The following is a 228580-nucleotide window of genomic DNA, read 5'->3' as shown; positions in this document are numbered from 1 at the left end:
GCAGAGTTGCACGTAACGCATGGCGCGATAAGCCGGCAAATCCGGAAGCTTGAAGAGCATCTGGGGTTAAAACTATTTTTCAGGCTGACCCGACAGATAATACTGACTCAGGAAGGGGCTGACTATCATCGCACTGTCACCCGTCTTCTGAATGAATTAATGATGGAATCTGAGCGTCTGCGCGGAAGGAACCCTGAAAAAAGTTTACGTGTCAGTACAACGGTTTCATTTGCCAGCAAATGGTTGGCACCGCGTCTGAGCCGCTTCAGGCAGAGATATCCAGAATTTGATATTCAGCTGGATGTTACTGACAGTAATGTGGATCTAAATGATGGTCAGGTAGATGCAGCCATTCGTTACGGTCTTGGCCATTACCGCGACGTTTCGTATGAGCGTATCTTCGATGAAACAGTTACTCCCGTCTGTAGCCCTAGTTTTCTTAAAGAACATAATGGTCTGACAGAAATTAAGGAGCTGTCAAACTGCGTTCTTCTTCATGAATACAGAATGTTGGCGAACTGGGAGGCATGGTTTGAAATGGCCGGAGAAAAAAAATTTTGCTGCCATCACGGCCCCTTATGGACTCTTGGCAGCATGGCGACTGAGGCTGCTATACGTGGCGAGGGTGTTGCTCTGGGACGCAGTGTTCTGATTGCAGATGATGTAGCTGCTGGAAGGCTTGTTGTCCTGTTTCCGCAATACAAACTTAAGGCTGAGCGGGGATACGATTTAGTTTATCGCTCGGATAATCAGGATTCATTTAAAATACGAATTCTGAGACAGTGGCTCTCTGAAGAAATGAGTTTGCTGGAAGATTGAATGGTCATCTTAAATGGTTCATTCCTTGCACGGAGCGGACTTAATCACTGAGCGTGAGGTCCGCCATGAGCGAAAAACGGACATTGCACCCCCGATAAAGCCACGGATCAGTGTTGTCCTATTACTTGTTCCAAGTTGATGCTTTTCCAAGCAGGGGCCTATATTCTAGTTGAATTCCTTTTGCAGGATATAACCATGATAACAGTAGAGAAATCAGATCCATTTTCTTCAGAATCTTATCGATTAATCGAGATGCTGTCTGCAGAACTTGCCGCTATTACTGGCGATAGTGGCAAAACCAACTTCACCGTTGAAGCTATGAACAATGACAAAGCAGTATGGGCTTTGGCAAAAAATACACATGGCGATGCGATCGGATGCGGTGCAATCCGCCCATTAACGCAAAACATAGCTGAGCTTAAAAGAATGTTTTCAGATCGAAGTGAGCCTGGCGTGGGTAGTGCATTACTTACTTTTCTGGAAACCTCTGCTAAGCAAATGGGATATCGAGAACTGAAGCTGGAAACCCGACATATCAACCACCGGGCCGTCAGCTTTTATGAGAAAAATGGATATGTTCGTATTGAAAATTATGGTCCATACATAGGAAGAGAAGAAGCTGTCTGTTTCTCAAAAACATTGTACTGATTGCATTTATCGGACCGAACGTCCTCTTCTGGCACATTCCGGACGTCATCAAAGCTACAGGCTTTTGATAGCCTCAATCAATTCAGGCCCCTGATTTTTCACATTGCCTACCGCTCGCGATACCGGGTGCCAGGTGAAATGGTCGGCGGATACTGCTCCGTCGACTGCTATCTCTTCGGCTTCCTTTCCGCCTATATCCTGGCGCATCCATTCGCGTGCTGCTTCCGGCGTCAGAACCAGCGGCCGGCGGTCGTGAATATCGACCAACCCCTGATCGGCCGCAGCGGTCACTATCAAAAAACCTTCGGCTTCGTCGCCGCGCTCTAAAGGCACGCTGCCGATCGCTGCCATGAATATTGGCAGGCCATCAGCACGATGAATGAAATAGGGCTGCTTCTTGTCTCCTTCACGCTTCCATTCAAACCAGCCATCGGCAAAGCAGATCGCTCGACCGTGCTGCCAAAGCGGTTTAAACATCCTGCTGGTGGCTGCGGTCTCCACCCGGGCATTAATCAGCGGTGGTTTATCCCACCACCCTGGTGCGTAACCCCAGTGAACGGGATCGAGATGCAGTTGCTCATCACGTTCGCTCAGGAGCAAAACTTTAGTCCCAGGTGCCACGTTGTAACGCCCAATTGGCTCAGGATCGTATGCAATATCGCGCTCGGCCTCTTCAGCCAAATAAGCCAGATATTCTTCACGGGTTTGGGCTTGTGCAAAACGTCCACACATAGAAACCTCCAGTCAGTAAGACTAAAAGTATAGACGTTGCGAGTGATGGCCAACTGATGGGTTTTCCTAGGGAAGGCCGTTATCATGAAAGAGTGTTGCGCACCGAAAATTACATGATTAACGCAGGAGATGATGCCATGGGAGGATATTGTCGTAAACATGCACTTTTTCTTTCTGGAAAGCTGCTCGCAAAAGAGGGGCATAGAAGGGGCATCGGATAAGAAAAAGGGGCAAAAAAGGGCATTAAATTCGTAGGCTGGCGTCGGTTGGCGTTGTTCTTATGGGGTAATAACTGACTGTATTAGAAGATAAAATTAATAAATTCAGGGGCTTGAAATTATTTGGGAAACTTATCGATGTTGTATTTTTCTTTTTTACTGATTTCTTGATTTTGCAGCATGTAATAGTGGCTCAATTCATAGTGTGGCATCAGAAGAGCACGCGTTCTGCCAGCCTGGACAACGTGGCGCTGGCGCGTAGCAATTAATGAGGTCTGACAGACAACCGTGGCGTGTATGGTACGGATTCAGGGGCGGAATGTCAGCATCTTTCCGGCACTTTCCGCTGCGGGCAGGCAGGCGGAGGCGGTGTAAGCGGAAATAAAAAGCCCGCCGGGCGGCGGGCTGTGGCGTTAACGCACCACCAGGACTGAGCACTCGGCGTGGCGGACCACCGCGGCGGCGTTGGAGCCCAGCAGATAGGTGGTGATATCTGGCCGGTGCGACGCGATGATCACCAGGTCGGCGGGTAGCGACTTGGCCAGCGCGAGGATCTTATCTTTTGGCGACCCTTCGGCGACGTGAAAATGCATCCGATCTTCCGGGATGGAAAATTGTTTGGCGATCTCTTTAAGCTGCGTTTCCGTTCCTTCGCGCAGCTCATCCATACCCGGCAGTTCGGCGGTGTAAGCCATTCCCAGTGAGGCATAATAGGGCAGGGAAGGGATCACGGAGAGGAAATGGACCTCGGCGTCGTCAATCCGTGCTTCCGATTCAACGTGACTGATAATGCGTTCAGTAAATTCTTTATCAGAGATATCGATAGGGACAAGAATCATTCTGCTCATAAAAACCTCCTGTTTAAGTATCCCCTCACATTGTACGGCATTAGAGCACGTTTTGTATCATGACCGTGGTCACACTTTGACATTAACGTGGCTTGCGTTCGGGGAATTTCCCTTTGATCACGCCGTCATAAAATCGTCCTTTTGACACCACCTGTAAAAAATCGCGGAAAATACGCGGTGGCACGCCGGTATATTGCAACGGCGGCTGGTGATAAAAATAGATTTCCAGTGTGGCGGAGGCGTCATCGTAGGCGACAGAGATAATTCGGGATGATTTTACCGGGTGATGATGCATAGTGGACGTCCTCGGGCAAGCACTGACTGAGCACGACTATATCACTAAATGGACGGCTATTTTAACCAGCGGGATATATTGTTTTGTTTTATCTACTGTACGGCGGGAGGAAGAAGCCCGCCGGAACCGGCGGGCTGGCGCATTAGAACTGGTAAACCAGGCCCAGGGCGACGATGTTGTCGGTAGAGATACCGTTGTCTTTGTAGAAGCTGTCGTTGTCATCCAGCAGGTTGATTTTGTAATCAACGTAGGTAGACATATTACGGTTGAAGTAATAGGTAGCGCCAACGTCCATATATTTGACCAGATCTTTATCGGCGTAGCGGCCGTTATTATAGAGATCTTTGCCTTTGGACTGCAGGTAGGAGATGGCCGGACGCAGGCCGAAGTCGAACTGATACTGCGCGGTGACTTCGAAGTTTTGCGTTTTATTGGCCACGCCGTCATTGCCGTACGGGGTCATATTGCGGGTTTCTGAGTACATGGTCGCCAGGTAGATATCGTTGGCGTCGTACTTAAGGCCGGCGGTCCAGGCTTCGGCTTTATCGCCGCGGGCATTGGTCTGGGTCATCTGATCGTTGGTACGGTCAGAAGAGGTGTAGGCCGCTGCCGCGCTGATGCCCATGCCGAAGTCATAAGAGGTGGAGAGACCGAAGCCATCGCCATTGTCGAAGCGAACATCGCTGTCGCTGCTGCGGTTATTGGTGCCGACGTTGATATCCTGCGCGTTCTGACCTTCGTTTTTACCCTGATACTGCAGGGCAAAGTTCAGACCCTCCACCAGGCCAAAGAAATCGCTGTTGCGGTAGGTCGCGACGCCGTTGGCGCGGCCTGCCATAAAGTTATCCGCATAGGTGTAGGAGTCGCCGCCGAACTCCGGCAGCATATCGGTCCAGCCTTCGACGTCGTACAGCACGCCGTAGTTACGACCGTAGTCGAAGGAGCCGTAATCGCCGACTTTGATACCCGCGAATGCCAGACGGGTCCACGCCTGATCGCTGGAGCTCTCGGTGTTGTTGGCCTGAACGTTATATTCCCACTGACCATAGCCGGTAAGCATATCGTTGATCTGGGTTTCGCCTTTAAAGCCGAAACGCAAATAAGTTTGATCGCCGTCTTTTTTCGAATCGCTGGAGAAATAGTGCAGACCGTCTACCTTGCCATAGAGATCTAATTTATTTCCGTCTTTATTATAAATTTCCGCCGCATGGACGGCACCGGCGGCTAATAAAGCCGGAATAACGAGGGCCAGTACTTTTCTTTTCATGAAGAAATTCCTTTAACTGTTTTTATGTTTTAGCTTCCGGGAAGGAAGTGAACTCATGCTAAAGGAGCGGTCTGAGATATGGTAAGACTCAATTGTTACGATATAAGTAAAATCTAAAATAAATAATACCAAAGAAATGTTGATAATTATGCTGAATATATCCGTGGATAATATACAAAATAAAAATTATACATGCCCAGGATAATCACGTATTATTCGCGCGTTATATGCCTTAATTGTCATGCCAATTATTTATTGTTGCCGTCTCATTCTGCGGAATGATTTTGTTTATCGGTAAAACGACAAGCCCGAACAACATGTTCGGGCTTTTTTTATGGCTGCAGGATGGAAAATAACCTTAGCCTTCGCTCGGTGATTTCTCCGCTTTGCCGGCCAGCTGGGCGAGGAAGTCATACCGTTTCTGCAGATCCGCGGCGGCGTCTTTCCACAACTGCTCCGCCACCTCCGGCTGCTGGGCGTTCAGGCGACGGAAGCGTTGCTCGTTGAGCAGCGTCTCGGCCAGCGCGTCGGACGGCGGACGAGAATCCAGCGCCAGCGGCAGTTTGCCTTCGTCGGCGCGACGCGGGTCGAAGCGGTAGAGCGGCCAGAATCCAGTGGCGGTCAGCTGACGCATCTGATCGTGGCTGAGCGCCAGATCGTAGCCGTGCTCTTCGCAAGGACTGTAGGCGATGATCAGCGACGGTCCCGGATAGGCTTCCGCTTCCTGAATCGCTTTCACCGTCTGGTTCAGCTGCGCGCCCAGCGAAATCTGCGCCACATAGACATGACCGTACATCATCATGCTGACGCCCAGATCTTTGCGCGCCTTGCGTTTACCGTGTTCGCCAAACTTGGTGACTGCCCCCAACGGGGTGGCTTTTGACGCTTGGCCGCCGGTGTTGGAGTAACACTGGGTATCCAGCACCAGAATGTTGACGTTTTCCGTCAGGCTCAGCACATGATCCAGACCGCCGAAGCCAATATCGTAGGCCCAGCCGTCGCCACCGATCAGCCAGACGGATTTCTCCACCAGCGCGTCAGCATCGGTCAGCAGCTCTTCAGCGCCGTCCACGCCGGCCAGCGCCTGGCGCAGGGCCGCCACCTGTTCGCGGCGTACTTCCGGCGTCGCCTCGGCATGTAACGCCGCGTTCAACTCTGCCGGCAGTTTGTCGGCAAATTCGCTTAGCAGGCGCAACACGCGCTGACGGTGCTGGTCGACGGTTAAGCGGAAGCCGAGCCCGAATTCAGCGTTATCCTCAAACAGCGAGTTGGCCCATGCCGGGCCGCGGCCGTTGGCGTCGGTCGTATACGGCGTCGAGGGCAGGTTGCCGCCGTAAATGGAGGAGCAGCCGGTAGCATTGGCAATCAACATCCGATCGCCATACAGCTGGGTCAGCAGTTTGATATACGGCGTTTCGCCACAGCCGGAGCAGGCGCCGGAGTATTCAAACAGCGGGCTGATCAGCTGCGAGGTGCGAATATCAATCCGCTCCAGTTTTGTGCGGTCGATTTCCGGCAGGTTGAGGAAGTAATCGTAATTGACCTTCTCCTCTTCCACATGCTCCAGGCGCGACATCATATTGATGGCCTTGATCTCCGGGTTCTGGCGATCTTTCGCCGGGCACACTTCAACGCACAGGTTGCAGCCAGTGCAGTCTTCCGGGGCGACCTGCAGAACGTATTTTTGTCCGCGCATATCGCGGGATTTGACGTCCAGCGAGTGCAGACTGGCAGGGGCGTTCTCCATCTCTTCCGGCGCGACCACTTTGGCGCGGATCGCCGAGTGCGGGCAGGCGGCGACGCAGTGGTTGCACTGCGTACACAGCGCTTCCTTCCAGATGGGGATCTCTTCGGCGATATTGCGTTTCTCCCAGCGCGTGGTGCCCATGGGCCAGGTGCCGTCCGGCGGCAGGGCGGAGACCGGCAGCGCATCGCCGAGGCCGGCCAGCATCGCGGCGGTGACCGTTTTGACGAAATCCGGCGCGGCGTCGGAGACCACTGGCGGGCGGTTCGGACTGCTGGCGTTCACTGGCTGGAGCGGCACTTCCGCCAGCGATTCCCGGGCCAGGGCCAGCGCCTGCCAGTTGCGTTCCACCAGCTCCTGGCCTTTGCTGCTGTAACTTTTGGCGATGGCTGCCTGCAGTTCCGCCAGCGCGCTGTCGCCCGGCAGGATGCGGGTGAGATGGAAGAACGCCATCTGCATCACGGTATTAATGCGCGCGCCGAGGCTGCACTCGCGGGCGATTTTCGCCGCGTTGACCACGTAAAAACGCGCTTTTTTCTGATTCAGGGTGGCCTGGACTTCCTGCGGCAGGCGAGACCAGACCTCATCGGCGCCGTACGGCGTGTTAAGCAGGAAAATACCGCCGGGCTTCAGCCGCTCGGCCATCTGGTATTTATCGATAAACTGCAACTGGTGGCAGCCGACGAAATCAGCCTGCGAAATCAGATACGAAGAACGAATCGGTTTTTCGCTGACGCGCAGATGCGAGACGGTGAGGCCGCCCGCTTTCTTCGAGTCATAGACAAAATAGCCCTGCGAGAACCACGGGGTCGAGTTGCCGATGATTTTGATGTTGTTTTTGGTGGCTGACACGCTGCCATCGCTGCCGAGACCGTAGAACAGGGCCTCGAGCTTGGCCTCTGCTGGCAGGGTATTTTCTCCCAGCGGCAGTGATAGATTGGTCACGTCATCATAGATACCGACGGTAAAGCGTGGCTTCGGCTGAGCGGACTGCAGTTCACTAAATACCGCCAGCACGCATTCCGGGCCGAACTCCTTGGAGGAGAGGCCATAGCGGCCGCCGATGGTGCGCGGCAGCGTCTCGCGCTCGCCGCGGTTAAAGGCTTCCGCCAGGGCGGTCATCACATCGAGATACAGCGGCTCGGCAAGCGCGCCAGGCTCTTTGGTGCGATCGAGCACAGCTACCGCCCGGGCGCTTTCCGGCAGCGCTGCCAGCAGGTGGGCGGCGGAGAACGGGCGATAGAGGCGCACTTTCAGCACGCCGACTTTCTCGCCGCGGCTCAGCAGTTCATCAACCACCTCTTCGCAGGTACCGATGGCCGAACCCATAATGACGATCACGCGCTCTGCCTGCGGGTGGCCGTAAAACTCAAACGGTTTGTACTGACGGCCGGTGGCGGCGGCGAAGTCGTCCATCGCCGTCTCAACATGGTCATAGACCGCGTCGTACCACGGATTGGTGGCCTCCCGGGACTGGAAGTAAGTGTCGGGGTTGGCCGAGGTTCCGCGGATCACCGGGTGTTCCGGATTGAGCGCGCGCTGGCGATGCTCGGCGATTTTATCCTGCGGTAGCAGGGCGCGAATGGTGTCATCCGCCAGCGGGGCGATTTTGTTGATTTCGTGCGAGGTGCGGAAACCATCAAAGAAATGAATAAACGGCACCCGGCTTTGCAGGGTGGCGATATGCGAGATCAGCGCAAAATCCTGCGCCTCCTGGACGCTGCTGGCGCACAGCATGGCGCAACCGGTCTGCCGCACGGCCATGACGTCGGAGTGATCGCCGAAGATCGATAGCGCGTGGGTGGCGACGGTGCGGGCGGCGACGTGCAGCACAAACGGCATCAGCTGGCCGGCCAGTTTGTACAGCGTGGGGATCATCAGCAGCAGACCCTGCGATGAGGTAAAGGAGGTGGAGAGGGCGCCGGTCTGCAGCGCGCCATGTACGGCGCCAATGGCGCCTGCCTCCGACTGCATTTCGACCACGCGGGGAACATCGCCCCAGACGTTTTTCAGCCCATTGCCGGCCCAGGCGTCGGCCTGTTCCGCCATCGTTGAACTGGGCGTGATCGGGTAGATGGCGATAACTTCACTGGTGCGAAACGCGACGGAAGCGACCGCGCCATTACCATCAATCGTAATCATATGAAGACACCCTTACATTGCGCAAAAGAATGGACACGTGAAACCGCGACGCGCCCTGTAATTATATAAGGGGTAGTTTAGCAAACCGTTGGCGCGGCCATTTTTGCATTTGTGTCCTCAATGCGCCGGCCACCCGTGACCAGATCAATATTTTGCATGGTTCGCGGAGAAAATGGCTTCCTGCCGAGTGTCGAGTCACGTGCGCCCGGCGACCAGGCCGGAGCAGATCAAGCTTTCGGCGAAAATTTGCTAGAAAATGTTAATGAGGCGCATAAATACGTACTTCCCCCCTCGACGCCGCCCGCCACGCTGCCTATTATTCTGGGGTTTGCTTTTTTAAGACGTTTCCGAGGGGAGAGAGAATGCGAGCTGCGATATTAGTAGGTTGTGCGGCGCTGTTGCTGTCGGCGTGCAGTAGTGAACCCGTTCAGCAGGCCACGGCGGCGCACGTCACGCCAGGCATGCGGGCGGCGATGAGCGACGCCGGTCAGGCCAACTGCGCCATGATAGGCGGCTCGTTATCGGTGGCTCGTCAGCTCGATGGTTCGGCGATTGGCATGTGCGCGCTGCCGAACGGCAAACGCTGCAGCGAGCAGGCGCTGGCGGGCGGCAGCTGCGGCTACTAACGGCGGCCCCGTCGCGGGGCAGCGTCAGCGGCACCTCAATGCCGGCTAGTGCATCAGGTCGGCGAGCTTATAGACCAGCGTCTGGTCGGCGGTCGCCAGCGTCAACTGGTTTTCCGTCAGATCGACCTGCGCGCCTTCGCGCAACATCTTGCCGATCGTCGCGTCAAGGGTATTAAGCTGGGCATCGTGGCACAGCATCCGGGTCATCGCCAGCGACTTCACCTTCAGCTCGCCGTCCGACACCTTGCCTTCCCCGCTAAAACCGTTGCACATATTGCCCGAAACATACATCTTGCCCGTAATAGCCATCTTCTCGCCGAAGCTCAGCTCCAGCGGCCGGTCGCCGGCGTTGACCGCCTGGCCGTTGACGCTGGTCAGCACGAAGCGATGATGCTGCAGCTGTTCCGCGCCGGTGGACACCTTACTGTTATAGACACAGCCGGACAACAGCATACCTGCCGCCAGTAGCGCCGCCAATTTGTTCATTTTCACTCCAAAACATTCACATTACTAATAAAACCAAGCCAGTGTAACGGTATCGCAGCGGGGATCTGTGGGGATTATCTGAATGTGCTCCCCCCGGGAGAGGAGCACAAAAGGGAAAGGAATCAGACGATGGCGTTCGGGCAGGTTTCGCCGTTGGCGACCTGCTGCAGGTTGCCCAGGGTGGTCTCCGAAATGCTGATCAGCGCCTCAGCGGTGAGGAACGCCTGGTGGCCGGTGAACAGCACGTTGTGACAGGCGGAGAGGCGGCGGAAAACGTCGTCCTGGATCACATCGTTGGATTTGTCTTCAAAGAACAGATCGCGTTCGTTCTCATAAACATCCAGCCCCAGCGCGCCAATTTTCTGGTGCTTCAGGGCGTCGATGGCCGCCTGGGAGTCGATCAGCGCGCCGCGGCTGGTGTTAATCACCATCACCCCGTCCTTCATCTGGTCAAACGCCTCGCGATTGAGCAGATGGTAGTTTTCGTCGGTCAGCGGGCAGTGCAGGGAGATCACGTCCGACTCCTTGTACAGTGTAGCGAGGTCGACATATTCCACCCCCAGCTCCAGCGCGGCGGCGCTTGGGTACGGGTCGAACGCCAGCAGGCGCATGCCGAAACCTTTGAGGATCCGCAGCATCGCCACGCCAATTTTCCCGGTGCCGATCACCCCGGCGGTTTTACCGTACATGGTGAAACCGGTGAGGCCTTCGAGGGAGAAGTTGGCATCACGGGTACGCTGATAGGCGCGGTGGATGCGACGGTTGAGCGACATCATCATACCGATCGCATGCTCAGCGACGGCTTCCGGCGAGTACGCCGGGACGCGGACCACGCGCAGGCCAAGCTCCTTTGCCGCCTCGAGGTCGACGTTGTTAAATCCGGCGCAGCGCAGAGCGATATACTTCACGCCGTGGGCCTTCAGCTCTTCCAGCACCGGGCGGCTGCCGTCGTCATTGACGAAGATACACACCGCTTCGCAACCGTTGGCGGTTTTGGCGGTCTTCGCTGTCAGCAGGAAGTCGAAGAATTCCAGTTCAAAGCCGTAGGTATCATTCACGTGCTGCAGGTACTTTTTATCGTACTGCTTCGTACTGTAAACCGCGATTTTCATAAGACTTTTCTCCAGTGATTATAACGTCACGGTAGCATATTTAAAATAATCGTACAATTATTAAAAAATAGTTTAAGTGTCAGGTGCTTATGCTAATTCTAGAGCATATCGCGGATTTGCGGAATCTCTTTGAAAGACAAAGTTTTTTCACCACAAACTGAGGCTTAAAGCGCCGGGGGAGAGCAGCAGAAACGGCCACAGCAGACCGGAGCTGACGTTAGCTAGCTGAAACGACCACAGCGGCAGGCCGCTGGCGCCGCTGACCAGGGGCAGGGTGGCGCGCAGGGGAGAGAGGAAGCGACTGAAAAAGACCGCCCACAGCCCGCGGCGCTGAAAAAAGAGTCGGCTGCGGGCCAGCCGCTCGGCGGTGAGCCAGCGTAACTGTGTGAGGCGGTGACGATAGCGAACGCCTAACCACCACGAGAGCCAGAATCCGCCGATGGCGCCGAGGCTGGCGCTGGACCACATTAACAGGAAATGACCGAGGCTGGCGGAAGCGAATGTCCCCAACAGCAGCAGACCGGAGGTGCCCGGGATCGCCAGCGACACCAGCGCGCAGGATTTAGTGAAGGTAAGCAGGAAAACCATTAGTAATACCAATGGATAGTGGCCCTGTGCGCTCTCAATGAGCGAGATAATTAACGACACGGTTTCTCCCGCAAGCCATTTCTGTCTGGCTGGAGTGTGGCAGGCGCTGCTTAAACAAAAGCTAAATGATGACGGCCGATCGCCGCGCCGCGAGTCCGGCTGGCAACTATGCTTTAACAGGTCGCAAACTTTCACTCACTGGTCGAACGTGTCACAATGGGCGCCATTCGGCTTTTACTTATGTTGAATCAGGATATTAACTGCCCATGAAGGGTAAATATAAAGCCGCCATCGCGCTGGTGTTAGTGCTGGTGTTATTGCCGCTAACGCTGCTGTTGACGCTGACCCACTGGGTGCCGACGCTGGCGGGCATCTGGCTGCCTGTTGGCACTCGTATCTCGTTGCAGGAGAGCCCGCGTCTGACGCGGTCGGCTCTGCTGATCCCCGATCTGCGCTATCTGGTGGGCGACTGTGAACTCGCCCGGGTGACCGATACCCGCCTTTCGCGTCCCAGCCGCTGGCGGCTGCATATTGGCCAGCTGGACATCAACAGCGCTTGTCTGAGCAAACTGCCGGCCAGCGAGCCCACGCCGGGATCGCCGCGCACCCTCGCCGAATGGCAATCGATGTTGCCCTACAGTTGGTTAACGATTGATAACCTGCGGCTGTCGCCGTGGGAGAAATGGCAGGGGCGGCTGGTGATGTCGTTGACGCCAGCGCAGCAGGACATCGGCTTTGCCGGTAAGGAACTGAGTCTGCAGGCGCGCCTGCGCGGCCAGGCCCTCACCGTCAGCCAGTTCAGCGCCCGGCTGACTGACGATCAGCCGCCGGTGAAGCTGGTGGGAACCTTCCACCTGCCGCTGGTACCGGATGGTCTGCCGGTCGACGGCCAGATGCAGGGCACCTTTGAATTTCCACAAACCGCGGAATGGATCGATGCCGAGCTCGAGTGGCAGCACAATCGCGGCCAGCTGCTGGTGACGCCGCGCGGCGAGGTAGAGCCGATCCTGGACCTGCCGTGGGAGATCACCCCGGAGCGGATCACCATCAGCGACGGCCGCTGGCGCACCCGCTACCAGAACTATCCGCTCAGCGGGCGCGTCGCATTGTCGGTGGGTAACTGGCAGCAGGGGACCGAGCAGATGACCGTCAGCGGTCGCTTAAATGTCCTCACCGAGGGGCATGCCGGCAAAGGCAACGCGGTGCTGAATATCGGTCCGGGCAAGCTAAGCATGGATAACAGCGACATGCCGCTGCGGCTCACCGGCGAGGCCAAGCTGGGGGAGATGATCTTCTACGCGGCGCTGCCGGCGCAGCTCAGCGGGTCGCTGGTCAGCCCGCAGCTGGCGTTTCATCCCGGGGCGCTGCTGCGTTCGCGCGGACGAGTGATCGATGCGCTGAATATTGATGAAATTCGCTGGCCGCTGGCTGGGGTGAAAGTGACCCAGCAGGGCGTCGATGGCCGCCTGCAGGCGATCCTCCGCGCCCATGAGCAGCAGATGGGCGACTTTACGCTGCATCTGGACGGTCAGGCGAGCGATTTTCTGCCCGACAGCGGCCGCTGGCAATGGCGCTACTGGGGTGAGGGACACTTCACCCCGATGCAGGCGCGCTGGGATGTGAAGGGCAGCGGGGAGTGGCGCGACAATGCTATTACCCTGAGCAGCCTCTCCACCGGCTTCGATAAGCTCGAGTACGGCACGATGCGGGTCAGTACGCCGCGTCTGACGCTCGAGCAGCCGATCCGCTGGCTGCGTGATGCCCAGCACCCGCGGCTGACCGGCGCGCTGTCGCTGGACGCGGCAAAGACCACCTTCTCCGGCGGCAGCTATCTCCCGGCGTCAACGCTGAAATTTGCCCTCGACGGCCGGGACCCGACGTGGTTCCAGTTCACCGGCGCCCTGCACGCCGATACCATTGGCCCGGTGCGGCTGACCGGGCGCTGGGATGGCGAACGGCTGCGCGGCCAGGCGTGGTGGCCAAAACAGTCGCTGACGGTGTTCCAGCCGCTGGTGCCACCGGACTGGAAGATGAATCTGCGGGAAGGGAGTCTCTATGCGCAGGTGGCCTTTTCGGCAGCAGCCGGGCAGGGATTTGAGGCGGGCGGCCACGGCGTGCTGAAGGGCGGCAGCGCCTGGATGCCGGACAATCAGATTAACGGCGTCGACTTCGTGCTGCCATTCCGTTTCAGCGACGGCCACTGGCAGCTGGGCACCCGCCGTCCGGTCTCCCTGCGTATTGGCGAAATCGTCAACCAGGTTACCGCGCGCAATCTGACGGCGGACCTGCAGGGCACCTGGCCGTGGAGTGAGGCCAATCCGCTGCAGCTCAGCGACGTCAGCGTCGATCTGTTAGGCGGAAAACTGACCCTGCTGCAGCTGCGCATGCCGCAGCGCGACCCGGCGCTGATCCGTCTGCAACATATCTCCAGCAGCGAACTCACCAGCGCCGTCAAGGTGAAGCAGTTCGCTATGTCCGGGGCGGTGAGCGGCGCGCTGCCGCTGTGGCTGGAAAACAACCAATGGATCATCCACGACGGCTGGCTGCGTAATGACGGGCCGATGACCCTGCGGCTGGATAAAGACACTGCCGATGCGCTGGTGGCGGACAATGTCTCCGCCGGGGCGGCGATTAACTGGCTGCGCTATATGGAGATCTCCCGCTCGTGGACGCGGATTAACCTCGACAATCTGGGCGTATTGACGCTTAAGGCCACCATCAACGGTACCAGCCGGGTGGACGGGAAAAGCAGTACCGTGCATTTAAACTACGCTCATGAAGAGAATATTTTCGACCTGTGGCGCAGTTTACGCTTCGGCGACAATTTACAGGCGTGGCTCGAACAGAATGCCATGCTGCCCGTGCGGCGCTGTACGGACGGTAAGACATGTAAGGAACCTAAATGAAGAAGTTGCTACTGGCCATGGTGGCGCCGATGCTGCTCGCCGGCTGTACGCCGCGTATCGAAATTGCGGCATCGAAAGAGCCCATCACCATTAATATGAATGTCAAAATTGAGCATGAGATCCACATCAAGGTCGATAAGGATGTGGAAAATCTGCTGAAATCCCGCAGCGATCTGTTCTGAGGCGACGATGAGAAAACGACTGTTAAGCGCAGCGCTGGCGCTGACCTTACTCAGCGCGCCCGCGCTGGCGTTGACCCTGAGCGAAGCGCGGCAGCAGGGGCGGGTGGGGGAAACGCTGAACGGCTATCTGGCGCCGCTGCGCCAGGATAAAGAGACCTTAGCGCTGGTGAAGCAGATCAACGCCGCGCGCAGCGAAAGCTACCAGCAGCTGGCGGATGACAACAATCTGCCGGTAGATGAAGTGGCGAAAATGGCCGGGCAGAAGCTGGTGGCCCGGGCTCAGCCCGGGGAGTACGTCCAGGGGCTGAACGGCCAGTGGCGGCGTAAATGATCAGCGGCAGCGCTTGCGGTATTCGCCCGGCGAGACGCCAAAGCGCTGCTTAAAGGCGGTGGAGAAATGGCTGTGGTCGCTGAAGCCCCAGCGGTAGCCGATCCCCGCCAGCTTTTCGTCGTCGTGGGCATTCTGTAGCGCCCGGGCGCACAGATCCAACCGCCGGTTCTTAATATACTGCGCCACCACCAGCCCTTTGTCGGCAAACAGCCGGTACAGGCTGCGTACCGACATCCCCGTCTCGCTGGCCAGCCACTCCGGGCGCAAATGCTCCGACTGAATGGACGCATCGATTAAGGCAATAATCTTTTGAAACTGCTTTTCCCGCCGGGAAGGGGCAGGCTCGCGCTGATGCAGCACCGGGCGCAACAGGCAGGCGATCGCCTCCAGCGCCGCTTCACTCTCGCTGGCGGAGAGTGTCGTGCCGCCCATGCTTTCCAGCAACAATCGCTGGCTGAGCTGCACCATTGGCAGGGATTTGTCCAGCCGGCAGGCGGTGGCGATGTCGCCTGTGGGCGCCACCCGCTGGCGCGGCAGCAGCAGGGAGGCCTGACGCGAGGTCTGCTGCCAGACAATCGAGCAGGGGCGGGCGGCGTCGATTAACGTGATATCGCCTGCCGCCAGCGTCACCTGGCGATCGTCCTGTTCGATGATGGCTTCGCCGGCAAGCTGAAATACGGTGTAGAACCAGGCGTCGTTATCGCGTTTTATCTCATTGTGTGTGCGGTAGAGATTAACGCCGGCGGCGGTGACCGTGCTGACCTTGAGGTTACCAGCGTAGCGGGCGTCAATCTCGCCGTGGAAGCGCCCCTCCAGCGGCCGGGCGGCGAAATGGCCGCAGACCTGATTGATCGTCGCCAGCCAGCGCTGGTACGCCAGCCCCCCCTCTGCCGTGGTCATCATTCGCCCTTCTCCTGTAATAACAATGTTTCCGCATTGTTGCATTTATGCCGCCTCAGGCAAGGCCGCGATGGCGGGTATATGAAAGAACTATTACCTGCGGCACATTTCTGCCAGGGTAAGCCGCGGATTTGCGGCGACTGTCACAGCGGCGCAAACGAATGTCACAGAGAAAAAAGCGCCAGCCGCCAACCGGACATAGACTGAAAGCACTATCCGCGAAGAATAAGGAAAGGGTATGTCCACCTCTCAGATAGCGCTGCTTGCCAGCGTCCAGCAGTTTTTAGACCGTCAGCATGGCCTGTATATCGACGGCGCTCCCTGCGCCGCGCAGAGCGAAAACCGGTTAACCGTCTGGGATCCGGCCACCGGGCAGGCGATTGCCACCACCGCCGACGCCAGCCCGGCGGATGTTGACCGGGCGGTAATGTCCGCCTGGCGCGCTTTTGTCGATCGCCGCTGGGCCGGGCGCACCCCGGCCGACCGTGAACGCATCCTGCTGCGTTTTGCCGACCTGGTGGAGCAGCACGGCGAAGAGCTGGCGCAACTGGAAACCCTTGAGCAGGGCAAATCCATTGCGATCTCTCGCGCCTTTGAGGTCGGCTGCACCCTGAACTGGATGCGCTACACCGCGGGGCTGACCACCAAGATCAGCGGCCGGACGCTGGACGTGTCGATCCCGTTCCCGCAAGGGGCGCGTTACCAGGCGTGGACCAAAAAAGAGCCGGTCGGGGTGGTGGCGGGCATCGTCCCGTGGAATTTCCCGCTGATGATCGGCATGTGGAAGGTCATGCCGGCCCTGGCGGCAGGCTGTTCGATCGTCATCAAACCTTCTGAAACCACCCCGCTGACCCTGCTGCGGGTGGCGGAGCTGGCGACCCTGGCGGGCATACCTGACGGGGTATTCAACGTGGTCACCGGCAGCGGCGCCGGCTGCGGCGCGGCGCTGACCGCCCATCCGCAGGTAGCGAAGGTCAGCTTTACCGGCTCAACGGCGACCGGGAAACAGATCGCCCGCGTGGCCGCCGACCGCCTGACTCGCGTGACGCTGGAGCTGGGCGGCAAGAACCCGGCGATTGTGCTCAAAGATGCCGATCCCCAGTGGGTTATTGAGGGGCTGATGACCGGTAGCTTCCTCAATCAGGGACAGGTCTGCGCCGCCAGCTCGCGGATCTACATCGAAGCGCCGCTGTTTGACACCCTGGTCAGCGGTTTCGAGCAGGCGGTGAAATCGCTGCAGGTGGGGCCGGGGATGCAGGAGACGGCGCAGATCAACCCGGTGGTCTCCCGGGCCCACTGCGACAAGGTGGCGGCCTACCTCGAAGAGGCTCGCCAGCAGAAGGCAGAGCTCATCAGCGGCAGCGCCGGACCGGATGCGGGGGGGTACTATATTCCGCCGACGCTGGTGGTTAACCCCGACGCCGGACTGCGCCTCACCCGTGAGGAGGTATTTGGCCCGGTGGTGAACCTGGTGCGGGTGGCCGACGGCGAGGAGGCGCTGCGTCTGGCCAACGACAGCGATTTTGGTCTGACCGCCAGCGTCTGGACCCGCGATCTAACCCAGGCCCTGAACTACACCGACCGTCTGCAGGCGGGAACGGTATGGGTCAACAGCCATACTCTGATTGACGCCAACCTGCCTTTCGGCGGCATGAAGCAGTCTGGTACCGGCCGCGATTTCGGCCCTGACTGGCTCGACGGCTGGTGCGAAACCAAATCCGTCTGCGTGCGTTACTAGACCGCTGTCGGGGAAAGCGAATGGCTTTTCCCGACGCGCCGCTTGCCGACCTCCGGTCTTTCTCGCTACTGTGGAGGGCAATCTTTGCCCAACCAGGGCGGTGAATCACCAGGAGGTCTTCGGCATGACAGCATTTCCTAAGGTTGCACTTATTGGTCCCGGCGCCATCGGCACGACTATCGCCGCCGCCCTGTTTGAGGTGGGGAGGGCGCCGATGGTCTGCGGGCGTACCGCCCATTCGGCGTTGGTGCTGCGCACTGACGAGGGCGAGATCGTGGTGCCCGGCCCGGTGCACACCGACCCAACGGCGATAGCCGCCCCCTTCAACCTGGTCTTTGTCGCGGTGAAAACCACCCAGACGGAGGCCATCGCCCCTTGGCTGACGGCCCTGTGTTCCGCGGACACCGTGGTGTGCGTGCTGCAAAACGGCGTTGAACAGCGCCAGCAGTTTGCCCCCCTGACCGGCGGCGCGACGGTGTTGCCCTCGGTAGTCTGGTTTCCGGCGCAGCGCGATGCCGATGCCTCTGTCTGGCTGCGCGCCACGCCGCGACTGACGCTGCCGGATCTGCCGGGGGCAGAGCGAGTGCAGCAGGCGCTGGCGGGGACCCGCTGCGCGGTGGACCTGGCGGCGGATTTTACCACCGTGGCCTGGCGTAAACTGTTGCAGAACGCCGTCGCCGGACTGATGGTGCTGACCGGACGCCGCGCCGGGATGTTTGCCCGGGAAGACATCACTGCCCTCGGACTGGCTTATTTGCGCGAATGTCTGCAGGTGGCGCGGGCGGAAGGGGCCGCCCTGGGCGACAGCGTGCCGGAGGAGATTATCGCCGGCTTTCACCGGGCGCCTGCCGACTTAAGCACCTCTATTCTGATCGATCGTCTGAATGGCCGACCGCTGGAGTGGGATATTCGTAACGGCGTGGTGCAGCGTCGCGGACGTCAGCACGGCATTCCGACACCGCTCAGCGATATCATCGTGCCGCTGCTGGCGGCAGCCAGCGACGGCCCGGGCTGACCCGGGCAGGCGCGGGGGTTAGTCCACCAGGGAGGGATCGAGGTCGATCATTAACTGCTTCATTTCGGCAAAATGCTGCCGCGAGAAATCGGCAATCTTCTCCCAGTCCTGGGCCGTTTTTTCCGCTACCGCGTCTGACAGAACCTTCAGCGGATGGCCGGTGGACCAGGCGGTGATCAGGATCTGACAGGCGCGCTCCAGGGTCCAGATATCATCGAACGCCTCGCCGATGGTCGGGGCGGTCACCAGCACCCCGTGATTCCCCATCAGCAGGCGGCGTTTGTCCGCCAGCAGGCCCGCCAGCCGGGCGCCTTCTGCCGCGGTGTCCGCCATCCCGCCGTACAGCGTATCGACGGCGACCCGGTTAAAATAGCGGGCCGTGTTCTGGTCGATGGGCAGGATCTGCGGCGTCGCCAGACAGGCGAGGCTGGTGGTGTACACCGGGTGCAGATGCAGCACCACCCGCACGTCCGGGAGCCGCTGATGGATCTGCCCGTGAATAGCCCACGCGGTGGCATCGACGTCAGGGCGCGCGGCGCAACCTTCATCATCGGCGTTCAGCACCAGCAGATCGCTGGCGCGGATGCGCGAAAAGTGTTTCCACTTCGGGTTGAGTAAAAACGTTTTCCCGTCGGCGGAGAGCGCGGCGCTGAAATGGTTGGCCACCGCCTCATGCATGCCAAGATGGGCAATGATGCGAAAGGTGGCCGCCAGGTCGATGCGGATCTGCTCTTCATCGGAATCGCGCATGGGCATTACTCCGCTTTCGGCATCAGGGTCTGCAGATCGTCCGCCGTCGGCGCCTGGAAGTGATATTTCTTCAGCAGGGCGGCATATTCCGGCGTCGCGCTGTATTTTTTCAGCGCCTCTTCGAGGGCGGTTTTCACCTCAGAATTGCCTTTTTTAACGCCAAAGCCGTTCAGCACCGGATAGATCAGCGTGTCAGAGGAGATAACCACCCGGTCACCCAGTTTTTCCACCACCCCGCGCGCCACGGCGGCGTCGGTGATCTGCGCATCCACCGCGCGCGACAACAGCGCCTGGGTGGTCTGCGGGTCGGTGGTATAAACGCTCAGCGCAATCGGCTTCAACCCCTTCTTCACGCAGTAGTCGGCGGAAAGCTTCTGCAATTGCGCCAGCCACGAGGTGGCGCCCATCGAGCCGATTTTATGCCCGCAGAAGTCCTCCGGGGTCTTAGGCTGGTAGTCGCCGCCTTTGCGGGCGAGGATCGCTTCCCCACTTTTCAGGTACGGCACCATATCGATCACCTTCAGGCGTTCGGCGGTAATGTACATCGACGAGTTGGTGATATCGAAGCGCCCACCCTGTAGCCCGGGGATCAGGTTGGGGAAGCGGGTATCGATATTCACTGCTTCACGGCCCATAGTCTTCGCCAGACCATCGAGCAGCTCGATGTCAAAACCGGCTGGCTTATTGTTTTCCATGTACTCGTAAGGAAAAAAGGTCATGTCCGAACCGGCGGTGATCTTACCGCTTTGCTGAAAGGCCAGTGCGCTAAAGGATGTCAGAGCAGCCGCTGCGCAGAGCAGCAGGGTCAGCGGGCGTGGTGCGAAAATGCGTGTCATAAAACCTCCGGAGTGTGGGCAAATTACATGCTGGCGCGATCGGCGCCGGCCTGCTGAACAAAAAACGAAGCGCCGCGCGGCTTCTGCGGCAGACGAAGCTGGTTATTGGTGCTGCGCACCAGACCGCTCTCTTCTCCCGCGACCAGGTGGCCGGCATGGCGGCTCGGCAGCGGGTTTTCGCCGTAGGGTAGCGCATCCTCCGCGGCGTAGACGCTGATGAACAGGGTGCGCGGCAGGGCGGTTTCGTTGGGACTGGAGGCGTGCAGCAGGCGGGTATGCATAAAGCAGACTGAGCCCGCCGGGCCAAAACAGGCCTGCGGCTGCTGGCAGTGCGTCGCCACCACCTCATCATCCACCGCCCCCGTGAAGCGCCCCTCCTGCCAGTGGGACCACAGCGGCCCCTGATGACTGCCCGGCACCACGTTGAGCGGACCATTCTCTGGCGTCACCTCGCTGACCATCAGCAGGGCGGTGATGATGTCGTCATTGCTGTGTGGGGTGAAAAGGAAATCCTGATGCCATTTCACCTCGGTGGCGGTGTGCGGCAGCTTGGAGTTAATTTTGCTGTGATGAAAGCGGGTGCCGCTGCCGCCGATCAGCTGCGCGGCGATGGTCGCCATCCGTGAGTTCAGCGCAGTATGGCGATAGGCCTCGGAGATCTCCGTCGGGGAGGCGACCCGGCGCAGCGACGGATGGTCAGGAGCATGATCGCGCTCGATATCGAAGCGTGGCCGCCCGTCGAGGGTTTCTCCCCACACCGTCGCGTGACCGCGGCTCTCCTCGACCCAGCCGTCGAAATCGCTCTGCAGGGCGGCGATGTCGGCGCTGGAAAGCACCTCTTCGACCACCAGAAAACCCTGCTGATGAAACTGATCAATTTGCCACTGCGCAATCATAGTTTTTCCTCTTCACGTTCCGATAGTTAAGCCAGAGAAACATCTTTGAGAAAGGCCTCGACCCGCGGGTGTTGCCCGCTACGCATCGCCTGCGGCGTGTCATCGCACACCACCCGGCCTTTCTCCATAAACACGATCCGGTCGGACACTTTGAAGGCGAAGTTCATCTCGTGGGTGACGATGACCATGGTGATGCCTTCGTGGGCCAGGGATTCGATAACCTGCAGCACTTCATTCACTTTTTCCGGATCCAGCGCCGAGGTGGGCTCATCGAACAGCATGATCTGCGGACGCATCATCAGGGCGCGGGCGATCGCCACCCGCTGCTGCTGTCCGCCGGAGAGCTGGTGCGGATACTTCCAGGCGTGCTCCAGCATGCCCACTTTGTGCAGCAGTTCGCAGGCGTGCTGGCGGAGCTCCGCGTCACTTGCCAGATGGTGATAGCGCGGGGCCAGCAGCAGATTGCCGAACACGGTCAGATGCGGGAACAGGTTAAAGCTCTGGAACACCATGCCGATGTTCAGGCGATGTTCGGCATTCTCCATAAAGCGCGGCTTCTGCTGCCCCTGGCGGTCGAGGTGAATAAAGGGTTGGCCGTTAATCTGAATTTCGCCGTTATCGATCTGCTCAAGACCGTTCAGCAGGCGAATGAGGGTGGTTTTCCCCGAGCCTGACGGACCGATGACCGAGACCACCTCGCCGGGCTGGATCTGCAGGCTCACCGCCCCCAGCACTTCGACGTTGTTGTAGGCCTTATGCAGCTTAGAGGCCTGCAGCGCCGGCTCATGACTCTGGGTGACGCTGCGCGCCATCGCCGGGCGGCGGGCGCTGGCCAGCCGCTGCATCTCGGCATCTACCGGACGAGCGGTATTGCGCTGGGTCACGTCAAGGTAGTTCTCCAGCCGTTTCAGCAGAAAATCGAACACCGTGACGATAAAGATGTAATAAAACGCCACGGCCGTCATCGTCTCCATGACCAGAAAGTTCTGCGAGTAGAGCTGCTGGCCGACCATTAATATTTCGGTCAGGGATATCACCGACACCAGCGAACTGAGCTTCACGATGGCGATATATTCATTGGCCAGCGCCGGCAGGGCGACGCGCAGCGCCTGGGGGATGATCACCCGCCACTGGATCCCGGCGTAGCGCAACCCCAGGGCCCGTGCGGCTTCGCTCTGCCCGCGAGGGATGGAGAGCAATCCGCCGCGGTGGATCTCGGCGATATAAGCCGCTTCGCTGAGGACCATCGCCAGCAGGCCGGCCCAGAAGGGATCGTTCAGCACCGGGGCGAAGGAGGGCAGCGCCTGCGGCATGTTGTAGACAAAAATCAGCAGGACCAGCAGCGGCATACTGCGAAATAACCAGATATACAGCCGGGCTGGGGTGGATAACCAGCCGCGCGGCGACTGTTTGGCCAGCGCCAGAATAAATCCGAGCACAATACTGCAGCCCCAGGTCAGCAGACTTAATTTAATGACGGTCCAGGTGGCCCACCAAAAATCGGCATCGCTGAGCAGGCTTAACATGTAGTTCCAGTTAAACGTCATGGGCTATTTCACTCGTCATAATTATCAAAAATGAAAGTGGCTCGGCTGTGCCGTAATGGGGAGCCACCGGTATTCATCGTGCGAATACACTATGCTGGCAGGATGCTTTCAGAGGCAATTAGTAAATTTTTGGTCTTTAAGTTTAAAAAAACTATACAGAGATATTAACGATATGGAATTTAAAGTGATTGTTAGGATACTTTGCGTAAACAATTTAAAAACAATGACTGTAATTCAATAACGCTATTTTGCGCAGACAGGTTATTTTGCGCGAAACTGGGGCAGGCGCTGCCAGTCTGGCGTGCAGCGTGGCGCATGATGGTGCAATGGTGGAAATAAACCACGCGGGCGTAGAGCAATAATAAATATTGTCGCCCCTTGTCGGGCAATGCGCCGCGCTTTTCCGGGGGTGGCACGCGGATTGCTTGGGACTTAGAGGAAAACTATTCCCCGTGTACGCCGGACCATATTTTATCAATGGTGATGCTATGAACCGATTTACCCTGAAGCAGCTCAAATATTTCGTCACCGTGGTGGAGACGGAGAGTATCGCCGAGGCCTCCCGCCAGCTGCACATTGCGCAGCCGTCGATTTCGATTGCCATCAAGAATCTGGAGAGCACCTTCGACCAGCAGCTGTTTATTCGCCACCATGCGCAGGGCGTTTCGCTCACCTCCAGCGGTCGGCGGATCTACGATAAAGCGAAAGAGCTGCTGCGCCTGTCCTGGGAGTTCGAACAGAATTCGCGAGCGGATAAAGAGCTGGTTTCTGGCATGATCTCCATCGGTTGCTTCGAATCGGTGGCTCCGCTGTATATGCCGAAGCTGGTGGCCGGGTTTAAGAAATGCTATCCGGAAATCACCCTGCATCTGTACGACGGCGAACAGCATGAGCTGATGCATGGCCTGCACCGCGGCCGCTTCGACCTGGCGCTGGTTTACGATCTGGAGCTCGGCCATTCGATCAATAAAGAGCGGCTCAATGCCCCGCATAAACCCTACGCGCTGCTGCCCGCCGCGCATCCGCTGGCGCAGAAGGCGCAGGTGACGCTGCAGGAGCTGAGCCGCGAGCCGATGATCCTCCTCGATGCGGTCCCCAGTAAAAATTATTTTATCTCCATCTTTAAGGAAAAGGGTTATCACCCGGAAGTGGCTTACAGTTCCCCCTCCATTGAAATGGTGCGCTGTATGGTGGGTCAGGGGTTGGGTTTTTCGGTGCTGGTCACCCGGCCCTGCTGCGATATGACCTACGATGGCGAAAGAGTGGTGCAGCGGGATATTGCCGACGAGATGCCCGCCTCGACCTTAATTATGGCGCATCTCGCGAATAATGAGCCCACGCGGCCGACGCAACTGTTTATGGATTATTGTCGCAGCATCGAATTAACCCCAACTCACGCCTGAAATAACGCCTGTCGATCCGGCAGGCATTATTTTTTGTCGTCACTCAGCCTCGTAAAATTCTATTCAGTCGATCGTTTTATAATATTTTACCAATTCGTCACAGTTAAATAACCTGAAAGCCGTCAATTCCGGCGACGTCGTCGGCAACTGTGCTTGAAGGATAGCGAAATGACTGAACAGATTACCGAGATCGATACCCTGGTGGTGGGCGCGGGGCAGGCGGGCGTCGCCATGAGCGAGCATCTGACCCGGCTGGATATCCCCCACCTGGTGCTGGAAAAGCAGGGTATTGCCCAGGCCTGGCGCAGCGGACGCTGGGATTCGCTGGTCGCCAACGGCCCGGCCTGGCACGATCGGTTCCCGGGCATGGTGTTCCCGGACTGCCCGGCAGACAGCTTTGTCGGCAAAGAGCAGGTGGCAGACTATTTTGCCGCCTATGCCCGCAGCTTCAATGCGCCGATCCGTACCGGGGTGGAGGTTTTCAGCGCCGAACGCCTCGTCGGACGGCCGGGCTTTCGTATCGACACCTCGCAGGGGGTGATTGAAGCGCAGCGGATCGTAGCGGCCACCGGGCCGTTTCAGCGGCCAGTGATCCCGGCCATCGCCCCACAGAGTCAGGCTATTCAGCAGCTCCACTCCGCGCACTATTTTAACCCGCAGCAGCTACCGGAGGGCGGTGTGCTGGTGATTGGCGCAGGCTCCTCCGGCGTGCAGATTGCCGATGAGCTACAGCGAGCCGGACGCGCGGTGTGGCTGTCGGTGGGAGCGCACGACCGCCCGCCGCGTCGCTATCGTCAGCGCGATTTTTGCTGGTGGCTCGGGGTGCTGGGAATGTGGGATGCCGCGGCCAATGCGCCGGGTAAAGAGCATGTCACTATCGCGGTGAGCGGCGCGCGCGGCGGCCATACCGTCGATTTTCGCCAGCTGGCGCATCAGGGGGTCACGTTAGTGGGGCAGACCCGCGGCTTTGACGGTGACAAAGCACTGTTTCACCACGACCTGGCGGAGAATATCCGCCGCGGCGATGCCTCCTACCTTGCGCTGCTCGACGCCGCGGACGCGTGGGTGGCCCGCAACGGTATGGACCTGCCCGAAGAGCCCTCCGCCCGCGAATTTCTGCCCGATCCGGCCTGCCTTACCGACCCGCTGCTCAGTCTCAATCTGGCGGAGGCCGGGATCGGCACCATCATCTGGGCGACGGGCTACACCACCGACTATCGCTGGCTGAAGGTCAACGCCTTCGATGACGCACAGCGGCCACAGCATCACCGCGGCGTATCGACGGAGCCGGGCGTCTATTTCCTCGGCTTGCCGTGGCTCTCGCGGCGCGGGTCCACCTTTATCTGGGGCGTCTGGCACGATGCCAAATATATTGCCGACCAGATCGCCATTCAGCGCCAGTACCAGCGTTACCAGCCGTCCTGTTAACCGTTTTCCTTAAGGAGTGCTTTGATGCCAACTCATACCCGTATTCGCATGTTTAACACCAAAGAGACCTACCCGAACCAGGCGCTGAACAACGATCTGTGCCAGGCGGTGCGGGCCGGCAATACCGTCTACGTTCGCGGCCAGGTTGGCACCGATTTCGCCGGCAATCTGATTGGCCTCGGCGACCCCCGGGCGCAGGCGGAGCAGGCAATGAAGAATGTTGAACAGTTGCTGAAAGAGGCGGGAAGCGACCTCTCGCATATCGTCAAGACCACCACTTATCTGATCGATCCCCGCTATCGCGAGCCGGTCTATCAGGAGGTGGGCAAATGGTTAAAAGGCGTCTTTCCCATCTCCACCGGGGTGGTGGTGTCGGCCCTCGCGCAGCCGCAGTGGCTGATGGAGATTGACGTTACGGCGGTGATCCCTGACGACTGGCAGGGGGAGGCAGCAGAATGACTCTCTCTATTAGCGCCCGCTGCCCGGAATCAGGTCAGTTGGGCATTGCCATTAGTTCGTCGAGCATGGCCGTGGGATCGCGCTGTCCGTGGCTATTGCCCGGTGTCGGCGCGGTCGCCAGTCAGAACATAACCTTACCGTCGCTGGGGCCGCATATTCTTGGTGCGCTTGAGGCGGGGGCCTCCGTTGAGCAGGCTCTGAACCTGGCCCTGGCGGAGGACCGCTTCCGCGAATATCGCCAGGTCGCGGCGATTGATGCCAACGGTGAAGTGGCGGCGTTCAGCGGGGAACATACTCTCGGGATCGGTGGCACCCTGGCGGGAGATAACTGCGTGGCGGCGGGCAACATGCTGGCCAGTCACGAGGTGATCGCCGCGATGGTGGCCGCCTTCGAGACGGCGAGCGGTGAACTGGCCAGCCGGCTGCTGGCCGGGCTGCGCGCGGGGATTGCCGCCGGGGGCGAGGCCGGCCCGGTCCACTCGGCGGCGGTGAAGGTGGTGGACGATTACCCGTGGCCGGTGGTCGATCTGCGTATTGACTGGGCGGAGACGGATCCGCTGGCGGCCCTTGAGCAACTGTGGCTGGCCTGGGAGCCGCAAATGGACGCCTATATTACCCGGGCGCTCGACCCTCGCGATGCGCCCGCCTATGGCGTCCCCGGCGATGAATAACATCCTCGCCGCGCTGCTGGCTTTTGACACCACCAGCCGCCATTCGAACCTGGCGATGATCGACTGGATCGCCGATTTTCTCGCTGCCCGCGGCGTGGCGTCCCGCCGCTTTTATGACCCGTCGGGCGGTAAGGCCAATCTCTACGCCCGGCTGGGGCCGTCCGGCGGCGGTGGGGTGATGCTCTCGGGCCACACCGACGTGGTCCCGGTGGACGGCCAGGCCTGGAGCGTTCCGCCTTTCAGCCTCACCGAGCGCGATGGCCGCTACTATGGCCGCGGCAGCGCCGATATGAAGGGGTTTCTCGCCTGCGTGCTGGCGGCAGTGGATGACTTTCTGGCGGCGCCGCTGCGCATGCCACTGCATCTGGCCTTCTCCTATGACGAAGAGGTCGGCTGTCTCGGCGTGCGCAGCCTGGTGGATTTTCTGCAGGCCTCGCCGGAGAAACCGGCGCTGTGCCTCATCGGCGAGCCGACGGAGATGCAGCCGGTGTTCGGTCATAAAGGCAAACTGGCCATGCGCTGCTGCATCGAGGGGCAGGCCTGCCATTCGGCCTATGCCCCGCAGGGGGTGAACGCCATCCGCTACGCGGCCAGGCTGATCAACCACCTGGATCGGCTGGGCGTGCGTCTGGCCCGGCAGCAGGACAGCCGCTTTTCGCCGCCCTTCAGCACGCTGCAGGTGGGCACCATTCAGGGTGGGGCCGCGCTGAATATTGTTCCGCAGTCCTGCCGCTTTGATTTTGAGATCCGCTACCTGCCGGGGATGCGTCCCGAAGCGGTCACCGAGGCGCTGGCGGCCTACGCCCGCCGCCAGCTGCTGCCGGAGATGCGCCGGGTAGGCAGCGGGAGCGACATCCAGTTCCAGCTGTTAAGCCACTATCCGCCGCTGCTCAGCGATCCGCAGTCCGACTTCGCCCGCTGGCTGTCACAGTGGTGCGGCAGCGATCGCTTCTCCACCGTGGCGTTCGGCACCGAAGGAGGGCTGTTCGATGAGATGGGCGTCGCGACCCTGGTCTGCGGACCGGGCAGCATGGCCCAGGGCCATAAGGCCGATGAGTACATCAGCATCGCGCAGACCGAGCGCTGTATGACGATGCTGAGACAGCTTTGCGCGTGGATGCGTGCCGAACCGGCGGAACCGCTCACCTGATCCCTCAACACAGGAACCCAAGCGATGCACAATCAACACTCTCCCCACATCGATCAAGCGACCATCGACCGCTGGCAGGCGGATGGCGCGGTGTTATTAAAAGGCGTCTTTACCCCCTGGGTCGATCGCCTCGCCGAGGGGGTCACGGCGCTGATGGCCAGCCCCAGCGAGTATGGTCATGCGCGCACGGTGATCCCCAAAGATGGTTCGCCGCCTTTTTTTCAGGACTACTGCAACTGGTCGCGGATCCCGGCGTTTAGCGAGTTTGTCTTTCAGTCAGCGGCCGCCGAGATCGCGGCGGCGCTGATGCAGTCGCAGACGGCGAAATTTTTCCATGAACATACGCTGGTCAAACCGGCCGGAGGCAGCACGGTGACTCCCTGGCATCATGACCAGCCCTACTATTGCGTCTCCGGCAGACAGAACGTCAGCTTCTGGATCCCGCTGGACCCGGTGGCGGAGGCCACCTCGCTGCGCTGCATTCGCGGGTCGCATCGCTGGGAGGAGGAGTTCAGTCCTACCCGTTTCAATGGCACTAAGCTTTACGAGCACACCCGGTTCAGCACCCTGCCGGATATCGACGCCCATGAGGACGAATACGATATCGTCAGCTGGGCGCTGGAGCCGGGGGATGCGGTGGCCTTCCATTTCCGCACCGTCCATGGCGCCCGCGGCAACCCCGGCGCGCGGGCGCGACGGGTCTTCTCCGCCCGCTGGGTGGGGGATGACGCCGCGTTTGCCGATCGCGGTGGCGTGACATCGCCACCGTTCCCCGAGCTGACCCTGCGGGACGGCGACCCGCTGGATTCCCCGCTGTTCCCCCAGGTTTGGCCGCGGGCGTGAGCCACTGGCGGCGGGATCTGCTATGATCCCGCCTTTCGCTGTCTGGAGCCTGTCGATGTTCAACGACGCCATTGTTTATGATCGCTACGGGCCGCCGGCCGCGGTGCTGACCCTGAAACGCCTGCCGCTGGCGCCGCTGGCGGGCGGACGGGTGCGGGTCAGGATGCGCTATGCCCCGGTGAATCCCTCGGATTTGATCCCCGTGACCGGCGCCTATCGCCACCGCACCCGACTGCCGGCCGTCGCCGGCTATGAAGGCCTTGGCGAGGTGGTCGCCGCGCCATACGGCAGCCGGCTGTCCGCGGGACAGCGGGTACTGCCTCTGCGCGGAGGCGGCACCTGGCAGCGGTTTATCGATCTGGATGAGACCTGGCTGGTGCCGGTGCCGCCAGCGGTTGACGATCTGCTGGCCGCCCGCGGGTATATCAATCCGCTGACGGCTATGCTGATGCTCAAGCGCTGGCCGGTTGCCGGAAAACACCTTGTGCTGACCGCGGCATCGTCCTCCTGCGCCAGTCTGCTGGGACAGTGGGCGCTGGCGATGGGCGCCCGCTCGGTGAGCGGGATTATTCGCTCGCCGCAGCACCGGGCGCGCCTGGAACAGGCCGGGATCTATCCGATCCTCGATACCGACCGGGCGCTGATGGAGAAGGTCAGCCAGCACAGCGATCTGGTGTTTGACGCGGTGGGCGGCGAACTGGCGAATACGCTGCTGTCGGTGCTGCCCGCATCGTCGATCCTGATCTCCTATGGGCTGTTATCCGGGCAGCCGCTGACCCAGACGCGCGGTAGCGCGACGGTGCGCAAGTTTCATCTGCGGGAGGCGCTGCCGACACTCAGCGTGGCGGCGTGGCGGGCGGCGTTTGACGAGATTTGGCTGCGCTTGCCAACGACCACCCAGCCGCCGGCCCAGCGCATAGCGTTGAACGACTGGCGGGAGGCAATTACCGCCGCCGACCAGCCGGGAAGAGGCGGAAAAATCCTGCTCGATTTCACCGCCGGTTAAGATTACTTTTTCTTCTCGCCAAGGGTTGGGGTTTCGTCAAAGAAGTTCCACGGCTTCAGCAGGGCGTGCGCCCACTCGGTCGGCATGATCGGCCACTCTTCGGCGCGCGCCACGTGAGTGGTGCCGGTGGTGATCCACACGACGTCATCGTGGTTAGTCAGCGGCTCATCATCCTTTGCGTACTGCCCTAAGCCGGTATCCTGGGCGGAACGGTTCGGGTATTTCCCTTCCGGATAACGCTCTGTCGGGTGGTAGCGCGTCACCCACAGCTGTTTATCCATAAAGCTCAGGCGATGGTAGATCCACTCGTCCGGGGCGAACTTCGCGCCGGTCGCCGCCGGGTGCGTACCGCCGGCATACGGGATGATCTGATAAGAGACCGGGTTACCCATGCGGTTCTCTTTGCTGGTGTTGCTCAGCAGGCGAATGGTTCCCGGGTCGAATTTCTGCGCCGCTTTCTGCTCGCTGTCAATGGTGTACTGATTCACCTGCATGGTACTGGTGCGCGGGCCACCGGCGGTGTTGGGCTTCACTTCAGGATCCATCGCCACCAGGGTGTTGTTTTCGCCGTCCACGTCGAGGTCGAGGCGGAAGTTATAGATGTGCTGATGGGTAGTGCCGACAATATTATGGTCGATCAGCGTCCCGTAGCGGGTATCCTCTTTGGCGCTGGGGTCATGCATGGTCTTCGCCATCACGCCTTTAACGGCTTCAATGCCGGTGGCGCCGGCGTCGATACCGATGGTGCCGTTGTCGTGGAACACCCAGTCAAAGATATAGTCGTAGTTGCCGACGGTACTGATCCAGCGCACCACCAGCTCCCGGCGCTCGGTACTGACGTTGGGCTTGCCCATCTCCAGGTGCTTATATTCTGGCCCGGCATAGCGTTCGAATATGGCGACCGCGCCTGGAATAGTGGTCGGTTTGCCGGTGTAATCAGCGATGGTTTCATCCAGCAGTACCGCATTCGATGGCGCGTCCTTGCCGCGGACAATCGGCGAGGTCAGGGTGCCCATGCCGTAATCGCCGGAGTCCAGATAGGCTTTGAAATACCAGCCGACGTCCGGGTCGCCGTAGGGGACGATCATCCCGCCCAGGGAACCTTCATACATCACCTGGCGTTTTTTGCCGTTATCGTTGTAGGTCACCGTCGAGAGAATTGGCCCGACGCGTGAGTTCAGGCGCAGGTGGAAATCCCAGTTCTGCCAGTGAATGGTATCCCCGGTGATTGTGTAGTTTTTGCCTTCCGGTTCGGTTATCTCCAGCGGTTTCACCGCCGGGGCGTTGCGGTCGCGGCCATCATACGGACGGGGCTCCATCGGTACCGGGATAACCGGGCCTTCCTCAATTTTGATAATTTTCTTCGCTTCAAGGTCGACCACCGCCACCAGGTTTTCAATCGGGTGCGCCCAGTAGTTGCCGTCGCCGGTATCGAGATAACTGACCACCTTCAGCAGACGCGCATCCTGCTGCAGGCCATCTTTGCCATCAAAATAGCCGACGGTGAGCGGGGTGGTGACCACTTTACTGGGATCGGTAATACCGTGCTTTTTCAGCACCTCAGCGAACTCGCTGCTGGCATTGATGATGTTCTGCACGCTGACAAAATCATCGAGCAGTACCATCCCGTGGGCGCCTTTAACTGGCGTCCAGGAGAGGATTTTTTTGTTTTGCAGATCGACGACGGCTTCAATCACGTGTTTGCCATCCAGCATCACCACATCGGCGGTGCGCGGTGAATCGACCGGCGTACCCTGCAGGGCAAAGGCCCACACCGCCGCTTTATCCGGCTCGTGCAGGGAAATTTCGGTAAAGCGGGTATTGGGCTGGAATTCCGGCGCGGCTTTAACAATGGTCACCGCTTCACTGATTTCCGCCGCCGAGAGCGAGTTTAACGGGTGAGGGCGCTTTTCCACCTGGAAGGTCTGATCGAGACCGGACTGGAATACATCGTTGATAAAGGTATCGGAGACCCAGGCTTTACCTTCCTTCATTACTACCGGCACCTGTAGATCAAGGGGTTTACCGTTGACGATCACCGTTTTGGCGCCGGGTTTTACTTTGACGTAAGCGCCGTCTTTTATCAGGGTGAACATTTGCGCGTAGTCATCCCACTGCACATCGGCGCCGAACGCCTGCAGCGTTTTATCCAACGGCACCATGTGCGCTTCGCTACCGTGAGCGAAGACCGGTGATTGCCAGGCGCAAACCACCGCGACAGCCAGCGCCAGCGCGGTTTTACGAGGAGAAAATTTCAAGCCGTTTGCCATAGTGACCTCATCTTATTGTTGTGTTGTCTCTTGCCGCTGCGAATGTCGGCTTTGTCACCCTTAAGCTACCAGCCAGCGGCGCCGGGGCGTTTGTTTGCTTTTGCCAGCTTGTTTGTCAGTTTTGCCAGACGGACGTAAAAAATGCCTCCGCAGAGGCATTGAGAACGTGCGCCGATTTTTTTGCCGGGTGGCGGCTGACGCCTTACCGGGCCTACAGCCCCTACAGATCCAAATCATCGCTGGCGCTGGGGCCGCTGAAACTGCCGGTGCTGGCCGGAGCCCGGGGGTACAGGGGGCGGCGGCGACTGGCCGCCCCCTGTGCGCTCCCTGCGCCATGAGTGACATAACGCAGACGATTAATCGGGAGCGCAATGTGCGCTGAAGCCACAGATAACATAAAGGACTTCCCGGGGCGAAACCGTTGCAAACCGATTGCAGGATCAATGGCTCAAGGATCGGCCAACAGAGCGCCAGCGGTCTATTTTCCGCTATTACGCCGGAAAATCCCCTTGCTGGCGCGCCACCAGGGTCAGAATGGAATACAGCGCCACCGCCTGCTGGTGCTGGTTGAAAATCTCCACCGCCCATTCCACCACGCCGGTGGCTTTCTCATCGGCGCTACGCTGACGCTTAACGGTTTTACGCTTACAGGTCAGGCGAACCTGAATGGTGTCTCCCGGTTTGACCGGCTCAATAAAGCGCAGGTTTTCCATCCCGTAGTTGGCGATAACCGGCCCGACGCCGGCATCGACGAACAGTCCGGCCGCAGCGGAGATCAGGAAATAACCGTGGACCACCCGCTCGCCGAAAATCGACTCGGCGGCGGCGATTTTGTCCATGTGCGCATAGAAATGGTCGCCGCTCAGGCAGGCGAAGTTAACGATATCCGCTTCGGTGAGGGTTCTCCGCGGGGTTAATAAGCTATCGCCAGGCTGGATCTCTTCGAAGTATTTACGGAACGGGTGAATGCGGTCTTCGCTAACCTGCGCGCCACGCACCCACTGCTGGCCGATGGTCGCCAGCATCGTTGGGCTGCCCTGGACCGCGGTACGCTGCATATAGTGTTTCACCGAGCGCAGCCCGCCAAGCTCTTCTCCGCCGCCCGCGCGGCCAGGGCCGCCGTGTACCAGCTGCGGCAGCGGCGAGCCGTGGCCGGTCGACTCTGCCGAGGACTCCTCGTTAAGGATCTGAATACGACCATGGGCGCGCGCGGCGCCAAGGATAAACTCGCGCGCCAGCTCGCCGCTGGCGGTGACCAGCGTACCAGCCAGACTGCCACCGCCGGCGCGTGCCAGCGTCAGCGCATGCTGGCGGTCGCGATACGGCATCAGCGTCGCTACCGGGCCAAAGGCTTCAATGGCGTGAACCTCTGGCGTTTCATCCGGCTGCGGGCAGTACAGCAGGGTCGGCGGGAAGAACGCGCCATCAGCATTAAGATCTGCCTGTCCGCCGAGCAGCGCTTCACAGCCGGCGGCGATCAGTTTATTGACGTTATCCTGCACGTCCTGACGCTGCTCGGTGTTGACCAGCGCCCCCATCTTTATGCCTTCCTGCGCCGGGTCGCCGACGGTGATTTTTTGCAACCGGGCGATCAGCGCTTCACGTACCGCATCGATTTGTGCGTGCGGCACGATGATGCGACGGATAGCGGTACATTTTTGCCCGGCTTTCGCCGTCATCTCGCGGACCACTTCCCGAATAAACAGCGCGAATTCCGGTTGCTCCGGGGTGACATCTTCGCCTAAAACGCAGCAGTTGAGCGAATCTGCTTCCATGGTAAAGGGAATCGATTTGGCCACCAGGTTAGGATGCGACCGTAGCTGCTGGCCGGTGGCGGCAGAGCCGGTAAAGGTCACCACGTCCTGGCTATCGAGATGGTCGAGAAGATCGCCCGCGCCGCCGCAAATCAGGCTGATGGCGCCTTCCGGCACCAGGCCGCTGTCGACAATCGCTTTCACCATCGCCTGGGTAAGCTGGGCGGTAGCGGTGGCCGGTTTAATGATCGCCGGCATGCCGGCAAGCCAGGTCGGCGCCAGTTTTTCCAGCATTCCCCAGCAGGGGAAGTTGAAGGCGTTGATATGGACGGCGACGCCTGATTTCGAGGTCAGCACGTGACGCGCGGCAAAACCCCCTTGTTTGGAGAGCGGGATCAGCTCGTCCTCCGGCCACAGGAGATCGTCCGGCAATTCGCGACTACCGAGCCCGGCATAGGTGAAAAGGGTCCCGATGCCGCCTTCAATATCCACCCAGCTGTCGGCGCGAGTGGCGCCGGTTTGCGCGGAGATGGCGTAGAACTCGTCTTTCTGCTCCAGCAGCCGTTTTGCTACCGCTTTTAACATCGCGCTGCGTTCAATAAAGGTCATGGCTTGCAGAGCTTTACCGCCGCGCTCAATCGCGAAGCGGCGCGCCTGCGCCATATCCAGGCCTTCACTGGTCACCTCCCACAGCGCCGCGCCGGTGATGGCGTGATGGATAGTACGGGCGCGGCCCCGGCCGGTCTGCCAGGCGCCGGATAAGTAGCTGGCTAACTGCTGCATCGCAAATCTCCAAATATGTTACGTGTGATATCTATAAATAGTTCTTTTATGAATCATAAAAATCAAGTCTGTATTTAATAATTTATTAACATTGTGATCGGCGGCTGGCGGGGCGTTGCGTTTATGATACTGATTTATCAGCTGTTTACAAAAGGTTTTGCGGTTAGCATCACAAAAGGAGCAAACAAAATTTGTGGTTTTATTTAACCAATATGTAACCTTCAATAAACAAAGTGATTCACAAAAATGTTTTTGTTGTGAATATCGGAATCATAAAGGTGATGACGTGACAGAAGAACAACGCTTTGACCAGCGCATCGCGCAGGAAACGGCCATCGAACCGCAGGACTGGATGCCGGATGCCTACCGTAAGACCTTGATTCGGCAGATAGGCCAGCACGCGCACTCGGAAATCGTCGGCATGCTGCCGGAAGGCAACTGGATCACCCGCGCGCCGACGCTGCGCCGCAAAGCGATCCTGCTGGCTAAGGTACAGGATGAGGCCGGGCATGGGCTTTATCTCTATAGCGCCGCGGAAACGCTGGGCTGCGCGCGGGAAGACCTGTATCAGAAAATGCTCGACGGGCAGATGAAATATTCCTCCATTTTTAACTACCCGACCCTGAGCTGGGCGGATATCGGCGTGATCGGCTGGCTGGTCGATGGCGCGGCCATCGTCAACCAGGTGGCGCTGTGCCGGACCTCCTATGGCCCCTATGCCCGGGCGATGGTCAAAATCTGCAAAGAAGAGAGCTTTCACCAGCGTCAGGGTTTTGAAGCCTGCATGGCGCTGGCGCAGGGCAATGACGCGCAGCGGCAGATGCTGCAGGACGCCATTAACCGCTTCTGGTGGCCGGCGCTGATGATGTTTGGCCCCAACGACGACAACTCGCCGAACAGCGCCCGCAGCATGGCGTGGAAAATCAAACTGCACTCCAACGACGAGCTACGTCAGCGCTTCGTCGATAACACCGTGCCGCAGGTAGAGATCCTCGGTATGACCGTCCCGGACCCGGATTTGCGCTTTGACGAAGCCAGCGGCCACTACCGCTTCGGCGAAATCGACTGGCAGGAATTTAACGAGGTGATTAGCGGCCGTGGGATTTGCAATCACGAGCGGCTGGCCGCCAAGCGTAAGGCCTGGGAAGAGGGCGAGTGGGTGCGCGAGGCCGCGCTGGCCCATGCGCAAAAACAGCAGGCCCGCAGCGCGGCATGAGGAGAGACAACATGAGCAAAGTTTACTGGCCGTTATATGAAGTGTTCGTTCGCAGCAAACAGGGGTTATCCCATCGTCACGTCGGCAGTCTGCACGCCGCTGATGATCAAATGGCGCTGGAGAATGCCCGCGATGCTTATACCCGCCGCAGCGAAGGCTGCTCAATTTGGGTGGTGAAGGCCAGCGAAATCGTTGCTTCGCAGCCGGAAGAGCGCGGCGAATTCTTCGACCCGGCGGAAAGCAAAGTCTACCGTCATCCGACTTTCTATACCGTGCCGGATGGCATGGAACACATGTGAGGCGGCGATGAATACCCCTAACCCCGTAGCCACCTACGCCCTGCGGCTTGGCGACAATGGTCTGGTTCTGGCCCAGCGTTTAGGCGCCTGGTGCGGCCATGCTCCCGAGCTCGAGATCGATCTTGCGCTGGCCAACATCGGCCTCGACCTGCTCGGCCAGGCGCGCAATTTTTTAAGCTATGCCGCCGAGCTTAACGGCTGCGGCGACGAAGATACGCTGGCTTTTGGTCGCGATGAGCGCCAGTACAGCAACCTGCTGCTGGTGGAGCAGCCAAACGGCAATTTTGCCGACACCATCGCCCGCCAGTTCTTTATCGATGTCTGGCACGTCGCTCTGTTCAGCCGCCTGGTGAACAGCCGCGACACGCAGCTGGCGGCCATTGCCGCCAAAGGGCTGAAAGAGGTGCGTTACCACCAGCGCTTTAGCCGCGGCTGGCTGGAGCGTCTGGGTAACGGCACCGAGTTATCAAATCGCAAAATGCAGCAGGCGGTCGACAATCTGTGGCGCTTCACCGGCGAACTGTTCCTTGCCGATGAAGTGGATCTCAGCCTGGTTGAGCAGGGCATTGCGGTTGATCCGCGCGAGCTTCAGGCCGAATGGCAAAGCGCGGTACACACGGCGCTGCTCGACTCCGGCTTACAAATCCCGCAGGAAGCGGCCTTCCGCAGCGGCGGCAAACAGGGGCTGCACAGTGAACATCTCGGCCCGCTGCTGGCGGAGATGCAATATCTGCAGCGTTCGCATCCCGGCCAGCAGTGGTAAGTGAGGTGACTATGCAACGTCTTGCCGATATCGCTCCCGCTGAAGTTCGCACCATCTGGGGACTATTAAGCGCGATCCCGGATCCGGAAGTGCCGGTACTCACCATCACCGACCTCGGTATGGTGCGCAGCGTCGCGCGCCACGGCGACGGGTGGGTGATTGGCTTTACCCCGACCTATTCGGGCTGTCCGGCGACGGAGCATCTGCTGGGGGAGATCCGCGCGGTCATGAGCGAGCATGGCTTTCAGCCGGTACATATCGTCCTGCAGCTGGATCCGCCGTGGACCACCGACTGGATGAGTCTGGAGGCCCGCGAGCGCCTGCGCCAGTACGGCATCAGCCCGCCCCAGGGGCACGCCTGCCATGCGGACATGCCCGCTGAGGTGAGCTGTCCGCGCTGCGGCAGCACCCATACCTCGCTGATTAGCGAATTCGGTTCCACGGCCTGCAAAGCGCTCTATCGCTGCGACAGCTGCCGGGAACCTTTTGATTACTTTAAATGTATTTGAGGTTGCCATGACGACGTTCCATTCGCTTAAGGTGGCGAGAGTCGAGCCGGAAACCCGCGATGCGGTGACCATCACTTTTGCGATCCCGCAAGCCCTGCAGGCGGAGTACTGCTTTCGCCCGGGCCAGCATCTGACGCTAAAAGCCCGTCTGGGCGGTGAAGAACTGCGCCGCTGTTACTCCATTTGTCGCAGCCGCACGCCCGGCGAAATTAGCGTCGCGGTCAAAGCTATCGACGGCGGGCGCTTCTCGCGCTACGCCCAGCACGATATCCAGCAGGGTATGGAGCTGGAGGTGATGGTGCCGCAGGGGCATTTCGGTTATCAACCGCAGGCTGAACGGCAGGGTGAATATCTGGCGATTGCCGCCGGTTCCGGGATCACGCCGATGATGGCGATCATGAGCGCGACGCTGGCGACCGAGCCGCAAAGCCGCTTCACGCTGATCTACGGCAACCGCAGCAGCCATAGCATGATGTTCCGCCAGGCGCTGGCCGATTTAAAAGACCGCTATCCGCAGCGCCTGCAGGTGATACACCTGTTTAGCCAGGAGTCGATGGACAGCGATCTGCTACAGGGGCGCATTGACGGCGACAAACTGCGCCAGCTCGCTGACCATCTGCTGGATTTTAGCCGTTTCGACGAGGCTTTTATCTGCGGTCCGGCGGCGATGATGGATGAGGCGGAAGCGGCGTTACGTGAACTTGGCGTAGCGGAGAAATCGATTCATCTCGAACGCTTTAATACACCAGGCGGCAATGTGAAGCGCGCCGCCGGCGTGCAGGCGGAAGGGCGCACGGTGACCATCCGCCAGGACGGGCGCGATCGGCTTATTGCCCTCAGCGCCGAAGACGACAGCATCCTGGATGCCGCATTGCGTCAGGGCGCCGATCTGCCGTTCGCCTGTAAGGGCGGGGTATGCGCCACCTGTAAATGCAAAGTGCTACGCGGTGAAGTGGCGATGGCCGCCAATTACAGCCTGGAAGCAGATGAGCTGGCGGCGGGATATGTCCTGAGCTGCCAGTCGTTGCCGACCAGCGGCGATGTGGTGGTCGACTTTGACGCGCGGGGGATGGCATGAGTGACCTGCTGATCCACCGTCATGGCCGGGTGCTTCAGCTGACGCTGAACCGCCCGCAGGCCCGCAACGCGCTGAACAATGCCTTATTAACCCAGATTGCCGAGGCGCTGGAGGTTGCGGCCACTGATGACAGCGTCGGCGTCTGCGTTATCAGCGGCAACCCGCGTTTTTTCGCCGCCGGGGCTGACCTCAATGAAATGGCGGAAAAAGATCTGCCTGCCACCCTGGATGATATTCGCCCACGGTTGTGGACACGAATTGATGCTTTCACTAAACCGCTCATCGCTTCGGTCAACGGCTACGCGCTTGGCGCCGGCTGCGAGCTGGCCCTGCTGTGTGACCTGATTGTCGCCGGCGACAACGCCCGTTTTGGCCTGCCGGAAATTACCCTCGGCATTATGCCGGGCGCGGGCGGCACCCAGCGGCTGATCCGCAGCGTTGGCAAGGCGCTGGCCAGCCGGATGGTGCTGAGCGGCGAGAGTATTGACGCCCACCAGGCGCAGCAGGCCGGGCTGGTCAGCGATATCCATCCGGCGGCGTTAACCGATGAGTATGCCCTGAAGCTGGCCGCCACCATCGCCCGCCATTCGCCGCTGGCGCTACGGGCGGCAAAACAGTCGCTGCGCCTGTCGCAGGAAGTCAGCCTGCAGGCTGGTCTGCAACAGGAGCGTCAGCTGTTTAGCCTGCTGAGCGCCACCGAGGACCGCCGCGAAGGCATCGACGCCTTCTTACAAAAACGTACACCGGACTTTAAAGGACGCTAATCGTGGAAGCTTTCATTCTCAGCGCAGTGGAACAGGGCGTCATGACCATTACCCTCAATCGCCCGGACCGCCTCAACAGTTTTAACGATCTGATGCATCACCAGCTGGCGGAATGTCTGAAGCAGGCCGAGCGCGATGATGGCGTGCGCTGCCTGCTGATCACCGGCGCCGGCCGCGGCTTTTGCGCCGGCCAGGATTTGAACGATCGCAATGTCGACCCCAGCGGCCCACCGCCGGATCTCGGCATGTCGGTAGAACGCTTTTACAACCCGTTAGTGCGCCGTCTGGCGGCGCTGCCGAAGCCGGTTATCTGCGCGGTCAACGGCGTTGCCGCCGGAGCGGGCGCTACCCTGGCGCTGGGCTGCGATATCGTGCTGGCCGCGCGTTCGGCCAAATTTGTGATGGCGTTCAGCAAGCTCGGCCTGGTGCCGGACTGCGGCGGTAGCTGGTTCCTGCCGCGGGTGGCCGGCCGCGCGCGCGCGATGGGGCTGGCGCTGCTGGGCGACAGCCTCAGCGCGGAACAGGCCGCGCAGTGGGGGATTATCTGGCAACTGGTGGACGATTCAGAACTGGCGGATACCAGTCTGCAACTGGCGCGCCATCTGGCGGCGCAACCGACGTTTGGTCTTGGGCTGATTAAAAAGGCGCTGCTGGCCTCTGAAACCAACAGTCTCGACGCGCAGCTGGACCTGGAGCGCGATTATCAGCGTCTGGCCGGGCGCAGCGATGATTACCGCGAAGGGGTCAGCGCGTTTCTGGCCAAACGGCCACCACAGTTCAGCGGGAAATAGGCCATGACAACATCCTTAGCCACCGTGGCGGTGATCGGCAGCGGCACCATGGGAGCCGGTATTGCTGAAGTAGCCGCTGCCGCCGGACATCCGGTGCGTATTTTCGATATTAATCAAACCGCGATTGCCCAGGCGATCGACGGCATTGCTATGCGTCTGGCGTCACGGGTTGAGCGCGGCAAACTGGCGTCAGAGCAGGCTGATGCGCTGCTGGCGCGCCTGCATCCGGCTCACGATTTAGCCGCACTTGCCGATGCAGATTTAGTGATCGAAGCGGCCTCTGAACGGTTGGAAGTTAAAACGGCGCTGTTCGCGCAGCTGGCGGAGATCTGCGCGCCGTCAACGTTGTTGACCAGTAACACTTCGTCTATTTCGATTACCGCCATCGCCGCCGGGGTCAAAAACCCGGAGCGGGTGGCCGGGCTGCACTTTTTTAATCCGGCGCCGGTGATGAAGCTGGTCGAGGTGGTCAGCGGCCTGGAGACGTCTGCTGAGGTGGTAGAGCAGCTGTGCCAGTGCGTAAGCGGCTGGGGGAAACAGCCGGTACGCTGCCGCTCAACGCCCGGTTTTATTGTTAACCGCGTAGCGCGTCCATTCTACGCTGAGGCCTGGCGCGCGCTGGAAGAGCAGGTTGCCGCCCCGGAGGTTATCGATGCCGCTTTGCGTGACGGCGGCGGTTTTCCGATGGGCCCCCTGGCGCTGACTGATCTGATTGGCCAGGACGTCAATTTCGCCGTGACCTGTTCGGTGTTTAACGCCTTCTGGCAGGACCGCCGCTACCTGCCATCGCTCCTCCAGCAAGAGCTGGCGCTGGCCGGGCGGCTGGGTAAAAAGAGCGGTTACGGCGTCTATCGCTGGCCCGCTGAGACACTGCCGGACGCGGCGTTGCCGCCGGTTGCCAATGGCGCTCAATCCGTGATGACGATAAGTGACAGTGTCACTGAGCTGGACGAACTGCTGTTGCTGGAGACCGAAGGTGAGACCGCGCTGGCGCTAAGCGTTAAGCATCACCGCCCGGTGGTGGTGTATGACCTGTGCGCCAGCGATACGGTGGTGCTGGCCGCAGCGGCGACCAACGCGCCGGCGGTGACGGACAAAGCGGTGCACTACTTCCAGCAGCAGGGCAAGAAAGTGCTGCGTATTGCCGATTATCCCGGCCTGCTGGTGTGGCGCACGGTGGCGATGCTGATTAACGAAGCGCTGGATGCGCTGCAAAAAGGGATCGCCAGCCCGCAGGATATCGATACCGCGATGCGCCTTGGCGTCAATTATCCGCACGGCCCGCTGGCATGGGGAGAACGCCTTGGCTGGCGACGGGTGCTGCAACTGCTGGAGAACCTGCAACACCATTATGGCGAGGAGCGCTATCGTCCCTGTTCCCTGTTGCGCCAGAAGGCGCTGATGGAGAAGCACCATGAGCAATGATGCGTGGCGCAACGCGCGCGTGATGTACGAAAAAGATACCTGCGCCAGAAAGATGGGGATCGAACTTATCGAAATGGACGATGGTTTTGCGCAGATGAGCATGACCGTCTCGGCGGACATGCTTAACGGCCATCAAACCTGTCACGGCGGTCAGCTATTTACGCTCGCCGATACCGCTTTCGCTTACGCCTGTAACAGCCAGGGGCTGGCGGCGGTGGCTTCGGCGGCAAATATTGATTTTCTTCGTCCGGCGTTTGCCGGCGACAGGCTGGTCGCCACCGCAAGAGTCAAACAGCAGGGCAAGCTGACCGGCGTCTACGACATCGAAATTGTTAATCAACAGCAAAAGATTGTGGCCCTGTTCCGCGGCAAATCGCACCGTATCGGCGGCACAATCACGGGAGAAGTGTAATGCGCGACGCCTTTATTTGTGACGGGATCCGCACGCCGATTGGCCGCTACGGCGGCGCGCTGGCCGGCGTCCGCGCCGACGACCTGGCGGCGCTCCCGCTACGTGAGTTGCTGAGCCGTAACCCCGGGCTCGACCCGGCAGCAATTGATGATGTGATTTTCGGCTGTGCGAATCAGGCCGGTGAAGATAACCGCAACGTGGCGCACATGGCGACGCTGTTGGCCGGTTACCCGCATAGCGTGCCGGGCACCACGATTAACCGCCTGTGCGGATCGGGGCTGGATGCGATCGGCTTTGCCGCCAGGGCGATCAAAGCCGGCGAGGCCGATCTGTTGATTGCCGGCGGCGTGGAATCGATGTCTCGCGCGCCGTTCGTGATGGGAAAAGCCAGCGCGCCTTATCAGCGTCAGGCGGAACTCTTCGATACCACGATTGGCTGGCGTTTTGTGAACCCGCTCATGGCGCAACACTTCGGAACTGACAGCATGCCGGAAACGGCCGAGAATGTAGCTGAATTGTTAAATATCAGCCGGATCGATCAGGACGCTTTCGCCTGGCGCAGCCAGCAGCGTACGGCGCAGGCCCAGCGCGACGGCATTCTGGCGCAGGAGATCGTGCCGGTGCAGATCATCGGCAAGAAAGGGGCGGTCAGCGCGGTACGCGATGATGAGCATCCCCGCCCGGAAACCACGCTTGAGCAGCTGGCGAAACTGAAAGCGCCGTTCCGCCAGGGCGGCGTCATTACCGCGGGCAATGCTTCCGGCGTCAACGATGGCGCCGCGGCGCTGATCATCGCCAGCGAACAGCAGGCCGCTATCCAGGGGCTCACGCCGCGGGCGCGTATCGTGGCGATGGCGACGGCGGGTGTTGAACCGCGCCTGATGGGGCTGGGGCCGGTACCGGCGGTGCGTAAAGTGCTGGAGCGGGCCGGACTCAATATTAACGATATGGATCTGATTGAGCTGAATGAGGCCTTCGCCGCGCAGGCGCTGGGGGTGCTCAGACAGCTCGGCGTGCCGGATGATGCGGCGCATGTGAATCCCAACGGCGGCGCCATCGCGTTAGGCCATCCGCTGGGCATGAGCGGCGCGCGGTTAGCGCTGAGCGCCAGCCTTGAGCTGCAACGCCGGGGCGGGCGCTATGCGCTGTGTACGATGTGTATTGGCGTGGGTCAGGGCATTGCCATGATCCTCGAGCGAGTGTGAGCTAATTTACCTGCGAGTACCCTACAATGATAACTACTACAAAATTAGATCCGATTGAAACCGCATCGCGTGACGAACTGCAGGCCCTGCAAACCCAGCGCCTGAAATGGACGCTGAAGCATGCGTATGACAATGTGCCGATGTATCGCCGCAAATTCGACGCCGCCGGCGTGCACCCTGACGACTTTCGGGAATTAAACGATCTGCAAAAATTCCCCTGTACCACCAAACAAGATCTGCGCGACAACTATCCCTTCGATACCTTCGCGGTGCCGATGGAGCAGGTGGTGCGCATTCACGCCTCTTCCGGCACCACCGGCAAACCGACGGTGGTGGGATATACGCAAAACGATATTGATAACTGGGCCAATATTGTCGCCCGTTCGCTGCGCGCCGCCGGCGGCACGGCGAAAGATAAAATTCACGTCGCCTACGGCTACGGCCTGTTTACCGGCGGCCTTGGCGCGCACTACGGCGCGGAGCGTTTAGGGGCGACGGTGATCCCGATGTCCGGCGGACAGACCGAAAAACAGGCGCAGCTGATCCGCGATTTTCAGCCGGATATGATCATGGTGACGCCGTCTTACTGTCTGAATCTGATTGAAGAGCTGGAGCGCCAGATGGGCGGTGACGCCCGCGGCTGCTCGTTACGCGTCGGCGTGTTTGGCGCCGAGCCGTGGACGCTGGCGATGCGCGCGGAGATCGAGCGCCGCCTGGGGATCACCGCCCTGGATATTTACGGTTTGTCGGAAGTCATGGGGCCGGGCGTAGCGATGGAATGTCTGGAGACCGTTGACGGCCCGACCATCTGGGAAGACCACTTCTTCCCGGAAATCGTCAACCCGGACGACGGTACGCCGCTGGAAGATGGCGAGCATGGCGAACTGCTGTTTACCACATTGACCAAAGAAGCGCTGCCGGTGATCCGCTATCGTACCCGCGATCTGACTCGCCTGCTGCCGGGCACCGCGCGGACCATGCGCCGCATGGTTCGCATCAGCGGGCGCAGCGACGATATGCTGATTATCCGCGGGGTTAACGTCTTCCCCTCGCAGCTGGAAGAGGAGATCCTCAAGTTTGAACACCTGGCGCCGCACTATCAGTTAGAGGTCAATCGCCGCGGTCATCTTGATTCGCTGGCTGTGCGCGTTGAACTGAAAGAGAGCGGGCTGGCGTTAAGTCATGAACAACGCTGCCAGATTTGCCATCAGTTGCGTCACCGCATTAAGTCGATGGTCGGGATCTCTACCGATATTACTATCGTCAACTGCGGCAGCATTCCTCGCTCGGAAGGGAAAGCCTGTCGGGTATTCGACCTGCGTAAAGCGGTGGTCAGCGGTTAATTCTCTCCCCGGTAACCCGGCTGAGGCCTTTACGCCGTAAGCCGGGAATTTCCTGTGCTATGATTCATAAAGGAAAAATATAACAACAGAATGAATCAGATGAGTAAACTCGACGCCTTTATTCAACAAGCGGTGACGGCGATGCCGATCAGCGGTACGTCATTGATTGCCTCGCTGTATGGCGACGCTTTATTGCAGCGCGGTGGGGAAGTGTGGCTGGGCAGCGTTGCGGCGCTGCTGGAAGGATTAGGCTTCGGCGAGCGCTTTGTCCGCACCGCGCTATTTCGTCTCAATAAAGAAGAGTGGCTCGATGTCGTCCGTATCGGCCGGCGCAGCTTCTATCGCCTGAGCGATAAAGGGCTGCGCCTGACCCGGCGCGCGGAACATAAAATTTATCGCGCCAGTGCCCCGGAATGGGACGGTACCTGGCTGCTGCTGCTTTCGGAAGGCCTGGAGAAAAATGTGCTCGCCGACGTCAAAAAGCAGCTGCTGTGGCAGGGCTTTGGCGCGCTGGCGCCCAGCCTGCTGGCCTCGCCGTCGCAAAAACTGGCCGATGTCCAGTCGCTGCTCCACGAAGCGGGCGTCGCCGAAAACGTCATCTGTTTTGAAGCCCATTCGCCGCTGGCGCTCTCCCGTGCGGCGCTGCGCAGCCGCGTGGAGGAGTGCTGGCATCTCACTGAACAAAACGAGATGTATGAATCTTTCATCTCGCTATTCCGACCGTTACTGCCGCTGCTGCGCGACTGCGACCCGGCCGAGCTGACGCCTGAGCGCTGTTTCCAGATCCAGCTGCTGCTGATCCATTTTTATCGCCGGGTGGTGCTCAAAGATCCGCTGCTGCCGGAGGAGCTGCTGCCGGCGCACTGGGCGGGGCAAACCGCCCGCCAGCTGTGTATCAATATTTATCAACGCGTGAATCCCGGCGCGCTGGCGTTCGTCAGCGAGAAAGGGGAAAGCTCGGTGGGCGAGCTTCCGGCGCCGGGCCCGCTCTATTATCAGCGCTTTGGCGGTTTGCCGGGCGCATAAGGAGGTTGCATGCCGATTTATCAGATTGATGGACTGACGCCAGTGGTGCCGGAGGAGAGCTACGTCCACCCAACCGCCGTGCTGATTGGCGACGTGATCCTCGGCAAAGGGGTCTATGTTGGGCCCAACGCCAGTCTGCGCGGCGATTTTGGCCGCATCGTGGTCAAAGACGGCGCCAATATTCAGGACAACTGCGTCATGCATGGATTCCCCGGCCAGGATACGGTGGTGGAAGAGGATGGCCACATCGGTCACGGCGCTATTCTGCACGGCTGCGTGATTGGCCGCAACGCGCTGGTGGGCATGAGCGCGGTGATTATCGACGGGGCGGTCATTGGCGAAAACAGCATTGTCGGCGCTTCGGCCTTTGTCAAAGCCAACGCCGAGATGCCCGCCAACCATCTGATTATCGGCAGCCCGGCAAAAGCGATTCGCACCCTGAGCGAACAGGAGCTGGCGTGGAAAAAACAGGGTACCCGTGAATACCAGGTGCTGGTGGAGCGCTGTAAGCAGACGCTGCATCAGGTGGAGCCATTACGGGAAGTGGAAGCAGGGCGTAAGCGACTGGAGTTTGATGAAAACCTGCGGCCAAAAACGCAGCGCTAACTTTCCAGGGCAACCCGGAGGGGCTCAGTGGATTAGTGCTCAGCCAGTTCACGAAAGAACGCCGGGTTGGCCTGGATAACCGCCAGTACTTTTGCTGCCAGGCCTGTCGGGTTGCGCCGCCTGGACTCCCAGCTTTTGATAGTATCCACGCTGGTACCCAGCGCTTTTGCCATCTCCGCCTGCGAAACATTAAGCTGCGTGCGGATGGCTTTCACATCAGCAACTTCATAGCGCGTCGCTCGGGCTGGGGCCTTGTTGCCGTCTTTGATCTCAACAGCCTCTTCCAGGGACGCTTTAAGCTCGTCGAAGTAATCCATTTCAAACCTCATTTTTTAGTCGCCGGGTCAGTTTCCTAAGTTCGTTTTTTTCCGCTGCGCTCAGGCTCGCTTTGGTGTGCTTCGGGTAGGCTAAGACGAGATAGATAATCTCGCGGGTTGCCAGAAAATAAATCACCCGCACGCCGCCGCTTTTTCCCTGTGAGCCTGTCGCCATTCTTATTTTCCGTAACCCGCCGGTATCCTGGATAAGATCGCCGAAATCCGGATTGCCTATGAGTTGCCTCTGCAGTGCCCTCAGATCTTCATCGCTGGCCAGCTGTTTTATCTGGCGGGTAAATAGCGACGTTTCGATAAATTCAATGGCATGACACACGAAAACGCTCCTTGCTAAGGTACCATGTACACCATCGAGTGTACATAGTACGCACTCCTGTTTTTGACCATGACAACGGTTGCCGTCAGCGACCGGGAGTGAGCCAGATTCGCGCGGCGACAGCCATGGTACAGGCTGGTGGCTTAAGGCGTTGGAATGATGTGTGAATTTACGAGGCGGCTCGTAAAAGGGGGATGGGCGAGGGGAAAAAACACTCCCGCCGGGCGGCGGGAGTGGAAATCTTAGGCTGCAACCACGCTGTCGATGGCCGCTTTGGCATCGGACTGCGCTTTGGCCGCCACTTCCGGGCCGTAAGCGATACCTTCGGCGAACACGAAGTTCACGTCGGTGATGCCGATGAAGCCGAGGAAGGTGGACAGGTACGGGGTGACCAGGTCGGTCGGGGTATCTTTATGGATACCGCCGCGGCTGGTCACGACGACCGCACGTTTACCGGTCACCAGACCTTCCGGCCCTTTCTCGGTGTAGCGGAAGGTGACGCCGGCGCGAGCCACCAGGTCAAAATAGTTTTTCAGCTGCGTCGGGATGTTGAAGTTGTACATCGGCGCAGCGATAACAATCACATCATTGCCTTTCAGTTCGGCGATCAGCTCGTCGGAAAGGGCCAGCGCTTCCTGCTGACGCGGAGTCAGCGGCGCGTCGCTCGGACGCAGGGCACCAACCAGTTCACCATCCAGAACCGGGATCGGATTAGCGGCCAGGTCACGCACGGTGATCTCGTCGCCCGGGTGTTTTTCCTGCCATTGTTCAACAAAATAGTCGGAAAGCTGACCAGATTGTGAGTACCCTGCCAGAATACTGGATTTCAGAACTAATACTTTGCTCATGGGTGTTTCCTTTTTTAATGTGATTGACGGGTCAATGCCCTGGTGCTTGTTGACACTGTATTCACAATCGCGCCACAGAGATAGCGCAATATATCGAATCCTATGTTCAGATTTTTTGAACAAGGCACGGATGACACAGATGTGGTACTCTAAGGCAATACTTCAAAAGAGATTTTCCCGGCAGAGCTCTGCCCGATAACGCTATGACAGAACAACAAAAAATCACCTTCCCCCAGCTTTATCAACAGCTCGACGGCCTGATGCTGCGCGATAAAACGCGCTTCGCCCGCCGTCTGCACGGTGTGAAGAAGGTTAAAAATCCTGAATCGCAACAGGCCATCCTCCAGGAGATGGCGCAGGAGATAAGCCAGGCAGCCGGTAAAGTCCTGCTGCGCGAAGCGGCGCGTCCGGCCATCACCTATCCTGAAAACCTGCCGGTTAGCCAGAAAAAACAAGAGATTCTCGAGGCGGTGCGCGACCACCAGGTGGTGATCGTCGCCGGGGAGACCGGTTCGGGTAAAACCACCCAGCTGCCAAAAATCTGCATGGAGCTGGGCCGCGGGCTGAAAGGGCTGATCGGCCATACCCAGCCGCGTCGTCTGGCCGCGCGAACCGTCGCCAACCGTATCGCCGAGGAGCTGCAAACGGAGCCGGGCGGTTGCATCGGCTATAAAGTCCGCTTTAGCGATCACGTCAGCGACAACACCATGGTCAAGCTGATGACCGACGGTATTCTGCTGGCGGAGATCCAGCAGGATCGCCTGCTGATGCAGTACGACACCATCATTATCGATGAAGCGCACGAGCGCAGTCTGAACATTGATTTTCTGCTCGGCTATCTGAAAGAGCTCCTGCCGCGCCGCCCGGACCTGAAAATCATCATTACCTCGGCGACCATCGACCCGGAACGTTTCTCAAAGCATTTCAATCATGCGCCCATTATCGAAGTCTCCGGGCGGACTTACCCGGTGGAAGTCCGCTACCGGCCGATAGTGGAAGAGGCGGACGACACCGAGCGCGATCAATTACAGGCGATTTTTGATGCGGTTGACGAACTGGGGCGCGAAGGGCCCGGCGATATTCTGATCTTTATGAGCGGTGAGCGGGAAATTCGCGATACCGCTGATGCGCTGAATAAGCTGGATCTGCGCCATACTGAAGTGCTGCCGCTGTATGCCCGCCTGTCCAACAGCGAGCAGAACCGCGTCTTCCAGCCGCACAGCGGACGACGCATCGTGCTGGCGACCAACGTGGCGGAAACTTCGCTGACCGTGCCGGGCATTAAATACGTTATCGATCCCGGTACTGCGCGTATCAGCCGTTACAGCTACCGCACCAAGGTGCAGCGCCTGCCGATCGAGCCGGTTTCCCAGGCGTCCGCCAACCAGCGTAAGGGCCGCTGCGGCCGCGTTTCGGAAGGGATCTGTATTCGTCTTTATTCGGAAGACGATTTCCTGTCGCGCCCGGAGTTTACTGACCCGGAAATTCTGCGTACCAACCTGGCGTCGGTCATCCTGCAGATGACCGCCCTGGGCTTAGGCGATATCGCCGCCTTCCCGTTTGTCGAAGCGCCGGATAAGCGCAATATCCAGGACGGCGTGCGCCTGCTGGAAGAGCTGGGCGCCATCACCACCGATGAGCAGGCCACCGCCTATAAGCTGACGCCGATGGGCCGCCAGCTCAGCCAACTGCCGGTGGATCCCCGTCTGGCGCGCATGGTGCTGGAGGCGCAGAAGCACGGCTGCGTGCGGGAAGCGATGATCATCACCTCCGCGCTGTCGATTCAGGACCCGCGCGAGCGGCCGATGGACAAACAGCAGGCCTCCGATGAGAAGCACCGCCGCTTCCACGATAAAGAGTCCGATTTCCTCGCCTTCGTCAATCTGTGGAACTACCTTGGCGAGCAGCAGAAGGCGCTGTCGTCGAATCAGTTCCGCCGCCAGTGCCGGGTCGATTTTCTTAACTATCTGCGCGTGCGCGAGTGGCAGGACATCTACACCCAGTTGCGCCAGGTGGTGAAAGAGCTCGGCCTGCCGATCAACAGCGAGCCGGCGGAATATCGCGAGATCCATACTGCGCTGCTGACCGGTCTGCTGTCGCACATCGGCATGAAGGATGCCGATAAGCAGGAGTTTACCGGCGCGCGCAACGCCCGCTTCTCCATCTTCCCGGGTTCCGGTTTGTTTAAAAAGCCGCCGAAGTGGACGATGGTGGCGGAGCTGGTGGAAACCAGCCGGCTGTGGGGGCGCATCGCCGCCCGCATTGAGCCGGAGTGGGTTGAGCCGGTCGCGCAGCACCTGATCAAGCGCTCATACAGCGAACCGCACTGGGAGCGGGCGCAGGGCGCGGTGATGGCGACGGAGAAGGTCACCGTCTACGGCCTGCCGATCGTTGGCGCACGCAAGGTCAACTACAGCCAGATCGACCCGGCGCTGTGCCGCGAACTGTTTATCCGCCACGCGCTGGTGGAGGGCGACTGGCAGACGCGGCATGCCTTCTTCCGGGAAAACCTGAAGCTGCGGGCGGAAATCGAAGAGCTGGAGCATAAATCGCGCCGTCGCGACATCCTGGTGGATGACGAAACCCTGTTCGAGTTCTACGACCAGCGCATTAGCCACGACGTCATCTCCGCCCGTCATTTTGATGCCTGGTGGAAGCAGGCCAGCCGCGAAACGCCAGACTTGCTCAATTTTGAAAAGAGCATGCTGATTAAAGAAGGGGCGGAGCAGGTCAGCAAGCTGGACTACCCGAACTTCTGGCATCAGGGCAACCTCAAGCTGCGGCTTAGCTACCAGTTTGAACCGGGCGCCGATGCCGATGGCGTGACGGTGCATATTCCGCTGCCGCTGCTGAACCAGGTGGAGGAGGCCGGATTTGAGTGGCAGATCCCCGGCCTGCGTCGCGAGCTGATTATCGCGCTGATAAAATCGCTGCCGAAGCCGGTGCGGCGCAATTTCGTCCCGGCCCCTAACTATGCGGAAGCGTTTCTCGACCGGGCGACGCCGCTTGAGCTGCCGCTGCTTGATTCGCTGGAGCGTGAGCTGCGTAAGATGACCGGCGTGACCATCGACCGCGAGGCCTGGCAGTGGGATCAGGTGCCCGATCACCTGAAAATCACCTTCCGGGTGGTGGATGACAAAAACAAGAAGCTTCAGGAAGGGCGCTCGCTGCAGGCGTTGAAAGACGCGCTGAAGGGCAAAGTTCAGGAGACGCTGTCGGCGGTGGCCGATGACGGCATCGAGCAGAGCGGGCTGCATATCTGGAGCTTTGGTACGCTGGCGGAAAGTTACGAACAGAAACGCGGCAACTATAAGGTGAAAGCCTGGCCGGCGCTGGTGGACGAGCGCGACAGCGTGGCTATCAAGCTGTTTGATAATCCACAGGAACAGCAGCAGGCCATGTGGCGTGGTCTGCGCCGCCTGCTGCTGCTCAACATCCCGTCGCCAATTAAGTATCTGCACGAAAAACTGCCGAACAAAGCCAAGCTTGGGCTCTATTTTAACCCGTACGGTAAAGTGCTGGATCTGATTGACGATTGCATCTCCTGCGGCGTTGATAAGCTTATCGACGAGGCGGGTGGTCCGGTGTGGACGGAAGAGGGCTTCAGTCAATTGCACGATAAAGTGCGAGCCGAGCTCAACGACACGGTGGTGGAGATCGCTAAACAGGTCGAGCAGATCCTCACCGCGGTGTTCAATATCAACAAACGGCTGAAAGGCCGCGTGGATATGACCATGGCGCTGGGGCTGTCGGATATCAAAGCGCAGATGGCGGGTCTGGTGTATCGCGGTTTTGTCACCGGCAACGGTTTCCGCCGTCTTGGCGATACGCTGCGTTATCTGCAGGCGATTGAAAAGCGTCTCGAGAAGATGGCTATCGATCCGCACCGCGATCGCGCGCAGATGCTGAAAATTGAGAGCGTGCAGCAGGCGTGGCAGCAGTGGCTGAATAAGCTGCCGCCGAACCGCCGTGAGGACGACGATGTCCGGGAGATCCGCTGGATGATCGAGGAACTGCGGGTGAGCTTCTTCGCCCAGCAATTGGGCACCCCGTATCCTATCTCGGACAAACGCGTCCTGCAGGCGATGGAGCAGATCACGCCGTAATCCCTTCCTTCCCCCCGCCCGGTGGCGCTGTGCTTGCCGGGCGGGGGCATATCCTGAGGCTGATACTCATCAGTACGCCGCACCCGATAATCTTCCCGCCCCGGATGTGGCCCATACCGGTTCTCCCGGACGTAAAATTAACGGATTCTGAAAATCAACCCGGTGGCTTGGGGAACCTGCTTTATTGGCGTATGTTTAGCCTCGCTTTGCCGGATAAACAGGACACGGAGTCTATTTTTACGATGATGGCTATGTACAGACTATTTATGCTGGTGTCGGCCATTCTTGTTATTACGGCGTGTAAGCCTTTCGTTGACGCTTTTTCCTGTGATGAAACACAGCGGGCGATCAACGATGCCAATTTTTTTATTTTGACCTATCTTCCGCCGCTCAATGGTGAGGTGCAGAGCGTAAAAATTGACGGTAGCCAAAATAACGACGCAGGCACGCTGCGTTTTGACCGGTGCCGCCGGCTGGAAAGTTACGAGCGAGCAAAAACTTTTAATACCGCGAATGACTCCACGATAGTCAGAGATAATGTTCACTGGCGAAATGATAAAGGATGGATGCGGGAATATATCCGACAGACCCGGAGCGCGACGGGAAATATCAGAAAAATGGTCATGCGTGAGCAGTTCTACACCGATAATCTCGGGCGCATTGTACGTTCAGATAATCTACTCGTGTCGCAGCAACCGCCCAAAGCCATGAGCACAACCACCTATCACTATGACGACCGCCACCGGCTGGCGCGTAAAACGGTCAATGGCGGCATGATGGCCATGCTTGTTGTCAATTATCGCTACGCGGAAGGGCATTTAAGCCGCATTGCCGACTCGGATGCGACCACGACGCTGCGTTGGGATGAAAAAGGGCGGTGGTTATCCGAGGAAAGAACCACCACGTATAGTACAAAACACCAGTCGCGCTGTTTAGGCTGGGACCCCGAGGGGAACTGTACCGGGGAATATGGCGAGCATGAAGGATACGGCGGAAAAAGCGACGCGTCTCTGCACTATCAGTATACGTATTATCCCCAATGATCGTCAGCGGACGAATGCCGCTGGTGACGCGTCCCGGCGCGGGTTTTCTCCCTCTCCCTGGGGGAGAGGGCCGGGATGAGGGCATCAGGCCGCCCGGATCTTACCCATTCACCAGCGCCAGCGTAAACCCATCCCATCCCTTGATGCCCACCGTCTGCAGCGCGGTGGCAGTGAGCCGCGGGTTATCCCCGATCATTTCGATAAACCGACGCACGCCCTGCACGCGCGCATCATCGCTTTGTCCGTTAATCACTTCGCCATCGCGCACCACGTTATCGCCCACGATCAGCGTCCCGGGGCGCGAATAGTGCAGCGCCCACTCCAGATAGCGAGGATTATTAGGTTTATCGGCATCAATAAAGATCAGGTCGAACGGCTGCACATTCGCGAAATTTTCCAGCGTGTTCAGCGCCGGTCCTTCAATGAGTTCAATGCGCTCGTTTAGCCCCGCAAGGCGGATATTCTGGCGCGCCACCCCGGCATGGCCAGGATCGGCCTCGAGGGTAATCAGCTTTCCGTCGGCGGGCAGCGCGCGCGCCATCCAGATAGCGCTATAGGCGCCGAGCGTGCCAATTTCCAGGATCCGCCGCGCCTGTGTTATACGCACCAGCAGCGCCAGAAATTGCCCCTGATTGGCCGCAACATCATGTTCAGGTAGCCCGGCGCGTTTGTTGTTTTCCAGTACCTGACTCAGTACGTCATCTTCAGGAATAAGCGAAGAAATCATGAAATTATCGACGGCAGACCACTGTTGTTGCATAGATTGACTCCCTGGTGGTTGTTGCCGGGTAGCGCTGCGCTACACCGGCCTGAATATGGGGTTCTGCGCTCTCCACGGTTGTGGACCGGCGCGCACAGGGGATTCACGCGTTCATCCAGCCGCCTCCCAGCGCCCGGTAAAGATCGATCTGCGCCAGCAGCAGGTTGTTCTTCACCTGCACTACGCTAAGCTGGGTGGAGAACAGCGTTCGCTGGGCATCGAGCACATCCAGATACGAAGAGTAGCCGTTACGGTAGCGATTCTGCGCAATGCGCAATGTTTCCTCCGCCACCGCCACCTGCCCCTGCAGTTCGGCCAGCTGTTCGCCGTAGCGGCTAATGGCGTCAAGGCTGTCATTCACCTCTTTGAACGCGCCGCGCACCGTTTTCTCGTAGCTATAGAGCGCCTGGTTGCGCTGGGCCATGGAGACATCCACCTGGGCATTTAACGCCTGGCGGTTAAGCAGCGGCGCCAGAATACTGCCGCCGACGCTCCACAGCCGCAGCGGGTTGTCCAGCAGGTCCGGCAGTGTACGATCCTGCAGGCTGCCGGTGGCGGTGAGGTTGATAGACGGCAGCAGCTGCGCCTGCGACGAGGCCAGGGTGGCATCGGCGGCCACCAGCTGACGCTGAGCCTGTACGATATCCGGGCGGCGGTTGAGTAAGGTGGACGGCAGTTGCGACGGCAGACGCAGCGGAGTGAGCTGGGCGAACTCGCCGCGTTTTACCGCGCCGGGGTTATCACCCAGCAGCACGCTGAGCGCATTTTCCTGCTGCGCAATCTGGTGCTGTAGCGGCGGGATCTGCGCCCGCGTTGAGCGCAGCTCCGAATCTGCCTGCATCAGCTCAAGGCGTGAAGTATACCCGGTTTCAAACTGACGTTTGGCCAGGCGCCACGCGTCTTCCCGTGATTTCAGCGTCTGCTGGGTAACCCGCAGCTGCTCATCCAGCGACAACAGGGTCACGTAGCCGACGGCCACCGAGCTGGCGACGCTTAGATTGGCCGCGGCTGCAGCGGCTTTTTGCGCCTCGAGGCTGGCTCCGGCGGCGCTGGCCGCGCTGCGGTTGGCGCCCCAGATATCAACATCATAGCTGGCGGTCAGGCCGCCTTTGTACAGCGTGCTATGGATCGGCAGGCCGGTGGCGGCGGACTGCGCGCGGGCGCGGGTACCGCTCAGGCTGGCGTCCAGCGAGGGGAAAAGGCTGCTGTCGGCGGCATAGGCCCGCGCCTGATACTCATTCACCCGCTCCCGGGCGATCAGCACATCGCTGTTATAGCGCAGCGCCCGGTCGACATACTGATTGAGCGTGCTGTCATGAAAATTGCGCCACCAGACGCCTTCCACCGGGCTGGCCGGGCCAACGTCGGCCCGCCAGGCGGCAGGGATGGTCAGGGTCGGCTGCGCGCGCTGCACGTCGGCGGATTGACAGCCGACCAGCGCGAAGATGACGGCAAGGGTGACCGGGCGGATCATGGCTGTTTCTCCGCGCGGGTATCAATGGTCACCTGCACCGACATACCGGGACGCAGGTGTTCGCTGTACTTCTGCCCGTCGTTGACCGTAATGCGCACTGGGATCCGCTGGGCGATCTTGACGAAGTTGCCGGTGGCGTTGTCCGGTGAGATGGCGCTGAATTCCACCCCGGTCGCCGGGGAGATGCTCTGCACCTTGCCATGGAAACGCTCACCGTTAAGCGCGTCGACGGTGAAGGTGACCGGCTGGCCGATACGCACCTCGGCAAGCTGGGTCTCTTTCAGGTTGGCGATCACCCAGTGCTGGGGCGGGACCAGCGAGGTCAGATGGGTTCCGGCGCTGACGTAGGCGCCAAGACGTACCGAGATCTGCCCCAGCTGGCCGCCGGTGGGGGCGATGATCTGCGTATTCTGCAGGTCGATCTGCGCCAGCTCGAGGGCGGCTTTGGCGCTGGCCACGTCGGCTTCCAGCGAATCGCGATTGACGATGGTCGATTCACGGTCCTGGCGCGACATCTCCAGCGCCGCTTTCGCCTGTTCAATATCCGCAGCCCCTTGCGCCGCGCTGGCGCGCGCCGAATCACGCTCGCGGATCGACAGCGAACCATCGGCAGTCAGCTCCTGTACCCGTTTTAAATCGGCCTGGATTTTCAGATTCTGCGCGCGGGCGTTTTGCAGCGCGGCTTCATTTTTGGCGATCGTCGCCTCGGCGCTTTTGCGCTGCTGCAGATTGTTGCGCAGCGCGGCCTCCTTCATCGCCAGGGTAGCCTGGGCCTGATGCACCCGCTGCTTATAGATGCGATCGTCTATCTGGAACAGCACCTCGCCCGGCTGGACAATTGCGAAATCTTTGACGTTGACGGCGGTGATGTAGCCGTTGACCTGCGGGCTGATAAAGGTGGTCTGCCCGCGCACATAGGCGTTATCGGTAAACTGGCTATGCCGGGTGAACGGCGGCAGTTGCCAGGCGTAGAGGATCACTAATACGCCGACGAGGCCTATCGCTGCGGCGGTAAAAATGGAGACCACGCGAATGTTGTTCCGGGTGTTGGCCTGTTGTTTGGCCGCATCCTGCTGACTCATAACGACTCCAGAGATGAAATGATGATAATTATTTGCTGCCGGTGGCGCGTTTTAAGGCGATACGGGCGGTCAGTCGTAAGCGAATTAAGCGCCAGAAAACCCACACTAATGTGCCGGCGGAGATGGCCGCCGTCAGCAGGTAGGTGTCATTCCAGGCGAGAATATTGGCCTGCAGCGTCGCGGCGTTTTGCAGCAGGGTGGTGGCCTGAACGTTAAGCAGGGTGCTGTCGCCGATCTGGCTCTGATACATCTGGCTATACTGCTGCAGCCGCTCGACGATCAGCGGGTTCAGGGTGGTGATCTGGTCCGCCAGCTGGCTGGAGTGAAATTTTTCCCGCCAGGTCTGGAAGGTGCCGAGGATCGCCGACCCCAGCAGGCCGCCGATGTTCTGGCTCATGCCGAATAGCACCGAGAAGCTGACCAGGTTACGCGGATCGGCAAACACGCCGCCAATGCCGGCGAGCATCGCCGGGGCCAGAAAGAAGGCGCTGCCGAAGCCGAGTAAAAACTGGCTGAACATTAATTGTTCCGGACGGGTGAGGGCGTTGGACTGGCTGTCGAGCAGCGAGGCTACCATGATCAGCGCCAGGGCGGTGGCGGTCGGCCAGTAGAGCTTCTGCGGGTTGAGCGTCAGACAACTGGCGATGATCCCGCACAGAATGCCGGCGAAAATTGACCATGCGAGGTTAGTCATCTGTTCGTTTTGCAGACCAACGTACTGCAACCAGCCGATGACCCCGGTGTTTTGCTCCGCCAGCACGATGCGGATCAGCAGCATAATCAGGCCGAGGCGTACGATGCTGCCGCTGGAGAGCCACTTGGTATTGAGCAGGGGATTGCTGCGGTTATGCTCAAAGGCGATAGCGGCGACGATCAGCACCACCGCTGCCGCCAGCGACCAGCCGATCCACGGCGCTTCAAACCACCACTCGAGCCGCCCCAGCGACAGCACGGCGCACACCAGCGCCATGCCGGGCGCCAGCAGAAAGAAGGTGATAAAATCCTTCTTCTCGAACACCTTTTTACGATCGCTCGGCGGCAGTTTCAGCGCGATGACGCAGGCCAGCGACACCAGCGCCAGCCCCAGTTCAAAGAAGTAAAGGCCGCGCCATTCATCGATCTGCAGCAGTTCGGTGGAAAAGAGACGCGCCAGCGGAATGGCCAGCGACGAGCCGGTGATGCCGATGGTTAGCCCTTTCAGGCGGTGGCGTGCGGGCCAGGCCTGCACCTGGTAGTAGATCCCCAGCGAGCTGAGCGCTGCGGCCACCATGCCGTGGGCGGCGCGGACCATCATCGCCGAGCTGAGATCGTTGACGAACAGGTGGAAAAAGGTGACCAGCACATAGAGCACCAGAAAGCCTTCGGTAAAGGCGCGCAGCCCAAACTGCTGGCGAAATTTCACCAGCAGCAGGTTGATGGAGACGTTGGTCATGACGTACACCGCCGGCAGCCAGGCGATCTCGGTCGACCAGGCGGCGAAGGTGCCCTGCAGCAGCTGCAGGTTGGCGGTGACCACCGCGTTGCCCAGCGCGCCGGTGAGGCACACCAGCAGGCCGACCACGCCATAGGCGAGACGTTTCTGCGGACTGTGCAGCGGCGTCGAGGGCGAGCCAAGCAGGGCTGGTTTTTCATGCGGCGCCCAGTCATGCGGGGCATAGGGGTTATCCTGGCGACGGGGCATTATTTCTTCTCCACTTCGCGCAGCAGTTTTTCCAGCACCCGCTGAGTTTGCTCCCGCTCCTGCGGGGTAATCGCCGTCAGGATCTCTTCGCGCAGATCGTCCGCCACCGTTTTGACCTGCTCATACAGCGCCATTCCCTGCTCGGTGGCGACCAGTAGCCGCTTACGTTTATCGCTGGCGGTGGTGACACGCTCCACCAGGCCGAGGGCGACCAGCCGGTTGATCAGCGGCACAATGGTCGGACTCTCTACCCCCAGCTCCTGCGCCAGTTCGCTTTGCGACAGCGGCTGTGGCTGGCGGGCAATGGCCGCGACCGCCACCCAACTGGCCTGGCTCAGGCCAAGGTCCTTTAGCCGACGGTTGACCGCCAGCCGCCAGTGATGGGCGGTGAGGTATAAAAGATGGGAGAAGTTAAGCTGTCGATTGTCCATAGGTCGTCTGTCAGTATCGTTAGAGCTCTAACGAGTTTATGTCGGGCGACCGCCATAATTCAAGGCGAAGGAAAAAAATTGGTTAACGGTATGTGCGTTTATTGTGGCTAATAGCGATGGGTTAACCCGCGAACCCTCTACTCACTGAGGATGCTCTTATTCTGCGCCATCACCCAGGTGATAAAGGCCCGCAGCGGCACCGGAATATGTTTCCGGCTCGGGTAGTAGACGCAGAAATGGTCGGCAGGATAGTGGTAGTCGGGTAACAAACGGACCAGGCTGCCCGCGCTCAGCTGCTGCGTCACCAGCGACTGATAGACAAAGGCGATGCCTAATCCGCTCTCCGCCGCCTGGATCATCGCCGTATCGGAATCAACGACCAGATCGCCTCTGACCGAAACTTCGCTGGGCTCCCCGCTGGGGCTAATAAACTCCCAACGGTACTTTTCACCGCTGGGAAAACAGCGGTTGATGCAGCGGAAATTGACCAGCGACTGCGGGGTGTCGGGCTCGCCGGCCTCGCGGATATAGGCCGGGCTGGCCACCGGGATCAGCGACAGTTTCTCGCCAAAGGGGATGGCAATCATATCTTTGGGCACATCCTGCGAATAGCGAATACCGGCGTCAAAACCGGACTCAATAATATTGACTTTCCGATCGGTGGTATACAGTTCGAGCGTTACATCGGGATAGGCGGTTTTAAAGGCAATAAAATAGTGTTGAAAAAACAGGTCAAGAACAATACGCGGTAAATTGACTTTCACCACGCCTTCCGGCGTCAGGCGATGATAATTCAGGCTGTCAACCACCCGGCGATAATCATTGACCACCGGCGTCATATTATTAAGAAATTCCTCACCCACGGCAGTTAATGACAAACTGCGCGTCGAGCGATTCAGCAGGCGTACGCCTAACTTTTCTTCCAGATGATTAATAGCGCTGGTGAGAGCCGGTGGTGAAAGATTTAATGCCCTGGCGGCCTGGCGAAAACTGCCATGTTTCACTATGAGTATTAATATTTCAATTTGTTGCAAATCCGGCAAGGTTTTCATTGTTAATTTCCAGCTAACACCGCGTTCGGAATAGATTAATTGTTATCAATGTAAAAGGGAAGTATATATTTAATAACATTCAGCACGTAAGGAAAATAAGGTGAAAACACGTTATCTCGGAAAAGAGAAGTTCCAGGTTTCCGCATTGGGTCTCGGGTGTATGGGAATGAGTTTCGCCTACGGCGGCGCCGAGGAGTCGCAGGCGATTAATACGATTCATGCCGCGGTGGACATGGGCGTGACCTTCCTGGATTCTGCCGAAGTGTATGGTCCTTTCGATAATGAAGTTCTTGTCGGGAAAGCGATAAAAGGTATCCGCGATAAGGTGCAGATTGCCACCAAGTTTGGTTTTCGTATTTTGCCGACCGGCCAGGGACTGGAGCGGATGGCCGGCGTCGACAGTCGTCCGGAACATATTCGCGAGTCAGTGGAAGGGTCGCTGAAGCGGCTGAATATCGAGACCATCGATCTGCTCTATCAGCACCGCGTCGATCCGGCGGTGCCGGTGGAAGACGTGGTGGGCACCATGGCCGACCTGGTTAAAGAGGGGAAAATTCGTCATATCGGACTGTCGGAAGTCTCATCCCAGACGCTGCGCCGGGCCTGCAAGGTGCATCCGATTACCGCCGTGCAGACGGAATACTCGCTGTGGACCCGCGAGCCGGAGGCCGGTATTCTCAACGCCTGCCGCGAGCTGGGGGTGGGCTTTGTCCCATACAGCCCGCTGGGGCGCGGCTTCCTGACGGGAAAAATCACCGATCCTGGCGTCTTCGCTGAGGATGATTTCCGCCGCAATCTGCCGCGCTTCCAGGCCGAGACCATGCGCAAAAACCAGCTGCTGCTTGAGCGTCTGCAGCAGGTGGCCACGCGCTATGACGCGACCCTTGCGCAGATTGCCCTTGCCTGGGTCATGAGCAAAGGCGAGGATATCGTGCCTATCCCGGGGGCGAGAAAAATTGCCCATCTGCGTGATAATGCCGGAGCCGCGAATATTACCCTCTCTCCTGAGGATATTCTCACCATCGAAGATATTTTCACTCCCGATAACGTCACTGGCTTACGCTATAACCAGGGCGACTTTAACTTAATCGAAAAATAACCCCCTGAATACTATTCTCCCGCCGCCCTGGCGGGAGATGAGGTTACTTATGACTATTGCTGTTTCCCGTACGGCGGGATTGCCTGCGGCAGTTTATGCGCTTTCCGTGGGCTCATTTGGTATTGGTACCACCGAATTTGTGATTATGGGATTATTACTTGATGTGGCCCATGATTTTCATATATCCATTACGCTTGCCGCCTGGTCTATTACCGCTTATGCCTGTGGGGTGGTGATTGGCGCGCCGCTCCTCACACCGCTATTAAGCCGCTACCCCAAAAAACCGGCGTTGTTATTTCTGATGATCTTATTTTCCATCGGTAATTTAGGTTGCGGTATTGCCGGTAATATGACCATGCTCATTATTTTCCGGGTAATAACCGCCTTAGCTCACGCCTCATTCTTCGGCATCAGTTCGGTCTATGCCGCGGAGCTGGCGCCGGTGGATAAACGGGCTTCGGCGGTCTCCGCCGTCTTTCTCGGCGCCACCCTGGCCAATATTCTGGGCGTGCCCCTCGGCGCCTGGGTAGGGCAATACCTTGGCTGGCGCTACACCTTCTTTATGGTCACGCTGATTGGCATTCTTTCCGCCCTGGCAGTCATTGCCCTGGTGCCCGGCCGTCAGGCCCAACCGGCGGTGCAGAGTCGGATCCGCGACGAGCTGAAGGTGCTGCGCCATCCGACGGTGCTGCGCAGCCTGCTGATCACCGCGCTCGGGTTTTCCGGCGTCTTCGCCGCCTTTACCTACATTGCGCCCATGCTGAAAACCGTCACCGGGATGAGCGAACATCTCATTCCACCGGTGCTGGTGCTGTTTGGCGTCGGGATGGTCGCCGGGAATCACCTCGGCGGCCGCCTGACCGACGGTGGGGTCCGCCGGGCGCTGCTGCTGACCCTGGCCTTGCTTATCGTCGTCCTGTGCCTCTTTCCGTTCGCCATTCAGACGCTACCCGGCGCCTGCGCGGCGGTGTTTCTGCTGGGGGCGGCGATGTTCTCCACCATTCCGCCGCTGCAGATGCAGGCGCTGGACAGCAGTGAGACCGGCAAAAGCATGGTCTCCTCGTGCAATATCGCCGCCTTTAACCTCGGCAATGCCGCTGGCGCCTGGTTTGGTGGGCTGTTGCTCACCGCCGGCGTCTCCCTCTCGCATATTCCCCTGGCCGGTGCATGCCTGACCGCCAGCGGATTTATTATCGCTAGTGTGACGTTGTCACCTTTAAAAGGAAGTCAAGCATGAAGTATCGGTATTTAGGTTCCACCGGGCTGTCGGTGTCAGAGCTCTGTTTTGGCGCCATGACGTTTGGTGAAAAAGGGGCCTTTCTCGGCGCGCCGGGACGCAACTGGTCGGAATTCGGCGTGGTGCCTGAGCATACGGCATACGATCTGGTGTACAAAGCGCTGGACGCCGGGATTAACTTTTTTGATACCGCGGACTGTTATAAAAACGGCCAGGGCGAAGAGCTGCTCGGTAACGCGCTGAAGGGGAAACGCCAGCAGGTGATTATCGGCACCAAAGGACGCTGGCAGACCGACCCCAATCCGAACGCGCTGGGGGCGTCGCGCTACCATATTATTAATGCCGTCGACGCCAGCCTGCAGCGGCTGAAAACGGATTATATCGATATCTATCATCTCCACGGGTTCGATCCGCGCACCGCGCTGGAGGATACCCTGCGGACGCTGGATGCGTTGATTCGCGCCGGGAAAATTCGCTACATCGGGGTCTCCAACTACGCGGCCTGGCAGTTGGCGAAGGCGCTGGGGATCTCAGAGCGCCTCGGACTGGAAAAATTCTGCGTCTATCAGGGCTATTACAATATCGCCGCGCGAGAACTGGAGCATGAGATTATCCCGCTCAGCGTCGATCAGAACGTCGGCATCACCGTCTGGAGCCCGCTGGCCGGGGGCTTCCTCACCGGTAAATACCCTCGCAATCAGGCGTTTCCTGAGGGCAGTCGGCTGGCGAACGCCACCCCGTTTGAGTCGGCGCCGATCGCCAATCGCGAACAAGCCTGGCAGACTCTGGAAGTGATGCAGGAGATTGCCCGTCAGCGCAACGCCAGCGTGGCGCAGGTGGCGCTCAACTGGTTGCGTACCCGCCCGGGGATCACATCGCTGGTGATCGGCGCGACCAAACTCGCCCAGCTGGAGGATAACCTGGCGGCACTGAACTGGACGCTGAGCGACGAGGAGGCGGCGATTCTCAACAGCGTGAGCGAAAAAGAGAAGCCTTATCCCTACTGGCATATCTGCAATGTCGCCGGCGATCGCCGTCTGGCCGACGATATCTACCCCTAACTCACCCTGCACCCAGGCAACACGCGTATGCCCCCCTGGGGGCATACAGAGAGGCTCGATCGTGAAAAAAGTACTCATTGTTGGCGCCGGCCCGGTAGGGTTAATCATTGGCTGCTATCTGAATAAGTATGGAATTGATTTTGATATTATTGATAAAAATACACACAGCACCACCTGGTCCAAAGCGCTGAGCGTCAGTCCGGCGACGATTAAAGCCTTCCACGGCTTAGCCCTTGCCGGGGAGCTGACCGCCCAGGGCAAGCAGGTTCAGTCAATTTACGCCTGGTATAAAAACCGCAAGTTTCTGCATATTGATAACCGCCATCTCCCCACCTGCTATCCCTTCCATGTCAGTATCCCGCAGCCGCGGACGGAGAAGATCCTTGAAACGGCGCTGGCCGAGGCCGGTCAACTGGTGAAACGCGGACATCAGCTGGTCTCCTGGCGGCGGGAGGAAGGGCGCTATCACGTCTCTCTGCTCGACGATGCCCGCCGGGCCTGTTCCGCTACCTATGACTATATTATCGGCGCCGACGGCGCGGCCAGCACCGTCCGGGAGCTGGCCGGGATTGGCTTTAGCGGCCATGATTACCCGCTGCATTTTGTAATGGCGGACGTGCAGTTCGCCAGCGCGGCGACGCTCCCGGGAACCTCTTACTATATTGACGAGCTGGGCTTTCTGATCTTTCTGCCCATGCCGGACAATCAGGTCAGGATCGTGATTAAAAGAGCCGGTCGATTACCGTCGCCGCGTCCGGTGCCGGATCTGCAGGAGATCAACGTGGCGCTGGCGCGCTTCTGCCCCGAGGTTCCTCCGGCGCAGGCGCTGACCTGGTCCTCCAGCGCCAACTTCTATAACCGGATCGCCGATGACAATCTGCAGCACAATATCATGCTGGCAGGCGATGCTTTCCATCTGTTCAGTCCGATTGGCGGGCAGGGGATGAATACCGGTATTCAGGATGCGATTAACCTGGCCTGGAAGCTGGCCTTTTACCTGCATGGCGTCGCCAGCGACCGGCTGCTGGCATCCTATCGCACCGAGCGCTTCGCCGCGGTGAGCGGCGTGCTGCATGCCACCGATCACGATACCGGCCTGATTGCCGGTCTGGTGCCGAAAAATCATATCGACGCGGTCTACTTTCCGGAGTTTTGCAATCGTCACTATTATCGCCACCAGCTGCCGCTGCAGTACGCCGGCTTTGCCGCGCCGCAGTGCGCTCACCCGAACGGCCTGATGGGCCACCATGTTCCGTGGTACGTCTTTACCTCGCCGCAGGCGACGTTTCGCAACAGTTATGACGCCTTCGCCAGCGGTAAGGTCGTGGTCTTTTCCGCGCGCGTCGACTGTCCTCCCTTATCCCGCCTGAAACCTGGCGGCTGGTTTATATTCTGCGCCCTTGACCCGGCGGACGAGGCGTTTCTCGAGGCGCTACAGATTGGCCGCGATGACTATGCGGTGATCAATCCCGATGGCTATGTGGGCTTTACCGGCAGCGAAGCCGGGACATCGCAGTATCTTTCCTCGCTCTACGTAATGGAATAATCATGAATAAAGTGTATATCGTCGCGGCCTGCCGTACGCCGGTGGGGCGTTTTCTTGGCGCCCTGAAAACGGTCTCTGCGGTGGAACTGGCCGCGCTCACCGTCCGCCACAACCTGCAGCAGGCCGGGATTGACCCGGCGTGGATTGACGAAGTGATCTGCGGCTGCGTCCTCGCCGCCGGGCAGGGGATGGGGCCGGCGCGTCAGGTCGCGCTGCGGGCGGGGATCCCGGTGCAAAAGCCGGCTTACACCCTGAATATGATCTGCGGTAGCGGCATGAAAAGTATTACCGAGGGGGCGATCCATATCCAGAGCGGTTATGCCGACCTGGTCGTCGCTGGCGGGATGGAAAACATGAGCCAGGCGCCGTTTTTGCTGCGGGGAGAGATAAGGGGCGGCGTGAAATTTGGCGCGTTCAGCAGCGAGGATCTGATCCAGAGCGATGGCTTAACCGATCCGCTGTTGCATATTCCGATGGGGGAAACGGCGGAGGCCATCGCCGCGCATGAGCAGATCTCGCGCGCAGAACAGGACCAGTACGCGCTGGACAGCCATCAAAAAGCCTCCGCCGCCAGCCGCGCCGGCCATTTTGCCGAGGAGATAGTGCCGGTGACGGTCAGCGGGAAGCGGGGCGTCAGCGTGGTCCGCGAGGATGAGCAGATCCGCCATGACCTTAGCGCCGACCAGCTGGCGGCGCTGAAACCGGCTTTTCGTCGCGACGGGAGCGTCACGGCGGGCAACGCCTCGGGGCTGAACGACGGCGCGGCGTCAGTGATCCTCGCCTCGGCGCGCGCCGTTGCGCAGTACGGCCTGCGGCCGCTGGCTGAGATAGTCGCCTTCGGCGAGGGCGGCGTCGACCCGGCGATGATGGGGCTTGGGCCGCTGCCGGCCATGACGTGCGCTCTGCGCCGCGGGCGTTTTCAGCTCAGCGATATGGCGCGACTGGAAATTAACGAAGCCTTTGCCGCGCAGGTGCTGGGGGTGGTCAAGGGGCTGGCCCGCGAGCATCAGATGACGGCGGAGGAGATAGCCGCCCGCCTGAACGTCAACGGCGGCGCGATTGCCCTCGGGCACCCGCTCGGCAGTTCCGGAACCCGGATTGTCGTGAGCCTCCTGCACGCGCTGCGCCGGGAGAATAAACCGACCGGCCTGGCCTCGCTGTGTATCGGCGGTGGGATGGGTATTGCGTTAATTGTGAAAACGATCTGAGGAGACAAGCGCCATGGAAAAATTAATTGTGGTGGGTGAGAAATTTACCGATTTTGCCCGGCGGCATCAGAACGTGCTGACCGTCAACGAGTTTGAGCGTTTTGTCTGGAGCGGCGAGCTCGCCGGCGTCGATAAAATCGTCATTGGTCAGGGCGTGCAGCTCGACGACATCTCCCGCACGGTCTGCATTATTCGTCAGCACTATCCGGATAAAATCCGCCAGATCGTCAATCTGCAGGATCTCTATTATCAAAACAACCGCGATCATCAGCGGCTGGTGCATAAACGTAAAAAAGAGAACATCCTCATCACCTCGCCGGAAAAACGCGATGAAGATAGCTATTGCGCGCGTCTGATCCTGCAGGACGCCTCGGAGCTGCTCTGCGACCACCAGACCGGGCAACACATCCAGGGGATGGTGCTGATCGAGGCGGCGCGGCAAACCATCATCGCCACCTCGGAGAAATTTCTGCTGGCGGAGGCGGGCGTGGCGATGGACGAGAAGTACTTCACGCTGAGCTCGCTGCAGGTAGCTTTTTCCAGCTTTGTTTTCCCGCTGCCGGTGACCATTGTGCTGAATGTGGTGTCGCGCAAAAGCTCAGCCCACGGCCGCTTTACCTGCGAGTGTTCGGTCGGTTTTGACCAGACCGGCACCCGCAAAGCGGAAGTCGGCTTTAGCTTCAGCGTCTATGACCTGAACTACATTACTCGTAAGGAGTGTGAGCAGGCGGCGCTCTGCCATCAACATTATCTGGTCAGTATTGAGCAGGGGGACGGGGATGAGCATCGCCTTTTTTGACGTGGATGAAACGCTGATTACCGGCAAAAGTATGTTCCTGTTTCTGCACCGCTATGCCGAGGAATATCCGCTGCAGTGCGGTTTGACGACCGCGGCGATTGTCCGCCAGCTCCAGGCGCTTAGCAAAGCGGGTCAACCGCGGGAGGCAATCAATCGCTACTACTATTCGCTGTTTCGCCATGAGCCGCGCGCCCAGGTACGGGCGGTTGCTGAGGCACTGTATCGCGAAGGTGGGTACGGTTTTCACCGTGAGGTGGTGGCGATCCTCCGGCAACATCAGGCGCGCGGGGATGACGTGGTGTTTGTCTCCGGATCGATGACCGACATTCTCTGGCCGGCGATGGCGGCGCTGGGGGTGGAGCATGCCCTGTGTTCAGAGCCGGTGGTGGTTGACGAACACTATACCGGGGAACTCTGGCGGACCGCCATTGGCGAACATAAGGCGTTGCATGCTCAACGCTACGCGCAGGAACGGGGCCAGCCGCTGGCGGCGTGCTATGCCTTTGGGGACCATATCTCGGATCTGCCGCTGCTCGCGCTGGTTGGCAACCCCTGCGCGGTCAATCCGTGCGCGGCGCTGCTGGCGGAGTCGCAGCGTCGGGGATGGCCGGTGCTGTGGTCTAACGGCGGTTGACGGCACGATAGCGAAAAAAAGGGGGCGGCGCTACGCCACCCCCTGATTCACACCCTGACGGGGATCAGCCCGGGTAGATGCCGCGGTCTTTACGCGCCATCAGGATGCGCTCGCAGGCCACGATATAGGCGGCGGTACGCAGCGTACACGCTTTCTCGGCGGCTTTATCGCAGACGTGAATAATGGCGTCGGTCATGATGCGGTCCATCTTGGCGTTGATCTCTTCTTCGCTCCAGAAGAAGCTGGCCATATCCTGCACCCACTCAAAATAGCTGACGGTCACCCCGCCGGCGTTACAGATAACGTCCGGCACTACGATCACGCCGCGCTCGGCCAGCACGTCGTCCGCTTCCGGATAGGTTGGGCCGTTGGCCCCTTCCAGCACCAGTTTGCAGGTCAGCTTCTCCGCGCGCTCGCGGGTGATTTGCCCTTCCAGTGCCGCCGGGATCAGAATGTCCATCGGGGTGGTCCAGAAGGCGTCTTTATCGATCTCCTGGGCGCCAGGGAAACCGGCAATCTGCTTTTTCTCCGCCTGCCAGGCGGTGAGGGCGGCCATATCAATCCCGCCTTCGTTATACAGGGTCGCGGTATGATCCTGAATGACCACCACGCGGGCGCCGACGCCGGCGAACAGGCGGGCTGCTTCGCTACCGACGTTACCAAAGCCCTGCAGCGCGACTTTGGCGCCTTCAATTTCGATACCGGCGCGACGAGCCACTTCCCGGCCGGTGACAAATACGCCACGCCCGGTGGCCTTTTCACGGCCGAGGGAGCCGCCGAGGTGGATCGGTTTGCCGGTGACCACGCCGGTAATGGTGGTGCCATGGTTCATGGAGTAGGTGTCCATCATCCATGCCATCACTTTACCGTTGGTGCCGACGTCCGGCGCCGGAATATCTTTCTGCGGCCCGATAATAATGCCGATTTCGCTGGTGTAGCGGCGGGTCAGACGCTCCAGTTCACCTTCTGACAGTGAGAAGGGGTCGACGCGAATGCCGCCTTTGGCCCCGCCGTAAGGAATATTGACCGCGGCGCACTTAATGGTCATCCAGGCAGAAAGTGCCATGACTTCGTTAAGATCGACATCCGGATGGTAGCGAACACCACCTTTACCCGGTCCACGCGACAGATTGTGCTGAACGCGATAGCCCTCGAAGTGGCGGATGGTGCCGTCGTCCATTTGCACAGGAATGTCGACGATCAGCGCACGCTTCGGATGGCGCAGGGTTTCCACCCAGTAGGCAAGATCGCCGAGATAAGGCGCGACACGGTCGATCTGGCGCAGGTAGGTGGTCCATGGAGATGTACTACTTTCAGATGCGTAAGATAACTTTTCCATAAGAGTCCTGTTTCTCAGTGTTATTTATGTCGTGTAAAACCGTGGAATAGCTACAGCAGTAAACTCTGTGCAATGAATGGTATCACCAATTTTATAAAGCGGTATTTGACGGCAATTCCGATTTTTAAATTTTTGTTAGATTTTTTATTTTTTAAGTGAATAACTACGCACGCCAACCACCTACAAGCCGTGCATTTTAATTCACTTTTTATTCACTTAAGTGCATAGAAAAATATTTTTTCTATGTTTTTCATTATCTTGATGATCTTCAAAAAGTGAATAAATTGCTTCCACCCGTATTGACAATCTTATTGTTCACAGGCCAGCATTAGCCCACACAACAACATGACGTTAACCATGAATTAACAAATACCCGCAAAATAAATAGGGCTTATTTTTCCTGTGGTGAATATTTTTGCCATCACAGCGGGCGCGCTCGTGCCCAAAATAAGCCGAGGGTCAGGGTTAATGTCGATTGTCCAACGCGGCGGGAGCGTTTTCCGTCGTCTTACGTTCCGGAGATGAATGATGTCAGGCACTATGACTCGCGAAGATTTTGACGCTTACCTGGTTCCCTGTTTTGCCCCCGCGCCGTTTATTCCGGTCAGGGCGGCGGGTTCCCGCGTCTGGGACCAGCAGGGGAAAGAGTATATCGATATGGCGGGCGGCATTGCGGTGAATGCCTTAGGCCATGCCCATCCGGCGCTGGCTCAGGCCCTGCAGGATCAACTGGCGAAACTGTGGCATATCGGCAATGGCTATACCAACGAGCCGGTGCTGCAGCTGGCGAAAACCCTCGTGCAGTCGACCTTTGCCGATAAGGTGTTTTTCTGCAACTCCGGCGCCGAAGCCAACGAGGCCGCTCTCAAACTGGCGCGGAAATACGCTCACGATAAGTTTGGTGGTGAAAAAAGCGAAATCATCGCCTTCAACCATGCCTTCCATGGCCGGACGCTGTTCACCGTCTCCGTCGGCGGCCAGCCGAAATATTCCAGCGATTATGCTCCGCTGCCGCAGGGCATTACCCATCTGCCCTATAACGACATCGAGGCGGTCACCGCGGCCATCTCTTCGCGCACCTGTGCGGTGATCGTCGAGCCGATCATCGGCGAAGGCGGCGTGATACCCGCTGACCCGGCGTTCCTCCAGGCGCTGCGCACCCTCTGCGATCGCCATCACGCGACCCTGATATTCGATGAGGTGCAGACCGGGGCGGGCCGTACCGGCCATCTCTACGCCTACCAGCACTACAACGTCGTCCCGGACATCCTCACCAGCGCCAAAGGGCTGGGGGGCGGCTTCCCAATCGGCGCGATGCTGGCGAAAGAGGCCTGGGCGCAGGTCTTCCAGCCCGGCACCCATGGCACCACCTTCGGCGGCAACCCGCTGGCGGCGACCGTCGCTAACGCCGTGCTGGCCCATCTCGATGCGCCGCTGCTGGCGGGCGTTGGCGAGCGCCATGCGCTGATTGTTGACCAGTTGAATGCGATCTCTGCCCGTTACGATGCGTTCAGCGCCGTGCGCGGCACCGGTCTGCTGATCGGCGCTGAGCTGGCGGGGCCGCTGCGCGGCAAGGCCAAAACGTTGACCAACCTGGCGGCGGAAGAGGGGCTGATCGCCCTGATTGCCGGCCCGGACGTGCTGCGCTTCGCGCCGGCGCTCAATATCCCGCTGGCGGATATTGCGGAAGCCTTCGTGCGCCTTGATCGCGCCGTTGCTCGCTTAACCCGCTAACCGGGAGGACGGCCTGTGATGCTATTTCGTCCCGTACGGGAAAACGATCTCGACGACATCGTCCGCCTTGCCGCGCGGGCGGGGGTCGGCATGACCTCCTTACCGCATGACGTCGAGCGCCTGGCGGCCCGGATCCGGCGCAGTATCGAGACCTTCGCCGGCGAACTGCCGCGCGGCCAGCAGGGTTTCCTGTTTGTACTGGAAGACACCGCGCTGGCGCGGGTGGTGGGGGTGAGCGCCATTGAGGTCGCGGTAGGCCTGGACGAGCCGTTTTACAATTTTCGCATTCAGAAAACGGTTCGCGCCTCGAAAGCGCTGGGAGTCTATAAGCCTCAGGAGCTGCTTAATCTCAGCTATGACCACACCGGGCACAGCGAACTGTGTACGCTGTTTCTCGACCCGGCCTATCAGCGCAACCGCAATGGTCTGCTGCTCTCCAAGGCGCGCTTTTTATTTATCGCCGCCTTCCGCGAGTGGTTTTCCCCGTACCTGTTTGCCGAACTGCGCGGCTGCAGCGATGAGCAGGGGCAGTCGCCGTTCTGGGATGCGCTGGGCCATCACTTCTTCGACATCCCGTTTGCCGATGCTGACCGGCTGACCGGCACCGGCATGAAAACCTTTATTGCCGAACTGATGCCGGCTTACCCGATCTATATCTCACTGCTGCCGGAAGCGGCCCGCGAGGTCATCGGTCAGGTGCATCCCAATACCGCCCCGGCGCGGGCGATCCTCGAGAAAGAGGGATTCAGCTGGCGCGGCTCGGTGGATATTTTCGATGCCGGACCGGTGCTGGAGGCGAACACCGATCAGATCCGCGCCGTGCGCGACAGCCAGTGCCTGCCGGCCCAGCAGCTGATGGGCGCCCTGCCGGCGCCGACGCTCGTCGCCAACGGTCAGTTCGACAATTTCCGGGCGCTGCTGGTGGCCCACGAAGAGCAGGTCTCACTGGATGCCGCCGCGCTGGACGCGCTGCAGGTCAGTGAAACCGACCGCGTTTATACGGTAACCCTGAATCCAGAGGAAAACAGATCATGGCGGTAAAAGCACAGTTTATAGCCGGGCAGTGGCAGGCGGGCAGCGGGGCAACGATGAGCAAACTGGCCCCGGAGGATCAGTCGCTGCTGTGGCAGGCGGCCAGCGCGGGTGCCGACGACGTCCAGGCGGCCTGCGCCGCGGCGCGCGCGGCATTTTACCTCTGGTCGCACCGGCCGCTGGCCGAGCGTATTGCCGTGGTGGAGCGTTTTGCCGCGCTGCTGGAGACACATAAAGAGGCGCTGGCGACCCTGATTTCCCGCGAGACCAGCAAGCCGCTGTGGGAGACCCGCACCGAAGTACAGGCGATGATCGGCAAGGCCGCGATCTCCATCGAGGCCTATCACCAGCGGACGGGCTTTCATGAGTCGACGCTGCCGGACGGAAAAGCACAGCTGCGCCACAAACCGCACGGTGTGATGGCGGTCTTTGGCCCCTACAACTTCCCGGGCCACCTGCCCAACGGGCATATTATTCCGGCGCTGATCGCCGGGAATACCATCGTGTTTAAACCCAGCGAGCTGACGCCGGCCACCGCCGAAATGACCGTCCAGCTGTGGCAGCAGGCGGGCGTCCCTGACGGGGTGATCAATCTGCTGCAGGGCGGAAAAACCACTGGCCAGGCGCTGCTGGAAAATCGTGATATCGACGGCGTACTGTTCACCGGCAGCGCGGCGGCGGGTTTCCACTTCCATCGCTATTTCGGCGGCCAGCCGGAGAAGATGCTGGCGCTGGAGATGGGCGGCAACAACGCGCTGATCGTCGCCGACGTGGCCGATGTCGATGCGGCGCTGCATGTGATTATCCAGTCGGCGTTTATCTCCGCCGGGCAGCGCTGCACCTGCGCGCGCCGGCTGATCGTGCCGCGCGGCGAGCAGGGGGATGCGCTGCTGCAGCGGCTGGTCGCGGCCAGCGCGCAGATCCGCGCCGGCAAGTGGGATGACCAGCCGGCGCCGTTTATGGGCGGAGTGATTTCTCTCGACGCCGCGCAGAACATGCTGGCGGCGCAGCAAAAACTGGAGGGGCTCGGCGGCAAGGTGCTGCTGCGCATGCGCCAGCCCGACCCGCACTCCACGGTGCTGACGCCGGGGATCGTCGACGTCACCGGTATCGAGGTGCCGGATGAAGAATACTTTGGCCCGCTGCTGACGGTTATCCGTTATGACGATTTCCCGGAGGCCATTCGCCTCGCCAACCAGACCCGCTATGGCCTGGCCGTCGGGCTGATCTCCAGCGATGCGGCGCAGTTTGAACAGCTGGCGGACGAGGCGCGGGCCGGGATCGTCAACTGGAACAAGCCGCTGACCGGCGCCTCGAGTAAAGCGCCGTTTGGCGGGGTGGGCGCCTCCGGCAACCATCGCGCGGCAGCGTGGTACGCCGCTGATTACTGTGCCTGGCCGATGGCCTCTCTGGTCAGCGATACGCTGACGCTCCCGGCGACGGTATCGCCGGGCCTGCCATTCTGATAACGGATCCTGTGAGGACATATGTCTGGTTTTGAAGCAAACTTTGATGGCCTGGTCGGCCCGACGCACCACTACGCCGGACTCTCCGTCGGCAATGAAGCCTCGCAAAATAACCGCGATGGTCTCTCTAACCCTAAAAAGGCGGCGCTGCAGGGGCTGTATAAAATGAAAGCCCTTGCCGATCGCGGCTTCGTGCAGGGCATTCTGCCGCCGCAGCCGCGGCCGAATCTGCGCCTGCTGCGCGAAGTCGGGTTCCAGGGCAGCGATGAGCAGGTTATCCGGCAGGCGGCCGACGCGGCGCCGCAGCTGCTCTCTGCCTTCAGCTCCGCCTCGTCGATGTGGACCGCCAACGCGGCGACCGTCTCACCGTCGGCGGATAGCGCCGATGGCAAAGTCCATTTCACCGTCGCCAACCTGAACAATAAGCTGCACCGTATGCAGGAGGCGCCCACCACCTCGGCGATCCTGGGCGCCACGTTCGCCGATCCGCGCTACTTCGCCCACCATGCGGCGCTGCCGCAGCATGGCGACCTCGGCGATGAAGGGGCGGCCAACCATAACCGCTTCTGCCGGGAGTATGACCGACAGGGGGTGCAGTTTTTTGTCTACGGTCGACGCGCCAGCGGCGGGATCGCCCCGGTGAAGTATCCGGCGCGGCAGACCCTCGAGGCCAGCGAGGCGGTGGCCCGCCTGCATCAGCTGGATCCGCGCTACACGGTGTTTGCCCAGCAGGCGCCGCAGGCTATCGATCGCGGCGTGTTTCACAACGACGTCATCGCGGTCAGCAATCGCCATGTGCTGTTCCACCATCAGCAGGCGTTTGTCGATCAGGCGACGGTGCTGGCGACGCTACGGGCTAAAAGCGACAGTCTGGATATCCCGTTCACCAGCGTGGAAGTGCCGGACGAGCGGGTGTCGCTCGATGACGCGGTGGCCTCATATCTGTTCAACAGCCAGCTGCTGAGCAAACCTGACGGCAAGATGCTGATCGTGGTGCCGGAGGAGTGCCGCCAGCGGGAAAACGTCTGGCGCTATCTGAGCGACCTCGCCGCCGACAGCGCATCGCCGATCGATGAAGTGGCGGTCTTTGACCTGCGGGAAAGCATGCGCAACGGCGGCGGCCCGGCCTGTCTGCGGCTGCGGGTGGTGCTCAACGAGGCTGAACGCCAGGCGGTCAACGCGCATAGCCTGATGAACGACGAGCGTTATCAGCAGCTGACGGCATGGGTGGAAAAACACTATCGCGACCGGCTGCACGCCCGCGATCTGGCGGACCCGCAGCTGCTGCGCGAGGTTTATCAGGCGTTGGATGAGCTGACGCAGATCCTGCGCCTGGGCGCGGTCTATGATTTTCAGCGTTAAGGAGCGGCAGATGGAGCACCTGGTTAACGATTTAATGCACTGCCGCCTGCAGGAGTGGAGCTTCCCGGCGGGCATCGAGGCTCGCTGGCTGGGCGAGGGGATCCTGCAGTTGCTGCCGACGGCGCCGTGGCGCCAGGCGACGATCCTCTCCGCGGGCGTGCATGGCAATGAGACCGCGCCGACGGAACTGCTGCTGCAGTTGACCCACGATTTGAGTCAGGGGCGGCAGCCGCTCACTCAGGCGCTGCTGATTGTCTTTGGTAACCTGCCGGCGATCCGCGCCGCGCGTCGCTATCTGCACAACGACCTGAATCGCCTGTTCGGCGGCCGCCATCTGGCGGTCACCCCGGGTAATGAGTCGCGGCGGGCTTTTGCGCTGGAGCAGGCGGTGCAGGCCTTCTATCGCGCCGCCGATGCGGCGGGTCCGGTCAACCGTAGCCATCTCGATATGCACACCGCTATTCGCGGGTCGCTGTATCGCCAGTTTGCGCTGCTCCCGGCCCACGCCGGGGATTTTTCGCCTGGCTTCTACCAGCTGTTGCAGGCCAGCGGGATGGATGCCATCGTGCGCCATACCGAAGCGGGCGGCACCTTCACCCATTTCACCTGCGAAAAGTTCGCCGCGCAAAGCGCCACCCTGGAGCTGGGGAAAGTGATGCCGTTCGGCGCCAACGATCTCAGCCTGTTCGCCGCCACCGACGCGGCGATCCGGGCATGGATCGCTGACGCGCCGCTGCCGGCGCGCGACAAAGCGCCAGTGGACTACTTCCTGGTCGAGGAGAGCATTATCAAGCGCGAGGGGGAATTTACGCTTAATCTCGCGGCAAACGTTGAGAACTTCACCGCGCTCCCGGTGGGGTACGAAATTGCCCGCCAGGCGGAGAAACGGTGGGTGGTGCAGGCCCGGGCCCCCTATATCCTCTTCCCCAATGCCGGGGTCGCCACCGGCCAACGCGCCGGGCTGCTGCTGCGCGCCGCGGCCCTTTCCCTCCCGCAACCAGCCTGAGGAAACACCATGACTGAATATCAACGCCAGGCGGCCCCCGCCGCCGGAGGTGAGGGCGCGTCACAGCTTAAACGTGGGCTCGGCGCCCGCCATATTCAAATGATTGCCCTCGGGGGCGCCATCGGCACCGGGCTGTTTATGGGGGCGGGGCGCAACATCGCCGTTGCCGGCACCTCGATTCTGGTGATCTATGTGCTGGTCGGGTTCTTTACCTATATGGTGATGCGGGCGATGGGGGAGCTGCTGCTCACCCGCCATGACTACCGCTCGTTTGCCGACTTTGTCGGCGAGTATCTCGGGCCGCAGGCCAGCTTTTACCTCGGCTGGACCTACTGGCTAAGCTGGGTAGTGACCTGCATTGCCGACGTGGTGGTCTGCGGGAGCTATATGCAGTACTGGTTCCCGGAACTGTCGGCATGGATGCCGGCCCTCAGCATGCTGGCGATCCTGTTCCTGCTTAACCTGCTGTCGGTGAAAATGTTTGGCGAGGCGGAGTTCTGGTTCGCCCTGATCAAGGTGATCACCATTATCGCCCTGATCGGCACCGGCGGCTGGATGATTGCCACTGGCTGGACTTCTCCGGACGGCGTGACGGCTTCTTTCAGCCATCTTACCGACCCGACGGCTTTTATGCCTCACGGTATCACCGGTTTTTTCGCCGGCTTCCAGATAGCGATCTTCTCCTTTACCGGCATTGAGCTGCTGGGCACCATGACGGCGGAGACCCGCGATCCGCAGCGCATTTTGCCCAAGGCGATCAATGCTCTGCCGCTGCGGATTATCATCTTCTATCTGCTGTCGATGGTGGTGATTATCGCCGTCGCCTCCTGGCCGGGGGTATCGGCGGAGACCAGTCCGTTCGTGACGCTGTTTGCCAAGGCCGGGCTGCCTGCCGCCGCGGCGGTGATTAACTTCGTGGCGCTGACCTCGGCGATGTCCTCGGCCAACAGCGGCGTCTTCTCCAGCACCCGCATGCTGTACGGCCTGTCGGTGGAGAAGCATGCGCACTGGCAGTTTCGCATCCTGTCGCGCAATACCCGCATCCCGGTGCGTAGCCTGCTGTTCTCCTGCTTCTGCATGCTGATCGGCACGCTGCTGCTGTTCCTGGTGCCGAATGTGATGACCTTGTTCACTATCGTCTCGACCCTGGCGGCGATTATGGTGGTGTTCAGCTGGGGGATGATCCTCGTGGCCTATCTGGTCTATCGTCGCCAGCGTCCGGACCTGCACGCCGGGTCGATCTTTAAGATGCCTGCCGGGGTGGTGATGAGCTGGGTGAGCCTGCTGTTCTTCGCCTTCGCCATCTTCATCATGATCTTTGACCCGGACACGCTGCTGGCGCTGTTGGCTTCTCCGCTGTGGTTTATTGCCCTGTGGGGCTTCTGGAAGCTGAAGCAGCGGCGTGAGGGGCAACTGACGCTGGACAACCAGAGCGCCTGACACCCGCCGGCCAACCTGGCCGGTTAAGCAGGAGGTGAAGACTGGACGTCTGTTTGTGCCTGGTGACGGCTGGCGCCTTACCGGGCCTACTGTCTTACCTGACCTGGGATGAGCGCTATCCCCCGCGGCGTGATCTCCCTCTGTAGGCCCGCGCAAGCGCCGCGCCGCCGGGCGGGATAGTCGGCACGCTACCTGCCCAGACGGCGGCGGTTAGGCGCTTTCCGCCCGGGAAGGGGCCGCACCCGGCGCGGACTTCATCCGGCTGGCGCAGAAAATTGCCAGCAGCGAAATCACCACCGTTACGCCCAGATAAACGGCCACCGGCCGCCAGTCCCCGTCATATTTTGCCAGCAGACCGGTGGCGATAAGCGGCGCGGTGCCCCCGGCCAGCGCGGCACCCAGCTGGTAGCCGAGGGTGATCCCGGTATAGCGCACATTGGCGCTGAAAATCTCAGAGCACAAGGTGCCGAGCACCGCAGTTACCGGCGCCCACAGGATGCCGAAGGCAACGACCGTCGCCAGCATGATGCCCCAGCTGGTGCCGGTGTCGAGCAGCAGGAACCACGGAACGATAAACAGCCCCAGCAGCACCACGCTCAGGGTATACATCTTTTGCCGCCCCACCTTGTCTGACAGCAGCCCCATCAGCGGGATCATCACGGTGGCCACCAGCGCGCCCAGGGTCACGGATTCCAGCGCCTGCGACTTCTGGTAGCTCAGGGTGGTGGTGGCATAGCTGACCACAAAGGTGGAGAAGATATAGAATGGGGCGGTCTCCACCACTTTCAGACCGGCGGCAATCAGCACTTCCCGCCAGTGGTGCTTGAGCGTTTCGCGCAGCGGGGCCTTCGCCACCTGGCCGGATTTTTTCACCTGCTTAAAGGCGGGCGTTTCGTCGATATCTTTGCGGATCCACAGGCCGAGAAAAACGAGGACGGAGCTGAGCAGGAACGGTATACGCCAGCCCCAGGCGAGAAACTGTGTCTCGTCAAACAGGGTCATCAGCGAGACGATAAACGTCGCCATCAGCATGCCGATGGTCACGCCGGCCTGGGGAATGCTGCCGAAAAAGCCTTTCCGCTTCTCCGGCGCGTATTCGTAGGCCAGCAGCAGCGCACCGCCCCATTCACCGCCGATACCCATGCCCTGAATAATGCGCAGGGTTATCAGCAGGGCGGGCGCCCAGAGGCCCACCATCTCATAGGTGGGAAGCAGGCCGATCGCCACCGTGGCGCTGCCCATCAGCGACAGGGTCAGCACCAGCGTCTTCTTGCGGCCGATGCGATCGCCGATATGAGCGAAAATGACGCCGCCGATGGGGCGGATAAAAAACGTCAGCGAGAAGGAGAGCCAGGAGAGGATCAGGCCGATGACCGGGTCGACCATCGGAAAGAAGATTTTGTTGAACACCAGCGCGGCGGCGGTGCCATAGAGAAAATAATCGAACCATTCGATGGCGCTGCCTGTCAGGCTGGCGATCAGGACCTTCTTGTTTTTCTGCAGAATGGATGCAGTGTTGTCTTGTGGATTGCTCATTACGAAACGTTCTCCCGCCACGGTAAATAGGTCAGGTGTCACTCTGTGTAAACAGGGTGCAACCTGGTGTGAAAAGGTTGTGTAATTGTTAAGCAACTTAGGGTTGAAGGTTACAATTGGCAAGTTCATCGCTGGCAAACTGGGCGTTATGACGCGGTTTGGACTGGTGTAACCGCGACGCTATTTTTTATTTTCCACCTGATTTTGCTGTTTTTTGTTATTTTCATAGTGAGTTGTTCAGGTGCAACCCGCCTGTTTTTAGATGTTTCTTGTTATTTCAAAATGGTTACAAATTAACGCCGCTTTGCCTCCCGCGAGGCGGCGTTTATGATGGCGAAAGCATCCTCTCCGATCGGCTGAGAGGGAATTAAGGAGACAGAATGGCAGAACAATTTCCCCCGTTGTCGGCGGCGACGCTGGCGGCGGCTAACCAGGTCGGCGCCTGGCTGGCGCAGGACGATCTGGCGACGCTGCCCGCGCTGCCGCAGGTGGACGTGGTGGTGCTGGCCGGCAACGCCGTGATCCCGACCATCGACGCCGCCTGCCGGCTGGCGGCGGCGCAGGACGTCACGCTGCTGATCAGCGGCGGCGTGGGACATTCTACGAACTATCTCTACGAGGCGGTGCGCCAGGATACCCGTTACCGTATGTTGCCGGTGGCGGGGCGTCCGGAAGCGCATATTCTGGCCGATATTGCTCATGACTACTGGCAAATTCCGCGCTCGCGGCTGGTGGTGGAGGACCAGTCGACCAACTGCGGCGAGAACGCCCGTTTTACCCGGACCACGCTGGAGAACGGGGGGATCCCTCATCGTCGCGGGATCGTCATTCAGGACCCCACCATGCAGCGGCGAACCATGGCCACCTTCGCCCGCGTCTGGCAGGGGGTGACGACGCCGCCACAGTGGCTGAGCTTTCCCGGCTGCTCGCCGGTGCTGGAGCAGACCGATGGTCAACTGGGGTTCGCGGGCGGCGGGGCGGGGCTGTGGCCGGTCGCCCGCTACCTGGCGCTGCTGCTGGGCGAGCTGCCGCGCCTGCAGGATACGCCTGAAGGATACGGTCCGCGGGGGAAAGACTTCATCAGCCACGTCACCTTCCCGCCGGAGATCATCGATGCCTGGCGACAGCTGCGGGAGGACGCCCAGCTTGCCGGGGCGCTGCAGGCCCGCACCCTCAGCTGAAAACTGCCCGTTTGCGGCAGATTTATCGCAAACGGGCAATTTGTGTTATTGGAATGTAACCTCAACCGGGCATTTTTGGCCCGGTTTTATGAATCAGCTCACAGAACGGCGCCAACGTGCTGCGAAGCCACGGCTTATCCGCCCGATATTTAACAAAAAAATCACTTGTTAAATACAAACGCACTACAGGAGCAGCCATGACAGCACCCGTTCAACACCAAATGTATATTGATGGCCAGTTCGTTTCCGGTCGCGGCGACGGCTGGATCGACGTGCTTAACCCGGCGACCGAAGCGCTGCTGTCGCGGATCCCGGACGGGACTGCCGAAGAGGCGCGGCTGGCGATTGACGCGGCTGAGCGCGCCCAGCCCGCCTGGGAAGCGCTGCCGGCCATTGAGCGTGCGGGTTGGTTACGCAAAATTGCCGCTGGTATCCGCCAGCGTGCTGAAGAGATTGCCGGGCTGATCGTGGCTGAAGGCGGCAAGATCCAGCAGTTGGCGGCGGTGGAAGTCGCATTCACCGCGGACTATCTCGACTATATGGCCGAATGGGCGCGCCGTTACGAAGGCGAGATCGTGCAGAGCGATCGCCCTGGGGAGAATATCCTCGTCTTTAAACGCGCGCTGGGGGTGACCACCGGGATCCTGCCGTGGAACTTCCCGTTCTTTCTTATCGCCCGCAAGCTGGCGCCGGCCCTGATCACCGGGAATACCATCGTCATTAAGCCCAGCGAATTTACGCCCAATAATGCCATCGCCTTTGCCGAGATCGTCCATCAGGTTGGGTTGCCGAAAGGGGTCTTTAACCTGGTGCTCGGCCGCGGAGAAACCGTTGGTCAGGAGCTGGCCGGCAATTCAAAGGTGGCGATGGTCAGCATGACCGGTAGCGTGGCGGCAGGAGAGAAAATCATGGCCGCTGCGGCGAAAAATATCACCAAAGTGTGCCTCGAACTCGGCGGCAAAGCGCCAGCCATTGTGATGGATGATGCGGATCTGGAGCTGGCGGTGAAAGCGGTGGTGGACTCGCGGGTGATTAACACCGGGCAGGTGTGTAACTGCGTCGAGCGGGTCTATGTTCAGAAGGGCATTTACGACCGCTTCGTCAACCGCCTCGGCGAGTCGATGAAGGCCGTGCAGTTTGGCGACCCGGCGACGCGGGATGACATCGCGATGGGGCCGCTGATCAACGCGGCGGCGCGGGACCAGGTGGCGGGTAAAGTGGCGAAGGCGGTGGCGCAGGGGGCGCGGGTGGCGCTGGGCGGCCAGCCGCTGGAGGGCAAAGGCTATTTTTATCCGCCGACCCTGCTGCTGGATGTGCGTCAGGAGATGGACATTATCCACGAGGAAACCTTCGGGCCGGTGCTGCCGGTGGTGGCGTTTTCGACCCTTGATGAGGCGCTGGCGATGGCCAATGACAGCGACTATGGCCTGACCTCCTCGATCTATACCCGCGATCTGAACGTGGCGATGAAGGCGATTAAGGGACTGAAGTTCGGCGAAACCTATATCAACCGGGAAAACTTTGAGGCGATGCAGGGTTTCCACGCCGGCTGGCGCAAATCGGGGATCGGCGGCGCTGATGGCCGCCACGGGCTGAATGAGTACCTGCAGACCCAGGTGGTCTATCTGCAGGCCTGAGGTACTTAACTCCGAGCCGGCGGGCAGCTCAGGCGGCCCGCCGTTCGCTTAGCGGGCGAATTTCTCCAGCACGCGGATCAACTGGGTGACGAAGCCGTATTCGTTATCATACCAGGCGACGGTTTTCACCAGCTGTACGCCGCCGGCCTCCACAATCTCCAGCTGGGTGGCATCGTAGATCGAGCCGAAATGGCTGCCGATAATGTCGGAAGAGACAATCTCTTCTTCGGTGTAGCCGAAGGATTCATTGCCCTCAGCCGCCTGCTTCATCGCCTGATTGACCTCATCCGCAGTCACTTTTTTCTCCAGCACCGACACCAGCTCTGTCACCGAACCCGTTTTTGTCGGCACACGCTGGGCATGGCCCTTCAGTTTACCGCTCAGGGCGGGGATCACCAGGCCGATGGCCTTTGCCGCACCTGTGGTGTGCGGGATGACGTTTTCTGCCGCCGCTCTGGATGCGCGCAGATCTTTGCCGCGCGGCCCGTCCACCAGCGACTGGGTGCCGGTATAAGCATGGATGGTGGTCATGGTGCCCACGGTGATGCCGAAGGCATCCTGGAGGACTTTGGCCATCGGCGCCAGGCAGTTGGTGGTGCAGGAGGCCACGGAGATGATGGTGTCATCCGGGGTCAGGGTGTCATCGTTGACGTTGTAGACGATGGTTTTCATCTCGCCAGCGGGGGCGGAAATCAGCACTTTGCGCGCGCCGGCCTGGAGATGGGCTTGCGATTTCTCGGCCGAGGTGTAAAACCCGGTACACTCCACAATCACCTCTGCGCCTGCCGCCTGCCACGGAATATGCTGCGCCTCTTTTTCGGCATACACCGTAATGGTTTTGCCGTTGACGATCAGCGCATCTTCCGTAAAGTCGACGCTCCACGGAAAGGGGCCGTAGTTTGAATCATGCTTCAACAGATAGGCCAGCACCTTTGGCGAGGTGAGGTCGTTGATAGCCACCACTTCCAGGCTGCTGTCGACTTCTAATAAACGGCGTAACACCAAACGTCCGATACGACCAAATCCATTAATCCCAAGTTTACTCATGGACATTCTCCGGTTGGTAAAACGACTCGATGTGATAAAACTCCTCCAGGCTTAGTCCTGTCCCCCTGATTGGTCAACTGACAATCTGTGCGGTATACCAGCGTTTCCGGGCCGGGGAGGAAAAAAGTGGATGTTTTCCCGGCCTTTTTTAGCGCTGACGGCAGGGAATAATTTTTGTTACCGGAGATGAGGGGGCCGCCTGCTGGCGAAGCGGTGAAAAGCGTCTATGCTTAACTATTGAATAGCTTAGTAAAATATTGACGTTAGACGAAGGGAGAGGTTATGGGATTCTGGAGAATCGTTTTCACTATTATTCTGCCGCCGCTGGGCGTACTGCTGGGGAAAGGCTTCGGCTGGGCGTTTATTCTCAACATTATTCTGACCCTGCTGGGCTATATTCCTGGCCTGATCCACGCTTTCTGGGTGCAGACCCGCGACTGAGGGGCGAGCAGATAACCACGCCTCCCCCTGGGACCCGCTCAGGGGGGCATCAGGCTCTCTTTATACAGCAGCGTATTATCCTTCGACCAGTAGTGCCGGGTCTCCTCTTCCAGATCAACAATCCACTTAAACACGCCGGCGCTGGCGAGATCCTTGCAGTACTGTTCAAAGTTGATGGCGCCGGCAAAATGGCGGATGACCGCGGCCGAGGTCAGTCGATGGCTGGGGGCGCTGCGCACGCGTAGCAGGCCGCGGGCGCTTTTTATCGAGATCACCTCGTCGTTTGCCATCACGAAATTCATATTTCCGGTGGAGACAAAATAGATGTAGTAGGAGACCTGATGCCGGCGGAGTTCACTGGCGAAGGTGGTAAAATCGGCATCCGCGCGAACCTGTTCGAAAAAGTGACCCAGCCTTGCCAGCAGTTCCATTTCAATCCTTGTTGTGTTGTTGCTGCGCATGGTTTCGGCGTCTGTCGGCATAAACCATTCACACGTTTACTTATTCGTATTTTAATAATATAGGCGCGTTATATTAATGGTTATTATGTAACTGGAACATCGTTTCAAGTGTTACAAGCTATTGCAAAGGTTCGCAGGGGATCCTCGAGGCAGGCAGAAGGTGTGGTAAGACGGGAAGAGGCGAAATTAGCGCCGGCGATGATCGTCGCCGGCGGGGCCATGAGCCGCGGCTATTTCTGGATCAGATAGCGAATGGTTGGGCCATCCTGCTGAATATCCAGCACCGTATAGCCATGGTTCCTGGCATCGAGTGGAATGTTATTGATCGACTGCGGACAGTCGCTGACTACTTCCAGGATCTCGCCTTTTTGCAGGGAGGGCATCGCCTCCAGAGTGGCCACGGCCGGATAGGGACAGGGTTCGCCGACCATATCCAGGCGATAATCAGGGATGATGTTTTTCATGCGCTCTCCTTCACGGTCCGGACCGCCGTCGACTGGCGGCGGAAAAAATGTCTTTCCCAGGCGATCACCAGCAGCAGGGCGATCAGCAGCAGCAGATAGGTCGCCAGCAGCCCGCCGAAGGGGCCGAAGGCGTTCAGCAGGTTGATTTTCTGCCAGTGGGTGGCGAGCGGAGCGGCGATATCGTCCCAGCACCAGGCGAGCAGCGTTGAGCCAATGACATTGCCCAGCCCAACCCACCAGTAGTGAACCTGGCCCTCCACCGCCCGGTACATCCAGCCGGTTTCACAGCCGCCGGCCAGCACGATGCCAAAGCCAAACAGCAGCCCGCCAATCGCCGCATTGGGACCGGCCCACATAATTTTCGGCGCCATCCCCAATTGCACATAGCTAAAGATACCGATGGCGCTCGCCGCCATGCCGAAGATAATCGCCTTCGCCATCACCGTCCGGCCGGTGATCCACATATCGCGAAAGGCGGACGTAAAGCAGATCTGCGCGCGCTCGATAAGCAGACCGAAGCCGATGCCGAACAGCATCGCCAGGCCGAGCGCCGGGTGGTCTGCGGCGGTGAGCAGGCCCCAGCCGATCATGGCGAAAAAGATCACCATCCCCAGCCGGAAACGGCGGCGCGCCTGCTGCGGTTTTTGGGTTAACGGCGAGGCGGCGGACACCTTTTGCATTTTTACCGGAATGCGAAAAAGGGGCAGCAGCGTGAAGCGGGCGCCAAACCAGGAGCCGATGGCGGTGGCGATGGCAAACAGCCAGGCGTGCAGGGAGAACTGCGGAATACCGGTGAAAAAAGCCGCCAGATTGCAGCCCATCGCCAGACGTGCGCCGAACCCGGCGATGATGCCGCCTGCCACGGCCTGCACAATGCGGATCCGGCTGCGTGGAAAGCGCAGTTTGACGTTATTGGCCCACAGCGCGGCGGCCAGGCAGCCGCCGAACATGCCGATGATCATCCTGCCATCGATGCGGGTCAGCGGCGTCCCTTCGAGATGAATCAGCTGGTAATAGCCCCACTGTTCGCTGTGGACGCCCAGCAGTTGCAGCAGCTGACCACCCCAGCGGGTGAATTCGCCGGTCACCGCCCAGAAGGTGCCGGTGATGCCAAAATAGTAGGTAGAGAGGATGCCCGCCGCGATGACCGCCGGGACAGGGGACCAGAACCGGATAAGCCAGGCCTGTTTGAAGGATTGCCATGTCATAAAAATGCCTCTGAACTCAGAAGGTATTAAAGGTCGATGACCGACCGAAGGGGGCAAATAGTACCCGCCTCAGCGCCTGCTTTCTCTGTTTTGGATCAAGGCCCTACGCTTGCGCCACCACGGCAAGCAGCGCCAGCAGTGCGGGCAGCGCCTGAATATAGAGAATTTTGCGGCTGGCGGTTAGCGCGCCGAAAATCCCGGCGACCAGCACGCAGGCCAGGAAAAAGATAACCACCTGCACCCCCGGCGCCCCCAGCCACAGCCCCCACGCCAGGCCGGCGGCCAGAAAACCGTTATACAACCCCTGGTTGGCCGCCAGCACCCGGGTCTCCCGGGCGAAATCGGCGCTGAGGTTAAAGGCCCGGCGCCCGGCGGGGGCTTCCCAGAGAAACATCTCCAGCACCAGGATGGCGAGATGAATAATAGCGACCAGCGCAACGAGGAGAGTGGCTAACACAGCAGTCCTTAATCAATAAGATGAATGTGTCTGCAGTATAGCTGCAAGCGCTAACGAAGCGGGAGCGCCGCTGCTATAGTGCAGATAGGGTCATGTTTTCTGCCGCGACCAGCGTCGGTTATCTGATTGCCCTTCGGTTTAGTTTAGCGGTGCTAGTATGCCGGGTTCTTTTTTACGGGTGTGGTGTAGGTTACTGAATGTTAAATAAATTATGGATTTTGTTATCAGGGCTACTGGTGGTTGCCATGCCGTCGGCGCAGGCCGGGGAATTAAACCTCTATTCGATGAATACCGGCTCCTATGTTTATCATATGACCGGTAACCACGGACAATATAACGAGCATTTCAATAACAATTTTTTCTCGGTGGAGCGCAAGTTTTCTCAGGATTCAAAATACAGCGTGCTGGTCGGAACGATGAAAAACAGCTTTGACGATCGCTGTTTGACCCTCGGCGTGCGCCGCGACTGGCTGAAAAACGATACCGGCTGGGTGCTGAAAGGGGTGTATGCCTATACCGGGGAATTTTTCTTTGACGCCTTCAGCCACTGTGGGGATTCCGGCACCTACCGCACCGCCAAAAAAATCACCGGCGTCGGTTTTTCGCCCTACCTCTATCATGGTCTGCAATATAACTTCACCGATTATTTCGGTGTGGAAGGCGGCATTATTGTGCCGGCGATCTTTGTGATGAGTATTCAGTGGAGCTTTCGCTAGCCGCTTTATTATCCGGGAAAAGAGCAGGCCGCCTCAGGTGGCCTGCTACTGATGACCTGGCGGCAGGAATTAATGGAAGCCGAGACGGATCAGATCTAACGGGCAAAAGCGGCCCTCGCAGCCGTCGATTTCAACGCAGTCCGCCCGGCGAAGCTGCTCGGCGGTTTTCCCTTCACCATGGATAGCTTTAATCACGCCTGTTGTGCCGTTACCGGCGATCATTACCATGCTGCCGGTAGCAATAGCGTTACGATTACGGTCATAGGTTTTCATGGTCTCCTCCTCAATAAACCAGGGTAAGCAATGATTAAGCGGCTAAAGTAATACGCTTTTTTGCCTAAAAAAGTTTTGAGGATAATCAAATTTATTTTAATAACCCCGGAGCAAAAGGGCCAGAAGTCCCCTCTATTCGCGCCGATCGCATCGCCTGCGTGGCGCGCGACACTGACGGCAATATGTCATTCAGGTTACTGTTTTATGACCAGATTATTAACCTTGCCAGCCCGCGGAAAATAGCGAAAGATGGCGCTATTCGGGTATCAACAGTGCCAGTGCGTGTCCTGAGGGAGCCATGAGTCAAGACGTCACCGCGAAGATGTTAAAGCCCGATTTTGATAGTGAAGTTTCCGGTCTGGTGCATGGTTATCTGTTTCATGAACAGCGCCCCCCGCAGCCCATCGCCTCTGGCGAGGTGTGCGCCCGTTATCAGGCGCTCGCCGATGACAAGGCGTTTATCTGGTTACACCTGAATCTCAATCATGCCACCGCCGAAAAATGGTTAACCAGCCACTTTCCGGTGGCGGACTTTTTCTTCGAGGAGATCCGCAGCGGCTCGCACACCACCCGCATTGAGCGACAGGGGGAGAATCTGTTCGCTGTGCTCAACGATGTGCTGTTTCGTCCGCAGGATACCAGTGCGGAAACCGCCACGCTGTGGCTCTACTGTAGCCCTAAGCTGGTGGTGACGGCGCGCTTCAAACCGTTGCGGTTTATCGAATGGATGCTGCCGCGTCTGCAGACGCTCAGGGTGAATACCTCTACCGAGCTGCTGGCTTTTCTGCTGGAGGAGCAGGAGGAGGTGCTGGAGCAGGTCGTCCGCCAGGCCAGCCGCCATGTCGACCTTATTGAAGAGCGTCTCCTGAGCAATCACGTGCAGCGCAACCGGGCCGATCTGGCACGGCTGCGGCGGATGCTTTTGCGTTTTCAGCGGCTGCTGGCGCCGGAGCCGGCGGCGATGTTCCGGCTGCTTAACCGGCCGCCGGCGTGGATGGATCGTGCAGTGGTGCAGGCGTTTCGTCAGTTCACCGAAGAGTTTAGCGTGGTGCTCAATGACCTGTCCGGCCTGATCGAGCGCATCAGTCTGCTGCAGGAGGAGATTGGCGCCCGCCAGCTGGAGCAGAGCAACCGCACCCTCTACACCCTGACGGTGATCACCGTTCTCGCGCTGCCGATTAACATCGTCGCCGGTTTCTTCGGCATGAACGTCGGCGGGATCCCGCTGGCGAGTAACCACCACGGGTTTATTCTGCTGGTGGTGATAGTCGCCATCTTTACCCTCGGCGCCGGCTACCTGGCATTCCGCCGGCGCGATGACCTGTAGATTGCGCGTCGAATCAGTTGAGGCTGCGCAGGGCGGCAATCAGTCCTTCGACACCGCGTTCCAGCTTCTCGCGCGGGCAGCCGACGTTGAGGCGCAGAAAGCCGTTGCCCTCAGGACCATAGGTATAACCCGGCATAATCGCCACCTTCTGTTCGGCGATCAGCGCCTGCTGTAGCGCGTGATCGTCGATGTTCAGGGGGCGCAGGTCGATCCACGCCAGGTAGGTGGCCTCCGGCGGCTGCCAACAGAGCGCGGGGAAGGCATTATTAAGCGTGTCGGCGACATAGCGCATATTCGCCTGCAGATAGTCACGCAAGGCGTCGAGCCAGGGAGCCCCGTCGCGGTAGGCGGCGATATGGGCGACCAGCGCCGGCACGGAGGGAGAAGAGAGCCCGTCGCGGGCCTTCAGCGCCTGCAGGTAGTTGTCGCGCGCGTTCGCCTCAGGGATAAAGCCATAGGCCCCGGTAAAGGCCGGAATATTAAAGCTCTTCGAACCGGAGGTGAACAGCGCCCATGGCCCCTGAGCGACCTCGCTCCACGGGATATGGCGGTGTTCGCCCCAGGTCATGTCCATATGAATTTCGTCGCTAATCACCCTGACGCCATGTTTTTGACACAGGGCCGCCATGGTTTGGAGCTCCTCGCGACGCCAGACTTTCCCCGTTGGGTTGTGCGGGCTGCACAGCAGCAGCAGGGTATTCTTCGGTTCCGCCAGCGCGGATTCCAGGCGGGCCATATCGCAGTGCCACTGATTATCCGTCAGGGTCAATGGCACCGGGGCAATCTCCCGGCGGTTAGCGGTGATGGTCTTATAGAATGCATCGTAGGCAGGGGTATGGACGACGACGCCGTCGCCTTCGCTCGACCACTGGCGGATGGTTTCCGCCACCATGTAGATAACCGACGGCCCGTAGACCACCGTTTGCGGATCGATGACGCTGTTAAACCGGCTGGCGTACCAGTGGGCAATCGCCCCGAGAAACGCCTCGTTCTGCCAGCGACTGTAGCCGAACACCCCGTGGGCCAGCCGCTGGCTGACGGCGTCGAGAATGCAGGGCGCGGTGGCGAAATCCATATCGGAGATGGTGAACGGCAGCAGGTCGGCGGCGCCAAACCGGTCGGCGACATAGTCCCACTGTGTGCACCAGGTACCGTGGCGGTCGATGGGGGTGGCAAAATCAAACATCGGAACTTCCTTAGCGAATGTCCCCCTCCGCGCGGAAGGGGGACCAGTGGGGTCAGGCCTGCACGGTATTCATCAATACGGCCATTTCATCTTTTACTGACTGCACCTGCGGGCCAATAACCACCTGCAGGTTATGCTGATTGAGCTGAACCACCCCGATGGCGCGATGGGCTTTCAGCGCGGCGGCGTCCACTTTGCTCATATCGTGTACCGACAGACGCAGACGAGTAATGCAGTTATCCAGCGAAACAATGTTCTCGGCGCCGCCGAGCGCCGCCAGAATCGCCGGCACGTTATAGCCGGATTTGCCGATGGTACCGGCGACGGCTTTCTCCACGCTGGCGGCGGTGTCGATATCGCGGCCCGGCGTTTTCAGATTGAAGCGGGTAATGGCGAAGCGGAAGATGGCATAGTAGACCGCGAACCAGATAGCCGCTACCACCGGCACCAGATACCACTTGGTCGCCAGGCCATGCAGGATGCCAAACACCACGAAGTCGATGATATTGCCGTCGGTGTTGCCGATGGTCACCCCGAGCACCGCCATGATGGTAAAGCCGAGACCGGTCAGCAGCGCGTGGATAACATACAGCACCGGCGCGACGAACAGGAACAGGAACTCCAGCGGCTCGGTGGTGCCGCCGACCACGCAGGCGATAACCCCGGAGATCAGCAGGCCTTTAATTTTATGCCGGTTTTCCGGACGGGCGCAGTGGTACATCGCCAGCGCGGCTCCCGGCAGGCCACCGAGGAAGGCCGGCATTTTACCCTGCGACAGGAAGCGGGTGGCGCTTTCGGAGAAGCCGTGGGTGGTTGGGCAGCTTAGCTGCGCCTGGAAGATGGTCAGCGCACCGCTGACGCTGTGGCCACAGACGTCGAGGGTACCGCCGGCTTCAGTGAAGCGGATCAGCGCCACCAGAATGTGGTGCAGGCCAAACGGCAGCAGCAGTCGCTCGCCGGTGCCGAAGATCATCGGGCCAAAATCCCCGGCGCTGTTGATCATCTTCCCGAGGGCGTTGATCCCCATGGCGAAGACTGGCCACACCAGCGGGATAGCCAGCCCGACCAGACCCAGCACCACGGTGGTGATGATCGGCACGAAGCGGGTGCCGCCGAAGAAGGCCAGGGCGTCCGGCAGGCGAATGTTATGGAAGCGTTCATGCAGCAGCCAGACGATAATCCCGGCGATAACCGCGCCGAGGATCCCGGTATCGATCGACGGAATACCGATGATGTTCTGGATATTGTTGGCCTTCAGGATCGCGGCGTCGGTGGTGGGCAGAATGCCTTTCGCCGTCAGCCAGAAGTTGACCGCCAGGTTCATGACCGCGTAGCCGACAAAGCCGGCGAAGGCGGCGACGCCTTTGTTCTCCCGCGCCAGCCCCAGTGGGATGGCGATACAGAACATGACCGGCAGGAAGCTGAAAGCAAAGGAGCCGACTTTGCTCATCCAGATAAAGATGGCCTGCAGCAGCGGCATATCCAGCCACGGCAGCAGCGTCAAAACATCGTGACTGCTTAACGAGCTGCCGATCCCCAGCATGATCCCACAAAACGAGAGCAACGCTACGGGCAGCATAAAGGTTTTTCCGAGCTGCTGGAAAAACTCCCATAAAGTGATTTTTGGTGCTGTTTTCGCCGTCATAACACGGTTCCTGATTCTCAAGTGGTCGGGAAGAACTAACGCCACGGCAAGATAAAACGTTTTACCAGTTTTTAGTGCGATAAAAATCACATAATCAAGCGATAATAAGGTTTATAAAGATTGCACAATGATAAAACGTTTTATCGACAGGCAAGGGAGTCAGCCAGCACGTTATGGCTATCGCAAAAAAGATCACCATCAATGATGTGGCGCAGGCCGCCGGGGTCTCCGTGAGCACCGTCTCGCTGGTGCTGAGCGGTAAAGGGCGCATCTCCAGCGCCACCGGCGAGCGAGTTAATCAGGCCATCGAACAGCTGGGATTCGTGCGCAACCGCCAGGCCGCCTCGCTGCGTGGCGGGCAGAGCGGGGTGATTGGCCTTATCGTTAGCGATCTGTCGAAGCCGTTTTACGCCGAATTAACCGCCGGCCTCACCGACGCCCTGGAAAGGCAGGGGAAAATGGTGTTCCTCACCCAGGGCGGGCGCAGCGGCGAGAAGATAGATCAGCGGTTTGATACCCTCGCGGCGCAGGGGGTCGACGGGGTGATCATCGCCGGGTCGATCGATCGCGGGAGCGAACTGCGCGAGCGGGCCGCGCAGGCCGGCGTGCCGCTGGTGTTTGCTTCCCGCGCCAGCTACCTTGACGATGTCGATCTGATCCGCCCGGACAACATGCAGGCGGCGCAGCTGGTGACCGAGCATCTTATCCGCCGCGGCCATCAGCGGATCGCCTGGCTTGGCGGGCAGAGCTCCTCGCTGACGCGCGCCGAGCGGGTCGGCGGCTATTGCGCCACCTTGCTGAAATACGGTCTGCCGTTTCACAGCGAATGGGTGCTGGAGTGCGAGTCGAGCCAGAAGCAGGCGGCGGAGGCGATGGCGGGGCTATTGCGCCAGAACCCGACCATCACCGCGGTGCTGTGCTACAACAACGTGGTGGCCACCGGCGCGTGGTTTGGTTTACTGCGGGCCGGAAGGCAGAGCGGAGAGGATGGCGTCGAGAGCTATTTCGAACAGCGGGTGGCGCTGGCGGCCTTCGCCGACGTGCCGGAGGCGGCGCTGGATGACCTGCCGCTCACCTGGGTAACGACCCCGGCGCGCGAGATGGGGAAAACCCTGGCAGAGTCGATGCTGCGACGGCTGGAGGAAGGCACCGGCGAGGCGCGAAACCAGATTATGCCGCCGCGGCTGGTGACACGGAAATGAGGGAGACGGCGCGCGATGGCCGTCTCCTGAGACGATAAGTTACGGCTGCGGGGCGGCGTCGTCCTGCTGAGGAGCGGCGTCATCCTGTTGCGGCTGGCCTTCCTGCGGCGCCGCGTCCGGTTGAGCAGGCGCTTCCAGACCAAACATCGCGGCAAAATCCTCCAGCGGCATTTTCTGTCCGTTCAGCGTCACCTGGCCGTTAGCGTACTGCAGGCTGCTGCTGATGGCGTTATCTTCCATGGTGGTGATGCGGAACATCTGGCCCATCGCCGCCAGGCCTTTGACCTGCTGATCGGCGAGTTTGGCCGCATCGGCTGGCTGGTAACCTTCCAGACCGGCGATTTTGGTCATCAACTCCGTCGCCATATCCACCGGGATCACCACCTTGCCGTCAAGGGACTGCACCACGCGATCCAGACTGTCCGCCAGGGTCTGCGGTGGGGTGGTCACCTGGGCCGGATCCTTCAGCAGAACCGACAGATTCAGGGTACTTTCCCCTTTGGCATTGCGCCAGCTCAGCGGAGAGATGGTCACCGATGGGTTGCCTTTAAGCAGGATCGGCAGCGCATTGAACAGGGTTTCGGTTAACGCCTGCTGGTACAGTTCCGGGTTTTGCGCCAGTTCCGGTTTTGCCAGCAGCGCCTGAGACTGTGCACTGTACTGCTGACTAAACTGGTGCCACGCCTGACCGTCGACATTATCCACTTTCAGCGTCAGTTTGCCGCTGCCCATATCCTGTCCCTGCAGCTTGAGGCTGTTGACGGTGTAGTTCACCTGGCTGTTCACGCCTTTGCCGTCCTGGGTCAGCGTCGAGCCGCCGTCCAGCGCCATCCCGTCAACCAGCGCCAGCTCTTTGCCTTCGACGCTGATGGCCAGTTTATCGAGGGTCATTTTTTGCTGGCCGATACGTTCGTTGAAGCTGGCCAGTTCGGTGGCGCCGTCGGTGGTCAGGTTGACGAAGCGCAGCTGTACCTTCTGATTATATTCGTTGAGCGCATCGATCTGCCCGCTGCCGGCCTGGCCCTTCAGGCTGATGTTTTTGCCGTCGCGGTCGGCGTCGAGCTGGAACTGACCGCCGCTGAAGGTGACTTTCTCATCACCTTTGGCATAGTCGAGGGCATTGAGCACGATCGCCGACTGGCTGTCGCCGCTGTAGGCGATGCGTGTATCGACGGTAAAGGGAGTGTTGCCTTTGGCGATCTCGAACAGCGCCTGGCTGGCATCATTTTTCACCAGCGTGGTGTGGACCGAGGCCATCGCCGGCGCCAGATTAAAGGTTTTTAATGAGGCCAGCGGGAAGGGTCCATGATCGACCACCTCGTCAAGTACCACGCTCTGTCCGGTGGCCAGCCAGCTGTTGGCCTGACCGGCGATCGGCTTAACCACCAGCTGCAGATGGCTGCTGAACAGCCCGCGCTGGTAATTCTGATAGCTCAGCTCCAGACCTGATTCCGGCGCGCTGCTGCGTAGCTGCGCGTTAGCCTGCTGCACCATATCGGCGATCCGGCCTTCCAGCTGTTTGCCGGTGTACCAGGCGCCGCCTGTCCATACCACGCCCAGCGCCACGATGATGCCTGCTGCGACCAGCGATTTTTTCATAGCATTTGTCCATAAATGAAGCCAGGCGGAGAGACCGCCTGGCTGAGTTGTCATCATTCAGTAAGCGCGACCTGAAAGGTCAGTCACTTACTGGAGCTTATTGAACACGCGCGCCACGCGGCCGCGTCCGCTGACCTGCACCGGTGATTCGTTGGCGGCCACGAAAGCCGACTCGCCCGGCTTGAGCGTCAGGCTCTGGTCACCTTTGTGCAGTACGGCTTCGCCGTCGACGCAGAAAATAATCGCCGCGCTCGCCTGAGCCAGATCGCTGGCCTCGGCGGAGAGGTCGTGCAGCGAGAAGGCAAAATCTTCCACCGGGATCGGGAAGTCCAGCTCTGCGCCGTGCTGCTGCGGCTGGGTCAACAGCTCACCCGCCGGTTTGGCTTCGAACTTGACGTTAGCGACCAGCTCAGGAATATCAATGTATTTCGGCGTCAGACCGGCACGCAGTACGTTATCCGAGTTGGCCATCACCTCCAGCGCCACCCCCTGCAGATAGGCATGCGGCGTTTCGGCGAACAGGAACATGGCTTCGCCAGGGTTCAGTTTCACCACGTTCAGCAGCAGCGGCGAGAAGAGGCCGCTGTCGTCCGGATAGAATTCCGCGATCAGACGGATAGTCTGCCACGGTTCGCCCTGTTCACGGGCCAGTACGTCGCGCAGCACCTGCAGCGCCTTGGCTTTTTCCTCACCCTGCATATTGAGCAGGCTGGCAAACAGCTGGCTCAGGTGAGTCGCGTCCGGCTGCTGCAGGAAGGCGCCAATCGCCGGATGCGCGCTAGCCACCGGCTGCAGCAGGGTGACAATCTCGCTGAACTCGCGAAACGCATTCATCGCCAGGAACGGCGTCAGGGCAAAAACCAGCTCCGGCTTGTGGTTTGGATCTTTATAGTTACGCTCGGCGGCGGAGAGCGGGATGCCGGCGGCGTTCTCGCGGGCGAAACCTTCTTCCGAGGCCTGCTTGTTGGGATGGACCTGAATAGAGAGCGGCTGAGCGGCGCACAGCACTTTAAACAGGAACGGCAGCTCACCAAAGCGGGCGGCAACCTTGTCGCCGAGCAGGGCGGTTTTATCCGCGTCAATCACCTCGCGCAGCGAACGCGGCTGGCCGTCGGCCGCCAGGATCTGCGAGCTGCTCTTCGGATGCGCCCCCATCCACAGCTCCGCCATCGGCAGGTTGTCCGGGTTGGCAATGCCATACAGTTCAGTTAAAGCGGTGTGGCTTCCCCATGCGTAGTTCTGTACGGCGTTGATCAGCTTTTGCATTCTCATTCCCTGTATCAATCAAAGTAAAAATTATTGCTCTATTAAACCAGTAAACCGTGGAGAAGCAACTGCTGAAAGAAAAAGTCGTCCCTGTCTCAGTTTTTGTTAAAAAATTGTGTAAGATTGATCGACTCGCTTTTCTACAGGCACATGGAGTCCCTGCCTGAAACATAATCAGCCAAAGCAGTAAGTGAGAGTACAATGTCGAATAAACCGTTTGTTTACCAGGATCCTTTTCCCCTCAAAAAGGATGACACCGAGTATTATCTCCTCAGCAGTGATTACGTCTCCGTCGCCGAATTTGCCGGCCAGGAAGTGCTAAAAGTCGACCCTCAGGCGCTAACCCTTCTGGCGCAGCATGCTTTCCACGACGCCTCCTTTATGCTTCGCCCGGCGCATCAGCAGCAGGTGGCGGATATCCTTAACGACCCGGAAGCCAGCGAAAACGACAAATACGTCGCCCTGCAGTTCCTGCGCAACTCGGATATCGCCGCCAAAGGCATTCTGCCCACCTGCCAGGACACCGGCACCGCGATCATCATGGGTAAAAAAGGCCAGCGCGTGTGGACCGGCGGCGGTGATGAAGCCGCTCTGGCGCAGGGTGTGTACAACACCTATATCCAGGACAACCTGCGCTACTCGCAGAACGCGCCGCTGGATATGTATAAAGAGGTTAACACCGGTACCAACCTGCCGGCGCAGATCGATCTTTATGCTACCGATGGCGATGAGTACAAATTCCTCTGCATCGCCAAGGGCGGCGGTTCGGCGAACAAAACCTATCTGTACCAGGAAACCAAAGCGCTGATCACCCCGGCGAAGCTGAAAAACTATCTGGTTGAGAAGATGCGCACCCTCGGGACCGCCGCTTGTCCGCCGTACCATATCGCCTTTGTGATCGGCGGGACTTCGGCGGAAGCGACGCTGAAAACCGTGAAGCTGGCCTCCACCAAATACTACGATGGCCTGCCGACCGAAGGTAACGAGCATGGCCAGGCGTTCCGCGACATTCAGCTGGAGCAGGAGCTGCTGCTGGAAGCGCAGAACCTTGGCCTCGGCGCGCAGTTCGGCGGGAAATACTTCGCCCACGATATCCGGGTGGTCCGTCTGCCGCGTCACGGCGCTTCCTGCCCGGTAGGGATGGGCGTCTCCTGTTCCGCCGACCGCAACATCAAAGCCAAAATCAACCGCGACGGCATCTGGATCGAGAAGCTGGAGAGCAATCCGGGGAAATATATCCCTGAGCATCTGCGCCAGGCCGGGGAAGGCGAAGCGGTGAAGGTGAATCTTAACCAGCCGATGAGCGAGATCCTGGCGCTGCTGTCGCAGTACCCGGTGTCCACCCGTTTGTCGCTGAGCGGCACTATTATCGTGGCCCGCGATATCGCCCACGCCAAGCTGAAGGAGCTTATCGACAGCGGTGAAGCACTGCCGCAGTACGTCAAAGATCACCCGATCTACTATGCCGGTCCGGCCAAGACGCCGGACGGTTATGCCTCCGGCTCTCTGGGACCGACCACCGCAGGGCGCATGGATTCTTATGTTGATCTGCTGCAGTCGCGCGGCGCGAGCAAGATCATGCTGGCGAAAGGCAACCGCAGCCAGCAGGTCACCGACGCGTGCCACAAACACGGCGGCTTCTACCTCGGCAGTATCGGCGGCCCGGCGGCGGTACTGGCCCAGCAGAGCATCCGTAGCCTCGAGTGCGTGGCGTATCCGGAGCTGGGTATGGAGGCTATCTGGAAAATTGAAGTGGAGGATTTCCCGGCGTTTATCCTCGTCGATGATAAAGGCAATGACTTCTTCCAGCAGATCCAGACGTCGCAGTGCGCCCGCTGCGTGAAGTAACCCAGACCGCCCTTCGGGGCGGCTCTGGCCGATGACAAACCGGTTTTCGTTATTGTGATCGCCTTTCTGCCGGGTGGCGGCTTTCGCCTTACCCGGCCTGCGAAAAACAGCAATATTAAACAGTTAGGCAATTCTCTGTAGGCCCGCGCAAGCGCAGCGCCGCCGGGCAATCCCGACGATTGCATTTTGTCAGCGGTCTGGGCCGCCCTTCGGGCGGCTTTTTTATGTCGCTTCGCGGCACGAACCACCAAAACAACTTATAAATCTGGCCAATACTTAGTCTTTTAAGCAGGTGAGCTTTGTCGCTATGACGCACTTTGAATCCAAGGAGAAAGTAATGACAACGCATCGCAGTGAAAAAGACTCGATGGGCGCCATCGACGTCCCGGCCGATAAACTCTGGGGCGCCCAGACCCAGCGCTCGCTGGAGCATTTCCGCATATCAAGCGAAAAAATGCCCGGGGAGCTGATTTACGCCCTGGCGCTGACCAAGCGGGCGGCGGCGAAGGTTAATCAGGATCTCGGGTTGCTGACGGCGGAGAAAGCCGGGGCGATCGTCGCTGCCGCTGACGAAGTCCTCGCCGGAAAGCACGCGCAGGAGTTTCCGCTGGCTATCTGGCAGACCGGCTCCGGCACCCAAAGCAATATGAATATGAACGAGGTGCTGGCCAACCGCGCCAGTGAACTGCTGGGCGGTGAACGGGGGATGGCGCGAAAAATTCATCCCAATGACGATGTGAATAAGAGCCAGAGCTCAAATGACGTGTTCCCCACCGCCATGCACGTCGCGGCGCTGATTGCCCTGCGGGAAAAAGTGATCCCGTCGCTGCAGGCGCTGCGGGCGACGCTCAATGAAAAAGCGGTAGCCTTCAGGGATATCGTCAAGATCGGCCGCACCCATCTGCAGGACGCCACGCCGCTCACGTTAGGCCAGGAGATCTCCGGCTGGGTGGCGATGCTGGACCATAGCCTGAAGCACATCGAAGCCAGTCAGCCGCATCTTGCCGAGCTGGCGCTGGGCGGGACGGCGGTAGGAACCGGGCTGAATACCCATCCGGAGTATGCCGTGCGGGTGGCGGCCGAGCTGGCGTCGCTCAGCGGACAACCATTTGTCACCGCACCAAACAAATTCGAAGCGTTGGCCACTGTGGATGCCCTGGTCCATGCCCACGGCGCGCTGAAAGGCCTCGCGGCGTCCCTGATGAAAATCGCTAACGATGTCCGCTGGCTGGCCTCCGGCCCCCGCTGCGGCATTGGCGAAATAGCCATCCCGGAAAACGAGCCAGGGTCATCGATTATGCCCGGCAAGGTTAACCCAACCCAGTGCGAAGCCCTGACCATGGTCTGCTGCCAGGTGATGGGCAACGACGTGGCGGTGAATATCGGTGGCGCCTCCGGCAACTTTGAGCTTAACGTCTATCGCCCGATGGTCATCCACAACTTCCTGCAGTCGGTGCGTCTGCTGGCGGACGGCATGGCAAGTTTTAACGAGCACTGTGCGGTGGGTATTGAACCGAATCGCGAGCGGATCAGCCAGCTGCTCAATGAGTCGCTGATGCTGGTCACTGCGCTGAATACCCATATCGGCTACGACAAGGCGGCGGAAATCGCTAAAAAAGCCCACCATGAGGGGCTGACCCTCAAAGCCTCGGCGCTGGCGCTGGGCTACCTGACGGAAGCCGAATTCGACAGCTGGGTGCGCCCGGAAGAGATGGTCGGCAGCCTGGCTACTCGCTAGCCAGCCAGAGGTGCAGGCGCGGGATAAGTAATCTCAGCGACTGCGCCTCCGGTTTGTAGCGGTACTGGACATTGTCGGCGTCATAGTTCAGCAATTCGCCGATATCCGGGACGCTGACCCCCTGGCTGCCGGATATCAGCGCGATCAGCGGGCTGGGGCAGGCGTACTGCACCTGTTTCTGCTCGCTGGCGTACCAGACGCGGGCAATCGGCTGCACTTTCACCGGCCGTTTGATTTTCAGCCGCGCCCGCTGCGGCAGGGCGGCGATGTCCTGATACTCCCTCTCAAGCTTGCTCTGCCACTGCTCACGGGTCCACGGCGGCACCGCCCGCGGTGATTGCAGGCTTTTCTCCAGCATCATCAATACCTGGTCGCGGGTCAGGTTCTTGATCACGTGTTTATTGGCCCAGCCGAAGCGGATGGTGCTGGGGTCGATAAGGGGCGTCAGCGTGCGGTAGGCGCTGAGGGTGATCAAGCCCGGCAGGTGGCGATGCACCCATTCAAAACGGGCAGTGGGGGGCAGGCCAGAATCGACGGTGACGATTTTCTCGAAGGTGGCCTTCAGGGCGTTAATATGCTGAATGCGCGCCAGCAGATCCTGCTGCTCCGCGGCGGTGACCTGCAGGCAGATAGCCCCCGGCAGACGAACGGCGGCTTTGCTGCTGCGGGTTTCCGACTGCTGCTGGATAAACAGATGGCTGTAGTGGCGCAGGGCGAGGGCCAGCGCCGCCTTGCCGATGTGTTGTACCACCGGAATGTTCGCCAGCGGATCGTGCTCGGCATCCTTACTGACCGCCGGCAGTTCAAATACCCGGGCCGCCAGCAGCCGGCAGCTGCTTAGCGCCTGCTGGAGCGTCTGCAGCTCCAGCTCGATCTGACGAAAGGTATCATTCAGACGTTCAACAAGGTCGTAGCGGGCCATCGATTCACCTTAGTTACAACATACTATTTGATTTTTACAGCATACGCAGCGCGCGGCCGCTGCGCAAGTTTTATTCAGGCAGAGGTAAAATCGGGCAACTGATGATAAACCGGCCAGCTAAAGCAGAAGCGGGCGCCGCCGAGAGGGCTGGCCTCACAGCGCACGTCACCGCCCATCGCCTGGGCAATACTGTGCACAATCGCCAGGCCGAGGCCACAACCTCCTGTCGCCCGATCGCGGCTGGGGTCAAGACGGACAAAGGGCTCAAACACCCGCTCGCGCTCTTCGGGAGCGATTCCCGGGCCGTCATCCTCGACCTGCAGCGACGCGCGCGGACCCTGCAGGGTCAGGCTGACCGCCACCCGCTGGGTGCTGTAGCGCAGGGCGTTATTCACCAGATTATCCAGTACCCGCTCCATCAGCCGCATATCCAGCGCGCCGTAGTTGCCGTGGGTCAGCGTCGCCAGAGCGACCTCGCGCTGCGGGTTGACCATCTGGATATCCTCGACGTGATCGCTGATCCAGGCGGGAAAGTCAGGCGTCGTCAGGCTGAGTTCCGTCTGCGGGCGGTCGAGGCGGGCGTAGGTCAGGAGCTCTTCAATCAGCGCCTCCAGCTGGCCGATATCGCGGTTCAGCGCTTGCGATTCCGCCTCGGTGAGGTTTTCGCTCATCTCCAGACGGTAGCGCAGGCGGACCAGCGGCGTCCTGAGCTCATGGGCGATACCGTCAATCAACTGCTTCTTACTGGCAATGAGGGCGTTAATGTTATCGGCCATCTGGTTAAAGGCCACGCCGAGCCGTTCAAAGCTGGACATGCTGTCAAAATGAATGCGCTCGCTGAAGTGGCCCTCGCCAAAGCGCTGGGCTGCGGTTTCAATGCGCAACATGTCCTGCCAGTGCGGACGCATCCAGATAAACACCGGAAAGGCCAGCGAGATAGCAATAAACGCCATCAGCGCCACGTCCAGCAGGCGCATTTCATGCAGAAAATAGAGATAAGGCACCGGGCCCACCGACAGCACATAATGGCTGCGGGGAATACGCTGAATAAAGGTGTACTGGTCATCCAGCGCGACAATATCGCCGGCGCGCAGGTGCTGCATCGAGCTTTCCGACAGCTTAAATTTGCTCATCGGCTCGATGTGCAGGTCGAACGACAGATTAAGGTCCAGCTCTTTAAGCGTCTTGCTCCAGTCGCGCGGCGGAATTTCCCGCAGCTCGCTGCGCATCAGATACAGTGAGCTTTTCATCAGATCGTCAAGCGACTGCCGTCCGGCGCGCTCAGCGGTAAATTTATAGACCAGACCGACCAGCATGGTCATTACCAGAAAGCAGACGAAGAGCAAAAGATAGAACTGCACAAACAGCTTTTTCATTAAATCTCACTTAAATCAGAATGTTAATTACCTATCTTTTGCCTTCATGGCGCGGTGCGGTATGTGTCTTTCCGCTAAAGCAGTGATGCAGGAACGAAACCAGACCGCAGTCCAGGGCGTTTGTCACGGCAGAATATACCGCAAAATCACTTCTGCGTTTCACGCCCGGTTTAATGCGCTATCAAAGCAGGGTTCACCCTCACTGACAACATCCCGTACGCATAAATAATGACGGAGCCCTTATAAGCGCAGCAGTCCGCCATCCACCACATACTGGGAACGGACGTTGTTGGCCATGATGGTATCGAACTGCGTTTCGGTGGTATTTTCCACCGTAGAAAAGGCGAGCTGCCCGGCGTTCAGCCACAGGCCATCCAGCATGCCAAATGATTCTACAGACTCGGCGAGGGCATGCGCCGCCTCAGGTTTCGCACCATCGTTCTGAAGAAACCAGGCGCGCTCGGGCAGCAATGTGCGTAACGACGCCAGTTTTTGCTGGTGGCGCCCGGTCAGCATCACTTCGCCCCCTTCATCAATAATGCGCATTGCCCCCGCCAGACCAATACCGCTGCTCGCCCCTGTAATCACAATTTTCTTACCTGAGAACCGTCCCATTGTCTCTCCCGTACCGCGTGAGCGTTGAGTTAACTCACACTAGAACAATGAAAATTTATTGTAAAACGACCATCTTTGGGGGCTCGGGATGTTGCACCTTGCCATCTTTGTGGCGCCGGTATACCCGGTATAGGTCGCGTCATCCGGGATGATATCGGCCGGGAATATCTGAATTAGTGACGTTGTCACAAATTAATTATAACCACCAGACCTGCACTACCCTGGAGCGTCGAGCGGGGTATCGCTACTCGCGAAAGTAGGGAATATCCACCGGATAGAGGGTCGTCAGACTCAGCAGACGACAGCGCACCAGCTTTTCCGTTTTGGCATACCAGTAAGCAAATTCGCCGGTGGTCTGGTGGTAAATCATCTGATCGAGGTTGGCAAACGGGATCACCAGCAGCGGTCCCTGGCGAACGTGGCCGCCTCCCGTTTCAAAGTGATGCTGTCCCCAGGATTGCTGGGTATGTTCATAGCGGTGGAGGATCACCTCGATTTGCCCGCGCTGCGGACAGAGGAGTCGAATATCGGCGTTGTCGAGGGAAAAAGCCCAACCAGAGAGTGAAGTGAAGAGTGAGAGTGCCAAAAGTACAACGTATTTCATCATGCAAAAGTCCTGTGTTTTCAGGCTTTATGCCACTCTGATAACAGTAAGTCCTTGAGCACAATCATATTGAAGGCTTATGTGATGGGGAACTGTACGGCTAAATCTATTGATTTACGCAATATGACTAATTCGCAGCGGGCAGCGGGCGCGCAGAGGGAAACCCGCGCAGTTGCCCTAAGCAGTAAAAGTTGAGGTGGTTACTGCCGGGGAGTGCGCCATAAAACGGGCCCCTCGCAGGGCCGCGGGAGAAGCTTAGTTGTCCCAGGCGTGTGGGGCGAACAGGTAGCCTTTGTTGCGAACGGTCTTAATACGATAGGGCTCCGTGGCGTTGTCGAGCAGTTTTTTGCGCAGGCGGGAGATAGCCACGTCAACGCTGCGATCCATCCCGTCGTAGGTGACGCCGCGTAAATTTTTCAGCAGCGCGTCGCGGTCCATAATTTGCCCGGCGTGGGTGGCCAGCTCCCACAGCAGATCGAAATCGGCCGTCGACAATGCGACGCTTTCTCCGCCAAGCAGCACCTGGCGGTTGACCGGGTCAATGGTCAGCGAACCAAAGGAGATGGTTTTGTGCGGCGTGAGTGTTGCCGGGGTACCGGCGCCGGCGCCCGCCGGAGCGATATGCTGGCGTAAATGCAGACGCAGTCGCGCGAGAAGCACCGCTGGCGGCGTGGTTTTCAGGATATAATCGCTGGCGCCCATCTCCAGGGAGAGGATATGGTTCATGTCGCTGTCGAGTGAGGTCAGCAGGACAATGGGCCCTTGCCATTGCCCGCGCAGATCGCGGCAGAGCGTCATCCCGTCTTTGCCGGGCAGCATAATGTCCAGCAGCACGAGGTCCGGTTTCTCCCGCGCGATCACGTCCTCTGCGCGGTCGCCGCGAGGCTCGACCACCACCTCCATATCATGCTTGCCGAGATAGGCGGCGATCAGCGCCCCAACCTCAGGGTCATCCTCAACAAAAACGATTTTATTCATGTCTATTGCACATCAGTAAAAGAAGTAACATACACTGCGTCTATTTTACCCGCCATTACTCTTTTATAAACAGCGCTATTTCCGCTATGCTGCGCTAACTTGTTGATTCATTGTTAAGGCATAAGGACATGGGGCTGTTAATCAAAGGGCTGCTGGGTGCGCTGGTGGTGGTGCTGATTGGCGTGCTGGCAAAAACGAAAAATTACGCTCTCGCCGGGCTGATCCCGCTGTTTCCTACCTTTGCGCTCATCGCCCACTATATCGTCGCCAGCGAGCGCGGTATTGAAGCCCTGCGCGCCACCATCGTGTTCGGCATGTGGTCGATTATTCCCTATTTTGTCTATTTGGTATCGCTGTGGTACTTCACCGGGATCATGCGCCTGCCGTTGGCGCTGGCAGGCGCGGTGGGATGCTGGGGGCTATGCGCCTGGCTGTTAATCCTGGGCTGGAACCACTTCCACTAGCGCAGCGGGCGGCCGCCGTCGACGGCGAAGGACCGGCCGGTGACGTAGCGGCTGGTAAACAGATAGTCGATAAGGTCGCTAATCTCTTTTTCGCCTGGGGCGATTTTCATCAGCGATTTATCCAGCGCCTGCTGACGATAGGCTTCGTCGTCACCCTCATTAAACATAATCAGCGACGGGGCGATGGCGTTGACCTTGATCTCCGGCGCCAGCTTGCGGGCGAAGGAGCGGGTCATATTGTCCAGCGCGGCTTTGCTGGCGGCGTAGGCGATATGTTTATCGCTGCCGCGCTCCACGACGTAATCGGTAATATGGATAATATCACTGGCGGCATGGCCGTGGCCGCGCAGCAGATCCTCCAGCGCGTGGTTGAGCAGATAGGGGGCATGGACGTGGATCTGCATCATGCGGTTGATCACTGTGCTCAGCGCTACCCCCGGCTTCTCCGCCATCCAGTCGCTGGCGTTGTGGATGATGGCGCGCAGGCCGCTGGTGTGCGATTTGACCGCTTCGGCGAAGGTCAGTATGCCGTCATCGCTGCTGAAATCGGCCTGCAGACAGAGGGCGCCCGCGTCGCGCAGGCCATCGATCGCCGGATAGGGCGTGCGATAGCTGACGATGACCGGCTGGTGTTGCAGCAGAAAATGGTGTGCCAGCGCGAGACCGATGCGGCGGCCTCCTCCTGTGATCAGAACCGGGCGGGGCTGTTGTTCAGCCATGGGTATCTCCTATGCGTTCTGCGGCAGGGCGAGCGCTTACCCCACCAGCATCCACGTTGCCGGCACAGCGGCAACCAGCAATAAACCAATTAGCGCCAATTCGCGGCGTTTGAGCGAACGATCGTGCTGGTGCGTACGTCGAGCGTACAAAAAGACCAGAAGACCCGGAGCGTAAAGTACCACCGACAACAGCAAATGCACAGGTCCCGACGCGTATAATAACCATAAGCCATAAATGCAGGCGCCGATACCCACCGCTTTGTGCAGCGGGCGAGTGGCGATTTTCAGCAGAAAGGCGCCGACCAGCAGATAGGGAACGAGGATCATCTCTGAGGCGATGGTCAGCAGGGTGCCGTAGTCCGACCCGGTCAACCAGATCAGCACCAGCGATACCTGAACGCTGATATTGGTCAGCCACAGCGAGGCGGACGGGGCATTGTTGCGGTTCTGGCGCGCAAACAGGCGCGGGAAGGCTTTATGCGTGGCGGCCAGGAAAGGCACTTCCGCAGCCATAATCGTCCAGCTCAGGTAGGCGCCACACACCGACACGATCAGGCCCGCCGCAATCACGATTTCTCCCCACGAACCCATCATGTTGACCATCAGTCCCGCCATCGACGGGTTACGCATACCGGCCAGTTCGCTGCGCGGCACCACGCCCAGCGACAGCAGGGTGACCAGTAGATAGACCGTGAGGGCGGAGAGCACCGCCAGCAGCGTTGCGCGACCGACATCGCGCTTGTGTCGGGCGCGGGCAGAAACCACGACGGCACCTTCCACGCCAATAAACACCCACAGGGTGATCAGCATGGTGTTTTTAACCTGCTCCCACACGGGGATTCCCAGCGCCAGTCCGCGGAAATCGAGGCGGAACGTATCCAGCTGGAAGGCCAGGGCGGCGAGCGCGATAAACGCGCCCAGCGGCAGGAGTTTGGCGAGGGTGGCCACCAGGTTAATCCCCGCCGCCGTCTGCACGCCGCGCAGGACCAGAAAATGGACAACCCACAGCAAAACCGAAGCGCCAGCGATAGACTGCCAGGTGTTGCCATCGCCAAACAGGCGCAGCTCAGGGGTATCGGTGAAGAAACTGAGCGCCGAAAAGACGATGACCAGATAGGAGACGTTGGCGATCACCGCGCAGAGCCAGTATCCCCAGGCGGAACAGAAGCCAATCAGCTCACCGAACCCTTCGCGGGCGTAGGTGAAGATCCCGCCGTCGAGGTCGGGGCGAATGCGGGTTAACAGCAGCATGGCGAAGGCGAGGAACAGGATCCCGACGCCGGTGATGGCCCAGCCGATAAGCAAAGCGGAGGGGCTGGCTACGGCAGCCATATTTTGCGGCAAACTGAATACGCCAGCGCCGAGCATTGAGCTAAGGACCAGGGCGGTCAGGGCGCTCAGGCCCAGTTTCTTTTCCATTGCATTCCCGAGGTGAAAATGGCTGTTCCAGAATATTTATTTTGCGAAATCGCATAAAAATGGAGGATTGCGCTAAGGCGCGGGATTTTACGGAGTGTCCGGGAGCCATGCAATGGCGGGGGATGAAAAAAAATGAAAAGGCGGCATTGCGCCGCCTTTTTAGCCAGTCAGCAGTGATTATTTGTACAAATCAGCGCTGATGGTGATGTTGCCGCCGCGTTCCTGCCACTGACGGGTGATGTGGTAGTACTTCGCCCCTTTCTTCGCCGCGCGTTTCGCCGTCTGATAGGAGATTTCCGTCATGTTGCCGTAGTTGCCGGTGAACTGGATATTATCGAACGGCACCATTTGCGCCGCGGTCACTTTGTTCACTTCTTCCACTTTGGTGCCGTCCGGCAGCGTGACAGTGTAACGCCCGCCTTTGGAAGACTGGGTCTCGAAGAAACGACCGACGCCAGTGCCTGAGCCTACAGCTGCGGTGGTGGCGACGCCCGGGATTTCCACGTTTTTCGCGGCTTCACCGCCTTTGGCCAGCGCCGCGCGACCGGCGTCAGAGTCTGCCGGGATGGCGTCCGGGCTCTGCAGCACGCGTTTTTCAGCATCTTTTTTATAGATATAAGCGGTAATGCGCTGGTTGCCGCCCTGGTTGGCATCCACCTGGCGCACGATAAAGAACGCATAGGCGCCTTTCCCTTTTGCCGCTTTGGTGATGGCATCATTGACTTCCGGCTGGCTGCGATAGAAGCCCTGAACGGTGACAGTGTCGTAAGGCATCAGCGTCACGGCCTGATCTTTCGGCAGTTCTACCACGCCATTGATGATGCGATTTTTCGGCGCATCCGCTTGCGGCGCGTTGTCTTTATAGAGGTCAGCCGTGACGCGCCAGTTGCCGCCATTGCCGTAGTCCGACGTGTCGACAACATAGAATGAGGCCGCGCCGTCTTTGTCGGCTTTACGCGATACCGCCTGTACCGCGTCGCCAATGGCATTAAACCGGCCGGTGACGACAACGCGATCGTAGGGCTTCAGCGCAGCCGCCTGCTCCGGGGTCAACTCGGTCGCTGCATGGGCAGACAACGTGGCGGTTGTCAGGAGAGCAGACGCCAGGAGGGTGTTTTTAAGCTTCATAAAAATAATCCTTTGCCTTGCGCAAACCATATACTGGTGTTGTTGTTGACTGAAAACGTTTGATTATTGCATTTAATCGTTGTGACTGTCTGCGTCATTTTTTGCTTGCCGCCCGAATCGTATACTACGGAAAGATAACATTTTTCGATATGTTGAAAAAACAGCCGCTTGACCAGCAAAAACGATAATCGATACCACTTTTATTAGTTAACGTAATGTTAATACAATGATCCCAATGGCGATAAATGGCGTTTTATCACGCTGGATAAGCGGATTATCAGGCCTGAGTGAGAAATTCAGGTAAATATTGCTGCCCGGAACCATCTGTGCTGACAATAAGCAATAAAATCAAAATTTCTGTTTTATCGCTGTAGATCACAATCGCTATTTTCAGTAGGTTATAAAAAGTTTGTTACTGTTTCATTTTGCAGACAGCGGAAGATGGCGAGGAAGATTTCGCCGTCTTGTCGTTGTTGGTCAGAAAAGTAAACCATCATCAAAAACCGATGGAAGGGAAAACTATGCGTATTGGTGTACCACAAGAGAGGCTAGCCCAGGAGACCCGGGCCGCCGCCACGCCGAAGACCGTTGAGCAATTGCTTAAACTCGGCTTTAGCGTCGCGGTAGAAAGCGGTGCCGGGAAACTGGCCAGCTTTGACGATGCCGCCTTTACCCAGGCAGGGGCTGAGATCGTCACGGGCAACGAGGTGTGGCAGTCTGACGTCATCCTCAAAGTCAATGCTCCAAATGACGATGAAATTGCACTGCTGAATCCGGGAACCACGCTGATAAGTTTTATCTGGCCTGCGCAAAACCCGCAGCTGATGGAAAAACTGGCGGCCCGTAATATCAACGTGATGGCGATGGATTCGGTGCCGCGTATTTCTCGCGCCCAGTCGCTGGATGCGCTCAGTTCAATGGCAAACATTGCCGGCTACCGTGCAATCGTGGAAGCGGCCCATGAATTCGGCCGTTTCTTTACCGGACAGATTACGGCGGCAGGCAAAGTTCCGCCCGCGAAGGTGATGGTCATCGGCGCCGGGGTGGCCGGTCTGGCTGCGATTGGCGCCGCCAACAGCCTGGGCGCTATCGTCCGCGCCTTCGATACCCGTCCGGAAGTGAAGGAGCAGGTGCAGAGTATGGGCGCCGAGTTCCTCGAGCTGGACTTTAAAGAGGAAGCCGGCAGCGGCGACGGCTACGCCAAGGTGATGTCTGAGGCCTTTATTAAGGCCGAAATGGCGCTGTTCGCCGCCCAGGCGAAAGATGTCGATATCATCGTCACCACGGCGTTAATTCCGGGTAAACCGGCACCGAAACTGATCACCCGCGAGATGGTCGACTCCATGAAGTCGGGCAGCGTGGTGGTCGACCTCGCCTCGCAAAATGGCGGCAACTGTGAGTACACCGTGCCCGGCGAAGTGGTCACCACCGCCAACGGCGTGAAAATTATTGGTTACACCGATCTGCCGGGCCGTCTGCCGACCCAGTCTTCCCAGCTCTACGGTACCAACCTGGTTAACCTGCTGAAGCTGCTGTGCAAAGAGAAAGATGGCAACATTGTTATCGATTTCGATGATGTGGTGGTGCGCGGCGTGACCGTGGTGCGCGAAGGCGAAATCACCTGGCCGGCGCCGCCGATTCAGGTCTCCGCTCAGCCGCAGGCTGCAGCGAAAAAAGTGGAAGCGCCGAAAGAAGCGGCAAAACCGGTGTCCCCATGGCGTAAATATGCCCTGATAGCGCTGGCGATTATCCTCTTCGGCTGGCTGGCGAACGTCGCGCCAAAAGAGTTTCTTGGCCATTTCACCGTCTTCGCGCTGGCCTGCGTAGTAGGTTACTACGTGGTATGGAACGTCTCCCATGCGCTGCATACGCCGCTGATGTCGGTGACGAACGCGATTTCGGGCATTATCGTTGTTGGTGCGTTGTTGCAGATAGGCCACGGGGGCTGGGTCAGCTTCCTGAGCTTTATCGCGGTACTGATCGCCAGCATTAATATTTTCGGTGGTTTTACCGTGACTCAGCGCATGCTGAAAATGTTTCGCAAAGGATAAGGGGTAGCACATGTCTGGTGGATTAGTTACAGCTGCATACATTGTTGCCGCAATCCTGTTTATTTTCAGCCTGGCGGGTCTGTCGAAACACGAAACGTCGCAGCAGGGCAACTATTTCGGCATCGCCGGGATGGCTATCGCCCTGATCGCCACGATTCTGGGGCCGGACGCCGGCAACGTCGGTTGGATCATCCTCGCGATGGTGATCGGTGGGGCGATCGGTATTCGTCTGGCGAAAAAGGTCGAGATGACCGAGATGCCGGAGCTGGTGGCTATCCTGCACAGCTTCGTGGGCCTGGCGGCGGTGCTGGTGGGTTTTAACAGCTACCTGCAGCATGAAACCGGGATGGAGCAGATTCTGGTCAATATCCATTTGACCGAAGTGTTCCTCGGCATCTTCATCGGTGCAGTCACCTTCACCGGTTCGGTGGTGGCGTTTGGTAAACTGCGCGGCAAAATTTCCTCGAAGCCGCTGATGCTGCCCAATCGCCATAAGCTGAACCTGGCGGCGCTGGTGGTCTCCTTCGTGCTGATGGTGATTTTTGTTCGCGCCGACAGCACTGGTACCCAGGTCCTGTGCCTGCTGGTGATGACCGCGATCGCGCTGGCCTTCGGCTGGCACCTGGTGGCTTCTATCGGCGGCGCGGATATGCCGGTGGTGGTTTCCATGCTCAACTCCTACTCGGGCTGGGCGGCAGCGGCAGCGGGCTTTATGCTGAGCAATGACCTGCTGATCGTCACCGGCGCGCTGGTGGGTTCTTCCGGTGCCATCCTCTCTTACATTATGTGTAAGGCGATGAACCGCTCCTTTATCAGCGTGATTGCTGGCGGCTTCGGCACCGATGGGTCTTCCAGCGGCGGCGATGAAGAAGTGGGCGAACATCGCGAGATTAGCGCGGAAGAGACAGCGGAGATGCTGAAAAACTCGCAGTCGGTGATCATCACCCCTGGCTACGGTATGGCGGTGGCCCAGGCGCAGTATCCGGTGGCAGAAATTACCGAGAAGCTGCGGGCGCGGGGTATCAAAGTACGCTTTGGTATTCACCCGGTGGCCGGGCGTCTGCCGGGGCATATGAACGTGCTGCTGGCGGAAGCCAAAGTGCCTTACGACATCGTGCTGGAGATGGATGAGATCAACGACGATTTCAGCGATACCGACACCGTGCTGGTGATTGGCGCCAACGACACCGTCAACCCGGCGGCGCAGGACGATCCGAAGAGCCCTATCGCGGGTATGCCAGTGTTGGAAGTCTGGAAAGCGCAGAACGTGGTGGTCTTTAAGCGTTCGATGAACACTGGCTACGCCGGCGTACAGAACCCGCTGTTCTTCAAAGAGAACACCCATATGCTGTTTGGGGATGCGAAAGCCAGCGTCGATGCGATCCTGAAAGCGCTGTAATGTAGCACGCTTGTTTTACAACGTTTGTTTATAAGCCGTCTCCTGTGAGACGGCTTTTTTATATGCGGAGAGATGCCTGGAATTGTTCATAAAATAAGCGGTGAGAGATGATATAATGTCCCGGTTATTACATCAGACAGAGGATATTATGGATACCGAGTTAACCCCAACGCAGATGGCCATCGAATTCTTACGCCGCGACACTACCGTCATGACCCCAGCGCAGTATCTGAAAAAGCTGAAACTGCTGGAGCTGGAGTTTGCTGACCTGATGGCGCTCTCATCGCTGGAGCTGAAAGAAGAGATCGATCTGGCCTGGCGTCTGGGTATCCACTAAGCCATTCTCGCTGGACAGTGACAGGGGCCGCCAGCGGCCCTTTTTTTGTGCCTGACTGGCAGCAAGCAAAAAAAATCCCCCGCGAGGCGGGGGAAGATGAGCGGTACGAGAAGAGGGTTAATCGTCGTCGTCGTCGTCCAGTTCCACCGGCGTCTGGTAGGCCTCCGGTTTGAGTACCAGCAGGTCACAGCGCAGATGATCGACCACCTGTTCCGCGGTATTGCCGAGGAACGCCGCTGACAGGCCGGTACGTCCGACCGTTCCCAGCACCACGATCCCCGCCTGCAGATGCTCGGCGAGATCCGGGATCACCTCCTCAGGCAGGCCTTTTTCCACGTGGGTGAATTTCTCATCGATGCCAAACTTCTGCCGCAGCGCTTTCATCGCCAGCAGGTGCTGACCGCGAATGGCGTCGTTGTAGACGCTGGGATCAAAATCCGGAAGCTCAATCGCGATATTGATGGGGGTCACCGGGTAGGCGCCGATGAGATGTACTTCGGTATGGTTAACTTCTTGCGCCAGAGACAGCGTTTCCCGAACCAGCTTTTCGTTCAGGGTGTTGTGATAATTCTCTTCGCTGGCGAGATTGACCGCGACCAGCGCTTTGCCACCTTCCGGCCACGGTTGGTCTTTTACCATCCACACCGGGCAGGGACACTTACGCAACAGGTGCCAGTCGGTGGGGGTGAAGATCACTGCCTCCAGTTTGTCGTGCTGGTGGGCCATCTTCAACAGCAGGTCGTGTTTCTCGCTAATAACTTCCTGAATAATGGCTTCGAAGGGGCGGTTGTGCCACACCACTTTTACGTCGATCGGCACACCCGATTCAATATAGAATTTCGCCTGCTCGCGTATCCAGGCTGTACGTTGGGCAATAACGCCCTGGCGCATCGCCGTGCGTTCGTCCGGCGACAGCAGGGTGGTCATTTCATAAGAAAAATCATAGATCGGCAAAAAGGCTTTGATGCGTCCACCAATCCGTTGGTGCAAGTACACCGCGCGCCTAAGTGCCGGCTGGTCGTCCTGGTTAGGATCGATTACTACCAGCATGCTCTGATACTTCGCCATACAGGGTCTCCTTACAACTGCAGCTACCGTCAGTTACTAAAAAGATAACCTATATGGATGAATTGAAACAGGGGAGGAGCCTGGTCAGATCAACAAATCTTAAAAAATTGCCGATCGTGACCAGGTGGTGCGCAGAGATTAAGCGACGTTGCGCGCCTGACCGGCCAGCTGGGCCAGCAGATCGCTGTTTTCAATAGTGATGTATTTGCCTTTCACTGCCAGCATGCCGCTTTTCTGGAAACGCCCCAGCAGACGGCTGATGGTTTCGACAGTGAGGCCGAGATAGTTGCCAATATCGCCGCGGGTCATGGTCAGGCGGAACTCACGGGGTGAGAAGCCGCGCTGGGCGAAACGACGAGAGAGGTTGTAGATAAACGCCGCCAGGCGCTCTTCGGCATTCTTTTTGGAAAGAAGCAGGATCATATCCTGGTCGCCTTTAATCTCGCCGCTCATCAGGCGCATCATCTGCTGACGCAGATTCGGCATTTTTCCGGAAAGATCGTCAAGGGTTTCGAAGGGGATTTCGCAGACCATCGAGGTTTCCAGCGCCTGCGCAAAGCTCGGGTGCAGACCGGTGCCGATGGCGTCGAAGCCCACCAGATCGCCCGCCAGATGGAAGCCGGTGATCTGCTCATCACCTTGCTCAGTGATGGTGTAGCTTTTGATGGTCCCGGAGCGAATAGCGTACAACGACTTCAGCTCATCACCGGCTTTGAACAAGGTTTGACCTTTCTGGATAGGCTTTTTCCGCTCGATAATATTATCCAGCTGATCAAGCTCATGCTCGTTCAGAGTAAAGGGGATGCAGAGCTGGCTGATACTGCAATCCTGACAATGGATAGCACAACCGCCAGACTGAATGCGTCGAATAATTCGCTTCTCAGGGATCATATGTCTGCTCAGGCCTTAATTGATATTGGTCAATTTTAACATCTTTTTGATCAGCAGGTAAGTCTTCAGACCCGGAAACACGTAATATCAGCAGGGTAAATCAAAATGGCTGTATATCTGATTGATAAGCAATAGATTATTTCGCTATGTTTGATTGTAAAATTACCTGAAGATTCCAGAAAAGGCATTTTCAGTCAAAGTAAAAGATACCCTTCATGGCGCAATAACCACTCTTTTCGCTGCACACCCCCGGCATAGCCGGTCAGGGTGCCGTTACGCCCGATGACCCGATGACAGGGCACCACGATACTCACCGGATTGGCGCCATTGGCGGCCCCCACGGCGCGAGCGGCGCCGGGGCGTCCGAGCGCCTCGGCCAGTTGGCCATAGTGCATCACCTGGCCGCAGGGGATATCGCGTAACGCCTGCCAGACCTGGCGCTGGAACGGTGTGCCGGCGGTGGCGGTAGCCAGGGTATCGATAATCGCCAGATCGCCGGCGAAATAGTCGTTCAGCTTACTGCTGAGGCCGCCTGGGTTGCGGCAGTCGACGCGCTGATAGCCTTCCTGTCGATAGTGAACGTCGAGCAGGGTTTCCATCCGATCGCGGTGCTCGTCCCACTCGACGGCGCGCAAATTAAACTGTTCGTCGCAAAGTACCCACAGCGGCCCCAGCGGGGTATCCATTTTATCCTGCAGCAAGGTCAACATCGTTTCTGTCATCCACCATCGTACATGAGGGGCACACGATACCACGCGCTGACGACAGTCAACTATACTCCCAAAAGATAAAGCCGCATCACGGGCTGGCGCTCTGCGTAAGCCACAATGATTTATTTTTGGATCGATCCTGGCGGGTTATCGGGCATGGTTTTTGCTACTTTTTAACTGACGATGCCGGTGCTTCACGCGCCCGGTAGGGTGCCGACGCCTCAGCGCGGCGCTATTAATCACTCAGAGGTGGAGCTATGCAATATATACTGACTGGCGTACTGGTATTGATCATCAGCGGCTTAGCGATCCACGGTCTGACCCTGGTGTTTGAAAGGGTGTACAAAGCGCTTTTCTATAAATTAGCCAGTGTGGATCATGCGGCCAGCAAAGTGAAAACGAAGGTGTCGCGTTAAGGCTATACGGCCATCCCTGGCCTGTCAGCAGGTTAAGGAAGATGCGGATAGATGCCAGGGCCGATCGGCAGTCCCACCAGATACCATCCCACCAGCAACAGCAGCCAGACGGCGAGAAAAATCAGCGGGTAAGGGAGCACCAGCGAGTAGTAGGTGCCGAGGCGGGCATCCGGTCGGTAGCGCTGTAGGAAGCCGAGAAACAGCGGCACAAACGGGGACACCGGCGCCAGCGGCAGCACCGATGAATCGGCGATGCGAAACAGGATCTGCGCAAAGGCCGGGTGAAAGCCCAGCAGCATAAACATCGGCACGAAGATCGGCGCCAGAATCGACCAGATGGCCGAGCCGCTGGCGATAAACATACACAGAAAAGCCGACAGCAGCGCGAGCCCGACAAACGCCGGGACGCCGTTCATCCCGGCGCTCTCCAGCAGGTCCGTCAGACCGACGGCCATAAACTTGCCCATGTTGCTCCAGTTGAACATCGCCACGAACTGCGCCAGCGGGAAGACCATCACGATAAACCCGGCCATCTCTTTCATCGGCTCAATCATCAGCTGCGGCAGGTCGGCCTGGCGGCGAATTTTGCCGGTGGCGATGCCGTATGCCAGCGACACGACAAAGAAGAAAAAGATAATCAGCGGCACGATGCCTTTGATAAACGGCGAGGGCATGACCGTATGTTGAACCGGGTCGCGAAGAATACCGTTCTCGGGGACCACCATCAGGGCGACGACCGCCACGAATACCAGCGTTGCCACGCCGGCGATGCGCAGGCCGAAACGCTCCTCGGGCGTCAGGGTCTGCAGCTTTTCATCACGACTGCCTTGCCACTGGCCCAGCCGCGGCTCCACCAGCTTATCGGTGATCAGTCCGCCGACGAGCGTCAGGACGATCACTGAGGTCGCCATAAAGTACCAGTTGTCGATCACGCTGACGTGCAAAGAGGCATCGATGGATTTTGCCGCCTCGGTGCTGATCCCCGAGAGCAGTACGTCGGTGGTGACGATCAGTAAATTGGCGGTAAAGCCGCAGCCCACACCGGCAATCGCCGCCAACAGGCCGGCGACAGGATGCCGACCGACGGCGAGGAACATCAGCGCGCCCAGCGGCGGCATAATTACCAGCGCCGCGTCAGAAGAGATATGGCTGAAGAAGGCGATAAACAGCACCATATAGCTGGCATAGCGGGCGCTGACGTGAGAGGCCATCTTCACCATCAGTGCGGGTAACAGGCCCACCCGCTCGGCGAAGCCGGCGCCCAGCACCAGGGCGAGGATCGCCCCCAGCGGCGCGAAACCGCTGAAGTTTTTAATGACGTTGGGCAAAAACCAGTGCAACCCTTCCACGCTGAGCAGATTTTTGACCACCACCCGTGAACCATCCGTAGGGTTCTGCACCCCGACGTTGAAGGCGGAAAGTATCGCCGTAGCCGCGATCAGCGCCACGATAAGATAGATAAACAGCAAAAACGGGTGCGGGACTTTGTTACCGATCTTCTCTACCCAGCCATAGCGCTTTCCGCCGGGGGAAGACGACGGTATGGATGACATACTCATGGGCGTTCCTCTGTTGTCGTTGTTGTGTTGGGCAGGCCTGCTCCCGTACTGCCGGCGGTTATTATGGTCGGTGCGTGCCGCGATGCCGGTCAGCGTTGGCCAGGAGTAGCCTGTCTTAAGTGGTTATCGTAAAACGGACGGACTCACCTCCGCCGGGATCGGGCAACGATAGGGGCGTTCGGCCAGTACCTGCCTGAGTTCTTGCTGGCCGGCCGCCAGCAGGGCGCTGTCGCTGAATAAACGGATCGCGGTCGCCGCGAGCACTTTCCCCGCCAGCAACATCCCTTTATGGGCGATGGAGGTTCTGCCCTGACTCACCAGCTGCCAGCTGTGCAGCGGGGTTCCCACCGCGAAGCACGGGCTGAAGCACTGAGCCACCGGCGCTTTCCAGCTGACATCGCCGACGTCAGTGGAGCCGGCGAGGACGTTATCCGTGGCCGCCCAGGGCGCCACCTCATCAATCAGCAGCGTGTCGCGGTGGCGACGAGCGAACGTTTTGCCTTCCTCCCCACTGGTGCCGGCAATATTGTTCAGGCTGTTGTTAATATCGTTGGCGCTGAGGGTGGCGCGTATCGCCGCGGCAAAAGCGCGCTCCTCGTCGCTCCAGGCGGGGGTACCGTAATGACAGACCGCCTGATACATCGCCGCCTCAAACGTGCGGTTGGGGAGATAGCTGGAGCAGGCTTTTTCAAAGCGGCAGCTGACCTGAGTCTCGGTCATCAGCGCGGCCCCCTGAGCAATCTTCTCGATGCGGGCGAAGATCTGCTCCGCGTCGGCCATCTCCGGCGCACGGATCAGATACAGCACTTCCGCCTGAGCCTGCACTACGTTGGGCGAGACACCGCCGGTATCGGTAATGGCATAATGGACCCGCGCCTTCTCGATGATATGTTCATTGAGGAAGTTGCTGCCGGTGGTCATCAGAGTGACGGCATCCAGCGCGCTCCGGCCCAGGTGCGGCGAATTCGCAGCGTGGGCGGCGGTGCCGGTAAAACGCCATGCCGCCTGAATATTGGCGAGGGTGCGGGTGCTGAACATCCCGGCCCAGGCTTCCGGATGCCAGGTCAGCGCCGCATCGACATCATCAAACAACCCTTCGCGCACCATAAAGGTTTTTCCCGATCCGCCTTCCTCGCCGGGACAACCATAGAAGCGCAGCGTGCCCGCGCCGCCATGCTGTTGCAGCCAGGCTTTGGCGGCGACCGCCGCGGCGAATGCCGCCGTACCGAGCAGATTGTGCCCGCAGCCGTGGCCGTTGGCTCCCGGTGTCGAGGGTGTCGGTTCCACGCAGTGGGCCTGCTGGCTGAGGCCCGCCAGGGCGTCAAATTCGCCGAGCAGGGCAATGACCGGTTGGCCTTCGCCGACGCTGGCGATAAAGGCATTCGGGATCCCACCCGCATCGCGAGTGAGCTGAAAACCTTCTGCCTCCAGCGCATCCGCCAGGCGTTGGGCGGACCAGTACTCCTCAAAGCGGGTCTCCGGGTGATCCCAGATGTCATCGGCGATGGCGCAGTACGCCTCGCGTCGCGTCTCAATCATCTCGTCCACAAACTGAAAAATGGCTTCCATTACACCCCCCGCTGCCAGGGAAAGTTAAGCGCGATACGCGCCAGAGTTTCTACCGCTAGCGCCATGACGCTCTCGTCGAAGTCAAACTTCTCGTTGTGGTGACCGGCGCTCAGTTCGGTGCCGAAAATCATGTACGAGGCGAGGCCGCCGCGCGCCTGGACCCGGGCCATCATCAGGGTGGCGTCTTCCGAGCCCGCCGGGGCGGCGATACGATCCACCGCCTGTTGCACGCCGGGCACACGGGCGGCCTGTTCGCGCAGATAGTCCACCCACGCCGGCGACGGCGCGCTGGCGGTCGCCGCACCCATCATGCGTAGTTCGTAGCGGGCTTCGTACATCGCCGCCGCCCCGGCGACGACGTGCTGCGCCCGCTCGAACACGTACTGGTTAATGGCTTCGCTTTCGCCGCGGGTTTCCACTTTTAACAGCGCGGAAGAGGGCACCACGTTGCGCCCGGTGCCCGCCTGCATCACCCCGACGTTGACCCGCGAGGCGCCGGCGCTGTGCGGCGGGATGGCGTGCAGGCCAAGAGCGGCCTGGGCGGCGGCCAGCAGCGCGTTGCGCCCCTCCTCCGGCTTGCCGCCGGCGTGGGCGGCCACGCCGCTGAACTGCACGTCGAATTTAGTGGTGGCCATAAAGTTGTCGCCGCCGCAGACGACGGTACCTGGCGGCACACCGGTCCCGATATGGATCGCCGTGAAGTAATCCACGTCATCCACCACGCCGGCGGCCACCATCGCCCGGGCGCCGCGGGTGCCCTCTTCAGCGGGCTGGAAAATCAGTTTGATCACCCCGTTGAGCTGCGCGGCATACTGCTTCAGGACATGCGCCAGGCCCAGCCCGATGGCGGTATGGCCATCATGGCCGCAGGCGTGCATCATGCCGGCGTTGCAGGAGGCGAAATGGTCGCGATGAGGGCGGTGGCTGTCGTCGTGCTGTTCATTGAGGTCAAGGGCATCCATATCGACGCGGAAGGCCAGGGTTGGGCCGGGCCGCCCGGTGTCGAGCGTGGCGACCACGCCGGCGAAACCGCCTTCAAACGCCGGCAGCCAGCGTTCCGGCGCGCCCTGTTCGCGGGCGCGCTCGAAAGCCTGGGCCAGGGTATCCTCGTCCGGCAGCCCCATCCGGCTATCGGCATCGATGACATCGCGCCCCAGCGCCAGCTGATAGCCGAGCCCGTCGAGGATCTCCGCCACCTTGCTGGCAGTGCGGAATTCCAGCCAGCCGGATTCCGCGTGCAGGTGAAAATCACGGCGCCATTGGATCATGGCCGGCGCCAGCTGGTGGAGGTATTCATCAAGTTGCGGCATAGCTCATCCTGTCATAAGTAAAAAATGTGACGGTGTTCACGATGTGATAGCTTTTGTTTATCACTTGCGTTTTACAGGCCGTATCCCACTTAACCTGCCACAGCCTGATGGATTACAGTAGATGTGAATTTCTTCTGTCTGATAAACAGTGGTTATCACCGAAAGCATGGCATTTCAGATTAAATTTCATCATATCCGCGCCTTCGTCGAAGTGGCCCGGGAAGGGAGTATTCGCGGTGCCAGCCGGGCGCTGGCGGTCTCGCAGCCGGCCCTGACCAAAGCGATTAAAGAGCTGGAGGAGGGGCTTTCCGCCCAGCTGTTCGTGCGCCGCAGTCAGGGGGTGGCGCTGACCGAAAACGGCGAAAGCTTTTACCAACATGCGAGCTTGATCCTTGAGGAGCTGCGGGCGGCGCAGGACGAACTGCTGCAGCGTCAGGGCGAGCAGGCCGGGCAAATTAATATTGGCCTTGGCGCCAGCGTCGCCCGGTCGCTGATGCCGTCGGTGATCTGTCGCTTTCATCAGCAGCATCCGCAGGTAAAGGTGCGGATCATGGAGGGCCAGCTGCTGGCGATGATCAATGAGCTGCGCCAGGGAGAGCTGGATTTCACCATCAATACCTATTACCCCGGGCCGTACGACCATGAGTTCAGCTTTGAGAAACTGTTTGAGAAACCGTTCGCGGTGTTTGCCCGCGCGGGACATCCGGCGGCGCAGGCCACCTCGCTGGGGGAGTTGATGGATCACCACTGGACCATGCCGACGCCGCGCGGCAGCTACTTTAAACAGCTGCAGGACCGGCTTAATCAGGCCGGGTTAGCGCCTAAGGTAGATATTGTTTGCGAAACCTTCTCGTCGTGCATTAGCCTGGTGGTGAAAAGTGATTTTCTCAGCATCCTGCCGGTGGAGCTCGGCAACGATCCGCTGATGGCGGACAAGCTGGTGATGATCCCTGTCCGCGACGTCTTGCCGACGGCCACCTATTATCTGATCCAGCGGCGCGATACCCGGCAGACGCCATTAACGGCGTCGTTAATCACGCTGTTTCGCCGCCAAAGCCGACAATTGTTTCCTTAATCGCCCGTCGCGCTCACTTTGCCAGCGAACGCGGCTAAACGCGTTGAGGGGGGAGCGCCGGGCGGCTATAGTAGCTGGCGACAGCCGCTGGAGGAGAGCCCATGAACCTTGATGACAAATCCCTGTTTCTTGACGCCATGGAAGATGTCCAGCCTCTGAAACGTAAAAATGACGTGCACTGGCATCCCGGGCGCAACAGCCGGGCCCCGCAGCGCGTCGATACCCTGCAACTGGATAATTTTCTCACCACCGGCTATCTCGATATCGTGCCGCTCGCCACGCCGCTGGAGTTTAAGCGTGAAGGGCTGCAGAGCGGCGTGCTGGATAAGCTGCGGCGGGGGAAATACAGCCAGCAGGCGAGCCTCTCCCTGCTGCGCCAGCCGGTGGAACAGTGCCGACAGATGCTCTTCGCCTTTATGGTGCAGGCGCAGAAAGAGGGGTTACGTAATGTGCTGATCGTTCACGGCAAAGGCCGCGACGACCAGTCTCACGCCAATATTATCCGCAGCTATCTGGCGCGCTGGCTGGAAGAGCTGCCGGAGGTGCAGGCCTTCTGCGCCGCGCTTCCACATCATGGCGGCAGCGGCGCCTGCTATGTCGCGCTGCGTAAATCGGCCGAGGCGAAGCAGGAGACCTGGGAGCAGCACGCCAAGCGCAGTCGTTAGCGCAGAAGCAGCGTCAGCTCGCGGGCGGCTTTTTGCAGCTCCGGCAGCACGCGATCGATCATCTCGCGGGCCGACATCTGGCCCGCATGCACCCCAACGTTCAGCGCCGCCTGGACCTGCCCCTGAGCGTTAAACAGCGGTACCGCGAGGGAGCGCAGGCCCATCTCCAGCTCCTGGTCGTTGAGGGCATACCCCTGCTGATGCACCCGTTTCAGTTCTGTGCGCAGCTTCGCCACCGAATCCACCGTCTGCGGGGTGTAGCGGATCATGGTCACCCGAGCCAGCATGTCGTTGAGCTTCTCCTCCGGCTGATGGCTGAGCAGCACCCGGCCCATCGAGGTCGCCCAGGCCGGAAGGCGGCTGCCGATATCCAGGTCGATGGTCATAATCCGCGAGCTGGAGGCGCGGGCGATATACAGAATATCGTCCCCGTCGAGGGTGGCGATGGAGCAGGACTCGTTGAGCATTTCGCTCAGATGTCGCAGCACCGGCTGCGCCGAACGCGCCAGCGGCGTCGAGGCCAGCCAGGCGTGGCCCAGCGCCAGGATCCGCGGTCGCAGCTGGAAATTCTTACCGTCTTCGGCATACACGAACCCCAGCTTGCTCAGGGTATACAGGCAGCGGCGCACCGCCGCGCGCGGAATGCCGGTCTTCTGGCTGATCTGCGAGATAGACAGCAGGGGCCGCTGCGGCGTGAACGCCTGAATCACCTCCAGGCCGCGCGCCAGGGAGGCCATAAAGTTAGGATCGCCCTTAAACGGATCGCCGTCGCCGGTCAGTAAATCGTCTGGATGCTTGTCCATTTCTGTTCCCCATATTTGCCATCGATCACATTCTTTCGCTAAAGATAACCGATGTTCGATTATCGCACCATATTTCGATTATCGCCCTTGACCGACATCGTTAAGCGGGTCACATTTTGTGCGAACAACGAATAAAAGTGCGATTACCGCACATCACTGGAGCGACCTGATGATTGATAAAAGCGTATCGACGCTGAGCGAGGCCATCGCCGGGATCCACGACGGGGCGACTATTATGATCGGCGGCTTTGGTCCCGCCGGCCAGCCGACCTTTCTGATTGACGCCCTGATTGACCAGGGCGCCCGCGACCTGACCATCATTAATAACAACGCCGGCAACGGGGAAGTGGGTCTCGCGGCGCTGCTGAAAGCCGGGCGAGTACGCAAGATGATCTGCTCCTTCCCGCGCCAGGTGGATTCCCAGATTTTCGATGACCTCTATCGCCGCGGCAAAGTGGAGCTGGAGCTGGTGCCGCAGGGTAACCTCGCGGCGCGGATCCAGGCGGCTGGCGCCGGGCTGGGGGCAGTGTTTACCCCCACCGGCTACGGCACACCGCTGGCGGAAGGCAAGGAGACGCGGGAAATCGATGGTCGCCATTACGTGCTGGAATATCCGATTAAAGCCGATTTCGCGCTCATTAAGGCCCATCAGGGCGACCGCTGGGGCAACCTGGTCTATCGCAAGGCGGCGCGCAACTTTGGCCCGATCATGGCGACGGCGGCGAAAACCACCATCGTCGAGGTCTCGCAGCTGGTGCCGCTGGGCGACCTCGACCCGGAACACATCATCACCCCCGGCATTTTCGTCCAGCGTGTCTTCTCGCTGGAAAACCTGACTGCCGCACAACGCGCCTGAGGATCCCGAGATGCAAAAACTGACCCGTGACGAAATGGCCCAGCGCGTGGCCCGCGATATTCCCGAAGGCGCTTACGTCAACCTCGGCATCGGCCTGCCGACCCGCATTGCCAATTACCTGCCTGCCGACAAAGAAGTGTTCCTGCACAGCGAAAACGGCCTGTTGGGGATGGGGCCGAAACCACAGCCCGGGGAAGAAGATCCCGAGCTGATCAATGCCGGTAAAGAGTATGTCACCCTCCTGCAGGGCGGCTGCTATTTCCACCACGGCGACTCCTTCGCCATGATGCGCGGCGGCCATCTCGATATCTGCGTGCTGGGGGCCTATCAGGTTTCCGCCAGCGGCGACCTCGCCAACTGGAGTACCGGTGCGCCGGATGCGATCCCGGCCGTTGGCGGGGCGATGGATCTGGCCATCGGCGCCCGTCAGGTGTTCGTGATGATGGACCACCTGACCCGTGACGGCGAGTGCAAGCTGGTGGCGCAGTGCAGCTACCCGCTGACCGGCGTCGGCTGCGTCAGCCGGATCTATACCGACCTGGCGGTGATCGACATCACCGACCGCGGCCCGGTGGTACGTGAAATCTTTAACGGTCTCTCTTTTGAAGAGCTGCAGCGCATCACTCCGGTGGCGCTGACCTTTGAACAACTGGCGGAAAGCGCGTAAGGAACCTATGATGAATCAGGCATTTATCTGTGATGCGGTACGTACACCCTTTGGCCGTTTCGGTGGTACCCTGGCGACGATGCGCGCCGACGACCTCGCGGCGCTGCCATTAAAAGCCCTGCTGGAGCGTAACCCGGGACTGGATCCCTCGCGCATTGACGATGTGATCTTTGGCTGCGCCAACCAGGCCGGGGAAGATAACCGCAACGTGGCGCGGATGGCGCTGCTGCTGGCCGGGCTGCCGGAGAGCGTGCCCGGGAGCACCATCAACCGCCTGTGCGGTTCCAGCCTCGATGCGATCGGCGTCGCGGCGCGGGCGATTAAAAGCGGCGAGACGCAGCTGATGATCGCTGGCGGCGTGGAGAGCATGTCCCGCGCGCCGTTTGTGATGGGGAAAGCAGAGAGCGCCTTTAGCCGCAGCATGCAGATGGAGGATACCACCATCGGCTGGCGCTTTATTAACCCGCAGATGAAAGCCCTGTACGGCGTGCATTCCATGCCGGAGACGGCGGAAAACGTCGCCGATGAGTTTGCCATTTCCCGTGCCGATCAGGACGCGTTCGCCTTACGCAGTCAACTGCGTACCGCCGCGGCGCAGGAGGCGGGGCGTTTCGCCGATGAGCTGATCGCCGTCCAGGTGCCGCAGCGTAAAGGCGAGCCACTGCTGTTTAGCCGCGATGAGCACCCGCGCAGTACCTCGCTGGAGGCGCTGGCTAAACTGCGCGGCGTGGTGCGCGCCGACGGCAGCGTCACCGCCGGTAACGCCTCCGGCGTTAACGATGGCGCCTGTGCGCTGCTGCTGGCCAGCGAGACGGCGCTGGCGGCTCACGATCTTCAACCGCTGGCCCGGGTGGTCGGCGTGGCGACGGCGGGTGTTGCGCCGCGGATCATGGGCTTTGGCCCGGCGCCCGCGGTGCGTAAGGTGCTGGCGCAGACCGGCCTGACATTAGCCCAGATGGATGTCATCGAACTGAATGAAGCCTTCGCCGCTCAGGCGCTGGCGGTGACCCGTGATCTGGGCTTACCGGATGATGCCGCCCACGTGAACCCTAACGGCGGGGCGATCGCGCTGGGCCACCCGCTCGGTGCCTCCGGCGGCCGGCTGGCGATGACCGCGGCTTATCAGCTGAAACGGACCGGCGGCCGCTACGCCCTGTGCACCATGTGCATCGGCGTCGGACAGGGGATCGCCCTGATTATTGAACGTGTTTAAGGAGCCAGAATGAGTTTGTTGACCCCAATGCTGCGCAGCAGTCCGCTGACCGACTGGTTCAGCGACGCGCAGCGGGTGCAGGGCATGCTGGATTTTGAAGCGGCGCTGGCGCAGGCGCAGGCCGTCTGCGGGATGGTGCCGCCGGAAGCGGTCGGGCCGATTGTCGCGGCCTGCCGCCACGAGACCATCGATTTTGCCGCGCTGGGCGAGGCGGCGGTGGGGGCCGGTAACCTGGCGATCCCGCTGGTGAAACAGCTGACGGTACAGGTAAAAGCGCGAGATCCCGAGGCTGCGCGCTACGTCCACTGGGGAGCCACCAGTCAGGACGCCATCGACACCGGACTGGTGCTCCAGCTGCGCGGGGCGCTGGATGCCGCTGAGACCTTGCTTGAGCAGCTGTTGGCTGCCCTGGCTCTCCAGGCGGATCGTTATCGCGATACTGTCATGCCGGGTCGGACCTGGATGCAGCATGCGCTGCCGGTGACCTTTGGCCTGAAGCTGGCGGGCACCCTCGACGCGCTCCTGCGCTGGCAGCAGCGGCTGCGCGAGATGCGTCCGCGGCTGCTGGTGCTGCAGTTTGGCGGCGCCGCGGGCACTCTTGACGCGCTAAAAGAGAAAGGGCCGGCGGTTGGCCAGGCGCTGGCGCAGATCCTCGGTCTGTCGCTGCCGGATACCCCGTGGCACAGCCAGCGCGATCGGCTGCTGGAGGCGGGCGCCTGGTTTGCCGGTGTCTGCGGTACCCTGGGGAAATTCGCTAACGACTTCTCCCTGCTGATGCAGACCGAAGTGGCTGAGGTCGGCGAGCCGGTGGCGGAAGGCCGCGGCGGCTCATCGACGATGCCGCATAAGCGCAATCCGGTGGCCTGCGCGGCGATCCTGACCGCCGCCCAGCGTACGCCGGGGCTGATGGCGACCCTCTACGCCAGCCAGCTCCAGCAGCACGAGCGGGCGCTGGGCGGCTGGCAGGCGGAGTGGGAGACGCTGCCGGATCTGATTACTCTGGTGGGCGGGGCGCTGGCGCAAAGTGAAGCGCTGGTGCGCGATATGCAGGTCTTCCCGCAGAAAATGCGTGCCGATCTCGATATCACCCACGGGCTGATCATGGCCGAGGCGGTGACCCTGGCGCTGGCGGAATTCATCGGCAAAGCCGAGGCGCATCATCATATCGAGGCGCTGTGCCGTCAGGCGCTGGACCGTCACTCTCCGCTGGTCGATCTGCTCGCGGCTGACCCACAGGTCAGTCAGTATCTCTCTCGTGAACGCTTAACCACGCTGCTGGACCCGGCAACGGCGACCGGCAGCGCCGAACGCTTTGTGCGCCAGGTGCTGGCGCGTTATCAGGAGCAACGTGATGAATCTTGATTATCAACTCGACGGGCCGGAGGGCGCGCCGGTTATCGTCCTCTCCAACTCGCTGGGCACCACCCGGGCGATGTGGCAGCCGCAGATCGAGGCGTTAACCGCCCATTTTCGGGTGCTGCGCTATGACACCCACGGTCACGGTAATACGACGAAAAATGGCAAAGTGACCCTCGCCCAGCTGGGGGAAGATGTGATTGCGCTGCTCGATCACCTGAATATCGACCGCGCCTGGTTCTGCGGGATCTCGATGGGCGGTCTGACCGGCCTGTGGCTGGGACGCTTTGCGCCAGAACGTTTTTATGGTCTGGCCGTTGCCAACACCGCGGCGCGCATTGGCGATCAGGCCAGCTGGCTGTCGCGGGCGCGGGCGGTACGCCAGGAGGGAATGGCGGTGGTGGCCGCCGGGGCGGCGGATCGCTGGTTCACTCATGCGTTTCGCCAGAAGGCGCCGGAGGTGGTGGAGGCGCTATGCCACCAGTTAACCCATACCGACATCGAAGGCTATGCCGCCTGCTGCGAGGCGCTGGCCGCCGCCGACCTGCGGGGCGAAGTGGGGCAGATCCCGCTGCCGACATTAATTATCGCCGGTGAAAGTGACCCTGTCACTACGGTCAGTGACGCCAGTTTCCTGCAGCAGCAGATCCCCGCTTCCCAGGTGGTGGTGCTGGCGGCATCGCATCTATCAAACATTGAGGCGCCGAAAAGCTTTACTTCGGCGCTGCTAAGCTTTTTCCAGGGGGAACGCCATGGAGGATAAACAGCGCTATCAGGACGGAATGACGGTACGGCGCAAAGTATTGGGCGACGCCCACGTCGACCGTACGCTGCAGCATCTGACGCCGTTGAATGATGAGTTTCAGGACTTTATTACCCGCTACGCCTGGGGTGAGACCTGGACCCGTCCGGGGCTCGACCACCACACCCGCAGCATGATCACCATTGCCATGCTGATTGCTCTCAATCGCGAGGCGGAGCTGAAGATGCATCTGCGCGCGTCGTTTAACAACGGGGTCACCCGCGATGAGCTGAAAGAGTTGATCATGCACTCTGCGCTGTATTGTGGGCTGCCGGCGGCGAATGCCACGATGCATCTGGCGCAGCAGGTGTTTGACGACATCGACGCCGCGCAGGGTTGAGTCGTCGTCCGAGTCGGATTGCCCGGCAGTCGTTGTAGGCCGGGTAAGGCGTTGCCGCCACCCGGCGAAATAACGGCACAACCGGAAATGTCCCTGTTCGCACTATGTTTGGCAGGGCTACAACTTCTATGTTAATTCCGGGCAGATTGCGCTCCCGGTTGATCTTCTGCGTTATGTCTCTTATGGCGCAGGGAGCGCACAGGGGGCGGCCAGTCGCCACCGCCCCCTGTACCCCCGGGCTCCGGCCAGCAAAATCGCCACTGCGTGGTGCCTTCGACTTATCCCTGCAGGCTGCCCCGGCCTGCCGGGAACGTCTCAGCGATTTTGAGGCCGCCAGCATCGGCAGTTTCAGTCGCGCAAGTGGGTAAATGAGTGACAGGTCGCACGATCCGTAGGCCGGGCAAGGCGTTAGCCACCGCCCGGCACAAACGCGGCTCTGCGCTGGCTGTTCTTGCTCAGCGGTGAAGCCGCCACCCGGCGGAAATGCCGCTATATTAGCCCTTATTTCTCAGGCTCCTGCGGCGCGACGGCTGGGGCGGCGTACCAGGCCTCCTGCGGCACCACCACCGCCGCCTTGGGCTGCATCACAAAGTTCGGCGACATAATCTGCACGCCGAATTCGTTAAACACATCAATAATACTGCTATGCAACGCGTTGCGGCCATCCGGCAGCTTAGTTGTGGGGAGCAAGTGCACCTGCAGCTCATACGCGGTGTACCAGTCAAGCAACCCCAGCTTGCGAACTATCGGGGCGATTTGTTGATCCACCCCAGGGGTGCGTCTTGCCGCCAGCTCCAGCAGCGCATGCACCTGACGCCACGGCGTATCGTAGCCGATGGTGACGCTGGTGGTGAGATTGAACCCGCCGTCGGTGCTCTCGGCACTGAGATTAATAATTTTCCCGCTCACCACCACGGCGTTCGGGACGGTGACAATGTAATTCTCACGGGTGAGGATCTTGGTCGCCAGCACGCCAATCTCGCTGACCTGTCCCTCATTGTCGGCGAGGCGGATCCAGTCGCCTTTGCGCAGCGCCCGGGAGTAGATCAGCACCAGGCCGCTCATCGCATGGGTCATCACCCCGGTCGACCCGAGAGTCAGCATCAGGCCGAAGAACACGCTAATGCCTTTGAAGGCGAGGGAGTTGGCGCCGGGGAGGAACGGGTAGGCGGCGGACAGGGCAAACAGCCAGATGACCACCGAGATCAACCGGCGGGTGGCGCTGACGGTTTCCGGATGGATGCCCGGCACCTGAATGCGGCCGGCGGCGACCTGGTCGAGAGCCACTTTCACCAGGCGAATGATGAGCCAGGTGATCAGGAAAATAAGCACCACGATCATCAGCCCCGGCAGGGAGGCGACAATCGACAGGGAGAGATCGCGGATCACGCCCAGCGACCAGTCACCCAGCGATTCACTCCACACCCGTGTCCAGGGAAACAGGCTGAAGGCCCAGCTCAGCCAGAGATAACTGGCCAGCATGCCGACGAGAATGACCAGCACAGCATAGAGTCGAACTTCAATATTGCCGAGATAGCGCCGCCAGTGCTGCGGGATGGCGCTGCGTTTTTCAAGGATCCGCAGCAGGAAAAAGCGCCGCACCCGCCGCCAGGCGCGGAAGGCGCCGTAGTAAAACAGCGCCAGCAGCAGCCCTCCGGCCAGCGCTTTGCCGGCTGAAAGCAGCAGATAACGGTCGTTGAACTGTTCCTGCAGGCTGGTGCGCTGGGCCTCCATTCGCGCCAGCACCCGCTGGGCCGCCTGGTCGAGGGTTAAATCATCGCCCTCATCGAGATCCGCCTGGCTCAGCAGCAGCACCGGTTTGCCGTTCATCAGAAACAGCCGGCCCGGCTGACCATAGCGGTTGACCGCAACGACCCGCAGCGGTTGGCGAATATCGTCTTCAGTAAAGGCGCGTAAGGCGCTGCGGGTACGCAGGACGCGCTCTTCGGGCGTGGTCTGGCCGAAAGTAGCCTGCAACATGACGACAGGTTGATGGAAAATCGTGACTGTGCGTGCCTGCTCGCGGGCGGTCGGCTGCTGTCTCGGTTCGGCAGCCAGCGCCGGCTTTAGCACCAGCAGCGCCAGCGCCCAGAGGATCACCACGCTCATCCTGTTCATAGAGGCACCTGAGAAAGAGAATTATTGTTATTTTTCAGCAAACAACGGACGGCTTGTAGTTGAGCATAGCCTGGCGCGAAATGAATTCAAGCTGGCGCGGCGTGGGCATAAAAAAAGCCGTCGCCCAAACGGCGACGGCCTGATATCAGCGTCAGAAGTGAGCGTTAGCCGTGCTGTTGACAGCCGGCACACTGCTTATTCTGGATCTGCTGGAAGAAGTCGTTACCTTTATCATCAACCAGAATAAACGCCGGGAAATCTTCCACTTCGATTTTCCAGATAGCTTCCATCCCCAGTTCCGGATAGGCCACGCACTCAAGGCTCTTAATGCTCTGCTGGGCGAGCACTGCTGCCGGGCCGCCAATGCTGCCGAGGTAGAAGCCGCCGTGTTTATGGCAGGCATCGGTCACCTGCTGGCTGCGGTTGCCTTTCGCCAGCATCACCATGCTCGCGCCGTGCGACTGCAGCAGATCGACGTAGGAATCCATGCGGCCTGCGGTGGTCGGACCGAGGGAGCCGGAGGCATAACCGGTCGGCGTCTTCGCCGGGCCCGCGTAGTAGATCGGGTGATCTTTGACGTACTGCGGCAGCGCCTCGCCGTTATCAATAAGCTCTTTTAGCTTGGCGTGGGCGATGTCGCGGGCCACGATGATGGTGCCGTTGAGGCTCAGGCGCGTGGAGACCGGGTGCGCCGACAGTTGCGCCAGGATTTCGCTCATCGGCTGATTCAGGTTGATGCTGACGACATTGCCTTCACCCTGCTGACGCAGATGTTCAGGGATATATTTCCCCGGATTGCTCTCCAGCTTCTCGATCCAGATGCCGTCGCGGTTGATTTTGGCTTTGATGTTGCGGTCGGCGGAGCAGGAGACGCCCATGCCGATCGGGCAGGAGGCGCCGTGACGCGGCAGACGGATCACCCGGATATCGTGAGCGAAGTATTTCCCGCCAAACTGCGCGCCGAGGCCGAGGTTCTGCGCTTCCTGCAGCAGCTCCTGCTCCAGCTGGACGTCGCGAAACGCCTGACCGTGCTCGTTGCCTTCGGTCGGCAGGCCGTCGTAGTAGCGGGTGGAGGCCAGCTTCACGGTCTTCAGCGTCGCTTCTGCCGAGGTGCCGCCGATCACAAACGCGATATGGTATGGCGGGCAGGCGGCGGTCCCGAGGGTACGCATCTTCTCGACCAGATAGTTTTTCAGCTTCGCCGGAGTGATCAGCGCTTTGGTTTCCTGATAGAGATAGGTTTTATTGGCGGAACCGCCGCCTTTCGCCATGCACAGGAATTTATATTCGTCACCGTCGACGCTGTAGAGATCGATCTGCGCCGGCAGGTTGGTGCCGGTGTTGACCTCTTTATACATATCCAGCGGCGCGTTCTGTGAGTAACGCAGGTTATCTTCGGTATAGGTGTTGTAAACGCCCTGCGCCAGGGCGGCTTCATCGCCACCGCCGGTCCAGACGCGCTGGCCTTTTTTACCCATGATGATAGCGGTGCCGGTATCCTGACAGGTCGGCAGAATACCTTTGGCGGCGATTTCGGAGTTGCGCAGGAACTGCAGCGCCACGTATTTGTCGTTTTCGCTAGCTTCCGGGTCGAGCAGAATCGAGGCGACCTGCTGCTGATGGGAGACGCGCAGCATAAAGGCGGCGTCGTGGAAGGCCTGCTGGGCGAGCAGGGTCAGCGCCTGCGGCTCTACTTTCAGAACCGGCTGGCCGTCAAATTCGGCGACAGAGACGTGCTCTTTGCTGAGCAGATAGTATTCGGTATCGTCGTGCGCCAGCGGGAACGGATCCTGATAAACAAACGGTTTAGTCGACATAGTCACTTACTCCATAAAGATAAAAACCGCCGGGGTGGTCCCGGCGGTTATGAATCAGAACATCATGGACATCCACGGATAGCCAATCAGCAGCAGGGCGGCCAGGAAGATGGCGCCAAAGATGGTGCCGAGGCGCCAGTAGTCTTTGGTCGGCAGGTAGCCGCTGCCGTAGTAGATTGGGCTTGGGCCAGTACCGTACGGGGTGATAATCCCCATCACGCCCAGCGAGGTGACCATCAGCAGGACGAACACTTCCATATTCATACCCGGAATGGTGGCCGCAATAGTCAGCATGGCCGGCAGCAGGGCAGTGGTGTGCGCGGTGGTGCTGGCAAACAGGTAGTGCAGCAGGTAGAACGCCAGCAGCAGGACGATGGTCGCCACGCCTGGGGAGATACCGCCCATCAGCGCGCCGCCCTCTTTACCCAGCCAGGCGATGAAACCGGTGGAGGAGAGGCCGTCGGCCAGCGCCACCAGGGTGGCAAACCAGACAAAGGTGTTCCACGCCGCTTTGTTGTTGGTGATGTCGCTCCAGGAGATCACGCCGGTCCACAGCATCAGCACGATAACCAGCAGGGCGGCCAGCGCCGGTTCAATCCAGTCGGCGGCGAAGATCCACATCATCAGCGCGAAGCAGACGAACACCAGCAGCAGAATTTCATTGCGCGACAGTTTGCCCAGTTTTTCCAGCTCACGCGCGGCCCACAGCGGCACTTCGTTATTGATTTTCACTTCCGGCGGATAGAACCAGTAAGCCAGCAGCGGCATAGTCAGGATCAGCAGGACACCGAGCGGCAGGAAGGCGATGAACCAGGTCCCCCACGAGATGTTGATGCCGACGATGCTTTTTACCAGCGCCAGGGCCAGCAGGTTCGGTGCCAGCGCTGACAGGAACATCGAGCTGGTGATACAGGCGGCGGTGATCGCCACCCACATCAGATAGGAACCGATTTTACGCGCGCTCGGGTCGTTTGGTTTTGAACCGTACAGCGGCGGCAGGTTGGCAATAATCGGGTAGATGGTACCGCCGCTGCGTGCGGTGTTAGACGGCGTAAACGGCGCCAGCAACAGGTCAGCGAAGGTGATGGCGTAGCCCAGCGTCAGGCTGCGACGGCCAAGATATTTCACCAGGATCAGCGCCAGGCGGCGGCCAAACTGGGTTTTATCGTAGCCGGCGGCGAACATAAAGGCGCCGAAGATAAGCCAGACCGTGGAGTTGCCGAAGCCGCTCACCGCCCATTTAAAGGAGGCGCCGGCCAGCTTGAAGCTCGGGGCGGCCATCTGTTCCGGGCTGAACAACAGCCACTGGCTACAGAGGGCGATCACCACCACGCCGGTGATGCCGATAACGGCGCCAGGCAGCGGTTCAAAAATTAACCCGACGATCACCCCGACGAAGATGGCGAAGTAGTGCCAGGCGTACGGCGGCAGGCCGTCCGGGACCGGAACGAACAATAACAGTACGGCAACGATAATCGGCAGCGCCATCATCAGGAGACGTTTTTTAGTCGCAGTCGTTGGATTGACTGCACCGGCAGGCGGTATGGTTGTCTTTTTCTCTTTCATAATGAGTATCTGCAAGTTGTTGAAAATAGCGTTTACGCCAGCGACATGCTCAGTGATTTCTTTAATTACAAAAGTTACTTTAGTTTTTATTTTTCGTTTCTGAGTATCGTCAGGGCGTTTATTTAACGCGTTTGTCTGGGCGTTAAATTAAATTTGTTGGTTATTTATATATTGCGCTTTCAATGGCCGTTGCAATTGATCGAGATCAAGAAAAGCAGGTGATTTCACTATTTTTTTATTATCAGTATAACCCTATATGATGAGGTGTTAATTTGGCTAAAATATCGATAAATGTTAAAATAAAAATGAACATTTAATGCTGAATTTATCCATTATTTTCGTAACTGCATGAAAATAAATGGTTTTATTGAAATTTGCGATCGTTTTTAATGTTAACATAAGTATCTAAAATGTTATCGTGCATTTGTATTATGTAAATGCTATTTATTATTTTAATAATACAATAGAGGTAGCGATGTTATTGTTGGGGTTAAATAGTTTTATAACTAACGTAATTGATTTAGTAACTAAAAAACACGCTATATTATTGGCATGACAACAGGAATTAAAAAACCAAAACCATTAATGATTCCGTCACCCCATTCTGAGTTTTTAATATTTTAAAATCTGGAGCGTAACTTATGACCAGTAACGAACGAATTCTGCAGCCATTTACTTTACCAAATGGTACGGAGCTGAAAAACCGTTTGCTCATGGCGCCGATGACCACCTGCACCGGTTATTTCGATGGGACTGTCACCAGCGAGCTGGTGGAGTACTATCGCGCTCGCGCCGGCAGCATCGGCACCATTATTGTCGAGTGCTGCTTTATTGATGACTACGGCCTGGCCTTCCCGGGCGCGATCGGCATCGATAATGATGAAAAAATTGCCGGCCTGGCGAAAATCGCCGAGGCGATCAAAGCGCAAGGTTCAAAAGCGATTCTGCAGATCTATCACGGCGGACGCATGGTCGACCCGCAGCTGATCGGGGGGCGCCAGCCGGTGGCGCCAAGCGCTATTGCCGCGCCGCGTGAGGGCGCCGCGATGCCGCGGGCGCTGAGCGGAGAAGAAGTGGAAGGGATGATCGCCAAGTTTGGCGACGGCGTCCGTCGCGCCATTCTCGCCGGCTTCGACGGCGTCGAAATTCACGGCGCCAACACCTACCTTATCCAGCAGTTCTATTCGCCGAACTCCAACCAGCGCGACGACGAGTGGGGCGGTAGCCGCGACAATCGCGCCCGTTTCCCGCTGGCGGTCCTCGACATCACCCACAAAATGGCCCGCCAGTACGCTGACGATGCCTTTATCATCGGCTATCGCTTCTCGCCGGAAGAGATGGAGGTCCCGGGGATCCGCTTCGACGACACCATGTATCTGCTGGAAAAGCTGGCTGCCCGCGGTGTCGATTATCTGCACTTCTCGGTGGGCGCGACCCTGCGTCCCTCTATCGTCGATACCAGCGATCCAACACCGCTGATCGAGAAATACTGCGCGATGCGCTCTGAAACCCTCGCCCAGGTGCCGGTGATGGGCGTCGGCGGGGTGGTTAACGTTGCTGATGCCGAGCTGGGCCTCGATCACGGTTATGACCTGATCGCCGTGGGCCGCGCCTGCATCGCCTATCCGGACTGGGCGGCACGCATCGCCGCCGGTGAAGAGCTGGAGCTGTTTATCGACAGCACCCAGCGCGAGGCGCTGCACATTCCGGAACCGCTGTGGCGCTTCTCGCTGGTGGAAGCGATGATCCGCGACATGAGCATGGGCGACGCTAAATTTAAGCCGGGGATGTTTGTTGAAACCGTTCAGGATGACGCCAATGAACTGGTGATCAACGTTAGCCTCGAAAATGATCATATTGCCGATATTGAACTGGCGGCGAGCCCGGTGCAGACCGTCGAGTTCACCACCAGCTTCGAAGAGATCCGCGAACGTATTCTGACCGCCAACACCCCGCACGTGGACGCCATTTCCGGTGCCACCAGCCAGAGCGAAGCGGTGAAAAAAGCGGTCGCTAAAGCGATGCTGAAATCCAGCAAAGCGCTGGCAGCGGAAGAGGGCGGCAATGACGCCGCGCCGAAAAGTTATGACGTGGTGGTGGTCGGCAGCGGCGGCGCCGGCCTGGCGGCAGCCATTCAGGCTCACGACGAAGGCGCCAGCGTCCTGATCGTCGAAAAAATGCCGACCATTGGCGGCAACACCATCAAGGCTTCCGCCGGGATGAACGCTGCGGAAACTCGCTTCCAGCGGGTCAAAGGTATTCAGGACAGTAAAGAGTTGTTCTATCAGGAAACCCTGAAGGGCGGCCACAACAAAAACAACCCGCAGCTGCTGCATCGCTTCGTGGAGAATGCGCCGCAAGCCATTGAGTGGCTGGCGGACCGCGGCATTATGCTCAACGACATCACCACCACCGGCGGGATGAGCATTGACCGTACCCACCGTCCGCGCGACGGATCAGCGGTCGGCGGCTATCTGATTAGCGGCCTGGTGCGCAACATCACCAAACGCGGCATCGACGTCCTGCTGGATACCTCGGTGGAAGAGATCCTGATGAGCGGGGATGAGGTGAGCGGTGTACGTCTGGTCAACGACGAAAAAGAAGTCATCGAAGTGCAGACCAAAAGCATCGTAGTGGCCACCGGCGGCTTCAGCGCCAACAGCGCGATGGTGGTGAAGTATCGTCCGGACCTCGACGGTTTCGTGACCACCAACCACAAAGGGGCGACCGGGAGCGGTATCGCGCTGCTGGAACGCATCGGCGCTGGCACCGTGGATATGGGCGAAATTCAGATTCACCCCACCGTCGAACAGCAGACTTCGTACCTGATTTCCGAATCGATTCGCGGCGGCGGTGCTATTCTTGTTAACCAGCAGGGGAACCGCTTCTTTAACGAAATGGAGACCCGCGATAAAGTCTCGGCGGCGATTATCGCCCTGCCGGAACACTATGCGTACATTGTCTTTGACGAGCATGTGCGGGCGAAAAACAAAGCTGCCGATGAGTACATCGCCAAAGGCTTCGTCACCAGCGCCAGCTCCCCGCGTGAACTGGCGGAGAAACTGGGGATGGATTACCATGCCTTCCTCGCCACCCTCGAGTGTTACAACGGGGCAGTGGAAAAACAGCATGATGAACAGTTTGGCCGGACCACCGCGCTGCGCGCGCCGATTAACGAAGGCCCGTTCCATGCCATTCGCATCGCCCCCGGGGTGCACCACACCATGGGCGGCGTGACCATTAACACCGATGGCGAAGTGCTGAACGTTGACCAGCAGCCGATCCGCGGCGCCTACGCCGCCGGTGAAGTGGTGGGCGGGATCCACGGCGGCAACCGCATCGGCGGTAACGCGGTCGCGGATATCATCATCTTCGGTACCCTCGCGGGCCACCAGGCGGCGAAACGTGCCAGAGGATAACAGGTAATTGCTGATGCCGGGCTGGTGCTTTTGCCGCCCGGCTTAGAGCCTATCTCATTAGGGCTATTTTGCTTGCCATGTTGAACCTGGGCAGTGCTCGAAATCCTCACGTACTACGTGTACGCTCCGGTTTCTGCGCGCTGTCCGTGTTCAAACTGGCTGCGCCAATTACGCCTACTGGGATAGGTTCTTATCCCTTCTGAAGGAGAGCCCGATGTCCGATAACCGTGTCTATAGCTACTCCGCCGTCCTGATGGGGTCCCCCATTCTGCTCAAACTTTATTCCCACGATGAGGCGCTGGCCTCCCGCGTATTTCAGTTAATTAAACGCTACGAAGATCTGCTTACCGTTAACCGTGCCGAGTCGCAGGTGATGGATATCAACCATGCCGCCGGACGCCATCCGGTCACGGTCAGTCGCCCGGTCTTTCAGCTGATTCAGTGCGCCAAAGCCGCCAGCATGGTGCGCGACAGCGCCTTTAATCTTGCCATCGGCCCGCTGGTGAAGCTGTGGCGAATTGGCTTTCACGGGCACAGCGTGCCTGACGCGGCTGATATCAGAGCCCGACTGGCGCTGACCCGCCCACAGGAGGTGATCCTCGATGAGACTACCTGTAGTGTGTTTCTCCAGCAGCCGGGGATGGAGTTGGATCTTGGGGCGATCGCCAAAGGCTATATCGCTGACCGCGTGCGCGATTATCTCCGTCAGCAGCAGGTGGCGAAGGCGCTGATCAATCTCGGCGGCAATGTGCATACCCTCGGCGAATGGACCATTGGCCTGAAAAAACCGTTTGCCGACGCGCAGGCGCTGATTGGCTCCCTGACGATCAACGGGCAGTCGGTGGTCACTTCCGGAACCTATGAACGTTATTTTGAGCAGGACGGCAAACGCTGGCACCATATTCTCGACCCGCGCAGCGGTTATCCGCTGGATAACGAACTCGACAGCGTGACGGTGATTTCCACGGATTCTTTAGACGGCGATATCTGGACTACGCTGCTGTTCGGCCTCGGCGTAGAGAAGGGCTGCGCAGCGCTGCGTCAGCGTGAGGATATCGACGCGATTTTCGTCACCAAAAATCGCGACATCATTCTCTCATCGCGGCAGCGGCTGCGTTTTTCGCCGCTGGACAGCGGCTATCAGGTTATTGACTGTACTGCTTAAGCAAACTGTACTGTTCGGCGACCAGGCGGTAGCGATAGACCGGTCGCCCGGTAGCGCCGTAGTGGATAGTGGTGTAGAGGATATTGATCTGCGCCAGCCAAATCAGATATTTGCGGCACGAGACGCGGGAGATATTTACGGCCGCCGCCAGCTCATCGGTAGAGAATTCAACGTCCGGATGGGCGTCAATCCACTGGCAGAGCGTACGCAGCGTTTGCGCGGTTAGCCCCTTGGGCAGCTTGCGCGCGTCGCTGGCCTCCGGCGCGCCGCCGTGCAGCAGACGGTCGACGTCGGCCTGTTCGTAATACGGCTGGCCGGTCATCAGTTTACGCTTCTCCCGCCAGGTGGTGAGCGCCTCTTCAAAGCGCGGAAACTGGAAAGGTTTGATCAGGTAATCAACCACCCCGTAATGCATCGCGGTCTGCACCGTGGCGGCGTCTGCCGCCGAGGTGATCATGATGACATCGATAGCGCGCCCCGACTCGCGGATGGTCGGCAGTAGATCCAGCCCGCTGTCCTGTTGCATGTAGACATCCAGCAGCACCAGATCGATCTCCCGCTGCTTATCGTTAATCATCTCCTGGGCCTGACTGAGCGTCGAAGCGCTCCCGCTGCAACGAAAGCCGGGAACTCTTGCCACGTACAGGCGATTCAGTTCGGCCACCATCGCATCATCGTCAACAATCAACACATTTATCACGCACGTTTCCTTTTACTATCCCAGGGGAGATGAACAAAAAATTGGGTAAATACGCCGGGTTCCGACTCGACGGCGAGGGTGCCGCCCAGTTCGCGCAGCTGCTGGTTGGCGAGAAACAGCCCGACGCCGCGATTCTCGCCTTTGGTGGAGAAGCCTTTGTTAAAGATAGCGTCGATATTATTTTCCGGGATCCCCGGTCCGTCATCGCTCACTTCACCGCTTAGCCAGCCGTCCTGGTAGTGCAGCAGCAGGCCGATCTCACCCTCCGCCTGGCCGCTCATGGCGTCCAGCGCGTTCTCGATAAGATTGCCCAGCACCGTCACCAGTACCGTGACCTGCTTCTCGTTCGGGCAATCCGGCACCAGGCTCTCTTCCGCCAGCGTCAGCGTAAAGCCGCACTCGGTGGCGCGCTGAATTTTACTTATCAGGAAGCCCGCCACCACCGGGGATTTAATACGGTGCTGAATGTCGCCGATGTCCGCCTGATAGCGGTGGGCGGTCTGCAGCACGTATTCCTCGAGTTTGCCATAGCTTTTCATATTCAGCAGGCCGAGGATCACGTGCAGTTTATTCATAAATTCATGAGAGGTGGTGCGCAGGGCATCCACATAGCTCATCATGCCATCCAGCCGCTGCAGCAGCTGGCTCACCTCGGTCTTATCGCGGAAGGTACAGATGGCGCCGACCACCGATTCCTGGTTGCGAATGGGCACCGTATTGCCGATCAGCAACAGGCCATTGCATCCCAGTTCGCGGTCGTACATCGGCTCGCCGCTCTGCAAGACGGTCTGCAGGTCGGCCAGTAGCGGCGTGTGGGCGAGGGTTTTGTCCGGGCCGGAAAAGAGGATCTCCTGCGCCGCCGGGTTGATCAAATTGACTTCGCCGTGGGCATCGACGGCAACGACGCCCTCCTTCAGGGCGTGAAGCATGGCCTGACGCTGTTGAAACTGGGTGGAAATCTCCTGCGGCTCCAGCCCCAGCAGGATGCGCTTCAGACCGCGTACCAGGCTCCAGGTGCCCAGCGCGCAGACCAGCGCGCTGAACAGGATGGTCAACAGTACGTCCCAGCGGCTGTTGGCGATCTGTTCGTCCACTTTACTCAGCGAAATGCCGACCACCACCACGCCAATTTGCTGGTGCTGGTCGTTGAACACCGGGGTGAATACCCGCAGCGCCGGGGCCAGCACGCCGTGGTTAATGGCAACGTTCTCTTTTCCCTGCAGCGTGGGCAGGATATCCCGGCCGATAAACCGCTTTCCGATGATAGAGGTATCCGGATGCGAATAGCGAATACCGTGCATATCGGTGACGATAGCGTACAGTAGGTCGTTGCGCCGGGTGATGGCCTGCGCCAGCGGCTGAATGATCTGCTGCTGCGGGGGCGCCTCCAGTCCGCGCTTCACCTGCGGCATATCGGCCATGGTGCGCGCCACCGCCAGCGCGGTCTCTTTCAGACCGTCGCGGGTGGCATTGCTGATCTGCATATACCACAGGGCATAGACCAGCAGGAGAACGGCGCCGATGACGCTGCCAATCATCAAGGACACGGCGGTGCTCAGCTTTAACGGTAAGGCGCGTTGGCGAACGCGAGGCGGGTGCTCTGAAGCCTTCATGACGATCCCGGATAGATTCAGTGAAGGCATATTATCGCCGATAGGACGGTTTTCATAAAGCCGTGTAATCAAAGCCAATCGAGGCGGTTTAGCCGATACGTAAACCGTTTCACATGCTCTGCCAACAATCCTTCTGGCTGGCCATGCCGGCGAGCGGCGAAGATGAGACCTCAGACAGGATTGCTCAGATAACCGACAATCGCCCCCTGACGGGGCGGTCGGGAGGGTAAACTGTGACCCCGACGGCGGTAAAGCACAGAACATTCCACTTATAGTGGCGGCAGAGGTTAAATAGTCCTGATGAATATAAGGATATGCATCAGGCCGCTGATTACGCCGAGATGCGCTTTTTCTGTTGTAAATGGAGGTTGTTATGAACAGTTCGCTAACCGCTGCAATGCAGGCCCGCCGTCACCCGGATACCACTCACATCGATCGTCTCGCCACGGCAGACATGCTGGCGATGCTGCATCAGGATGATAAGCAGATATCGGAGGCGGTCGGCGCCTGCCTGCCGGACATCGCCCGGCTGATTGATGTCGCCACCGCGACGATGGGCCGGGGAGGGCGCCTGGTCATTATCGGCGCTGGAGCGTCAGGCCGGACGGCCATCGAGGCGGTCAGCGACTATTCGCCGGAAGGCAAACACGCGCTGGTGGGACTGATTGCCGGTGGGCAGACGGCGGCAATGGCCGAGCGGGAAACCGCAGCAAATAATTATGACCTGGGCGCCTTTGAACTGCAGTCGCTGGACTTTTCCAACCACGATATGCTGCTGGCGTTGACCGTCAGCGGCAAGACGCCGTGGGTGTGGGGCGCGATGCGCCACGCCTGGTCGCTGGGGGCCCCTATCGCTGTCGTCACTCAGCAGGCGGCCAGCGAGGCGGCGCAACTGGCGGATATCATTATTGCCCCACAGACCGGGCCGGAAGCGGTGGCAGGCTTAGCCAATCCGAAGGCTCAACTGGCCCAGCGGCAGATCGTCAACATGCTGACGACCGGGCTCGCCATCCGTGACGGTCGGGTGTACAGCAATCTGCGGGTGGACGTGCAGGCTGACAATTCGCACTGGGCGGAGCGGCAGATAGCGATTGTCATGGCGGCCACCGACTGCACGCGCAGTGAAGCAAAAGCGGCACTGGCCAGCTGCCATCAGCACTGCCGCACCGCGATCCTGATGCTGCTCAGCGGGCTGGATGCCTGGCACGCGCGCGAGCTGCTGAGGGAACATCACAATCACCTGCGTCTCGCCCTGCGCGAAGCACAGCGCAGCAGCACGACCACTCCCGCTCATTAACCCCTCAGCCAGGCGCGCGCGATTGTCGTACGCGCCTGGGCTTTATTAACTAAAAAAATCTCTATTTTTTATTTTTCTCAGCAATCAGGCTGAATTTTCGATCTTATTTTTCACCAGGTATCATTTTGATGTCTCGCTTTGCTTTTTTAAGTTAAATAATTATTTGATTAAAAATGCCAGAGTGTAAATGATATTTTAAAATAAAGTAAAAGTGCGTTAATATGCTGCCTCTTATTACCGTGTGCTACGTGATAATTCTATTATGCCTGCAATGAAAAAAACGATTATTTCCATTACCGCATTAGCGATGTTCGTCAGCGCGGCGACGCATGCTGAAGCGGATACCTCTAAAAAGACCGACTTCCTGCTGATTGGCGGCGGGATCATGAGCGCCTCGCTCGGCACCTGGCTGCAGGCGCTGCAGCCGGACTGGAACCTGACCATGGTGGAGAAACTGGACGGCGTGGCCCTGGAATCTTCCAACGGCTGGAATAACGCTGGTACCGGCCATTCAGCGAATATGGAGCTGAACTATACCCCGGAACGAGCGGACGGGTCGATTGACGTCAGCAAAGCGCTGGATATTAACGAACAGTTTATGATTTCCCGTCAGTTCTGGTCGGCACAGGTGAAACGCGGTATTTTGCACGACCCGCACTCCTTTATTAACTCCACACCGCATATGAGTTTCGTGTGGGGCGATAATGTGGATTACCTGCAAAAACGTTATAACGCGCTGCAGCAGACCACCTTATTCCAGGGAATGAAATTCTCCACCGATCACGCGCAAATTAAACAGTGGGCGCCGCTGGTGATGGAAGGTCGCGATCCGCAGCAGAAAGTGGCCGCCACCTGGACGCCGGTGGGTACCGATGTCAACTACGGCGAAATTACCCGCCAGCTGATCGGCAGCCTGAAGAAAAATAACCACTTCACCCTGCAAACCTCCTCCGAGGTGACCGATTTCAAACGCAATGCTGACAACTCCTGGCACGTGACGATTAAGAACGTGCAGAGCGGGGACGCGCAGACTATTGACGCCAAATACGTCTTTATCGGCGCCGGCGGCGGCGCGCTGAAGCTGCTGCAGAAAACCGGCATTCCGGAAGCGGATAACTATGCCGGTTTCCCGGTGGGCGGCTCGTTCCTGATGACCGAGAACCCGGCGGTCACCGCGCAGCATCTGGAGAAAGTCTACGGTCAGGCTTCGGTCGGCGCGCCGCCGATGTCGGTGCCGCATCTTGACGCTCGTTATCTCGACGGGAAGCGCGTGGTGCTGTTCGGGCCATTCGCCACCTTCTCGACCAAGTTCCTGAAAAATGGTTCGTTCTTTGACCTGCTCAGCACCACCACCACCGATAACGTGCTGCCGATGACCCACGTCGGTCTCGACAACTTCGATCTGGTGAAATATCTCGTCAGCCAGGTGATGCTCAGTGATGATGACCGTTTTGCTGCGCTGAAAGAGTACTACCCGGACGCGCGTAAAGAAGACTGGAAATTGATCCAGGCCGGTCAGCGCGTGCAGATCATCAAGAAAGACGCGGAGAAGGGCGGCGTTCTGAAGCTCGGTACCGAAGTGGTGGTCGATCAGCAGAAAACGATTTCTGCGCTGCTCGGCGCGTCGCCGGGGGCTTCCACCGCCGCGCCGATCACCCTGAACGTACTCAAGCAGATGTTCCCGCAGCAGTTTAACTCGCCGGAGTGGCAGAGCCGTATTCACGCTATCGTGCCGAGCTACGGTCAGAAGCTGAACGGTAACGTGGCGCTGACCCAGCAGGTTTGGGATGACACCGCTGCGACCCTGCAGTTGACGAAACCGCCGGTGATCCAGATGCCAGCGGCTGCGCCTACCGCGACCGCCAAGCCGGCAGAGACGCCGCGCGAGGCCTCGCCGCAGCACGATATGGCGCTTTAAAAGCACATTCGTGCAGTGAACAAAAGGGAAGACCACGGTCTTCCCTTTTTTACATCCACATTTCCCTGCCGCTATTTATGAATGATGCTCATAACCCTGTTATGATTTCCGGGGATTATCCGTTACCCCGAAACGGCTAAAATAGCCAGTCACTTCACCGCTTTCCTCTCCTTAACGGATACCATAATGACTTCATCGCATCAGCGCGCCACCAGCGGGGCGCTTTTTATTTTGATTTTAAGCGGCCTGATGGCCTTTACTTCGCTCTCCACCGATATCTATCTGCCGGCCATGCCGATGATGGCCGCGCAACTGCACGGTGATGCCGAACTGACGATCACCGGATTTCTGATTGGCTTTGCACTGGCGCAACTGGTGTGGGGGCCAATAAGCGACCGGCTGGGGCGTCGCACGCCGCTGTTCATCGGCATGGTGCTATTTATTATCGGCTCCGCCGGCTGCGCGCTGTCGACCACCATCGATCAGATTGTTTTCTGGCGCGTGTTTCAGGCGCTTGGCGCCTGCACTGGGCCGATGCTGGCGCGGGCGATGGTTCGCGATCTGTTTGCTCGTACCCGCGCCGCGCAGATGCTCTCGACGCTGACTATCGTGATGGCGATTGCGCCGATTGCCGGGCCGCTGATCGGCGGGCAGATGATTAAATTCACCAGTTGGCACACTATTTTCTGGCTGCTGGTGGTGATTGGCGCCCTGATGTTTATCGCCTTGTGCTGGCTGCCGGAAACTCTGCCGCCAGAGCGTCGGCAGAAAGGATCGCCGCTTAGCGCGTTTAGCAATTACGCCGCGTTGGTAAAAAACCGGACGTTTATGCGTTATACCCTCAGTCTGACTTTCTTTTACGTCGCGGCTTACGCTTTTATCACCGGTTCGCCGGATGTCTATATTCGCTATTACGGCGTTGCGCCGCAGCACTACGGCTGGCTGTTCGCGGTCAATATCGTTGGGGTTATGCTGATGAGCGTGGTCAATCGTCGTCTGGTGCAGCGCCATGCGTTAGGTTCGCTGTTGAAGGCGGCGCTGGCGGTATCGGCGATTGCCGTCGTCGTGCTGGCAGCCGGCGTGCGTCTGCATATCGGCGGCGTGGCGCTGATTGTGGTGAGTATTTTCCTGTTCTTTTCAATGAATGGGGTGATTGCCGCCACCTCAACCGCCGCGGCGCTTGATGAGGCCGGTGAATATGCCGGTTCCGCTTCGGCGCTGATCGGCTCGCTGCAGTATGGCAGCGGCATTATCTCTTCGCTGTTGCTGGCATGGCTCCACGACGGTACGCCGTGGACGATGGCGTGGATCATGGCCGCTTTTACGCTCGCCAGCCTGCTTTTGGCGTGGCTCCATCGGCGCGTCGATTAATGAATTGAGTTCATAGAGACAAGTTGATTTCCCGGCTGGCGAGTAAGCGAACCGACAACGCGGAGAATATTGACGATAATTAGCGGTTGCGGTCAAAACGGACGTGAGGGTTATTGTTATACTGCCTTGAATTACTGAAGAAAAACGATAACCAGGAGTGTGGAAGGGCTATGAAAGACGATATCAACCAGGAGATCACCTTCCGCAAGCTGTCGGTCTTTATGATGTTTATGGCGAAGGGCAATATCGCCAGAACCGCCGAAGCCATGAAGCTCAGCAGCGTTAGCGTGCACCGCGCGCTGCATACGCTCGAAGAGGGGGTCGGCTGCCCGCTGTTTGTTCACAAAGGGCGCAACCTGCTGCCGCTGCAGGCGGCGTGGACGCTGCTTGAATACTGCCAGGATGTGATGAGTCTGATGAGCCGTGGGCTTGAGGCGACGCGTAAAGTCGCCGGCGTCGGTCAGGGACGGTTGCGCATCGGTACCCTCTATTCGCTGACGCTGGAAACCGTTCCGCGCATCATTATGGGGATGAAGCTGCGTCGCCCGGAGCTGGAGCTGGATCTGACCATGGGCTCTAACCAGATGCTGCTGGATATGCTGGAGGACGATGCGCTGGATGCTATCTTAATCGCCACCAATGAAGGCGAGTACAATCATTCGGCCTTCGACGTGGTGCCGCTGTTTGAAGACGATATCTTCCTCGCCGCGCCGGCGACGGAACAGCTGGATACCTCGCAGCTCGCCGACTTGCGCGATTACGCCGATCGCAAATTTGTCTCGCTGGCGGAAGGCTTTGCGACTTATGCCGGGTTTCAGGAGGCTTTTCAGGTAGCCGGTTTTGAGCCGGAAATTGTGACCCGGGTGAATGATATCTTTTCGATGATAAGTCTGGTGCAGGCGGGCGTCGGCTTCGCGCTGCTGCCGGGACGCATGAAGAAAGTTTATGAAAACGATGTGCAGCTGTTAAAGCTGGCGGAACCCTATCAGATGCGCCAGCTGATCTCTATCGTCTATTCGCACCATCGCGAGCGCGATGCCGACCTGCTGGCGCTGGCGGCGGAAGGGCGGATGTACGCCCGCAGTATTAATCGCTAAGCCGCTGCGCCAGATGGCGGGCGACGTCTACGCCGCTGCGCTCCAGCGAAATGGTCTCGCCGCGCCAGCCCGCCTGGCGGGTCAGGCAGGTGAGCACCCCGCCGGGCGGCATCTCGATTGCCAGCCTGGCGTCGCGTTCATCGGCGGCGATCATCGCCTCCTGCCAGTGCACGGTGCGCGCCATGTTCATCGCCAGATCGTCAGCGATCCGCTGCGGATCCCACAGCACGCGCGCCGTCGAGCCGCTTAAATAGGCGCGCTGAGGGCGCGTTAAGGTGACGTCGGCAAAGGCTTTTGCCAGCGCTGCGGCGGGTTTATCCAGCAGTGCGCAGTGCGAGGGCACGCTGACCGCCAGCCGCTGGGCTTTACTGGCGCCAGCCCGCAGCGCCAGCTGCGCCACCTCGGCCATCGCCTCATCGCGCCCGGCGATCACGATCTGCGTTTCGGCGTTGAGGTTGGCGAGATAAACCTCGTGGCCCTGCATCAGCGCCTCAACCCGCGGGCGGGTCAGCCCCATAATCGCCGTCAGCCCGTAACCTTCGGGATAAGCCTGCTCCATTAAATCGCCGCGCAGCGCCACCAGCCGCAACGCGCTGGCGAAATCGAGCGCGCCGGCAATCACCGCTGCCGGAAACGCGCCAATAGAGAGGCCGCTGACCATCTGCGGATCCACGCCCTGGCGCTGTAGCTCGCGCGCCCAGGCGACCCCGGCGATCAGCAGACAGAGTTGTACCGCACGGGTGTGTTTTAGCGCGTCGGCGCTATCGAGAGTAGCGACTTCATCCCCCAGCACGGCGCGCGCCTGCGCGAAGATGTTCTCGCGGTCGGGGATGGCCGCCAGCATGGCTGGCCGCTGGCCGCCCTGACCGGGAAAAGTAAACAAAATTTTCATCATTCCTCCCTGTGCCACGGCGTCGCGGTTAATCGTGCGCCATGGGATGTTTTCAGCAGCGCACGGCCATCGCGCAGCCACTCATTAAGGGCGAAGGCGCCGTAGGGCGTTTCTACCTGGGTATCGGCGCGGCACGGCAGTTGGGCCACACGGGCCTGCCACTCGCGCAGCGCCTCGCGATCCAGCGGCTGCGGCGCGCGGATCAGCAGATCCAGATCGCTTGCCGCATGCAGCACCGGGATCTCGGTTGCCAGCGCATAGCCGGTACTGCCGGTGACGCCCCAGCGCCAGGACCAGGGGTGTAAGGTAAGGGCGATAGCCGCCTGAACCGGCGGCTGTGAAACAAAAGGGGAGCCCAGCAGACGCTCGCGCTCCACCAGCATTTCCGGCGTCACGCAGCGCACGATATTGTGCGCCTGGACCCAACCGGCGGCGCGCTGCTCGCGCTTCATGCCCCGCACCCCCACCGGGATGCGGGCCTGGTCATCAACGTCGCGTCTCACCACCACCGGCAGCGCGGCTCGCCACTGCTGAGCCACCCACGGCTCGGCAATAGCTTCCAGGGCGCTGGCGTGGTTTAACCAGAGTAAATCGTGGGGACGCGGCGTTGATGACATGGTTTACAGTCCTGAAGTCAAAGAGATAAACAGCGGTAGCGACAGGATACACAGAACCGAGCTTAACAGCAGCACGGCTTCAGCATCAGGAGACTGGACGCCGAAGCGGTTGCCGAAGACCACGCCGAAGAAGCCGGCGGCTAGGGCAATCATCAGGATCGCGGTAATGGCGATAGAGCCGTGCAGACCCAGCAGCATCACCAGACCCCAGGCAATAAACGGCTGCACCAGCAGTTTCACGATGGTGGAAGTGGCGATCAGCGCATTGAGCTGCAGTTTACGTGCCGACAGGATCACCCCGGTGAGGAACAGCGCGGCGGCGGTGGCGGCCAGGCCCAGCGGTTTGATGGAGGCCAGCAGCATTTCCGGCATTTTAATGCCTATAGCGGAAAGCACCACCCCAAGCAGCGGGCCCCAGACGATCGGTTTTTTCACCGAACGCCACATCAGCACCGGCAGCATCGCCAGCGTAGAACCGCTGTTTTCACCTGCGGCGCGGGCTTTTTCACGTTCCAGAATCAGCAGGCAGAACGGGGTCATCAGTACCGAGCCGCAGGCGATAGAGACCGCCACCGACAGCGAGGTTGACGCGCCTTCACCCAGCACGCTGCCGAGGATCGGCAGACCCAACGCGGCATAGTTTGGCAGGGCGACGGTGAGGGTCAGCACCGCGGCATCCTGCGGCGTGCGTTTGAACACGCTGGTGGCGAGGAAGTAGATCGCGGCATAGGTGATCCACATCGCGCCGGTCAGCACCAGCACCAGCGGCGACTGGGCGACGATACCGGCCCACGGCGTTTGTACCGTGGCGCTAAACAGCGTGGCGGGTAAGGCAAAATCCATTACAAAGATATTGAGCAGGGAGACATTTTTATTATCTACCATCCCGGCCTTACCGGCCCAGAAGCCCAGCAGCATAATGACGAAAATCGGGGCAAGAGCATGAATAATCACATAAGTCATAAATCACCTGTAAATAAAATAGAGTACTGGCGCGATTGTTATTTTTTCTAAAAGCCGTCCCTTCCCGGAGCGTGTATTCCGCGCTCCGGGGGACAGCTTCCGGCAGGTTTTCTTCTACTACTTACGTACGAACGTCTTACCAGCTGGCGCGCATGCGATCGCGAACCAGTTGTGAGCTGCGGCGGTTTTCCGCGCCCAGGCGGCACTTCAGTGAGGTATCTTTGCGCGCGTCAGCGATGGCGTCGCGCAGGGTACGGCTGACCAGCGACAGATCGCCTTCGTCTGGCGCATCCGGATTATTAATATCCAGAAGGGCGGAGAGCAGGCCGAGCGTCGCATAGTTGCTGACGTCGTAGGCCATCGGCGGGATTGTCGCCGCCAGTTTCTCCAGCGCCTCCACGGTACGCAGCGTAATGCGCGCTGCCGATTCTTTACCCATCGCGTGGACCAGCACACCGCTATCGTTAAAGGCGATCAGGCGGTTGGCCTGATAGCCGTGGGCCAGAAACGCCCCGGACATCGCTTTTCCAACAATCAGGCCAATCACCGGGTGGCCGGCAAGACGGGCTTTGGCGTAGGCGCCTGCCGCCCCGGCCAGCGCCTGATGGATGCCGAAAGCTTCTTCGCGGCGGCCATAGGCCTGGCTTGGGACATCAATTACCGCGACGATCGGCCGTTTCACAGGCTGATCGGCGTCAGCGGCGATGGTTTCATTGACCACTTTCGCCAGCGTCCAGCCTTCCAGCAAGCCGACTTCGCCGCCGGCGGCGCGCGGGTAGTGGTTGTTGGCGTCAGGCACCACGGCGATAAAGCGGACGCTTTCACCATCAATCTGGCCATCTGCGACCTGCACCGACGGGCACAGACCACTCATCAGCGGCGCGTCGGGCGCCAGTTTATTCAGCCACAGCGCGGCGCGGTTTGGGAACTGATTCATTATTTATCCTCCCGGGCAAAAAGCTGTTTAATCTGCGCGGTATCCGCCTGCTGGCGGGTATCGAACTGGCTCAAGCGACGCAGATAATCGTCATAGTTGTCGCTGCGGTGCTGTGCCGGTACGCCTTTGGCGATCGCCTCGTTCATTGCGGTTTTAACGGCGTTAACGCCATCGTTAACCAGCGCGTCGACCAGTCCGCTGGCGGCGCGAATTTCACCCCCGGTCATGCTCCAGATAAACGGCCGGTTGCGGGAGTCGTACTCTTCAATGCCGGCTTCCTGCTCGATAACCTGCGGGCCGTTGAGGCCGAGACGGGCTTCACGGGTGACGATAAGGTAGCTGCACAGCGCCGCGGCGATGGACATGCCGCCGAAGCAGCCGACGGTACCGGTAATAATGCCGACTACCGGGGTGTAGCGGCGCAGGTCGACAATCGCGGCGTGAATATCGGCGATGGCGGCCAGACCGAGGTTGGCCTCCTGCAGACGTACGCCGCCGGTTTCGAGGCACAGCACCGCCTGGGTCGGGATACCGTTGCGGTTATCTTCCGCCGCCAGCTCCAGCGCGGCGGCCATTTTGGCGCCGGAGACTTCGCCCATACTGCCGCCCTGGAAGGTGCCTTCGATGGCAATCACCACCGCAGGTTGGCCGTTGATCGTGCCTTTGGCGACCACCATACCGTCGTCGGACTGCGGGACGATGCCCTGCGCGCCGAGCCACGGCGACATAATGCCTTCAAACGGATCCAGCAGTTCGCGGTAGCTGCCGTCGTCCAGCAGGGCGTGGGCGCGTTCGCGAGCGCGCAGTTCGATAAAGCTGCGATCGTTACGCATGAGCGGCCTCCTCAAAGACTTGTTCAATACGAATACGAGCGACGCCCGGCGTGGCGCCGAAGTCGTGGATAATCAACTGCCCGGCGGGCAGACCGTTGATCAGGTTCAGCCTGTCGAACAGCGCCTGCCAGCGCGCATGGCTGTTATCCACGGAGGTAGTGATCTGTACGTTGAGCGTGGCGCTCTGTGCGGCGGTATAAAGCACTTCCATATCGCCTGAACCTACGACCCCTGCCAATGCTTTGCCGCTGAGGGCGCGGTTGGCAGGAAATGACAATGTAATCTGTTCCATAACATCCTCTGAATGCGTTAGCCGGCAACCCGGTCGAGAAACAGGGTGGCGGCAAGGAGATCGGCCGCGCCACCCGGCGAGGCGTTGTGCGCCAGCATCTGCCCATCAAGGCGCGCCAGCGCGGCGCGACCGGCGACGCTGGCGCAACCGCCCGCCGCCAGAACCTCGCGAGCGCCTTGCTGCATAGCGTGCAGGCCGTTCATGCCGGCGCGCGACAGCACGCAGGTATCGCTCAGCGAGGTCATGATGGCCATCAGCGCATCAAGGCGCGCCTGCGGCTCGCTGGCGCCTCGCGCCCGGCTTTGCCGCAGTTGCGGCAGCGCCAGGGTGGTAACATGCGGAAATCCGCGCTGCGCTTCCTCGCGTGCGCCCGGCACCTGCCAGCGGCGGCTGGCGCGCAGCCCCTTACTAAAGCTTTTCGGCGCGAAGCCGTCAGGCAGGCGGGCGAGGGCGGCGGCGGCGGCGGCGATCGCCTGTGATTGACCCTCTCCACCCAACATCGCCACCGCGCTGACCAGCAGGCCCAGCGCCCAGATAGCGCCGCGGTGGGTGTTAACCCCACCCGTCGCCATCATCATCTGCGCTTCACCTTCGCGACCGAGGCGGCCGACGGTTTCTCGCAGGGCGATATCCGCCGGACGCTGCCAGCTTTGCTGCGCCAGCGCGTGAAAGGTCGGCTGCAGGCTGCGGGCGGAGCGTTCCATCAGGTCCAGATTAAGATCCTGATGCGCGCCGTTGCCGCGACTATCGACCAGGCCCGGTTTCGGACTCAGACGGGCTTCGTCAATCAGACACGCACTGGCGGTATGCGCCAGCCAGCTGACGCGGCTTTCTGCGTGCAGGGGGGAGAGATTTTTCATTACCAGCTCCGGAATTTTGCCGGTGGGTTGTACAGTCCGTCGGACCACTCCACCAGGTCGGCGACGCTGCCGGCCGCCAGTAGCGAGCGGGTGGCATCGCTGCGGCGAATGCCGATATCTTCCGGGTAGACCACTTTGCCGCTCTGGCGCAGGGCGGCGACGCGTTTGGCGTCCACCCCGAGGCCAATATCGGTGATACCGGCCACCGCGGCGACCATCGCCCGGCGCTCTTCAAGGCTCTCCGCGCGGTACAGGTAAGCGATACCTTCTTCGGTCAGCACGTGAGTCACGTCATCGCCATAAATCATCACCGGCGCCAGCGGCATGCCGGAGGTTTTGGCGACGTCGACCGCGTCGAGCGTTTCAACGAAGGTCGGTTTTACGCCGGCCTGGAAGGTTTCGACCATCTGCACCACCAGTTTTTTCCCGCGCTGCATCGGGTCTGGTTCGGTGATCATATTGAGCCAGGCCGGGGTGGCGTGGCGGCGACCGTGCGGGTCATGGCCCATGTTCGGCGCGCCGCCGAAACCGGAAAGACGACCGCGGGTGACGGTGGAGGAGTTAGCCAGGCCATCGACCTGCAGGGTCGAACCGATAAACATATCTACCGCGTACTGACCTGCCAGCTGGCAGAAGGCGCGGTTGGAACGCATTGAGCCATCCGGGCCGGTAAAGAAGATATCCGGGCGGGCGCGGATGTACTCTTCCATCCCCAGTTCGCCGCCGAAACAGTGCACGCTCTCCACCCAGCCGCTCTCGATGGCCGGGATTAAGGTCGGATGCGGGTTCAGCGTCCAGTGTTTACAGATTTTGCCTTTCAGTCCGAGCTGTTCGCCATAAGTGGGCAGCAGCAGTTCAATGGCAGCGGTATTAAAGCCGATACCGTGGTTAAGCGACTGCACCTGATGCTCCGCGTAGATGCCTTTGATCGCCATCATCGCCATCAGAATGTGTTCTTGCTTAATCAGGCGCGGGTCGCGGGTGAACAGCGGTTCAATGAAGAACGGTTTGTCGGCGACCACCACGTAATCAATCCACGAGCCGGGAATATCCACGCGCGGCAGATCGCATTCGTCGTCCACCAGTTCGTTGACCTGGGCTATCACAATGCCATCGTGGAAGGCGGCGGCTTCGACCAGCGCCGGGGTATCTTCAGTACTTGGCCCGGTGTACAGGTTGCCTTTGCGGTCGGCTTTATAGCCCGCGATCAGCGCGACGTTTGGCGACAGATCAACGTACAGGCGGGAGTAGAGTTCGATATAGGTGTGGATGGCGCCGATTTCGAGCAGGCCATCTTCCAGCAGCTGCGAAATGCGCAGGCTCTGGGTGCCGGAGAAAGAGAAATCCAGTTTACGGGCAATGCCTTTTTCAAACAGGTCCAGATGCTCGCTGCGCCCGACGCTGGGCATAATCATATGCAGGTCGTGAATTTTTTGCGGATTGACCTCGGCGAGCATGCGGGAGAGGAAATCAGCCTGTTTCTGGTTGTTGCCTTCCAGCACCACCCGATCGCCCGGGGCGAGCAGATTTTCCAGTACGCTGACCAGCTGGTCAGTGGGGATGACTTTGCCGGCGATCTTCGCTTCGGCCAGCCGCCGCTGTTTTTCCGTCCGGCGACGGTTCCAGACCCGCGCCGTCGTTTGTTCAGCATTCATTGTTAACCTCCTGATTCGACAAATCGTTTTGTTTGTCCTGGTGGAAGTTAGTGTGCGATGTGCGGCGCTGCGCATCAATTAAGCACGGCGGCTAATTGTTAGCTTTAGAGTAACGATTGGGTCTTACCGTTTGTGATAGGGATCAATAATACGAAAGGCGTAGTGGTCTAAGGGAAGAGCGCAGGTGAGGAAGCCGGCCGGCACTCGGCCGGCCGTGAGAAGGGGTTATTCTTTGCTGACATCACTTAATAAGAAAGCAATACTCTGACCGCCGCTGGTCTGCTCGAGGGCAATTTTGGCGATAATCGTCAGCGGCACCGACAGCAGCATGCCGACCGGGCCCAATAGCCAGCCCCAGAAGATCAAGGACAGAAACACTACCAGCGTGGAGAGCCCCAGGCCACGTCCCATCACCCGTGGCTCCAGAATGTTGCCGAACACCAGGTTGACGATCAGGTAGCCGGCCAGGACCACCAGCGCCTCGTACAGCCCGCCAAACACCAGTACCTGCAGGATCGGCGGGATGGCCGCCAGCACGGAGCCAATATTGGGAATATAGTTGAGCGCGAAGGCCAGCAGTCCCCACATGAAGGCGAAGCGCACGTCCAGCAGCACTAGCATGCCCCAGACCACCAGGCCGGTCACCAGGCTAATCGCGGTTTTCAGCACCAGATAATGCGACACGCTGTCGATGGCCCGCTGAATGGCGCCCATCCCTTCAACCGGACGGGACATCAGCTGTTGCAGCTTGGCGGGAAGCTGGGGGACCTCCAGCAGCATAAATACCACCGTCAGCAGCAGCAGAAAAATCGAGGACATCGCGTTCGACAGCTGAGTGAGCAGGCTGGTGACCAGCGTCATCACCGCGTTAGGGTCGATGTATTTATTCAGCTCCACCACCGAGACGGTGAACCCCATGCGCTGCAGCCAGGGGGCGATGGTTTGCATCGGCTCGTAGAGATAGTTGCGATATTGCGGTAAGGTGCGCGCCAGCTCGTTAAGCGAGGTCCCCAGCGAGGCCAGCAGCACAATGGCCAGCATGACGATGAGGCCAATCAGCATCGAGATCGCCAGCACGCGCGGGACCCGGCAGCGGACCAGCAGTTGTACCAGCGGATTAATGATCACCGCCAGAAAGAGGGCGAGAATAAAGGGGACAATAATGTCCGCCGCAAAGCGAATGCCGGTAAGGATGATCACCAGCATGCCCAGCATGATGACCATCTTTAATCCGTTAAGTGTAATAATGGGTTTAGCCATAGGTCCCGACCTCAATCTTCCTTGCCTATTAACAGGTTGCGTTACATTAGCATAATGACGTTTTTTTGCAGAAAAAACGCATTGAAGCAAAACGGCGGCGTAAAGAATTGCAAATTCTTTGAATTAAATGTAGCACTATGCTACAAATTTATCTGTGTATAACTACTGAGGACAATTTTCATCCGCAACGGACGAGAAGCAACACCGCGGATAATTGTAATTTTATGGACAATCAGTTCAGGATGTATATTTTAAACCACCCCGCAGTCTCTCTCTCTTTTTCCCGTTTTGCCGGCGAGCAGCACTGGCATTCGGCGCTATAGTCACCTTCTCTCTGCCTGAGCTGGCGCCAAGCGCACAGCGAAATCTACGTCAGAAATTTTCCTGTTTACGCCTCGCGTAAACGGTAATGGATTATATTCTCAAGCAGGAGAAGGGATCATGTTTTATTGGATTTTATTAGCTTTAGCTATTGTTGCTGAAATTACCGGCACCTTGTCGATGAAATGGGCGAGCGTGAGCGGTGGTCATACCGGTTTTATTTTAATGCTGGCCATGATTGCTCTGTCATATATTTTTCTTGCCTTTGCGGTTAAAAAAATTGCCCTGGGTGTGGCCTACGCGCTATGGGAAGGGATCGGCATTTTGCTGATTACCGTGTTTAGCGTGCTGTTGTTTGATGAAAGCCTGTCGCCGCTGAAGATCGCCGGCCTGACCACCCTGGTGGTGGGGATCGTCTTAATTAAGTCCGGCACCCAGAAAAAAGCGTCGTCAAAGCAGGAGGTGGCCCATGCAGCAGTTTGAGTGGATCCACGCCGCGTGGCTGGCCGTCGCCATCGTGCTTGAAATCATTGCCAACGTCTTTTTGAAGTTTTCCGATGGCTTCCGCCGCAAAGTCTACGGCATCCTGTCCCTGGCGGCGGTGCTGGGCGCGTTCAGCGCCCTGTCGCAGGCGGTTAAAGGGATCGATCTCTCGGTCGCCTATGCGCTGTGGGGCGGCTTCGGTATCGCGGCGACCATCGCCGCCGGCTGGGTGCTGTTTGGTCAGCGCCTGAATAACAAAGGCTGGGCGGGGCTCATCCTGCTGGTGGCCGGCATGGTGTTAATTAAACTCGCCTGACGTCTCGCCGCCTGCAAAGCCAGGCGGCAAAACAGGTCCTCTGTAGTATGCTTAACTCAAGATCAGCCCCTCGCTGATAGTGTGCCTGGTGACGATGAGGACTGCGCATGTTCACTGCTTTCGGCTGGCGGAAAATTCCTTCCGCCAGGACGTTGTCAATAATGATATTCCTCGCCGGCCTTGGACTTACCGCGTCGGTCATTTCTCTGCTGTATCTCTCACAACACCTGATTGCCAGCAAATCTAATGAAATCGATCAGCAGCGTTCGGTGCTGTCGGTGGAAGGGGCGGTACAGACCTCGGTCAATCGGGTGCTGTCGCTGGTGCTGGACAATGCCATCTGGGATGACGCGGTAACGCAGACCTACGCCCCGTCACTCGATCAGAAATGGCTGTACGATTCCTGGGGATCAGGCTTCAAAATCAATAACCTGTACGATGGCACCTTTGTCCTCGATGAACATTATCGTATCCTGTGGGGCGCCTTTCAGAGCCAGGTGCTGCCCCGGACTGACCTCTCATTTCTAGGGGCTGGCCTGACCAGTCTGATCCACACTCATGCGCAAGCATTGCGAGAGGGAAAAAACGCCTTTGCCGGTATCACGCGCACGGAGGCCGGGATCGCCTTTGTCGGCATCGGCCTGATACGCCCAACGACAGGTCGGCTTCAGGTATTTGATGCGACGCGGCGCTATCTGGTGATAACCCGGCATATCAACCCCCAACTGCTGGAGCGCCTGGGTGACACCTTTCAGATTCGTCATCTGCATCTCGCCGAGGGTCCCGGCGCCTACCGTATTCCGCTGCGAACGCAGGCGGGTGAGGTGCTGGGATACCTGGCCTGGCAGCCGCGCCTGCCTGGCGCTGAAGCGGCGCAGGCCTCGTCAGGCAGCATGGGACTGATCGCCGGGGTGGCGGCCAGCCTGATCCTGCTGTTTATCCTTTTTAGCAGTTTGGGCATGTATAAGCTGGCGCGCGGGGAGCGTCAGGCGCGGGAGATAGCCATGATTGACTGGCTGAGCCGTCTGCCTAACCGGCGAGCGCTTCTGCTGCGGTTAAGCCAGGTATGCGAGACGGGGAAACACGATAATCAGTGCGTGGTGTTTATCGATCTGGATGGTTTTAAGGACGTCAATGATAACTATGGTCATGATGTCGGCGACGCCCTGATCCGCCATATCGCCAGCGCCCTACAGACGCGGGTACCGACGGGGGCCATGCTGGCGCGGATGGGCGGGGATGAGTTCGCTATGGCGGTGAGCGGCGAAAAGGCGATTGACCGGGCGGCGGCGTTCGCCTGGGCAGCGCTGGAGCTGCTGAAAGCGCCAGTGACGCTCAGCAAACGCAAAATTTATATCGGCGCCAGCATTGGCATCGCCAGCGGCGCCCCGGCGGAATGTTCCAGTACCGAGCTGTTTCGCCGGGCCGACATCGCCATGTACCACGCCAAGAAGAGCGGGAAGGGGCGGACAGCCTGGTATGACGATGCGCTGGATGCTGTGCGGCGTCATCAACTGATGATTGAGAACGGCATCCGCCAGGGGCTGGAGCAGAATGAATTTGAGGTCTGGTATCAGCCGGTGGTCGATGCCGATACCCTGGCGATGACCGGCGTGGAGGCGCTACTGCGCTGGCCGCGACGCCCGCAGGGGGCGCTGGCGCCGGATGCGTTTATTGCCATCGCCGAGAGCAGCGGCCTGATTGATGCCCTCGGGCAGTTCGTTCTGCAACGCGCCTGCAGCGACCTGCAGCCGGTGGACGATCTCCTTTTGTCGGTGAACATCTCGCCAGCGCAATTTCGCGACCCGGCTTTTGAAAACCGGGTGATGAAGACCGTCGCGGCCTGCCGCTTTCCGCCGTCGCGCCTGCAGGTGGAGGTGACGGAGAGCTATGTGCTGGAAAATCCGGAACGTTCGCAGGCGGTGGTGGAGAATCTGAAGGCCCAGGGTATTGCCGTGGCGCTGGACGATTTTGGCACGGGCTACTCAAGTATTGGCTATTTACGCCGCTTTCGCTTTGATAGCCTGAAGATCGACAAATCTCTCGCCGGGCGGGTGGACAGCGATGAACAGGCGGCGGAGATGGTGCGCGGGACGGTGCGCATTGCCCGCGCGCTGGGGATGACGGTCGTGGCGGAGGGGGTTGAGGATCTGCAGCAGCTGACGCTGCTGCGGCGGGCCGGCTGCGACCGGCTTCAGGGGTACTATTTCAGTAAACCGATGCCGATCGCCGATCTGCTGCAGCGGCGTCAGTCGCAGGGGTGATTACTCTCCGGCCAGTGCTTCCAGCTTATCGCGAAAGCCGGTAACCGAAATGGCGCGGTTGTCAGCTCGCCAGCGATCCTGCGGACCGGGAGCGGAGCTTTGCACGGCGATCACTTGCCAGCCGTCCTCCGTTTTCAACAGCAACGGCGACCCGCTGTCACCTGGCAGCGTATCGCACTGATGCGACAGCACGCTGTTTTGCGCCCAGCCGGTCACGATGCAATCCTGATGGCTGTACAGATTATCCAGATGATCCTCCGGATATCCCGATTGGGTCACTTTACGGTCCGCTGCCTTCAGCGCAGCGGTGAGATCGGCCTTGCTACCCGGGAAGAGTGGGATCGGCGTGATGCCCGAGGGAGCATAGCGCAGTACGATCAGGCCAAAATCTGACGGCGCCGCGGCGGAGGGCACGATCCAGCCATCGCCATCGGCCTTCAGGCGCTTACCTAAGGCCGGATCCACTCGCCCTTCAATGCCGTGAATTTCATATACCCAGCCGCCCTTGCGCGAAATAAAGCGCAGAGCAACCGCTTTGTCCGGTTTGCCGCGCGGAGGCGTCAACAGACAGTGGCCAGCGGTCAGCGCCAGGTGAGGGGAGATAAGCGTCGCTGTGCACAGATTGCCGCTGGCGGTTTCCAGTTGGCCGATCGCATCCCACGGGCTTTCCTCGGGGTGGCTCACCGCTTTTCGGTCATCATGGCCGAAAAACAGCGTCTTAATATCTTTGGCGCTCAGTCCGCTATCATCGGCATGTGCGCCCAGAGGTAACAGATAAAATGAACACAGCAATAACAGAACGTCTCTACGCATATCACTCTCTGGGGAGGCTATGATGTCTATTGACAGTAGCAGGAGATTTAAGTTTTTGAAAGTAAACAATAATTCTAAGCAGGCCAAACCGTTGCCATCAGGCGAGACGGGCTGACGCTGCCGCTGGCAAAACCGTCTGATTTCAAGCGGTTAATACCAGCTGAACGCTGTTGCTATTTCCGCAGAAAGCGACGTCCGACGCAACAAAATTCGTGTATCAGAACGTACTGAACCCGGCGAATAATTCACCAACCGGACATTAAGATTATTCCTAGTTTGCCAGCGATTCGCTGAAAAATAATGCGCTTGCCCGCCAAAACTTCACCAGAATTCGCACTTCTTTACGCCTCTCGTAATTATTTTCAATGCGAAACATTTTCTCACCGAAAACGTTGTTACCGTCACTCCGCCGTTGAGTAAATAGAGAGGTAATACCGGCGATGATAGCCTGAATTCTATTTCCCCGACGTTGGGAGGGTATATGTCTAAAAAAGGTATTCGCGCACTGGTTTATGTTTCCCTGGTCTCAGTTGCTATCTGGGGCGCGACCGGTTATCTGGTGATGGAAGCGGTGCGCGTACTGTGAAGCGTCTGGTCACCACGAGGTGGCCGGCGCGCGCTAGTTTATGACTACAGTGTCTGGCGTCTTCGGACGCCGGGCATTTTTTGTGCCGCAGGAATTTCAGGGTAATGAGACGCGGGAAGGTGTCGTCAGCGATCGCCGTACGGTATTTATTATTCTGCAAAGCCAGCAGAAGCAGTAAATGAGAGCGTGGCGGAAATGATTAATAGAGGAAAAAGCGGGTAGCAACCACTGCGCAAATGATTAACAGGATCAGGATGAGCTCGAAACGATAGCGCCGCAGCATAGTGCTCTCCAGAAAAAACGGCGCTGAAACAGCGCCGATTATTAAGAAGGTTAGTTCACCGGGAGGAATTATGCTGCCGGCTGTGCAGCAGGTTTAGCGGCCTGGTGTTTAGTGGTTTTGTGGTGTTTTTTTGCAGCCTGCGCTTTCTGTGCTACCGGTTTAGCCGCAGCTTTGTGGTGCTTTTTAGCCGCCTGAGCTTTCTGCGGAGCAGCGGGTTTAGCTTCTACTTTTTTGTGTTTTTTAGCGGCCTGGGCTTTCTGGGCAGCGGCTGGTTTAGCTTCTGCTTTTTTGTGTTTTTTGGCAGCCTGAGCTTTCTGCTCTGCAGCTGGTTTTGCCGCGGCTTTGTGGTGTTTTTTGTGATGGGTGGTCTTGGCAGCAGTGCTGTGGGTAGCAGCCGGTGCCTGAGTGGTGCTTACTGCGTCAGCAGCGAAAGCGGCGGAAGAGAGACCCATAGCAGCGGCAACGACCAGAGCTAATACTTTTTTCATTCTGATATCCTCGAAAAGTTTTCTTAATTTCAACCCCACTGCGGGGCCGGTGAAATCACTATATGCTTGTCTTTTCGAGCTTTCCGTGAGTGTTTGGTATCGGCGTGTAACCGAATGTACAACACGCCTGGCCGTGGGGAGTGGAAGGACGCGCCGGGCAACCCGGCGCGTACGATCACAGATAGCGGGCGGTAAGGTGTTCGCGGAAGTAGCGGCTGTTGAGATCCTCGCCGGTGGCCTGCTGGATCAGCTGCGAGGTGGAGAAGCGGCTGCCATGCTGCCAGATATTCTGCCGCAGCCAGTCGAACAGGGCGCTGAAATCGCCCTCCGCAATATCGCGGTCTAACGTCGGCAGCGCGCGCCGGGCGGCCGCCATCAGCTGGGCGGCATACATCGCACCCAGCGTATAGGAAGGGAAATAGCCGAATCCGCCGTCGGTCCAGTGAATATCCTGCATGCAGCCGTCCCGGTAGTTGCCGGTGGTCGACAGCCCCAGCCAGTGCTGCATCTTCTCGTCCCACAGCGCCGGGATATCATCTACTTCAATCTCGCCGTCAATCAGCGCGTGTTCAATTTCATAACGCAGGATCACATGCGCCGGGTAGCTGACCTCATCGGCATCGACGCGAATAAAGCCCGGTTTCACCCGCTGATTCCAGGCGACAAAGTTGTCGCTGCTAAAGGCCGGTTGATCGCCAAAACGCTCGCGCACCGCCGGTAACAGGCGGTTGAGGAAAGGCTCGCTACGTCCCAGCTGCATTTCAAAAAACAGACTCTGCGACTCGTGGATAGCGGTGGAGCGAGCGAGTCCTACCGGCTGGTCGACCCACGGGCGAGGCAGATTCTGTTCATAGCGGGCGTGGCCGGTTTCGTGGATCACGCCGAACAGGGCGCTGAGCAGGTCGTTTTCGTTGTAGCGGGTGGTGATGCGCACATCCTGGGGGACGCCGCCGCAGAACGGGTGAGCGCTGATGTCGAGGCGCCCGCCGTCGAAGTCAAAGCCGAGGATGCGCATGGCCTGCAGGCCCAGCTCGCGCTGAGCGGCAATCGGGAAAGGCCCCTGCGGGGCGAGTAATGTCTGCGTCGCTTGCTTAGCGACCGCTTGCCGCAGCAGGGAAGGCAGCCAGGACTTGAGGTCGGCAAACAGGCTATCCAGCCGGGCGCTGGTCATATCTGGTTCGAAAATATCGAGCAGTGCGTCGTAGCGTGAGCCGCCTCTGGCATCGGCGCGGATCTGCGCTTCCTGACGGCTCAGCCTGACCACCTCGCGAAGATTGTCGGCAAAGCCAGCCCAGTCGTTAGCGGGACGCTGGCTGCGCCAGGCATGCTCACAGCGGCTGCCGGCAAGGGATTTTGCCTCCACCAGGCTCTCCGGCAGCAGCGCGGCCTGATCGTACTGACGCTGCATCTCCCGCAGATTGGCCTGCTCGACGTCGTTGAGGTCCTGCTGGCGGGCCTCCTGCAGCCATTGGCCCACTTTTTTATCGGTCAGGATCTGATGCTGCAGCACGCCGAGCTCCGCCAGCGCTTCGCTCCGGGCGGCGCTGCCACCTGGGGGCATCATCGCAAACATATCCCAGCCAGCGATGGCGGAGAGATGCGAAAAGCGCGACAGGCGCTGAAAGGTACGAGTAAGCTGCTGATAAGGCGTATTTTCAGTCATAGTGGCGTTCGGTCCGTGACAGGTGAATGAACAGGTTATCGGTATCCTTCTACACTATCCTGATACGCCCGGCGGGTCGAGCGTTGCGCATACGGGAAGGGAAAGACACATGGCGGGAGAATAAGCTCACCTCTGTGATCGGTGTGACAGAAAACGGTAACATATCGGTACTAAACTGTGATCGATTACACAGGTCTGGAGGTTCGGGGGTGGTTTATGAATCCGTTCACCTGGCTGTTTATTGCACTGCTGTCCGTTGATGCCGTCAGAGAGTTGATGGGCTTGTCTTCCATTATGGGCATGTGGTGAACCGTGGCCCGCAGGCCACGTCACACGCGACTATTTCAGTCGTTGATGTAAGCAGGTGCCGGTCAACAGCGCGGCAAGGAGCAGCAGCGCGATAAACCCACCGACGCCGTTCCAGCCGTAGTGATGCCAGAATACCCCGCCTAACGTCCCGGCAAGACTTGAACCCAAATAATAGCTGAACAGATACAGCGATGACGCCTGACCGCGGGCGCGGCGGGCGCGTGGGCCAATCCAGCTGCTGGCAACGGAATGCGCGGCGAAGAAGCCAGCGGAAAACAGCAGCATACCGATGAAAATAAGCCACAGGGAAGAAAAGAGCGTCAGCAGCAGGCCGCAGAGCATGACAGCGGTAAAGCCGAGCATCACCGGTCCGCGGCCAAAGCGTACGGTCATGGCCCCTGCCTTCGGTGAACTCCAGGTCCCGGTGAGATAAGCTACCGACAGCAGGCCTACCACCGCCTGGCTTAGCGACCATGGCGACATCATCAGCCGGTAGCCAATATAGTTAAACAGGGTGACAAAAGCGCCCATCAGCAGAAAACCTTCGACGAACAGCAGCGGCAGACCGCGGTCGCGCCAGTGCAGACGAAAGTTGATCAGCAAATTTTTCGGTCGCAGCGAGGTCGAGCGGAAATGGCGCGACTCGGGCAGAATGCGCCAGAACATGATGGCCGCGGCCAGCGCGAAGCCACTGATCACCGCCAGCGCCACGCGCCAGCCGAAGAAATCGGTAAAGACCCCGGTCAGCAAGCGGCCGCTCATGCCGCCGATGGAGTTGCCGCTGATATATAACCCCATCGAAAAGGCGACGAAACTGGGGTGGATCTCCTCACTCAGGTAGGTCATGCCGACCGCCGCCACGCCGCTCAGCGACAGGCCGATCAGGGCACGCATAATGAGGATGCCGTGCCAGCTGGTCATCATGGTCGACAGCAGCGAGCAGCAGGCGGCCAGCAGCAGGGCGGTGACCATCACCGGCTTGCGCCCGATGGCATCGGACAGCGGGCCGGTAAACAACAGGCCCACCGCCAGCATCGCCGTGGAAATGGAGAGTGAAATACTGCTGCTGGCCGGGGAGACGCCGAACTCGTTCGACAGCACCGGCAGGATCGGTTGCACGCAGTAGAGCAGAGCAAAGGTGGCCAAACCGGCGGAGAACAGCGCGAGGGTGACGCGCATAAATTGCGGGGTGCCGCGCTTAATAAACTGATCCGGGCGGGATGCACCAGCGACGCTGACCTCGCCCGCCGGCACGGTGTCAACGGTTGTTGTACGACTCACAGAGAATTCCTTGCGTAGAAGTTGCTGCTTACCAACAGAATGTTGTGACCATTCAGCTCACATTTTTAGGGTATGAAAATGTAAATATTCTGTCTAATATATTAATAATCTCAAATAAGACGTTTTAAATATGAATATCGAGTTGCGTCATCTGCGCTATTTTGTCGCCGTCGCCGAGGAATTACATTTTGGCCGGGCCGCAGCGCGACTGAATATTTCTCAACCGCCGTTAAGCCAGCAAATTCAGATCCTCGAGCAGCAGACCGGCGCCCGCCTGTTCGCGCGCACCAATCGCAGCGTCAGTCTGACGGCGGCCGGAAAGCAGTTTCTCGCCGATAGCCGACAAATTCTTGCCCAGGTGGATGACGCGGCCGCCCGCGCTGCGCGTCTGCATCACGGTGAAACCGGCGAACTGCGTATCGGCTTTACCTCCTCGGCCCCCTTTATCAAGGCGGTATCCGATACGTTGTCGATGTTTCGTCAGCGCTACCCGGATGTGCATATTTTGACCCGCGAGACCAACACCCGCGAACAGATTGTGCCACTGAGCGAGGGGGCTCTCGATCTGGGGCTCCTGCGCAATACCCAACTGCCGGACACCCTGGCGTGGGAGCGGGTGCTGCGCGAGCCGTTGCTGGCGATGGTCCCTGCCGACCATCCACTGGCCCGCCAGCCCTCGGTCAGCCTGGCGGCGCTGGCGCGCGAACCCTTCGTCTTTTTCGACCCGCACGTGGGTACCGGCCTGTATGACGATATCCTCGGCTTGCTGCGTCGTTACGGCCATGCGCCGGTGATTGCCCAGGAGGTGGGGGAGGCGATGACCATTATTGGTCTGGTGGCCGCCGGACTGGGGGTGTCTATCCTGCCGGCCTCCTTTCAGCGCGTACAGCTCAGTGAAATGCGCTGGCTGCCGATCGACGAACAGGATGCGGTGTCGGAGATGTGGCTGGTGTGGTCGAAACATCATGAACAGGGAGCGCTGGCAAAACGCTTTCGCGAGTCGCTGCTGGCCTGGAAAACCGAGCACAATTGAGGCGAAAAGGGGCTGGAAATGTGCGGTAAATCACAAGGCTAAGTAAAAATTTGACGTTCACCATCGAAGTGCTTCACCATAGCCGAAAGTTTATTTCGAAGCGCGAAAATAAAGGGAGTCAATGGTGGTAGCGGATAGTCAACCAGGCCATATCGATCAAATTAAGCAGACCAATGCCGGCGCCGTGTATCGCCTGATTGATCAGCTCGGCCCGGTATCGCGTATCGACCTCTCCCGATTTGCGCAACTGGCTCCCGCCAGCATCACCAAGATTGTCCGCGAGATGCTGGAAGCGCATCTGGTGCAGGAGACGGAGATCCAGGAGCCCGGCAGCCGTGGCCGCCCGGCGGTGGGGTTGATGGTAGAAACCGAGGCCTGGCACTATCTCGCGGTGCGCATCAGCCGCGGCGAAATCCACCTTTCGCTACGTGATTTAAGCAGTCAGCTGGTGGTGGAGGATCAGCTGGAGCTGGCCCTCACCGACAGCACGCCGTTTCTGACCCGTATTATTGATCATATCGATCGGTTCTTTATTCGCCACCAGAAGAAGCTGGAACGGCTCACCTCCATCGCCATGACGATGCCGGGTATTATTGATACCGAAAATGGCATTATTCATCGCATGCCGTTTTATGAGGATGTCAAAGATGTGCCGCTGGGCGATGTGCTGGCCAACCATACCGGGGTGCCGGTCTACATTCAGCATGACATCAGCGCCTGGACTATGGCGGAATCGTTGTTCGGCGCCTCGCGCGGCGCCCGGGATGTCATTCAGGTGGTCATCGATCATAACGTCGGCGCCGGGGTTATCACCGACGGACGCCTGCTGCATGCTGGCAGCAGCAGCCTGGTGGAGATCGGCCATACTCAGGTCGATCCCTACGGCAAACGCTGCTACTGCGGCAACCATGGCTGTCTGGAAACCATTGCCAGCGTAGAGAGCGTGCTGGAGCTGGCGCAGATGCGCATGGCCCAGTCGATGAGCTCGCTGCTGCACCAGCGTCCGCTGAGCGTGGAGTGGCTGTGCCAGGCCGCGCTGCAGGGCGATCTGCTGGCCAGAGACATTATCAGCGGCGTGGGTAACCACGTCGGGCGGATTCTGGCGATCATGGTCAATCTGTTTAACCCGCAGAAAATTCTGATTGGCTCGCCGTTTAATCTGGCGGCAGATATCCTTTTTCCGGCAATTTCCAGCTGCATTCGGCAACAATCGCTCCCGGCCTACAGCCAGCATATCGCGGTTGAAAGCACCCAGTTTTCCAATCGTGGCACGATGGCTGGCGCGGCGCTGGTCAAGGATGCGCTCTATAACGGATCCTTACTCATACGACTGTTACAGGGTTAACATTTTTTCATAGTCACACCAAAAATTGCGCTATCTCAAGCCGACCTCTGGCGGCATCACGTAGACTTTGCCCACTGTTGATTATTTCTCTCCCGTATATTTCATCGACAAAACTGTGGGGTTAGTGATGTTTAAGCGTTTCTTTATTACAGGTACAGACACCTCTGTCGGGAAGACAGTGGTTTCCCGTGCGCTGTTGCAGGCACTTGCTGCCAGAGGCAAAAGCGTGGCCGGGTACAAGCCTGTGGCGAAGGGCAGCAAAGAGACGCCAGACGGTTTGCGTAACAAAGACGCGCTGGTGCTGCAGAGCGTCTCCACGCTGGCGTTGCCGTATGAGGCTGTCAATCCCATAGCGTTAAGTGAAGACGAAAGCAGCGTGGCGCACAGCTGCCCGATCAACTACGGTTTGCTGTCGGATGGTTTGCAGCGACTGGCCGGTCAGGTCGATCACGTGGTGGTTGAAGGCACCGGCGGCTGGCGCAGCCTGATGAACGACCTGCGACCGCTCTCCGAATGGGTGGTACAGGAGCAGCTCCCGGTGCTGATGGTGGTGGGGATCCAGGAGGGGTGTATCAACCATGCGCTGCTGACGGCCCAGGCGATCGCCAATGACGGGCTGCCGCTGATCGGCTGGGTGGCCAACCGCATCAACCCCGGTCTCGCGCACTACGCTGAAATCATCGATGTCCTCAGTAAGAAGCTGCCGGCGCCGCTGATTGGCGAGCTGCCGTACCTGCCGCGCGCCGAACAGCGTGAGCTGAGCCGCTACGTCGACTTAGACATGCTCGGCAACGTGATGGCGATAGATCGAATCCCGGCGTAACGTCCGCGACAGCACCGACGCCACCACGCAGGTGATCAGCAGGCCGGGCAGCAGCGCATACTGCCCGGTCATCTCACAAATCATCAGGGTCGACATGATTGGCGCATGGGTGGTGGCAGCCAGAAACGCCGCCATGCCGGTCAGACCGATCATCATAGCCATCTCTTCATTCCCCGGCAGCCATAGCCCGCTGACGCTGGCAAACAGCATGCCCATCGCCAGGCCGACAAACAGCGTGGGGGTAAAGACCCCGCCCGGCGCACCGGAGCCGCTGCTGGCCAGCACCGCCAGCAGTTTGCACAGGAAAACGCCGGCCAGCAGTACGCCGGACGGCGGTATCTGCAAATAGCTTTGCACCACGCTGTAGCCGTTGCCCCACACCGCCGGGGTGATGAGCGATAAGCCGCCGACAATCAGCCCCCCCAGCGCCAGCTGCCACGGCGGCGTCAGTTTCAGTTTGACGAAGCCGCGATGACTGGAGTCCATCAGCCAGATAAACAGCGGGCCGCATACCCCGGCCAGCAGGCCAGTCGCCAGCATTAAACCATAGTGCAGCGCGCTGAGGTTCTGCTGCAGGACGACGTGGTACAGCGGCGCGGCGCCGCCGTTGAGAAACTGCGTCAACAGCAGGGCGATCACCGCCGAGATAACGACCGGCCCGAGCGAGGCCAGCATCAGCGTGCCAAAGAGAATTTCAGCAATAAACAGGCTGCCGGCCAGCGGGGCATGATAGGCGCTGGCCATCCCGGCAGCGGCGCCGCAGGCGACCCACAGCTTCCATTCAGTCTGCGGCGTGAAGCGGCGGGCGAACAGCGACGCTGCCAGCGCGGCCAGCAGGATCATGGCGCCTTCGCGGCCAATTGCGCTGCCGGTGACCACGACCAGCAATGACGCCAGCGATTTCACCAGGCTTGCCGGCGTATCGAAGCAACCGTCGCCGGTCTCCAGGGCTTCCATATAATCGGTGGCGGCATGCGGGCGCGCGATGCTGCGTCGCTGCCACAGCCAGAGAAGTGCCCCTGCCGTCAGGCCGCCCAGCGCGGGGGTAATCAGTCGCCGCCACGCCGGCAGCGACTGCGCCGCGTTGACCAGGCTCCCGCTGTCATTGCCGAGAAACAGCGTTTCCAGCACCACCATCGCATGGCGAAACAGCGCCACCGCCAGGGCGGCGAGAAGGCCAATCAGGGTGGCGATCAGCAGGCGGCGAAACATCACCTGCACATCAGGATAGGGGTGAAGACGGTGCATCAGTCACGGCGAGGTTCGGAAAACATGGTCTTATTTTGATAGGGAATAACCTTAGATGCAAAAGCGATAAGTGCGGGTGAGGGGCTGGGAAGCGGCGAAATAAAACCGCGCCGGATACCGGCGCGGTGAAGGGTTAACGATAGAGCGCTTTTTCCGCCACGGCGATCGGCAGATTCTCCTGCCACTGCGCCAGCGTTGCCTGCGCCAGCTGACCCAGCGCCTGGTAGAAGGGGTGGGCGGCATGGTCGACAAAGACGCTCAGAAAGCGCCCGGACCACGGCAGCAGGTGCCAGTCCAGCAGCTGGGCAAACAACGCATCCTGCTCCGTCTCGCACAGCCACGCCGCCAGCAGCAGCAGGGTGCCGAAATGATCTTCCGGTTCGTTACGCTCGGCGTCCAGTGCGATGCCGTTCGTGCGCATCCACTCGCGCAGGGCCAGCGTGGAATCGCCAAACAGCACTGACTCTTTATCCAGCCAGACGGATCCCCATGGCGGCGCCGGCAGGGCCCACGGGCCGATAAACAGGCGTTGCCAGGCTTCCGGTAATGACTCTTCCGTCGACGCGGCAAAGGCTGACGCCAGCGGGGCGGTTACCGGGAAGGGCCACTGTTGCTGCCAGCTGCCGTCCTGGAAGGCGGCGACCAGCGGCGCAATGTGCGCGCTATTCGGCGCATAAGAGAACAGCGCGCCCAGGGTGCGAGCGCTTAACGCGACAGCGTCGCGGTTTGGGATCGGCATCATTACTTATTCCTTTCTGCGGCGCGCGCCAGCGCGCCGTCTCATTAACCGGCAACCGCCATACCGACGGTCATATGCAGACCATAAAACAGGCCGCGACCAATACATTCCGCGATCAAGACCAGCAGCAGGCCGATCAGCAGCCCCGTAGCGCGCGGCGGTTGGCGGCGGATCAGCGGACACAGCCAGCAGCCAAGACCGAGAGCCAGCAGTATCAGGCGTAACGCCTGGAGTGTGCCGTAATCTGGCAGCAGGGTGGCTGCCTGCTGGACTGAACTGTGAATGGTACTGAGTCCGGCGCTTTGCATGATGATAACGGCGGCGCCGATCGCCAGCGCGGCCACGCTGAGTCCGGCAAAAAACCAGCCGTTAAAGTCGACTTTCGCCAGCCGCAGCAGCAGGGCGGCGAACAGCGGCCCGCTGAGGAGCACCGTCAGGAAGAACGCGCTGGTAGTGTAGCCATTGTACCATGTTGGCACGGTATCGATTTGGTAAACCCGGGTCATCGCCAGAACAAACAGCAGCCCCAACAGCATGGCGATCACCAACCAGACTTTACCCAGCGCCGCTGGCATTTTGCCCAGTACCGCCAGCAGCCACCAGAATCCCCCCACGGCGAAGAACAAGGCGCCGCTGGCGATTTCATTGCTCAGCGCCGAGGCGCCGACGCGGTTCAGCGAGTTAAACGCGCGCAGCGGCGAACCGAGATGCATCACCGAAGCCAGAAAACCAATGCCCATCAGCAGCCAGATAAAAAACATGCTGCGCACCAGCCGTTGCTGCGCTTCGCGCTGGTTTGTCAGCGATAGCCAGCCCAGCCCGCTGACGAGGGTCGCGCCGACCACGCATTGCCCCAGTACCGTAAACAGCACCAGCGGCCATTCATGCCATCCGCTTCCCATCTCACACCTCCTTTGGATTTGCCAGATAACCGGTGGTATCGCCACACGGCCGGGCATTGGCGTTAGGTTTAATAACGATACTCGGCCTGGTAAAATGCGCCGAGGGCAGCGGGGCCACTGCGGCCAGCTGGCCGTGCTTGGCGCGCAGCTCGGCAATCGGCCCGAAATCGAGCGCCCGCAGCGGGCAGGATTCGACGCAGATCGGCTTTTTCCCCTCGGCGACGCGCTCGTGACAGCCGTCGCACTTGGTCATATGACCTTTGTCGGCGTTGTACTGCGGGGCGCCGTACGGGCAGGCCATATGGCAGTAGCGGCAGCCAATGCACACCGCTTCGTTGACCACCACAAAACCATCGTCGCGCTTGTGCATCGCCCCACTTGGGCAGACCTTGGTGCAGGCCGGATCTTCGCAGTGGTTACAGGCGATGGAGAGGTAGTAGGCGAACACATTCTGCTGCCAGACGCCGTTGTCCTCCTGCCAGTCGCCGCCGGCATACTCATAGATGCGGCGGAAGCTGACCTCCGGGGTGAGATTCTTGTAGTCCTTACAGGCCAGTTCGCAGGTTTTACACCCGGTACAGCGAGCGGAATCGATAAAGAATCCATATTGCGTGCTCATGGTTTACTCCTTAAACCTTTTCGATGTCGACCAGGTTGGTATGCTGTGGATTCCCCTTCGCCAGCGGCGACGGGCGGTGGGTGGTCAGCGTATTCATGCAGGCGCCATGGTCGATCCGGTCTCCGGCCATATTCGCGTCGTGCCAGGCGCCCTGGCCCATCGCCGACACGCCCGGCATGATGCGTGGCGTCACTTTCGCCGGAAGACGGACTTCGCCGCGCTGATTAAAGACGCGCACCATATCGCCGTTTTTAATCCCGCGTTTTTCTGCGTCAAGCGGATTGAGCCACACTTCCTGGCGACAGGCCGCTTGTAATACATCGACGTTGCCGTAGCTGGAGTGGGTGCGCGCTTTATAGTGGAAACCAAACAGCTGCAGCGGATACTGGCTGCGCAGCGGATCGTCCCAGCCTTCAAATGTGGAGGCGTAGACCGGTAGCGGGCTGATAACTTCGTCTTTCTCCAACTGCCAGTGGGCGGCAATCTCGGCGAGCCGGCTGGAGTAGATTTCAATTTTTCCGGACGGGGTTTTGAGCGGATGCGCTTCAGGATCGCGGCGGAAGTCGCGATAGGCGACGAAGTGGCCGTTCGGATCTTTACGCTTGTAGATGCCCATCTGTTTCAGGTCGTCGTAGCCAGGTAGCGCGGGGTCTTTCGCCATCATTTTGGCATACAGATGCTGCAGCCACTGCGCCTGCGTGCGCCCCTCGGTAAAACGTTGATGCACGTCGTCGCCGAGCCGTTTCGCCACTTCACTTAAGATCCAGTAAATCGGTTTGCGTTCGAACTTCGCCGAGGTAGCAGGCTGAATAAAAATGAGATAGCCCATATTGCCGGCGTAGTCGTTGGGAATAATATCTTCCTGCTCAACGGTCATCAGATCGGGCAGCAGCAGGTCGGCGTATTTCGCCGACGAGGTCATAAAGTTGTCGATAACCACAATGGTCTCGCACTTGCTTTCGTCCTGCAGGATCTCGTGGGTCTTATTGATGTCGGAGTGCTGGTTGATGATGGTGTTGCCCGCGTAGTTCCACAGGAACTTGATCGGCACATCCAGCTTCTCTTTGCCGCGCACGCCGTCGCGGGTGGCGGTCATCTCCGGGCCTCGAGCGATGGCGTCGGTCCAGGTGAAGCAGGAGATGGCGGTCTTCACCGGATTTTCCAGCACCGGCAGACGTTCGATAGTGATGGTGTAGGTTGATTCGCGGGCGCCGCTGTTGCCGCCGTTGATGCCGACGTTGCCGGTTAAGATCGGCAGCATGGCGATCGCCCGGGCGGAGAGTTCGCCGTTGGCCTGGCGCTGCGGTCCCCAGCCCTGGCAAATATAAGCCGGTTTACTCATGCCGATTTCGCGCGCCAGCTTAATGATGCGATCGGCGGGGATGCCGGTAATACGCGAGGCCCACTGCGGTGTTTTGGCGACGCCGTCGTCACCCTCGCCAAGAATATACGCTTTGTAGTGGCCGTTTGCCGGCGCCCCGACCGGCAGCGTTTTCTCATCGTAGCCAACGCAGTATTTGTCGAGGAATGGCTGGTCGACGAGATCCTCGTTTATCAGCACCCAGGCGATACCGGCGACCAGCGCGGCGTCCGTGCCGGGACGTATAGGGATCCACTCATCTTCCCGACCGGCGGCGGTATCGGTGTAGCGCGGGTCGATAACGATCATCCGCGCGTTAGAGCGCTCGCGAGCCTGCTCCAGATACCAGGTAATGCCGCCGCCGCTCATCCGGGTTTCCGCCGGGTTATTGCCGAACATCACCACCAGCTTGCTGTTTTCAATATCCGAAGTACTGTTGCCGTCGTTGCTGCCGTAGGTATAGGGCATCGCGCAGGCAATCTGTGCGGTGCTGTAGGTACCGTACTGGTTAAGCGAGCCGCCGTAGCAGTTCATCAGCCGCGCTACCGGCGACGCTGAAGGCGACGAACGGGTGATGTTGCCGCCGACGATCCCCGAAGAGTAGTTAATGTACACGGCTTCATTGCCATACTGGGCAACGGTGCTTTTCAGACGGTCAGCGAGGATATCCAGCGCCTCCTGCCAGCTGATGCGTTCAAATTTGCCTTCCCCACGCTTGCCGATGCGCTTCATGGGATAGTTAAGGCGATCCGGATGATTGATGCGCCGACGAATAGAGCGCCCGCGCAGGCAGGCGCGGACCTGGTGGTCGCCGTAGCGGTCGTCGCCGGTATTATCCGTTTCGACGTAAACCACTTCATCATCCCGCACGTGCAGCCGCAGGGCGCAGCGGCTACCGCAGTTGACCGAACAGGCGCCCCAGACAATGCGGGTGTTGTCGCCAGTAGCCTGTTGTACTGCTGCCGCGGCGCTGCGCAGTGTAAAGGGCAGGGTAAGCCCGCCGGCGGCCAGCGCCAGAGAGCTGAGGGCTGTGGATTTGAGTAGCGCGCGTCGGGAGACGCCGCCGGGGGATTCCTGATTCGACATTGCTCACTCCATGATAGTTATGCTGTGCGGAGAAGGGCCGCCACGTCATTAACAGACGCAGGGGTGAGCGATAATACGTTATGGGTAGCCAGCAGATCTTATCCCTGGTCAATGCAGGGATAAGATCTTTCATTTGAAACCGAAGTGGGCTTACTGAGCGTCGTTTTCGGCGGGACTGTCGCTGTTACGCGTATAGGTGATTTTGAAGGTGTCATTGGCGCAATGACCGACCACCTGAACCCCGGGCTGGTCTGCCTGATCGTTTGGCACAATGGCCAGGCTGAAGGCGGTTTCCGGTACGCCATTGTTGATGATCTTCTGCTGGATGTCGCTTTTGACCCGTTCACAAGAGTCGGGGGCCGCCAGCACGGCCGTGGAGCACAGCAGTAGCGCAGCGCCTGTCCAGAGGGATAGTTTCATCTTACACTCCTTATCGATGTTATCCAGAATTAAGCATAGCAGAACTGGTGTAAACAATTGTATTTGCTAATATGATCTGATGTACACAAAAGGAATCGCCTGTGAAAAGATTGTATTGGCTGATCCCGGCAGCGCTGCTGCTGACGGCGTGCGACCGCCAAAGCGCCCCGGAAGCCTTCACCCCGGAGATGGCGAGTTTTTCCAATGAGTTTGAGTTCGATCCGCTGCGCGGGCCGGTGAAAGATTTTAGCCAGACGCTATTGGATGAACACGATGTGGTGGTCAAGAAGGTGAGCGCTCAGCTGTCAAAAGAGGGATGTTTCGATCTGCTGACCCTGGAAGATGTGGAGAACAATACCGGCGCCACGCTGCTGCTGGATGCCAATTATTACGTCGATGGGCGCACCCACGAGAAGCGACTGCGCCTGCAGGGCAAGTGTCAGCTGGCAGAGATGCCCGCCACGGGGGTGAGTTGGGAGACGGATGATAACGGTTTTATTATTCGCGCCCGTGGCAAAGAGACCACCGCCACCTACCGCTATGACAGCGATGGCTATCCGCTGGGAAAAACCACCACCGCCAAAGAAGAGCAATTTACCGTCGCTTCCACGCCGTCGAAAGATCCGCGCAAGAAAATGGACTACACCGCCATCAGCACCTTCAACGAACGCACGCTGGGCACGGTACGCCAGACCTGCGACTACGATCGCCACGACAATCCGCTGAGCTGTGAGCTGCAGGTGATTGATGAAAGCGTGCAGCCGCCGCTGACACGCCATTACACCATCAAGAACCGCATTGATTATTACTGAGCCGTCGGCTTCAGCAGGGCCGGTCCTGGGGTTTTGTGTTCGACCAGATACTGGTGCTGGAACAGACACATGCGAATGGTGTTGCGGTACTCGCCGTTAATGAAAAACTCATGGATGAGTTCACCCTCGACGATAAAGCCAAGCTTGCGGTAAATATGGATCGCTTTTTCATTCTCTTTATCGACAATCAAATACAGCTTATACAGATTAAGAACCGTAAAACCGTAGTCCATGGCCAGCCGCGCCGCGCGAGTGGCAAGGCCTTTTCCCTGGAAGTCCGGTGAGATAATGATCTGGAACTCGGCCCGCCGATGAACATGGTTGATTTCAACCAGCTCTACCAGCCCGGCTTTATCGCCATTGCATTCGATGACAAAGCGACGCTCACTTTGATCGTGGATATGTTTGTCGTACAGATCGGAGAGCTCAACGAAGGCCTCGTACGGCTCTTCAAACCAGTAGCGCATGACGCTGGCGTTGTTATCGAGCTGGTGGACAAAGCGCAAATCTTCCCGTTCTAGGGGGCGGAGTTTGACGTGTAGCGCGTCGGTCATGGGTAATCCTGTGGTTAAAGCTGAACAGCGCGTTATGAAAGGCGGCGCCCGCAGGCGCCAGCGTTGACAGGAAGCGGATCAGGGATTGATTGCCCGGCCGGTGCGGCGGTCAAGGCAGCGCAGGGTGTTCGGCTCCCAGTAGGCATTGACGTTGGCGCTCTTCTGGCAGTTATCCTGCGCGTCGAAGGCGACATCGGTTTTGTCCCACTCTTTTTCCGCCCGCTTATTGACCTTCTGGCGCAGGCTGCGGGTGTCGTTCCATTGCTCTTTTTCCATCGACGCCTGCTGACGGCTTTGCGCGCTGTCGCCAGATTCAATCACCAGCCGGTCGGTGGCGGCGAAGGAGCTGGAGGTATAGACCACGGCGCTCAACGCCAGAATGGCGGTCAGGCACCAGCGTTTGTTCAGTGTCATGTTCATCACGATTTCCTTTAAGTGATGGGTTAACCCTCAGGTTAAGTTTACTACAGCTCTTTTGCCGGGCATAGCCGACAAAACAGCCTATGGAAAGGGCTATTATCGCGTAGAATAGTTCAACGCTTAGTCTCATTTACGAATCTTTTAATGCTCAAAACAACGCTCCTGTTCTTTGCCACCGCCCTGTGCGAAATCATCGGCTGCTATCTGCCGTGGCTATGGTTAAAGCGCGGGGCCACGCCGCTGCTGTTGATCCCCACCGGCCTGGCGCTGGCGCTGTTCGTCTGGCTCCTGACGCTCCATCCTGCCGCCAGCGGGCGGGTCTATGCCGCCTACGGTGGGGTGTACGTCTGTACCGCCTTACTCTGGCTGCGGGTCGTGGATGGCGTCAAGCTCAGCCATTACGACTGGGCCGGGGCGATCATCGCCCTGTGCGGCATGCTGATCATCGTAGCGGGCTGGGGGCGGGCCTGAGCTCGCCTTGTGTGATCGCTGCCACTTTTTTAAACCTTAATTCTTGTATGGTAGTCGACCTGTTGCCTTACTTATCAGACATTCTCTTTTGTTATGACTCTGTAAGGAACAACGATGGCTATCGAGACACTTGCCGCCCGGGCGGGGGCGACGCCGCTGCGTATCCGTCGGGTGCAGAAGATCACCCTGACGCTGCTGTTTATCGCCGGTATCGTCAACTTTCTTGACCGCTCTTCGCTGAGCGTCGCCGGGGAGGCGATACGCGCCGACCTGGGACTCAGCGCCACCGAGTTTGGGGTGCTGCTCTCCGCCTTTTCGCTCTCCTACGGCTTCGCACAATTGCCGTCGGGAATATTGCTGGATCGCGTTGGACCGCGCATTGTGCTCGGCGCCGGACTGATTTTCTGGTCCGCAATGCAGGCCCTGACCGGGATGGTCAATTCGTTCTCGCATTTTATTCTGCTGCGCATTGGCCTCGGGATTGGTGAAGCGCCATTTATGCCCGCCGGTGTGAAATCAATCAATGACTGGTATGCGCAAAGAGAGCGCGGTACGGCGGTGGGGATATTTAACTCCTCGACGGTGCTGGGGCAGGCCATTGCGCCACCGGCTCTGGTTATTATGCAACTGGCCTGGGGCTGGCGAACGATGTTTGTGGTGATTGGCTTAGCCGGTATCGTGGTCGGTCTGTGCTGGTATGTGGGCTACCGAAATCGCCGGCACTTCACCCTGCAGGAAGAGGAGCAGCAGTATCTGGCCAGCGAGGAGGTGGCCCGCCCGGCGCTGAAATTTAGCGAATGGCTGGCTCTGTTTAAACGGCGCACCACCTGGGGGATGATTCTGGGCTTTTCCGGTGTGAACTACACCGGCTGGCTGTATATCGCCTGGTTGCCCGGCTATTTGCAGGCGCAGCAGGGGTTAAGCCTGGCCCGTACCGGCTGGGTGGCGGCGATCCCGTTCCTTGCGGCGGCGGTGGGGATGTGGGTCAATGGCCTGGTGGTCGATGCTCTGGCGCGCAGAGGTTACGATCTGGCGAAAACCCGGAAAACGGCGATCGTGATCGGTCTGGTGCTGTCGGCCCTGGGCACCCTGCTGGTGGTGCAATCCTCCACGCCGACCCAGGCGGTGGCTTTTATCTCCATGGCGCTGTTTTGCGTCCATTTTGCCGGGACGTCGGCCTGGGGGCTGGTGCAGGTATTGGTGGCAGAGCATAAAGTGGCTTCGGTGGCAGCGATCCAGAACTTTGGCAGCTTTGTGTTTGCCTCCTTTGCGCCGATCGTCACCGGGTGGGTGGTGGATACCACTCATTCTTTTAATCTGGCGCTGGTGATCGCCGCCGGCGTGACCTTCACCGGGGCGTTGTGCTACTTCTTTATCGTTAAAACCCGTATCGACTAACCGCCAGACCGGACTCCCGGTTAAATGACAGGCCCGCAGGGACGCGTGGCCGGTGTGTCATTCGTCGACTTCTTTTATTTCCTCGCGGCGACTGTTTCCCATTCCATCAGCGATGATTTTGTGACGGTTCACTCCCGGCAGCGAACCGATCATATCTTCTTGTATGGTAGTTGACAGAAATCAAAGATGTTATACCAATTGCGTGCGATGGTTGAGACACAAAGGCATTCTCCTCGAGAGTTCTCCCCGAGAATGGTTGATGAGACACATAACAACGAGAGTCATCATGGAAAACACCCTTTTAACCGCCAACGCCATGCTGCCAGGCTACGATCGCAGCGCGCTGATCCCCCGTATCGTGCACCTTGGTTTTGGCGCATTCCACCGCGCCCATCAGGCGGTATATGCCGATATTCTTGCCAGTGAACATGGCAGCGACTGGGGCTATACCGAAGTCAATCTCATCGGCGGCGAGCAGCAGATCGCCGACCTCCGCCAGCAGGATCGGCTGTACACTGTGGCCGAAATGTCCGCCGACGCCTGGACCGCACGCGTGGTTGGGGTGGTGAAGCAGGCGCTGCACGCCCAGGTTGATGGCCTCGAAGCGGTGCTGGCGGCGATGTGTGAGCCTCAGGTAGCCATTGTCTCCCTGACCATTACCGAGAAAGGTTATTGTCATTCGCCGGCCAGCGGCGAGCTGCAGCTCGATCACCCGCTGATCGTCGCCGATCTGCACAACCCGCGCCAGCCAAAATCGGCGCCGGGCGTGGTGGTGGAGGCTCTGGCTCGCCGTCGGGCGGCAGGCTTGCCGGCTTTTACCGTGATGTCCTGCGACAACATGCCGGAAAACGGTCACGTGATGCGCAATGTCGTCTGCGCCTACGCCCGGGCGCTGGACGCGGAGCTGGCGGCCTGGATTGAACAGAACGTCACCTTCCCATCGACCATGGTGGACCGCATTGTCCCGGCCGTTACCGCGGAAACCCTCGATAAAATTGAACAACTGACCGGCGTGCGCGACCCGGCCGGGGTGGCCTGCGAACCTTTCCGGCAGTGGGTGATTGAGGATAACTTTGTTGCCGGACGTCCGCAGTGGGAAAAAGCGGGAGCGGAACTGGTCGCCGATGTGGTGCCTTTTGAAGAGATGAAGCTGAGGATGCTCAACGGTAGCCACTCGTTCCTGGCGTACCTGGGCTATCTGGCCGGTTATCAGCACATCAACGACTGTATGCAGGATGATAACTATCGCCGCGCGGCGCTGGCGCTGATGCTGGACGAACAGGCGCCGACGCTGAAAGTGCAGGGGGTAGATCTACCGCGCTACGCCAGTCTGCTGATTGACCGCTACTGCAATCCGGCGCTGAAGCACCGTACCTGGCAGATAGCCATGGACGGCAGCCAGAAGTTGCCGCAGCGCATGCTGGACTCCGTACGCTGGCATCTGGCGCACCAGCAAGATTTCACACTGCTGGCGCTCGGTGTGGCGGGCTGGATGCGCTATGTCGGCGGCGTTGACGATGCCGGCCAGCCGATTGAGATTTGCGATCCGCTGTTGCCGGTTATCCAACAGGCGGTGGCGGCCAGCGCCGAGGGTGAAGCGCGGGTGAAAGCGCTGCTGGGTATTGAGGCGATCTTCGGCCTGGCGTTGCCGCAGGAGCCCCGTTTCGTCTCGGCGGTGACCCGCGCCTATCTGGCGCTGCAGCGGCTGGGGGCCAAAGCCACTGTCGCCGCGTGGGCTGCCGAGCAATAATCCGCTTCCGGTGTCGGCCTCGTCGTCGACACCGGCTATTTTGTTATCTCTGCCACCTTCCGCTGATATTTCTTTTTTTGCTGTCGATCGGTTTTAGCGCGCTGAAAAGATGATCGAACGCAATGTCTATACATAACTCTATATTTCCCTGATTTACTAAAGATAATTAGCTGTTATTTTTCCGAATAATGGCTGGTAATTTACTGCCATAATGGCATAGTTAAGTCATTGAAAAAGAACTTTCTCTGGAAAAGGAGTACGGGCCATGTATAAAAAAATTTTATTGCCTGTTGATGTCTTTGAAATGGATTTAAGCGATAAAGCTGTGCGTCACGCGGAATTCCTCGCCACTGCAGAAAACGGTGAGATCACATTGCTCAACGTTCTGCCGAACAGCAGTCGTTCACTCTTACGCGGCTTTACGGCGGATATTCGTAAATTTGAAGCCTATATGAAAGAAGAGTCGGAGAAAAAGATGCGCGAGGTGGCGCGACTGTTCGACATTCCGATGTCGCGGATCCATACCCGGGTGGTCTTTGGTAACGTGCGCGACGAAATTCTGGCTATCAGTAATAACGAAGAGTTCGATGTGATAGTGGTTGGATCCCGCAAACCGGGCATCTCCACCCATCTGCTGGGCTCCAACGCCGAGTCGATTCTGCGCTACGCCAAAACGCCGGTGCTGGTCGTCCGTTAATCCCCTCAATGTCGACGGCTGCGTCAGCCACCCTGGGCAGCCGTCTGACCATTAATCTTCGCTAAACCAGTCGCGGTTCTCCTGGCGGATCAGTAACACGGACTCGCTGATTTCATGCAGATGGACATTCATTGCCTGTTCTACTGCCTCCGCGTCGCGTTTTTCCAGCGCGGTGAAAATCTCATGGTGCTGACGCAGGAGCATCTCCGGTGAGGTGATATGGTCCAGGCTCATGTAGCGCACGCGGTCGATGGCGGCTTTAATATTTTCCACCGTATCCCACGCCAACTGACAATCGGCAATGATCGACAGCTTCTGGTGAAACTCATCATCAAGCAGGAAAAAGTCGTTTGATTGTTGTCTGTCGACGGCAATACGCTGCTGATGGAGATTCTGCTCCAGCTGATAAACCTGCTCATCGTTAATCATGCCGGCGGCGCGGCGGACCACCGCGCACTCAATCGCCTGGCGGACAAAGCAACCATTGCGCACCTGCGACAAGGAAATTTTATTGACGTAGCTGCCGCGCTGGGGACGTATCTGGATAAGCCCATTTTCCGCCAGCTTGATGAAGGCCTCGCGCACCGGCTGACGCGACACATCGAAACGCACGGAGACTTCTTTCTCAGACAGCGGTGTGCCAGGCGGGATCAGGCAGTGAACGATATCCCGGCGGAGGATGCGATAAATTTGCTGATTAACGGGTTGCGTCGGATTCAGTTGCGATTCTGCGGCCATTGATGGTTACTTTTTAAGGGATTATGCGCACTATTTTACGCGTTTTTTGCGGTTCCGCCCATACCCGGCCCGCAGGCCGGGTGGCTGACGGTTAGCCCTGGCGGTGAACGCTGAGTCCGGCAAAACTCTGGCTCACCGGCATCATCTCCAGGGTGTTGATGTTGACGTGCTTCGGCAGGGTGGCCACCCACCAGACCGCCTCGGTCACATCTTCCGGCGTCAGGGCTTCGGTGTTCTCATAAGTTTTCCCGGCCTTGGCGTCATCACCTTTAAAGCGGACGTTGGAGAACTCGGTGCCTCCCACCAAACCCGGCTCGATGTCGGTGACGCGCACCGCGGTGCCGTGCAGGTCGGTACGAAGATTCAGGCTGAACTGACGGACGAAGGCTTTGGTCGCCCCATAGACGTTGCCCCCGGCATAAGGCCAGCTACCTGCCGTGGAGCCGATGTTAATGATATGCCCGCGATTGCGCTCCACCATACCCGGCAGGACCGCGCGGGTCATGTACACCAGCCCTTTATTATTGGTGTCGATCATATCTTCCCAGTCTTCCACGCTGGCGCGGTGCGCCGGCTCCAGACCCAGCGCCAGACCGGCGTTATTCACCAGGACGTCAATCGCCTGCCACTCGGCGGGCAGATCGGCAATCAGCGTCTCAATGGCGGCGCGGTTACGGACGTCAAGCTGGGCGATATAAAGATTGTCACCGAGGTCGTCTTTCAGCGTCTTCAGGCGCTCTTCACGACGTCCGGTGGCAATCACTTTATGGCCGTTAGCGACGAAACGGCGAGTAATACTTTCACCAAAACCGGCGGTGGCACCGGTAACCATGATAATCATCTTACTGTTCCTCAACGCTTTTTGTGTTTTCATACCATAGCACGCACAGACGGCGACCGGTAACGGAAATCATTGCGACCCCTTAAGGAGAAGCCTAATCTTACAGGATTAGCCTGTGCAGGAGAGAAAGATGTCTGAACAAAATCCCTTTTTTAGCGTCAGTTTGCTGCCTTACCAGGCACCCCCGTTTGATCTCATCCAGGACTACCACTATCGCCCGGCGTTTGATGAGGGTGTCCGGCAGCAGCGCGCGGAGATCCGCGCGATAATCGACAACCCGGAGCCGGCGAATTTTGCCAACACTCTTGAGGCCCTTGAACAGAGCGGACAGCTGCTGGCGCGAGTGACGCGGGTCTTTTTCGCCATGGCTGGCGCCCACACCAACCCGTTCATTCAGTCTCTGGATGAAGAATTTTCCGCTGAGCTCGCCGAGCTGGGGAATGACATCTGGCTTAACGAGGCCTTATTTCAGCGAGTGAACAGCGTCTATGAGCAGCGTGACGCGCTGGCGTTAGACAGCGAATCTCATCGTCTCCTGACCCTCACCTGGCAACGTTTTGTCCATGCCGGGGCGACGCTGGCGCCGGCGCAGAAGGCGGTGCTGCGCACGCTGAACACCGAAGCGGCGACCCTGCAAAGTCAGTTCCAGCAGCGGCTGCTGGGGGCGGCCAAAAGTGGTGGCCTGGTGGTTGATTACCGACATCAACTGGATGGCCTGGCGGATGAGGAGATAGCGGCGGCCGCCGACGCGGCGCGGGAAAAAGGGCTCAGTGACCGCTGGCTGCTGACGCTGACCAATACCACCCAGCAGCCGCCGCTGCTCTCTTTGCGCGACCGACAGACGCGGGAGAATCTTTTTGCCGCCGGCTGGACGCGCAATCAGCAGGGCGATGAGCATGATACGCGTCGCCTGGTGCTGCGAATGGCGGCGATCCGCGCGCAGCAGGCGGAGCTGCTGGGCGCGGCCGATTACGCCAGCTGGGCGCTGACCGATCAAATGGCGGCCTCCCCGGCGGAGGCATTAACTTTTATGCGCCGGATCGCGCCGGCTGCGCGGGCGCGGGCGGAACGAGAGCTGGCTGACATCCAGCAGGTGATTGACAACGAGGGCGGGGCGTTTCGCGCCGCGGCATGGGACTGGCTCTATTACAGCGAACAGGTACGGCGAGCTGCCTTTGCCATTGATGATGCGCAGCTTAAACCCTATTTTGCTCTCGAGCGCGTGCTGCAGGATGGCGTCTTCTGGACAGCCACGCAGCTCTTTGGCCTCCGCTTTGTCGAGCGCTTCGATATCCCCGTCTATCACCCGGATGTTCGGGTCTGGGAGATCTTCGATCACAACGGCGAAGGGATGGCGCTGTTTTACGGTGACTACTACGCACGCGACTCAAAAAGCGGCGGCGCCTGGATGGATGTGTTTGTCGAACAGTCTACCCTGCGGGAGCAGCGACCGGTTATCTACAATGTCTGCAACTACGCCCGGCCGCAGGCAGGGCAGAGCGCGCTGTTGTCGTGGGATGAGGTGATCACTCTGTTCCATGAGTTTGGCCATACCCTGCATGGGCTGTTCGCCAGCCAGCGTTACGCCAGTCTCTCCGGAACCAATACCCCGCGCGATTTTGTCGAATTTCCTTCGCAGATCTTCGAACACTGGGCCAGCCAGCCGCAGGTGTTTGCCCACTACGCGAAGCACTACCAGTCCGGGGAGCCGATGCCGGAGGCGCTACGCGACAATATGTTGCGTGCGGCAACCTTCAATAAAGGGTACGACATGAGCGAGCTGTTGGCTGCTGCGTTACTCGATATGCGCTGGCATAGCCTGTCGACCTCGGCGATACCGGAGGACGTGGATGGGTTTGAGCAGAAGATATTGCAGGAAGAACACCTGGATCTGGCGGCCGTTCCGCCGCGCTATCGCAGCAGCTATTTCTCCCATATCTTTGGCGGCGGCTACGCGGCAGGCTATTACGCCTATCTGTGGACCCAGATGCTGGCCGATGACGGCTATCAGTGGTTCGTGGAGCACGGCGGTTTGACCCGTGAGAACGGTCAGCGCTTCCGGGAAGCGATTCTGTCGCGCGGCAATAGCACTGATTTAGCTGAACTTTATCGCCAGTGGCGCGGGCACGATCCACAGATTGAGCCGATGCTGGAAAATCGTGGGCTGAGCTAGTCGAGCGTTTTTTAGAGTAGAAGAAGACCGGGTGCAGCACCCGGTTTTTTATCCAATTTTTTCTTCCCCAAAATCCCTCCAAAACTTTTCCCCAAAATAAATTTTTAAATTTTGCTAAATTTGCTTGGGGGTACGGCCCAATTTTTCACGTAGCTACACCTTTACTTTCACCCAATCGAGACCCCGATCGTTGTGATACTGTGCTGTCATTTTTTCTGATGAGTGTCCTAACAGCTGTTGGGTATTGATTCCCTGTGCCTCATACAGACGTTCGGACAGTGAGCGCTGCTCATGGAAAGTAGGCATTGTTTTCCCTCTTTCAATGGAAAGGTTAGTGCTATCCACTGCGAGTTTGAAGGAAACGCTAAGGCTGTTCTCGCCAACCTGATCGCCGGCTTTTACTTTCCCGCTGGACGTTACGTGATGAAGAAGCCACGGGCTAACAACCCGATCCCTACAGCGCTTGATCACTTGCGCCAGGCTAATGTCCAGCACCTCACTGCGCAAACTGAGTGGAATAGCAAGTTTCACACCTGTCTTTAGCTGTTTAACGTGCAGGTATCCATCCCAAACATCTGAGAACTTCATTTTGGCGAGATCACCGCGCCTTTGTCCGGTGACTATCGCCAACAGCATGGAGTTTTGAACGTAAGGGGCCATATCGCTGGCCGCTTCAAAGATCGCTTGCCACATTTCAAAATTCAGTCGAGAGCGGTTTACTCGAGCAACGACTTTTCTGGTAGCTAGTGCCGGGTTGTATCCTGGCTCAACTTCGCCCGCATGTTGTGCTTCCCTGAACAAATCGATCCAGACGCTACGAAGCGTTTGTGCCATTCGTGCTTTACCTTTGGCTTTATATTCGTCGGTAATGGCTGCAAGCATTTTCGTGGTTACTTCCTGTAGAGCACTGTCAGCAGTTGAGTACGTCCGCGCAGTGATTCGGATCACCAGACATCAGGGGCGACTCACGACCGCCGAGGCATTGGTGAGAGCTAATTTGCCGGAGATGTGCCAGGGGAGGGAGGCTGCCTAAATCCCCCGCAGAACGCAAAGCCGCGCAGCTAATCTGTTAGTGATATATAATCCCCTTCATAACCTGAGGGGGATTTATGTTTAAAGAAAAAATGAACCTTGAAGCTGGCTACACTCTTTTGGACGACGGCACAGTCAGGAGGGGGCATTTAGTTAGCCGCATAGATCGAAGTTACATTGTCTTGGACGAGAATCAGAACAAAATTGGCACAGCCACAGTGACTGTTATCGAGCAAACCAAGCCGCCATTTAAGGAAGATGTTCATATTGTGAGAAAGGACCTGGAAGGGAATGTGGTTCTTGATGTGCGGTATGTAGATGATTAATAATGAGTAAATTCAACATTGCAGCCAAATCGAAAGACGAGCAGGACAAGGTCAACGTCGACCTCGCCGCTTCCGGCGTAGCCTACAAAGAGCGCCTGAACATGCCGGTTGTCGCCGAAGAAGTAGCGATTATCAGGTAGGGAAGGGCGTATTTAATTTCGAGTGAGGAAGTACTGGGGAGGAAAAATCATGCTAGATCTTGAAAGCATTTATAAAAATGTAAGTGTGGAAGATGTTCTTCTGTATTTTTCACCTATTACTCCATACCCTAGCATCGACCGTATGTATGTTAGGTATAACTTTGATGTTGTTGCTAATGGTGAGTTACTAAGGACTCATGACAGACTGTTCAAGGAAGGAAAACTAAAACATACAGGCCAACCTCTTCCCGATAAAGGCCCTAACTGGAGAGAACCTGAATTTGTCAAAGAAAAACGGTATGGGGTTACCTAGGAACTCTCAACTTCCAGTAGCCTAGGGATACAAGGAAAACAACAGTTGGTATCGTATATGAATACAACATTACTTCTGGTTTGTGCTGTTCTTATATCAAACTTGGCACTTGCTGTAGAACATAAAGAAGAAATAGTGCCAGTGCGTATAAGTTGCCCTTCCCCTTATTATCCAGCTTCTGCTATGGCTAATAAGATTAGCGGCACTGTAACATACTCTGCCGAAGTAAATGAAAAAGGAGAAGTTACTTCTGTTGATACAACCGGTACTGAGATCTTTTTTAGAGAAACTAGATCAGCAATCCGGAAATGCAAGTTTGAGCCAGGAAGACCGGGCGTTGCCCGTGGAATCATAAGATTTAGGCCGTATCAACCGTAAGTGCTCCTAACTTTTTGGGGAAGTTACCTCTGGAACTATGCTTCGCAAGAAGATTTAGATGCACATGGCATGTTTTATCTATTTCCTGCATAGCTTATCTGGTTTTTCTTGCATATGTATGGCGATAAACCTTGCTATTTTATTGGCATCTTGGCGTTACCTAGAGGCGCGCTCAAGCAAAACATCATGTACCTGCTTCAGTGGGGCTTTTCGCATATGCTCATTTTGCATCTATCCCCGGGAAGGGCGATAATTATCTCGTCAGCCTGAGCAACTGACGACTTACTTCCGGCGCCAAGTGGGGACACATGGCGCAAAAACCTTACAGCAATTCCTATCACCGATGGCGAAAGGCACCAGCGATTTTCTGTATTCAGCGTTTGACCTCTCCGGAGGTGAAGCGTGAACTTCCCACAGGAAAGCATCAAACCTCATAACGGTAGCTTCTCGGCTATAGGTAAGCACCTGCAGCCTTATCTAGCCATCGCGATAGCTCCATACTGATACTCAAACCGTGACGTGAAAGATGCAAAGGACATGCAAGAGGCGCGCTGTGGCCATGCGGTGCCTCCGCCTTTTGCTGAGGCGCTGTGAGGGCTAATTTGCCGGAGATGTGTTAGAAGAATTTGGCGGGATAGTGTCATACTGAAAAAGAGCTATAGTAGAAATGTACTACCCCCGCGTTGTGGGGGTAATTGGGTAATACAAGTGATGCTTTTTGATAAAGCAATCATCTTCCCCCGTTTGCGGGGGTTATGTAGTCCAAGCCCCTCTTTTTGAGGGGCTTTTTATGTCGAAGTGGTAGCCAGAGAGTAGCCTGAGCACCTCAGCGGCTACTTCATCGAACGCGTCCGCCACAATCGCGAGCGAAGCGTCCAACTCCCATGCGCCAGCAATCCTCGTTATCAGGAAATGGAAGAAGCAAATAAAAAGTAATCTTTACTACAATGTTGTTTAAGCGTCATTAATATATTTCTATTGAGCACCAAAGACTTAACTATCATTTTTTCATTTCTTTAGTATGGTTACCAAATTTATATTGGATCCTATCATGCGCATATTGAAAATCGTTGTAACTGGAACCGTACTGCTGCTTGCTGCCTGCGCAGAACCGCAAAGCCAGTCGGTGTTATCAATGACCAAGGTCTTGGCAAGCGAGTCAACAAATCTGTCTATAGTTGAATGTTCACTTGGCATTAAGATGCTTGATGACAAAGGAAACTCATATCAGGATACAAGCGGCATTTGTGTTAATGAAATGAATTTACGCCTGAAAAGCGGAACAATGACGCAAGCAGAGCTCGAAATTGATAAAAACCGAGCACAAAACGAAATTGCACAATATCAGCAGCAATTGGCTATTGCTGCGGCTAATGATAGAGAGGAAAGAAAAGAACAGGTCGACAGGCAAAACGCCTTTCAGATAAGGAACGCGATATGCCAAAACAGAATTGGCGGTTGCAACTACTAACGCTAAATCAGATATTCTGGTATCAGTAATGAATGCAATAACAAGCTTTGATTTTCATGATCGAGCAGCCGTTATATCTATGCCAACCTGAGAAACTAAATACTAGATTTCGGCGTCAACTGGGGGACATATGATGCACAAAAACTTAAGCAATGACTGTGACTGATGGCTTCGGTCACCGGCTATTTTCTTCATTCATCGTTTTATCTCTCTGGAGATAAAGAGTGAACTTCCCTCAAGAAGGCATAAGGTTGTATAACGGAAATTTCGCAGCTATGGTCAGCACCTGAAGCTGTTTCTTTCCAATGGTGTTACCTCCCGACTGATTCTCCAATCGTGACATGAAATATACCAGAGAAATATTATCTCTGGGCTATCTTAACGCTGTGCCACCCCATTATCCCCTCCAAGTATTCCCAAGAATTATTACCACACTCAAGGGGGGCAAAAGAAGCCCATTTGGCTGAGAATGTCCTTGAAATGGCGCTTACCTATGCGAAAAACGCTTAAGGGTGTATTATAATCCGATAACTGACCATTTGGTAGTGTTAGATATGGATGATGGTTCGGTTCAGACTGCCATTTTATATAATGCTGTCCATATCAACTTAACAATATTGAAAAAGGAGTTCTGTAATGAGTATGAATTTGATAAAACTTGCAAGGAAACTAGTGACCTTACAAATTTCTGCAGATGAATTCGAAACCCATTTTTTCAATATGTGGCGAAATGAAGGGAGAACTGGCCAGCTTACACAAGATAGTAAGGATATTGGAGAGTGTGCGGCTGAACTTTTTATTCTTGCTGATTGTTATACATCGGATTCCGTGAGAAGAGAGAGCGAGCTGGATTCAGATAGTTTGCGCAAGGAGGTTAAAGCTACTCTTGCGAAGTATCAACTCCTGTAACTTTTCCAATTGGTTCTGAGATAAATGATTGATTTTGAAAGTATGGCACATGCTATCGGAGCCTGAGCAATTCCTGTGACCTATGCGCTCTGCATGCAGCACTTTAACTTTCAGGAAGTGACGCGTGCGACAACAACTTCCACGACGATCTCTTAAGTTCCACTTCCACCTTACCTGCGATAATGGGTCGCTTTCGTCCTTGCGCACGCTATCAGGAGAAGACCAGGCAGAACACCAGATGTTCCACCTAATGAACCAAACCTGCACCGGTGTTTATTAACACTTGTTCCTTGTCATTAACCATTACTCATCTTTTGTCAGAAAGGCGGTGCAATATGTCATATGGATATTTCAAAATAATTTAGATTTTAATGCTGCAAAATATGCTTAAATCAACGGAATTTTCATGGTAAAAGGAAGTTAACTTTATGATTTTTATTGGTAAATGCACCAATTGAAAAGGATGCTTCTCCCATATCTTCGGCGGCGGCTATGCGGCAGGCTATTACGCCTATCTGTGGACCCAGATGCTGGTCGACGACGGCTATCACTGGTTCGTGGAGCAGGGTGGTTTGACCCGTGGGAACGGTCAGCGCTTCCGGGAGGCGATTCTGTCGCGCGGCAATAGCACTGATTTAGCTGAACTTTATCGCCAGTGGCGCGGGCACGATCCACAGATTGAGCCGATGCTGAAAAATTGCGGGTTGAATGCGTAGGGCCATTTCGGACTGACACGATAACCGGGCGCGATGCCCGGTTATTTCGATTTTTTCTTTCCCAAAACCGCAGCAAAATTCCTCGCCAACATGAATCCTTCAATGCTGAAAAAATTGCAGGGTGATAGAGCTCCATTTCTCACGTCACGACATCTTCCACGTTCATCGAGTCGAACCGCGATCGTTGTGATATTGCGCTGTCATCTTGTCTGATGCCCGCCAGAAGGGGTTCCAGCACCAGGTGAGCCAGAGTAGATGGCTAAAGAAAATCCGACATTATGCTCGCACTGCGGCGGCGAGATTCAGCGAATAGCAAACATCAGAGAGGGTTTCGATAATGTGGCTGGCTTTGATTGAGTGTCAGTGTCTCAGTCCGTCATAGCTTTCCATCTCCTGGCGGACAGCGAATGATTTCCCATACCTAAAAGGGTATGGCTGGGCATCAATATAGTATTGGAAAGGGTGTTATACCTGTTATTAAGATTGAATCACCCGCCAGACAGGGCGAACGAATACCCAGACAGAGGTGATCAGTCTATGAGTAATGCAATAACTAAAGTCCAGAATGCCAATGCACGCCGCGGCGGTGATGTATTGTTAGAAGTTCTGGAAAGTGAAGGGGTGGAATATGTGTTTGGTAATCCAGGTACCACCGAACTGCCGTTTATGGATGCGCTGTTAAGAAAACCGTCAATTCAGTACGTGTTAGCTCTGCAGGAAGCGAGTGCAGTCGCCATGGCGGACGGTTATGCGCAGGCAGCAAAAAAACCAGGCTTTCTGAATCTGCATACCGCCGGTGGTTTAGGCCACGGCATGGGAAACCTGTTGAATGCAAAATGCTCACAGACACCACTGGTGGTGACGGCGGGGCAGCAGGATTCACGCCACACGACAACCGACCCATTATTGTTGGGTGATCTGGTCGGTATGGGTAAAACGTTCGCGAAATGGTCACAGGAGGTTACCCACGTTGACCAGCTACCGGTATTAGTTCGTCGGGCCTTCCACGATTCTGACGCTGCACCGAAAGGCTCCGTTTTCCTGTCGCTTCCGATGGATGTGATGGAGGCGATGAGTGCTATCGGCATTGGCGCGCCTTCTACTATCGACCGCAATGCAGTCGCGGGTTCGTTACCTTTGCTGGCGAGTAAGCTGGCGGCATTTACTCCGGGTAAAGTCGCACTGATTGCCGGCGACGAAATCTATCAAAGTGAAGCGGCCAATGAGGTTGTTGCTCTTGCTGAGATGCTTGCCGCTGACGTGTACGGTTCAACATGGCCGAACCGGATCCCCTACCCAACAGCACACCCTCTCTGGCGGGGCAATCTGTCCACGAAAGCGACGGAAATTAACCGAGCATTAAGCCAGTACGATGCTATTTTTGCCCTTGGCGGTAAGTCGCTTATCACTATTCTTTATACCGAAGGTCAGGCAGTGCCGGAGCAGTGCAAAGTGTTCCAGTTATCAGCCGATGCGGGCGACCTGGGACGCACCTACAGTAGTGAACTCTCAGTGGTTGGCGATATTAAATCATCGTTAAAGGTGCTACTTCCTGAACTGGAGAAAGCCACGGCAAACCATCGCCGTGATTATCAACGCTGTTTTGAAAAGGCGGTTTATGAGTTTAAATTGAGCAAAGAAAGTCTGCTCGGGCAGGTTCAGGAACAACAATCTGCTACGGTAATTACGCCGCTGGTGGCGGCGTTTGAGGCAGCAAGGGCGATCGGACCAGATGTGGCCATTGTTGACGAGGCGATTGCCACCAGCGGTTCGCTTCGCAAATCTCTCAACAGTCACCGCGCGGATCAATATGCCTTTTTACGCGGCGGTGGCCTGGGATGGGGAATGCCCGCGGCTGTCGGCTATTCACTCGGTTTGGGAAAAGCGCCTGTGGTGTGCTTTGTGGGAGACGGCGCGGCGATGTACTCCCCTCAGGCTCTCTGGACGGCCGCACATGAAAAACTGCCAGTCACCTTTATTGTCATGAATAATACGGAATATAACGTATTGAAAAACTTCATGCGTTCTCAGGCGGATTATACGTCGGCCCAAACAGATCGCTTCATCGCAATGGATTTGGTTAATCCGGCAGTGGATTATCAGGCACTGGGTGCATCGATGGGGCTGGAGACCCGAAAAGTTATCCGTGCCGGCGATATCGGCCCGGCCGTTGAGGCCGCACTGGCGAGTGGCAAGCCTAACGTGATCGAAATCATCGTCAGTAAAAGTTAATCGTTAATCCGTCCGGACTGTGCCGCATCCAGTTTATCCTTGATACTGTGGCACAGGTTCACAAAACCCGGTAAAGCCGGATTAGTGTTCTTTGCCGACCACATCAGCATATTCTCCACCATATTCGGATTTTCCAGCTTCCGGTAAACCACACCGCGTAATTGAGCATTCTCCATACTGGCGGGAATAAGCGCGACACCAACACCATGGGCCACAAAATTCATCACAGTCTGCTGCACGGAGGCTTCCAGACCTATTTGCGGACTAAATCCAGCTTTGAGGCACTGATGAAGGATGGAATCATAGAGCATCGGCGCGCTCTCGCGCGGAACCGTGATGAACGGGTCATCACAGAGTGATTCAAGCCTGAAATGCTCGTGTTGAACCTGGGGGTGGTTGGCAGGAAGGGCGGCAATGAGCGGCTCACGCAAGAGCACCAGTGAATGAATCCCCGGCGTGGCCGTCTCGGAGAAGCTGATTGCCGCGTCCAATCTGCCATCCTGTAATGCGGCGTGTAAATCAGAGGGGACCCTCTCCTGAAAATGCAATTCCACGTCGGAACAGGTATTCCTGTGCTGCATCGCAACATGCGGCACAACGCTATAGCTGGCATACATTGTTGCGCCTAATTTCAGAACCCCTTTCTGCCCTGATTCTATTGCCCGTACGTTATTACAGGCCTGCTCCAGCATTGCCAGCATCGCGCGACAGTCCAGCAGAAATTGCTCCCCGGCAAGGGTTAAACTGACCCCTTTTGCGGCCCGGTTAAATAGCTTTGCACCGAGGATAGTTTCCAGCTGGGCTATTTGCCGGCTTAAGGGAGGCTGCGAAATATTAAGTTGACTGGCGGCTTTGCCAATGTTTCCGGTTTCAGCAACAGTGCAAAAGTTAATCAACTGGTTAAGGGTTGGTTTCATAAGCATTCCTGAAGCGGGTTCATACCTTCCAGGGTATCACTTGTTTGCCGCAGAGATGCATATGAAATTAAGCGTTCTGGCGTTCGAGTTGAAGCAGGTGTGTGGCAATTCCCCATCTGATTGCCAGGCATTTCCCATCCCGGAAATCGAACACCGAGTAACTTGCATTAGGGTGAGCGTACCGCGAAAAATTATCAATAGTCCCTTCTTTAAGCACCGCCAGCACGCCCTGGCTGACTTGCCCGTGCGTGACAATACAGATGCGCTGATGTTCTGTGGTTTCTTGTAGGTTGTGTATGAAACCTGTTACTCGTCGGGTTGCTTGTGCTAATGACTCTCCCTCTGGCGGGCAATACTCGGCATCATGTGTGAATAACGCATGCGCATCGTGGGGACGTTGTTGCATGAGTTGTGACGTTAACATACCTTCGAACTGGCCAAAGGCCTGTTCTTTGAGGGCCGGCTCAGCTATCAATGGGCAACGAAAATGGTCAGCCAGGCGCTGTCCCATTTGCCAGGCACGACCAAGCGGAGACGTGTAAACGCAGTCTACCCGGTAATCACTCGCTGCAAACGCGGCAAGTAAAGCTGATGTTTGGCGCTCCCCGCGGGGGGTTAACGCACTGTCACTCTGTCCCTGAATTATTCCTTTTATATTCCACTCTGTTTCCGCGTGTCGAACAAGTATCACTTGCATCATTAAATGGCCATGTATGTTGTTGATTTAAATTCTACCGTTTAGACAAATCCCTTTAATAGCGTGGGATTTTTAGCACTGGACGAAGACAGGTTCTGCCTCCCCGCTTTCCTTGTATCTGACAGCATGTAGTGATGAGATACCGTCTCTGAAATCGAGTTAGCCATCCCATTCCCTTAATCAGTGACGCCTGGTTAGGAATGTGATGCAGACAATCCAAAAAACGCGCCAGGCAATGACCCGAGCCAGCACGCTTGTCAAATGGGATGGCTAGAATGGCAAACAGCGATTGTCTTCAGGACATTTTCGCTTCGACGTTTAACTCAGCATTTATAATATCGCGTATATTGACGAGTGCATTGCGCACCGCGGCGCCTCCTGCATAAAACAGTAATTGCAGGACAACCTCGATGATTTCTTCTCTGGTTGCCCCTGCATTTAGCGCTGCCTGAGCGTGTGCCCTCAATTGTGGAACCGTATGACCCAGAGTGACGCAGGAAGCAATGACAACCATCTCCCGCGTTTTAGCATCCAGCCCCGGGCGTGCAAGGATGCCTCCCATAGCCCATTCGATCGAGATATCAGTAAAATCAGGGCACAAATCGGCCATGTCCTTTCGTAGTTCTTCTCCTGCGCCATTTCCATACAGCTCATTAAACAATCTCATTCCTTGCTCACGGAGCTCTGTATTGGTAATCATTTTTAACCCTCCTGCACTAAGTGAAAACAGATTAAAACCCGCTGGTGAAATTTGATAAACAGCGTTATGTTTTTATCTTTAACAAGCCAGGCTTGATAATAGTGAATAAACTGGAAAGTATGGCGGTGTTTGTCCGCGTCGTGGACAGGGGCAGCTTTAGCGCTGTTGCTGAAGAGATGCGAATCAGCGGAACCATGGTTGGGCTGCATATCAAAGCGTTAGAGGAACATCTCGGCGTTCGCTTACTTAATCGCACAACGCGTCGGCAAAGTCTGACCGATTTTGGTCAGGGTTATTATCAGAGTTGCCGCCGGATATTAGCTGATATTGAAGATAGCGAGTCACAGGCATTTGCTCTTCACCAGAAGCCACGTGGAAAACTGAGAGTAGGTTGCCCAGTCTCCTTTGGTGTCCATGCGCTTTCGCCTGTTACTGCTCAGTTTCTTATTGAATGGACTGATATGGCAGTAGACCTGGTGCTGAGCGATAAATCGATGGATATGGCAGATGAAGGTTTAGATGTCATGATTAAGATTGGTGAGCTCCTGCATGTTAATACACTTGTTGCCCGTCCGATAGCGCCATATCGCTCAGTCATGTGTGCATCTCCGGCCTATATAAAACGGGCAGGGGAACCCATAACACCTGAAGAGTTATGCCATCATCGATGTCTTGGGTTTGCCCATCCCATTGCAGCGAATGAATGGACACTTCAGAGGGAAGGCAAATCTGTCAGAGCTCCGGTAAACATCACGATGACCTGTAACAATGGGTAAGCATTGCGAAGGGCAGCATTGAATGGATTGGGAATTATTATGCAACCCGAGATCCTGTTGGCTGAAGATTTGCAACATGGCCGACTGCTGCCTCTGATGTCTGAATTTCAACCATTAGCTAAGCCAGTGCATATATTGACCTTTGCAAACCGTCAACAGTTACCAAAAATCCGTTTATACGTTGATTTTTTATTGAAAAATTTCAGTGCATCACTCTACGCATTGAACCTTGAATAAATAATGAATTGTACGCGGCTACGGCTGACCGAATGCCGCATCGGTGGCAGAGAGGCACCATCTGACGTTGATAATACGTAATAATTCGCCTTTGTCCCGAACGTGCGTCCCTTTTTAATCTTGACTTTGCATAAGATTGCTCGGTATGTTTCTCATCGTAGTGTATTATGCCAGATAAAAAAAGCCGTCTTAGCGTGGATTATATCGTTCAAATGATATATTCGCGCTAATGATTTTTATCCAGGGAAGCAATGAATAAGGAAGTGCGCGAGTGTCTGATTGGAATATTATTGTGCTGTCTCTATTTACAGCGACGTACCTGCCTTTGTTCTGGTTCGTAGGCATGCGGATAGCCTCTGAGGACATTCTCAGAAAGAGTAAATTTTACGAAGTGGATCCAAATGTTTTAGTCCCTGGATGGGCGAAGACATGCACGACGGTATTCTGTGTTTTGCACTACTGCCTGTTCATCATTCCGCTGACTATGATTGACTGGTTACATGGCTTGGCTGCATTTGGCGCAGGAATTCTGTTGCTTGTGTTTCTCCCTTTATTCAGGAAAAGCTATATGCCTGTTTTTAAAGCACACGCTGTGCGCGTTCACAGGGGAGACCCTTCAACAGGTCGATTATTAATTCGTGTGTTGAAGGCTTAGACTTTTGGTTGAAGATGCTCTGTTTAGCCTTTATTCATATTACGTAAGTCTTCAAGCAAACCAGGTCCGTCCGGTAACCAACCCAGATGAGCCTGGGTAGCTTTACCTGAAGCACCAAGATCAACATGAGCCAGTGCCGCTATCCAGCCAAAATAGGCTTCAACTTCCTCAGTGCTGATTGAGCGTACAGGTAAACTCAGACTTTCAGCAAGCTGTGCTGCGATGGCATGCATAGGGACGCCTTCTTCCGCCACTGCATGGTAATGTGCACCGGTTTCTCCCTTTTCCAGCGCCAGTCGGTAGAGTCTTGCCGCATCCGTGACATGAACAGCGGAAAGCCGATTTTCTCCTTGTCCTACGTAAGCCACAAAGCCTTTTTCCCGGGCAATACGAATATGTTCTGCCAGCCGGCCCTGGTGCTCAGTATCATGCACTTGAGACAAACGAACCACAATAATGTTTACCCCTTTGGCCAGCATTGAGGCAGCGGCTTCTTCTGTCGCTGCACGAGGAAATAAGGCGGAGGAGACAGGTTTATCAGTTTCACGAGCAAGTCCATGGATTCTGCTACGGTCTACAAGACCTGTTCCGGAAGAGACCACCAGTGGCCGCTGGCTTCCGGCCAGCGCCTCACCCAATGTTTCGATAACCCTGCGATCAATTTCACTGTTCTCTTTAAGTTTTGAAAAATCATGATTGAAAGCGGTGTGGATAACCCCATCGACGGAGTTCGTGGCATCGCGCAGGCTTTTCAGGTCAGTTAACTCGCCAAATATTGCTGTGGCTCCGGCCGCCTCTAACGTCTTCGCCCCTTTACCAGTGCGTGTCAGGCCGATGACCTCGTGTCCATTGCGCAGAAGTTCTGGTAGAAGATAAGAACCAATGAAGCCTGTCGCGCCGGTTAAAAGTATCTTCATAATTACATTCCTCATCGCCCAATGAGATGATGGTCCTGGACTCTGGATGCGAAAAAATTTTCCAACGGGTCCGAAGGGTGTCTATCGCGCATGTAAGTATAGCGTGCAAACGGAATAAGGTTCCGTTTTAATTTGAGAGTCCATTTTTCTATTGGCTAAGAGATGAAGGGTGAAAAAAGTGATTTCTGACGATGGCGGAAAAAGAGGTGCCCGGGCGGATGCCAGACGTAATCATGAGCAGTTGCTGAAAACAGCATCCACTCTGTTCAGAGAAAAGAGCGTCATGGTTCCGATGAAGGACATTGCCAGAGAGGCTGGGATTGGGGTGGGGACGCTGTACCGCCACTTTCCTCATCGTGCTGACCTTATTGCGGCAGTATTTCGCAACGAAGTGGATGAATGTGCGATGGCGGCAGAACGTCTGTGTCAGGAATTTTCTTCCTGCGAAGCACTGGATCGGTGGATCGCGCTTTATGTCCAGCTCATCGTTACCAAACGAGGTCTTGCCAGCGTACTCCATTCTGGTGAATCGGCTTATGCCGATCTCCCCGCGTATTTTGAAACCCGCCTCGTTTCGTCGCTGGAGAAATTACTACCGCATGTGACAGGGAATATCCGCGTTAACACGCTGGCGACTGATATCCTGAGAGGGATAGCCCTGTTATGTGCACCTGCCGCGAAGGGAGATTTATTGCAGACTCAAAGACTGGTTAAGCTGTTTCTCAAAGGTATCCGCGCTGGCAATGATATCCATGGTGATTAGCTGCTGAGATAGCCGGTATGGTTTGCCTTTTATTCATACATCATTCAGTGCACTTCAACATCAAGGCGTTAAGGTTGCGTTAACAAACAGACGCAATACTGATGTGGCCGATCCCCTTATAAAATGGCCAAATGATGAACGAACAACTTCGCAATGCGCTTCCGCACAAAGACACCCCTTTTTTCCGCATGCTGCATATTATTGTCGCCACCCTGATTCTGCTGCAGATCATTAGCTCTAATCTCACCGAAAGTGAGGCGCTTCGCGACGTAACTCTGATCGGAGTCGTGACATGGTTCCATGTTATCTCTGGATTCGCGCTGATGGTTCTTGGTGTAGTGATGCTGGTATGGATGCTTAAACAATGTGGGTTTCGTTACTATTTTGCCTGGTCGTCCCTTGATTTTCGCGGTGTAGTTGAAGACATTAAAATGCTAATGACATTTCGTCTTCCTGAAGCACATGCCGGTGGCATAGCGGCGATGATCCAGGGGCTTGGCGTACTTGCTTTGTTGGCGGTCGCACTCTGTGGAGGGCTCTGGTTTGTACTGGACACCGCGCCAGGGACGTCAACGGCGCTGGCAGAAGCGGTCCTGCATTTGCATAAATTTCTGACGGTGTTCATTGAAACCTATTTCTGGGCGCATGGTGCGATGGGGTTGCTGCATATCTTCCTCACCTTTCGCAGTCAAAAGAAACATCCCGTTATTGGATAAGGTTGTGCTCTCTCGCTAATCCCGATGAGGATGCGTATTAAAAGGTAAAAGGCATGCATCTTGAACGACACAGCATTGAAAGCGTCGGTTGGTTAAGGGCGGCGGTCCTCGGGGCGAATGACGGGATTGTCTCTACCGCCAGCCTGGTGCTCGGCGTGGCGTCTGCAAATACCAGCCCTTCGGGCGTGTTGCTGGCCGGTGTCGCCGGGCTGGTTGCGGGAGCCATGTCGATGGCAACAGGGGAATATGTTTCGGTATCATCCCAGGCGGATACGGAAACCGCCGCGCTTGCCGAGGAAAAAAGTGAGCTGGACGCAGATTATCAGGGAGAGGTTCGGGAGCTGACGTCTCTTTATATCCAACGCGGAGTGGAGCCTGCGCTTGCCCGCCAGGTTGCAGAGCAGCTCATGGCCAAAGACGCCCTGGAGGCTCATGCCCGCGAAGAGTTGGGATTAACGGATACTCATTCTGCGCGACCTTTGCAGGCGGCCATTTTTTCGGCCGTGAGTTTTTCAGCCGGGGCGGGGTTACCCTTGATCGTTGCAGTGCTATCGCCAGCAAAACTGACTGTTATCGCGATTTTCCTATCCACTCTCTGTTCACTGGCTGCTCTTGGCTATTTCTCTTCCGTGGTGAGTAACGCACCGCCTGTCAGAGCTATCAGCAGAATTACGTTCTGGAGCACGCTGGCCATGCTTTTTTCGATGGGGATTGGGCGCATAGCCGGGCAGGTACTGCTGTAAAATTGCTAAATTATCAAACACACCTTTAGAGAATGAGCTATTTAATCTAACGTCCATATCGGGGTAGTCTTTAAATATAGCGAAATAACTTGTTATATAAATCTCGCTACAACGATATCTTTCATTGGCAACGTGGACGAAAAAATGGTTTTGATGGCTACTATGTTTCTGTATTCTCTGGCTCTGTCGTTTTCGCCCGGGCCAGTCAATATGGTCATTATCTCTTCAGGTGTTATGCATGGCTTTAGAAAAACATTCGCCTTCGTATCCGGTGCGACTCTGGGTTTCACCCTGTTGCTTATCTTTGTTAGTTTTGGGTTATACACAGTCATTGCCTCGCACCCATCATTTTTTAAATACCTGAATGTTCTCGGCTCGATTTTTATACTGTATCAGGGCTATAAAATTGCCACATCGCAACCTGATTGGTCATTAAAAAAGGGAAATGCACCCGGATTTGTTCAGGGAGTGTTAATGCAATGGTTCAACCCAAAAGCCTGGGCTGCCTGTACCTCTGGAACTACCTTGTTTTCTGAGCCATCAACCAGTCTGCCCCTAATACTATTCATTATTATTTACTTTTTTATCTGTTATATCTCATTATCAATTTGGGCAATATTCGGTGATAAAATGTCAACATTTCTTCAGGGAAGGGCACAAATGCGTATCTTTAATTTATTGATGGGCGGGTTTTTATGCGTTATCGCATGTTATATGCTTTACCCACAATGATTTTAGCTGTTCAAAGCTTATGTTGTTCCATAGCGTTATAAATGTAATTAATTAGTTTATAGGCGGCGCTGCTGGTTGATATATTGGCGGGCCAAATGGCATAAACTTTTAGCGGCTCTAATGACCAGTCAGGAAGTACTTCATGCATCTCCCCGAGTTTAACATCATTTTCGCAGAGGAAACGGGGAGGTACGGCAAGCCCTATGTTCTGTTTGGCAAGGACATAGGCAGCTTCAATGTTATCAACGCATACCATAGGAGCATATTTAATGACCGCCAGTTCGCCATTTTTATGCCTGAACTCTCGAATGTTCTCTCTCATTGTTAACCCAATCCACGGCAGGGATCCCAGCTCAACGGGATGCTTAATGGGGTGGTGCTGCATGAGCAAGTCCTTAGACGCCACCAGTTGTCGTGGTAGAACAAATAGGTGTCTTGCTTTGAGTGAACTGTCCGGGAGTTCGCCAATACGGAAGGCGACATCAATGCTATCGGCGATGATGTCCTCGCGCAGATCACTATAAGAAATACTCAGGAAAATATCCGGGTTTTCTTTGATAAAATTCGCCAGATGGCGGGTGAATGGACCGTTTAAAAAAACAGCAGGGAGGGAAATGCGCAGCTTGCCGACGGTAGAGATAGAGCGTTGTTTAAATTCAATGAAGCCCTTTTCATACAGCTCCAGCATCGATCTGGCGGTCTCCAGCAAACTGATGCCATCCTGGGTTAGAGAAATTTTCCGCGTATTTCTGTACAGCAAGGCGCTATTGAGGTTTTTCTCAAGTCTGGATAAATGTGTGCTTGCTGTTGCGGTCGTCAGGCCTAACGCTGCGGCGCCACCTGAGATAGAACCTCGTTCTACAATTTTGGCAAATACTATCAGGTAGCGGATGTCATCGATCATTTACAGTCCTGTGTTCACTCAGTAATGCTGGGCCTGGAGCCAGCAAAAGCGTTAATCCATCATAGAATTAACATATCCTATTTTCATCATCGGCAGCATAATTTTTCAAATGCTTCTCAACGCTGGCTAACCGGTTCCCCGGTATGGAGATTTGTGCTTCAATGGGCAGGCAGAAATCCTCGAAGCATCATCGGTAATATTCCCCGTCAGGAGGTAAGTTTGCACATTGATACCCATCGTTTGCATCTTCGCCCGGTCATGGCTTCCGATGTCGACGATCTGTACCGAATTTATGGCGATCCCGCGACCAATACCTTCAACCCCGCAGGACCGTACCCGAATATAGACTATGCGGAAGTCGTCCTGCGGCGCTGGCTCGCGCACTGGCAAACGCACGGATTCGGAAACTGGGCAATATCAATGCGCAATACCCCTGAACACATCATTGGCTTTGGTGGCGTCAGTCTACGCAGTTATAACGATGTCACCATTAACAATCTTGGATATCGGTTTTCTACTGAGGCATGGGGAAAAGGCCTGGCCACCGAGTTTGCGATTGGCGCGATGAGATATGGCTTCGAGGTGCTTAAACTTGCGGAGATGTCAGCGGTTGTCCGGGCTAACCATCTGGCTTCGCAGAAAGTTCTCGAGAAAGCCGGGATGAGGTACATTAACGATATTGCTGATGTAAAAGATGCGCCGCCGAGCCTGCTTTATTCATTGACGTTAAACGAGTGGTTAAGCCAGATCAGTGGCTGTACATAACGTTTAGGTTAACCCTGGCGACGGGTAATGACTCGGTCGCCTTGGGCGATCTTTCCGGCAAAACCTGCTGGCATGCCCACGAAGATACTCTTAGACATCCGCCCCCAATTTTATACTGGTATTATGGGAGTAACCGCTGCGCGTCATGCCTGCTTTACCCCGTGCAGCGATGTGCTTTTTATTAGCTAAATGCGCGCGTAATAATAAAAATAATTTCTTCAGCTTTATTCATTTTCAGAATTATCGCACAAGGTCTTACCTTAATCTGAAATGGCTGAGGGATAGTTGTTTTTGAAAACTTATACCCCGTATTATTTGATAATCATCTTTATCTCTGAAAAGGTCGTGTATGAGTAATTTTCTGCTATTAGCCCTGGCGGTGGTGTTATTGTTAACATCATTATTTTGTGGTCTGTCATATGTTAAAGACAGAAGGAAGCTTAAGATGCGTTTTAACAAAACCCGGCGTTAATGGGTTGCTATTGAGGATAGCGCAAGGGCGATGGCCGAGAATCGCGCCAGCTCTTGCTTAGTATCAATCTGGAATTTTTTCATGATGTTTATTTTGTGTGAAAAAACCGTCTTATGGCTGATGCCCAGCTCTTGCGCTATCTGTTGATTGTTCATTCCCGTTTTTATCGCATCGATAATATAAAGCTGCGATTTGGTCAATGTTAGTCGCGGGCATTTAAGGCAGCGTCTGCTGTCTTTTTCCGCCCCCCCAGCGACGGGTTTACTTAATGCCGTCAGACGGTTTGCAATTTGCTTTTTAATGCTGCGGAGATTGGCGTTGATACTGATAAAACAGGCATCACGCAGACAAAGCGGCAAACGGTCAACCCGGGCACAGCTGTCGCTGGGGACAAAAACAAAGACAGGCGTCTGTTGCGGTATCTTCTTGAAGTACGGGTGACACAGGTAATGTTCACCGGTTTCCATTTCCGTAAAAAGCACATCAGTCTGGCTAATGATGTCAGATGAATATTCGTGAAGGGAAAAGGGCGTACAGATATTTTCTTCGATTGCGATCTCGATCAGTAGCTCGCAAATTCCCCGTTTCAGATAAATATTTTCAGTGTTAATTAAAAAATCAGGCATAGTGATGATGAACGCGAAATGGATTAAGGTTGATAAAATTCTTTGAAGCAAATTTGTTTTGCGAATATGGGCTTAGGATATTTCTAATAACAAACAAAAGCAATAAGTCCAAAATTGGACTTATTGCTGTGCGGATGATATAAGATTTTTAAAATCAGTGAGTTACGTATATGAGTCGCATAGAAGTTGTCGGCAATTTGGCACAAACTGCTTAAATTGCTTATATTGCATGCGTTAATTCTGGTCTCAAATATATTAATCAAAGTAATTTATTCACTGTGTGAATTGCTATTTCAAAAATACGTTGTGCAGGCGCGGATCCTCGATGAGATCGCGCCTGAGCGAAGCCAGGAGTTGTCTTTGACAAAAAGGGAGCGAGGTATAGTCCCGCCGCTGCGGAGGGTGAACAGCAACGGCGTACAAAAGAATCAGTTATCGGGGTTGTTGGAAATGCCTTTCCAGACCATCCCCAGGCCGAGCAACATCGACGCGAAGAGGGCGAACAGGGTGGTGGAGATAAAAATACCGGTCATGGTGGTGCCTCAGAAAGTGCGTATGCAGGTTATTAGGCACGGGACGGCGAGAAAGGTTCCTTGCAGGGCTGACTATTTTTCCGTCAGGGTTTGCCGGCTGATGCCAGCAAGGTAATGGCTTGTCAGCGCGCCTCGGGCGGCGGAGCGAGCCGCTGGTGAGGAACGCGCTTATCACTGCAGTCGTAAAGGGCAAAACGGACGGTGGGGGTGGTGGCACGGTCCGGGCGTTGACATCCCTTTGAACAAGTTATATATACATGTCGCTTCTGTTTATTGAATGTTAAACAGCATCAGTTATGGGACTCAGAAGCGCCACTGCCCCCGCCGTCGGGCGGGGGTCATTCTGCCACCCGGCCTGGTTATTTTTTCCTGTGGCGAGTGATAAAAAATTTTATTTTCGCTCTTGAAAAATGCACTGCAGATATTATTTTATATAGCGGACAAGCAATGCTTGCCTTTATGTTGAGCTTTTGAATGGATATTCAGGAGGTTAATTATGGCACTCAAAACCTTGTCAGCACTCCCTGTTTTCGCTGATTCTCTTTTTGCCGATCGTTTCAACCGCATTGACCGTCTTTTCAGCCAGTTAACTGGCGATACGCCGGTGGGCGCCTTGCCGGCCTATGATTTGCAGAAAATAGATGAAAGTAATTTCCTGCTCAGCGTCAGCGTGCCCGGCTGGAAAGATGAGGAACTGGAAATAGAGACAGTCGGCGGTAATCTGCATATTACCGGCAAACGTGGAGAAACTGATTCCGGGACCGACGGTAGCCAGCGCTGGATATATAAAGGCATCCGCCGCGCTGATTTCCAGCTGAGTTTCTCGCTTCCTGAACATGCCCAGATTAATCAGGCACAGCTGGATAGTGGGATCTTAAAGGTGACTATCCATCATGAGATCCCGGAAAGCGAAAAACCGCGCAAAATTGCCATTGAGAGTCACGGCCGGGTGATTGAACACAAGGTCTGATTCGGCGACAGTTCAGACGAGTATTCGCTAAGGCCCGCGCAGCGGGCCTTTATTTTTCCACCCGAACTGACGCGATCGGTCTACTGCCGACGAGAGAAATCGATATGCTATTCTTTTAACTGGCGCGATGCTGCTGTTATTCCTTTGATATTTTGTGAGGGGTCTGAATGACAGACGAGATGAGTTACGATGCAAAACCGACCTCAGCGCTAACGGCGGAAGTGGCTCAGATGCTGGTTGCTCGGGGCTGGCGGCTAACCACGGCAGAGTCCTGCACCGGGGGCAATCTGGCGGCGGCGCTCTGTGCTCAGGCGGATACCGCGGCGTTTTATGATACCGGCGTCGTCACTTTCAGCGATGAAGCCAAACGAAACGTGCTGCAGGTTCGTGCGGAAACCCTGGCGGTACACAGCGCCGTCAGCGAAGCGTGCGTCCAGGAGATGTCGGCCGGTATTCTGGCAATGGCTGACGCCGATATCGCCATCGCCATCAGCGGCTACGCGGGACCGGAGGGCGGGGAAGATGGTACCCCCGCCGGCACGGTATGGTTTGCCTGGAATTTTCGCGGCCAGACTGAAACCAAACGGATGTGCTTTGCCGGCGACTGTGAGACCGTGGTGGCGAAAGCGGTACGATATGCCCTGGCGGCACTGAGCGAAAAGCTTGCCCACTGGCAATGACGATGCCCGGGTGCGCGTCCTTACAGGTCCGTTGCCTGGCGCGCTACCGGCCAGCAGATCTCCCCGATGCCGTTAAGGCAGGGTCGGGAAAAGAGAAATCCCTGAAACAGGCGAATGCCTACCGACTGCAGCCAGCACCACTCCTCAATGGTTTCGACGCCCTCGGCGACCACGGTGATGCCGAGATCTTCACAGCAGCGCACGACCGAGGCGACAATCGCCTGTTTGGTGCCGCTAATATGAATATCGCGCACCAGCTCCGCATCCACTTTGATTTTATCAGGCTGAAAGCGGGTCAGGAGCGACAGACCGGAGTAACCGGCGCCAAAATCGTCGATGGCCAGTTTCATGCCGGCCACGCGCAGCGCTTTGAGTACTTTGCGGAACTGGTCGAAACAGGAGATAACCTCCGTCTCAGTCACCTCGATCAAGACCTGTTCTGGCCTGAGACCTGCCGCCAGCAGGTTGTCCATCAGCCAGCCTACGGCGTCAGGATGGTTATACAGCGAGCCTGGCAGCAGGTTGACCGCCAGTTGCTGTTTGCCGAGCGGAAGGCGGGCGGCGAGAGAGAAGGCAAACGCTTTGCTCTCAAGGTCGAAACGGTAGCGATCTTCCGCCGCAATGGCGGCAAACATTTCCACGGGTGAGCCGCCGGTTGGGCTGCGGATCAGGGCTTCAAAGGAAGAGACCCGCCTTTTGGCCGGCTGGACGATGGCCTGCAGGGCGAACTGGCAGGGCTGATCCGTCAGGTTGCGCGGCGAGGCATTGCCCACTGCGGGAGTCATCGACCAGCGAGAAGGCTGCAGAGACTCGGGCAGGCAATAGCGCCCGCCGTCGGCGATAAAGGCGCTAATCAGTCTGAACATGCGGTCATTGATCGGCTCAGTTTCACCAAAGGTGCTGAAGCGCAGGATCTCTTCTACCGCAGCATCATTCTCATGATAGCGGAGATCCAACATCCGCATACCGACGTCCCGAAAACGGCGATAGGCCGAGTAGTCGCGCATCAGCTCCACCACATCGCGATGTCGTGGGTCGAATTGTATTTTGCTGAATAACGACTCGAGGATCTCCTCATTTCCTTCCAGTACCTGGAAAAACTGCTGACCATTAAACAGCAGAATGCCGGTTATCCCGAGGGGCATATTTTTTCCGCTGGCGCGATGAATAAGGGCGTCAAGATCGGTCAGTGGCCGGGCTGGATCAACCTGGCTGCGGTAAATCAGGGTGGTTAGCATAGTCGTTCCGTTCGCTGTGGCAGAGCGCGATGGCCTGTACAGAGCGTAAAAAGGGAGGTTTGGCTTTGTCCACAAGGAGGAAGCCCGCTTTTCTGACATTCAACCAACCGTGATGTCCGCTACGCGGAACGGGATATTCACATGGTGATTCCTTTCACTCTACAGGGAATCGGATGTTTAGCTATCTTTTTCTCAATATCGTTGCTAAAAGACAATAACAGGCCATACATTTCTTCTAAAACTCGGGGGCGGAGACTGAACTTAGCGATTAAATAATGGCTGTCAGGAATTATCCTACCACGCTATGACGTGTTCTGGAAAAAAAGAAATGAGCTTGCATGGATAATATGAGGTCAATATTATCTATGCCAATCAAATTCTTTTTATTTTTCGAGGTTGTCATGGGTGATTTGCTTATTGTTTTATGTTTGGTTTTTTGCCCCATTATTTCTTTGTGGAGCGGTATTTCCTATATTAAAGAGAGGCGTAAAAGACGTTATGTCTTCCGTTCCAGAAGATAATGAGTTAGCATAATAATATTTTACGAGGTTAACGTCTGGCGAGTATCTGGACAAGATTGTTGAATTGCTGACGACTCTTTAAATGGAACTTATTCATAATGTTCTTTTTATGCGAATGGATCGTTTTGTGACTAATTTTTAGTACAGTGGCAACTTCATGCGGACTCAGGCCAATGCTGAACGCGTAGATGACTTTGGTTTGCGCGTCGCTCAATGACTTACAGGGACAATTTATGCAGCGACGCAGACGATTAAAGGGAGAGCCATGCTGTTCCGTTAAGGGGCGTTGAATTGCATGACCTATCACCTCCTTAAGAAGATGAACGGCGGTATGCGGGTGTATAAATACCGCATGCTTAAAACAGTTGGGTAAGTGATCGATGACGGTAACCTCTTCATCATTCAGGAAAATAAAAAGTTGATAATTCTCTGTAGCGTGCTGTAAAAGTTCATGGCATAAGTACCATTCTCCCGCCACCATTTCCGTGAATATGACATCGGCTTGTGCAATCGACGCCGGCTTCCATTGCTGAGAAAACTGATAATGCGATCGCTCGCACGCCTGCATCGTTTCATTGACCAGTTCGGCAATCGCGACCCGCAGATAGTGATTTTTTATATTGAACAAAAAATTCGTCATATAACTTCCCTGTTGGGTATTAAAATGATATCAGGATAAATTAAAACATATAATGGCAATGCGCTGAATTTTTTTAGACGAGATAATCTAAGGGATGTTTTACACTAATGCAATATTCGCTGGAGAAAGTGGGATAACGGCAGATGAGCATACGAAAGTTCCTAATAAACAAAACGTTAATCATATGTCTGTTAGGGTTTTTCACTGATAATTATTTTTTTATTTTTGCCGTGCATAAAAAGCTTAGTGCTGTCCGCCGCCTGTTGTTAAAATTAGAGGAGGAGAAGACTACAGGAAGTATGCGGTATCTATGAAGCAGATGCTCTATTTAAAAATGCTGGCGTGGCTGGAAGATAATATCTACTGTAACCCGTCTATCGATGACCTGGCGCAGTATATGGGGTATTCGCGCCGGTTTGTCTATGAGGTGTTTTATCAGTATGGTCAGTTACCCATTGGGCAGTATATCCGGCTGCGGCGGTTGACCATCGCGGCGGTGAGTCTGCGATTAACACGGCAACCGATCGCCGCCATTGCCTGGCAGTTAAGCTATGACTCGCCGCAGACTTTTTCCCGGGAGTTTAAGAAGCGCTTCTCGCTCTCGCCACGGGAATACCGTTGCGCCGTGCACTGGGACACGGCTTTGCTGTTAAAGAAATTCGACCCGGAGGGTGAGAGCCTGCCTCAGGCCCGTTTCTGTTCACTGCCCGAGAGGGTCTATCGTGGCTCTCCAATGAAGTATGAGCTGCGCCTGTCGGATATGGTATTGCAAAGCACGTCGAAGACGGCTGTCAGACAAAAGGTTGACCGTTTTTTTACCGCCGGCGGTGGCCGTCTCTCTGTGTTATCCGATTATTATGCGGCGAGAAACAATGAGCTTAACGTCGAGGTTAACGCTTTTGTCGGTTGTCATCGGGAGCGAGGGGCGCTGCCCGCGCTGACGACGAACAGCACGTTGACGACAAGGCCTGGGCTGTATGTTGGCGTTGAATTCTATGGCAGTTGGGCGCGTTACGCCCGTTTATCCAGCGATCTGTATATGGAGTTGCTGCCAGCGCTGGGAGCAAGCCGCCGGGAGGGGGTCGACATTGAATGCTTTCTCGAGCGTCATACGGAAGGTGGGCCAGCGGCGGAAAGGCGCTATCGCGTACGCTATTTTATTCCGGTGACGCTGTCTGGTGAGGTGACAGCGCGGCCAGCGCCCGGCTAACTGACAGATGACAAATAAAGGTGGCCCGGTGGCCACCTTTCACGAATATCACAACACAAACCACAGCAGCCAGGTGATCAGAAAGCCCGTCACCCCCATGATGGTCGTCAATACGGTCCAGGTTTTTAACCCGTCCGGCACCGAGAGCCCGAGATAGCGCGTTACGACCCAGAACCCGGCATCGTTGACGTGCGATAACCCGAGCGAGCCGAAGCAAGTCGCCAGCGTCACCAGCACCAGCTGTATCGGATCCAGCCCGATGACCGCCTGAGACAGCAGACCGGAGGTGGTGAGGATCGCCACGGTGGCCGAGCCCTGCGAGGCCCGGAGTACCAGCGAGAGCAGGAAGGCGGCGGGCATCAGCGGCAGATGAATTGTCTCCAGCGCCTCGGCTAAGGCATTGCCGATGCCGGAGGCGACCAGTACGCCGCCAAAGGCGCCGCCGGCGCCGGCGACGAGGATCACATCCGCCGAAGAGGGGATCGCGCTGCCGGTGACTTCGCCCAGCTTTTTCAGGCTCATCCGCCGACGGATGCCCAGCGTCCAGCTGGCCAGGCCCAGGGAGATCAACAGGGCGACCGGTGGGGTACCAATGACGGTCATCAGCTGGCGAACCGCGTTTTCCGGCAGCAGCAGTGCCTGACACAGCGTCCCGGAAACAATCAGCATAATGGGCACCACGATCAGTCCACCGATAACCAGCGCATTCGGCGGCGGCAGACGGGTCTGCTGCGCGTTAACCGAGAGGTCCGGCACTTCAGCTGTTTGCTGCTGTTCCAGCACGTTAATCGACAGATGATAATGGCGCCGATTGATAAACCGGGCGACAAAATAACCCACGATACCAACGACTATCGATACTCCAATCCCCGCCAGCATCAGCCAGCCCACATCGCTATGCAGAATGCCTGCCGCGGCCGCTGCGCCAGGATGGGTGGGCAGCGCGACGTGCACGGTTAACATCACTCCGGCCATCGGCAGGCCAAACTTCAGCGGCGACACGTGGGCGACTTTGCTGAAGCCGTAAATTAACGGAATGATGATGATAAAGCCGACTTCAAAAAAGACCGGCGTGCCGAGAATAAAAGCCACGATGGTTAAGGCGGCAATGGTCCGTTTTGCGCCCAGTACGCCGGTCAACGTTTTCGCCAGCGATTCGGCGCCGCCGGACATTTCAATCAGCACCCCCAGCATTGAGCCCAGAATAATAATGCTGGCGATGTGACCAAGCAGGCCGCCCATGCCTTTTTCAATGGTGGTAATAATTTTATCTGCCGGAATGCCGGTGGCGAATGCCACCAGCAGGCTGACGATCAGGAGCGCCACAAAAGGATGCGCTTTCGCTTTGATCACCAACAGGAGCAACAGCACTACGCTGGCTAACGCAATAAGTAACAGCGCCGATGTCGACATAGGTTTGCCTCGGGTATTAACAGGTGTACAGAGAGTTATTTTTTTAGAAAACGGTGTTTATTTTTTCCGGTAGGGCGAGAACCACCCCAGCCCGGAAAGCGTGTCTGCTCGGGGGATATATTCGCAGCCGATCCAGCCGTCATAACCGGTTTTATCCAGTAGCGCATAGAGCCACGGATAGTTTATTTCGCCCTCATCCGGTTCATGACGGTCGGGCAGGGAGGCAATCTGAATATGGCGATACTGGCCGGCATATTCGGTAATGAGATGGCTTAAATTGCCGTCCACCTTCTGCGCGTGAAACAGATCTAACTGCACCGCGACGTTCGGCCTGTCGACCCGTTTCACCATCTCCAGCGTTTGATATTGGCTGTGGTAGAGATAGCCCGGTTTGGTCTGGGGATTCAGCGCTTCGATGAGTATCCGCTTGTCGTGGCGGGCAAAGCACTCCGCCGCGTAGCGCAGATTATCGATAAGCACGGCCTCGCAGGCTGCGCGATCCATCCCCGGCTGTACCACGCCGGCCATGATATGCACCTGCGGGCAATCCAGCTGGCAGGCATACTCCAGCGCCAGCTGGATCTGCTGGCGGGCCTCGGCGCTTCTGCCTGGCACCGCGGCGAGCCCCCATTCTCCGGCGTTGACGTCGCCGGGTGGGGTATTGAACAGCACCAGCTGCAGCTGGTTCTCCTGCAGGCGCTGTTTAATTTCTCCGGCCTCATACTCATAGGGAAACAGAAACTCCACGGCTTCAAAACCCGCGCGGGCAGCGGCGGCGAACCGGTCCAGGAACGGCAGTTCGGTAAACAGCATGGTTAAATTAGCAGCAAATTTTGGCATGGTTTTATCTCAGTTCATCCACTTCGTCAGTGGTCAGGTAGCGGATCTCACGGTTGCCGAGGGTAAATATCAGCCGCGCGGTCTCTTCCAGCTCTTCGGTATTGTTGGTGGCTTCGCGCAGCGATGAGCCGGTGACCACCGGACCGTGGTTGGCCAGTAAAAAGGCGTTATAGCGGGGCGCCAGACCGGCCAGCGCCTGGGCAATACGGTCATCGCCCGGCCGGTAGTAGGGAACCACCGGGACGTCGCCGACACGCATCACCACATAGGGGGTAAAGGGACGAATACAGTTGTGCGGATCGAGCCCCTGCAGGCAGGAGAGCGCGGTCAGATAGTGGCTGTGCAAGTGGACGATCGCCTTGCAGGCCGGGTTGTGCAAATAGACCGCCCGGTGAAAAGTGACCTCTTTCGACGGTTTGTCGCCGGAGATCCATTCACCTTGCAGCGTCACCACCGACAACCGCTGCGCCTGCAGTTCGCCGAGGCAGGAGCCGGTCGGCGTCGCCAGCAGATTGCCGTCCGGCAGCAGCAGCGACAGATTGCCGGCGGAGCCGGTGGCATAGCCGCGGCTAAACAACGAGGCGCCAATCTGCACCATTTCATCTCGCAGCTGTTGCTCAGTCATGACGAAACTCCTGCTGGGCACGGGCAAAGAAGTGGATATCGCCGAAGTTACCTGACTTCAGCGCCAGGGAGAGCGGCTGGCGGGTGTCACGCACCCAGGGCACGCCGGGGGAGATGGTCGGCCCAATATGGAACGCCTCGACCCCCAGCGTCTGCGCCACAATGCTCGATGTTTCCCCTCCGGCCACAATAAACCGGGTAAATCCTTTCGCCTTCAGGGCGGCGGCAAGGGCGGCAAACAGCTGTTCCACCCGTTCGCTGCTGGCCTTATCGCCATACTGCGCCTGGATCCGCTGCAGCGTTTGCGGCTCGGTGGTGGCATAGATCATCGGCGCCAGCGGCGCATCGCGCTGCGCGTCCACCCAGTCAGTCAGCGTCCTGACGTAGCTCTCCAGATCGGTAAAACAGGCGCTTAAGTCGACGGCGCGGGCGGGGGCCTGTTCACGATAGGCCGCCACCTGGCTGTTGGTCATCACCGAGCAGGAGCCCGAGAGCACCACCGCCGGGCCGGCCAGCGGCATGCCCGCCTGAGCGCTTTCACCCCTGGCGCCATGGCGTTGCGCCCAGTCGCGGGCGAGGCCGATGGCGAGACCGGAACCGCCGGAGACCAGCTTCATCTCTCGCAGCGCCACGCCCTGGGTGAGCAAATCCTGTTCACTGAGGGCGTCGAGCACCACATAGCGCACCGCCGGATCGCTGATTGTCGCCAGCGCGGTGGCGACCGCCTCGGGCCCCCGGGCGACAATCGGCCAGGCAATCAGCGCGGCTTTTCCGCGCCCCTGGCGCTCAATCAAGCGGCCCAGGTGCGCATCCTCCATCGGCGTCACCGGATGGTGGCGCATCCCGGACTCATTCAGCAGTTGCTCGCCGACAAACAGATACCCCTGATAGACCGTGCGGCCGTTCACCGGCAGCGCCGGGGAAATCACCGTCCGCGTCTCACCCAGCTCGGCCAGCAGGGCGTCCAGCACCGGGCCAATGTTGCCCTCCGCAGTGCTGTCGAACGTGGAACAGTACTTGAAGTAGAATTGCTGACAGCCCTGGGCCTGCAGCCAGCGCAGCGCGGCCAGCGACTGGCTGACGGCGCTTTCCGCCGGGCAGGAGCGGGTTTTCAGGCTGATGACCACCGCCTCGCTGGTCAGCGGAAGATCGCGGGTCGGCACGCCATTCAGTTGCACCGTCGGCATGCCGTTGCGCACGAGGAAGCTGGCGATATCCGTGGCGCCGGTGAAGTCATCGGCAATGACACCAAGCTGCATGTTGTCTCTCCTCACTGTTTGTGGCCCGGTAGGGTGATGCCGTTGAAAATCTTGATCACCGCGCTGTCATCTTCCCGGCCGAATCCGGCATTGCTGGCGGAGGTGAACATATTTAGCGCGGTGGTGGCGAGCGGCAGCGGGAAGGTCAGCGCCCGGGCGGTGTCATTCACCAGACCGAGATCTTTGACAAAAATATCGACGGCGGATTTTGGCGAGTAATCGCCATCCAGGACGTGCTGCATGCGATTCTCAAACATCCAGGAATTACCCGCCGCGTGCGTCACCACGTCATACAACGTCTCCAGCGGGATCCCGGCGCGGGCGGCAAGCGCCATCGCTTCGGCGGCAACAGCGATATGCACCCCAGCCAGCAGCTGATGAATAATCTTTACCGTCGAGCCAAGGCCGATGTCGCTGCCGATGCGGTAGACTTTGCCGGCCACGGCGTCCAGTACCGGCGCGAGGCGGGCAAAGGCGGCATCGCTTCCGGAGGCCATCACCGTCATGTCGCCAGCGGCCGCTTTCACTGCGCCGCCCGATACCGGCGCGTCAAGCATCAATAGCTGGTATTCCGCCAGCGCCACGGCTATCGCCTGGGCATCGGCGGAGGCGATGGTGGACGACACCATCACGACGGTGCCGGGCTTCAGATGGGCGGCGAGGCCGGTTTCGCCGAACAGGATCCCCCGCACCTGGGCGGCATTGACCACCAGCAAGACGACCGCATCCAGGTCAGCGGCGAAAGGCACCGCGCTGGGGCCCGCGCCTTTGGCGCCCGCCGCCAGCAGTGCGCGACAGTTGTCGGGGTTGATGTCAACGCCCCAGGTGTTCAGGCCCGCCTGCAGGCAGGCGCGGGCGGCGCCCATGCCCATTGAACCCAGTCCAATCACGCAGACGTTAGTGTGTGCAGCCATGATGGTCTCCTTGTGAATATTCGTTAATTAATGTGATTTAATGATAGAATAAAGCGTTATAATGTGAATTTATGTGAGGGCTATCACGAATAACCTACATGAATATAAAAAATTCACAGGCGGAAAGAGGCTGCACAACGGCGATTCTTGCCCTAAAATAGCGTAAAAACAGCGGCAAAGCGCGATAACAACACAGGGTGTCGCCAGGTCCGCAGCCCGAGTGGTGACGCCTGGTGTGAAAAAATGGTAAGGGGAGAGCGGTGATTCCAATAGAACGACATCAGCGTATTTTAGCCCTGGTGGAGCAGCGTGGGGCGGTAAGCATCAATGAGCTGACGGAGATCCTCGGCGTGTCCCATATGACCATCCGTCGGGACGTCAGTAAACTGGAGGAACAGGGGCTGCTGGTCAGCGTCTCAGGCGGCGTGCGCGCCGTCAGCCGGCTGGCCACGGAACCCAGTCATCTGGTGAAAAGCACGCTGCAGAGCGAGGAGAAACAGGCGATTGGCGCGCTGGCGGCGAGTCACATCGCCAAAAACAGCTGTATCTATCTCGATGCCGGGACCACTACCCTGGCGCTGGCGCGGGCGATCCTCGACCGGGATGATCTGCAGGTGGTGACCAATGATTTTGAGATAACCCAACTGCTGATCGATGCCAGCCAGTGCGGCGTGATCCACACCGGCGGCACGCTGTGCCGGGAGAATCGCTCCTGCGTGGGCGAATCGGCGGCGCGAACGTTACGCCACCTGGCTATCGATACGGCCTTTATCTCCGCCAGCGGCTGGGACAGCCGCGGTATTTTCACCCCTGATGAGAACAAGGTTACCGTCAAGGAGACCGTCAGCCAGGTCAGCGCGAGAAGCATCCTGCTGTGCGACAGTTCGAAATACAATCAGGTGGCCACCTTTATGGCGTTACCCTTGACCCGGTTCACCACTATTATTACCGATCGGCATCTGTCCGATGCCGCCGCCAGTCATATCGCCCGGCACGCCTGCGAGGTGCTGCGGGCCGGCTAACGCACGGTACCGCCGGGTTAGCGTTGCCAGTGCTCGATCAGCGCTGCGCCGATCCCGGCGATATGTTGATTACGCTCGGCCATACTCGCCGGGGTATCCCGCAGATAGAGCACCACAATGCGCTCCGGTTTGCCGTCCGGGCCGAGCAGGGCGACAATGCCGCGCGCACCCCGTTCGCCAGCCCCGGTTTTGTCGGCGATAAACCAGCCCGGCGGCAGCACGGCGCGGATCAGCGGGCCGGCAACCCGATCGTCCACCATCCACTGCAGGAGTTGCTGTTGCGAACGGGCGCTCAGATGCTGCGCGGTCAGTAGTTTGCGCAGCGTGGCGGCCATGCTGGCCGGGGTGGTGGTGTCGCGCGCGTCGCCGGGAAGCGCCTCATTCAGTGCCGTTTCCCAGCGGTCAAGACGGGTGACGTTGTCACCGATCTGGCGCAGAAAGGCAGTTAATCCCGCGGGGCCGCCGACGGTGGCCAGCAGCAGATTGCCAGCGCTGTTATCGCTCAGGGTGATGGCGGCGGCGCAGAGTTCGCCGATCGTCATCCCGTCGACAAGGTGTTTTTCGCTGACCGGGGAGTAGTCCACCAGATCCTGCTGGCGGTAGTGGATCCGCCGATCCAGTTGTTCGAGCCCGGCATCCACCCGCGCCAGCACCGCGCCGCACAGCAGCACTTTAAAGGTGCTCACCATGGGAAAGCGTTCATCGGCGCGCCAGGCGGCCAGCGTGCGGCCGCTGGCCAGATCCATTTCCACCATCCCCACGCGGCCCGACAGCTGGCTTTCGCTTTGTTTAATCTGCTCAAGCGGCTGTGGACCGGCGTCTACCGCCAGTGGCAGGGTGGCTAACAGGGAGATAACACACAGGCGAACATAACGCATAACCGCAATACTTCCTTGAGTGAGGGCCGATAAGGGCGAGCAAAGGGGCGACAAATAAGAATAACCCGGCGTTTTGCTGATTCACAATTCCTCTTTTTTCCTTCATCATTTGTCATCTTTTATTTCGAATAATCAATATTTAGCCCAGCCTCAGCACGCTATTTTTTGACTCAAGGCCGCGATGAACTATAAGAAAGTACGTAATGCCGCACTCAGGCTGGCGCCGTTTGTTGACGACAATGCCCGCCGGACTCCGCGGTTCGCCAATGATATACGCCATCCCGGGAGGAACTGGTGCACCCGATAATTAAGGTCATGCTGGTGGGAGGTAAGGCCGACGGGCTGTTGGTCAGCGTCGCCGATGACGCGACCGAGGTCTCGGTGACGCCTGCTCAGTACGGTGCCCCATCCGGGCAACCGCTGAGCTATCGTATTGTCAGTCAAACCATTGACGATGAACGCTATTATTTTGGCGTCTTCAGTGAAGCCCATCAGGATAGCGACAAGCTGACGCGGGTCGCCCTGACCCGTGGAATGAAAAAAATGTTCTGTTAAACCCTGCCCGAATGAGGGCGTGAGAGGGTATCCCTGGCGCCGCTCTGCTACTGTGGCAGCCTTCTATTTCCAGGGCAGGACCTATGATGATTCAGTACATCCGTATTCAAAACTTTCGCTCGGTCAGGGATATCGCGCTGGAGCTCGGGCCGCTGAACATTGTCTTCGGCCCCAACGGCTGCGGCAAATCCAATATTTATAACGCCATCCACCTGCTGACCGCCGCCGCTGACGGCAGGCTGTCGGGGTTTATCAGCGAAGAGGGCGGTCTGGAGAATATGATGTGGTCCGGGGAGCGTTCGCCCGTTGATCGTCATCCCCGCCGTCTGCAAATCGCCTGCCGGACCGACAGCTTCGATTATGAGCTGCAGATAGGCTTCCCGGAAAAATTGCCCTATCCGACGCAGTTCATGCTCGATCCCATCGTTAAAGAAGAGAACATCTGGCTGGCCGGCTACTCCCGCCGGCCTTCCTCCCGCGTACTGCAGCGTAAGAATCAGGCGGCGTTTCTCGTCGATGTGACGGGGGAGAAAAGTACGTTCACTGAGAGCATCTATGAAAACGAGTCGGTGTTCGGTCAGCTCGGCGAACCGCATCGTTTTCCCGAGGTGTCGCGGGTGCGGGAAACCCTGCGCCGCTGGCGGTTTTATCATGAATTCGCTATCGGCCGCCATTCGCCGCTGCGTCAGCCGGCCGTGGGGTACCGTTCGCCAGTGCTCGACAGCGATGGCCATAATCTGGCGCCCGCCTTTCAGACCATTGTCGAGATCGGCGCGGAAGAGATTTTGCACGAGATCCTCGCCGACGCCTTTCCTGGCTGCCAGTTTTACTGTGAAAACGAGCAGTCACGTTTCGCCCTGAAAATGCGTCGCGAGGGGATCCGCCGCCCGCTGCTGGCGGCGGAGATGTCTGACGGTACGCTGCGCTTTCTGTGCCTCGCCGTTGCGCTGCTCAGCCCGCGCCCGCCGGCCTTTCTGGCGATCAATGAACCGGAGAACAGCCTGCATCGCGACATGTTGCCCGCGCTGGCCCGGCTGATTATCGAGGCCTCGCGCTACAGCCAGATCTGGCTGACCAGCCACTCGGCAGAGCTGGCGGAGCTGATTGCCGCCGGGGCGCCTTGTCAGCGCTATGCCCTGGAGAATCGCGGCGGGGAGACGCGGATTGTCGAGTGAATCCCGTCGTCCCTGACGGGGGCGCCGGAGTCAGGCGGGGGTCTGCGTCCCCGCTGCAGGCAGCAGATTTTTCCCGCCCCGTAAGGTAAAGAACGAGAGCAGGGTGAAGCTCAGGGTGATACACCCGAGGATCAGATAAGCCTGATGGAAGCCGACGGTGTCGTACATCCGGCCGACCCAGGCGGAAAGCACCACCCCGGAAAGCTGTTTCGACAGGTTAAAGCCGATCAGAAACAGGGTGGCCGAGAGCCGCGGGTTAAAGGCGGAGGAGATATATTTAAAGGTCCCGACCAGCAGGAAGGGGATCTCAAACATATGCAGCATCTTGAGGATCACCACCTCCACCGCCGATGAGGCAAAAGACGACCCGAGAATACGCACCGACATGATCATCCCCGCCGTCAGCAGGGCGTTTTTGGCGCCGATGCGGTTAACGATGGCCGGGGCGCAGAACATAATTAGCGCGTTGAGCAGCTCGCCGCCGGTGGTAACAAAGCCAAACACTTCGGTCCCGCGCTGCGGGCTGGCGAAAAAGCTTTTGAAAAAGTTGGCGAACTGCTGGTCAAACACGTCATAGACGCTGGCGACGCCGATCACATAGACGATAAAGCCCCAGAAGCGCGGCATACGCAGCAGCTCTGCCGCCGTGCGCAGCGAAAAGGCCTGGCGATTGGCGCCCAGCGCCTCGATAACCTCGGCGCTGTTGCTGCTTTCCGGTCGCGACAACCAGAGCAGCAGACCGAGCACCAGCGCAAAACCGGAGGCGATCCAGAAGGTGATGTTGGGATCGATGCCGAACAGCACGCCGGTTATCGAGGCGCACAGCGCCCAGCCGACGCAGCCTGCGACCCGCACTTTGCCATATTCAAAGCGGTTGGCCCGGCTGACGCGCTCGATATAGGCTTCCACCGCCCCGGAGCCGCTGGAGAAAACAATCCCCAGATAGATCCCGCCCGCCAGCGCCCCGGCGATAATATTCATTTGCAGCAGCGGTGAAAAAACGAAAATAAAGAACGGTGCGAACAGAATTAACAGCACCGTAATAGTCCAGAGCAGATGTTTGCGCAGGCCGAGCTTATCCGACATCAGGCCGAACACTGGCTGAAAAATAATCGCGAATAACGAAATAGACGAGAAAACGATCCCGGTTTCCGTTTTGGTTAAATGGTTAACGTCCGCCAGCCACACCGGAAAAAATGGAAAGTAGGCCGACATAATGAAATAGTAAAAGAAAAAGAACAGCAGGAAATAGACAAAATTATGCCGTTCTCGTGGCGCCAGTTCAGAGAATTTCATCACCATGATCCCTTGTTATTCTGTTTGTAGGGTGGGGGCTGTCGCCCCCACGGATTAAAGGCAACGCAATGAGACCTCGTACTGCCAGCGCGTTTGGCTCAGGAGCCACTGCGGTAGCACGCTGGGGGTCCAGGAGTCATCGCCTCCCACCCCCATATGCAGGCCGTCGAGGGTGATCCACACGCCGTCTTCGGCCTGCATCTTGTGCCAGTGGTCGGTCTCCATCAGCTGACGGGTGCTCCACGGCTGAACGGAGAAGTGGAAATGCCCGCTGATGTGCCAGCGTCCCCAGTCCAGCGCCTGGGTATCGCAGCGCAGGCCGTTTTCCGTCGGGAAGATGTAGGGCGTCGTCATCGCCGTCAGCGGCTGCTCCCAGCGGGCGAAGCAGGCGCTGCTCCGCCGGTCGGGGTAGTTCTCATGCGGCCCCAGCCCCAGCCAGCTCACCGGCGCCTGCTGATCCGCCACCTGGAAGTGCAGCCCGACCCGCGGCAGCGGCGGCAGGGTTTCTGCCCGTTCGCCGTCCACCGCCAGCCGCAGCGTACCGTCCGCGGTGAAGTGCATGCGCCAGTGGCTGACAATCACTACCTCTTCGCCGCGCAGATAGTGCCAGCGGCAGTCGACGAGGGTTTCATTTGCCAGGCGCTGCGCGTCGCACTGGACGCAGTGCGCCTCAAGATCGTACAGGCCGGCGCTTTTCCAGCGCTCCACCCAGGCGTTGGGGTCGATACGCTCTACTTCGCTGACCCCGATGTCGTTGTCGAGCGGCGCGCGAATAAACTGGTCACGCAGGGGGGTCAACAGCTGCTCCTGACCGCCAACCGACCAGCGGCTCAGCAGACCCGTCCGGCGATCGATGGTCCAGCATTGCGAACCGGCGCGGATCTGCCAGACCTCGTCGCTGACGATAAGATCCGGAGCGCCGGCAGGCACGGTGGGCGCCGGCAGCGCCAGCGGGGCGGGCAGGGGAAACTGTTGCCAGGCGACGCGGTGATCCGCTTCTGACCAGTCGGTCGCCCGGGGCTGGGTCACCTCCAGCGTCAGCCACACCGCGCGGGCGCCTTCAGGCAGGATCAGGCTGTCGAGCAGCGTTATCTCGTCGCTGCCCTCAGGGGGCAGCGCAAGGGTCAGGTTGCCGTGATACAGGGTTTCACCGGCCGACTGCACCTGCCAGCGCACCACTTCGTTATCGGTTGGACGGAACAGGTATTCGCTGGTGATGCGCACCCGCAGCGGCGAGGTCGACAGCAGCGTGAACTGAAAATATTGCTGGGCGTGCTTCGCCTCCACCAGCGACGGATGCGGCGTGCGATCGGGAAACACCAGACCATTCATACAGAACTGGCGATCGTTAGGCTTATCGCCAAAGTCGCCGCCATAGGCCCAGCCGACGCTGCCGTCGTCAAAGATTTTGCGGATCGCCTGATCGGCCCAGTCCCAGATAAACCCGCCCTGCAACCGCGGATACTCGCGGAAGGCCTGCCAGTAATCGGCGAAGTTGCCGAGGCTGTTGCCCATCGCGTGGGCATATTCGCAAAGGATCAGCGGCCGCTGCTCGCCGGGCAGGCTGATCCATTTTTTGATCCCCCATTTCGGTACCGCCGGGATCGGCTGGTCGCGTTCGACGCGGGCGTACATCGGACAGATAATATCGGTGGCGGTGGTATCCGCGCCGCCGCCCTCGTACTGCACCGGACGGCTCGGGTCGTTGCGTTTCAGCCAGTGGTACAGCGCTTCGTGGTTGCCGCCGCCGCCGGACTCGTTGCCCAGCGACCAGATGATAATGCACGGATGGTTGCGGTTGCTCTGTACCATCCGGGTGACGCGGGCGCTGAAGGCTGGCAGCCACGCCGGATCGTCGGACAGCCGATTCATCGGCACCATCCCGTGGGTTTCAATATTAGCTTCATCGACCACGTACAGACCGTAGCGGTTGCAGAGTTCATACCAGCGCGGCGCGTTGGGGTAGTGCGAGCAGCGCACGGCGTTAAAGTTGTTCTGCTTCATCAACAGAATGTCCTGCACCATATCCGCCTCGGTGACCACCTGACCGCGCAAATGATGATGCTCATGGCGGTTAACGCCGCGGATCAGCAGCGGTTTGCCGTTAAGACGCAGCAGGCCATCGACAATCTCGATGCGGCGAAAACCGATGTCCCATGCTTCGGCCTCCAGCAGTTCGTCGCCGCGCCACAGGGTGACCACGGCGCGATAACAGTTTGGAGTTTCCGCGCTCCAGTGCGCCGGCGCCGTCACCGCCAGAGCAAAATCGACCCGTTCCGCGTAGTGGCCGCGTTCATCCACCGCCGGGGTGCCTAACGGCTGCCGCCCGGCGGCGACCTGCTCCTCGCCACGCCACAGGCTAACCCCGATGCTGAGCCCGGCAAGGGCCGCCTCTGTCGCTTCGACGGTCGCCTGGACCTGCAGAGTGCCATCGCGGTAGAGGGCGTCGAGGGCTGGCGTCAACTGCACGTCGCATAGCCGTTGCTGCGGCTTATTCAGCAGCCACACCGAGCGGAAAATGCCGCTCATCCGCCACATATCCTGGTCTTCCAGCCAGCTGCCGGCGCTCCAGCGCATGACCATCACGCACAGGCGGTTGTCGCCCGGGCGCAGGAAGGGGCTGAGATCGAACGCTGCCGGCAGGCGACTGTCCTGCGAATAGCCGACCCAGACGCCATTGCACCACAGATGAAACGCCGAGTTGACGCCATCGAAAATAATCTGCGTTTGCCCGTTCTCGCGCCATGTGTCCTCAACCGTAAAGTGCAGGGAATAACAGCCGGTCGGGTTATCCTCCGGCACCCGCGGTGGCGTGGTATCGATGGGATAGCGGACGTTGGTGTAGATCGGCGCGTCATAGCCCTCCATCTGCCAGTTGGAAGGCACTGGCGTGCCGCGGCTGTCCGGCAGATCCTGCGTCAGCCACTGCGCATCGACGGCAAACGGGCTGCGGGCATAAACGAACTGCCACTCGCCGTCCAGCTGACGACGGCGTGTGGAGAGATGGTTATCCCGGGCGGCAAGCTCATCGCGCCAGCTGGCGAAAGCGGGATGCGCCGGCAGGCGGTTAAGGTGGGTAATGGTCTGGTTCTGCCAGTCTTCACGGGCGAGGACGGCGTCAAAGTTGGGCATGTTGCTGTGGCCGGTATCGCTAATTTGCATTTTAATCCCCGGTAAGTCAGAAAATGTCGTTCGCTAAACATGATGATTAACGTTATCGGGTAATTTGTTTTTTCCAGCAATCACGCTGAAAATGAAATGAACAGACGATCACGAAAGCGGGGGCAAAACGCTATTTTTTGTCGCGCGTTAAACATAAAATGTTAGCGCACGACATTGTTATCGCTGAGGAGAAAAGATGCCGCGTCGTACCGCAACCCTTGAGGATGTCGCCCGCGCGGCGGGGGTCTCCCAACAGACGGTCTCCCGGGTGCTGAACCGTCCTGAGGTGGTGTCAGCCCGCACCCGGGAGCAGGTGATCCGCGCGATGCAGACGCTGCACTACGTGCCTAACCGCTCGGCGCAGCTGCTTGCCGGCAAGGCGGCGCCCTCCATCGGGTTAATTACCGCCTCGCTGACGCTGCATGCCCCCTCGCAGATCGCCGCCGCGATAAAAAGCCATGCCAGCCTGCATCAGCTGGAAGTGGCGATAGCGATGCCGGCGCAGGCCGATTTTGTCGCGCTGCAGGCGCGGCTGGATGAGCTACGCGCCCAGCATATTCGCGGGGTGATCGTCAGTCTGCCCCTGGAGAGCGCCACCGCCGAGCGGCTGGTGCAAGAGAACCCGGATATGGCCTGCCTGTTTCTTGACGTCTCCCCGGAGGCCGATGTCTGCTGCGTGCGCTTCGACCACCGCGACGGCTGCGGAGCCTGCGTACGCCACCTGTGGGAGCTGGGGCATCGCGAATTCGGCCTGCTGGCGGGGCCGGAAAGTTCGGTTTCCGCCCGTCTGCGCCTCGCCAGCTGGCGCGAGGCGCTGCACAGTCTGAATATCGCTCGCTCAACAACGGTGTTCGGCGACTGGAGCGCCGCCAGCGGCTGGCAAAAAACGTTCGAGCTGCTGCATCTGCAGCCGCGGATCAGCGCGATTGTGGTGGCGAACGATCAAATGGCGCTCGGCGTGCTCAGCGCGCTCGCCCAGCTTAATCGCAGCGGTAGCCGGGCGGTATCGGTGACCGGCTATGACGACACCGCCGACAGTCTCTACTTCCAGCCGCCGCTCACCACGGTGGCGCAGGACTTCGATCTGCTGGGCAAGCGGGCGGTGGAACGGCTGATCGCCCTGATGGCGGCCCCGCAGCTGCGGATCCGCGAGCTGCTGCCGACCCGGCTTATTGTGCGCCAGTCGGCCTGGCCCGCCGCCGTTGCGGAGGATCAGCAGCAGACCCTCGCGCAACTGAAAGCGCTGGTGGAAAAACTTTAGCGCAGGCCGTTGAGGCTTTATTGAGGTTGACTCTGTTAACCTCGTCATCAAACGTAGAGAGGTCAGGATTATCTGTCTGCGAAAAATGCAAAACACAATCTATCCATGCAAGCATTGATTTACCGCCAGTCATATGGCGGTTTTTTTTTGCCGTCGCCCGCCTCTACCGTTTTCTTCCGTTCGCCTTTCCGCCTGGCATATCCTGCCGCGGCATGCTAGATCTTGCTTCCGGGGCTCCATCCGGGAGACGACGGGAGGCAAGGGTATGATGGTGATAGAGGGTAAAGAGGCGATCGCGCGGGTGGACTGGCAGCGGGTGCGAACCATTATCGCCGAGGCCGGATTGAATGAGCGCGATGTTCAGCAACTGCAGCAGGCGTTCCGCCAGAGCACCTTCTGCTGGTTTGGCTATGAGAACGGCCAGTTGATTGCCGTGGCGCGAGCCATCAGCGACTGTACCTGGAGCAGCTATCTGGCGGATGTGGCGATCGTCCCCGAACGTCAGGGGCAGGGTTACGGACAACAGTTGATGCTGGCCATCCGGGAGCAGTTGCTTCCCTTTGGCAAAATTTTTATCTATGCGGTCGCCGATAAAATTACGTTTTATCAGCGCTTTGGTTTTGCCATGCTGACCACTGGCATGGTCTGCGCCAGCGAGGAGGGCATGCACAACATGCAGGAGCAGGGCTATATCCGTCGGCCCTGAAAGCAGGCGCTCAGGAACGCCTGGCTTAAACGTGTAAACCAGGCGCAGGCTGTCAGAGGGGGCGTTCGAGCACGAAAAGATACGCTTCCCGCGACCAGAACAGGGCGGTGCGGCGGCGCTCCACCGACATGGTTTTCACTTCCCATCCCTCACGGGTATAGCTGCTGAGAAACTGGCTCATCTTGTCAGGGTCCGCCTTGGCTTCGCCAAAAAACAGGCTGCCCAGCAGCCCCTCTTTATAGATCACTACCCGACACTCTTTCTTCATCATCGACCCTCCTGGCGACCCGTTTACTGTGGCCGTCTATTGTCCGTTGCCGCGACGATTTTGCAATCGGAGAAGTAGCAAACTGTTTCCGGTACTGCAGCGGACTGAGCGCGAAGTGCTGGCGAAAATGGTGACGCAGGGTGCCGGCGCTGGCAAACCCGCAGCGCTCAGCGATCTGATCGATGGACATCGTGCTCTCCGTCAGGTGCTGGCGGGCGCGCAGCAGCCGCTCGTCCAGCAGCCAGCGGGCGGGTGTTTTACCGGTGGCCTCCTCAAAGCGGCGCAGGAAAGTGCGTGGTCCCATGCCGGCGCGCTGGGCGAGGGAAGCGACGGTATGGCTGGCGGCAAGATGCTGGTGCAGATAGTCAAACAGCTGCCCAAGGCGCTGGCTCTCCCGGCTGCGGGCTACCGGGCGCAGGACCTGCTGCGCCTGACCGCCGTCGCGATGGGGAGAGACTACCAGGCGGCGGGCGACGACGTTGGCGGCTTCGCTGCCGAAATCCTCGCGCACCAGATGCAGACAAAGGTCGATCCCCGCCGCGCTGCCGGCGGAAGTCATCAGCAAAGCATCGCCCACGTAGAGCACATCTTCCACCACCTGGATCTGCGGGAAACGCGACTGCAGCGCCGCGGTGTAGCGCCAGTGGGTCGTTGCCTGGCGGCCATTGAGCAGCCCGGCGGCGGCGAGAACGAACACCCCGGAACAGATGGAAATAATCCGGCATCCGCGGGCGTGGGCGGCAACGAGGGCGGCGCACAGCGCCTCGGGGACCGGGGCGTCGACACCGCGCCAGCCGGGGACCACAATCGTATCCGCCTGGGCGAGAAGTTCAGGGCCGCCGTCAGTCATCAGGCGGATGCCGCCGGTAGCGCACAGCGGCCCTTCATCGACGGCGGCGACGGCGAACTGGTACCAGTTGTCGCCCATTTCCGGGCGCGGCAGGCCGAAGATCTCCACGGCTACGCCAAACTCAAAGGTGCACAGGCCATCGTAGGCGAGGGCGACCACCTGATGACGTGACGGTGTCACAGAAGGGGTTGTCAGGATGTTAGCGTTTTCTGTCATGGTTGTCGGCAGATCAGGGTGATGGGCGTCAGTAAAGTAGTGTTATCACAGACAAGGAGAAGACGCCATGAGTGTAGTAACCCAATTTCCCCCTGCCACCTCCGCTGAGGCTATCCGCTGGTTCCGCCATAAGTTGCATCTTGAGACCGACTGCGCCGATGTGCACAGCGCCCAGCGTGCCGGCGAGGTCGACTTTGTCCTGCTGCACGTGGTCGGCAGCGAGGAAGCCTTCGCCAGACGTCACTTGCCAGGCGCGCAGCATCTCCCGCACAGCCAGATCACCGCCGAGCGAATGGCCGCCTGGCCGGCGGAGACCCTCTTTGTGGTCTACTGCGCCGGGCCGCACTGCAACGGTGCTGACGTTGCCGCGCTGAAGCTGGCTGAGCTCGGGCGGCCGGTGAAAATGATGCTCGGCGGACTCACCGGCTGGGAAGATGAGGGCTATGCGTTTGTTTCCGGTAAATGAAAATATTTCATGTACCATGAATTATTCTCGTTTGCGACCCACCACTCTGCATGCCAGTATCTGGACATATAGCCATCCAGAAGTCTAAAAATTCAAATAATGAACTATCACGGTGGGCAACTAACGCGCCCACCGCTAAGGAGACAGCATGCAACGTCAACAGGCCCCGTTCCGCGCAGACATCGTCGGCAGTTTTTTGCGCCCGGACAGCATTAAACAGGCGCGTCAGCAGCTGGCTGAGGGGATTATCGACGCCGGTCAGCTACGCGAGATTGAGAATAACGCGATCCGTCATCTGGTTCAGCAGCAATGCGACTGCGGCCTGCATGTGGTCACCGACGGTGAGTTTCGGCGCGCATGGTGGCATTTCGATTTCTTCGATGGCCTGCAGGGCGTTGAACGTTACGATGCCGAGCAGGGGATCCAGTTTAACGGCGTGCAGACCAAAGCGCACGGCGTTCGCGTCACCGGCAAGCTGGCGTTTGGCGACCACCCGATGCTGGAGGACTTCCGCTATCTGAAAAGCATCAGCGGCGACGCGCAGCCGAAGATGACCATTCCCAGCCCGAGCGTGCTGCACTTCCGCGGCGGGCGGAAAGATATTGATGCCACCGTTTACCCGGATCTTAGCGACTACTTCGACGATCTGGCCACCACCTGGCGCGACGCGATCCGCGCGTTTTATGACGCCGGCTGCCGCTATCTGCAGCTGGACGATACCGTGTGGGCCTACCTGTGCTCCGATGCCCAGCGTCAGCAGGTACGCGAGCGCGGCGACGATCCGGATGCGCTGGCGCGCATTTATGCCCGGGTGCTGAACCAGGCGCTGGAAGGTAAGCCGGCCGATCTGACGGTGGGCCTGCATGTCTGTCGGGGTAACTTCCGTTCAACCTGGATCTCGGAAGGCGGTTACGAGCCGGTGGCCGAGGTGCTGTTTGGCGGCGTCAATGTCGATGCCTTCTTCCTTGAGTACGACAACGACCGCTCCGGGGATTTCGCGCCGTTGCGCTTTATTCGTCCCGGCCATCAGCAGGTGGTCCTCGGATTGATCACCACCAAAAATGGCGAGCTGGAGAACCCGCAGGGGGTGAAAGCGCGTCTCGCCGAGGCCGCGCAGTATGTGCCGCTCGAGCAGATTTGCCTGAGTCCGCAGTGCGGTTTCGCCTCTACGGAAGAGGGCAATGCCCTCAGCGAAGACCAGCAGTGGCAAAAAGTCCGTCTGGTGACGTCGATCGCCGCCGACGTCTGGTAATGACTTTCTTAGCGCAGCGTTGCACCGTGATGAGGCAACGCTGCCGTCGCCACCGTCTCCGCCGCCCACCTGTCCCGCATCCTGCTGTTTTCACAACCTGGCACCGTTTTTGCCTTATCACCTCTGGTTAGCTGTTAATTCTTTATTTTTGCGCTACTCAGGAGTGAATCATGCAACGTAGAACGTTATTAAAAGCTTTTGCACTCTCCGCCTCTGTAATGGCTATGGGTCTTTCATTCCAGGCCTATGCCGCCGACACCATCAAAGTCGGGATCATGCATTCGCTCTCGGGAACGATGGCGATTTCCGAAACGCCGCTGAAGGACGTCGCGCTGATGGCCATCGACGACATCAACGCCAAAGGCGGGGTACTGGGCAAGAAGCTGGAGCCGGTGGTGGTCGACCCGGCCTCCAACTGGCCGCTGTTTGCCGAGAAGGCACGCCAGCTGCTGGCCCAGGATAAAGTGGCGGTGGTGTTTGGCTGCTGGACATCGGTCTCACGTAAATCGGTGCTGCCGGTGTTTGAGGAGCTGAACGGCCTGCTGTTCTACCCGGTGCAGTATGAAGGGGAAGAGATGTCCCCCAACGTCTTCTATACCGGCGCGGCGCCTAACCAGCAGGCTATCCCGGCGGTGGAATACCTGCTAAGTGAGGATGGCGGCGGCGCCAAACGTTTCTTCCTGCTGGGGACGGACTACGTCTATCCGCGCACCACCAACAAGATCCTCCGCGCCTTCCTGCATGCCAAAGGGATCCAGGACAAAGATATCGAGGAGGTCTACACCCCGTTCGGCTACAGCGATTACCAGACCATCGTCGCCAATATCAAAAAATTCTCCGCCGGTGGCAAAACGGCAGTGGTCTCCACCATCAATGGCGATTCCAACGTGCCGTTCTACAAAGAGCTGGCTAACCAGGGTCTGAAAGCGACCGATGTGCCGGTGGTGGCCTTCTCGGTGGGGGAAGAGGAGCTGCGCGGCATCGATACCAAACCGCTGGTCGGCAACCTCGCGGCATGGAACTACTTTGAGTCCGTCGATAATCCGACCAACAAAGCCTTCGTCGCCGACTATCGCGCGTACGCCAAAGCGCACAAGCTGCCGAATGCCGATACGGTGGTGACCAACGATCCGATGGAAGCGACCTGGGTGGGTCTGCATATGTGGGCGCAGGCGGTGACCAAAGCGGGCACCACCGATGTCGATAAAGTGCGCGAGGCGATGGCCGGGCAGACCTTCAACGCGCCGTCCGGTTTTACCCTGACCATGGATGCCACTAACCATCATCTGCATAAGCCGGTGATGATCGGTGAAATTGAAGGCAACGGCCAGTTCAACGTGGTCTGGCAGACCGATAAACCCGTTCGCGCGCAGCCGTGGAGTCCGTGGATCCCCGGTAACGATAAGAAACCTGACCATCCGGTGAAAACCGTCAGCCAGTAAGCGCCAGGGCCGGCGGGGCTGGAGCATAGCGCCCGTCGGCCGCTGACCAGAGGAGAACGACATGAACGCATTGCGTCTCATGAATGTGTTGGCGCTACTGCTGATCCTGCTGCCATGGCGGGCGCAGGCCGCGGAGGCGGACGACTTCGTTGCCGCCAGTCGCAGCCAGCAGGCGCAGCTGTTGACCCAGTGGGCGGCAGCGCCGCAGGCGGATCGTCTGCCGCTGCTGCGGGCGTTGACCACCGAGAGCCTGGTGATGGACGACGGAAAACATGCTTTCCGCACCCGACAGGGCGGATTACAGCCATTGGGCGCTGCCGCCGCGCCGCAGGGCGAAACCCGACCGGTCCGTCTGACCAACCGGCTACGCAATCTGGCTGCCGGCGCGCTGGCCAGCCACCTTATTTTAAGTGACAACGTCACGGAGAGAGCTTCCGCCGCACGAACGCTACAGCGGGAAGCGACCCCGGCCATGGCCGCGCTGCTGCAACAGCGGCTGCAGGCGGAAACCGATGATAATGTGCGGGGTCTGCTGGAGGTGGCGCTGGCGCGCCTGCAGCTCACTCAGCCTGAGGCCAGCGCGCGGCTGGCCGCCGTGACGCTGCTCGGCCATTCCGCGGACCCGGAAACCCAGGCGCTGCTGATCCCCTTTACCGATGCCCAGCATGAGCCGGATGCGGCGGTGCGCGAGGCGGCCAGCGACAGCCTGCAAAAGATCAAACATCGTCTGCTGCTCGGCGATCTGCTGGGCCAGGCCTTTATGGGGCTGTCGCTGGGATCGGTGCTGTTGCTGGCCGCGCTGGGGCTGGCGATCACCTATGGCCTGCTGGGGGTGATTAACATGGCCCACGGTGAGATGTTAATGATCGGCGCCTACAGCTGCTGGCTGGTACAGCAGGCGCTGGCGCAGCTCGCGCCGCAATGGCTGGCCTTTTATCCGCTGGTCGCGCTGCCGGTGGCGTTTCTGGTGACCGCCGGGATCGGCATGGCGCTGGAGCGCACCATTATTCGTCATCTGTATGGTCGGCCGCTGGAAACGCTGCTCGCCACCTGGGGGATCAGCCTGATGCTTATCCAGCTGGTGAGGATGCTGTTTGGCGCGCAGAACGTGGAGGTGGCAAACCCGGCCTGGCTCTCCGGCGGCGTGCAGGTCCTGCCGAACCTGATCCTGCCGTGGAATCGGCTGGCGGTGCTGGCGTTCGTCCTGCTGGTGCTGTGTTTTACCTGGCTCATCCTGAACCGTACCCGTCTGGGGATGAACGTCCGCGCCGTGACGCAGAACCGGGCGATGGCCGCCTGCTGCGGCGTGCCTACCGGGCGGGTGGATATGCTGGCTTTTGGCCTCGGCTCCGGTATTGCCGGACTGGGCGGCGTGGCGCTGTCGCAGCTTGGCAACGTCGGGCCTGAACTGGGTCAGGGATACATCATCGACTCGTTTCTGGTGGTGGTGCTGGGCGGCGTCGGCCAGCTGGCCGGCAGCGTGGCGGCGGCCTTTGGGCTGGGCATTTTCAACAAAATTCTCGAACCCCAAATGGGCGCGGTGCTGGGCAAAATCCTGATCCTGGTGATGATTATTCTGTTTATTCAGAAACGCCCGCAGGGTCTGTTCGCGCTGAAAGGGAGGGTTATTGACTGATGAGCCAACCAATCACCTTAACGCTGGCGCAGCGCGCGCCGCGGCCTCTGCGCTGGCTGGGGATCCTGCTGGTGCTGGGGCTGCTGAGTATGCCATTCCTGGCGCTGCTGCCGGCCTCGCATCCGCTGGCGGTGCCGAGCTGGCTGCTGACGCTGAGCGGCAAAATCCTCTGCTACGCCATTGTGGCGGTGGCGCTGGATCTGGTCTGGGGCTATGCGGGCATGCTGTCGCTGGGGCACGGGATCTTCTTTGCCCTCGGCGGGTACGCCATGGGGATGTACCTGATGCGCCAGGCGGCGGGTGACGGTCTGCCGGCGTTTATGTCTTTTCTCTCCTGGAGCGAGCTGCCCTGGTTCTGGTGGGGCACGCAGCATTTCGCCTGGGCGATGGCGCTGGTGGTGCTGGTTCCCGGTCTGCTGGCCCTGGTTTTCGGCTGGTTTGCCTTTCGCTCGAAGATCAAAGGGGTCTATTTCTCGATCATGACCCAGGCCCTGACCTATGCCGGTATGCTGCTGTTCTTTCGCAACGAGACCGGGTTTGGCGGCAACAACGGCTTCACCGGTTTTACCACGCTGCTGGGTTTTCCGGTCACCGCCACCGGCACCCGCGCCACCCTGTTTATGGCCACGGTTTTGCTGCTGTTGCTGACCCTGTGGCTGGGCTCGGCGCTGGCGCAGAGTAAGTTTGGCCGGATCCTCACCGCGGTGCGTGACGCCGAAAACCGGCTGATGTTCTGCGGGTACGACCCGCGCGGCTTCAAGCTGCTGGTATGGACGCTGTCGGCGGTGCTCTGCGGTCTGGCGGGGGCGTTATATGTCCCGCAGGTCGGGATCATCAACCCCAGCGAAATGTCGCCGACCAACTCCATCGAGGCCGCCATCTGGGTCGCGCTCGGCGGGCGCGGCACCCTGATCGGCCCGGTGCTTGGCGCGGGGCTGGTCAACGGCGCGAAAAGCATTTTCACCGTGGCGATGCCAGAGTACTGGCAGCTGTTTCTGGGCCTCATCTTCATCATCGTGACCCTGTTTTTACCCCGCGGAGTGATGGGCCTGCTGCGTCGAGGAGACCGCTAATGCAACCGGATGAAGGACTGTTTACCCGTCAGCTGCCCGGCGATCGCTTTCGCGAACAAACCGATCCGGTGCTGCAGCTGGAGAATATCAACGTCAGCTTTGACGGTTTCCGGGCGCTGACGGATCTGTCGCTGGCGATAGGCGTCGGCGAACTGCGCTGCGTGATCGGCCCCAACGGGGCGGGCAAGACTACCCTGATGGACGTGATCACCGGCAAGACCCGGCCGCAAAGCGGCAAAGCGCTCTATGACCAGTCGGTGGATCTGACCACTCTTGACCCGGTGGCCATCGCCCGCCAGGGCATCGGGCGCAAGTTTCAGAAGCCGACGGTCTTCGAAGCGCTGACGGTGGCGGAAAATCTCGCCCTGGCGATGAAGGGAGATAAATCGGTGTGGGCCAGCCTGCGCGCCCGGCTGAGCAGCGAACAGGACGATCGGCTGAATGAGGTACTGCGCCTGCTGCGTCTCGACGGCGAGCGCTACCGCCAGGCCGGTCTGCTGTCCCATGGCCAGAAACAGTTCCTTGAGATCGGCATGCTGCTGGTGCAGGAGCCGCATCTGCTGCTGCTTGATGAGCCGGCGGCCGGCATGACCGATGCGGAAACGGAGTATACGGCGGAGCTGTTTCGTACCCTGGCTGGACAGCACTCCCTGATGGTGGTGGAGCACGACATGGGATTTGTCGAGACCATCGCCGACCGGGTGACGGTCCTGCATCAGGGCCAGGTGCTGGCGGAGGGATCGCTGCGGGAGGTGCAGGCCAATGAGCAGGTCATTGAAGTTTATCTGGGACGTTAAGGAGCGCCAATGTTACAGGTGAGTCAGCTACATCAATACTACGGCGGCAGCCATATTTTGCGTGGGGTGGATTTTTCCGCCCGTCAGGGCGAAGTCACCTGCCTGCTGGGGCGCAATGGCGTCGGTAAGACCACGCTGCTGAAATGCCTGATGGGGCTGATCCCGGCGCGCAGCGGTGAGGTACGCTGGCAGGATCAGAACATCACCCATCGCAAACCGCACCAGCGGGTGCAGGCCGGGGTCGCCTACGTCCCCCAGGGGCGCGAGATATTTCCGCGCCTGACGGTGGAAGAAAACCTGCTGATGGGGCTGTCGCGCTTTCCCGCCCGCGAAGCGCAGCAGGTGCCGGAGGAGATCTACCAGCTTTTCCCGGTGCTCAAGACCATGAAGCAGCGGCGGGGCGGTGACTTATCCGGCGGTCAACAGCAACAGCTGGCGATTGGCCGCGCGCTGGCCAGCCGTCCGCGGCTGCTGATCCTCGATGAACCCACCGAGGGGATCCAGCCTTCGGTTATCAAAGAGATTGGCGAGGTGATCCGCCAGCTGGCGAGCCGCGGGGATATGGCGATCCTGCTGGTGGAGCAGTTCTATGACTTTGCCGCCGGGCTGGCGGACCACTACCTGGTGATGTCGCGCGGCGCCATCGTCCAGCAGGGCAAGGGCGGTGATATGGAGAGCGACGGCGTGCGCGCCATGGTGACCATCTGACCAGGCCGGCGGCGTGCGCGCCGCCGGTTTGCGGGCTATTTGCGCAACAGCCGCTGCAGGCGCGCCTGGCGCCAGTTTTTGATCCATTCGCCGAACACGAACAGGCGTAATCCTCTCACCACCAGCAGGGCGCCCCAGATCAGGGCGACCCAGCCGGACCAGTAATACTGTGGATTAGTGAAGCGGTTAAGCACCGCCAGCAGCACGCAAACCACCAGCGCCACCGACAGCGAACGGAAAAAGCGGCTCTCCTGATGCACCCGCGCTTTGGCTTCCTCTATGCGCAGATCCAACGAGGCTTCCGGGCCCTGCGCACCCTCCCGCGAGGCTTCGCCGCCGATCTCGGCCACCGTGACCTCAAAGACCGCGGCGAGGGCGCTGAGGGTCTCCAGCCCCGGGCGTTCTCCATTCTCAATGCGCTGGATCGTGCGGACGCTGAGACCCGCCATTTCGGCCAGCTGCTCCTGGGACCAGGCGCGCTGTAGCCGTAATTGTTTGACCTGATTGTTGCTGTTCATATTCGTATGCTCCATGACGTTCTGCGGATGTAAACCTGTGATGGAGTATGGTGAACCGGGCCGCCAGCCACCACGACAGCGACCCGACAACGGCCCGACATCAACCCGACAGCCGCATGCCAGCTGGTGTCAGGCGTTAGCCAGCGGACAATCCGGCTGCCAGGGACGGGCATTCATCCCGCGGAAAATCATCAGCCAGGCGGCGACAATCGCCACGATAAGAATGACAAAAAGCGACCAGTGCGGCAGATGGGTGAGGATCATCCCGGTGAACATCGGGTTGAATGCCGCGCCCAGCCACCCCAGCGACTGGGCGGAGAAGTAGCTGGCCTTCATCCCCGGCGGGGCAATATGGTCAATCAGCATATACTCCCCGGGGGCATAAATCACTTCCCCGAGGGTGAAGATCGCCGCCGAGATCCCCCACGCCCACAGGCTGGCGCCAGAGAACATAAAGCCCACGAGGCCGATAACAAAGCAGACGGTGCCGAAGGTCATCAGCGGGCGAATATTTCTGGCGCTCAGCCGCCGGCCAACCGCGTACTGCAGAGCGACCACCACCGCGGCGTTAACCGGCAGCACCACGGCCACCACTTTCTCGGCGAAGTCACTGCTGGCGACCACCAGCACATACTGCGAGAGACAGGAGGCGAAAGCGCCGCTGACGAAGGAGGCCAGCAGCCCGGAACAGGTAAACCACAGCAGCGCCCGATCATGCAGCAACACCGAGGGAGACCAGGCGACAGCGCCCGGCTGAGCCGCGGCCACCTCCCGCTGGAGAAACAGCTGAATAAACACCAATGGAAAGGCGGCGCAGGCGGCCGCCAGCCAGAACGGCAAATTGATGCTGTGCATCACCAGCAGCGTGCCGATGGGCGGCCCGACGGTCCAGCCGATATTGAGGATGGTATAGTTCAGCGAGAAGATACGCGCTTTTTTCTCCGGCGTCAGTCGGTCGGCGAACCAGGCTTTTAGCACGGTGGAAAACACCGAGTAGGCGCAGTTGATCAACGCAAAGAAGATCACCACCAGAATAGCGTTATTGACCAGCGGTATCGCGCTAAATCCCAGAATAAACACCAGCACTGACCACACCATATAGCGCTTTTTGTCGAACTTATCCGCGAGGATGCCAAAGCCCATGCTGAACAGCACGCCGACCACCAGCGCCAGCGACAACGCGTAGCCAATCACATCGACATCCAGCTGATAACGTCGGGTGAGGTAGA

At 58.3% G+C, this 228580-nt stretch carries 214 protein-coding genes and 7 pseudogenes (2 of these 221 running past the window's edge); 117 read left to right on the top strand and 104 right to left on the bottom strand.

The genetic code is table 11. The features are described 5' to 3' along the window. On the top strand, positions 1 to 819 hold the 3' portion of the coding sequence (locus R0140_RS15170) for a LysR substrate-binding domain-containing protein (protein WP_317703830.1). The gene continues 15 nt to the left of window position 1, outside the view; 819 of the gene's 834 nt are visible here — the last part of the coding sequence; its start codon lies beyond the left edge, outside the window; it ends in the stop codon at positions 817 to 819. Positions 820 to 1014: 195 nt separating this feature from the next. Continuing rightward, complete coding sequence (locus R0140_RS15165; protein ID WP_101993531.1) at positions 1015 to 1467, top strand: GNAT family N-acetyltransferase; 453 nt, start codon at positions 1015 to 1017, stop codon at positions 1465 to 1467. Between the two features lie 54 nt (positions 1468 to 1521). Here R0140_RS15165 and R0140_RS15160 read toward each other — a convergent pair whose 3' ends face one another. The 5 genes from R0140_RS15160 to nifJ form a co-directional block, all read right to left on the bottom strand. Continuing rightward, positions 1522 to 2199, bottom strand: coding sequence for an SOS response-associated peptidase (locus tag R0140_RS15160; protein ID WP_317703829.1), 678 nt, complete (start codon positions 2197 to 2199; stop codon positions 1522 to 1524). A gap of 631 nt (positions 2200 to 2830) precedes the next feature. After that, the gene (gene uspF / locus R0140_RS15155) at positions 2831 to 3265 is read right to left on the bottom strand and encodes a universal stress protein UspF (RefSeq protein ID WP_008805149.1); all 435 of its coding nucleotides are present in this window, start codon (positions 3263 to 3265) and stop codon (positions 2831 to 2833) included. Positions 3266 to 3347: 82 nt separating this feature from the next. Beyond that, positions 3348 to 3560, bottom strand: coding sequence for a KTSC domain-containing protein (locus R0140_RS15150; protein ID WP_008805148.1), 213 nt, complete (start codon positions 3558 to 3560; stop codon positions 3348 to 3350). Between the two features lie 142 nt (positions 3561 to 3702). Beyond that, positions 3703 to 4827 (bottom strand): porin OmpK37, encoded by a 1125-nt coding sequence (gene ompK37, locus R0140_RS15145; protein WP_022066059.1) that lies wholly within the window; start codon positions 4825 to 4827, stop codon positions 3703 to 3705. Between the two features lie 358 nt (positions 4828 to 5185). Next, positions 5186 to 8713 (bottom strand): pyruvate:ferredoxin (flavodoxin) oxidoreductase, encoded by a 3528-nt coding sequence (gene nifJ / locus R0140_RS15140; protein ID WP_032739766.1) that lies wholly within the window; start codon positions 8711 to 8713, stop codon positions 5186 to 5188. A gap of 362 nt (positions 8714 to 9075) precedes the next feature. On the opposite strand from nifJ, the gene R0140_RS15135 reads away from it, so the two are divergent. Further along, complete coding sequence (locus tag R0140_RS15135) at positions 9076 to 9339, top strand: putative hemolysin (protein ID WP_008805145.1); 264 nt, start codon at positions 9076 to 9078, stop codon at positions 9337 to 9339. Positions 9340 to 9384: 45 nt separating this feature from the next. Here R0140_RS15135 and hslJ read toward each other — a convergent pair whose 3' ends face one another. The 3 genes from hslJ to R0140_RS15120 all read right to left on the bottom strand — a co-directional run bounded on the left by hslJ (position 9385) and on the right by R0140_RS15120 (position 11585). Then, the gene (gene hslJ, locus R0140_RS15130) at positions 9385 to 9825 is read right to left on the bottom strand and encodes a heat shock protein HslJ (protein WP_008805144.1); all 441 of its coding nucleotides are present in this window, start codon (positions 9823 to 9825) and stop codon (positions 9385 to 9387) included. A 122-nt stretch (positions 9826 to 9947) separates the two neighbouring features. Further along, on the bottom strand, positions 9948 to 10937 hold the full coding sequence (locus R0140_RS15125) for a 2-hydroxyacid dehydrogenase (RefSeq protein ID WP_008805143.1): 990 nt from the start codon (positions 10935 to 10937) through the stop codon (positions 9948 to 9950). Positions 10938 to 11084: 147 nt separating this feature from the next. Then, positions 11085 to 11585 carry a DedA family protein gene (locus R0140_RS15120; protein WP_004204015.1) on the bottom strand — a complete coding sequence of 167 codons (501 nt, stop codon included), beginning with the start codon at positions 11583 to 11585 and terminating at the stop codon, positions 11085 to 11087. A gap of 206 nt (positions 11586 to 11791) precedes the next feature. Here R0140_RS15120 and R0140_RS15115 point away from each other — a divergent pair, with 206 nt between their 5' ends. The 3 genes from R0140_RS15115 to R0140_RS15105 are packed head-to-tail and all read left to right on the top strand — an operon-like array spanning position 11792 to position 14944. Next, the gene (locus R0140_RS15115) at positions 11792 to 14431 is read left to right on the top strand and encodes a YdbH family protein (protein ID WP_008805141.1); all 2640 of its coding nucleotides are present in this window, start codon (positions 11792 to 11794) and stop codon (positions 14429 to 14431) included. Next, positions 14428 to 14613, top strand: coding sequence for a YnbE family lipoprotein (locus tag R0140_RS15110; protein ID WP_012541949.1), 186 nt, complete (start codon positions 14428 to 14430; stop codon positions 14611 to 14613). The genes R0140_RS15115 and R0140_RS15110 overlap by 4 nt, the downstream gene beginning before the upstream one ends. A 7-nt stretch (positions 14614 to 14620) precedes the next feature. Continuing rightward, positions 14621 to 14944, top strand: coding sequence for a YdbL family probable chaperone protein (locus R0140_RS15105; RefSeq protein ID WP_012541948.1), 324 nt, complete (start codon positions 14621 to 14623; stop codon positions 14942 to 14944). On the opposite strand, the gene feaR is transcribed toward R0140_RS15105, so the two are convergent. Continuing rightward, the gene (gene feaR, locus R0140_RS15100) at positions 14945 to 15847 is read right to left on the bottom strand and encodes a transcriptional regulator FeaR (protein ID WP_012968374.1); all 903 of its coding nucleotides are present in this window, start codon (positions 15845 to 15847) and stop codon (positions 14945 to 14947) included. It lies immediately after the preceding gene. 235 nt (positions 15848 to 16082) lie between these two features. Here feaR and R0140_RS15095 point away from each other — a divergent pair, with 235 nt between their 5' ends. Together R0140_RS15095 and R0140_RS15090 are read left to right on the top strand one after the other, a co-directional pair. Continuing rightward, on the top strand, positions 16083 to 17582 hold the full coding sequence (locus R0140_RS15095; protein WP_012541945.1) for an aldehyde dehydrogenase family protein: 1500 nt from the start codon (positions 16083 to 16085) through the stop codon (positions 17580 to 17582). 124 nt (positions 17583 to 17706) lie between these two features. Further along, positions 17707 to 18597, top strand: coding sequence for an oxidoreductase (locus tag R0140_RS15090; protein WP_032754201.1), 891 nt, complete (start codon positions 17707 to 17709; stop codon positions 18595 to 18597). Between the two features lie 18 nt (positions 18598 to 18615). Here the strand turns inward: R0140_RS15090 and R0140_RS15085 are convergent, their stop codons facing one another. From R0140_RS15085 to R0140_RS15070, 4 genes are read right to left on the bottom strand one after another with little or no spacing between them, the layout of a single operon-like run. Next, on the bottom strand, positions 18616 to 19347 hold the full coding sequence (locus R0140_RS15085) for a class II aldolase and adducin N-terminal domain-containing protein (protein ID WP_032730195.1): 732 nt from the start codon (positions 19345 to 19347) through the stop codon (positions 18616 to 18618). Positions 19348 to 19352: 5 nt separating this feature from the next. Next, on the bottom strand, positions 19353 to 20183 hold the full coding sequence (locus R0140_RS15080) for an ABC transporter substrate-binding protein (RefSeq protein ID WP_032754206.1): 831 nt from the start codon (positions 20181 to 20183) through the stop codon (positions 19353 to 19355). A gap of 23 nt (positions 20184 to 20206) precedes the next feature. Next, entirely contained in the window at positions 20207 to 21079 is an 873-nt protein-coding gene (locus tag R0140_RS15075; RefSeq protein WP_008805134.1) for a phytanoyl-CoA dioxygenase family protein, read from the bottom strand. 26 nt (positions 21080 to 21105) lie between these two features. Continuing rightward, positions 21106 to 22626: an amino acid ABC transporter permease/ATP-binding protein gene (locus R0140_RS15070; protein WP_004190429.1), complete on the bottom strand. Its 1521-nt coding sequence runs from the start codon at positions 22624 to 22626 to the stop codon at positions 21106 to 21108. A gap of 488 nt (positions 22627 to 23114) precedes the next feature. Between R0140_RS15070 and R0140_RS15065 the strand changes: the two genes are divergently transcribed. From R0140_RS15065 to R0140_RS15035, 7 genes are all read left to right on the top strand, one after another. Next, positions 23115 to 24029 (top strand): LysR substrate-binding domain-containing protein, encoded by a 915-nt coding sequence (locus R0140_RS15065; RefSeq protein WP_004190428.1) that lies wholly within the window; start codon positions 23115 to 23117, stop codon positions 24027 to 24029. Positions 24030 to 24197: 168 nt separating this feature from the next. Next, the gene (locus R0140_RS15060; RefSeq protein WP_012968371.1) at positions 24198 to 25457 is read left to right on the top strand and encodes a flavin-containing monooxygenase; all 1260 of its coding nucleotides are present in this window, start codon (positions 24198 to 24200) and stop codon (positions 25455 to 25457) included. A gap of 24 nt (positions 25458 to 25481) precedes the next feature. After that, positions 25482 to 25916, top strand: coding sequence for a RidA family protein (locus R0140_RS15055; protein ID WP_004190423.1), 435 nt, complete (start codon positions 25482 to 25484; stop codon positions 25914 to 25916). After that, on the top strand, positions 25913 to 26587 hold the full coding sequence (locus R0140_RS15050) for a DUF1028 domain-containing protein (protein ID WP_008805132.1): 675 nt from the start codon (positions 25913 to 25915) through the stop codon (positions 26585 to 26587). The genes R0140_RS15055 and R0140_RS15050 overlap by 4 nt, the downstream gene beginning before the upstream one ends. Further along, positions 26565 to 27737 carry an acetylornithine deacetylase gene (gene argE / locus R0140_RS15045; RefSeq protein WP_124038086.1) on the top strand — a complete coding sequence of 391 codons (1173 nt, stop codon included), beginning with the start codon at positions 26565 to 26567 and terminating at the stop codon, positions 27735 to 27737. The genes R0140_RS15050 and argE overlap by 23 nt, the downstream gene beginning before the upstream one ends. A gap of 24 nt (positions 27738 to 27761) precedes the next feature. Beyond that, the gene (locus R0140_RS15040) at positions 27762 to 28580 is read left to right on the top strand and encodes a phytanoyl-CoA dioxygenase family protein (protein WP_012541938.1); all 819 of its coding nucleotides are present in this window, start codon (positions 27762 to 27764) and stop codon (positions 28578 to 28580) included. 22 nt (positions 28581 to 28602) lie between these two features. Further along, complete coding sequence (locus tag R0140_RS15035; RefSeq protein WP_162494438.1) at positions 28603 to 29586, top strand: zinc-dependent alcohol dehydrogenase family protein; 984 nt, start codon at positions 28603 to 28605, stop codon at positions 29584 to 29586. A gap of 2 nt (positions 29587 to 29588) precedes the next feature. On the opposite strand, the gene tynA is transcribed toward R0140_RS15035, so the two are convergent. Then, a complete protein-coding gene (gene tynA / locus R0140_RS15030; protein WP_032735436.1) occupies positions 29589 to 31856 on the bottom strand; it encodes a primary-amine oxidase in 2268 nt (755 codons plus the stop codon). Positions 31857 to 32347: 491 nt separating this feature from the next. Beyond that, positions 32348 to 34393 carry a phenylacetic acid degradation bifunctional protein PaaZ gene (gene paaZ / locus R0140_RS15025; protein ID WP_032735437.1) on the bottom strand — a complete coding sequence of 682 codons (2046 nt, stop codon included), beginning with the start codon at positions 34391 to 34393 and terminating at the stop codon, positions 32348 to 32350. A gap of 286 nt (positions 34394 to 34679) precedes the next feature. Between paaZ and paaA the strand changes: the two genes are divergently transcribed. The 13 genes from paaA (at position 34680) to paaY (ending at position 45830) form a co-directional block, all read left to right on the top strand. Then, entirely contained in the window at positions 34680 to 35609 is a 930-nt protein-coding gene (paaA, locus tag R0140_RS15020; RefSeq protein WP_025713674.1) for a 1,2-phenylacetyl-CoA epoxidase subunit PaaA, read from the top strand. Positions 35610 to 35620: 11 nt separating this feature from the next. Next, the gene (gene paaB, locus R0140_RS15015; protein WP_004224492.1) at positions 35621 to 35908 is read left to right on the top strand and encodes a 1,2-phenylacetyl-CoA epoxidase subunit PaaB; all 288 of its coding nucleotides are present in this window, start codon (positions 35621 to 35623) and stop codon (positions 35906 to 35908) included. A 7-nt stretch (positions 35909 to 35915) separates the two neighbouring features. Beyond that, the gene (gene paaC / locus R0140_RS15010; RefSeq protein ID WP_032754212.1) at positions 35916 to 36671 is read left to right on the top strand and encodes a 1,2-phenylacetyl-CoA epoxidase subunit PaaC; all 756 of its coding nucleotides are present in this window, start codon (positions 35916 to 35918) and stop codon (positions 36669 to 36671) included. An 11-nt stretch (positions 36672 to 36682) separates the two neighbouring features. Continuing rightward, on the top strand, positions 36683 to 37180 hold the full coding sequence (gene paaD / locus R0140_RS15005; protein ID WP_012968365.1) for a 1,2-phenylacetyl-CoA epoxidase subunit PaaD: 498 nt from the start codon (positions 36683 to 36685) through the stop codon (positions 37178 to 37180). A gap of 7 nt (positions 37181 to 37187) precedes the next feature. Beyond that, positions 37188 to 38258, top strand: coding sequence for a 1,2-phenylacetyl-CoA epoxidase subunit PaaE (gene paaE, locus R0140_RS15000; RefSeq protein ID WP_008805122.1), 1071 nt, complete (start codon positions 37188 to 37190; stop codon positions 38256 to 38258). Next, positions 38255 to 39022, top strand: coding sequence for a 2,3-dehydroadipyl-CoA hydratase PaaF (gene paaF / locus R0140_RS14995; RefSeq protein WP_032739792.1), 768 nt, complete (start codon positions 38255 to 38257; stop codon positions 39020 to 39022). The genes paaE and paaF overlap by 4 nt, the downstream gene beginning before the upstream one ends. Positions 39023 to 39024: 2 nt before the next feature. After that, positions 39025 to 39813 (top strand): 2-(1,2-epoxy-1,2-dihydrophenyl)acetyl-CoA isomerase PaaG, encoded by a 789-nt coding sequence (paaG, locus tag R0140_RS14990; RefSeq protein WP_004140117.1) that lies wholly within the window; start codon positions 39025 to 39027, stop codon positions 39811 to 39813. Positions 39814 to 39816: 3 nt separating this feature from the next. Next, a complete protein-coding gene (locus tag R0140_RS14985) occupies positions 39817 to 41238 on the top strand; it encodes a 3-hydroxyacyl-CoA dehydrogenase (RefSeq protein ID WP_032739793.1) in 1422 nt (473 codons plus the stop codon). Then, positions 41228 to 41650 (top strand): hydroxyphenylacetyl-CoA thioesterase PaaI, encoded by a 423-nt coding sequence (paaI, locus tag R0140_RS14980; protein ID WP_016160912.1) that lies wholly within the window; start codon positions 41228 to 41230, stop codon positions 41648 to 41650. Before R0140_RS14985 ends, paaI begins: the two co-directional genes overlap by 11 nt. Continuing rightward, positions 41650 to 42855, top strand: a complete 1206-nt coding sequence (pcaF, locus tag R0140_RS14975; protein WP_032739794.1) for a 3-oxoadipyl-CoA thiolase — start codon at positions 41650 to 41652, stop codon at positions 42853 to 42855. The genes paaI and pcaF (R0140_RS14975) overlap by 1 nt, the downstream gene beginning before the upstream one ends. A 26-nt stretch (positions 42856 to 42881) precedes the next feature. Next, positions 42882 to 44198, top strand: a complete 1317-nt coding sequence (paaK, locus tag R0140_RS14970; RefSeq protein ID WP_317703828.1) for a phenylacetate--CoA ligase PaaK — start codon at positions 42882 to 42884, stop codon at positions 44196 to 44198. Between the two features lie 99 nt (positions 44199 to 44297). Then, positions 44298 to 45224: a phenylacetic acid degradation operon negative regulatory protein PaaX gene (gene paaX, locus R0140_RS14965; RefSeq protein ID WP_162493262.1), complete on the top strand. Its 927-nt coding sequence runs from the start codon at positions 44298 to 44300 to the stop codon at positions 45222 to 45224. A 9-nt stretch (positions 45225 to 45233) separates the two neighbouring features. Beyond that, positions 45234 to 45830: a phenylacetic acid degradation protein PaaY gene (paaY, locus tag R0140_RS14960; RefSeq protein WP_008805114.1), complete on the top strand. Its 597-nt coding sequence runs from the start codon at positions 45234 to 45236 to the stop codon at positions 45828 to 45830. Positions 45831 to 45862: 32 nt separating this feature from the next. Here paaY and nadS read toward each other — a convergent pair whose 3' ends face one another. From nadS to azoR, 3 genes are all read right to left on the bottom strand, one after another. Further along, complete coding sequence (gene nadS, locus R0140_RS14955; RefSeq protein ID WP_032735447.1) at positions 45863 to 46147, bottom strand: NadS family protein; 285 nt, start codon at positions 46145 to 46147, stop codon at positions 45863 to 45865. Position 46148: 1 nt separating this feature from the next. Then, positions 46149 to 46481, bottom strand: a complete 333-nt coding sequence (locus tag R0140_RS14950) for a type II toxin-antitoxin system RelE/ParE family toxin (protein ID WP_032735448.1) — start codon at positions 46479 to 46481, stop codon at positions 46149 to 46151. 242 nt (positions 46482 to 46723) lie between these two features. Further along, positions 46724 to 47329, bottom strand: coding sequence for an FMN-dependent NADH-azoreductase (gene azoR / locus R0140_RS14945; protein ID WP_002902889.1), 606 nt, complete (start codon positions 47327 to 47329; stop codon positions 46724 to 46726). A 260-nt stretch (positions 47330 to 47589) separates the two neighbouring features. Between azoR and hrpA the strand changes: the two genes are divergently transcribed. Beyond that, positions 47590 to 51435, top strand: a complete 3846-nt coding sequence (hrpA, locus tag R0140_RS14940) for an ATP-dependent RNA helicase HrpA (RefSeq protein ID WP_229532895.1) — start codon at positions 47590 to 47592, stop codon at positions 51433 to 51435. A gap of 242 nt (positions 51436 to 51677) precedes the next feature. Next, the gene (locus R0140_RS14935; protein ID WP_225373004.1) at positions 51678 to 52478 is read left to right on the top strand and encodes a hypothetical protein; all 801 of its coding nucleotides are present in this window, start codon (positions 51678 to 51680) and stop codon (positions 52476 to 52478) included. Between the two features lie 100 nt (positions 52479 to 52578). On the opposite strand, the gene R0140_RS14930 is transcribed toward R0140_RS14935, so the two are convergent. The 6 genes and pseudogenes from R0140_RS14930 to R0140_RS14905 all read right to left on the bottom strand — a co-directional run bounded on the left by R0140_RS14930 (position 52579) and on the right by R0140_RS14905 (position 58958). Next, positions 52579 to 53238, bottom strand: a complete 660-nt coding sequence (locus tag R0140_RS14930) for an O-methyltransferase (protein WP_022065095.1) — start codon at positions 53236 to 53238, stop codon at positions 52579 to 52581. A gap of 103 nt (positions 53239 to 53341) precedes the next feature. Continuing rightward, positions 53342 to 54712: an efflux transporter outer membrane subunit gene (locus R0140_RS14925; protein ID WP_048965144.1), complete on the bottom strand. Its 1371-nt coding sequence runs from the start codon at positions 54710 to 54712 to the stop codon at positions 53342 to 53344. After that, the gene (locus tag R0140_RS14920; RefSeq protein ID WP_008805107.1) at positions 54709 to 55794 is read right to left on the bottom strand and encodes an HlyD family secretion protein; all 1086 of its coding nucleotides are present in this window, start codon (positions 55792 to 55794) and stop codon (positions 54709 to 54711) included. The genes R0140_RS14925 and R0140_RS14920 overlap by 4 nt, the downstream gene beginning before the upstream one ends. 28 nt (positions 55795 to 55822) lie before the next feature. Beyond that, positions 55823 to 57475 (bottom strand): annotated as a pseudogene (locus R0140_RS14915) (MFS transporter). Continuing rightward, complete coding sequence (locus R0140_RS14910) at positions 57475 to 57906, bottom strand: MarR family winged helix-turn-helix transcriptional regulator (protein WP_008805105.1); 432 nt, start codon at positions 57904 to 57906, stop codon at positions 57475 to 57477. The pseudogene R0140_RS14915 and the gene R0140_RS14910 overlap by 1 nt, the downstream one beginning before the upstream one ends. A 137-nt stretch (positions 57907 to 58043) precedes the next feature. Continuing rightward, on the bottom strand, positions 58044 to 58958 hold the full coding sequence (locus R0140_RS14905; RefSeq protein ID WP_008805104.1) for a LysR family transcriptional regulator: 915 nt from the start codon (positions 58956 to 58958) through the stop codon (positions 58044 to 58046). A 100-nt stretch (positions 58959 to 59058) separates the two neighbouring features. Between R0140_RS14905 and R0140_RS14900 the strand changes: the two genes are divergently transcribed. The 7 genes from R0140_RS14900 (at position 59059) to R0140_RS14870 (ending at position 66542) form a co-directional block, all read left to right on the top strand. Next, a complete protein-coding gene (locus R0140_RS14900; protein WP_012541920.1) occupies positions 59059 to 60057 on the top strand; it encodes an aldo/keto reductase in 999 nt (332 codons plus the stop codon). A 49-nt stretch (positions 60058 to 60106) separates the two neighbouring features. Beyond that, positions 60107 to 61294: an MFS transporter gene (locus R0140_RS14895; RefSeq protein ID WP_048965148.1), complete on the top strand. Its 1188-nt coding sequence runs from the start codon at positions 60107 to 60109 to the stop codon at positions 61292 to 61294. Continuing rightward, complete coding sequence (locus R0140_RS14890; protein WP_008805101.1) at positions 61291 to 62355, top strand: aldo/keto reductase; 1065 nt, start codon at positions 61291 to 61293, stop codon at positions 62353 to 62355. The genes R0140_RS14895 and R0140_RS14890 overlap by 4 nt, the downstream gene beginning before the upstream one ends. A 61-nt stretch (positions 62356 to 62416) precedes the next feature. After that, positions 62417 to 63901: an FAD-dependent oxidoreductase gene (locus tag R0140_RS14885; protein WP_012968354.1), complete on the top strand. Its 1485-nt coding sequence runs from the start codon at positions 62417 to 62419 to the stop codon at positions 63899 to 63901. Positions 63902 to 63903: 2 nt separating this feature from the next. Next, positions 63904 to 65109, top strand: coding sequence for an acetyl-CoA C-acyltransferase (locus R0140_RS14880; RefSeq protein WP_012968353.1), 1206 nt, complete (start codon positions 63904 to 63906; stop codon positions 65107 to 65109). 13 nt (positions 65110 to 65122) lie between these two features. After that, on the top strand, positions 65123 to 65908 hold the full coding sequence (locus R0140_RS14875; protein WP_012541915.1) for an AfsA-related hotdog domain-containing protein: 786 nt from the start codon (positions 65123 to 65125) through the stop codon (positions 65906 to 65908). Beyond that, complete coding sequence (locus R0140_RS14870) at positions 65889 to 66542, top strand: HAD family hydrolase (RefSeq protein WP_012541914.1); 654 nt, start codon at positions 65889 to 65891, stop codon at positions 66540 to 66542. Before R0140_RS14875 ends, R0140_RS14870 begins: the two co-directional genes overlap by 20 nt. A gap of 64 nt (positions 66543 to 66606) precedes the next feature. Here the strand turns inward: R0140_RS14870 and R0140_RS14865 are convergent, their stop codons facing one another. Continuing rightward, entirely contained in the window at positions 66607 to 67881 is a 1275-nt protein-coding gene (locus R0140_RS14865; RefSeq protein ID WP_008805096.1) for a Glu/Leu/Phe/Val family dehydrogenase, read from the bottom strand. 212 nt (positions 67882 to 68093) lie between these two features. After that, a pseudogene (locus tag R0140_RS14860) lies at positions 68094 to 68240 on the bottom strand (hypothetical protein). A 169-nt stretch (positions 68241 to 68409) separates the two neighbouring features. On the opposite strand from R0140_RS14860, the gene R0140_RS14855 reads away from it, so the two are divergent. The 6 genes from R0140_RS14855 to R0140_RS14830 are packed head-to-tail and all read left to right on the top strand — an operon-like array spanning position 68410 to position 75921. Further along, the gene (locus R0140_RS14855; protein WP_012968351.1) at positions 68410 to 69615 is read left to right on the top strand and encodes a bifunctional succinylornithine transaminase/acetylornithine transaminase; all 1206 of its coding nucleotides are present in this window, start codon (positions 68410 to 68412) and stop codon (positions 69613 to 69615) included. 18 nt (positions 69616 to 69633) lie between these two features. Further along, a complete protein-coding gene (gene astA, locus R0140_RS14850) occupies positions 69634 to 70656 on the top strand; it encodes an arginine N-succinyltransferase (protein ID WP_023322527.1) in 1023 nt (340 codons plus the stop codon). Then, a complete protein-coding gene (gene astD, locus R0140_RS14845) occupies positions 70647 to 72113 on the top strand; it encodes a succinylglutamate-semialdehyde dehydrogenase (protein WP_077139179.1) in 1467 nt (488 codons plus the stop codon). Before astA ends, astD begins: the two co-directional genes overlap by 10 nt. 21 nt (positions 72114 to 72134) lie before the next feature. Beyond that, positions 72135 to 73475, top strand: coding sequence for an N-succinylarginine dihydrolase (gene astB, locus R0140_RS14840; protein WP_025713035.1), 1341 nt, complete (start codon positions 72135 to 72137; stop codon positions 73473 to 73475). A 10-nt stretch (positions 73476 to 73485) separates the two neighbouring features. After that, entirely contained in the window at positions 73486 to 74481 is a 996-nt protein-coding gene (gene astE / locus R0140_RS14835; protein WP_048965159.1) for a succinylglutamate desuccinylase, read from the top strand. A 9-nt stretch (positions 74482 to 74490) separates the two neighbouring features. Beyond that, the gene (locus R0140_RS14830) at positions 74491 to 75921 is read left to right on the top strand and encodes an amino acid permease (protein WP_317703827.1); all 1431 of its coding nucleotides are present in this window, start codon (positions 74491 to 74493) and stop codon (positions 75919 to 75921) included. A gap of 210 nt (positions 75922 to 76131) precedes the next feature. Here R0140_RS14830 and R0140_RS14825 read toward each other — a convergent pair whose 3' ends face one another. Then, complete coding sequence (locus R0140_RS14825) at positions 76132 to 77457, bottom strand: MFS transporter (RefSeq protein ID WP_012968347.1); 1326 nt, start codon at positions 77455 to 77457, stop codon at positions 76132 to 76134. A gap of 380 nt (positions 77458 to 77837) precedes the next feature. On the opposite strand from R0140_RS14825, the gene R0140_RS14820 reads away from it, so the two are divergent. After that, a complete protein-coding gene (locus tag R0140_RS14820; RefSeq protein WP_032754235.1) occupies positions 77838 to 78638 on the top strand; it encodes a YdcF family protein in 801 nt (266 codons plus the stop codon). Between the two features lie 61 nt (positions 78639 to 78699). Here R0140_RS14820 and R0140_RS14815 read toward each other — a convergent pair whose 3' ends face one another. Next, positions 78700 to 78837, bottom strand: coding sequence for a hypothetical protein (locus R0140_RS14815; protein WP_012541908.1), 138 nt, complete (start codon positions 78835 to 78837; stop codon positions 78700 to 78702). On the opposite strand from R0140_RS14815, the gene aldA reads away from it, so the two are divergent. Then, positions 78836 to 80275, top strand: coding sequence for an aldehyde dehydrogenase (aldA, locus tag R0140_RS14810; RefSeq protein WP_317703826.1), 1440 nt, complete (start codon positions 78836 to 78838; stop codon positions 80273 to 80275). The two genes, R0140_RS14815 and aldA, sit on opposite strands and share 2 nt — an antisense overlap. Before the next feature lie 48 nt (positions 80276 to 80323). Here the strand turns inward: aldA and gap are convergent, their stop codons facing one another. Continuing rightward, positions 80324 to 81322 (bottom strand): type I glyceraldehyde-3-phosphate dehydrogenase, encoded by a 999-nt coding sequence (gene gap / locus R0140_RS14805; RefSeq protein WP_016160929.1) that lies wholly within the window; start codon positions 81320 to 81322, stop codon positions 80324 to 80326. 282 nt (positions 81323 to 81604) lie between these two features. Between gap and R0140_RS14800 the strand changes: the two genes are divergently transcribed. Further along, entirely contained in the window at positions 81605 to 81763 is a 159-nt protein-coding gene (locus R0140_RS14800; protein ID WP_002903230.1) for a YqaE/Pmp3 family membrane protein, read from the top strand. 38 nt (positions 81764 to 81801) lie between these two features. Here the strand turns inward: R0140_RS14800 and R0140_RS14795 are convergent, their stop codons facing one another. From R0140_RS14795 to R0140_RS14780, 4 genes are all read right to left on the bottom strand, one after another. Continuing rightward, the gene (locus R0140_RS14795) at positions 81802 to 82194 is read right to left on the bottom strand and encodes a DUF1398 domain-containing protein (protein ID WP_008805086.1); all 393 of its coding nucleotides are present in this window, start codon (positions 82192 to 82194) and stop codon (positions 81802 to 81804) included. 260 nt (positions 82195 to 82454) lie between these two features. Next, positions 82455 to 82688: a sulfurtransferase-like selenium metabolism protein YedF gene (gene yedF / locus R0140_RS14790; RefSeq protein WP_002903233.1), complete on the bottom strand. Its 234-nt coding sequence runs from the start codon at positions 82686 to 82688 to the stop codon at positions 82455 to 82457. Beyond that, complete coding sequence (yedE, locus tag R0140_RS14785) at positions 82685 to 83896, bottom strand: selenium metabolism membrane protein YedE/FdhT (protein ID WP_012541906.1); 1212 nt, start codon at positions 83894 to 83896, stop codon at positions 82685 to 82687. Before yedE ends, yedF begins: the two co-directional genes overlap by 4 nt. Positions 83897 to 83999: 103 nt before the next feature. Beyond that, positions 84000 to 84353 (bottom strand): DUF1304 domain-containing protein, encoded by a 354-nt coding sequence (locus R0140_RS14780; RefSeq protein WP_022066007.1) that lies wholly within the window; start codon positions 84351 to 84353, stop codon positions 84000 to 84002. Between the two features lie 236 nt (positions 84354 to 84589). On the opposite strand from R0140_RS14780, the gene R0140_RS14775 reads away from it, so the two are divergent. After that, a complete protein-coding gene (locus tag R0140_RS14775; RefSeq protein ID WP_162493319.1) occupies positions 84590 to 85069 on the top strand; it encodes a hypothetical protein in 480 nt (159 codons plus the stop codon). 69 nt (positions 85070 to 85138) lie between these two features. Here R0140_RS14775 and ydfZ read toward each other — a convergent pair whose 3' ends face one another. Further along, entirely contained in the window at positions 85139 to 85342 is a 204-nt protein-coding gene (gene ydfZ / locus R0140_RS14770; RefSeq protein ID WP_004151566.1) for a putative selenium delivery protein YdfZ, read from the bottom strand. 298 nt (positions 85343 to 85640) lie between these two features. Between ydfZ and R0140_RS14765 the strand changes: the two genes are divergently transcribed. Next, complete coding sequence (locus R0140_RS14765; RefSeq protein ID WP_008805082.1) at positions 85641 to 86669, top strand: CorA family divalent cation transporter; 1029 nt, start codon at positions 85641 to 85643, stop codon at positions 86667 to 86669. A 13-nt stretch (positions 86670 to 86682) separates the two neighbouring features. Here the strand turns inward: R0140_RS14765 and R0140_RS14760 are convergent, their stop codons facing one another. Continuing rightward, a complete protein-coding gene (locus R0140_RS14760; RefSeq protein ID WP_032754241.1) occupies positions 86683 to 87855 on the bottom strand; it encodes a MalY/PatB family protein in 1173 nt (390 codons plus the stop codon). A gap of 52 nt (positions 87856 to 87907) precedes the next feature. Further along, on the bottom strand, positions 87908 to 89500 hold the full coding sequence (gene malX / locus R0140_RS14755; protein ID WP_012541901.1) for a maltose/glucose-specific PTS transporter subunit IIBC: 1593 nt from the start codon (positions 89498 to 89500) through the stop codon (positions 87908 to 87910). Positions 89501 to 89673: 173 nt separating this feature from the next. Between malX and R0140_RS14750 the strand changes: the two genes are divergently transcribed. Then, positions 89674 to 90702: a Mal regulon transcriptional regulator MalI gene (locus R0140_RS14750; protein ID WP_008805079.1), complete on the top strand. Its 1029-nt coding sequence runs from the start codon at positions 89674 to 89676 to the stop codon at positions 90700 to 90702. A 39-nt stretch (positions 90703 to 90741) separates the two neighbouring features. Here the strand turns inward: R0140_RS14750 and R0140_RS14745 are convergent, their stop codons facing one another. Beyond that, a complete protein-coding gene (locus tag R0140_RS14745; protein ID WP_012541899.1) occupies positions 90742 to 92301 on the bottom strand; it encodes a YdgA family protein in 1560 nt (519 codons plus the stop codon). Between the two features lie 87 nt (positions 92302 to 92388). After that, positions 92389 to 93567 (bottom strand): mannose-6-phosphate isomerase, encoded by a 1179-nt coding sequence (manA, locus tag R0140_RS14740; RefSeq protein ID WP_008805077.1) that lies wholly within the window; start codon positions 93565 to 93567, stop codon positions 92389 to 92391. 201 nt (positions 93568 to 93768) lie between these two features. Here manA and fumA (R0140_RS14735) point away from each other — a divergent pair, with 201 nt between their 5' ends. Both fumA (R0140_RS14735) and fumC read left to right on the top strand, forming a co-directional pair. After that, positions 93769 to 95415: a class I fumarate hydratase FumA gene (gene fumA / locus R0140_RS14735; RefSeq protein ID WP_232687822.1), complete on the top strand. Its 1647-nt coding sequence runs from the start codon at positions 93769 to 93771 to the stop codon at positions 95413 to 95415. Positions 95416 to 95752: 337 nt separating this feature from the next. Continuing rightward, positions 95753 to 97153, top strand: coding sequence for a class II fumarate hydratase (fumC, locus tag R0140_RS14730; protein ID WP_012541897.1), 1401 nt, complete (start codon positions 95753 to 95755; stop codon positions 97151 to 97153). Here fumC and tus read toward each other — a convergent pair. From tus to rstA, 5 genes are all read right to left on the bottom strand, one after another. Continuing rightward, entirely contained in the window at positions 97143 to 98075 is a 933-nt protein-coding gene (gene tus / locus R0140_RS14725) for a DNA replication terminus site-binding protein (RefSeq protein WP_130999888.1), read from the bottom strand. The genes fumC and tus overlap by 11 nt on opposite strands. A gap of 74 nt (positions 98076 to 98149) precedes the next feature. After that, a complete protein-coding gene (rstB, locus tag R0140_RS14720; RefSeq protein WP_008805073.1) occupies positions 98150 to 99451 on the bottom strand; it encodes a two-component system sensor histidine kinase RstB in 1302 nt (433 codons plus the stop codon). 240 nt (positions 99452 to 99691) lie between these two features. Continuing rightward, positions 99692 to 100066, bottom strand: a complete 375-nt coding sequence (locus R0140_RS14715; protein ID WP_012968337.1) for an SDR family NAD(P)-dependent oxidoreductase — start codon at positions 100064 to 100066, stop codon at positions 99692 to 99694. Positions 100067 to 100310: 244 nt separating this feature from the next. Then, positions 100311 to 100673, bottom strand: coding sequence for a hypothetical protein (locus R0140_RS14710; protein WP_008805071.1), 363 nt, complete (start codon positions 100671 to 100673; stop codon positions 100311 to 100313). Between the two features lie 252 nt (positions 100674 to 100925). Then, a complete protein-coding gene (rstA, locus tag R0140_RS14705; protein ID WP_023322533.1) occupies positions 100926 to 101648 on the bottom strand; it encodes a two-component system response regulator RstA in 723 nt (240 codons plus the stop codon). A 128-nt stretch (positions 101649 to 101776) separates the two neighbouring features. On the opposite strand from rstA, the gene R0140_RS14700 reads away from it, so the two are divergent. After that, complete coding sequence (locus tag R0140_RS14700; protein WP_008805069.1) at positions 101777 to 102112, top strand: GlpM family protein; 336 nt, start codon at positions 101777 to 101779, stop codon at positions 102110 to 102112. Here R0140_RS14700 and folM read toward each other — a convergent pair. The 3 genes from folM to ydgH all read right to left on the bottom strand — a co-directional run bounded on the left by folM (position 102109) and on the right by ydgH (position 105378). Then, entirely contained in the window at positions 102109 to 102831 is a 723-nt protein-coding gene (gene folM, locus R0140_RS14695; RefSeq protein WP_012541894.1) for a dihydromonapterin reductase, read from the bottom strand. The two genes, R0140_RS14700 and folM, sit on opposite strands and share 4 nt — an antisense overlap. Positions 102832 to 102867: 36 nt before the next feature. Continuing rightward, positions 102868 to 104250 carry an amino acid permease gene (locus tag R0140_RS14690; protein ID WP_008805067.1) on the bottom strand — a complete coding sequence of 461 codons (1383 nt, stop codon included), beginning with the start codon at positions 104248 to 104250 and terminating at the stop codon, positions 102868 to 102870. Between the two features lie 177 nt (positions 104251 to 104427). Beyond that, positions 104428 to 105378 (bottom strand): DUF1471 family protein YdgH, encoded by a 951-nt coding sequence (gene ydgH / locus R0140_RS14685; RefSeq protein ID WP_317703825.1) that lies wholly within the window; start codon positions 105376 to 105378, stop codon positions 104428 to 104430. Between the two features lie 521 nt (positions 105379 to 105899). Here ydgH and pntA point away from each other — a divergent pair. From pntA to R0140_RS14665, 3 genes are all read left to right on the top strand, one after another. After that, a complete protein-coding gene (gene pntA, locus R0140_RS14675; RefSeq protein WP_023340072.1) occupies positions 105900 to 107429 on the top strand; it encodes a Re/Si-specific NAD(P)(+) transhydrogenase subunit alpha in 1530 nt (509 codons plus the stop codon). Positions 107430 to 107439: 10 nt separating this feature from the next. Further along, the gene (gene pntB / locus R0140_RS14670) at positions 107440 to 108828 is read left to right on the top strand and encodes a Re/Si-specific NAD(P)(+) transhydrogenase subunit beta (protein ID WP_012541888.1); all 1389 of its coding nucleotides are present in this window, start codon (positions 107440 to 107442) and stop codon (positions 108826 to 108828) included. Positions 108829 to 108976: 148 nt separating this feature from the next. Continuing rightward, positions 108977 to 109165 carry a YdiH family protein gene (locus R0140_RS14665; protein ID WP_004887037.1) on the top strand — a complete coding sequence of 63 codons (189 nt, stop codon included), beginning with the start codon at positions 108977 to 108979 and terminating at the stop codon, positions 109163 to 109165. A 117-nt stretch (positions 109166 to 109282) separates the two neighbouring features. On the opposite strand, the gene uspE is transcribed toward R0140_RS14665, so the two are convergent. The 3 genes from uspE to ogt form a co-directional block, all read right to left on the bottom strand. After that, on the bottom strand, positions 109283 to 110233 hold the full coding sequence (gene uspE / locus R0140_RS14660; RefSeq protein ID WP_008805063.1) for a universal stress protein UspE: 951 nt from the start codon (positions 110231 to 110233) through the stop codon (positions 109283 to 109285). A gap of 138 nt (positions 110234 to 110371) precedes the next feature. Then, on the bottom strand, positions 110372 to 111124 hold the full coding sequence (fnr, locus tag R0140_RS14655) for a fumarate/nitrate reduction transcriptional regulator Fnr (protein WP_002903394.1): 753 nt from the start codon (positions 111122 to 111124) through the stop codon (positions 110372 to 110374). A gap of 194 nt (positions 111125 to 111318) precedes the next feature. Beyond that, on the bottom strand, positions 111319 to 111834 hold the full coding sequence (gene ogt, locus R0140_RS14650) for a methylated-DNA--[protein]-cysteine S-methyltransferase (protein ID WP_022065676.1): 516 nt from the start codon (positions 111832 to 111834) through the stop codon (positions 111319 to 111321). Positions 111835 to 112091: 257 nt separating this feature from the next. On the opposite strand from ogt, the gene R0140_RS14645 reads away from it, so the two are divergent. Beyond that, positions 112092 to 112250 carry a hypothetical protein gene (locus R0140_RS14645; protein ID WP_012541886.1) on the top strand — a complete coding sequence of 53 codons (159 nt, stop codon included), beginning with the start codon at positions 112092 to 112094 and terminating at the stop codon, positions 112248 to 112250. A gap of 32 nt (positions 112251 to 112282) precedes the next feature. Here R0140_RS14645 and abgT read toward each other — a convergent pair whose 3' ends face one another. The 3 genes from abgT to R0140_RS14630 form a co-directional block, all read right to left on the bottom strand. Further along, positions 112283 to 113809, bottom strand: a complete 1527-nt coding sequence (abgT, locus tag R0140_RS14640; RefSeq protein ID WP_008805061.1) for a p-aminobenzoyl-glutamate transporter — start codon at positions 113807 to 113809, stop codon at positions 112283 to 112285. 123 nt (positions 113810 to 113932) lie between these two features. Continuing rightward, positions 113933 to 115378 (bottom strand): M20 family metallopeptidase, encoded by a 1446-nt coding sequence (locus tag R0140_RS14635; protein WP_046882171.1) that lies wholly within the window; start codon positions 115376 to 115378, stop codon positions 113933 to 113935. Further along, positions 115378 to 116688, bottom strand: coding sequence for a M20 family metallo-hydrolase (locus R0140_RS14630; RefSeq protein ID WP_012541883.1), 1311 nt, complete (start codon positions 116686 to 116688; stop codon positions 115378 to 115380). Before R0140_RS14630 ends, R0140_RS14635 begins: the two co-directional genes overlap by 1 nt. 166 nt (positions 116689 to 116854) lie before the next feature. Between R0140_RS14630 and R0140_RS14625 the strand changes: the two genes are divergently transcribed. Both R0140_RS14625 and smrA read left to right on the top strand, forming a co-directional pair. Then, positions 116855 to 117763, top strand: coding sequence for a LysR family transcriptional regulator (locus tag R0140_RS14625; RefSeq protein WP_008805057.1), 909 nt, complete (start codon positions 116855 to 116857; stop codon positions 117761 to 117763). 101 nt (positions 117764 to 117864) lie between these two features. Further along, on the top strand, positions 117865 to 118428 hold the full coding sequence (smrA, locus tag R0140_RS14620; RefSeq protein ID WP_008805056.1) for a DNA endonuclease SmrA: 564 nt from the start codon (positions 117865 to 117867) through the stop codon (positions 118426 to 118428). Here the strand turns inward: smrA and R0140_RS14615 are convergent. Continuing rightward, complete coding sequence (locus tag R0140_RS14615) at positions 118425 to 119231, bottom strand: IclR family transcriptional regulator domain-containing protein (protein WP_012541880.1); 807 nt, start codon at positions 119229 to 119231, stop codon at positions 118425 to 118427. The two genes, smrA and R0140_RS14615, sit on opposite strands and share 4 nt — an antisense overlap. Before the next feature lie 169 nt (positions 119232 to 119400). Between R0140_RS14615 and R0140_RS14610 the strand changes: the two genes are divergently transcribed. Genes R0140_RS14610 through pcaC form a run of 6 tightly spaced genes read left to right on the top strand, consistent with a single transcriptional unit; the run spans position 119401 to position 124465 of the window. Further along, positions 119401 to 120087 (top strand): 3-oxoacid CoA-transferase subunit A, encoded by a 687-nt coding sequence (locus tag R0140_RS14610; protein WP_008805054.1) that lies wholly within the window; start codon positions 119401 to 119403, stop codon positions 120085 to 120087. A gap of 10 nt (positions 120088 to 120097) precedes the next feature. After that, complete coding sequence (locus tag R0140_RS14605; RefSeq protein WP_012541879.1) at positions 120098 to 120754, top strand: 3-oxoacid CoA-transferase subunit B; 657 nt, start codon at positions 120098 to 120100, stop codon at positions 120752 to 120754. Positions 120755 to 120764: 10 nt separating this feature from the next. After that, complete coding sequence (gene pcaF / locus R0140_RS14600) at positions 120765 to 121967, top strand: 3-oxoadipyl-CoA thiolase (RefSeq protein WP_008805052.1); 1203 nt, start codon at positions 120765 to 120767, stop codon at positions 121965 to 121967. Positions 121968 to 121976: 9 nt separating this feature from the next. After that, the gene (locus R0140_RS14595; protein ID WP_012968331.1) at positions 121977 to 123329 is read left to right on the top strand and encodes a 3-carboxy-cis,cis-muconate cycloisomerase; all 1353 of its coding nucleotides are present in this window, start codon (positions 121977 to 121979) and stop codon (positions 123327 to 123329) included. After that, on the top strand, positions 123319 to 124086 hold the full coding sequence (pcaD, locus tag R0140_RS14590; protein ID WP_064180786.1) for a 3-oxoadipate enol-lactonase: 768 nt from the start codon (positions 123319 to 123321) through the stop codon (positions 124084 to 124086). The genes R0140_RS14595 and pcaD overlap by 11 nt, the downstream gene beginning before the upstream one ends. After that, complete coding sequence (gene pcaC / locus R0140_RS14585) at positions 124076 to 124465, top strand: 4-carboxymuconolactone decarboxylase (RefSeq protein ID WP_008805049.1); 390 nt, start codon at positions 124076 to 124078, stop codon at positions 124463 to 124465. The genes pcaD and pcaC overlap by 11 nt, the downstream gene beginning before the upstream one ends. Before the next feature lie 501 nt (positions 124466 to 124966). Here pcaC and R0140_RS14580 read toward each other — a convergent pair. From R0140_RS14580 to R0140_RS14570, 3 genes are all read right to left on the bottom strand, one after another. Beyond that, the gene (locus R0140_RS14580) at positions 124967 to 126583 is read right to left on the bottom strand and encodes a mechanosensitive ion channel family protein (protein WP_165455209.1); all 1617 of its coding nucleotides are present in this window, start codon (positions 126581 to 126583) and stop codon (positions 124967 to 124969) included. Positions 126584 to 126747: 164 nt separating this feature from the next. Next, entirely contained in the window at positions 126748 to 128400 is a 1653-nt protein-coding gene (fumA, locus tag R0140_RS14575; RefSeq protein ID WP_040968471.1) for a class I fumarate hydratase FumA, read from the bottom strand. 54 nt (positions 128401 to 128454) lie between these two features. Next, positions 128455 to 129966, bottom strand: coding sequence for an anion permease (locus R0140_RS14570; protein WP_110222354.1), 1512 nt, complete (start codon positions 129964 to 129966; stop codon positions 128455 to 128457). A 641-nt stretch (positions 129967 to 130607) separates the two neighbouring features. On the opposite strand from R0140_RS14570, the gene R0140_RS14565 reads away from it, so the two are divergent. Both R0140_RS14565 and R0140_RS14560 read left to right on the top strand, forming a co-directional pair. Further along, positions 130608 to 133385 (top strand): flavocytochrome c, encoded by a 2778-nt coding sequence (locus R0140_RS14565; protein WP_032739838.1) that lies wholly within the window; start codon positions 130608 to 130610, stop codon positions 133383 to 133385. 214 nt (positions 133386 to 133599) lie between these two features. Beyond that, on the top strand, positions 133600 to 134550 hold the full coding sequence (locus R0140_RS14560; RefSeq protein ID WP_022066053.1) for an FAD:protein FMN transferase: 951 nt from the start codon (positions 133600 to 133602) through the stop codon (positions 134548 to 134550). On the opposite strand, the gene dcuR is transcribed toward R0140_RS14560, so the two are convergent. Together dcuR and R0140_RS14550 are read right to left on the bottom strand one after the other, a co-directional pair. Continuing rightward, on the bottom strand, positions 134531 to 135250 hold the full coding sequence (gene dcuR, locus R0140_RS14555; RefSeq protein ID WP_008805043.1) for a two-component system response regulator DcuR: 720 nt from the start codon (positions 135248 to 135250) through the stop codon (positions 134531 to 134533). The genes R0140_RS14560 and dcuR overlap by 20 nt on opposite strands. After that, entirely contained in the window at positions 135247 to 136863 is a 1617-nt protein-coding gene (locus tag R0140_RS14550) for a sensor histidine kinase (protein ID WP_064176289.1), read from the bottom strand. The genes dcuR and R0140_RS14550 overlap by 4 nt, the downstream gene beginning before the upstream one ends. Before the next feature lie 373 nt (positions 136864 to 137236). On the opposite strand from R0140_RS14550, the gene R0140_RS14545 reads away from it, so the two are divergent. The 4 genes from R0140_RS14545 (at position 137237) to R0140_RS14530 (ending at position 142546) form a co-directional block, all read left to right on the top strand. Further along, a complete protein-coding gene (locus R0140_RS14545; RefSeq protein ID WP_046619584.1) occupies positions 137237 to 138160 on the top strand; it encodes an N-acetylmuramic acid 6-phosphate etherase in 924 nt (307 codons plus the stop codon). A 307-nt stretch (positions 138161 to 138467) separates the two neighbouring features. Further along, entirely contained in the window at positions 138468 to 140078 is a 1611-nt protein-coding gene (gene mqo / locus R0140_RS14540) for a malate dehydrogenase (quinone) (RefSeq protein WP_232685534.1), read from the top strand. Between the two features lie 186 nt (positions 140079 to 140264). Next, positions 140265 to 141449, top strand: a complete 1185-nt coding sequence (locus R0140_RS14535; protein WP_032739841.1) for a multidrug effflux MFS transporter — start codon at positions 140265 to 140267, stop codon at positions 141447 to 141449. Positions 141450 to 141619: 170 nt separating this feature from the next. After that, positions 141620 to 142546, top strand: coding sequence for a LysR family transcriptional regulator (locus R0140_RS14530; RefSeq protein ID WP_032735501.1), 927 nt, complete (start codon positions 141620 to 141622; stop codon positions 142544 to 142546). Here the strand turns inward: R0140_RS14530 and mdcH are convergent. The 9 genes from mdcH to R0140_RS14485 all read right to left on the bottom strand — a co-directional run bounded on the left by mdcH (position 142536) and on the right by R0140_RS14485 (position 150855). Continuing rightward, complete coding sequence (gene mdcH / locus R0140_RS14525) at positions 142536 to 143438, bottom strand: malonate decarboxylase subunit epsilon (RefSeq protein WP_016160952.1); 903 nt, start codon at positions 143436 to 143438, stop codon at positions 142536 to 142538. The genes R0140_RS14530 and mdcH overlap by 11 nt on opposite strands. Next, positions 143438 to 144055: a malonate decarboxylase holo-ACP synthase gene (locus tag R0140_RS14520; protein ID WP_008805037.1), complete on the bottom strand. Its 618-nt coding sequence runs from the start codon at positions 144053 to 144055 to the stop codon at positions 143438 to 143440. The genes mdcH and R0140_RS14520 overlap by 1 nt, the downstream gene beginning before the upstream one ends. 3 nt (positions 144056 to 144058) lie before the next feature. Next, positions 144059 to 145018: an AEC family transporter gene (locus tag R0140_RS14515; RefSeq protein WP_012541868.1), complete on the bottom strand. Its 960-nt coding sequence runs from the start codon at positions 145016 to 145018 to the stop codon at positions 144059 to 144061. Positions 145019 to 145154: 136 nt separating this feature from the next. Beyond that, positions 145155 to 145955 carry a biotin-independent malonate decarboxylase subunit gamma gene (mdcE, locus tag R0140_RS14510; RefSeq protein ID WP_032730273.1) on the bottom strand — a complete coding sequence of 267 codons (801 nt, stop codon included), beginning with the start codon at positions 145953 to 145955 and terminating at the stop codon, positions 145155 to 145157. After that, positions 145955 to 146788 (bottom strand): biotin-independent malonate decarboxylase subunit beta, encoded by an 834-nt coding sequence (locus tag R0140_RS14505; protein WP_012541866.1) that lies wholly within the window; start codon positions 146786 to 146788, stop codon positions 145955 to 145957. The genes mdcE and R0140_RS14505 overlap by 1 nt, the downstream gene beginning before the upstream one ends. Then, positions 146781 to 147080, bottom strand: a complete 300-nt coding sequence (gene mdcC, locus R0140_RS14500) for a malonate decarboxylase acyl carrier protein (protein ID WP_032739844.1) — start codon at positions 147078 to 147080, stop codon at positions 146781 to 146783. Before mdcC ends, R0140_RS14505 begins: the two co-directional genes overlap by 8 nt. Positions 147081 to 147097: 17 nt before the next feature. Beyond that, positions 147098 to 147940 carry a triphosphoribosyl-dephospho-CoA synthase gene (locus R0140_RS14495; protein ID WP_032730275.1) on the bottom strand — a complete coding sequence of 281 codons (843 nt, stop codon included), beginning with the start codon at positions 147938 to 147940 and terminating at the stop codon, positions 147098 to 147100. Beyond that, positions 147940 to 149595 carry a malonate decarboxylase subunit alpha gene (mdcA, locus tag R0140_RS14490; protein ID WP_022065717.1) on the bottom strand — a complete coding sequence of 552 codons (1656 nt, stop codon included), beginning with the start codon at positions 149593 to 149595 and terminating at the stop codon, positions 147940 to 147942. Before mdcA ends, R0140_RS14495 begins: the two co-directional genes overlap by 1 nt. A 225-nt stretch (positions 149596 to 149820) precedes the next feature. Continuing rightward, positions 149821 to 150855, bottom strand: coding sequence for an AI-2E family transporter (locus tag R0140_RS14485; protein WP_008805030.1), 1035 nt, complete (start codon positions 150853 to 150855; stop codon positions 149821 to 149823). A 441-nt stretch (positions 150856 to 151296) separates the two neighbouring features. Between R0140_RS14485 and kpnE the strand changes: the two genes are divergently transcribed. The 3 genes from kpnE to R0140_RS14465 all read left to right on the top strand — a co-directional run bounded on the left by kpnE (position 151297) and on the right by R0140_RS14465 (position 154239). Beyond that, entirely contained in the window at positions 151297 to 151659 is a 363-nt protein-coding gene (gene kpnE, locus R0140_RS14480; protein ID WP_008805029.1) for a multidrug efflux SMR transporter subunit KpnE, read from the top strand. Next, a complete protein-coding gene (kpnF, locus tag R0140_RS14475) occupies positions 151646 to 151975 on the top strand; it encodes a multidrug efflux SMR transporter subunit KpnF (protein WP_008805028.1) in 330 nt (109 codons plus the stop codon). The genes kpnE and kpnF overlap by 14 nt, the downstream gene beginning before the upstream one ends. Positions 151976 to 152082: 107 nt before the next feature. Continuing rightward, a complete protein-coding gene (locus R0140_RS14465) occupies positions 152083 to 154239 on the top strand; it encodes a putative bifunctional diguanylate cyclase/phosphodiesterase (RefSeq protein ID WP_012968315.1) in 2157 nt (718 codons plus the stop codon). Here R0140_RS14465 and R0140_RS14460 read toward each other — a convergent pair whose 3' ends face one another. Further along, positions 154240 to 155052: a trypsin-like serine peptidase gene (locus R0140_RS14460; protein ID WP_012968314.1), complete on the bottom strand. Its 813-nt coding sequence runs from the start codon at positions 155050 to 155052 to the stop codon at positions 154240 to 154242. A 626-nt stretch (positions 155053 to 155678) separates the two neighbouring features. Here R0140_RS14460 and R0140_RS14455 point away from each other — a divergent pair. Beyond that, positions 155679 to 155816, top strand: a complete 138-nt coding sequence (locus R0140_RS14455) for a hypothetical protein (RefSeq protein WP_153690771.1) — start codon at positions 155679 to 155681, stop codon at positions 155814 to 155816. 173 nt (positions 155817 to 155989) lie between these two features. Here R0140_RS14455 and asr read toward each other — a convergent pair whose 3' ends face one another. Together asr and R0140_RS14445 are read right to left on the bottom strand one after the other, a co-directional pair. Then, positions 155990 to 156409 (bottom strand): acid resistance repetitive basic protein Asr, encoded by a 420-nt coding sequence (gene asr, locus R0140_RS14450; protein ID WP_043875352.1) that lies wholly within the window; start codon positions 156407 to 156409, stop codon positions 155990 to 155992. Positions 156410 to 156584: 175 nt separating this feature from the next. Then, complete coding sequence (locus R0140_RS14445) at positions 156585 to 158072, bottom strand: carboxypeptidase M32 (protein ID WP_032739846.1); 1488 nt, start codon at positions 158070 to 158072, stop codon at positions 156585 to 156587. Between the two features lie 216 nt (positions 158073 to 158288). Between R0140_RS14445 and R0140_RS14440 the strand changes: the two genes are divergently transcribed. Then, positions 158289 to 158381 carry a KPN_01571 family protein gene (locus tag R0140_RS14440; RefSeq protein ID WP_004206050.1) on the top strand — a complete coding sequence of 31 codons (93 nt, stop codon included), beginning with the start codon at positions 158289 to 158291 and terminating at the stop codon, positions 158379 to 158381. Between the two features lie 30 nt (positions 158382 to 158411). Here the strand turns inward: R0140_RS14440 and R0140_RS14435 are convergent, their stop codons facing one another. After that, positions 158412 to 159662: an MFS transporter gene (locus R0140_RS14435; RefSeq protein ID WP_008805023.1), complete on the bottom strand. Its 1251-nt coding sequence runs from the start codon at positions 159660 to 159662 to the stop codon at positions 158412 to 158414. A gap of 130 nt (positions 159663 to 159792) precedes the next feature. Here R0140_RS14435 and R0140_RS14430 point away from each other — a divergent pair, with 130 nt between their 5' ends. From R0140_RS14430 to bioD, 3 genes are all read left to right on the top strand, one after another. Next, positions 159793 to 160695 (top strand): LysR family transcriptional regulator, encoded by a 903-nt coding sequence (locus R0140_RS14430; RefSeq protein ID WP_110222348.1) that lies wholly within the window; start codon positions 159793 to 159795, stop codon positions 160693 to 160695. A gap of 124 nt (positions 160696 to 160819) precedes the next feature. Next, positions 160820 to 162040, top strand: coding sequence for a sugar metabolism global transcriptional regulator Mlc (gene mlc, locus R0140_RS14425; protein WP_032691385.1), 1221 nt, complete (start codon positions 160820 to 160822; stop codon positions 162038 to 162040). Between the two features lie 127 nt (positions 162041 to 162167). Further along, on the top strand, positions 162168 to 162863 hold the full coding sequence (bioD, locus tag R0140_RS14420) for a dethiobiotin synthase (protein ID WP_012541855.1): 696 nt from the start codon (positions 162168 to 162170) through the stop codon (positions 162861 to 162863). Here bioD and clcB read toward each other — a convergent pair. The 6 genes from clcB to R0140_RS14390 form a co-directional block, all read right to left on the bottom strand. After that, a complete protein-coding gene (gene clcB / locus R0140_RS14415) occupies positions 162816 to 164111 on the bottom strand; it encodes a voltage-gated ClC-type chloride channel ClcB (RefSeq protein ID WP_032739847.1) in 1296 nt (431 codons plus the stop codon). The genes bioD and clcB overlap by 48 nt on opposite strands. 133 nt (positions 164112 to 164244) lie before the next feature. Continuing rightward, positions 164245 to 164853: a Tat proofreading chaperone DmsD gene (dmsD, locus tag R0140_RS14410; RefSeq protein WP_032739848.1), complete on the bottom strand. Its 609-nt coding sequence runs from the start codon at positions 164851 to 164853 to the stop codon at positions 164245 to 164247. A gap of 41 nt (positions 164854 to 164894) precedes the next feature. Next, positions 164895 to 165752 (bottom strand): dimethyl sulfoxide reductase anchor subunit family protein, encoded by an 858-nt coding sequence (locus R0140_RS14405; protein WP_016160963.1) that lies wholly within the window; start codon positions 165750 to 165752, stop codon positions 164895 to 164897. Between the two features lies 1 nt (position 165753). Further along, positions 165754 to 166371 carry a DMSO/selenate family reductase complex B subunit gene (locus tag R0140_RS14400; RefSeq protein ID WP_008805016.1) on the bottom strand — a complete coding sequence of 206 codons (618 nt, stop codon included), beginning with the start codon at positions 166369 to 166371 and terminating at the stop codon, positions 165754 to 165756. A 10-nt stretch (positions 166372 to 166381) separates the two neighbouring features. Next, positions 166382 to 168817: a selenate/tellurate reductase subunit YnfE gene (ynfE, locus tag R0140_RS14395; RefSeq protein WP_032739849.1), complete on the bottom strand. Its 2436-nt coding sequence runs from the start codon at positions 168815 to 168817 to the stop codon at positions 166382 to 166384. Positions 168818 to 168967: 150 nt separating this feature from the next. Then, complete coding sequence (locus R0140_RS14390) at positions 168968 to 169237, bottom strand: DUF1161 domain-containing protein (RefSeq protein ID WP_023297556.1); 270 nt, start codon at positions 169235 to 169237, stop codon at positions 168968 to 168970. Positions 169238 to 169338: 101 nt separating this feature from the next. Here R0140_RS14390 and R0140_RS14385 point away from each other — a divergent pair, with 101 nt between their 5' ends. Continuing rightward, positions 169339 to 170049, top strand: a complete 711-nt coding sequence (locus R0140_RS14385; protein ID WP_008805013.1) for a YnfC family lipoprotein — start codon at positions 169339 to 169341, stop codon at positions 170047 to 170049. Here R0140_RS14385 and speG read toward each other — a convergent pair. Both speG and R0140_RS14375 read right to left on the bottom strand, forming a co-directional pair. Next, positions 170043 to 170603, bottom strand: coding sequence for a spermidine N1-acetyltransferase (gene speG / locus R0140_RS14380; RefSeq protein WP_023297557.1), 561 nt, complete (start codon positions 170601 to 170603; stop codon positions 170043 to 170045). The genes R0140_RS14385 and speG overlap by 7 nt on opposite strands. 78 nt (positions 170604 to 170681) lie before the next feature. Beyond that, positions 170682 to 171023, bottom strand: coding sequence for a DUF1283 family protein (locus R0140_RS14375; RefSeq protein WP_004206035.1), 342 nt, complete (start codon positions 171021 to 171023; stop codon positions 170682 to 170684). 108 nt (positions 171024 to 171131) lie between these two features. On the opposite strand from R0140_RS14375, the gene R0140_RS14370 reads away from it, so the two are divergent. The 4 genes from R0140_RS14370 (at position 171132) to R0140_RS14355 (ending at position 175339) form a co-directional block, all read left to right on the top strand. Next, positions 171132 to 171494, top strand: coding sequence for a YnfA family protein (locus R0140_RS14370; RefSeq protein ID WP_163590243.1), 363 nt, complete (start codon positions 171132 to 171134; stop codon positions 171492 to 171494). Positions 171495 to 171608: 114 nt separating this feature from the next. Then, on the top strand, positions 171609 to 172892 hold the full coding sequence (locus R0140_RS14365; RefSeq protein WP_012541850.1) for an MFS transporter: 1284 nt from the start codon (positions 171609 to 171611) through the stop codon (positions 172890 to 172892). 286 nt (positions 172893 to 173178) lie between these two features. Next, on the top strand, positions 173179 to 174642 hold the full coding sequence (locus R0140_RS14360) for a mannitol dehydrogenase family protein (RefSeq protein WP_023297558.1): 1464 nt from the start codon (positions 173179 to 173181) through the stop codon (positions 174640 to 174642). A gap of 265 nt (positions 174643 to 174907) precedes the next feature. Then, positions 174908 to 175339, top strand: coding sequence for a universal stress protein (locus R0140_RS14355; RefSeq protein WP_008805007.1), 432 nt, complete (start codon positions 174908 to 174910; stop codon positions 175337 to 175339). A gap of 51 nt (positions 175340 to 175390) precedes the next feature. Here R0140_RS14355 and R0140_RS14350 read toward each other — a convergent pair whose 3' ends face one another. Next, positions 175391 to 176077, bottom strand: a complete 687-nt coding sequence (locus tag R0140_RS14350) for a GntR family transcriptional regulator (protein ID WP_008805006.1) — start codon at positions 176075 to 176077, stop codon at positions 175391 to 175393. A gap of 91 nt (positions 176078 to 176168) precedes the next feature. Next, positions 176169 to 176918: a bifunctional NADP-dependent 3-hydroxy acid dehydrogenase/3-hydroxypropionate dehydrogenase YdfG gene (ydfG, locus tag R0140_RS14345; protein ID WP_008805005.1), complete on the bottom strand. Its 750-nt coding sequence runs from the start codon at positions 176916 to 176918 to the stop codon at positions 176169 to 176171. Positions 176919 to 177048: 130 nt separating this feature from the next. On the opposite strand from ydfG, the gene dcp reads away from it, so the two are divergent. Beyond that, on the top strand, positions 177049 to 179091 hold the full coding sequence (gene dcp, locus R0140_RS14340) for a peptidyl-dipeptidase Dcp (RefSeq protein ID WP_080895538.1): 2043 nt from the start codon (positions 177049 to 177051) through the stop codon (positions 179089 to 179091). A gap of 153 nt (positions 179092 to 179244) precedes the next feature. Here dcp and R0140_RS14335 read toward each other — a convergent pair whose 3' ends face one another. Further along, a complete protein-coding gene (locus R0140_RS14335; protein WP_224226270.1) occupies positions 179245 to 179973 on the bottom strand; it encodes a tyrosine-type recombinase/integrase in 729 nt (242 codons plus the stop codon). A gap of 227 nt (positions 179974 to 180200) precedes the next feature. On the opposite strand from R0140_RS14335, the gene R0140_RS14330 reads away from it, so the two are divergent. The 8 genes and pseudogenes from R0140_RS14330 (at position 180201) to R0140_RS14290 (ending at position 186608) form a co-directional block, all read left to right on the top strand. Next, positions 180201 to 180449: a hypothetical protein gene (locus tag R0140_RS14330; RefSeq protein WP_016160798.1), complete on the top strand. Its 249-nt coding sequence runs from the start codon at positions 180201 to 180203 to the stop codon at positions 180447 to 180449. Positions 180450 to 180451: 2 nt separating this feature from the next. Then, a pseudogene (locus tag R0140_RS14325) lies at positions 180452 to 180577 on the top strand (DNA polymerase III subunit theta); the annotation flags it as partial. Positions 180578 to 180638: 61 nt separating this feature from the next. Further along, positions 180639 to 180902 carry a hypothetical protein gene (locus R0140_RS14320; protein ID WP_032755662.1) on the top strand — a complete coding sequence of 88 codons (264 nt, stop codon included), beginning with the start codon at positions 180639 to 180641 and terminating at the stop codon, positions 180900 to 180902. Positions 180903 to 180959: 57 nt separating this feature from the next. After that, positions 180960 to 181280, top strand: coding sequence for a TonB family protein (locus R0140_RS14315; RefSeq protein WP_077257022.1), 321 nt, complete (start codon positions 180960 to 180962; stop codon positions 181278 to 181280). A gap of 1051 nt (positions 181281 to 182331) precedes the next feature. Next, a complete protein-coding gene (locus R0140_RS14305; protein WP_317703824.1) occupies positions 182332 to 182751 on the top strand; it encodes a hypothetical protein in 420 nt (139 codons plus the stop codon). 636 nt (positions 182752 to 183387) lie between these two features. Beyond that, entirely contained in the window at positions 183388 to 183660 is a 273-nt protein-coding gene (locus tag R0140_RS14300) for a colicin immunity domain-containing protein (protein WP_023322560.1), read from the top strand. Positions 183661 to 184127: 467 nt separating this feature from the next. Continuing rightward, positions 184128 to 184376 (top strand): annotated as a pseudogene (locus R0140_RS14295) (M3 family metallopeptidase); the annotation flags it as partial. 537 nt (positions 184377 to 184913) lie between these two features. Next, positions 184914 to 186608, top strand: coding sequence for a thiamine pyrophosphate-binding protein (locus tag R0140_RS14290; protein ID WP_317703823.1), 1695 nt, complete (start codon positions 184914 to 184916; stop codon positions 186606 to 186608). On the opposite strand, the gene R0140_RS14285 is transcribed toward R0140_RS14290, so the two are convergent. From R0140_RS14285 to R0140_RS14275, 3 genes are all read right to left on the bottom strand, one after another. Then, positions 186605 to 187525 carry a LysR family transcriptional regulator gene (locus R0140_RS14285; protein WP_032739857.1) on the bottom strand — a complete coding sequence of 307 codons (921 nt, stop codon included), beginning with the start codon at positions 187523 to 187525 and terminating at the stop codon, positions 186605 to 186607. The genes R0140_RS14290 and R0140_RS14285 overlap by 4 nt on opposite strands. Before the next feature lie 67 nt (positions 187526 to 187592). Then, a complete protein-coding gene (locus R0140_RS14280; RefSeq protein WP_032730289.1) occupies positions 187593 to 188225 on the bottom strand; it encodes a histidine phosphatase family protein in 633 nt (210 codons plus the stop codon). 292 nt (positions 188226 to 188517) lie between these two features. After that, entirely contained in the window at positions 188518 to 188922 is a 405-nt protein-coding gene (locus R0140_RS14275; RefSeq protein WP_032735529.1) for a carboxymuconolactone decarboxylase family protein, read from the bottom strand. Between the two features lie 101 nt (positions 188923 to 189023). On the opposite strand from R0140_RS14275, the pseudogene R0140_RS14270 reads away from it, so the two are divergent. Both R0140_RS14270 and R0140_RS14265 read left to right on the top strand, forming a co-directional pair. Continuing rightward, positions 189024 to 189935, top strand: a pseudogene (locus R0140_RS14270) (LysR family transcriptional regulator). 271 nt (positions 189936 to 190206) lie between these two features. Beyond that, positions 190207 to 190590 carry a hypothetical protein gene (locus R0140_RS14265; protein WP_032739859.1) on the top strand — a complete coding sequence of 128 codons (384 nt, stop codon included), beginning with the start codon at positions 190207 to 190209 and terminating at the stop codon, positions 190588 to 190590. Positions 190591 to 190613: 23 nt separating this feature from the next. Here R0140_RS14265 and R0140_RS14260 read toward each other — a convergent pair whose 3' ends face one another. Next, on the bottom strand, positions 190614 to 191507 hold the full coding sequence (locus R0140_RS14260) for an SDR family oxidoreductase (protein WP_032739860.1): 894 nt from the start codon (positions 191505 to 191507) through the stop codon (positions 190614 to 190616). Positions 191508 to 191676: 169 nt separating this feature from the next. Between R0140_RS14260 and R0140_RS14255 the strand changes: the two genes are divergently transcribed. From R0140_RS14255 to R0140_RS14240, 4 genes are all read left to right on the top strand, one after another. After that, complete coding sequence (locus tag R0140_RS14255; protein WP_032739861.1) at positions 191677 to 192270, top strand: TetR/AcrR family transcriptional regulator; 594 nt, start codon at positions 191677 to 191679, stop codon at positions 192268 to 192270. A 134-nt stretch (positions 192271 to 192404) separates the two neighbouring features. Beyond that, a complete protein-coding gene (locus tag R0140_RS14250) occupies positions 192405 to 192986 on the top strand; it encodes a cytochrome b/b6 domain-containing protein (protein WP_032740010.1) in 582 nt (193 codons plus the stop codon). Between the two features lie 53 nt (positions 192987 to 193039). Beyond that, a complete protein-coding gene (locus R0140_RS14245; protein WP_012541806.1) occupies positions 193040 to 193729 on the top strand; it encodes a VIT1/CCC1 transporter family protein in 690 nt (229 codons plus the stop codon). Positions 193730 to 193873: 144 nt separating this feature from the next. Then, positions 193874 to 194461 carry a LysE family translocator gene (locus R0140_RS14240; protein WP_012968292.1) on the top strand — a complete coding sequence of 196 codons (588 nt, stop codon included), beginning with the start codon at positions 193874 to 193876 and terminating at the stop codon, positions 194459 to 194461. A gap of 10 nt (positions 194462 to 194471) precedes the next feature. Here R0140_RS14240 and R0140_RS14235 read toward each other — a convergent pair whose 3' ends face one another. Then, positions 194472 to 195365, bottom strand: a complete 894-nt coding sequence (locus R0140_RS14235; protein WP_317703822.1) for a LysR family transcriptional regulator — start codon at positions 195363 to 195365, stop codon at positions 194472 to 194474. 219 nt (positions 195366 to 195584) lie between these two features. Here R0140_RS14235 and R0140_RS14230 point away from each other — a divergent pair, with 219 nt between their 5' ends. Continuing rightward, the gene (locus R0140_RS14230) at positions 195585 to 196130 is read left to right on the top strand and encodes a GNAT family N-acetyltransferase (RefSeq protein ID WP_012968290.1); all 546 of its coding nucleotides are present in this window, start codon (positions 195585 to 195587) and stop codon (positions 196128 to 196130) included. Between the two features lie 349 nt (positions 196131 to 196479). Continuing rightward, positions 196480 to 196602 carry a small membrane protein gene (locus R0140_RS27825; RefSeq protein WP_012541799.1) on the top strand — a complete coding sequence of 41 codons (123 nt, stop codon included), beginning with the start codon at positions 196480 to 196482 and terminating at the stop codon, positions 196600 to 196602. Here the strand turns inward: R0140_RS27825 and R0140_RS14225 are convergent. Beyond that, a complete protein-coding gene (locus R0140_RS14225) occupies positions 196599 to 197228 on the bottom strand; it encodes a helix-turn-helix transcriptional regulator (RefSeq protein ID WP_032739865.1) in 630 nt (209 codons plus the stop codon). The two genes, R0140_RS27825 and R0140_RS14225, sit on opposite strands and share 4 nt — an antisense overlap. Before the next feature lie 428 nt (positions 197229 to 197656). Further along, positions 197657 to 197752, bottom strand: coding sequence for a YnaM/YnfT family protein (locus R0140_RS14220; protein ID WP_272481883.1), 96 nt, complete (start codon positions 197750 to 197752; stop codon positions 197657 to 197659). Between R0140_RS14220 and R0140_RS14215 the strand changes: the two are divergent. The 3 genes and pseudogenes from R0140_RS14215 to R0140_RS14205 all read left to right on the top strand — a co-directional run. Then, positions 197712 to 197804, top strand: a pseudogene (locus R0140_RS14215) (hypothetical protein); the annotation flags it as partial. The gene R0140_RS14220 and the pseudogene R0140_RS14215 sit on opposite strands and share 41 nt — an antisense overlap. 453 nt (positions 197805 to 198257) lie before the next feature. Then, complete coding sequence (locus R0140_RS14210; RefSeq protein WP_032739866.1) at positions 198258 to 198731, top strand: Hsp20 family protein; 474 nt, start codon at positions 198258 to 198260, stop codon at positions 198729 to 198731. Between the two features lie 167 nt (positions 198732 to 198898). Continuing rightward, on the top strand, positions 198899 to 199411 hold the full coding sequence (locus R0140_RS14205; RefSeq protein ID WP_032739867.1) for a 2-oxo-tetronate isomerase: 513 nt from the start codon (positions 198899 to 198901) through the stop codon (positions 199409 to 199411). A gap of 20 nt (positions 199412 to 199431) precedes the next feature. Here the strand turns inward: R0140_RS14205 and R0140_RS14200 are convergent, their stop codons facing one another. Continuing rightward, the gene (locus R0140_RS14200) at positions 199432 to 200649 is read right to left on the bottom strand and encodes a diguanylate phosphodiesterase (RefSeq protein ID WP_317703821.1); all 1218 of its coding nucleotides are present in this window, start codon (positions 200647 to 200649) and stop codon (positions 199432 to 199434) included. A gap of 338 nt (positions 200650 to 200987) precedes the next feature. Here R0140_RS14200 and R0140_RS14195 point away from each other — a divergent pair, with 338 nt between their 5' ends. Beyond that, entirely contained in the window at positions 200988 to 201170 is a 183-nt protein-coding gene (locus tag R0140_RS14195) for a small membrane protein (RefSeq protein ID WP_071582828.1), read from the top strand. Between the two features lie 28 nt (positions 201171 to 201198). Here R0140_RS14195 and kbvR read toward each other — a convergent pair whose 3' ends face one another. Further along, positions 201199 to 201810: a LuxR family transcriptional regulator KbvR gene (gene kbvR / locus R0140_RS14190; RefSeq protein WP_008804989.1), complete on the bottom strand. Its 612-nt coding sequence runs from the start codon at positions 201808 to 201810 to the stop codon at positions 201199 to 201201. Positions 201811 to 202120: 310 nt separating this feature from the next. On the opposite strand from kbvR, the gene R0140_RS14185 reads away from it, so the two are divergent. Next, on the top strand, positions 202121 to 203020 hold the full coding sequence (locus R0140_RS14185; RefSeq protein ID WP_012541794.1) for a helix-turn-helix domain-containing protein: 900 nt from the start codon (positions 202121 to 202123) through the stop codon (positions 203018 to 203020). A 48-nt stretch (positions 203021 to 203068) separates the two neighbouring features. Here the strand turns inward: R0140_RS14185 and R0140_RS14180 are convergent, their stop codons facing one another. The 5 genes from R0140_RS14180 to ltnD are packed head-to-tail and all read right to left on the bottom strand — an operon-like array spanning position 203069 to position 208070. Next, positions 203069 to 204433 carry a GntP family transporter gene (locus R0140_RS14180; protein ID WP_008804987.1) on the bottom strand — a complete coding sequence of 455 codons (1365 nt, stop codon included), beginning with the start codon at positions 204431 to 204433 and terminating at the stop codon, positions 203069 to 203071. 57 nt (positions 204434 to 204490) lie between these two features. Further along, on the bottom strand, positions 204491 to 205273 hold the full coding sequence (locus R0140_RS14175; RefSeq protein ID WP_022065599.1) for an HPr family phosphocarrier protein: 783 nt from the start codon (positions 205271 to 205273) through the stop codon (positions 204491 to 204493). A 4-nt stretch (positions 205274 to 205277) separates the two neighbouring features. Next, positions 205278 to 205898 (bottom strand): 3-oxo-tetronate 4-phosphate decarboxylase, encoded by a 621-nt coding sequence (locus R0140_RS14170; protein ID WP_012541792.1) that lies wholly within the window; start codon positions 205896 to 205898, stop codon positions 205278 to 205280. Then, complete coding sequence (gene otnK / locus R0140_RS14165) at positions 205891 to 207156, bottom strand: 3-oxo-tetronate kinase (RefSeq protein ID WP_023322572.1); 1266 nt, start codon at positions 207154 to 207156, stop codon at positions 205891 to 205893. The genes R0140_RS14170 and otnK overlap by 8 nt, the downstream gene beginning before the upstream one ends. A gap of 11 nt (positions 207157 to 207167) precedes the next feature. Beyond that, complete coding sequence (ltnD, locus tag R0140_RS14160; RefSeq protein ID WP_016160982.1) at positions 207168 to 208070, bottom strand: L-threonate dehydrogenase; 903 nt, start codon at positions 208068 to 208070, stop codon at positions 207168 to 207170. Between the two features lie 260 nt (positions 208071 to 208330). On the opposite strand from ltnD, the gene R0140_RS14155 reads away from it, so the two are divergent. After that, positions 208331 to 209092: a DeoR/GlpR family DNA-binding transcription regulator gene (locus R0140_RS14155; protein ID WP_008804982.1), complete on the top strand. Its 762-nt coding sequence runs from the start codon at positions 208331 to 208333 to the stop codon at positions 209090 to 209092. Positions 209093 to 209109: 17 nt separating this feature from the next. Here R0140_RS14155 and R0140_RS14150 read toward each other — a convergent pair whose 3' ends face one another. Beyond that, positions 209110 to 209970 (bottom strand): class A beta-lactamase LEN-13, encoded by an 861-nt coding sequence (locus R0140_RS14150; protein WP_012968280.1) that lies wholly within the window; start codon positions 209968 to 209970, stop codon positions 209110 to 209112. Between the two features lie 294 nt (positions 209971 to 210264). Between R0140_RS14150 and R0140_RS14145 the strand changes: the two genes are divergently transcribed. Then, a complete protein-coding gene (locus R0140_RS14145; RefSeq protein WP_008804980.1) occupies positions 210265 to 210525 on the top strand; it encodes a hypothetical protein in 261 nt (86 codons plus the stop codon). Between the two features lie 86 nt (positions 210526 to 210611). Beyond that, positions 210612 to 211700 (top strand): AAA family ATPase, encoded by a 1089-nt coding sequence (locus R0140_RS14140; RefSeq protein ID WP_016160984.1) that lies wholly within the window; start codon positions 210612 to 210614, stop codon positions 211698 to 211700. A gap of 30 nt (positions 211701 to 211730) precedes the next feature. Here R0140_RS14140 and R0140_RS14135 read toward each other — a convergent pair whose 3' ends face one another. After that, positions 211731 to 212996 (bottom strand): MFS transporter, encoded by a 1266-nt coding sequence (locus R0140_RS14135; RefSeq protein WP_008804978.1) that lies wholly within the window; start codon positions 212994 to 212996, stop codon positions 211731 to 211733. A 54-nt stretch (positions 212997 to 213050) separates the two neighbouring features. Further along, positions 213051 to 216158 (bottom strand): beta-galactosidase, encoded by a 3108-nt coding sequence (locus R0140_RS14130; protein ID WP_317703820.1) that lies wholly within the window; start codon positions 216156 to 216158, stop codon positions 213051 to 213053. Between the two features lie 196 nt (positions 216159 to 216354). Between R0140_RS14130 and R0140_RS14125 the strand changes: the two genes are divergently transcribed. Continuing rightward, positions 216355 to 217419 (top strand): LacI family DNA-binding transcriptional regulator, encoded by a 1065-nt coding sequence (locus R0140_RS14125; RefSeq protein ID WP_012541786.1) that lies wholly within the window; start codon positions 216355 to 216357, stop codon positions 217417 to 217419. A gap of 7 nt (positions 217420 to 217426) precedes the next feature. Here R0140_RS14125 and R0140_RS14120 read toward each other — a convergent pair. Beyond that, a pseudogene (locus tag R0140_RS14120) lies at positions 217427 to 217620 on the bottom strand (hypothetical protein); the annotation flags it as partial. A gap of 64 nt (positions 217621 to 217684) precedes the next feature. Here R0140_RS14120 and R0140_RS14115 point away from each other — a divergent pair. Next, positions 217685 to 218125 carry a GNAT family N-acetyltransferase gene (locus R0140_RS14115; RefSeq protein ID WP_023297582.1) on the top strand — a complete coding sequence of 147 codons (441 nt, stop codon included), beginning with the start codon at positions 217685 to 217687 and terminating at the stop codon, positions 218123 to 218125. A gap of 52 nt (positions 218126 to 218177) precedes the next feature. Here R0140_RS14115 and R0140_RS14110 read toward each other — a convergent pair whose 3' ends face one another. Together R0140_RS14110 and ftrA are read right to left on the bottom strand one after the other, a co-directional pair. Beyond that, positions 218178 to 218393, bottom strand: a complete 216-nt coding sequence (locus R0140_RS14110) for a DUF4177 domain-containing protein (protein WP_004205985.1) — start codon at positions 218391 to 218393, stop codon at positions 218178 to 218180. Beyond that, entirely contained in the window at positions 218362 to 219459 is a 1098-nt protein-coding gene (gene ftrA, locus R0140_RS14105; protein ID WP_049009634.1) for a transcriptional regulator FtrA, read from the bottom strand. Before ftrA ends, R0140_RS14110 begins: the two co-directional genes overlap by 32 nt. A gap of 67 nt (positions 219460 to 219526) precedes the next feature. On the opposite strand from ftrA, the gene R0140_RS14100 reads away from it, so the two are divergent. The 7 genes from R0140_RS14100 (at position 219527) to urtE (ending at position 226833) form a co-directional block, all read left to right on the top strand. Continuing rightward, the gene (locus R0140_RS14100) at positions 219527 to 219925 is read left to right on the top strand and encodes a rhodanese-like domain-containing protein (protein WP_023297584.1); all 399 of its coding nucleotides are present in this window, start codon (positions 219527 to 219529) and stop codon (positions 219923 to 219925) included. Between the two features lie 148 nt (positions 219926 to 220073). Beyond that, positions 220074 to 221177 carry a cobalamin-independent methionine synthase II family protein gene (locus tag R0140_RS14095; protein ID WP_012541782.1) on the top strand — a complete coding sequence of 368 codons (1104 nt, stop codon included), beginning with the start codon at positions 220074 to 220076 and terminating at the stop codon, positions 221175 to 221177. Positions 221178 to 221347: 170 nt separating this feature from the next. Continuing rightward, positions 221348 to 222619 carry an urea ABC transporter substrate-binding protein gene (gene urtA, locus R0140_RS14090; RefSeq protein WP_012968272.1) on the top strand — a complete coding sequence of 424 codons (1272 nt, stop codon included), beginning with the start codon at positions 221348 to 221350 and terminating at the stop codon, positions 222617 to 222619. Between the two features lie 61 nt (positions 222620 to 222680). Further along, a complete protein-coding gene (gene urtB, locus R0140_RS14085) occupies positions 222681 to 224255 on the top strand; it encodes an urea ABC transporter permease subunit UrtB (RefSeq protein WP_040968494.1) in 1575 nt (524 codons plus the stop codon). Beyond that, positions 224255 to 225328, top strand: coding sequence for an urea ABC transporter permease subunit UrtC (urtC, locus tag R0140_RS14080; protein WP_008804969.1), 1074 nt, complete (start codon positions 224255 to 224257; stop codon positions 225326 to 225328). The genes urtB and urtC overlap by 1 nt, the downstream gene beginning before the upstream one ends. Continuing rightward, positions 225328 to 226125 carry an urea ABC transporter ATP-binding protein UrtD gene (gene urtD, locus R0140_RS14075; RefSeq protein WP_002904321.1) on the top strand — a complete coding sequence of 266 codons (798 nt, stop codon included), beginning with the start codon at positions 225328 to 225330 and terminating at the stop codon, positions 226123 to 226125. Before urtC ends, urtD begins: the two co-directional genes overlap by 1 nt. 9 nt (positions 226126 to 226134) lie before the next feature. Further along, positions 226135 to 226833: an urea ABC transporter ATP-binding subunit UrtE gene (gene urtE, locus R0140_RS14070; protein WP_179153727.1), complete on the top strand. Its 699-nt coding sequence runs from the start codon at positions 226135 to 226137 to the stop codon at positions 226831 to 226833. Between the two features lie 35 nt (positions 226834 to 226868). On the opposite strand, the gene R0140_RS14065 is transcribed toward urtE, so the two are convergent. Together R0140_RS14065 and ydeE are read right to left on the bottom strand one after the other, a co-directional pair. Next, on the bottom strand, positions 226869 to 227351 hold the full coding sequence (locus R0140_RS14065) for a helix-turn-helix domain-containing protein (RefSeq protein WP_179153726.1): 483 nt from the start codon (positions 227349 to 227351) through the stop codon (positions 226869 to 226871). A 129-nt stretch (positions 227352 to 227480) separates the two neighbouring features. Continuing rightward, positions 227481 to 228580 carry the 3' portion of an efflux MFS transporter YdeE gene (gene ydeE / locus R0140_RS14060; protein WP_012968270.1) on the bottom strand. Its footprint extends 94 nt past the window's final position, so 1100 of the gene's 1194 nt are visible here — the last part of the coding sequence; the start codon falls outside the window, past its right edge; its stop codon occupies positions 227481 to 227483.

This window comes from Klebsiella sp. w6 (assembly GCF_033100215.1).
In the GTDB taxonomy this organism is placed as follows: domain Bacteria; phylum Pseudomonadota; class Gammaproteobacteria; order Enterobacterales; family Enterobacteriaceae; genus Klebsiella; species Klebsiella variicola.
This window is presented reverse-complemented; position numbering and strand designations above follow the sequence as displayed.

Excerpts from the sequence above, each read along its gene's own strand:
- kpnE (WP_008805029.1), top strand. The coding sequence starts at position 151,297 with ATGTTTTATTGGATTTTATTAGCTTTAGCTATTGTTGCTGAAATTACC.
- pcaC (WP_008805049.1), top strand. The coding sequence starts at position 124,076 with ATGGAGGATAAACAGCGCTATCAGGACGGAATGACGGTACGGCGCAAA.
- folM (WP_012541894.1), bottom strand. The coding sequence starts at position 102,831 with ATGGCTGAACAACAGCCCCGCCCGGTTCTGATCACAGGAGGAGGCCGC.
- ftrA (WP_049009634.1), bottom strand. The coding sequence starts at position 219,459 with ATGACAGAAAACGCTAACATCCTGACAACCCCTTCTGTGACACCGTCA.
- R0140_RS14565 (WP_032739838.1), top strand. The coding sequence starts at position 130,608 with ATGACCAGTAACGAACGAATTCTGCAGCCATTTACTTTACCAAATGGT.
- urtA (WP_012968272.1), top strand. The coding sequence starts at position 221,348 with ATGCAACGTAGAACGTTATTAAAAGCTTTTGCACTCTCCGCCTCTGTA.
- smrA (WP_008805056.1), top strand. The coding sequence starts at position 117,865 with ATGAACCTTGATGACAAATCCCTGTTTCTTGACGCCATGGAAGATGTC.
- R0140_RS15110 (WP_012541949.1), top strand. The coding sequence starts at position 14,428 with ATGAAGAAGTTGCTACTGGCCATGGTGGCGCCGATGCTGCTCGCCGGC.
- R0140_RS14365 (WP_012541850.1), top strand. The coding sequence starts at position 171,609 with ATGGCTATCGAGACACTTGCCGCCCGGGCGGGGGCGACGCCGCTGCGT.
- R0140_RS14820 (WP_032754235.1), top strand. The coding sequence starts at position 77,838 with ATGGCAGAACAATTTCCCCCGTTGTCGGCGGCGACGCTGGCGGCGGCT.
- R0140_RS14225 (WP_032739865.1), bottom strand. The coding sequence starts at position 197,228 with ATGCCTGATTTTTTAATTAACACTGAAAATATTTATCTGAAACGGGGA.
- R0140_RS14315 (WP_077257022.1), top strand. The coding sequence starts at position 180,960 with ATGAATACAACATTACTTCTGGTTTGTGCTGTTCTTATATCAAACTTG.
- R0140_RS14560 (WP_022066053.1), top strand. The coding sequence starts at position 133,600 with ATGTCCGATAACCGTGTCTATAGCTACTCCGCCGTCCTGATGGGGTCC.
- paaZ (WP_032735437.1), bottom strand. The coding sequence starts at position 34,393 with ATGCAGCAGTTAGCCAGCTACTTATCCGGCGCCTGGCAGACCGGCCGG.
- R0140_RS14825 (WP_012968347.1), bottom strand. The coding sequence starts at position 77,457 with ATGAGCAATCCACAAGACAACACTGCATCCATTCTGCAGAAAAACAAG.
- tus (WP_130999888.1), bottom strand. The coding sequence starts at position 98,075 with ATGGCCCGCTACGACCTTGTTGAACGTCTGAATGATACCTTTCGTCAG.
- R0140_RS14300 (WP_023322560.1), top strand. The coding sequence starts at position 183,388 with ATGAGTATGAATTTGATAAAACTTGCAAGGAAACTAGTGACCTTACAA.
- R0140_RS14815 (WP_012541908.1), bottom strand. The coding sequence starts at position 78,837 with ATGGCTGCTCCTGTAGTGCGTTTGTATTTAACAAGTGATTTTTTTGTT.
- urtB (WP_040968494.1), top strand. The coding sequence starts at position 222,681 with ATGAACGCATTGCGTCTCATGAATGTGTTGGCGCTACTGCTGATCCTG.
- R0140_RS14200 (WP_317703821.1), bottom strand. The coding sequence starts at position 200,649 with ATGCTAACCACCCTGATTTACCGCAGCCAGGTTGATCCAGCCCGGCCA.
- paaI (WP_016160912.1), top strand. The coding sequence starts at position 41,228 with ATGAGCAATGATGCGTGGCGCAACGCGCGCGTGATGTACGAAAAAGAT.
- astD (WP_077139179.1), top strand. The coding sequence starts at position 70,647 with ATGGCGGTAAAAGCACAGTTTATAGCCGGGCAGTGGCAGGCGGGCAGC.
- R0140_RS15065 (WP_004190428.1), top strand. The coding sequence starts at position 23,115 with ATGAACCGATTTACCCTGAAGCAGCTCAAATATTTCGTCACCGTGGTG.
- R0140_RS14180 (WP_008804987.1), bottom strand. The coding sequence starts at position 204,433 with ATGTCGACATCGGCGCTGTTACTTATTGCGTTAGCCAGCGTAGTGCTG.
- astA (WP_023322527.1), top strand. The coding sequence starts at position 69,634 with ATGCTATTTCGTCCCGTACGGGAAAACGATCTCGACGACATCGTCCGC.
- ydgH (WP_317703825.1), bottom strand. The coding sequence starts at position 105,378 with ATGAAGCTTAAAAACACCCTCCTGGCGTCTGCTCTCCTGACAACCGCC.
- urtE (WP_179153727.1), top strand. The coding sequence starts at position 226,135 with ATGTTACAGGTGAGTCAGCTACATCAATACTACGGCGGCAGCCATATT.
- urtD (WP_002904321.1), top strand. The coding sequence starts at position 225,328 with ATGCAACCGGATGAAGGACTGTTTACCCGTCAGCTGCCCGGCGATCGC.
- R0140_RS14515 (WP_012541868.1), bottom strand. The coding sequence starts at position 145,018 with ATGACTTATGTGATTATTCATGCTCTTGCCCCGATTTTCGTCATTATG.
- ltnD (WP_016160982.1), bottom strand. The coding sequence starts at position 208,070 with ATGGCTGCACACACTAACGTCTGCGTGATTGGACTGGGTTCAATGGGC.
- R0140_RS14445 (WP_032739846.1), bottom strand. The coding sequence starts at position 158,072 with ATGACTGAAAATACGCCTTATCAGCAGCTTACTCGTACCTTTCAGCGC.
- R0140_RS14645 (WP_012541886.1), top strand. The coding sequence starts at position 112,092 with ATGCAATATATACTGACTGGCGTACTGGTATTGATCATCAGCGGCTTA.
- R0140_RS15150 (WP_008805148.1), bottom strand. The coding sequence starts at position 3,560 with ATGCATCATCACCCGGTAAAATCATCCCGAATTATCTCTGTCGCCTAC.
- R0140_RS14140 (WP_016160984.1), top strand. The coding sequence starts at position 210,612 with ATGATTCAGTACATCCGTATTCAAAACTTTCGCTCGGTCAGGGATATC.
- paaX (WP_162493262.1), top strand. The coding sequence starts at position 44,298 with ATGAGTAAACTCGACGCCTTTATTCAACAAGCGGTGACGGCGATGCCG.
- R0140_RS14460 (WP_012968314.1), bottom strand. The coding sequence starts at position 155,052 with ATGCGTAGAGACGTTCTGTTATTGCTGTGTTCATTTTATCTGTTACCT.
- fnr (WP_002903394.1), bottom strand. The coding sequence starts at position 111,124 with ATGATCCCTGAGAAGCGAATTATTCGACGCATTCAGTCTGGCGGTTGT.
- pntB (WP_012541888.1), top strand. The coding sequence starts at position 107,440 with ATGTCTGGTGGATTAGTTACAGCTGCATACATTGTTGCCGCAATCCTG.
- R0140_RS14260 (WP_032739860.1), bottom strand. The coding sequence starts at position 191,507 with ATGAAGATACTTTTAACCGGCGCGACAGGCTTCATTGGTTCTTATCTT.
- R0140_RS14830 (WP_317703827.1), top strand. The coding sequence starts at position 74,491 with ATGACTGAATATCAACGCCAGGCGGCCCCCGCCGCCGGAGGTGAGGGC.
- clcB (WP_032739847.1), bottom strand. The coding sequence starts at position 164,111 with ATGCACCGTCTTCACCCCTATCCTGATGTGCAGGTGATGTTTCGCCGC.
- R0140_RS15115 (WP_008805141.1), top strand. The coding sequence starts at position 11,792 with ATGAAGGGTAAATATAAAGCCGCCATCGCGCTGGTGTTAGTGCTGGTG.
- malX (WP_012541901.1), bottom strand. The coding sequence starts at position 89,500 with ATGACGGCGAAAACAGCACCAAAAATCACTTTATGGGAGTTTTTCCAG.
- R0140_RS15040 (WP_012541938.1), top strand. The coding sequence starts at position 27,762 with ATGCACAATCAACACTCTCCCCACATCGATCAAGCGACCATCGACCGC.
- R0140_RS14350 (WP_008805006.1), bottom strand. The coding sequence starts at position 176,077 with ATGGCCGCAGAATCGCAACTGAATCCGACGCAACCCGTTAATCAGCAA.
- mdcH (WP_016160952.1), bottom strand. The coding sequence starts at position 143,438 with ATGAAAATTTTGTTTACTTTTCCCGGTCAGGGCGGCCAGCGGCCAGCC.
- R0140_RS14865 (WP_008805096.1), bottom strand. The coding sequence starts at position 67,881 with ATGGAAAAGTTATCTTACGCATCTGAAAGTAGTACATCTCCATGGACC.
- astB (WP_025713035.1), top strand. The coding sequence starts at position 72,135 with ATGTCTGGTTTTGAAGCAAACTTTGATGGCCTGGTCGGCCCGACGCAC.
- R0140_RS15080 (WP_032754206.1), bottom strand. The coding sequence starts at position 20,183 with ATGACACGCATTTTCGCACCACGCCCGCTGACCCTGCTGCTCTGCGCA.
- paaK (WP_317703828.1), top strand. The coding sequence starts at position 42,882 with ATGATAACTACTACAAAATTAGATCCGATTGAAACCGCATCGCGTGAC.
- R0140_RS14375 (WP_004206035.1), bottom strand. The coding sequence starts at position 171,023 with ATGAACATGACACTGAACAAACGCTGGTGCCTGACCGCCATTCTGGCG.
- asr (WP_043875352.1), bottom strand. The coding sequence starts at position 156,409 with ATGAAAAAAGTATTAGCTCTGGTCGTTGCCGCTGCTATGGGTCTCTCT.
- ydfZ (WP_004151566.1), bottom strand. The coding sequence starts at position 85,342 with ATGAAAACCTATGACCGTAATCGTAACGCTATTGCTACCGGCAGCATG.
- R0140_RS14920 (WP_008805107.1), bottom strand. The coding sequence starts at position 55,794 with ATGAGTCAGCAGGATGCGGCCAAACAACAGGCCAACACCCGGAACAAC.
- R0140_RS15085 (WP_032730195.1), bottom strand. The coding sequence starts at position 19,347 with ATGCGCGATTCCGATGAAGAGCAGATCCGCATCGACCTGGCGGCCACC.
- fumC (WP_012541897.1), top strand. The coding sequence starts at position 95,753 with ATGACAACGCATCGCAGTGAAAAAGACTCGATGGGCGCCATCGACGTC.
- paaB (WP_004224492.1), top strand. The coding sequence starts at position 35,621 with ATGAGCAAAGTTTACTGGCCGTTATATGAAGTGTTCGTTCGCAGCAAA.
- R0140_RS14205 (WP_032739867.1), top strand. The coding sequence starts at position 198,899 with ATGACAGACGAGATGAGTTACGATGCAAAACCGACCTCAGCGCTAACG.
- R0140_RS14095 (WP_012541782.1), top strand. The coding sequence starts at position 220,074 with ATGCAACGTCAACAGGCCCCGTTCCGCGCAGACATCGTCGGCAGTTTT.
- R0140_RS14530 (WP_032735501.1), top strand. The coding sequence starts at position 141,620 with ATGAAAGACGATATCAACCAGGAGATCACCTTCCGCAAGCTGTCGGTC.
- R0140_RS14400 (WP_008805016.1), bottom strand. The coding sequence starts at position 166,371 with ATGAGCACGCAATATGGATTCTTTATCGATTCCGCTCGCTGTACCGGG.
- rstB (WP_008805073.1), bottom strand. The coding sequence starts at position 99,451 with ATGAAAAAGCTGTTTGTGCAGTTCTATCTTTTGCTCTTCGTCTGCTTT.
- R0140_RS14935 (WP_225373004.1), top strand. The coding sequence starts at position 51,678 with ATGATGGCTATGTACAGACTATTTATGCTGGTGTCGGCCATTCTTGTT.
- R0140_RS14495 (WP_032730275.1), bottom strand. The coding sequence starts at position 147,940 with ATGAAAAATCTCTCCCCCCTGCACGCAGAAAGCCGCGTCAGCTGGCTG.
- R0140_RS14855 (WP_012968351.1), top strand. The coding sequence starts at position 68,410 with ATGTCAGGCACTATGACTCGCGAAGATTTTGACGCTTACCTGGTTCCC.
- R0140_RS14630 (WP_012541883.1), bottom strand. The coding sequence starts at position 116,688 with ATGCCGCAACTTGATGAATACCTCCACCAGCTGGCGCCGGCCATGATC.
- yedF (WP_002903233.1), bottom strand. The coding sequence starts at position 82,688 with ATGAAAAACATCATCCCTGATTATCGCCTGGATATGGTCGGCGAACCC.
- R0140_RS14690 (WP_008805067.1), bottom strand. The coding sequence starts at position 104,250 with ATGGAAAAGAAACTGGGCCTGAGCGCCCTGACCGCCCTGGTCCTTAGC.
- aldA (WP_317703826.1), top strand. The coding sequence starts at position 78,836 with ATGACAGCACCCGTTCAACACCAAATGTATATTGATGGCCAGTTCGTT.
- R0140_RS14545 (WP_046619584.1), top strand. The coding sequence starts at position 137,237 with ATGAACAGTTCGCTAACCGCTGCAATGCAGGCCCGCCGTCACCCGGAT.
- yedE (WP_012541906.1), bottom strand. The coding sequence starts at position 83,896 with ATGACATGGCAATCCTTCAAACAGGCCTGGCTTATCCGGTTCTGGTCC.
- R0140_RS14710 (WP_008805071.1), bottom strand. The coding sequence starts at position 100,673 with ATGATGAAATACGTTGTACTTTTGGCACTCTCACTCTTCACTTCACTC.
- R0140_RS14115 (WP_023297582.1), top strand. The coding sequence starts at position 217,685 with ATGATGGTGATAGAGGGTAAAGAGGCGATCGCGCGGGTGGACTGGCAG.
- urtC (WP_008804969.1), top strand. The coding sequence starts at position 224,255 with ATGAGCCAACCAATCACCTTAACGCTGGCGCAGCGCGCGCCGCGGCCT.
- R0140_RS14305 (WP_317703824.1), top strand. The coding sequence starts at position 182,332 with ATGCGCATATTGAAAATCGTTGTAACTGGAACCGTACTGCTGCTTGCT.
- speG (WP_023297557.1), bottom strand. The coding sequence starts at position 170,603 with ATGACCGACGCGCTACACGTCAAACTCCGCCCCCTAGAACGGGAAGAT.
- dcp (WP_080895538.1), top strand. The coding sequence starts at position 177,049 with ATGTCTGAACAAAATCCCTTTTTTAGCGTCAGTTTGCTGCCTTACCAG.
- ydfG (WP_008805005.1), bottom strand. The coding sequence starts at position 176,918 with ATGATTATCATGGTTACCGGTGCCACCGCCGGTTTTGGTGAAAGTATT.
- argE (WP_124038086.1), top strand. The coding sequence starts at position 26,565 with ATGGCGTCCCCGGCGATGAATAACATCCTCGCCGCGCTGCTGGCTTTT.
- R0140_RS14280 (WP_032730289.1), bottom strand. The coding sequence starts at position 188,225 with ATGATGCAAGTGATACTTGTTCGACACGCGGAAACAGAGTGGAATATA.
- R0140_RS14870 (WP_012541914.1), top strand. The coding sequence starts at position 65,889 with ATGAGCATCGCCTTTTTTGACGTGGATGAAACGCTGATTACCGGCAAA.
- R0140_RS14175 (WP_022065599.1), bottom strand. The coding sequence starts at position 205,273 with ATGCCAAAATTTGCTGCTAATTTAACCATGCTGTTTACCGAACTGCCG.
- R0140_RS15165 (WP_101993531.1), top strand. The coding sequence starts at position 1,015 with ATGATAACAGTAGAGAAATCAGATCCATTTTCTTCAGAATCTTATCGA.
- R0140_RS14235 (WP_317703822.1), bottom strand. The coding sequence starts at position 195,365 with ATGATCGATGACATCCGCTACCTGATAGTATTTGCCAAAATTGTAGAA.
- R0140_RS14320 (WP_032755662.1), top strand. The coding sequence starts at position 180,639 with ATGCTAGATCTTGAAAGCATTTATAAAAATGTAAGTGTGGAAGATGTT.
- ompK37 (WP_022066059.1), bottom strand. The coding sequence starts at position 4,827 with ATGAAAAGAAAAGTACTGGCCCTCGTTATTCCGGCTTTATTAGCCGCC.
- R0140_RS15105 (WP_012541948.1), top strand. The coding sequence starts at position 14,621 with ATGAGAAAACGACTGTTAAGCGCAGCGCTGGCGCTGACCTTACTCAGC.
- mdcA (WP_022065717.1), bottom strand. The coding sequence starts at position 149,595 with ATGAATGCTGAACAAACGACGGCGCGGGTCTGGAACCGTCGCCGGACG.
- R0140_RS15090 (WP_032754201.1), top strand. The coding sequence starts at position 17,707 with ATGACAGCATTTCCTAAGGTTGCACTTATTGGTCCCGGCGCCATCGGC.
- paaY (WP_008805114.1), top strand. The coding sequence starts at position 45,234 with ATGCCGATTTATCAGATTGATGGACTGACGCCAGTGGTGCCGGAGGAG.
- R0140_RS14150 (WP_012968280.1), bottom strand. The coding sequence starts at position 209,970 with ATGCGTTATGTTCGCCTGTGTGTTATCTCCCTGTTAGCCACCCTGCCA.
- kbvR (WP_008804989.1), bottom strand. The coding sequence starts at position 201,810 with ATGACGAATTTTTTGTTCAATATAAAAAATCACTATCTGCGGGTCGCG.
- R0140_RS14130 (WP_317703820.1), bottom strand. The coding sequence starts at position 216,158 with ATGCAAATTAGCGATACCGGCCACAGCAACATGCCCAACTTTGACGCC.
- R0140_RS14760 (WP_032754241.1), bottom strand. The coding sequence starts at position 87,855 with ATGTTTGATTTTGCCACCCCCATCGACCGCCACGGTACCTGGTGCACA.
- R0140_RS14985 (WP_032739793.1), top strand. The coding sequence starts at position 39,817 with ATGACAACATCCTTAGCCACCGTGGCGGTGATCGGCAGCGGCACCATG.
- R0140_RS14745 (WP_012541899.1), bottom strand. The coding sequence starts at position 92,301 with ATGAAAAAATCGCTGGTCGCAGCAGGCATCATCGTGGCGCTGGGCGTG.
- R0140_RS14665 (WP_004887037.1), top strand. The coding sequence starts at position 108,977 with ATGGATACCGAGTTAACCCCAACGCAGATGGCCATCGAATTCTTACGC.
- mdcE (WP_032730273.1), bottom strand. The coding sequence starts at position 145,955 with ATGAATCAGTTCCCAAACCGCGCCGCGCTGTGGCTGAATAAACTGGCG.
- gap (WP_016160929.1), bottom strand. The coding sequence starts at position 81,322 with ATGAGTAAACTTGGGATTAATGGATTTGGTCGTATCGGACGTTTGGTG.
- manA (WP_008805077.1), bottom strand. The coding sequence starts at position 93,567 with ATGCAAAAGCTGATCAACGCCGTACAGAACTACGCATGGGGAAGCCAC.
- R0140_RS14595 (WP_012968331.1), top strand. The coding sequence starts at position 121,977 with ATGAGTTTGTTGACCCCAATGCTGCGCAGCAGTCCGCTGACCGACTGG.
- R0140_RS14750 (WP_008805079.1), top strand. The coding sequence starts at position 89,674 with ATGGCTATCGCAAAAAAGATCACCATCAATGATGTGGCGCAGGCCGCC.
- R0140_RS14570 (WP_110222354.1), bottom strand. The coding sequence starts at position 129,966 with ATGAAAGAGAAAAAGACAACCATACCGCCTGCCGGTGCAGTCAATCCA.
- feaR (WP_012968374.1), bottom strand. The coding sequence starts at position 15,847 with ATGATGACCACGGCAGAGGGGGGGCTGGCGTACCAGCGCTGGCTGGCG.
- paaE (WP_008805122.1), top strand. The coding sequence starts at position 37,188 with ATGACGACGTTCCATTCGCTTAAGGTGGCGAGAGTCGAGCCGGAAACC.
- R0140_RS14625 (WP_008805057.1), top strand. The coding sequence starts at position 116,855 with ATGGCATTTCAGATTAAATTTCATCATATCCGCGCCTTCGTCGAAGTG.
- R0140_RS14800 (WP_002903230.1), top strand. The coding sequence starts at position 81,605 with ATGGGATTCTGGAGAATCGTTTTCACTATTATTCTGCCGCCGCTGGGC.
- R0140_RS14355 (WP_008805007.1), top strand. The coding sequence starts at position 174,908 with ATGTATAAAAAAATTTTATTGCCTGTTGATGTCTTTGAAATGGATTTA.
- R0140_RS14390 (WP_023297556.1), bottom strand. The coding sequence starts at position 169,237 with ATGAAACTATCCCTCTGGACAGGCGCTGCGCTACTGCTGTGCTCCACG.
- R0140_RS14875 (WP_012541915.1), top strand. The coding sequence starts at position 65,123 with ATGGAAAAATTAATTGTGGTGGGTGAGAAATTTACCGATTTTGCCCGG.
- abgT (WP_008805061.1), bottom strand. The coding sequence starts at position 113,809 with ATGAGTATGTCATCCATACCGTCGTCTTCCCCCGGCGGAAAGCGCTAT.
- fumA (WP_040968471.1), bottom strand. The coding sequence starts at position 128,400 with ATGTCGACTAAACCGTTTGTTTATCAGGATCCGTTCCCGCTGGCGCAC.
- nadS (WP_032735447.1), bottom strand. The coding sequence starts at position 46,147 with ATGGATTACTTCGACGAGCTTAAAGCGTCCCTGGAAGAGGCTGTTGAG.
- R0140_RS14405 (WP_016160963.1), bottom strand. The coding sequence starts at position 165,752 with ATGGGAAGCGGATGGCATGAATGGCCGCTGGTGCTGTTTACGGTACTG.
- R0140_RS15135 (WP_008805145.1), top strand. The coding sequence starts at position 9,076 with ATGCGAGCTGCGATATTAGTAGGTTGTGCGGCGCTGTTGCTGTCGGCG.
- R0140_RS14715 (WP_012968337.1), bottom strand. The coding sequence starts at position 100,066 with ATGGGACGGTTCTCAGGTAAGAAAATTGTGATTACAGGGGCGAGCAGC.
- ogt (WP_022065676.1), bottom strand. The coding sequence starts at position 111,834 with ATGTTGACCTTGCTGCAGGATAAAATGGATACCCCGCTGGGGCCGCTG.
- R0140_RS14275 (WP_032735529.1), bottom strand. The coding sequence starts at position 188,922 with ATGATTACCAATACAGAGCTCCGTGAGCAAGGAATGAGATTGTTTAAT.
- R0140_RS15035 (WP_162494438.1), top strand. The coding sequence starts at position 28,603 with ATGATCCCGCCTTTCGCTGTCTGGAGCCTGTCGATGTTCAACGACGCC.
- uspF (WP_008805149.1), bottom strand. The coding sequence starts at position 3,265 with ATGAGCAGAATGATTCTTGTCCCTATCGATATCTCTGATAAAGAATTT.
- R0140_RS14360 (WP_023297558.1), top strand. The coding sequence starts at position 173,179 with ATGGAAAACACCCTTTTAACCGCCAACGCCATGCTGCCAGGCTACGAT.
- pcaF (WP_008805052.1), top strand. The coding sequence starts at position 120,765 with ATGAATCAGGCATTTATCTGTGATGCGGTACGTACACCCTTTGGCCGT.
- R0140_RS14065 (WP_179153726.1), bottom strand. The coding sequence starts at position 227,351 with ATGAACAGCAACAATCAGGTCAAACAATTACGGCTACAGCGCGCCTGG.
- uspE (WP_008805063.1), bottom strand. The coding sequence starts at position 110,233 with ATGGCGAAGTATCAGAGCATGCTGGTAGTAATCGATCCTAACCAGGAC.
- R0140_RS14795 (WP_008805086.1), bottom strand. The coding sequence starts at position 82,194 with ATGGAACTGCTGGCAAGGCTGGGTCACTTTTTCGAACAGGTTCGCGCG.
- R0140_RS15125 (WP_008805143.1), bottom strand. The coding sequence starts at position 10,937 with ATGAAAATCGCGGTTTACAGTACGAAGCAGTACGATAAAAAGTACCTG.
- R0140_RS14100 (WP_023297584.1), top strand. The coding sequence starts at position 219,527 with ATGAGTGTAGTAACCCAATTTCCCCCTGCCACCTCCGCTGAGGCTATC.
- R0140_RS14615 (WP_012541880.1), bottom strand. The coding sequence starts at position 119,231 with ATGGACAAGCATCCAGACGATTTACTGACCGGCGACGGCGATCCGTTT.
- bioD (WP_012541855.1), top strand. The coding sequence starts at position 162,168 with ATGTTTAAGCGTTTCTTTATTACAGGTACAGACACCTCTGTCGGGAAG.
- R0140_RS14125 (WP_012541786.1), top strand. The coding sequence starts at position 216,355 with ATGCCGCGTCGTACCGCAACCCTTGAGGATGTCGCCCGCGCGGCGGGG.
- R0140_RS14250 (WP_032740010.1), top strand. The coding sequence starts at position 192,405 with ATGAACGAACAACTTCGCAATGCGCTTCCGCACAAAGACACCCCTTTT.
- rstA (WP_023322533.1), bottom strand. The coding sequence starts at position 101,648 with ATGAATAAAATCGTTTTTGTTGAGGATGACCCTGAGGTTGGGGCGCTG.
- R0140_RS14185 (WP_012541794.1), top strand. The coding sequence starts at position 202,121 with ATGAAGCAGATGCTCTATTTAAAAATGCTGGCGTGGCTGGAAGATAAT.
- R0140_RS14485 (WP_008805030.1), bottom strand. The coding sequence starts at position 150,855 with ATGGCTAAACCCATTATTACACTTAACGGATTAAAGATGGTCATCATG.
- astE (WP_048965159.1), top strand. The coding sequence starts at position 73,486 with ATGGAGCACCTGGTTAACGATTTAATGCACTGCCGCCTGCAGGAGTGG.
- R0140_RS14240 (WP_012968292.1), top strand. The coding sequence starts at position 193,874 with ATGGTTTTGATGGCTACTATGTTTCTGTATTCTCTGGCTCTGTCGTTT.
- R0140_RS14535 (WP_032739841.1), top strand. The coding sequence starts at position 140,265 with ATGACTTCATCGCATCAGCGCGCCACCAGCGGGGCGCTTTTTATTTTG.
- ynfE (WP_032739849.1), bottom strand. The coding sequence starts at position 168,817 with ATGTCGAATCAGGAATCCCCCGGCGGCGTCTCCCGACGCGCGCTACTC.
- R0140_RS14210 (WP_032739866.1), top strand. The coding sequence starts at position 198,258 with ATGGCACTCAAAACCTTGTCAGCACTCCCTGTTTTCGCTGATTCTCTT.
- mqo (WP_232685534.1), top strand. The coding sequence starts at position 138,468 with ATGTTCGTCAGCGCGGCGACGCATGCTGAAGCGGATACCTCTAAAAAG.
- paaF (WP_032739792.1), top strand. The coding sequence starts at position 38,255 with ATGAGTGACCTGCTGATCCACCGTCATGGCCGGGTGCTTCAGCTGACG.
- pcaD (WP_064180786.1), top strand. The coding sequence starts at position 123,319 with ATGAATCTTGATTATCAACTCGACGGGCCGGAGGGCGCGCCGGTTATC.
- R0140_RS14580 (WP_165455209.1), bottom strand. The coding sequence starts at position 126,583 with ATGAACAGGATGAGCGTGGTGATCCTCTGGGCGCTGGCGCTGCTGGTG.
- R0140_RS14610 (WP_008805054.1), top strand. The coding sequence starts at position 119,401 with ATGATTGATAAAAGCGTATCGACGCTGAGCGAGGCCATCGCCGGGATC.
- R0140_RS14905 (WP_008805104.1), bottom strand. The coding sequence starts at position 58,958 with ATGAAAACCTTGCCGGATTTGCAACAAATTGAAATATTAATACTCATA.
- R0140_RS14285 (WP_032739857.1), bottom strand. The coding sequence starts at position 187,525 with ATGAAACCAACCCTTAACCAGTTGATTAACTTTTGCACTGTTGCTGAA.
- R0140_RS14290 (WP_317703823.1), top strand. The coding sequence starts at position 184,914 with ATGAGTAATGCAATAACTAAAGTCCAGAATGCCAATGCACGCCGCGGC.
- dmsD (WP_032739848.1), bottom strand. The coding sequence starts at position 164,853 with ATGATGCCGATCCCAAACCGCGACGCTGTCGCGTTAAGCGCTCGCACC.
- mdcC (WP_032739844.1), bottom strand. The coding sequence starts at position 147,080 with ATGGAACAGATTACATTGTCATTTCCTGCCAACCGCGCCCTCAGCGGC.
- R0140_RS14765 (WP_008805082.1), top strand. The coding sequence starts at position 85,641 with ATGAGTCAAGACGTCACCGCGAAGATGTTAAAGCCCGATTTTGATAGT.
- R0140_RS14880 (WP_012968353.1), top strand. The coding sequence starts at position 63,904 with ATGAATAAAGTGTATATCGTCGCGGCCTGCCGTACGCCGGTGGGGCGT.
- R0140_RS14440 (WP_004206050.1), top strand. The coding sequence starts at position 158,289 with ATGAATCCGTTCACCTGGCTGTTTATTGCACTGCTGTCCGTTGATGCC.
- R0140_RS15050 (WP_008805132.1), top strand. The coding sequence starts at position 25,913 with ATGACTCTCTCTATTAGCGCCCGCTGCCCGGAATCAGGTCAGTTGGGC.
- tynA (WP_032735436.1), bottom strand. The coding sequence starts at position 31,856 with ATGGCAAACGGCTTGAAATTTTCTCCTCGTAAAACCGCGCTGGCGCTG.
- R0140_RS14135 (WP_008804978.1), bottom strand. The coding sequence starts at position 212,996 with ATGAAATTCTCTGAACTGGCGCCACGAGAACGGCATAATTTTGTCTAT.
- R0140_RS14430 (WP_110222348.1), top strand. The coding sequence starts at position 159,793 with ATGAATATCGAGTTGCGTCATCTGCGCTATTTTGTCGCCGTCGCCGAG.
- hrpA (WP_229532895.1), top strand. The coding sequence starts at position 47,590 with ATGCTGCGCGATAAAACGCGCTTCGCCCGCCGTCTGCACGGTGTGAAG.
- R0140_RS14505 (WP_012541866.1), bottom strand. The coding sequence starts at position 146,788 with ATGCGTAACGATCGCAGCTTTATCGAACTGCGCGCTCGCGAACGCGCC.
- azoR (WP_002902889.1), bottom strand. The coding sequence starts at position 47,329 with ATGAGCAAAGTATTAGTTCTGAAATCCAGTATTCTGGCAGGGTACTCA.
- R0140_RS14930 (WP_022065095.1), bottom strand. The coding sequence starts at position 53,238 with ATGCAACAACAGTGGTCTGCCGTCGATAATTTCATGATTTCTTCGCTT.
- R0140_RS14455 (WP_153690771.1), top strand. The coding sequence starts at position 155,679 with ATGACTACAGTGTCTGGCGTCTTCGGACGCCGGGCATTTTTTGTGCCG.
- R0140_RS15095 (WP_012541945.1), top strand. The coding sequence starts at position 16,083 with ATGTCCACCTCTCAGATAGCGCTGCTTGCCAGCGTCCAGCAGTTTTTA.
- R0140_RS15060 (WP_012968371.1), top strand. The coding sequence starts at position 24,198 with ATGACTGAACAGATTACCGAGATCGATACCCTGGTGGTGGGCGCGGGG.
- R0140_RS14605 (WP_012541879.1), top strand. The coding sequence starts at position 120,098 with ATGCAAAAACTGACCCGTGACGAAATGGCCCAGCGCGTGGCCCGCGAT.
- hslJ (WP_008805144.1), bottom strand. The coding sequence starts at position 9,825 with ATGAACAAATTGGCGGCGCTACTGGCGGCAGGTATGCTGTTGTCCGGC.
- nifJ (WP_032739766.1), bottom strand. The coding sequence starts at position 8,713 with ATGATTACGATTGATGGTAATGGCGCGGTCGCTTCCGTCGCGTTTCGC.
- R0140_RS15070 (WP_004190429.1), bottom strand. The coding sequence starts at position 22,626 with ATGACGTTTAACTGGAACTACATGTTAAGCCTGCTCAGCGATGCCGAT.
- R0140_RS15055 (WP_004190423.1), top strand. The coding sequence starts at position 25,482 with ATGCCAACTCATACCCGTATTCGCATGTTTAACACCAAAGAGACCTAC.
- R0140_RS14245 (WP_012541806.1), top strand. The coding sequence starts at position 193,040 with ATGCATCTTGAACGACACAGCATTGAAAGCGTCGGTTGGTTAAGGGCG.
- pcaF (WP_032739794.1), top strand. The coding sequence starts at position 41,650 with ATGCGCGACGCCTTTATTTGTGACGGGATCCGCACGCCGATTGGCCGC.
- otnK (WP_023322572.1), bottom strand. The coding sequence starts at position 207,156 with ATGCAGCTTGGTGTCATTGCCGATGACTTCACCGGCGCCACGGATATC.
- R0140_RS14890 (WP_008805101.1), top strand. The coding sequence starts at position 61,291 with ATGAAGTATCGGTATTTAGGTTCCACCGGGCTGTCGGTGTCAGAGCTC.
- R0140_RS14335 (WP_224226270.1), bottom strand. The coding sequence starts at position 179,973 with ATGCTTGCAGCCATTACCGACGAATATAAAGCCAAAGGTAAAGCACGA.
- R0140_RS14465 (WP_012968315.1), top strand. The coding sequence starts at position 152,083 with ATGTTCACTGCTTTCGGCTGGCGGAAAATTCCTTCCGCCAGGACGTTG.
- fumA (WP_232687822.1), top strand. The coding sequence starts at position 93,769 with ATGTCGAATAAACCGTTTGTTTACCAGGATCCTTTTCCCCTCAAAAAG.
- R0140_RS15075 (WP_008805134.1), bottom strand. The coding sequence starts at position 21,079 with ATGATTGCGCAGTGGCAAATTGATCAGTTTCATCAGCAGGGTTTTCTG.
- paaD (WP_012968365.1), top strand. The coding sequence starts at position 36,683 with ATGCAACGTCTTGCCGATATCGCTCCCGCTGAAGTTCGCACCATCTGG.
- R0140_RS14635 (WP_046882171.1), bottom strand. The coding sequence starts at position 115,378 with ATGGAAGCCATTTTTCAGTTTGTGGACGAGATGATTGAGACGCGACGC.
- R0140_RS14195 (WP_071582828.1), top strand. The coding sequence starts at position 200,988 with ATGGATAATATGAGGTCAATATTATCTATGCCAATCAAATTCTTTTTA.
- R0140_RS14330 (WP_016160798.1), top strand. The coding sequence starts at position 180,201 with ATGTTTAAAGAAAAAATGAACCTTGAAGCTGGCTACACTCTTTTGGAC.
- R0140_RS14520 (WP_008805037.1), bottom strand. The coding sequence starts at position 144,055 with ATGTCATCAACGCCGCGTCCCCACGATTTACTCTGGTTAAACCACGCC.
- R0140_RS14110 (WP_004205985.1), bottom strand. The coding sequence starts at position 218,393 with ATGAAGAAAGAGTGTCGGGTAGTGATCTATAAAGAGGGGCTGCTGGGC.
- R0140_RS14700 (WP_008805069.1), top strand. The coding sequence starts at position 101,777 with ATGGGGCTGTTAATCAAAGGGCTGCTGGGTGCGCTGGTGGTGGTGCTG.
- R0140_RS14550 (WP_064176289.1), bottom strand. The coding sequence starts at position 136,863 with ATGAAGGCTTCAGAGCACCCGCCTCGCGTTCGCCAACGCGCCTTACCG.
- R0140_RS14925 (WP_048965144.1), bottom strand. The coding sequence starts at position 54,712 with ATGATCCGCCCGGTCACCCTTGCCGTCATCTTCGCGCTGGTCGGCTGT.
- paaC (WP_032754212.1), top strand. The coding sequence starts at position 35,916 with ATGAATACCCCTAACCCCGTAGCCACCTACGCCCTGCGGCTTGGCGAC.
- R0140_RS14910 (WP_008805105.1), bottom strand. The coding sequence starts at position 57,906 with ATGGACAATCGACAGCTTAACTTCTCCCATCTTTTATACCTCACCGCC.
- R0140_RS27825 (WP_012541799.1), top strand. The coding sequence starts at position 196,480 with ATGAGTAATTTTCTGCTATTAGCCCTGGCGGTGGTGTTATTGTTAACA.
- R0140_RS14170 (WP_012541792.1), bottom strand. The coding sequence starts at position 205,898 with ATGACTGAGCAACAGCTGCGAGATGAAATGGTGCAGATTGGCGCCTCG.
- pntA (WP_023340072.1), top strand. The coding sequence starts at position 105,900 with ATGCGTATTGGTGTACCACAAGAGAGGCTAGCCCAGGAGACCCGGGCC.
- kpnF (WP_008805028.1), top strand. The coding sequence starts at position 151,646 with ATGCAGCAGTTTGAGTGGATCCACGCCGCGTGGCTGGCCGTCGCCATC.
- R0140_RS14895 (WP_048965148.1), top strand. The coding sequence starts at position 60,107 with ATGACTATTGCTGTTTCCCGTACGGCGGGATTGCCTGCGGCAGTTTAT.
- R0140_RS15160 (WP_317703829.1), bottom strand. The coding sequence starts at position 2,199 with ATGTGTGGACGTTTTGCACAAGCCCAAACCCGTGAAGAATATCTGGCT.